Annotated in this window: 224 protein-coding genes, 1 tRNA gene, 4 pseudogenes, 6 riboswitches and 3 other annotated features; of the genes and pseudogenes, 61 read left to right on the top strand and 168 right to left on the bottom strand. The window is 35.4% G+C overall.

The genetic code is table 11. The annotated features are described in order from the left end of the window. Positions 1–305: 305 nt before the first annotated feature. From fni to AZF08_RS30620, 4 genes are all read right to left on the bottom strand, one after another. A complete protein-coding gene (fni, locus tag AZF08_RS27200) occupies positions 306–1,355 on the bottom strand; it encodes a type 2 isopentenyl-diphosphate Delta-isomerase (RefSeq protein ID WP_033675322.1) in 1,050 nt (349 codons plus the stop codon). A 12-nt stretch (positions 1,356–1,367) separates the two neighbouring features. Next, complete coding sequence (gene rpsA / locus AZF08_RS27195; protein ID WP_033675321.1) at positions 1,368–2,516, bottom strand: 30S ribosomal protein S1; 1,149 nt, start codon at positions 2,514–2,516, stop codon at positions 1,368–1,370. A 367-nt stretch (positions 2,517–2,883) separates the two neighbouring features. Next, a complete protein-coding gene (gene cmk / locus AZF08_RS27190; RefSeq protein ID WP_033675320.1) occupies positions 2,884–3,561 on the bottom strand; it encodes a (d)CMP kinase in 678 nt (225 codons plus the stop codon). 129 nt (positions 3,562–3,690) lie between these two features. Then, positions 3,691–3,864: a DUF5359 family protein gene (locus tag AZF08_RS30620; protein WP_161486813.1), complete on the bottom strand. Its 174-nt coding sequence runs from the start codon at positions 3,862–3,864 to the stop codon at positions 3,691–3,693. Between the two features lie 209 nt (positions 3,865–4,073). Between AZF08_RS30620 and AZF08_RS27185 the strand changes: the two genes are divergently transcribed. After that, a complete protein-coding gene (locus tag AZF08_RS27185; protein ID WP_082246082.1) occupies positions 4,074–5,048 on the top strand; it encodes an asparaginase in 975 nt (324 codons plus the stop codon). A 26-nt stretch (positions 5,049–5,074) separates the two neighbouring features. Here the strand turns inward: AZF08_RS27185 and AZF08_RS27180 are convergent, their stop codons facing one another. The 12 genes from AZF08_RS27180 to AZF08_RS27125 form a co-directional block, all read right to left on the bottom strand. Then, the gene (locus AZF08_RS27180) at positions 5,075–6,058 is read right to left on the bottom strand and encodes a YpdA family putative bacillithiol disulfide reductase (protein WP_033675319.1); all 984 of its coding nucleotides are present in this window, start codon (positions 6,056–6,058) and stop codon (positions 5,075–5,077) included. A gap of 112 nt (positions 6,059–6,170) precedes the next feature. Continuing rightward, positions 6,171–6,701: a peptidoglycan recognition protein family protein gene (locus tag AZF08_RS27175; RefSeq protein ID WP_033675318.1), complete on the bottom strand. Its 531-nt coding sequence runs from the start codon at positions 6,699–6,701 to the stop codon at positions 6,171–6,173. A 78-nt stretch (positions 6,702–6,779) separates the two neighbouring features. After that, complete coding sequence (locus AZF08_RS27170) at positions 6,780–7,013, bottom strand: DUF3961 domain-containing protein (RefSeq protein ID WP_033675317.1); 234 nt, start codon at positions 7,011–7,013, stop codon at positions 6,780–6,782. A 110-nt stretch (positions 7,014–7,123) separates the two neighbouring features. Continuing rightward, positions 7,124–7,345 (bottom strand): hypothetical protein, encoded by a 222-nt coding sequence (locus tag AZF08_RS27165; RefSeq protein WP_033675316.1) that lies wholly within the window; start codon positions 7,343–7,345, stop codon positions 7,124–7,126. A 102-nt stretch (positions 7,346–7,447) separates the two neighbouring features. After that, positions 7,448–8,731: an NAD-specific glutamate dehydrogenase gene (gene gudB, locus AZF08_RS27160; RefSeq protein WP_033675314.1), complete on the bottom strand. Its 1,284-nt coding sequence runs from the start codon at positions 8,729–8,731 to the stop codon at positions 7,448–7,450. Between the two features lie 260 nt (positions 8,732–8,991). Next, positions 8,992–9,594, bottom strand: coding sequence for a genetic competence negative regulator (locus AZF08_RS27155; RefSeq protein ID WP_033675312.1), 603 nt, complete (start codon positions 9,592–9,594; stop codon positions 8,992–8,994). 77 nt (positions 9,595–9,671) lie between these two features. Next, the gene (locus AZF08_RS27150; RefSeq protein ID WP_033675311.1) at positions 9,672–10,571 is read right to left on the bottom strand and encodes a MerR family transcriptional regulator; all 900 of its coding nucleotides are present in this window, start codon (positions 10,569–10,571) and stop codon (positions 9,672–9,674) included. Between the two features lie 32 nt (positions 10,572–10,603). Further along, entirely contained in the window at positions 10,604–11,377 is a 774-nt protein-coding gene (locus tag AZF08_RS27145) for a metallophosphoesterase (RefSeq protein ID WP_033675310.1), read from the bottom strand. A 115-nt stretch (positions 11,378–11,492) separates the two neighbouring features. Further along, positions 11,493–11,957: a LysM peptidoglycan-binding domain-containing protein gene (locus AZF08_RS27140; protein ID WP_033675309.1), complete on the bottom strand. Its 465-nt coding sequence runs from the start codon at positions 11,955–11,957 to the stop codon at positions 11,493–11,495. Between the two features lie 22 nt (positions 11,958–11,979). Beyond that, complete coding sequence (locus AZF08_RS27135) at positions 11,980–12,543, bottom strand: CPBP family intramembrane glutamic endopeptidase (protein WP_033675308.1); 564 nt, start codon at positions 12,541–12,543, stop codon at positions 11,980–11,982. Next, a complete protein-coding gene (locus AZF08_RS27130; protein ID WP_033675307.1) occupies positions 12,524–14,071 on the bottom strand; it encodes a RecQ family ATP-dependent DNA helicase in 1,548 nt (515 codons plus the stop codon). The genes AZF08_RS27135 and AZF08_RS27130 overlap by 20 nt, the downstream gene beginning before the upstream one ends. Then, positions 14,061–15,122 (bottom strand): helix-turn-helix domain-containing protein, encoded by a 1,062-nt coding sequence (locus tag AZF08_RS27125; RefSeq protein ID WP_033675306.1) that lies wholly within the window; start codon positions 15,120–15,122, stop codon positions 14,061–14,063. Before AZF08_RS27125 ends, AZF08_RS27130 begins: the two co-directional genes overlap by 11 nt. A 349-nt stretch (positions 15,123–15,471) precedes the next feature. On the opposite strand from AZF08_RS27125, the gene AZF08_RS27120 reads away from it, so the two are divergent. Continuing rightward, positions 15,472–15,720 (top strand): ferredoxin, encoded by a 249-nt coding sequence (locus AZF08_RS27120; protein WP_001151993.1) that lies wholly within the window; start codon positions 15,472–15,474, stop codon positions 15,718–15,720. A 118-nt stretch (positions 15,721–15,838) separates the two neighbouring features. On the opposite strand, the gene AZF08_RS27115 is transcribed toward AZF08_RS27120, so the two are convergent. Next, the gene (locus AZF08_RS27115; RefSeq protein ID WP_033675305.1) at positions 15,839–16,417 is read right to left on the bottom strand and encodes an ECF transporter S component; all 579 of its coding nucleotides are present in this window, start codon (positions 16,415–16,417) and stop codon (positions 15,839–15,841) included. A gap of 163 nt (positions 16,418–16,580) precedes the next feature. Then, a riboswitch (FMN riboswitch) is annotated at positions 16,581–16,718 on the bottom strand. 254 nt (positions 16,719–16,972) lie between these two features. Between AZF08_RS27115 and AZF08_RS27110 the strand changes: the two genes are divergently transcribed. Next, complete coding sequence (locus AZF08_RS27110) at positions 16,973–17,659, top strand: hypothetical protein (protein WP_033675303.1); 687 nt, start codon at positions 16,973–16,975, stop codon at positions 17,657–17,659. A gap of 28 nt (positions 17,660–17,687) precedes the next feature. Here AZF08_RS27110 and AZF08_RS27105 read toward each other — a convergent pair whose 3' ends face one another. The 14 genes from AZF08_RS27105 to AZF08_RS27040 all read right to left on the bottom strand — a co-directional run bounded on the left by AZF08_RS27105 (position 17,688) and on the right by AZF08_RS27040 (position 31,021). Continuing rightward, the gene (locus AZF08_RS27105) at positions 17,688–18,302 is read right to left on the bottom strand and encodes a peptidoglycan DD-metalloendopeptidase family protein (protein ID WP_033675302.1); all 615 of its coding nucleotides are present in this window, start codon (positions 18,300–18,302) and stop codon (positions 17,688–17,690) included. Between the two features lie 84 nt (positions 18,303–18,386). Beyond that, positions 18,387–18,968 carry a cob(I)yrinic acid a,c-diamide adenosyltransferase gene (locus AZF08_RS27100; protein WP_033675301.1) on the bottom strand — a complete coding sequence of 194 codons (582 nt, stop codon included), beginning with the start codon at positions 18,966–18,968 and terminating at the stop codon, positions 18,387–18,389. A gap of 241 nt (positions 18,969–19,209) precedes the next feature. Continuing rightward, positions 19,210–20,985 (bottom strand): ATP-binding protein, encoded by a 1,776-nt coding sequence (locus AZF08_RS27095; RefSeq protein ID WP_153019606.1) that lies wholly within the window; start codon positions 20,983–20,985, stop codon positions 19,210–19,212. Then, complete coding sequence (gene resD / locus AZF08_RS27090) at positions 20,985–21,701, bottom strand: DNA-binding response regulator ResD (RefSeq protein ID WP_033675300.1); 717 nt, start codon at positions 21,699–21,701, stop codon at positions 20,985–20,987. The genes AZF08_RS27095 and resD overlap by 1 nt, the downstream gene beginning before the upstream one ends. Positions 21,702–22,029: 328 nt before the next feature. Then, on the bottom strand, positions 22,030–23,187 hold the full coding sequence (ccsB, locus tag AZF08_RS27085) for a c-type cytochrome biogenesis protein CcsB (RefSeq protein ID WP_033675299.1): 1,158 nt from the start codon (positions 23,185–23,187) through the stop codon (positions 22,030–22,032). Between the two features lie 14 nt (positions 23,188–23,201). Continuing rightward, positions 23,202–24,830: a cytochrome c biogenesis protein ResB gene (resB, locus tag AZF08_RS27080; RefSeq protein ID WP_033675325.1), complete on the bottom strand. Its 1,629-nt coding sequence runs from the start codon at positions 24,828–24,830 to the stop codon at positions 23,202–23,204. Positions 24,831–24,981: 151 nt separating this feature from the next. Next, positions 24,982–25,503, bottom strand: coding sequence for a thiol-disulfide oxidoreductase ResA (gene resA / locus AZF08_RS27075; protein ID WP_033675297.1), 522 nt, complete (start codon positions 25,501–25,503; stop codon positions 24,982–24,984). A gap of 167 nt (positions 25,504–25,670) precedes the next feature. Continuing rightward, positions 25,671–26,399 (bottom strand): 23S rRNA pseudouridine(2605) synthase RluB, encoded by a 729-nt coding sequence (gene rluB / locus AZF08_RS27070; RefSeq protein ID WP_033675296.1) that lies wholly within the window; start codon positions 26,397–26,399, stop codon positions 25,671–25,673. A 288-nt stretch (positions 26,400–26,687) separates the two neighbouring features. Next, the gene (gene spmB, locus AZF08_RS27065) at positions 26,688–27,218 is read right to left on the bottom strand and encodes a spore maturation protein SpmB (RefSeq protein ID WP_033675295.1); all 531 of its coding nucleotides are present in this window, start codon (positions 27,216–27,218) and stop codon (positions 26,688–26,690) included. Then, a complete protein-coding gene (gene spmA, locus AZF08_RS27060; RefSeq protein WP_033675294.1) occupies positions 27,215–27,811 on the bottom strand; it encodes a spore maturation protein SpmA in 597 nt (198 codons plus the stop codon). The genes spmB and spmA overlap by 4 nt, the downstream gene beginning before the upstream one ends. Next, positions 27,804–28,925: a D-alanyl-D-alanine carboxypeptidase family protein gene (locus AZF08_RS27055; RefSeq protein ID WP_033675293.1), complete on the bottom strand. Its 1,122-nt coding sequence runs from the start codon at positions 28,923–28,925 to the stop codon at positions 27,804–27,806. Before AZF08_RS27055 ends, spmA begins: the two co-directional genes overlap by 8 nt. A 110-nt stretch (positions 28,926–29,035) precedes the next feature. After that, on the bottom strand, positions 29,036–29,959 hold the full coding sequence (locus tag AZF08_RS27050; RefSeq protein WP_033675292.1) for a superoxide dismutase: 924 nt from the start codon (positions 29,957–29,959) through the stop codon (positions 29,036–29,038). Between the two features lie 157 nt (positions 29,960–30,116). Next, positions 30,117–30,608: a YpuI family protein gene (locus AZF08_RS27045; protein WP_033675291.1), complete on the bottom strand. Its 492-nt coding sequence runs from the start codon at positions 30,606–30,608 to the stop codon at positions 30,117–30,119. 23 nt (positions 30,609–30,631) lie between these two features. Continuing rightward, a complete protein-coding gene (locus AZF08_RS27040) occupies positions 30,632–31,021 on the bottom strand; it encodes a hypothetical protein (RefSeq protein WP_033675290.1) in 390 nt (129 codons plus the stop codon). A gap of 212 nt (positions 31,022–31,233) precedes the next feature. Here AZF08_RS27040 and mprF point away from each other — a divergent pair, with 212 nt between their 5' ends. Further along, positions 31,234–33,810, top strand: a complete 2,577-nt coding sequence (gene mprF, locus AZF08_RS27035) for a bifunctional lysylphosphatidylglycerol flippase/synthetase MprF (protein ID WP_033675288.1) — start codon at positions 31,234–31,236, stop codon at positions 33,808–33,810. Positions 33,811–33,815: 5 nt separating this feature from the next. On the opposite strand, the gene AZF08_RS27030 is transcribed toward mprF, so the two are convergent. Further along, positions 33,816–34,580 carry a hypothetical protein gene (locus tag AZF08_RS27030; protein ID WP_033675287.1) on the bottom strand — a complete coding sequence of 255 codons (765 nt, stop codon included), beginning with the start codon at positions 34,578–34,580 and terminating at the stop codon, positions 33,816–33,818. Between the two features lie 216 nt (positions 34,581–34,796). On the opposite strand from AZF08_RS27030, the gene deoD reads away from it, so the two are divergent. From deoD to AZF08_RS27010, 4 genes are all read left to right on the top strand, one after another. Continuing rightward, entirely contained in the window at positions 34,797–35,504 is a 708-nt protein-coding gene (deoD, locus tag AZF08_RS27025; RefSeq protein ID WP_033675286.1) for a purine-nucleoside phosphorylase, read from the top strand. A gap of 294 nt (positions 35,505–35,798) precedes the next feature. Then, entirely contained in the window at positions 35,799–37,616 is a 1,818-nt protein-coding gene (locus AZF08_RS27020) for a sensor histidine kinase (RefSeq protein ID WP_033675285.1), read from the top strand. A gap of 107 nt (positions 37,617–37,723) precedes the next feature. Next, positions 37,724–38,254, top strand: coding sequence for a tyrosine-type recombinase/integrase (locus AZF08_RS27015; RefSeq protein ID WP_033675284.1), 531 nt, complete (start codon positions 37,724–37,726; stop codon positions 38,252–38,254). Positions 38,255–38,386: 132 nt separating this feature from the next. Next, positions 38,387–38,581: a DUF3924 family protein gene (locus AZF08_RS27010; protein ID WP_033675283.1), complete on the top strand. Its 195-nt coding sequence runs from the start codon at positions 38,387–38,389 to the stop codon at positions 38,579–38,581. Between the two features lie 452 nt (positions 38,582–39,033). Here AZF08_RS27010 and AZF08_RS27005 read toward each other — a convergent pair whose 3' ends face one another. After that, positions 39,034–39,879, bottom strand: coding sequence for a DUF72 domain-containing protein (locus tag AZF08_RS27005; protein ID WP_033675282.1), 846 nt, complete (start codon positions 39,877–39,879; stop codon positions 39,034–39,036). 364 nt (positions 39,880–40,243) lie between these two features. Here AZF08_RS27005 and AZF08_RS27000 point away from each other — a divergent pair, with 364 nt between their 5' ends. After that, a complete protein-coding gene (locus tag AZF08_RS27000) occupies positions 40,244–41,488 on the top strand; it encodes an ATP-binding protein (RefSeq protein WP_033675281.1) in 1,245 nt (414 codons plus the stop codon). Positions 41,489–41,659: 171 nt separating this feature from the next. Beyond that, positions 41,660–42,094 carry a hypothetical protein gene (locus tag AZF08_RS26995; protein WP_033675280.1) on the top strand — a complete coding sequence of 145 codons (435 nt, stop codon included), beginning with the start codon at positions 41,660–41,662 and terminating at the stop codon, positions 42,092–42,094. A 66-nt stretch (positions 42,095–42,160) separates the two neighbouring features. Here AZF08_RS26995 and AZF08_RS26990 read toward each other — a convergent pair whose 3' ends face one another. Further along, positions 42,161–44,200: a transglycosylase domain-containing protein gene (locus AZF08_RS26990; protein WP_033675279.1), complete on the bottom strand. Its 2,040-nt coding sequence runs from the start codon at positions 44,198–44,200 to the stop codon at positions 42,161–42,163. Between the two features lie 312 nt (positions 44,201–44,512). On the opposite strand from AZF08_RS26990, the gene AZF08_RS26985 reads away from it, so the two are divergent. The 3 genes from AZF08_RS26985 (at position 44,513) to AZF08_RS26975 (ending at position 47,061) form a co-directional block, all read left to right on the top strand. After that, a complete protein-coding gene (locus tag AZF08_RS26985) occupies positions 44,513–45,133 on the top strand; it encodes a DUF47 domain-containing protein (RefSeq protein ID WP_033675278.1) in 621 nt (206 codons plus the stop codon). Positions 45,134–45,144: 11 nt separating this feature from the next. Further along, entirely contained in the window at positions 45,145–46,143 is a 999-nt protein-coding gene (locus tag AZF08_RS26980; protein WP_033675277.1) for an inorganic phosphate transporter, read from the top strand. 117 nt (positions 46,144–46,260) lie between these two features. Continuing rightward, a complete protein-coding gene (locus AZF08_RS26975; RefSeq protein WP_033675276.1) occupies positions 46,261–47,061 on the top strand; it encodes a sulfite exporter TauE/SafE family protein in 801 nt (266 codons plus the stop codon). A 294-nt stretch (positions 47,062–47,355) separates the two neighbouring features. On the opposite strand, the gene AZF08_RS26970 is transcribed toward AZF08_RS26975, so the two are convergent. Further along, positions 47,356–47,580: a hypothetical protein gene (locus tag AZF08_RS26970; protein ID WP_003196257.1), complete on the bottom strand. Its 225-nt coding sequence runs from the start codon at positions 47,578–47,580 to the stop codon at positions 47,356–47,358. A gap of 183 nt (positions 47,581–47,763) precedes the next feature. Between AZF08_RS26970 and AZF08_RS26965 the strand changes: the two genes are divergently transcribed. Further along, positions 47,764–48,276 carry a Crp/Fnr family transcriptional regulator gene (locus AZF08_RS26965; RefSeq protein WP_033675275.1) on the top strand — a complete coding sequence of 171 codons (513 nt, stop codon included), beginning with the start codon at positions 47,764–47,766 and terminating at the stop codon, positions 48,274–48,276. Between the two features lie 59 nt (positions 48,277–48,335). Here AZF08_RS26965 and hmpA read toward each other — a convergent pair whose 3' ends face one another. The 3 genes from hmpA to AZF08_RS26950 all read right to left on the bottom strand — a co-directional run bounded on the left by hmpA (position 48,336) and on the right by AZF08_RS26950 (position 51,734). Next, entirely contained in the window at positions 48,336–49,544 is a 1,209-nt protein-coding gene (gene hmpA / locus AZF08_RS26960) for an NO-inducible flavohemoprotein (RefSeq protein WP_033675274.1), read from the bottom strand. A gap of 450 nt (positions 49,545–49,994) precedes the next feature. After that, on the bottom strand, positions 49,995–50,513 hold the full coding sequence (locus AZF08_RS26955) for a hypothetical protein (protein ID WP_033675273.1): 519 nt from the start codon (positions 50,511–50,513) through the stop codon (positions 49,995–49,997). 123 nt (positions 50,514–50,636) lie between these two features. After that, positions 50,637–51,734 (bottom strand): site-2 protease family protein, encoded by a 1,098-nt coding sequence (locus tag AZF08_RS26950; RefSeq protein ID WP_033675272.1) that lies wholly within the window; start codon positions 51,732–51,734, stop codon positions 50,637–50,639. Positions 51,735–52,006: 272 nt separating this feature from the next. Here AZF08_RS26950 and AZF08_RS26945 point away from each other — a divergent pair, with 272 nt between their 5' ends. Then, positions 52,007–52,204, top strand: coding sequence for a hypothetical protein (locus AZF08_RS26945; protein ID WP_033675271.1), 198 nt, complete (start codon positions 52,007–52,009; stop codon positions 52,202–52,204). Positions 52,205–52,258: 54 nt separating this feature from the next. Here the strand turns inward: AZF08_RS26945 and AZF08_RS26940 are convergent, their stop codons facing one another. Next, positions 52,259–53,110, bottom strand: coding sequence for a hypothetical protein (locus AZF08_RS26940; protein WP_033675270.1), 852 nt, complete (start codon positions 53,108–53,110; stop codon positions 52,259–52,261). A 118-nt stretch (positions 53,111–53,228) separates the two neighbouring features. Between AZF08_RS26940 and AZF08_RS26935 the strand changes: the two genes are divergently transcribed. Then, positions 53,229–54,005: a class I SAM-dependent methyltransferase gene (locus tag AZF08_RS26935; protein WP_033675269.1), complete on the top strand. Its 777-nt coding sequence runs from the start codon at positions 53,229–53,231 to the stop codon at positions 54,003–54,005. Positions 54,006–54,040: 35 nt separating this feature from the next. On the opposite strand, the gene AZF08_RS26930 is transcribed toward AZF08_RS26935, so the two are convergent. Beyond that, complete coding sequence (locus tag AZF08_RS26930) at positions 54,041–54,250, bottom strand: hypothetical protein (RefSeq protein WP_033675268.1); 210 nt, start codon at positions 54,248–54,250, stop codon at positions 54,041–54,043. Positions 54,251–54,535: 285 nt separating this feature from the next. Between AZF08_RS26930 and AZF08_RS26925 the strand changes: the two genes are divergently transcribed. Together AZF08_RS26925 and brnQ3 are read left to right on the top strand one after the other, a co-directional pair. Continuing rightward, positions 54,536–56,074 carry a bifunctional metallophosphatase/5'-nucleotidase gene (locus AZF08_RS26925; RefSeq protein ID WP_033675267.1) on the top strand — a complete coding sequence of 513 codons (1,539 nt, stop codon included), beginning with the start codon at positions 54,536–54,538 and terminating at the stop codon, positions 56,072–56,074. Positions 56,075–56,117: 43 nt separating this feature from the next. Next, positions 56,118–56,374, top strand: a binding site (T-box leader). 58 nt (positions 56,375–56,432) lie between these two features. Then, the gene (gene brnQ3, locus AZF08_RS26920; protein WP_033675266.1) at positions 56,433–57,788 is read left to right on the top strand and encodes a branched-chain amino acid transport system II carrier protein BrnQ3; all 1,356 of its coding nucleotides are present in this window, start codon (positions 56,433–56,435) and stop codon (positions 57,786–57,788) included. Between the two features lie 28 nt (positions 57,789–57,816). Here brnQ3 and AZF08_RS26915 read toward each other — a convergent pair whose 3' ends face one another. The 6 genes from AZF08_RS26915 to AZF08_RS26890 all read right to left on the bottom strand — a co-directional run bounded on the left by AZF08_RS26915 (position 57,817) and on the right by AZF08_RS26890 (position 61,790). Continuing rightward, a complete protein-coding gene (locus AZF08_RS26915) occupies positions 57,817–58,080 on the bottom strand; it encodes a DUF3992 domain-containing protein (RefSeq protein ID WP_033675265.1) in 264 nt (87 codons plus the stop codon). 102 nt (positions 58,081–58,182) lie between these two features. Next, positions 58,183–58,815, bottom strand: a complete 633-nt coding sequence (locus AZF08_RS26910) for a response regulator (protein WP_033675264.1) — start codon at positions 58,813–58,815, stop codon at positions 58,183–58,185. Between the two features lies 1 nt (position 58,816). Beyond that, positions 58,817–59,869, bottom strand: coding sequence for a sensor histidine kinase (locus tag AZF08_RS26905; protein WP_033675263.1), 1,053 nt, complete (start codon positions 59,867–59,869; stop codon positions 58,817–58,819). Then, a complete protein-coding gene (gene liaF, locus AZF08_RS26900; RefSeq protein ID WP_033675262.1) occupies positions 59,869–60,609 on the bottom strand; it encodes a cell wall-active antibiotics response protein LiaF in 741 nt (246 codons plus the stop codon). Before liaF ends, AZF08_RS26905 begins: the two co-directional genes overlap by 1 nt. Before the next feature lie 107 nt (positions 60,610–60,716). Beyond that, positions 60,717–61,379: a PspA/IM30 family protein gene (locus tag AZF08_RS26895; RefSeq protein ID WP_033675261.1), complete on the bottom strand. Its 663-nt coding sequence runs from the start codon at positions 61,377–61,379 to the stop codon at positions 60,717–60,719. A 54-nt stretch (positions 61,380–61,433) separates the two neighbouring features. Beyond that, on the bottom strand, positions 61,434–61,790 hold the full coding sequence (locus AZF08_RS26890; protein ID WP_033675259.1) for a lmo0954 family membrane protein: 357 nt from the start codon (positions 61,788–61,790) through the stop codon (positions 61,434–61,436). A gap of 374 nt (positions 61,791–62,164) precedes the next feature. On the opposite strand from AZF08_RS26890, the gene AZF08_RS29465 reads away from it, so the two are divergent. Together AZF08_RS29465 and AZF08_RS26880 are read left to right on the top strand one after the other, a co-directional pair. Beyond that, on the top strand, positions 62,165–62,758 hold the full coding sequence (locus AZF08_RS29465) for a hypothetical protein (RefSeq protein ID WP_051725795.1): 594 nt from the start codon (positions 62,165–62,167) through the stop codon (positions 62,756–62,758). Between the two features lie 24 nt (positions 62,759–62,782). Next, positions 62,783–63,079 carry a DUF4240 domain-containing protein gene (locus AZF08_RS26880; RefSeq protein ID WP_051725793.1) on the top strand — a complete coding sequence of 99 codons (297 nt, stop codon included), beginning with the start codon at positions 62,783–62,785 and terminating at the stop codon, positions 63,077–63,079. A gap of 90 nt (positions 63,080–63,169) precedes the next feature. Here AZF08_RS26880 and AZF08_RS26875 read toward each other — a convergent pair whose 3' ends face one another. The 3 genes from AZF08_RS26875 to gltP all read right to left on the bottom strand — a co-directional run bounded on the left by AZF08_RS26875 (position 63,170) and on the right by gltP (position 66,847). Continuing rightward, positions 63,170–64,486, bottom strand: coding sequence for a Na+/H+ antiporter NhaC family protein (locus AZF08_RS26875; RefSeq protein WP_033675324.1), 1,317 nt, complete (start codon positions 64,484–64,486; stop codon positions 63,170–63,172). A 94-nt stretch (positions 64,487–64,580) separates the two neighbouring features. Further along, positions 64,581–64,685, bottom strand: a riboswitch (SAM riboswitch). Positions 64,686–64,989: 304 nt separating this feature from the next. Next, positions 64,990–65,508: a DUF402 domain-containing protein gene (locus AZF08_RS26870; protein ID WP_033675257.1), complete on the bottom strand. Its 519-nt coding sequence runs from the start codon at positions 65,506–65,508 to the stop codon at positions 64,990–64,992. A 64-nt stretch (positions 65,509–65,572) separates the two neighbouring features. Then, a complete protein-coding gene (gltP, locus tag AZF08_RS26865) occupies positions 65,573–66,847 on the bottom strand; it encodes a glutamate/aspartate:proton symporter GltP (protein ID WP_033675256.1) in 1,275 nt (424 codons plus the stop codon). A gap of 415 nt (positions 66,848–67,262) precedes the next feature. On the opposite strand from gltP, the gene AZF08_RS26860 reads away from it, so the two are divergent. Then, positions 67,263–68,555, top strand: coding sequence for a murein hydrolase activator EnvC family protein (locus AZF08_RS26860; RefSeq protein ID WP_033675254.1), 1,293 nt, complete (start codon positions 67,263–67,265; stop codon positions 68,553–68,555). Positions 68,556–68,741: 186 nt separating this feature from the next. On the opposite strand, the gene AZF08_RS26855 is transcribed toward AZF08_RS26860, so the two are convergent. From AZF08_RS26855 to AZF08_RS26800, 12 genes are all read right to left on the bottom strand, one after another. Continuing rightward, positions 68,742–70,100, bottom strand: coding sequence for a sodium-dependent transporter (locus AZF08_RS26855; protein WP_033675253.1), 1,359 nt, complete (start codon positions 70,098–70,100; stop codon positions 68,742–68,744). Between the two features lie 111 nt (positions 70,101–70,211). Next, positions 70,212–70,459 (bottom strand) — a binding site (T-box leader). Between the two features lie 95 nt (positions 70,460–70,554). Next, on the bottom strand, positions 70,555–71,172 hold the full coding sequence (locus AZF08_RS26850; protein WP_033675252.1) for an NAD(P)-binding protein: 618 nt from the start codon (positions 71,170–71,172) through the stop codon (positions 70,555–70,557). Continuing rightward, positions 71,147–71,899 carry a sirohydrochlorin chelatase gene (locus tag AZF08_RS26845; protein ID WP_033675251.1) on the bottom strand — a complete coding sequence of 251 codons (753 nt, stop codon included), beginning with the start codon at positions 71,897–71,899 and terminating at the stop codon, positions 71,147–71,149. Before AZF08_RS26845 ends, AZF08_RS26850 begins: the two co-directional genes overlap by 26 nt. 1 nt (position 71,900) lies before the next feature. Further along, complete coding sequence (gene cobA, locus AZF08_RS26840; protein ID WP_033675250.1) at positions 71,901–72,677, bottom strand: uroporphyrinogen-III C-methyltransferase; 777 nt, start codon at positions 72,675–72,677, stop codon at positions 71,901–71,903. Between the two features lie 84 nt (positions 72,678–72,761). Beyond that, entirely contained in the window at positions 72,762–72,974 is a 213-nt protein-coding gene (locus AZF08_RS26835; protein ID WP_033675249.1) for a DUF3906 family protein, read from the bottom strand. An 11-nt stretch (positions 72,975–72,985) separates the two neighbouring features. After that, entirely contained in the window at positions 72,986–74,608 is a 1,623-nt protein-coding gene (locus tag AZF08_RS26830) for a nitrite/sulfite reductase (RefSeq protein ID WP_033675323.1), read from the bottom strand. Between the two features lie 13 nt (positions 74,609–74,621). Next, entirely contained in the window at positions 74,622–75,215 is a 594-nt protein-coding gene (gene cysC / locus AZF08_RS26825; RefSeq protein ID WP_033675248.1) for an adenylyl-sulfate kinase, read from the bottom strand. 12 nt (positions 75,216–75,227) lie between these two features. Continuing rightward, positions 75,228–76,364: a sulfate adenylyltransferase gene (gene sat / locus AZF08_RS26820; RefSeq protein WP_033675247.1), complete on the bottom strand. Its 1,137-nt coding sequence runs from the start codon at positions 76,362–76,364 to the stop codon at positions 75,228–75,230. 45 nt (positions 76,365–76,409) lie between these two features. After that, positions 76,410–77,114 (bottom strand): phosphoadenylyl-sulfate reductase, encoded by a 705-nt coding sequence (locus tag AZF08_RS26815; RefSeq protein ID WP_033675246.1) that lies wholly within the window; start codon positions 77,112–77,114, stop codon positions 76,410–76,412. An 85-nt stretch (positions 77,115–77,199) separates the two neighbouring features. After that, a complete protein-coding gene (locus AZF08_RS26810) occupies positions 77,200–77,343 on the bottom strand; it encodes a YezD family protein (RefSeq protein WP_003196202.1) in 144 nt (47 codons plus the stop codon). Positions 77,344–77,414: 71 nt separating this feature from the next. Beyond that, positions 77,415–77,522, bottom strand: a riboswitch (SAM riboswitch). Between the two features lie 143 nt (positions 77,523–77,665). Beyond that, complete coding sequence (gene lysA / locus AZF08_RS26805) at positions 77,666–78,982, bottom strand: diaminopimelate decarboxylase (RefSeq protein WP_033675245.1); 1,317 nt, start codon at positions 78,980–78,982, stop codon at positions 77,666–77,668. Between the two features lie 182 nt (positions 78,983–79,164). Beyond that, positions 79,165–79,346: riboswitch (Lysine riboswitch) on the bottom strand. An 88-nt stretch (positions 79,347–79,434) separates the two neighbouring features. Further along, a complete protein-coding gene (locus tag AZF08_RS26800; RefSeq protein WP_033675244.1) occupies positions 79,435–79,830 on the bottom strand; it encodes a DUF3888 domain-containing protein in 396 nt (131 codons plus the stop codon). 219 nt (positions 79,831–80,049) lie between these two features. On the opposite strand from AZF08_RS26800, the gene AZF08_RS26795 reads away from it, so the two are divergent. Together AZF08_RS26795 and pssA are read left to right on the top strand one after the other, a co-directional pair. Beyond that, on the top strand, positions 80,050–81,936 hold the full coding sequence (locus tag AZF08_RS26795; RefSeq protein ID WP_033675243.1) for an LTA synthase family protein: 1,887 nt from the start codon (positions 80,050–80,052) through the stop codon (positions 81,934–81,936). 295 nt (positions 81,937–82,231) lie between these two features. Further along, positions 82,232–82,939 carry a CDP-diacylglycerol--serine O-phosphatidyltransferase gene (gene pssA, locus AZF08_RS26790; protein ID WP_033675242.1) on the top strand — a complete coding sequence of 236 codons (708 nt, stop codon included), beginning with the start codon at positions 82,232–82,234 and terminating at the stop codon, positions 82,937–82,939. 32 nt (positions 82,940–82,971) lie between these two features. Here pssA and AZF08_RS26785 read toward each other — a convergent pair whose 3' ends face one another. The 20 genes from AZF08_RS26785 to ilvE form a co-directional block, all read right to left on the bottom strand. Beyond that, entirely contained in the window at positions 82,972–83,925 is a 954-nt protein-coding gene (locus AZF08_RS26785; protein ID WP_033675241.1) for a 2-hydroxyacid dehydrogenase family protein, read from the bottom strand. A gap of 151 nt (positions 83,926–84,076) precedes the next feature. Continuing rightward, positions 84,077–84,241, bottom strand: coding sequence for a DUF4025 domain-containing protein (locus AZF08_RS26780; protein ID WP_063177412.1), 165 nt, complete (start codon positions 84,239–84,241; stop codon positions 84,077–84,079). A 69-nt stretch (positions 84,242–84,310) separates the two neighbouring features. Beyond that, positions 84,311–85,333 (bottom strand): histidinol phosphate phosphatase domain-containing protein, encoded by a 1,023-nt coding sequence (locus AZF08_RS26775; RefSeq protein ID WP_033675240.1) that lies wholly within the window; start codon positions 85,331–85,333, stop codon positions 84,311–84,313. Between the two features lie 12 nt (positions 85,334–85,345). Next, positions 85,346–85,669 (bottom strand): phosphoribosyl-ATP diphosphatase, encoded by a 324-nt coding sequence (hisE, locus tag AZF08_RS26770; RefSeq protein ID WP_033675238.1) that lies wholly within the window; start codon positions 85,667–85,669, stop codon positions 85,346–85,348. Positions 85,670–85,680: 11 nt separating this feature from the next. Continuing rightward, entirely contained in the window at positions 85,681–85,986 is a 306-nt protein-coding gene (gene hisI / locus AZF08_RS26765; protein WP_033675237.1) for a phosphoribosyl-AMP cyclohydrolase, read from the bottom strand. Beyond that, positions 85,983–86,741, bottom strand: a complete 759-nt coding sequence (hisF, locus tag AZF08_RS26760; RefSeq protein WP_033675236.1) for an imidazole glycerol phosphate synthase subunit HisF — start codon at positions 86,739–86,741, stop codon at positions 85,983–85,985. Before hisF ends, hisI begins: the two co-directional genes overlap by 4 nt. After that, entirely contained in the window at positions 86,735–87,454 is a 720-nt protein-coding gene (hisA, locus tag AZF08_RS26755) for a 1-(5-phosphoribosyl)-5-[(5-phosphoribosylamino)methylideneamino]imidazole-4-carboxamide isomerase (RefSeq protein ID WP_033675235.1), read from the bottom strand. Before hisA ends, hisF begins: the two co-directional genes overlap by 7 nt. Then, positions 87,427–88,056 carry an imidazole glycerol phosphate synthase subunit HisH gene (gene hisH / locus AZF08_RS26750; protein WP_033675234.1) on the bottom strand — a complete coding sequence of 210 codons (630 nt, stop codon included), beginning with the start codon at positions 88,054–88,056 and terminating at the stop codon, positions 87,427–87,429. The genes hisA and hisH overlap by 28 nt, the downstream gene beginning before the upstream one ends. Then, on the bottom strand, positions 88,057–88,641 hold the full coding sequence (hisB, locus tag AZF08_RS26745) for an imidazoleglycerol-phosphate dehydratase HisB (protein ID WP_033675233.1): 585 nt from the start codon (positions 88,639–88,641) through the stop codon (positions 88,057–88,059). Beyond that, complete coding sequence (gene hisD / locus AZF08_RS26740; RefSeq protein WP_033675232.1) at positions 88,641–89,930, bottom strand: histidinol dehydrogenase; 1,290 nt, start codon at positions 89,928–89,930, stop codon at positions 88,641–88,643. Before hisD ends, hisB begins: the two co-directional genes overlap by 1 nt. Before the next feature lie 12 nt (positions 89,931–89,942). Continuing rightward, positions 89,943–90,578: an ATP phosphoribosyltransferase gene (hisG, locus tag AZF08_RS26735; RefSeq protein ID WP_033675231.1), complete on the bottom strand. Its 636-nt coding sequence runs from the start codon at positions 90,576–90,578 to the stop codon at positions 89,943–89,945. After that, the gene (locus AZF08_RS26730) at positions 90,554–91,816 is read right to left on the bottom strand and encodes an ATP phosphoribosyltransferase regulatory subunit (RefSeq protein WP_033675230.1); all 1,263 of its coding nucleotides are present in this window, start codon (positions 91,814–91,816) and stop codon (positions 90,554–90,556) included. The genes hisG and AZF08_RS26730 overlap by 25 nt, the downstream gene beginning before the upstream one ends. Positions 91,817–92,146: 330 nt before the next feature. Beyond that, on the bottom strand, positions 92,147–92,725 hold the full coding sequence (leuD, locus tag AZF08_RS26725) for a 3-isopropylmalate dehydratase small subunit (RefSeq protein WP_033675229.1): 579 nt from the start codon (positions 92,723–92,725) through the stop codon (positions 92,147–92,149). Then, positions 92,703–94,097 carry a 3-isopropylmalate dehydratase large subunit gene (leuC, locus tag AZF08_RS26720; protein ID WP_033675228.1) on the bottom strand — a complete coding sequence of 465 codons (1,395 nt, stop codon included), beginning with the start codon at positions 94,095–94,097 and terminating at the stop codon, positions 92,703–92,705. Before leuC ends, leuD begins: the two co-directional genes overlap by 23 nt. Next, on the bottom strand, positions 94,097–95,161 hold the full coding sequence (leuB, locus tag AZF08_RS26715; RefSeq protein ID WP_033675227.1) for a 3-isopropylmalate dehydrogenase: 1,065 nt from the start codon (positions 95,159–95,161) through the stop codon (positions 94,097–94,099). Before leuB ends, leuC begins: the two co-directional genes overlap by 1 nt. Before the next feature lie 86 nt (positions 95,162–95,247). Next, the gene (locus tag AZF08_RS26710) at positions 95,248–96,768 is read right to left on the bottom strand and encodes a 2-isopropylmalate synthase (RefSeq protein WP_033675226.1); all 1,521 of its coding nucleotides are present in this window, start codon (positions 96,766–96,768) and stop codon (positions 95,248–95,250) included. A 1-nt stretch (position 96,769) separates the two neighbouring features. After that, positions 96,770–97,780 (bottom strand): ketol-acid reductoisomerase, encoded by a 1,011-nt coding sequence (gene ilvC, locus AZF08_RS26705; protein WP_033675225.1) that lies wholly within the window; start codon positions 97,778–97,780, stop codon positions 96,770–96,772. Positions 97,781–97,806: 26 nt separating this feature from the next. After that, positions 97,807–98,319 (bottom strand): acetolactate synthase small subunit, encoded by a 513-nt coding sequence (ilvN, locus tag AZF08_RS26700; protein WP_033675223.1) that lies wholly within the window; start codon positions 98,317–98,319, stop codon positions 97,807–97,809. Next, positions 98,316–100,016 carry an acetolactate synthase large subunit gene (gene ilvB / locus AZF08_RS26695; RefSeq protein ID WP_033675217.1) on the bottom strand — a complete coding sequence of 567 codons (1,701 nt, stop codon included), beginning with the start codon at positions 100,014–100,016 and terminating at the stop codon, positions 98,316–98,318. The genes ilvN and ilvB overlap by 4 nt, the downstream gene beginning before the upstream one ends. 72 nt (positions 100,017–100,088) lie before the next feature. Continuing rightward, positions 100,089–100,317 (bottom strand) — a binding site (T-box leader). 32 nt (positions 100,318–100,349) lie between these two features. Continuing rightward, complete coding sequence (ilvE, locus tag AZF08_RS26690; RefSeq protein WP_033675215.1) at positions 100,350–101,246, bottom strand: branched-chain-amino-acid transaminase; 897 nt, start codon at positions 101,244–101,246, stop codon at positions 100,350–100,352. 415 nt (positions 101,247–101,661) lie between these two features. Here ilvE and AZF08_RS26685 point away from each other — a divergent pair, with 415 nt between their 5' ends. After that, on the top strand, positions 101,662–101,901 hold the full coding sequence (locus AZF08_RS26685; RefSeq protein ID WP_033675214.1) for a DUF3911 family protein: 240 nt from the start codon (positions 101,662–101,664) through the stop codon (positions 101,899–101,901). Positions 101,902–102,104: 203 nt separating this feature from the next. Beyond that, positions 102,105–102,344 carry a YkuS family protein gene (locus AZF08_RS26680; protein ID WP_033675212.1) on the top strand — a complete coding sequence of 80 codons (240 nt, stop codon included), beginning with the start codon at positions 102,105–102,107 and terminating at the stop codon, positions 102,342–102,344. A gap of 382 nt (positions 102,345–102,726) precedes the next feature. Here the strand turns inward: AZF08_RS26680 and AZF08_RS26675 are convergent, their stop codons facing one another. Together AZF08_RS26675 and ytfJ are read right to left on the bottom strand one after the other, a co-directional pair. Continuing rightward, positions 102,727–102,816 carry a hypothetical protein gene (locus tag AZF08_RS26675; protein ID WP_033675211.1) on the bottom strand — a complete coding sequence of 30 codons (90 nt, stop codon included), beginning with the start codon at positions 102,814–102,816 and terminating at the stop codon, positions 102,727–102,729. A gap of 114 nt (positions 102,817–102,930) precedes the next feature. After that, entirely contained in the window at positions 102,931–103,335 is a 405-nt protein-coding gene (gene ytfJ / locus AZF08_RS26670) for a GerW family sporulation protein (RefSeq protein ID WP_033675210.1), read from the bottom strand. Positions 103,336–103,651: 316 nt separating this feature from the next. On the opposite strand from ytfJ, the gene AZF08_RS26665 reads away from it, so the two are divergent. After that, positions 103,652–104,011, top strand: a complete 360-nt coding sequence (locus AZF08_RS26665) for an imidazole glycerol phosphate synthase (RefSeq protein WP_082246083.1) — start codon at positions 103,652–103,654, stop codon at positions 104,009–104,011. A 33-nt stretch (positions 104,012–104,044) separates the two neighbouring features. On the opposite strand, the gene AZF08_RS26660 is transcribed toward AZF08_RS26665, so the two are convergent. The 3 genes from AZF08_RS26660 to AZF08_RS26650 all read right to left on the bottom strand — a co-directional run bounded on the left by AZF08_RS26660 (position 104,045) and on the right by AZF08_RS26650 (position 107,183). Beyond that, positions 104,045–105,388, bottom strand: coding sequence for a TrkH family potassium uptake protein (locus tag AZF08_RS26660; protein ID WP_033675208.1), 1,344 nt, complete (start codon positions 105,386–105,388; stop codon positions 104,045–104,047). 938 nt (positions 105,389–106,326) lie between these two features. Further along, positions 106,327–106,482 (bottom strand): hypothetical protein, encoded by a 156-nt coding sequence (locus tag AZF08_RS26655; protein WP_033675439.1) that lies wholly within the window; start codon positions 106,480–106,482, stop codon positions 106,327–106,329. Between the two features lie 281 nt (positions 106,483–106,763). Beyond that, on the bottom strand, positions 106,764–107,183 hold the full coding sequence (locus AZF08_RS26650; RefSeq protein WP_033675438.1) for a MarR family winged helix-turn-helix transcriptional regulator: 420 nt from the start codon (positions 107,181–107,183) through the stop codon (positions 106,764–106,766). Positions 107,184–107,403: 220 nt separating this feature from the next. On the opposite strand from AZF08_RS26650, the pseudogene AZF08_RS26645 reads away from it, so the two are divergent. Both AZF08_RS26645 and AZF08_RS26640 read left to right on the top strand, forming a co-directional pair. Then, a pseudogene (locus AZF08_RS26645) lies at positions 107,404–107,819 on the top strand (YrvL family regulatory protein). A gap of 60 nt (positions 107,820–107,879) precedes the next feature. Then, entirely contained in the window at positions 107,880–108,467 is a 588-nt protein-coding gene (locus AZF08_RS26640; protein ID WP_082246090.1) for a thioredoxin family protein, read from the top strand. A 28-nt stretch (positions 108,468–108,495) separates the two neighbouring features. On the opposite strand, the gene uppP is transcribed toward AZF08_RS26640, so the two are convergent. After that, the gene (gene uppP, locus AZF08_RS26635; protein WP_033675436.1) at positions 108,496–109,287 is read right to left on the bottom strand and encodes a bacitracin resistance undecaprenyl-diphosphatase; all 792 of its coding nucleotides are present in this window, start codon (positions 109,285–109,287) and stop codon (positions 108,496–108,498) included. 180 nt (positions 109,288–109,467) lie between these two features. Between uppP and AZF08_RS26630 the strand changes: the two genes are divergently transcribed. From AZF08_RS26630 to AZF08_RS30990, 3 genes are all read left to right on the top strand, one after another. After that, the gene (locus tag AZF08_RS26630) at positions 109,468–110,826 is read left to right on the top strand and encodes an MATE family efflux transporter (protein WP_033675444.1); all 1,359 of its coding nucleotides are present in this window, start codon (positions 109,468–109,470) and stop codon (positions 110,824–110,826) included. A gap of 76 nt (positions 110,827–110,902) precedes the next feature. Beyond that, entirely contained in the window at positions 110,903–111,076 is a 174-nt protein-coding gene (locus AZF08_RS26625; protein WP_033675434.1) for a hypothetical protein, read from the top strand. Positions 111,077–111,093: 17 nt separating this feature from the next. After that, a complete protein-coding gene (locus AZF08_RS30990; protein WP_033675433.1) occupies positions 111,094–111,243 on the top strand; it encodes a hypothetical protein in 150 nt (49 codons plus the stop codon). A gap of 34 nt (positions 111,244–111,277) precedes the next feature. Here AZF08_RS30990 and AZF08_RS26615 read toward each other — a convergent pair whose 3' ends face one another. Beyond that, positions 111,278–111,490, bottom strand: coding sequence for a hypothetical protein (locus AZF08_RS26615; protein WP_033675432.1), 213 nt, complete (start codon positions 111,488–111,490; stop codon positions 111,278–111,280). Here AZF08_RS26615 and AZF08_RS26610 point away from each other — a divergent pair. Further along, entirely contained in the window at positions 111,454–112,140 is a 687-nt protein-coding gene (locus AZF08_RS26610; RefSeq protein WP_082246089.1) for an aminoglycoside phosphotransferase family protein, read from the top strand. The two genes, AZF08_RS26615 and AZF08_RS26610, sit on opposite strands and share 37 nt — an antisense overlap. On the opposite strand, the gene AZF08_RS30985 is transcribed toward AZF08_RS26610, so the two are convergent. The 5 genes from AZF08_RS30985 to AZF08_RS26590 form a co-directional block, all read right to left on the bottom strand. After that, positions 112,137–112,298: a hypothetical protein gene (locus AZF08_RS30985; protein ID WP_033675431.1), complete on the bottom strand. Its 162-nt coding sequence runs from the start codon at positions 112,296–112,298 to the stop codon at positions 112,137–112,139. The two genes, AZF08_RS26610 and AZF08_RS30985, sit on opposite strands and share 4 nt — an antisense overlap. Before the next feature lie 96 nt (positions 112,299–112,394). Beyond that, positions 112,395–113,168 carry a hypothetical protein gene (locus tag AZF08_RS26600; RefSeq protein ID WP_153019605.1) on the bottom strand — a complete coding sequence of 258 codons (774 nt, stop codon included), beginning with the start codon at positions 113,166–113,168 and terminating at the stop codon, positions 112,395–112,397. Between the two features lie 24 nt (positions 113,169–113,192). Next, positions 113,193–113,639, bottom strand: coding sequence for a flavodoxin (locus AZF08_RS26595; protein ID WP_033675430.1), 447 nt, complete (start codon positions 113,637–113,639; stop codon positions 113,193–113,195). Between the two features lie 17 nt (positions 113,640–113,656). Next, entirely contained in the window at positions 113,657–113,794 is a 138-nt protein-coding gene (locus AZF08_RS30980) for a hypothetical protein (RefSeq protein WP_167332922.1), read from the bottom strand. Positions 113,795–114,090: 296 nt separating this feature from the next. Next, on the bottom strand, positions 114,091–115,269 hold the full coding sequence (locus AZF08_RS26590) for a M20 metallopeptidase family protein (protein ID WP_033675429.1): 1,179 nt from the start codon (positions 115,267–115,269) through the stop codon (positions 114,091–114,093). A gap of 308 nt (positions 115,270–115,577) precedes the next feature. Between AZF08_RS26590 and AZF08_RS26585 the strand changes: the two genes are divergently transcribed. The 5 genes from AZF08_RS26585 to dltD all read left to right on the top strand — a co-directional run bounded on the left by AZF08_RS26585 (position 115,578) and on the right by dltD (position 119,896). After that, the gene (locus AZF08_RS26585) at positions 115,578–115,724 is read left to right on the top strand and encodes a teichoic acid D-Ala incorporation-associated protein DltX (protein WP_003206349.1); all 147 of its coding nucleotides are present in this window, start codon (positions 115,578–115,580) and stop codon (positions 115,722–115,724) included. Between the two features lie 12 nt (positions 115,725–115,736). After that, positions 115,737–117,251, top strand: coding sequence for a D-alanine--poly(phosphoribitol) ligase subunit DltA (gene dltA / locus AZF08_RS26580; RefSeq protein WP_033675428.1), 1,515 nt, complete (start codon positions 115,737–115,739; stop codon positions 117,249–117,251). Next, positions 117,248–118,414: a D-alanyl-lipoteichoic acid biosynthesis protein DltB gene (gene dltB / locus AZF08_RS26575; RefSeq protein WP_033675427.1), complete on the top strand. Its 1,167-nt coding sequence runs from the start codon at positions 117,248–117,250 to the stop codon at positions 118,412–118,414. The genes dltA and dltB overlap by 4 nt, the downstream gene beginning before the upstream one ends. A gap of 70 nt (positions 118,415–118,484) precedes the next feature. Next, a complete protein-coding gene (gene dltC / locus AZF08_RS26570) occupies positions 118,485–118,724 on the top strand; it encodes a D-alanine--poly(phosphoribitol) ligase subunit DltC (RefSeq protein ID WP_016113973.1) in 240 nt (79 codons plus the stop codon). Next, positions 118,721–119,896 carry a D-alanyl-lipoteichoic acid biosynthesis protein DltD gene (gene dltD, locus AZF08_RS26565; RefSeq protein WP_033675426.1) on the top strand — a complete coding sequence of 392 codons (1,176 nt, stop codon included), beginning with the start codon at positions 118,721–118,723 and terminating at the stop codon, positions 119,894–119,896. The genes dltC and dltD overlap by 4 nt, the downstream gene beginning before the upstream one ends. Positions 119,897–119,913: 17 nt before the next feature. On the opposite strand, the gene AZF08_RS26560 is transcribed toward dltD, so the two are convergent. Then, positions 119,914–121,014, bottom strand: coding sequence for an NAD(P)H-dependent flavin oxidoreductase (locus tag AZF08_RS26560; RefSeq protein ID WP_033675425.1), 1,101 nt, complete (start codon positions 121,012–121,014; stop codon positions 119,914–119,916). Positions 121,015–121,128: 114 nt separating this feature from the next. On the opposite strand from AZF08_RS26560, the gene AZF08_RS26555 reads away from it, so the two are divergent. Further along, positions 121,129–122,046 carry a S66 peptidase family protein gene (locus AZF08_RS26555; RefSeq protein WP_033675424.1) on the top strand — a complete coding sequence of 306 codons (918 nt, stop codon included), beginning with the start codon at positions 121,129–121,131 and terminating at the stop codon, positions 122,044–122,046. A gap of 146 nt (positions 122,047–122,192) precedes the next feature. Here the strand turns inward: AZF08_RS26555 and AZF08_RS26550 are convergent, their stop codons facing one another. From AZF08_RS26550 to AZF08_RS26540, 3 genes and pseudogenes are all read right to left on the bottom strand, one after another. Beyond that, complete coding sequence (locus AZF08_RS26550; RefSeq protein ID WP_033675423.1) at positions 122,193–122,591, bottom strand: SseB family protein; 399 nt, start codon at positions 122,589–122,591, stop codon at positions 122,193–122,195. Between the two features lie 112 nt (positions 122,592–122,703). Then, complete coding sequence (locus tag AZF08_RS26545; RefSeq protein ID WP_033675422.1) at positions 122,704–123,273, bottom strand: cysteine hydrolase family protein; 570 nt, start codon at positions 123,271–123,273, stop codon at positions 122,704–122,706. Positions 123,274–123,282: 9 nt separating this feature from the next. Beyond that, positions 123,283–123,726, bottom strand: a pseudogene (locus AZF08_RS26540) (carboxymuconolactone decarboxylase family protein). Positions 123,727–123,822: 96 nt separating this feature from the next. Between AZF08_RS26540 and AZF08_RS26535 the strand changes: the two are divergent. Further along, on the top strand, positions 123,823–124,281 hold the full coding sequence (locus AZF08_RS26535) for an Lrp/AsnC family transcriptional regulator (RefSeq protein ID WP_033675420.1): 459 nt from the start codon (positions 123,823–123,825) through the stop codon (positions 124,279–124,281). A 96-nt stretch (positions 124,282–124,377) separates the two neighbouring features. Further along, a complete protein-coding gene (locus AZF08_RS26530) occupies positions 124,378–124,560 on the top strand; it encodes a DUF3913 family protein (protein WP_033675419.1) in 183 nt (60 codons plus the stop codon). Between the two features lie 53 nt (positions 124,561–124,613). Here the strand turns inward: AZF08_RS26530 and AZF08_RS26525 are convergent, their stop codons facing one another. Beyond that, on the bottom strand, positions 124,614–125,630 hold the full coding sequence (locus AZF08_RS26525) for a CPBP family intramembrane glutamic endopeptidase (RefSeq protein ID WP_033675442.1): 1,017 nt from the start codon (positions 125,628–125,630) through the stop codon (positions 124,614–124,616). Between the two features lie 230 nt (positions 125,631–125,860). Here AZF08_RS26525 and AZF08_RS26520 point away from each other — a divergent pair, with 230 nt between their 5' ends. Continuing rightward, positions 125,861–127,318, top strand: a complete 1,458-nt coding sequence (locus AZF08_RS26520) for an alanine/glycine:cation symporter family protein (RefSeq protein ID WP_033675418.1) — start codon at positions 125,861–125,863, stop codon at positions 127,316–127,318. A gap of 35 nt (positions 127,319–127,353) precedes the next feature. Here the strand turns inward: AZF08_RS26520 and AZF08_RS26515 are convergent, their stop codons facing one another. From AZF08_RS26515 to AZF08_RS26470, 10 genes are all read right to left on the bottom strand, one after another. After that, a complete protein-coding gene (locus AZF08_RS26515) occupies positions 127,354–128,130 on the bottom strand; it encodes an ABC transporter permease (protein WP_033675417.1) in 777 nt (258 codons plus the stop codon). Further along, positions 128,130–129,032, bottom strand: a complete 903-nt coding sequence (locus AZF08_RS26510; protein WP_033675416.1) for an ABC transporter ATP-binding protein — start codon at positions 129,030–129,032, stop codon at positions 128,130–128,132. Before AZF08_RS26510 ends, AZF08_RS26515 begins: the two co-directional genes overlap by 1 nt. Before the next feature lie 14 nt (positions 129,033–129,046). Next, positions 129,047–129,838 carry a hypothetical protein gene (locus tag AZF08_RS26505; RefSeq protein WP_033675415.1) on the bottom strand — a complete coding sequence of 264 codons (792 nt, stop codon included), beginning with the start codon at positions 129,836–129,838 and terminating at the stop codon, positions 129,047–129,049. Beyond that, a complete protein-coding gene (locus tag AZF08_RS26500) occupies positions 129,835–130,533 on the bottom strand; it encodes an ABC transporter ATP-binding protein (protein ID WP_033675414.1) in 699 nt (232 codons plus the stop codon). Before AZF08_RS26500 ends, AZF08_RS26505 begins: the two co-directional genes overlap by 4 nt. Beyond that, positions 130,533–130,910: a GntR family transcriptional regulator gene (locus AZF08_RS26495; RefSeq protein ID WP_033675413.1), complete on the bottom strand. Its 378-nt coding sequence runs from the start codon at positions 130,908–130,910 to the stop codon at positions 130,533–130,535. The genes AZF08_RS26500 and AZF08_RS26495 overlap by 1 nt, the downstream gene beginning before the upstream one ends. Positions 130,911–131,352: 442 nt before the next feature. Beyond that, on the bottom strand, positions 131,353–132,321 hold the full coding sequence (nrdF, locus tag AZF08_RS26490) for a class 1b ribonucleoside-diphosphate reductase subunit beta (RefSeq protein ID WP_033675412.1): 969 nt from the start codon (positions 132,319–132,321) through the stop codon (positions 131,353–131,355). Between the two features lie 179 nt (positions 132,322–132,500). Further along, complete coding sequence (gene nrdE, locus AZF08_RS26485) at positions 132,501–134,585, bottom strand: class 1b ribonucleoside-diphosphate reductase subunit alpha (RefSeq protein ID WP_033675411.1); 2,085 nt, start codon at positions 134,583–134,585, stop codon at positions 132,501–132,503. Beyond that, positions 134,572–134,931: a class Ib ribonucleoside-diphosphate reductase assembly flavoprotein NrdI gene (nrdI, locus tag AZF08_RS26480; RefSeq protein ID WP_033675410.1), complete on the bottom strand. Its 360-nt coding sequence runs from the start codon at positions 134,929–134,931 to the stop codon at positions 134,572–134,574. The genes nrdE and nrdI overlap by 14 nt, the downstream gene beginning before the upstream one ends. 571 nt (positions 134,932–135,502) lie before the next feature. After that, on the bottom strand, positions 135,503–135,820 hold the full coding sequence (locus AZF08_RS26475; protein ID WP_033675409.1) for a hypothetical protein: 318 nt from the start codon (positions 135,818–135,820) through the stop codon (positions 135,503–135,505). A 24-nt stretch (positions 135,821–135,844) separates the two neighbouring features. Further along, on the bottom strand, positions 135,845–136,039 hold the full coding sequence (locus AZF08_RS26470; protein WP_033675408.1) for a hypothetical protein: 195 nt from the start codon (positions 136,037–136,039) through the stop codon (positions 135,845–135,847). 197 nt (positions 136,040–136,236) lie between these two features. On the opposite strand from AZF08_RS26470, the gene AZF08_RS26465 reads away from it, so the two are divergent. Continuing rightward, complete coding sequence (locus AZF08_RS26465) at positions 136,237–136,815, top strand: GNAT family N-acetyltransferase (protein ID WP_033675407.1); 579 nt, start codon at positions 136,237–136,239, stop codon at positions 136,813–136,815. 34 nt (positions 136,816–136,849) lie between these two features. Here AZF08_RS26465 and AZF08_RS26460 read toward each other — a convergent pair whose 3' ends face one another. Continuing rightward, positions 136,850–137,452, bottom strand: a complete 603-nt coding sequence (locus tag AZF08_RS26460) for a hypothetical protein (RefSeq protein WP_033675406.1) — start codon at positions 137,450–137,452, stop codon at positions 136,850–136,852. Between the two features lie 94 nt (positions 137,453–137,546). Next, positions 137,547–137,705, bottom strand: a complete 159-nt coding sequence (locus AZF08_RS30975; protein WP_033675405.1) for a hypothetical protein — start codon at positions 137,703–137,705, stop codon at positions 137,547–137,549. Between the two features lie 524 nt (positions 137,706–138,229). Between AZF08_RS30975 and AZF08_RS26450 the strand changes: the two genes are divergently transcribed. After that, the gene (locus AZF08_RS26450) at positions 138,230–138,415 is read left to right on the top strand and encodes a YkvS family protein (protein ID WP_033675404.1); all 186 of its coding nucleotides are present in this window, start codon (positions 138,230–138,232) and stop codon (positions 138,413–138,415) included. 44 nt (positions 138,416–138,459) lie between these two features. Here the strand turns inward: AZF08_RS26450 and queF are convergent, their stop codons facing one another. The 4 genes from queF to queC all read right to left on the bottom strand — a co-directional run bounded on the left by queF (position 138,460) and on the right by queC (position 140,905). Next, on the bottom strand, positions 138,460–138,957 hold the full coding sequence (gene queF, locus AZF08_RS26445; RefSeq protein WP_000147751.1) for a preQ(1) synthase: 498 nt from the start codon (positions 138,955–138,957) through the stop codon (positions 138,460–138,462). An 82-nt stretch (positions 138,958–139,039) separates the two neighbouring features. Then, entirely contained in the window at positions 139,040–139,756 is a 717-nt protein-coding gene (queE, locus tag AZF08_RS26440; protein ID WP_033675403.1) for a 7-carboxy-7-deazaguanine synthase QueE, read from the bottom strand. Then, a complete protein-coding gene (queD, locus tag AZF08_RS26435; RefSeq protein WP_033675402.1) occupies positions 139,749–140,243 on the bottom strand; it encodes a 6-carboxytetrahydropterin synthase QueD in 495 nt (164 codons plus the stop codon). Before queD ends, queE begins: the two co-directional genes overlap by 8 nt. Further along, the gene (gene queC / locus AZF08_RS26430) at positions 140,243–140,905 is read right to left on the bottom strand and encodes a 7-cyano-7-deazaguanine synthase QueC (protein ID WP_033675401.1); all 663 of its coding nucleotides are present in this window, start codon (positions 140,903–140,905) and stop codon (positions 140,243–140,245) included. Before queC ends, queD begins: the two co-directional genes overlap by 1 nt. A gap of 93 nt (positions 140,906–140,998) precedes the next feature. After that, a riboswitch (PreQ1 riboswitch) is annotated at positions 140,999–141,042 on the bottom strand. 200 nt (positions 141,043–141,242) lie between these two features. Here queC and AZF08_RS29450 point away from each other — a divergent pair. Beyond that, positions 141,243–141,566, top strand: a pseudogene (locus AZF08_RS29450) (ATP-binding protein); the annotation flags it as partial. Between the two features lie 8 nt (positions 141,567–141,574). On the opposite strand, the gene AZF08_RS31675 reads toward AZF08_RS29450, so the two are convergent. The 4 genes from AZF08_RS31675 to AZF08_RS26405 form a co-directional block, all read right to left on the bottom strand. Next, positions 141,575–141,691 carry a DUF6254 family protein gene (locus AZF08_RS31675; RefSeq protein WP_033675441.1) on the bottom strand — a complete coding sequence of 39 codons (117 nt, stop codon included), beginning with the start codon at positions 141,689–141,691 and terminating at the stop codon, positions 141,575–141,577. 234 nt (positions 141,692–141,925) lie between these two features. Beyond that, complete coding sequence (locus AZF08_RS26415) at positions 141,926–142,459, bottom strand: DinB family protein (RefSeq protein WP_033675397.1); 534 nt, start codon at positions 142,457–142,459, stop codon at positions 141,926–141,928. A 136-nt stretch (positions 142,460–142,595) separates the two neighbouring features. Beyond that, on the bottom strand, positions 142,596–144,290 hold the full coding sequence (locus AZF08_RS26410) for a M3 family oligoendopeptidase (protein ID WP_033675396.1): 1,695 nt from the start codon (positions 144,288–144,290) through the stop codon (positions 142,596–142,598). A gap of 329 nt (positions 144,291–144,619) precedes the next feature. Then, a complete protein-coding gene (locus tag AZF08_RS26405; protein WP_033675395.1) occupies positions 144,620–145,066 on the bottom strand; it encodes a MarR family winged helix-turn-helix transcriptional regulator in 447 nt (148 codons plus the stop codon). 261 nt (positions 145,067–145,327) lie between these two features. Here AZF08_RS26405 and AZF08_RS26400 point away from each other — a divergent pair, with 261 nt between their 5' ends. Next, positions 145,328–146,824: a DUF3149 domain-containing protein gene (locus AZF08_RS26400; protein ID WP_033675394.1), complete on the top strand. Its 1,497-nt coding sequence runs from the start codon at positions 145,328–145,330 to the stop codon at positions 146,822–146,824. A gap of 29 nt (positions 146,825–146,853) precedes the next feature. Here AZF08_RS26400 and AZF08_RS26395 read toward each other — a convergent pair whose 3' ends face one another. Continuing rightward, a complete protein-coding gene (locus tag AZF08_RS26395) occupies positions 146,854–147,135 on the bottom strand; it encodes an aspartyl-phosphate phosphatase Spo0E family protein (RefSeq protein WP_033675393.1) in 282 nt (93 codons plus the stop codon). A gap of 464 nt (positions 147,136–147,599) precedes the next feature. Between AZF08_RS26395 and AZF08_RS26390 the strand changes: the two genes are divergently transcribed. Continuing rightward, a complete protein-coding gene (locus AZF08_RS26390) occupies positions 147,600–148,373 on the top strand; it encodes a divergent polysaccharide deacetylase family protein (RefSeq protein WP_033675392.1) in 774 nt (257 codons plus the stop codon). Positions 148,374–148,401: 28 nt separating this feature from the next. Here the strand turns inward: AZF08_RS26390 and cbpA are convergent, their stop codons facing one another. The 10 genes from cbpA to AZF08_RS30970 form a co-directional block, all read right to left on the bottom strand. Continuing rightward, positions 148,402–149,025 (bottom strand): cyclic di-AMP binding protein CbpA, encoded by a 624-nt coding sequence (gene cbpA / locus AZF08_RS26385; RefSeq protein ID WP_033675391.1) that lies wholly within the window; start codon positions 149,023–149,025, stop codon positions 148,402–148,404. A gap of 121 nt (positions 149,026–149,146) precedes the next feature. Continuing rightward, on the bottom strand, positions 149,147–149,776 hold the full coding sequence (locus tag AZF08_RS26380) for a class II aldolase/adducin family protein (RefSeq protein ID WP_033675389.1): 630 nt from the start codon (positions 149,774–149,776) through the stop codon (positions 149,147–149,149). Positions 149,777–150,377: 601 nt separating this feature from the next. Then, complete coding sequence (locus AZF08_RS26370; RefSeq protein WP_033675388.1) at positions 150,378–151,160, bottom strand: DeoR/GlpR family DNA-binding transcription regulator; 783 nt, start codon at positions 151,158–151,160, stop codon at positions 150,378–150,380. A gap of 254 nt (positions 151,161–151,414) precedes the next feature. After that, positions 151,415–152,599 carry a saccharopine dehydrogenase family protein gene (locus AZF08_RS26365; protein WP_033675387.1) on the bottom strand — a complete coding sequence of 395 codons (1,185 nt, stop codon included), beginning with the start codon at positions 152,597–152,599 and terminating at the stop codon, positions 151,415–151,417. Next, the gene (phnW, locus tag AZF08_RS26360; protein WP_033675386.1) at positions 152,596–153,693 is read right to left on the bottom strand and encodes a 2-aminoethylphosphonate--pyruvate transaminase; all 1,098 of its coding nucleotides are present in this window, start codon (positions 153,691–153,693) and stop codon (positions 152,596–152,598) included. The genes AZF08_RS26365 and phnW overlap by 4 nt, the downstream gene beginning before the upstream one ends. 14 nt (positions 153,694–153,707) lie before the next feature. Continuing rightward, positions 153,708–154,502 carry a phosphonoacetaldehyde hydrolase gene (gene phnX, locus AZF08_RS26355; protein WP_033675385.1) on the bottom strand — a complete coding sequence of 265 codons (795 nt, stop codon included), beginning with the start codon at positions 154,500–154,502 and terminating at the stop codon, positions 153,708–153,710. A gap of 17 nt (positions 154,503–154,519) precedes the next feature. Continuing rightward, the gene (locus tag AZF08_RS26350; RefSeq protein WP_033675384.1) at positions 154,520–156,277 is read right to left on the bottom strand and encodes a putative 2-aminoethylphosphonate ABC transporter permease subunit; all 1,758 of its coding nucleotides are present in this window, start codon (positions 156,275–156,277) and stop codon (positions 154,520–154,522) included. Next, positions 156,278–157,279 (bottom strand): putative 2-aminoethylphosphonate ABC transporter ATP-binding protein, encoded by a 1,002-nt coding sequence (locus AZF08_RS26345; protein WP_033675383.1) that lies wholly within the window; start codon positions 157,277–157,279, stop codon positions 156,278–156,280. A 15-nt stretch (positions 157,280–157,294) separates the two neighbouring features. Next, positions 157,295–158,365: a putative 2-aminoethylphosphonate ABC transporter substrate-binding protein gene (locus AZF08_RS26340; RefSeq protein WP_033675382.1), complete on the bottom strand. Its 1,071-nt coding sequence runs from the start codon at positions 158,363–158,365 to the stop codon at positions 157,295–157,297. A 227-nt stretch (positions 158,366–158,592) separates the two neighbouring features. Then, positions 158,593–158,745, bottom strand: coding sequence for a hypothetical protein (locus tag AZF08_RS30970; RefSeq protein WP_033675381.1), 153 nt, complete (start codon positions 158,743–158,745; stop codon positions 158,593–158,595). Between the two features lie 174 nt (positions 158,746–158,919). On the opposite strand from AZF08_RS30970, the gene AZF08_RS26330 reads away from it, so the two are divergent. Continuing rightward, positions 158,920–159,255: a DUF3905 domain-containing protein gene (locus tag AZF08_RS26330; RefSeq protein WP_033675440.1), complete on the top strand. Its 336-nt coding sequence runs from the start codon at positions 158,920–158,922 to the stop codon at positions 159,253–159,255. A gap of 36 nt (positions 159,256–159,291) precedes the next feature. Here AZF08_RS26330 and AZF08_RS26325 read toward each other — a convergent pair whose 3' ends face one another. The 5 genes from AZF08_RS26325 to phaR all read right to left on the bottom strand — a co-directional run bounded on the left by AZF08_RS26325 (position 159,292) and on the right by phaR (position 164,540). Further along, positions 159,292–160,641: a TrkH family potassium uptake protein gene (locus tag AZF08_RS26325; protein ID WP_033675380.1), complete on the bottom strand. Its 1,350-nt coding sequence runs from the start codon at positions 160,639–160,641 to the stop codon at positions 159,292–159,294. Between the two features lie 22 nt (positions 160,642–160,663). Beyond that, positions 160,664–161,857: an NAD(P)/FAD-dependent oxidoreductase gene (locus AZF08_RS26320; protein ID WP_033675379.1), complete on the bottom strand. Its 1,194-nt coding sequence runs from the start codon at positions 161,855–161,857 to the stop codon at positions 160,664–160,666. A gap of 130 nt (positions 161,858–161,987) precedes the next feature. Next, positions 161,988–163,073: a class III poly(R)-hydroxyalkanoic acid synthase subunit PhaC gene (gene phaC, locus AZF08_RS26315; protein WP_033675378.1), complete on the bottom strand. Its 1,086-nt coding sequence runs from the start codon at positions 163,071–163,073 to the stop codon at positions 161,988–161,990. A gap of 83 nt (positions 163,074–163,156) precedes the next feature. Further along, positions 163,157–163,900, bottom strand: coding sequence for an acetoacetyl-CoA reductase (locus AZF08_RS26310; RefSeq protein WP_033675376.1), 744 nt, complete (start codon positions 163,898–163,900; stop codon positions 163,157–163,159). A gap of 157 nt (positions 163,901–164,057) precedes the next feature. After that, on the bottom strand, positions 164,058–164,540 hold the full coding sequence (phaR, locus tag AZF08_RS26305) for a polyhydroxyalkanoic acid synthase subunit PhaR (protein WP_033675375.1): 483 nt from the start codon (positions 164,538–164,540) through the stop codon (positions 164,058–164,060). 198 nt (positions 164,541–164,738) lie between these two features. On the opposite strand from phaR, the gene phaQ reads away from it, so the two are divergent. From phaQ to AZF08_RS26270, 7 genes are all read left to right on the top strand, one after another. Then, entirely contained in the window at positions 164,739–165,191 is a 453-nt protein-coding gene (phaQ, locus tag AZF08_RS26300; protein WP_033675374.1) for a poly-beta-hydroxybutyrate-responsive repressor, read from the top strand. 42 nt (positions 165,192–165,233) lie between these two features. Next, positions 165,234–165,758 (top strand): polyhydroxyalkanoic acid inclusion protein PhaP, encoded by a 525-nt coding sequence (gene phaP, locus AZF08_RS26295; RefSeq protein ID WP_033675373.1) that lies wholly within the window; start codon positions 165,234–165,236, stop codon positions 165,756–165,758. A gap of 101 nt (positions 165,759–165,859) precedes the next feature. Continuing rightward, the gene (locus AZF08_RS26290) at positions 165,860–166,303 is read left to right on the top strand and encodes a MaoC family dehydratase (RefSeq protein WP_033675372.1); all 444 of its coding nucleotides are present in this window, start codon (positions 165,860–165,862) and stop codon (positions 166,301–166,303) included. A 175-nt stretch (positions 166,304–166,478) separates the two neighbouring features. After that, positions 166,479–166,664 carry an alpha/beta-type small acid-soluble spore protein gene (locus tag AZF08_RS26285; protein WP_033675371.1) on the top strand — a complete coding sequence of 62 codons (186 nt, stop codon included), beginning with the start codon at positions 166,479–166,481 and terminating at the stop codon, positions 166,662–166,664. A 113-nt stretch (positions 166,665–166,777) separates the two neighbouring features. After that, positions 166,778–168,097: a TrkH family potassium uptake protein gene (locus AZF08_RS26280; protein WP_033675369.1), complete on the top strand. Its 1,320-nt coding sequence runs from the start codon at positions 166,778–166,780 to the stop codon at positions 168,095–168,097. Between the two features lie 38 nt (positions 168,098–168,135). Continuing rightward, positions 168,136–168,313: riboswitch (yybP-ykoY riboswitch) on the top strand. An 80-nt stretch (positions 168,314–168,393) separates the two neighbouring features. Next, positions 168,394–169,191, top strand: a complete 798-nt coding sequence (locus tag AZF08_RS26275; RefSeq protein ID WP_033675368.1) for a TerC family protein — start codon at positions 168,394–168,396, stop codon at positions 169,189–169,191. Positions 169,192–169,427: 236 nt separating this feature from the next. Continuing rightward, positions 169,428–170,279, top strand: coding sequence for a formate/nitrite transporter family protein (locus AZF08_RS26270; RefSeq protein WP_033675367.1), 852 nt, complete (start codon positions 169,428–169,430; stop codon positions 170,277–170,279). A gap of 33 nt (positions 170,280–170,312) precedes the next feature. Here the strand turns inward: AZF08_RS26270 and AZF08_RS26265 are convergent, their stop codons facing one another. From AZF08_RS26265 to AZF08_RS26225, 9 genes are all read right to left on the bottom strand, one after another. After that, positions 170,313–170,624 (bottom strand): cyclic-phosphate processing receiver domain-containing protein, encoded by a 312-nt coding sequence (locus AZF08_RS26265; RefSeq protein ID WP_033675366.1) that lies wholly within the window; start codon positions 170,622–170,624, stop codon positions 170,313–170,315. A gap of 14 nt (positions 170,625–170,638) precedes the next feature. Beyond that, positions 170,639–171,361 carry a prepilin peptidase gene (locus AZF08_RS26260; RefSeq protein ID WP_033675365.1) on the bottom strand — a complete coding sequence of 241 codons (723 nt, stop codon included), beginning with the start codon at positions 171,359–171,361 and terminating at the stop codon, positions 170,639–170,641. Positions 171,362–171,475: 114 nt separating this feature from the next. Beyond that, on the bottom strand, positions 171,476–172,186 hold the full coding sequence (locus AZF08_RS26255; RefSeq protein ID WP_033675364.1) for a LutC/YkgG family protein: 711 nt from the start codon (positions 172,184–172,186) through the stop codon (positions 171,476–171,478). Further along, the gene (locus AZF08_RS26250) at positions 172,186–173,607 is read right to left on the bottom strand and encodes a LutB/LldF family L-lactate oxidation iron-sulfur protein (RefSeq protein WP_033675363.1); all 1,422 of its coding nucleotides are present in this window, start codon (positions 173,605–173,607) and stop codon (positions 172,186–172,188) included. The genes AZF08_RS26255 and AZF08_RS26250 overlap by 1 nt, the downstream gene beginning before the upstream one ends. A gap of 16 nt (positions 173,608–173,623) precedes the next feature. Continuing rightward, the gene (locus tag AZF08_RS26245; RefSeq protein ID WP_033675362.1) at positions 173,624–174,343 is read right to left on the bottom strand and encodes a (Fe-S)-binding protein; all 720 of its coding nucleotides are present in this window, start codon (positions 174,341–174,343) and stop codon (positions 173,624–173,626) included. A gap of 173 nt (positions 174,344–174,516) precedes the next feature. Next, positions 174,517–175,206 carry a FadR/GntR family transcriptional regulator gene (locus AZF08_RS26240; RefSeq protein ID WP_265182909.1) on the bottom strand — a complete coding sequence of 230 codons (690 nt, stop codon included), beginning with the start codon at positions 175,204–175,206 and terminating at the stop codon, positions 174,517–174,519. Between the two features lie 283 nt (positions 175,207–175,489). Beyond that, the gene (locus tag AZF08_RS26235) at positions 175,490–176,890 is read right to left on the bottom strand and encodes a sensor histidine kinase (RefSeq protein WP_033675360.1); all 1,401 of its coding nucleotides are present in this window, start codon (positions 176,888–176,890) and stop codon (positions 175,490–175,492) included. Between the two features lies 1 nt (position 176,891). Further along, entirely contained in the window at positions 176,892–177,563 is a 672-nt protein-coding gene (locus AZF08_RS26230; RefSeq protein ID WP_033675359.1) for a response regulator transcription factor, read from the bottom strand. Further along, positions 177,560–178,531, bottom strand: a complete 972-nt coding sequence (locus AZF08_RS26225; RefSeq protein ID WP_033675358.1) for a YncE family protein — start codon at positions 178,529–178,531, stop codon at positions 177,560–177,562. Before AZF08_RS26225 ends, AZF08_RS26230 begins: the two co-directional genes overlap by 4 nt. Before the next feature lie 135 nt (positions 178,532–178,666). Here AZF08_RS26225 and AZF08_RS26220 point away from each other — a divergent pair, with 135 nt between their 5' ends. From AZF08_RS26220 to AZF08_RS26205, 4 genes are all read left to right on the top strand, one after another. Continuing rightward, complete coding sequence (locus AZF08_RS26220) at positions 178,667–179,782, top strand: CdaR family transcriptional regulator (RefSeq protein ID WP_033675357.1); 1,116 nt, start codon at positions 178,667–178,669, stop codon at positions 179,780–179,782. 142 nt (positions 179,783–179,924) lie between these two features. Then, entirely contained in the window at positions 179,925–181,337 is a 1,413-nt protein-coding gene (gene glcD, locus AZF08_RS26215; protein WP_033675356.1) for a glycolate oxidase subunit GlcD, read from the top strand. After that, on the top strand, positions 181,334–182,662 hold the full coding sequence (locus tag AZF08_RS26210; protein ID WP_033675355.1) for a (Fe-S)-binding protein: 1,329 nt from the start codon (positions 181,334–181,336) through the stop codon (positions 182,660–182,662). Before glcD ends, AZF08_RS26210 begins: the two co-directional genes overlap by 4 nt. 458 nt (positions 182,663–183,120) lie before the next feature. Then, positions 183,121–183,945 (top strand): CAP domain-containing protein, encoded by an 825-nt coding sequence (locus tag AZF08_RS26205; RefSeq protein WP_033675354.1) that lies wholly within the window; start codon positions 183,121–183,123, stop codon positions 183,943–183,945. Between the two features lie 61 nt (positions 183,946–184,006). Here the strand turns inward: AZF08_RS26205 and AZF08_RS26200 are convergent, their stop codons facing one another. From AZF08_RS26200 to AZF08_RS26150, 11 genes are all read right to left on the bottom strand, one after another. Further along, the gene (locus AZF08_RS26200; RefSeq protein ID WP_033675353.1) at positions 184,007–184,609 is read right to left on the bottom strand and encodes a DUF1648 domain-containing protein; all 603 of its coding nucleotides are present in this window, start codon (positions 184,607–184,609) and stop codon (positions 184,007–184,009) included. A gap of 90 nt (positions 184,610–184,699) precedes the next feature. Then, entirely contained in the window at positions 184,700–185,623 is a 924-nt protein-coding gene (locus AZF08_RS26195) for an RluA family pseudouridine synthase (protein WP_033675351.1), read from the bottom strand. A gap of 99 nt (positions 185,624–185,722) precedes the next feature. Next, positions 185,723–186,139, bottom strand: a complete 417-nt coding sequence (locus AZF08_RS26190) for a hypothetical protein (protein WP_033675349.1) — start codon at positions 186,137–186,139, stop codon at positions 185,723–185,725. A 352-nt stretch (positions 186,140–186,491) separates the two neighbouring features. Then, positions 186,492–188,687 (bottom strand): MMPL family transporter, encoded by a 2,196-nt coding sequence (locus tag AZF08_RS26185; protein ID WP_033675348.1) that lies wholly within the window; start codon positions 188,685–188,687, stop codon positions 186,492–186,494. A 121-nt stretch (positions 188,688–188,808) separates the two neighbouring features. Then, on the bottom strand, positions 188,809–189,456 hold the full coding sequence (locus AZF08_RS26180) for a phosphatase PAP2 family protein (protein WP_033675347.1): 648 nt from the start codon (positions 189,454–189,456) through the stop codon (positions 188,809–188,811). A 258-nt stretch (positions 189,457–189,714) separates the two neighbouring features. After that, positions 189,715–190,764 carry a polyamine ABC transporter substrate-binding protein gene (locus AZF08_RS26175; RefSeq protein ID WP_033675346.1) on the bottom strand — a complete coding sequence of 350 codons (1,050 nt, stop codon included), beginning with the start codon at positions 190,762–190,764 and terminating at the stop codon, positions 189,715–189,717. 39 nt (positions 190,765–190,803) lie between these two features. After that, complete coding sequence (gene potC / locus AZF08_RS26170; protein WP_033675345.1) at positions 190,804–191,604, bottom strand: spermidine/putrescine ABC transporter permease PotC; 801 nt, start codon at positions 191,602–191,604, stop codon at positions 190,804–190,806. A 6-nt stretch (positions 191,605–191,610) separates the two neighbouring features. Next, a complete protein-coding gene (locus tag AZF08_RS26165; protein ID WP_033675344.1) occupies positions 191,611–192,456 on the bottom strand; it encodes an ABC transporter permease in 846 nt (281 codons plus the stop codon). Beyond that, on the bottom strand, positions 192,453–193,436 hold the full coding sequence (gene potA, locus AZF08_RS26160) for a spermidine/putrescine ABC transporter ATP-binding protein PotA (protein ID WP_033675343.1): 984 nt from the start codon (positions 193,434–193,436) through the stop codon (positions 192,453–192,455). The genes AZF08_RS26165 and potA overlap by 4 nt, the downstream gene beginning before the upstream one ends. Before the next feature lie 231 nt (positions 193,437–193,667). Further along, positions 193,668–195,035, bottom strand: coding sequence for an aldehyde dehydrogenase (locus AZF08_RS26155; RefSeq protein ID WP_033675341.1), 1,368 nt, complete (start codon positions 195,033–195,035; stop codon positions 193,668–193,670). Between the two features lie 483 nt (positions 195,036–195,518). Continuing rightward, a complete protein-coding gene (locus tag AZF08_RS26150) occupies positions 195,519–197,906 on the bottom strand; it encodes an immune inhibitor A domain-containing protein (RefSeq protein ID WP_033675340.1) in 2,388 nt (795 codons plus the stop codon). Between the two features lie 315 nt (positions 197,907–198,221). Here AZF08_RS26150 and AZF08_RS29445 point away from each other — a divergent pair, with 315 nt between their 5' ends. Then, positions 198,222–198,341, top strand: a complete 120-nt coding sequence (locus AZF08_RS29445) for an anti-repressor SinI family protein (protein ID WP_082246086.1) — start codon at positions 198,222–198,224, stop codon at positions 198,339–198,341. A 106-nt stretch (positions 198,342–198,447) separates the two neighbouring features. Continuing rightward, positions 198,448–198,771, top strand: coding sequence for a helix-turn-helix domain-containing protein (locus AZF08_RS26145; RefSeq protein ID WP_033675339.1), 324 nt, complete (start codon positions 198,448–198,450; stop codon positions 198,769–198,771). Positions 198,772–198,827: 56 nt separating this feature from the next. On the opposite strand, the gene calY is transcribed toward AZF08_RS26145, so the two are convergent. From calY to AZF08_RS31665, 9 genes are all read right to left on the bottom strand, one after another. Then, a complete protein-coding gene (gene calY, locus AZF08_RS26140) occupies positions 198,828–199,421 on the bottom strand; it encodes a biofilm matrix protein CalY (RefSeq protein ID WP_033675338.1) in 594 nt (197 codons plus the stop codon). Between the two features lie 358 nt (positions 199,422–199,779). Next, on the bottom strand, positions 199,780–200,463 hold the full coding sequence (locus AZF08_RS26135) for an LPXTG cell wall anchor domain-containing protein (RefSeq protein WP_033675337.1): 684 nt from the start codon (positions 200,461–200,463) through the stop codon (positions 199,780–199,782). 84 nt (positions 200,464–200,547) lie between these two features. Next, positions 200,548–201,138: a CalY family protein gene (locus tag AZF08_RS26130; RefSeq protein WP_033675336.1), complete on the bottom strand. Its 591-nt coding sequence runs from the start codon at positions 201,136–201,138 to the stop codon at positions 200,548–200,550. 123 nt (positions 201,139–201,261) lie between these two features. Further along, on the bottom strand, positions 201,262–202,134 hold the full coding sequence (locus AZF08_RS26125) for a DUF4047 domain-containing protein (RefSeq protein WP_063177410.1): 873 nt from the start codon (positions 202,132–202,134) through the stop codon (positions 201,262–201,264). A gap of 240 nt (positions 202,135–202,374) precedes the next feature. After that, positions 202,375–202,962, bottom strand: a complete 588-nt coding sequence (locus tag AZF08_RS26120; protein WP_033675335.1) for a CalY family protein — start codon at positions 202,960–202,962, stop codon at positions 202,375–202,377. A gap of 390 nt (positions 202,963–203,352) precedes the next feature. After that, the gene (gene sipW / locus AZF08_RS26115; RefSeq protein ID WP_033675334.1) at positions 203,353–203,928 is read right to left on the bottom strand and encodes a signal peptidase I SipW; all 576 of its coding nucleotides are present in this window, start codon (positions 203,926–203,928) and stop codon (positions 203,353–203,355) included. Positions 203,929–204,063: 135 nt separating this feature from the next. Continuing rightward, the gene (locus tag AZF08_RS26110) at positions 204,064–205,329 is read right to left on the bottom strand and encodes a D-alanyl-D-alanine carboxypeptidase family protein (protein WP_033675333.1); all 1,266 of its coding nucleotides are present in this window, start codon (positions 205,327–205,329) and stop codon (positions 204,064–204,066) included. A gap of 299 nt (positions 205,330–205,628) precedes the next feature. Continuing rightward, positions 205,629–205,835, bottom strand: coding sequence for a hypothetical protein (locus AZF08_RS31670; RefSeq protein WP_235190062.1), 207 nt, complete (start codon positions 205,833–205,835; stop codon positions 205,629–205,631). 69 nt (positions 205,836–205,904) lie between these two features. Beyond that, positions 205,905–206,105, bottom strand: a complete 201-nt coding sequence (locus AZF08_RS31665) for a hypothetical protein (RefSeq protein ID WP_235190061.1) — start codon at positions 206,103–206,105, stop codon at positions 205,905–205,907. Positions 206,106–206,505: 400 nt separating this feature from the next. Between AZF08_RS31665 and AZF08_RS26100 the strand changes: the two genes are divergently transcribed. Next, positions 206,506–206,578: transfer RNA gene (locus AZF08_RS26100), tRNA-Val, on the top strand. Positions 206,579–206,677: 99 nt separating this feature from the next. Here AZF08_RS26100 and AZF08_RS26095 read toward each other — a convergent pair. From AZF08_RS26095 to AZF08_RS31660, 5 genes and pseudogenes are all read right to left on the bottom strand, one after another. Continuing rightward, a pseudogene (locus AZF08_RS26095) lies at positions 206,678–206,973 on the bottom strand (site-specific integrase); the annotation flags it as partial. A 252-nt stretch (positions 206,974–207,225) separates the two neighbouring features. After that, a complete protein-coding gene (locus AZF08_RS26090; protein WP_033675331.1) occupies positions 207,226–207,495 on the bottom strand; it encodes a DUF1292 domain-containing protein in 270 nt (89 codons plus the stop codon). Between the two features lie 723 nt (positions 207,496–208,218). After that, positions 208,219–208,353, bottom strand: a complete 135-nt coding sequence (locus AZF08_RS31920) for a hypothetical protein (protein ID WP_265182908.1) — start codon at positions 208,351–208,353, stop codon at positions 208,219–208,221. Then, the gene (locus AZF08_RS26080; protein WP_033675329.1) at positions 208,350–209,444 is read right to left on the bottom strand and encodes a response regulator aspartate phosphatase; all 1,095 of its coding nucleotides are present in this window, start codon (positions 209,442–209,444) and stop codon (positions 208,350–208,352) included. The genes AZF08_RS31920 and AZF08_RS26080 overlap by 4 nt, the downstream gene beginning before the upstream one ends. A gap of 1,018 nt (positions 209,445–210,462) precedes the next feature. After that, on the bottom strand, positions 210,463–211,024 hold a 562-nt coding region (locus AZF08_RS31660; protein ID WP_235604090.1), incomplete at its 5' end, for a Cna B-type domain-containing protein.

The raw sequence follows: 211,024 nt of genomic DNA, 5'->3' as shown, positions 1-211,024 counted from the left end.
CAAAATTAATTGTGGCTTCAATTGTACGAAGAAAATGGTCTTGTGGAACTAATTCTTCTACAGAAACCGTTACGCGCTCGTCTCGGTGATTTTTTAATGCACCCATTATAATAAATCTCTCCTTTTCCTCTTTTTTATCAGTGTTGACAGATAAAAAGAGGTTCAGACACAAAAACAGGCTGTGGAGAAGACTTTCTCCACAGCCTGAAGAAATCAACCGAACGGTTGATTTCTTTTTTATCTTCTATTATTCTTGCTTCATCATTCAAAAATAGCCATATGAAATATCCCTATATGAGAATGCATTACCTCCGACTATAACATGTAGTATCAATCCCGCGTTGCATTAACCAATGATACGTATCACCATTTACAATCAGCGGCACTTGCTGAAGTTCAACTATTGTTTTCGCTCCAAGCGCTGTCATTATAAACCGTAAATCTGTATGCAAAAGCTCGATTTCATCGATTAATTTCTCTATACCTTCATTCATCAATATACGTAAGAAATATCCAGCAAAGGCGGTCGCCTGCGCTCCAAGTGCAATTGCTTTCGCTACATCAAGAGCCGTTTGTATACCACCAGATGCAATAAGAGAGAGGTTGTTATTTATAGAGGATGCTTCTATTATTGAAGCAGACGTTTGGATGCCCCAATCATTAAAATATGAAAGCATTCGCTGTCTTCTTTCATTTTCCACAGCAGCAAAATTTGTACCACCGTAACCACCAACGTCTACAGCTGTAACCCCGACATTAACTAATTGCTGTACTGTTTCTTTACTCATGCCAAAACCTACTTCTTTCACTATTACAGGAACTGAAGAACTTATCACAATTTTTTCAATTCGCTCTAATACACCAGTAAAATCCCGATCTCCTTCTGGCATTGTTAATTCTTGAATGACATTCAAATGAATTTGCAATGCATTTGCTTCTAGCATGTCAACAGCACGATTCACCTGATCAACCGTCGCTTCACTACCTAGATTTGCAAAAACAATTCCATTCGGATTCACCTTTCTAACAATCCGATAAGAAGATGCTTCTTTTTCATCTTTCAATGCTGCCATTTGAGAACCAACAGCCATTGCAAGATTGTGGTGTTTTGCTACATATGCTAACTGTTCATTAATATGTAGCGTGTGCTCTCCACCACCGCCAGTCATCGCATTGATAAAAATCGGCGAACTTAGTGAAAGTTCGCCGATTTTTGTTTCACATGTAATACTCTCATAACTTGAATTTGGCAAGCTTTGATGGACAAAAGCAATGTCATGAAAGCCATGTATACGAGACTGTCCGGTGGAAAGAGCATATTCAATATGTTCTAATTTACGTTTTGCCCTTACCACTTGTACCCCTCTTTATTTCTTTAATTTTTTCAGTTGTTCACCGATAATATCGCTAAATTGGAAAGTTGCAGATTCAGAAGTTGGCTCATATTGGCTATAATCTTCTGTTACATTATTTTCTTCAAGAACTTCTTTTATACTTAAAGAAATACGTTTTTCTGCTGCATGTACTTCAAGTACTTTTACTTTTACTTCTTGCCCCAGCTCTAATACTTCACCTGGATTTTTTACATGACGATTTGCAATTTGCGACACGTGTACAAGCCCTTCTACACCTGGTAAAATTTCAACGAAAGCACCGAATGTAACAATTCGTTTTACTGTTCCTTCTCGAACGTCTCCCGCTTTAATTTCAGCACCAACATTTGCCCAAGGTCCTGGCTGAGCTGCTTTAATTGATAAAGAGATACGGTGTGTATCTGCATCAACGGATAGCACTTTTACTTTTACATTTTGTCCTTGTGTTAACACATCAGAAGGTTGTTCAACGCGGTCATGAGAAATTTGTGAAATGTGCACTAAACCATCTACACCACCAACGTTAACAAAGGCACCAAAGTCCGTTAGTCGTTGCACTGTCCCTTCCACAACGTCTCCTTCTTTTAATGAAGAAATAGCTTCTTTTTTCTTAGAATCTAATTCTTGCTCTACAACCGCTTTATGTGAAAGAATGACACGATTCTTTTCACGATCTAATTCAACGATTTTCACTGCTAATGTTTTCCCTTTATAGTCAGTAAAATCTTCTACATAATGCACTTCTACAAGTGAAGCCGGAATGAATCCACGGACACCAAGATCCACGACTAAACCACCATTCACAATATCTTTTACCGTAACATCAAATACTTCACCTGAAGTGAATTTCTCCTGCAACTCTACCCATGCTTTTTCTGCATCAACAGCTCGTTTGGATAATACAAGATCTTCTTCTTCTAATTTAATAACTTTTAACTCAAGGGTTTGATCCAACTCTACAACATCGCTTGCCTTTTCAATATGAACGTTAGCTAATTCACTAATAGGAATAACACCATCTGTTTTGTATCCAACATTTACAAGAACTTGCTTTTCTTCAACCTTTGTTACAGAACCCGTAACAACGTCACCCACTTGTAATTCTTTTGAATCCACAACTTCTTCATTCATTTTCTCTACCATGGAAATACCTCCCTACAGAATTGACAAAGCTTTTTTATGTATATACGAAATGAAAACAAATGCTTTCATTTGCATGTTATAAGAGATTTTTAGCATATACTCGCTTACAATACATATATCATTTTTTTCAATACACTTCATAGAAAGATATATACGCCTATATAAATAGTATACAGCAAAATCTCCTTGAATAAAGTATGTTTTGAAATATAATAGCGAATATATTCTGACAGTTCCTCTCCTCTTTTACTAACTTCTTACAAATTAACTTATTTGTCAAGAAAAGCGTCTTATCATTCACCACTATACTGATGTTTTTAGAAGTAATACCAAAATAAAAAAAGAAAGAGGATATCCCCTTTCTTTTTTATTTCGCAAATGCTCCAGCAACAATGCCCATAATTTTTTGGACAACTTCTTCAATTGATAAAGATGTTGTATCTAATTCTAATGCATCATCCGCTTTTTTTAGTGGAGAAACTTCGCGCTCTGAATCCAACTTATCGCGCTGAGCAATCTCTTTTTTCAATTGCTCTAAACTAGAAGAAAAGCCTTTATTCATATTTTCTAAATGTCTTCGTTCTGCCCTCTCATCAACAGAAGCAAGCATAAAAATTTTCACTTGTGCATTCGGTAACACATGTGTACCGATATCGCGGCCATCCATTACTACTCCGCCCTTTTCAGCTAAACCTTGTTGACGACGTACCATTTCCTCACGAACAAGACGATGTTTCGCAACAATGGAGACGCGATTTGTTACGTTCGGTGTACGAATCGCATCAGATACATCTTGACCATTTAGAAAAACAAGTTGTGTATCTTCTCCTTGTTGAAACTCAATATGTACATTCTTCAAAACTTCCATTAGTTCTTCTTCATTTTCAATATCGACGTTTTGTTCAAGAGCAGCGTATGTAAGAGTACGATACATTGCACCTGTGTCAATATAAACATAAGAAAGCTCTTTTGCAACAATTTTTGCTACTGTACTTTTTCCAGCAGCCGCCGGACCATCTATCGCAATTGAAATTCTTTTATCCATTGTAACACCTCATTTTTTCACTTATAAAACAAAATGAAAAGCAGGTACATCTCCCTGCTTCTCCTTTTTGGTTCACGCCATTAAATCCTCAATTATTGTAGCACAATCCCCTCTAGAAGAAAATGAAAACTACTTATTCACTTGTAAAGTATCAGTTGGTTTTTCCCTGATAACCCCTTCATAATAAACGATTTTCGACACATACCTCACCATAGATTCTTGCATAAATAGTATTTGAACAATACAAAGCAGAATAAATTGGATCAATAAGATGCGAATTAGCACTCTCTCAATTATTTTCAAAAAACTAACCCCTCTTCATTTTTCTCCCTTTCATGCAAATGCTTGCGATAGAAAAAATCCCCATTTCTCGCTCATCCCTATAAAGAACATTTTAGCCATCTTCCTTTATTGTCATTTTTCATATAAACTTTTATACATTTTCATTGTCGAATCTGCTAAAAACATGATATGTTCTAAATGTATTTTTCAACTTGAAAGGGGTACAGGCATTGAAAAGAATCCTAGTTTTACACACTGGTGGAACAATTTCAATGGAGGAAGATAAAGAAACTGGGGTTGTACAACCAGGGGAACAGAATCCTCTTTTAAAATTCATTCCTGATTTAGAAGACGATATTGATTTAATTGTGGAAGATGTCTTCCACCTTCCATCTCCTCATATGACACCAAGTGAGATGTTACAATTACAAGTCATCATTGATGAAAGAGTAAAACACGAAGACATCCATGGCGTTGTTATCACGCATGGTACTGATACATTAGAAGAGACTGCATATTTCCTAGACTTAACGGTCCAAGCGAACATTCCAATCGTTGTAACAGGTGCAATGCGTTCTAGCAATGAATTAGGTGCAGATGGCTTATATAACTTCTTGTCTGCTGTAAAAGTTGCAAGTAGCAATGAAGCGATAGGAAAGGGTGTTCTCGTCGTTTTAAACGACGAAATCCACTGTGCAACAAATGTAACCAAAACACATACAAGTAATGTCGCAACATTCCAAAGTCCGCAGTACGGACCAATTGGTATGGTGACAAAACGTGGTGTCGTATTTCATCACGCATTAGTCCATCACGAAACATACGTAATTGGACAAATTTCTAAAAACGTTGTCGTATTAAAAGCATATGCTGGTATGGACGATACATTATTATCTGCCATTGAAGCACTTCCAGTGGATGGTCTTGTAATCGAGGCACTTGGACAAGGTAATTTACCACCACGAACACTGCCTAGTCTACAACGCTTAATAAACAAGGGCATTCCAATTGTTCTCGTTTCTCGCTGCTTTAACGGCATTGTTCAGGATGTATATTCCTATGAGGGCGGCGGAAAACAATTAAAAGATATGGGCGTTGTTTTCACTTATGGTCTAAATGCCCAAAAGGCTCGTATTAAATTACTTGTCGCTTTAGAAGGTGACCATTCTCCGAAAAAACTCCAACAAATGTTTATGCACGATTAAAAAATAAGCTGTCGAAATTCGACAGCTTATTTTTGTTCTCGTACTGCAATTGTTTGTGTAATTACTCCACCATGAAACCTTCCGTTTTCAATAAATATTTCATTCGCATTATTTCCAGCTGCAATAACACCAGCAATAAAAATATTCTCAACATTTGTTTCCATCGTTTCTTCTGTATACACGGGACGTCCTGTTTCTTTATCAATCTCTACTCCCATTTTCGTTAAGAAACTATGATCAGGATGGTATCCTGTCATCGCAAACACAAAATCATTTTGAATCGTAAATACGTTCTCTCCAGCTGTATACGTAAGTGTATGCTCAGTAATTTCTCTTACATGAGCGTGAAAATGCATTTGAATCGTACCGTTTCGTACTAACGCTTCAAATTCAGGTAAAATCCACGGTTTAATACTCTGTGAATATTCACCTCCGCGATATAATACTGTTACGCGCGCACCAGCTTTTACAAGTTCTAGTGCAGCATCTACACTTGAGTTTTTCCCACCTATTACAACTACATCTTGATCAAAATACGGATGGGCTTCTTTGAAATAGTGTGATACTTTCTCTAAGTCCTCTCCAGGAACGTTCATATAGTTTGGATTATCATAATATCCCGTTGCCACCACAATATACTTTGAAATGTACGTTTCTTCACTCCCGTCACATTTCTTTGTATTGACTCTAAAGAAATCTCCATCTTTTTGAACTTGTTCTACACGTTCAAATGCATTTACGCGCACATCTTTACGTTTTACCACCTCACGATAATACGCCAACGCTTGATTACGAACCGGTTTACGATTTTCTGTAATAAAAGCAACGTCACCAATTTCTAACTTTTCACTAGAAGAAAAGAATGTTTGATGGGTTGGATAATGATAAATCGCATTCACAATATTCCCTTTTTCAATTACTAGCGGATTTATTCCTGATTGTTGTAGTGAAATCGCTGCCGCTAATCCACATGGGCCTCCCCCGATTATAATAGCTATTTCTTTTTGCATACTCGGTTCACTCCTAGTCTTCTGCCTCAATCGCTATTTATTATAAAACAAGAAAAAACCTACTTTCAGCAGTAGGCACCTATCTTCATTGTATTCATTTTTCATATATTTGTCATCTAAACGATACGTACATTCGATAGACATCTGCTAAAAATTGCCTGAATCTAATTCCTTGTTGGCCTAATACATTTTCTGGATCAATCTTTCGAGAAGGATCCAGCGTTTTGTGCGAAACAATATCCGTTTTAGGATTTAAGCCGAAATTTTGGCATAAATAAGCGTGATACCATGTAAAACGGGTATATGCATCCCAAAAATTAACCTCTCCACCATAGCAAAGTTCAACACCGATAGCTGCTTTATTTGCATCATAACCATATAAATCATTATCCGTCGGTACATTATATCTTACATGATAGGCTACTTCATTTATCGGAATAATTTCCAATATTGTCTTATCATCTATGAAAGTATGTGCCGATGCTTTCGGCTGTATTTCCTCAAAGTAATCTCGATTTCCTATCGCATTGCTACCAGGGTTCCCCGTATCATGGCTTACAATGAATCTCACCTTTGAAAGAGGGATTCCTGGTCGTGAGCTTCCGTACCCAATATAATTTCGCTCTATAGGGAACATCACCATTTCTATCAACTCCGCTCAAGAAAATGACCTTTCTTCCATATATATGTATTCAACCTCAATGTTCATATTGCATATTTCTTACGCAAAGAGGAAATCAAAAATGTTCGAAGTAAGCATCATAAATAATAAAATACTTGCAGCCGTACCATAAAACCCATAAAACCAAACACAATCTTCTTTTGTATCTAAACCGAAAAATTTGTTCACTGATTGCAATAGGGATAGACGCTTACCCTTTTTATTTCGTAAAACTTCTACTCGTTCCATAACATCTGCTGTCATCATAAACCTTTGGTCTGCTGTCATTTTCATTACTAATCTCCCCTTATCTTGTTTCCGTTTTGTTTATCTAAAGAGAGTATAGCACAAACGTTCGCATAGAACAAGTGTTCTTTTGTTTTTTATATCCTTTTTTTCTACAGTTATTCAACCAAACTAAAAAACAATACCACCAACGCATAAACAATCGCAATTACAGGTCCTACAATCAAAATTCCAAATACAAGAGACATAATCCCTTCTCCAAACATTCGGATCAATCCTATATTTTCAGACGATTTTGTTTGAAGTGTTTGTTTTTCTAAATTTGCAATCCTCTTTTCTAATTCATCTACTCGCCTTCTCTCATCCTTACTTACTTTCAACTCTCCTCACCTCCTTCTCTATAACGTATCATTATGTACTTCAATAAAAAAAACGTGGCTTCCTTTCAAGGAAACCACGTTTTCTCTGAACTTTTCGTTCTATTATACCCAGCCTCTGAATCGGCTAGCTTCTGCCATTTTACGTACGCCAACCATATATGCAGCTAGACGCATATTAACTTTACGAACTTGTGATGTTTCATAAATAGAATCAAATGATCTTACCATTACTTTTTCTAAACGTTGTTCTACTTCTTCTTCTGACCAATAGTAACCTTGGTTATTTTGTACCCACTCAAAATAAGATACTGTAACCCCACCTGCACTTGCTAATACATCTGGAACAAGTAGAATACCACGATCTGTTAAGATTTTTGTTGCCTCTAATGTAGTCGGTCCATTTGCTGCTTCTACAACAATTTTTGCTTTAATATTAGCAGCATTTTCTTCTGTAATTTGGTTCTCAATTGCAGCTGGAACTAAAATATCACAATCAAGTTCTAACAATTCTTTGTTTGAAATTGTATTGTTAAATAATTTTGTTACTGTACCAAAACTATCACGACGATCGAGTAAGTAATCAATATCTAATCCATTTGGATCATGCAATGCACCATAAGCATCAGAAATTGCAATTACTTTTGCACCAGCATCGTGCATAAATTTAGCTAAGAAACTTCCAGCATTACCAAATCCTTGGACAACAACACGTGCCCCTTTAATGTCAATTCCACGTTTTTTTGCAGCTTCGCGAATACAGATTGTTACACCTTTCGCAGTCGCTGTTTCACGCCCATGGGATCCACCTAATACAAGTGGTTTTCCTGTAATGAATCCAGGTGAATTAAATTCATCGATGCGGCTATATTCATCCATCATCCATGCCATAATTTGTGAGTTTGTAAATACGTCTGGAGCAGGAATATCTTTTGTTGGACCAACAATTTGGCTAATTGCTCGTACATATCCACGGCTTAATCTTTCTAATTCACGGAAAGACATTTCACGCGGATCACAAATGATACCACCTTTACCTCCACCATAAGGTAAATCAACAATACCACATTTCAAACTCATCCAAATAGAAAGTGCTTTCACTTCGTTTTCTGTTACATTCGGATGGAAGCGAATTCCACCTTTCGTTGGACCAACAGCATCATTGTGTTGTGCGCGATATCCTGTAAATATTTTAACAGTCCCGTCATCCATACGAACTGGAATTTTCACTGTCATCATACGAATTGGTTCTTTAAGTAATTCATATACTTCGTTTGGATAACCCAATTTTTCTAGGGCTTCGTTAATAACAATTTGCGTTGAATTCAACAGTTCAAAGTGTTGTTCCCTTTGTTGTGTTTGTGTTTGAGCTCCCTTTTCGGCTACCATAGTAAGTAAACCCCCTGTAATTTCACTTGTTTAGTAAACCTTCATTGCCTAGTATACACCGTTAAATTTGGAATGCAATAGAAAACGCTAACAAATATATACAAATTATTCTTATTTGCAAGCGTTTTCACTATTATTATAGTCCTTTTATTACTTTTAGAAAAGTAAAATACTTAAATATTTAAATGTTTTTTATTTCACACTGTCCTTTTACCGTTTCAATAGGACTAAATACAAACAAAACCTCAAGCTATTTTATATTAGCTGAGGCTTTGCTTTAAAACGAAATAATGATATATTTGTTGAATTGCTTGAAAATCCATTAATTCCTTTCCATATTCCATAACGCGATAGATTGTTGCTGTAGAAGAATTACCGTATTCCGCTAAGATAGCAATAATATCCGACTTCAATAAAGGTGTTTCGTCTTCCATCCAAAGATAAAAACGCCCATCCCATGTATAAAGTTTCCCTCCGGTTACACCTAGGTTATACAAACGATTCGCCAAATTAATTACATCTTCCAATGTAGCAAATTCATATAATATATGTTCACTCTCATCTAGAGTTACTTGCATCTCAATAAATTCATCACGAAATTCATCTTCTGTATCCATTTCCTGGTTCTCTTTTGTTACAATTACAACCATCCCTTGTGCTTGCAAAGAGAATACTTCAACTGCAATTGGACCATCTGCTTCAAATCCAAGTTCTTTATTCGCTTCTTGCATCATATCACGAAATAACTGTTGTACTTTTGGCGCATTTTTCCATAAATCTTCCTTTGTCAACCCTCGTTCAGACAAATCATCAAATGTTAGGAAAATCTTTATTTTATTATAATTTAAACGTTCCAGCCTCATCTTATAACCTCCCTACATAACCGTTGAATCTAATTTTTATTATATGAAATAGAAAATAGATGGTTCTTTTCGAACAACTATTCTGACATTTTTATCCATTCATCCCACTCTTCTTTTGTACCACCTATAAATACATTCTGAAGTCCAGTTCGCTCTGCATCTGAAACAAACTGATTTATAAATCCAACAAGGCCTATATAGAGATCAGGATTCTCATTTTGTAGCTTACGAACCAATTTTATTGTACTTTTAAAATATCGCTCTTGCGAACAAGAAACAAATACATATTTAGGTGTCAAATGTGTTAGGACTGAATTGAGCTCCTCTTCTCCTATGCCTGTCCCAAGATACATTGCTCGGTAACCCTTTAGGCGTAAATATGTTGTTAAAACAAAGAGATGCAATGTACTCATTTCCCCTGGTGCACATAAAGACAAAGCTTTAGGTGACGACGGCTGAGCATTTGTACTATGATAAATCATTCCAATGCGTGAGCATAAAAATGATTCTATATATCGCTCCTGTACCGTTGTAATCTCATTATTTCTCCTCATAACCTCTAATTGATTCATGATTTGAACAAATGTATGAGTGATAACTTTTTCAGTTGAATAAATAGCAAAAGCTTCATTTAATAATGCATAGGCTTGTATTTCATCAAATTTTAACAAAGAGCGGAGGATATCGTCTACTAAAAGTATTTCTTTATTGTATGCGACTTCTAGTAAATTGTGATTTTGCAATCGATTTTCCTCTAATAATTGCACTGCCTGACCAATTGTAAAGCCTTCATTCACTTTAGTTGTTAACCATTTTAAGATTTTAATATGCTCTTCTGTATATAAACGATGCCCAACATCATTGCGTTTTGGGGCAATAATATGATATCGTCTCTCCCAAGCTCTAAGTGTACCTGGCTGAATTCCAAGCATGTTCGAGACTGCTTTTATATTATATTTTCCTTTTAAAGTTGGCATATTTTCCCCACCTTTAAGCTAAATATCTCTTATTATTTCCCTCGTAAAGTAATCAAGTGCGTTTGAGCTGGCGCTCGAAAGCGTAGTGGTATAAATGTCGTTCCATATCCGTTACTCACAAACAAAGTCATATCTAGATACTTATATACGCCACCTTTTAAATACTTTTTAGAATGAAATAAACGAATTTGACCTCCATGTGTATGGCCACTTAATACGAGAGAAATTTGTTCTTGTCCAGACATTTTGTTTACAATAGCAGGGTTGTGACTAATTAAAATACGAAAGCCTTGTTCCTGGCAATCTGCTAGTGCCAAATCTAAACGATCTCGCCCTAATCCAACATCATCCACCCCTAACAAACAAAGCTTCTCCCCTATCTCCGACTCGAATAATGCCCTTGTATTATCTAAAACTTTCACACCATGTTCTAATAATAATGCGTCTAACTCATGGTATTCGATTTCATAATCATTATTTCCCCACACAAAATAAACAGGAGCAATTTCATTTAATATTTGAATATTACTAGCGATTTGTGATAACGATACACCTTTTTCTGCTAGATCACCACCAATAATAACGAGGTCAGCCTTTCCTTTTACCTTTTCAATTAAAGAACGCGAAACGCTTCTCCTATGAATATCGGAAATAAAAAAGATCCTAACCTTTTTGAAGCTTGCTGGAAAATCTCCAAACGACAAAGAGTGTTCCATTAGTGTATCACGCATCGCTTCTCTATACATCATGAAAAGACAAATAAAGACAATACTTATGAACATACTACCTAATCCAATCCATAACATATCTTCTTCTCAACTTCCCTCTCAAAAAATATAATTAAAGCTAATCATATCTCTATAAAAATCCTATATACTGCAGGAAATTTCTCTCATTGTCACAACAATTACTTTACTATATTTATTTCGCTTTAATAGGAATCTTCAATTCCTGCCCTACTTCTAACTGAACATCTTGTAAATTATTATATTTTTTGATGATTGTAGCTCCATCTTCATTAGGAAAGTAGTCCTTCCCTATACTTTCGACAGTCTCACCTTCTTTTACAATATGAGTGTCAAATGTTTCAGGTTGTTTCTGTTCTCCCTGTTTATTCGAATCAAAAAAGATTACATCAAACGCACTTTTTCCGGCTTCATTACTATCTTTCGCACTTTTCACCTCGATATACTTATCTGTATACCATAGGATACAAAGTGGTAACAAAACAAATAGCACCGTTAATACTCGAACAAAAAAGTGGTTAATCTTAAATTTTGATTCTTTTTTTTCTTTATTCCTATGAACCTCACTACGCGGCGGTAAACCTTCGTCTGTTTGCTCTTCTTCCAACTCTTCTTCAAAATCAGGAATCTGTTTCCTCATGCTGTTCACCACCACCTTCCATTTATTTTCTCAATTGAAGTCCCATTATAAAATCAACAAGAAAATGTGCAAAGATTGTTATAAATAAATTCCCTGTCCATTGAAATACATATCCAAACACAAAGCTAATCATACATACAAAACAAAATAAAAATGGCTTCATTATATATCGAATATGTAAAACAGCAAAAATAACGCTCGCAATTACAAGTCCAAAGTGAGTCTGTAGTACCCCCCGAAATAAAAGTTCTTCAGCAAAACCAATAGCAAATGTAATAACTAGTAGATGCATGACAGAAATCCCCCGGAACATTCGATCATTAATACCCCCATCATCGAACCAAGATTCTGGCAACACCTGCATGGCAAGATAATCTAGTAAGACAATACTACAAGCTATCCCACTTCCTATTACAAGAATGGAAATCGGCTCCCATTTCCACAAATTATAAAATTCATCCTTATTTGGAAATAATATATATGCTAGTAAACAACCAACACCTATAATTATTAATTGTGTTATATAGAGGTTAAGTCGTATTTCTTTCGGACTCATGCCTTCAATACTACGCCTTTGAATATCCATCATTCCTCCGTTCTTCCATACCAAAGAGCGATTGTAACTCTGTTTCCCAATTATAGTCGAAAACAGATTGTCTTGCTCGTCTTTTTTTATAATCTTCTTTTGTAATACCACAGTAGTCACAACAGTTTTTTATCTCAACTTCTTTCCTGTAGCCAAATTGATGTAATAACCGTTCTCTTTTGCACCCTTGAAATTGTAACCACGCTCTCATATTTTCTAATTGACTATACTTACTACGGAGACGTCCTTCCACTTCCAATATTAACTTTTGCATAATCTCATCTGACAAAGATCCCATCATGAGTTTCCTCTGTTGTATGATTTTCATCTTTTCTAAATGGTAACGTACAAAGCGCCAATGTTGCTCACTAAATCTTGCTGCATTATAACAAATTCCTTCCACATCTTCTATTGATAACACTTGCGTTTGAAGCATTCTTTCTTGTAATAAAGAAAATAAAAATTGAATTTGTTGTTTATTTGGTAATTCATCCTCAATGATAGAAATTGGCAAGTCATGATCTAATGGACTACATAACAAAAGCGCGATACTCGCTTCTCCATCCCTTCCAGCTCGACCAATCTCCTGTAAATAGGAGGCAATATTTGTTGGATAATGAAAATGGATAATATACCTTGTATTCGGTTTATTTACGCCCATCCCAAAAGCACTTGTACAAATAACGAGCTGCAACTGATCATTCATAAATTGTTGCTGAATCAACATCCTTTCTTCATGCTCCATTCCTCCATGATAAAAGGCAACGTCCGTTACACCTTTACTCCTTAAGTATTCCGTTAAGCGCTCCGTCCACGCTCTACTAGAGCAATAAATAATCCCTGGACCTTGTAAATAAGTAATATAAGAAAGAAGCGATTCCTTTTTTTCTTCAATCGTTTGAACAAATTGTACTTCCATTGCAATATTCGGACGGTCAATTGAATACAAATGCTGCACTACATTCGTAAGCTTTAGGCTTTCTATAATATCTTGCAATACTTCTTTAGTTGCAGTAGCGGTTAGTGCCAATACAGGCGGATGTCCGATACTCGCAATAACTTGATCTAGTTTTTTATAGTCAGTTCGAAAATCATAACCCCATTGTGAAATACAGTGGGCTTCATCTACAACAAATAGCGAAATATGAATTTTTTTTAATTCTCTTACCAATAAATCCGATTGCAACATTTCAGGGGAAACGAAGACAAACTTATAAGATGATAATCTTTTCATTGCCTCCTTTTTTTCACCTAATGTCCTGAAACTATTAAACGCAATCACACGATTTTTCACCACATATTTGAGCTGTGTAACTTGATCTTCCATTAACGATAACAACGGGGAAACAATTAATACAGTTCCATCTTGCATGAGGCCAGGTAGCTGATAACACATTGATTTCCCTCTCCCAGTCGGAAGCATTGCTACAACATTTTTCCCTTGCAATAAATCTTCAATCACCTCTTTTTGTCCTTGACGAAATTCATGATAACCGAACCTTTTATATAAATAATCCTCAATTCTCATTTACAACCTCCATCCGCGCTAATACAAGACGAATTTCAAAATAAGAAACTGCTTTTCCTACTTCTTGCTTTAATACACGTAACTTGCGCGTTTGCAATGTTTCAATAACATACTGCACGTGCTCTATCTTCTGCTTTTCCATAAACATTTCAATAGAAAACTCTCTTTCTCGTAATGCGATTTCAACAAAATGATCTTCTATCGTTGCACTCTTTAAATTTCGAATTGTTGCAATTTCTTCTAAAGAAAGCCCACGTTTCCAAAGTTGATATGTTTTCTTCGTTGATAAGCTAAATAAATCTTCTCTTTCGTTCGGATAAGAAATAATCTTTGTTATTAGCGGAAATTCCTTCTCCTTCTCTCGAACGGCTTGAATAAAGAAATGGATCGTACCCCAAAATAAAAGATGTACGCGGAACACATCTTGCTTTGTAATTTCCGCAAGTTGCTGCAATGTATATCCAATCCGTTCATATCCAGTTAAACGATAAGTAAGAATCGTTGCTTCTACGGGGTTCACACCTTTTAATAGCTTATGCATCTCATCCCATAATTTTTCCGCAAGTTGACTCCTTACGTATGGTAATCCGATGAGAAACTGTTTGACCCACATCGTTACTTCCATATCTTGTTGAATCGGAATAAATTTCGCATTTTGTTGTTGCAAATTTGACACTGTTTGAATAATTAATGATAGCCGCTTCCAAAAACTTTGACCAAGGTCACCATAATGCAAACCATGTAAATGTAGCGGAAAGGCTAATGTTTCTTTCCAATCATTTAATTGCTTCTCCCCAGTATCAGTTAAAACATACGTATTATCATGTACAAGCTGAATCCATTCTGCACGTAAAACATGCTCAATTTCTTTATTATAATCCGACCTTGTTAATGATTTATATATTCCAAACAGAAAAGAAATTTGAAACATATTTCCATCTTGTAACGTTTGCGAAGAGCGTTTTCCTTTTAGAAGATAGTAAATGGAAGAAACGGTTCTTTCACCATTCAATTGTTTTAAACAATATAATAAAGTATATTGTAACTGCATCACCGCTCCTACCTTTCAATGGTATGCATCTTCCTATTTGTTCACCTCATTTTTATGAAGAACCCAAACAAATAGTAGATAATAACTGTCGATTTGTAGACATGATTCTCATTAGGAACCCAAAACTAACTCAGAATCATTTTGTTCTCTATTTACTATTGTATCAAACTGCTCAGCATTTAGGCATTTTGAAAATCTTGTGAAATAAATCAGAAAAACGTTGACACTCTAATTGATAAGCATTATCATTATAATTTTATGTTGAAAAGTTTGAAAAACCGTTTTACAATAAGATTATAATTTTTGTAATGAATGTTTTCACATACATATTATTAGGAGGGAAAATAAAATGGCAAAATATACAATCGTTGATAAAGACACTTGTATCGCATGTGGAGCTTGCGGAGCTGCTGCACCAGACATTTACGACTATGATGATGAAGGTATTGCATTTGTAACACTAGATGATAACCAAGGTATCGTTGAAATTCCAGATGTATTAATCGAGGACATGATGGATGCATTTGAAGGCTGTCCAACTGACTCAATTAAAGTTGCTGACGAATCATTCGATGGCGACGCTTTAAAATTCGAATAGTCTTTTTATTAACTTCAAAAAATCCCCCTCATTTTCATGAGGGGGATTTTTTGTTATGCATCTAACTTACAATTTAAAAAGCCATCAGCAGTATATTTACCTCCGATGGCCAAAATTTCTATGCATTTTTCATTTTTGCAAATACCCATACTTTTAAACGTGAAAACAGCGCTACAAACACAACTGTTACAACAATTCCTTTAATTAAATTAAACGGCAAAATCGCGGTTACAATCATTTGGCGCATACCATCACTAGACATAGCGGGTGAATTTAAAAACCAAGTGTAAGCTGGTAAAATGATGAAATAATTTAACACACTCATAATTAATGCCATCGTAATCGTCCCTAGCATTAATCCTGTCGTTAAACTTTTTACTGTACGATACTTCCGAAATAAGAAGGCTGCTGGACCAATAAATAGGCACCCGGCAATAAAGTTTGCTACTTCTCCCACTGGGACTCCCGTTAAACTACCTTGAATCCCATAGTGAAGAATATTCTTTATCCCTTCTACAATCACACCTGCAACTGGACTAAAAATAATCGCTGCGATTAAAGCTGGCACATCACTAAAATCAATTTTCAAAAATGGTGGAAGCCCTGGGAATGGGAAATCCAACATCATAAGCAAATACGCAATACTACTCAGCATTGCTACGCTCACCATTTGTACTACACTTTTCTTTTGTTTCATCGTTCTCTCTCCTTTTCCATCGATCATCTCATGGAAAGTGGAAAGGTTCTGCTATGCCTATTTGTTTATGACACGAAAAAAACCCTTTGCGTATTACACAAAGGGAGAATTTTAGGCACATCAAACAGACGTTCAAATACTTATCTTTTTTGAACGCTTGAACCTCCATCTTCTCCCATCCAGACTGTACTGTCGGCTTTGGAATCACACCAAATCCTGCCTTAACGGCTCGCGGGCTTAGAACAAAAAAGCATTGTTCATCACCGCCGGTCGGGATTTTCACCCTGCCCCGAAGATAGACCGATATTCTATTTTCTCCATCATTATACAACAACATTATACAGTTGTGAATAAAAAAGATTGTAACTTATTAAAAATAAGTTGTTTACTTATTTCACTTTCAATAAAAAATAAAGCGCAATTATTTTATAATTAAACCCATATTTTTTACAATCTTACTTTTTTCCTGCGCAATTCCCTAGTCATCCCTAGAAAAAAGTGATAAGATATTGAATTGTTAAGATAAGAGCATTTTCTTAATATGGAGGAAATGTCATGAAGAAAGAAAAAAGACACTCTATTCAAGAGACAATGAAAAAAAACTTACGAAAAGAATACTTTTATTTAAAAAAAGAGTTACTTTTCTGCTGTCCAATCGATTTAGGCACATTTTCAAGTGAAACATACTATGCTACTTTTGATAAAGAGGGAATTAGCATTTATCAGTATGATAAAACAACAGAAAGCAAACTAAAGCTATGCGAGCGTCATACATGGAAGAGTTGGGATAAAGTGAAAATCGATCACTATTTAACAACTTCACAATTCGTTTTCCAAGGAAAGCGCAACTGGATTCTCTCCCTTTTTCACAAAGGAAAAGAAGCTCAACAAATAATCGAAGAACATACATCTCTACAAATAGAGATTGTTTCCCGATCCTTTTTGAAAAAGCTTCCTGGTTTTCGTTCTAATACAATATTAAACAAATACATTGGTAGCATTTGTTATACCGCACTTATTGCCTTTTTATTAAAATGGTTACTTCCATTTCAGCAAGCACAAGTTGCCTTGTATTCTTTTTCTATCGGTTGTATGCTCCTTGGACTACTATGCTTTACAATCGGTTTAATCGAACCAACTATTGTATTATTTCGAACGACAGAAAAAACGAGAGCAAAAGTTTTTTATTATTATAGCTATTTAGCCATTTCTGGATTTATATGTGTCTTTATTTTTTGGTAAAAAAGAGCTAGTGCTACTGGCTCTTTTTTTAATTTATATACAATTTTTGATTTGGATAAATTTTCTCTTTTTGCAAAGCATTTTTTACTTTTATTTCATCAACTGTTGTACCAAACTTACGTGCAATACTAATAAGCGTGTCCCCTTTTTGTACAACATATATTGACGCTGAAGCTACTTCGTTTTTTTCCTCATGTAAGACAAGCAATGGATTCATTGCATATCTTTTCTCAATTGTCCAACGACCTTGATGGACTTCTAAATGCAGATGCGCCCCCCGCGATTCGCCTGTGTTTCCTACTTCACCAATTACTTCTCCTCTCCCAACTCGAGTTCCTTGAACTACATATCTCTTATTCAAATGAGCATAAACAGCCTCATATTCTCCATGTTTAATAAATACAACATGGCCGTAACTATTTGAAAAATAAGATTTTGTTACCGTACCACCTCGAATTGCCGCAACCGGTGTTCCGATCGAGGCAGCTATATCGATTCCATAATGTTTCCCATGTCTTGTTCCAAAATAATCACTAATCCTCCCCTCAACAGGCCATGTCCATCTCTCCTCTTCAGCATAAACAGATACTTGAGATAGAAACAACAACCCAAAGACGAGTATTCCGATATTTAAACCTTTCATATACATCCTCCGTTTTTAAATTACCCTGGCACTTTCTCTATTGTGGTATATTACGGAAAAAAGTATACAAAAAAAGAAGCGGAACTACTCCACTTCCTTCTCTTGTTTATCACGAAAAACAAGTGCACTACGTTTATATTCAACATCTTTCACTTTAAGACGAGCATTTATAACCCTAGCAATTGCAAATAAATAATCGGATAGTCGATTCACATATCGTAATACAATTGCATTCGTTTCCTCTTGTTTCCCTAAAGTTACAATACATCGCTCAGCTCTTCTTGTTACTGTACGAGCAACATGAATGATAGCAGACGCCCTGCTCCCTCCAGGCAAAATAAAGCGTTCTAAAGGAGGTGCTTCTTCTACATAATTATCAATTCGTTCTTCTAAATATATGACCATTTCTTCATTTACTTTATATGGATTTTTTTGCTGTACCATTGCTAAATCTCCACCGCAATCAAACAATTCATGTTGAATGTTTTCAAGTTCATTATAAATGTCATGGAAACATTCATCTTGTAGCATAGTCATTGCATACCCGATATGAGAATTCAGCTCATCAATTGTTCCATATGCTTCAACACGGATATGATTTTTATCAACTCGGCCGCCAATAACACTCGTTTGTCCTTTATCTCCTGTTTTCGTATATAACTTCAACTATCTTACACCCCTTTTTTTCATTTTCATTTATTACCCTATGATTCCGATTCCATGTAGGATGTTATATTCTATTCAATCAGAATGAGCTGTCCCCCTCTAAATGAAGAAAATAAAACAAAAGCTCTACTATTCTTTATTCACTTGAGAAACTGCTATTCACTCAAAAAGAATAAAAAACATTAGAACTTTTGTATGTATTGATTACAAACAGCAATGTATTTATGATCAACAAGCATATTTAAAGTGAGCGATCTGGTAAATACACAGAGAATATTGTCCCTTCTCCAACAACGCTCGATATAGAGACTTTCCCCTCATGACCTTGAACAATATTTTTAGCAATCGCAAGACCTAAACCAGTCCCACCTGTTTTACCGCGTGTTCTTGCTTTATCCGCTTTGTAGAAACGATCAAACAGGAATGGGATATCTTCTTCAGGAATACCAGCCCCTGAATCTTTCACTTCAAAAACAAGACCATTATTTTTCGTATCAATCGCAAGTTGAACATGCCCACCTGCATTTGTATGACGGATCGCATTATCAATTAAGTTCGTTAACACTTGTTCCATACGGTCTGGATCAAACGGATGTTGTTCCACCTGATTACGGAAGTCAACTGTTAACTGTACATCTTTATCTTTTGCAATTCCTTGGAATTTACGACCGATTTTCTCAACAAACGGATGAATATCAACTTCGGATATATGTAATTCCACATGTCCACTTTCCATACGAGCTAAATCAAGCAATTCATTTACAAGACGTCCTAAACGAACAGACTCATCATAAATAATTTGCACAAATTCATTTATTTCTTCTTTCGTTTGAACAATATCATCTAAAATTGCCTCACTATACCCTTGTAGCATTACCATCGGTGTGCGCAGTTCATGTGAAACATTTGCAATAAAGTCTTTACGCATTTTTTCAAGACGACGTTCTTCTGTCATATCTCGAAGGACTGCCACAGCACCACGTATTTTCGTTTGATTATATAACGGTGTCATAAGTACAACATAATTACCCTTTTGTAAATTAATTTCAATAACTTGCTGTTGTTCACTTTCTACTACAAGGTGGAACAACTCAACAAGTTCAGGAGGTAAATTCCTACTTAACTCCAACTCTTTTTCTTCTTGCCAAACTTGTAAGAAATGTTCTGCTGGCGGATTAATTACAACAACTTCACACTCTTGATTTAGCGTAACAACACCATCTGCCATACTACTTAAAATACTAGAAAGCTGTTCTTTTTCTTGCTGCAAAGCATTCATATTAAACTTTAATTGCTTTCCCATTTGATTTAAAGCCGTTGCTAGCTCTCCTATTTCATCTTGAGAAACCATCGGTGCTTTCGTATCAAATTTACCTCTTGCTACCTCAAAGGCTACCTCACGCATTTTACGAAGCGGCGCTGTAATTCGTGTCGATAAGAAAAAGGCGAAGAATGTTGTTAAAATAATCGCAATTCCTGCTGATAGAAAAATAAAATCTGTCGCTTGTTCCATTCCCTGTCTCGGAACTTGTAATGACTGATATACAAATACCGCGCCCTGATTTGATGATTGAAGTGGTTTACCCACTATCATAATATCATTTTCGGAATTTTGTTTCGTTTTCCCATCAGACACTTTTCTAATCTTATCTTTATTTTCTTTTTTATCAATAAAAACAGCTGCTAACTCTTTATCTTTTTTCAAATCATCTATCGTAAGAGTTACCAACCCTTCTTGTTTCGAAGAAGAAGAAACTTCATTTCCATTTTCTACAATCACAATTCGCGAGAGTGGGTCAGTAAACTTATATGCGACATTCTGAATCGTTTTTTTATCTGCCCCTGCCTCAATTAACTCTGTAACGCTCGTCGCTACTTTTGTGAGCCTCGTTTCACTCATTTCTACATAATAGTTTTCAAAAAACTGTGAGAGTAGGATAGCAACAAAGCCAAGAACAAATGAAACAAGAAGTAATATGGTCATCCATAACTTTCCTACTACACTTCTCCAAAGCATCAGTCGTTCACAACCTCAAATTTGTAACCAACACCCCATACAGTTACAATCATCTTCGCCGCATCAGGTGATTTTTTACTTAGTTTTTCACGTAAACGTTTTACGTGCGTATCTACTGTACGCAAATCTCCAAAGAATTCATATTGCCATACTTCTTTTAATAGTTGCTCACGATCAAACACTTTATCAGGAGCTTTTGCTAAAAATAGTAGCAATTCATATTCCTTTGGTGTTAAGTTAACTTCATTACCACCAGCTGTCACACGATGTGCATCGTTATCAATTGTTAGATACGGAAATACAGTAACATCTTTTGTTGTTGTATCTTGTGTAAAGAAGGTTGTTGGCACAGAACGACGTAGCACCGCTTTTACACGAAGAACTACTTCACGCGGACTAAATGGCTTCACAATATAATCATCCGAACCAACTTCAAACCCTTGTACTCTGTTTACCTCTTCACCTTTTGCTGTCAACATAATAATTGGCGTTGCTTTTTTCTCACGAATACCTTTACAAACTTCAATCCCATCTTTTCCAGGCATCATGATATCTAGTAAAATTAAGTCATAGTCATTTTGCAATGCTTTTTCTAAAGCTGTATCACCATTATCAGCCTCATCAATTGTATATTGTTCTCTTTCTAAATACATTTTTAATAAACGACGAATACGATCCTCATCATCTACAATTAAAATTCTCGGTTCATTTTCCATATTTACCCGTTGCGTACAAAATTACCCCAACGGTTTACACCTACCCTTCTGCAATGTAATACTGTGCTTACTCTTATCTCATAATAGGCAATTCCAAAGTGATTCCATCTTAGAGATTATGCTTCACAAGAATAATAAAGTTTGTTCATTTTTTTTCCAAAACTATGTATTTTTCTTGAACAGGACATTTAGGCCTCGACATCATTTTACAAAATCAACCTATACTTTGTCATGTTTTTCTCAAAAAAGAAGAAAAATTGACAAAAATAAAATAGGAAAGTGACATTCACTTTCCCATTTTCTCCTGCTTACAAAAACAATAAACAACTTACGCATAAGAGTGTAAACCAGCAATAATTAAGTTTACCACGATAAAATTAAACATGATGATAGCAAATCCAATTACTGCAAGCCATGCTGACTTTTCACCGTGCCACCCTTTGGATAGACGTAAATGTAGAACCGCGGCATAAAAAAGCCATGTAATAAGTGCCCAAACTTCTTTTGGATCCCATCCCCAAAAACGTGTCCATGCAATTTGTGCCCAAATCATCGCAAATATTAATGCTCCTAATGTAAACACCGGGAATCCAATCGCAATAGAGCGATATCCAATTTCATCAAGTAAATCACTATTTGCGTTTCTCACTACTGGCTGAATAGCTGCCGATACTCTTTTACGTAAGATTAACCTTAATAAAATATAAAGTCCTGTGCCGACAAACAACGACCAAATAACTGTATTTAGTTTTTTCGCATTTATAATTGCAGGTACTTCTGTAATAGGCTCAAATTTCCCATTTGTCACTAGCTTACCTTCATGTGGCCCAACTAAAGCTGGAAGATTATATTTCATCTCTGCTTTCTGTTCATTTTTATCAATCCATTGGAACTTAGCTTCATATTTTGTGCTAGAGAAGACCGTTGTTACCGCTATAAATCCAACAGTACAGACAAGTGTAAACATAATTACTTCAAGCCAAAATGTCCGTTTACTTCGTTTTGATTGATCTACATTTTTAAGCAAGTATATAACACCCGTAATAAAACTAATTGCTAAAATAGCTTGTCCGGCTGCAGCTGTTGTTACATGAATATGTAGCCAGTTACTTTTTAATGATGGAATAAGCGGTGAAATCTCTCTCGGAAACATACTCGCATATGCAATCAATAAAAGAGCCACTGGTAAAGCAAATAGCCCCACTATACTTACTCGATACATAAAGTACATAATAATAAAAGCACCAACAAGCATCATGCCAAAGAATGTACCAAACTCAAAGAAATTACTTACTGGCGCATGCCCTGAGGCTATCCACCTTGTTACGAAATATACGGTTTGGGCGACAAATCCTAAAATTGTTATGGTTATCCCTATATTCGCCCACTTTCTACCTTTTTCTTTAATTGCTCCTCCAAAGAAGAGTGTTGCAATTAAATACAAAATAAAAGCGACAAACAAGAAATTACTGCTTATTTGTACCATATATTCTCCCCACCTTAGCTAATTTTTTTATCAGTTACTTTATCGTATGGTTGTGGAATCGATGTTCCTTCAAGTATTTTTTCAATATCTTTCTTTAAGCTGAACCAATTTTTATTTGTATGCCCAGCGATCCACCATTCATCTTTAACTCGTTGTATCCAGATGCGACGATGATTCCAGTACATCCCTTGAATGACACCCACCATGAAAATAAATCCCCCGATTCCAAGAATCCATAGCGTCAAGTCCTTACGCACAGTAAGTGCTGTGGCATTTTGCATTTCCACTCCAGCAAATGACATTTTATATTTATTGTTCCCTGCTGGCTCTATATTTTGCTGAATCCCTACAAAACTCACTTCTCCTTCTGGCGTTTCTGGTGTAAACATTTTAAACACGAAAGCCGGGTTGTTTGGCAGCTTTGTCTTTGTATTTGGCTTCCCATTCTCATCGAAATAAAAATCTGGAAAATAGCTTAATAGTGTAAGAGAATACCCATTCCCTAAATCATACGTCTCCTTTGGATTCGCTAAATCAACAGTAATTGGTCCCCATTTTTGACTACTTTCTTTATTTTGCAAATGGAACGACATACTACGGAACTCACTCTCTTTATAAGAGACTTGATATATTGCGAGTTGATCAAACTTCAGCGGTTCATTTACTCGAATCTCGGCTTTTTGTACCTTCTCTAGTTTCGGCTTTTGACCTGCTATATTTTCTCCTACTGCCTTATATAACACAGCATTTGTTTGAAAATTTTTCGCTATCATTTTATCCCCTATACGATCAATGGCAGCATTAAACACTTTATCCTCTTTATTTTCTTTATCGTACACTTCTTTTATAAATTTCTCATTCTTTAAATAGTATTTGCCATCTGTCCCTGGGATTTCTTTCACTTCACCATCACGTAACCACATTGATTCATCCACATACATGCTTGGAAGAAAACGTAGCATTGCTCCAAATAGAAAAATAATAAGACCAATATGATTTACATATGGGCCCCAGCGAGAGAAACGGCCTTTTTCCGCTAAAATATTCTCATCTTCGACCCTTACATTATAATTCTTCTTCTTTAAATTAACTTGAATCTGTTCTAAATCTCCCTCTTTTGGAGAACCGGTCCCGTACAATCGTTGTCTCTTTAAAAAACTTGGATGTCTTTTTACTCCCTGCTTTTTTAAAGCTTTATAGAGTGGTATTACACGATCTAAACTACATATCACAAGTGAAGTACCAATTGAGGCAATCAGAATCATATACCACCATGAGCTATATAAATTATTAAAGCCTAATTGGTAATACAGTTGTCCGAGAACACCATACTCCTGTTCATAATATTCACTTGGAGCGACACCGGGAGGGATATACATTTCTTGCGGAAAGATCGTTCCTACCGCTGATGCTAAAAGAGTAATAACAATAAGCCATACGCCTACTTTAACAGAAGAGAAAAAACTCCAGATTTTATCAACTATCGTTTTTGTATGAGTGAGAGACCTCCTTGCGCTTCCCTCATAGCGCATATCCAATAGATTTTTACCTTCATTGTTTTCAAATAGTTTCCCGCAAGCTTCACAAAAAATTGTACCTATTGGATTTATATGTCCACATTCACACTTTATTTGTTCCACTATTCTCACCGCCCCTTGTTTCTCTCTATATATCATTGTATCTTCTAAAATCAATTTACCGCAATACTCAGAATTTTCTAGAGAGGTACTATTGCAATGCAAAGCACCGTCCTCTATTGAACTTTTTCTATCTATTATGTAAAGGTTTTCTTTATTACGGAGTAATTTTCTTTAAATACGCTTCCATTTGTTCTTTCGTTTGCGTACCAGTAATCTTCTCGATTACCTTACCTTCTTTATCAATTAAAAATGTTGTTGGTAAAGGTCCAACTCCATATGTACCGATTACTTCTGAACCTTTATCAATTGCAACTGGGAACTTTAAACCATATTGATTGACAAAATTTTTCACCGCAATGTTCGTTTCATCTGCATCTAATGCAATGATTTCAACGCCTTTTTCTTTATATTTTGGATATAACTCATTCATATAAGGCATCTCTTTTTCACAAGGTTTGCACCACGTTCCCCAAAAGTTTAAGAATACTCCTTTTCCTTTCAAACCTTTTAGTTCAATCTTCTTTTCTTCTAAATCTGAAACAACAAAGTTAGGTGCTTTTTCCCCAATTTGCATTTTTTCTTTATCAACAAAAAAACCTTGATACAGTGTAAAACCTACTGCTCCGCTTAAAACAAGCAAAATGAGCACGCGAAATAGTAAGCGATTCTTCTTCATATTCTCTCTCCTCTCTTTGATGAATGTATATAGAATTTCTACAACTATTAACTTATCCCTCACATTATTCGCACTAGCATATATTTTTTCGTAACCGCTCACAAAAATGTTTCATTTAACTAATCACCAGTGGGATATTCCCACTGGTGATCGTTTTACTTTATCACTTATCTCGGTTTCGTAGACGCAGCTGCACGTAATTGTTTCACTTCATGAGGTGATAACTCTCGCGCATCACCAGGACGCAGACTACCTGCTTCTAAGAAAGCATAGCGTTCGCGTTTTAGTTTCATTACTTTACAGCCAAGCGCTTCAAACATGCGACGAACTTGACGATTACGTCCTTCATGAATTGTTAACTGTACAATTGCGATTTCTTTACGTTTATCCCAAGAAATAATTTTCACATGTGCCGGTGCTGTTTTTCCATCTTCTAATACAACACCTTTTTCTAGCATACGAATTTTCTCACCTGTTAAAGGTCCTTTTACTTTCGCAACATATGTTTTTTCAACCTTATACTTTGGATGCATTAATATGTTTGCAAAATCACCGTCATTTGTCATAAGTAATACACCAGACGTATCATAGTCTAAGCGTCCAATTGGGAAAAGACGCTGCTTGATTTCAGGGAAGAAGTCTGTAACAACCTTTCTACCTTTGTCATCTGATACACTCGAAATTACACCAGTTGGTTTATATAGTAAGAAATAAACAGGTTCTTCTTTTTCAAGGGGAATATTATTTACTTCTACTTTATCTTGAGGAGTTACCTTCGTTCCTAACTCAGTCACTACTTTACCGTTAACTTTCACTTTTCCTTGCTGAATAAGTTCTTCAGCTTTTCTTCTTGATGCAATACCTGCTTGCGCAATCACTTTTTGTAGTCGTTCCATTTCCTTTTTTCACCTCAAATTTATCTTACCTTCATTAGAAAGACTTGGCAACCGCCTAGAACATACGGCAATTTGCTTAGCCTACCATAAACAACATAGCCATGATTGTAAACTTATAAAGGTCAAACGCGACTTTAATCCTTTATTATTGTTTACCTCTCTATTATTGTTCACAACAAAAGTTCATTATTTTGTCAAAAATACTCCATAAAAAAACCACTATTAAGCTAAACCTTAATAGTGGTCGTATACGTATTATAAGCGAAGTGACTCAAAAAATGAATAGAATTAATGAAACAATAAAGAAACAAACACAATAGAACAAATAATACCAATTAAATCCGCGAACAATCCTACCTTTAATGCATCTCCCATTTTACGAATTCCAACAGCACCGAAATACACTGTTAAAATATAAAAAGTTGTATCTGTACTGCCTTGCATTGTCGAAGCTAACCTTCCAATAAACGAATCTGGCCCGTATGTAGCAATTAAATCTGTTGTAATACTTAAACCTGCAGATCCTGAAATCGGGCGTATGAGAGCGAGTGGTACAATTTCTGCAGGCACATGAACCATATCTAACATCGGCTTCATGAACAATATCATCGCATCTAGTGCACCTGATGCCCTAAAAATAGAAATAGATACAAGCATCCCAACCATAAACGGCAAAATAGAAATAGCAATTTGAATCCCTTCTTTTCCGCCCTCTACAAATGATTCATAGGTCGGAACTTTTTTTATCGTCCCATACAATAATATAAAGCCTATAACACATGGAATTACCCATAATGAAATTGTATTAATAAGACTCATTTTTTCCGCCCCTTTCTACTCCTTCTTCGGTAAAAATAGCGGTCAATCCAAATCGCTCCAATCATCGATAGTACTTGTGCGATAAACGTAACACCAACAATTTCAGTAGGATTCGCTGACTCATATGTCATCCGAATTGAAATTACAGTAGTTGGAATCAATGTGATCGCAGATGTATTTAAAGCTAAAAACGTGACCATTGAGCGACTTGCTGAATCCTTTCCTCCATTTAGCTCTTTCAGCTGTTCCATCGCTTTAATACCAAGTGGGGTCGCTGCATTTCCGAGCCCAAAAAAGTTCGCCATCATATTGGATAAAATAAATCCCATCGAAGGGTGGTCCTTCGGTATTTCTGGGAATAACCGCTTTACAACCGGCATGAAAAATGAAACTAGTTTCTTTAACAAACCTGCTTCTTCAGCAATCTTCATTAAACCTAACCAAAAAACTAGCACACTAATGAGTCCAATACAGATTGTCACCGCGTCTTTCGATCCTTCAAAAACCGCTTTGTTGACTTCCTCCATTGTTCCATTCACCATTGCATATACAATTCCAATGATCGCCATCGCCACCCATACGAGGTTAACCATCTATTCCAACACCTAACATGTGAGAAAAGATTTCTCTGACATCATTCCAATATACCCCTGTTGTAGCAACCATTTTTCGCTTACTATAAAATAAATTACGTTCCCCGACTTTTTCTTTCCCGACATAAACAATTGTCTTACCGATTTTTTCTCCATCTACTAAATTTGCAGTTTTATCAAACTCCACTTTTAGCATAACCTGGCTCTTCTCATCTTCCGTTAGCGGTAGAGAGAAATCATTTTTTGTATAAACATGATTTGCATACTTTTTCTCTTGCAAATTAGACAAAGCTCCTTTTTGCAAAACTTTCGTTAACATGTATTGTTTAAACCCTTGATTAAATAAATACATATGATCTTCCCAATCATTAGAAGCATTGAGTGTGACGACAATTAGATTTAAGCCATCTTTTGAAGCTGTTGTAACAAGTGTTCTTCCTGCTTTTTTCGTAAATCCCGTCTTCCCACCAGTTGCAAACTCATAATAAGATGTCACAAGCTTATGTTTATTTTTCCACGGATAGTCCCACACTTTCGATTGGTATGTTTTTGTCCCAAAAATTTTCCGGAACGTTTCATTCCCCATTGCATATCTCGTTAAAATTGCCATATCATACGCAGACGAATAGTGCGTGCCATCCCCATCTAAACCATGTGGATTTGAAAAATGCGTATCTTTCATTCCAATTTCTTTCGCCTTTTCGTTCATCAAATAAACAAATCCCTCTATACTCCCCCCAACATTTTCAGCAATTGCTTGTGCTGCATCATTACCCGAACGAAGCATTAAGCCGTAAACTAAGTCCTCTAGTGGTACTTTCCATCCGGGTTTTAAATAAATCGCGGATCCTTCAACGCGAACAGCTTTATCACTAATAGGAACAGCTTCTTTCATTCTTCCTGATTCAGCAGCAAGTAAAGCTGTCATGATTTTCGTAATGCTAGCAATCTTTTGCGATTCATGTTCTAACTTCCCGTATAAAACACGTCCAGAATTCTCTTCCATCAATATGGCATTATGGGCACTCACATCATTCATCTGTGCATATGTATGAATTGGCAGAACACTTGCACACATTATGAGAAGTATAATCATTATCCAAGTTCGTCTCATATTCCCCCACGTCCTTTTGGCACTTTTTTGTACAAGTGTATGCTTGGCCCTTTAAATTATGAATGAAATATTCTGTTCCATCCCAGCAAAAAAGACGCACAAATATGCGTCTAATATGGTATCCACTCAAGTTGTTTGGCACTTTCAAATCTTTTTTCTACATCCTTCCAATTTACAACATTCCACCAATTTTTAATGTACTCATCCTTGCGATTTTGATACTGTAAGTAATATGCGTGTTCCCATACATCAAGCACAAGTAATGGTATCGTATCCCACTGTGTAAATAATTGATGAAGAGTACTTTGTAAAATTTCTAATCTCCCGGAACGAGGTACCCACACAAGAATGGCCCAGCCAGATCCCTCTACCTTCGATGCCGCTTCAGTAAAATGCTTTTGAAAACGTAAAAAGCTGCCAAAGTCCTTCTCAATTTCTTGTGATAATGCCCCTCGTGGGCTTCCGCCTCCATTTTTTTTCATGTTATTCCAAAATATCGTGTGCAAATAGTGCCCTGAACCATGAAAAGCAGCTTCTCTTTCCCAATGCTTTATTAAATCAAACTGATTTGTTTTTCTTGCTTCTTCCATCATTTTTTCAGCTTTATTCAATCCTTCAACATAACTACGATGGTGTTTATCATGGTGTAATATCATAATTTCTCGAGAAATATACGGTTCTAACGCATTATATGGATAAGGTAAGGGAGGAAGCGTGTGCCCACCAATTGGAACGGCTCGTTCTGTATACGTTCTCTCATACACTTCATATTGTTCATTCTGTTCATTTTCTTGCATAAATACTTCCTGCAAATGGTGCTGAATATGTTCTACATCCTCGCTTATCTCATACATAAATTCAGTATCTGTCTCATATTCATTTTCTTTCATACGCTCTAATAACATTTGAATTTTATAAGCAAGCATATGGACATCATACACTTCCATTGCACGACTATCTAATACATGAAGAACACTTTCGCACCAACTCTCTACTTCATGAAAGTAATCCGTAAATACACCTTGCTGATTCATAGGACACCTCCTTGATGCTATCCACTTTAACTATATTCAATTGAAGTGTTTTATATTCCGTACAAAAAGGAAAAGAAGCTATGTCTCCCATAGCTTCTTCGCTTTATTTAAACATATACTTTATATTTAAATATCGTATATAACTTTACATTCCCTATTAATATTTGTGTAACATCTTTGTTTGATAATCAGTTTCATAATACTCAAGTTCTTCACGCATTGTCTGAAACTTCCCCTCTAATTTTTCCATCACTTTTCCAATTGAATGTGGTGGCGTTTGTTGAAAAGCAATGGAATTTTTCCCCGTATATGCAGACCGGCTATTCTCATACCACTGATCACTTTTTGGTGAGAAAAATTCAGCAATCACTTGATGATAAATTTTATATAATGTTTTTTCGGCAGCTGTTTTTCGAAACGGTTGACTACTAAGCAAAACAAGACATGCATCTAATCCTTCTTCACAAAATACAAGCAGTCGTCTTAATGACGCTAACAATCCCTCATAATAATTTTTATTACCTGCTGGTGTCTCCTCCAATAAAGAGGGTAATGTATGATAATTTACATAATCCGTCATCAAGGTAATGACTTCTTCTAAAAACACTGAAACCTGCTGTGTTTGATTTTCAACCATTGAATTAGACATATCCTTTTCTCTCCTTTGCCATTTCACACTATTTCTACTTTTTTATTCTTATGTAACTGAATCATTATCTCTTGTACTTTTACCATTGTTTTATCATCAAAATATTTTTGAAAATCTTCTATTATATTTATATAAACCCGTTTCTGTCCACGTAGCTCTTTATTCTTAATAAAACAAGCGAGAGCCACGATATCACGTAAATATATGTCTTGTTCTTCTATTTTAAAAACTGGATTTCCTTCAAAAGAAGTAAATTCTTGCAAAATCTCTTCAAAATAACGGAGATATAATACAGAAAATGTTTTTTCCTGTCCGTCCAATATATATGTCATTTCAGAACGATTAAAAAAATCTTCCGATGTATTAGGTTGTGCTTTTTCTAATTCATAGCCTACATAACCTATTACCAGCATCTACATTCCCTCTCTTCCTTCTTTTGCTTCATTCTAACTCATTTTTCTGAATAAACAAACTTCAAAGGCGTGATATTTATGAAAAAATATATAAATTCCATATTTATATAAAAAATAGCTTTTATATCCTGTAATTTACCTTTTTATTTTCTATGAAGTTTGTCATAATAATAGTATTGTCTCAGTTTTTTTACACAAGGAGAGTTGTATTTATGTCGTTTTCATGGAAACGTTTCTTACAAATCGGAAAAATTATTTTTCCATTTGTTGTATTAACAATTGTATTCTTTCAGGCTCGAAAAGAGTTATCAGGTATTTCATTTCGAGAAGCGATTGAAACAATTAAAAACATTCCAACCGGAGGAGTCTTTTTAGCAATTACGCTTGGTGCATTTGCTGTTTCTACAATGTTCTTTTATGACTTTGTGATGCTACGTTATTTAAAAGCAGATATACCAGTGCAAAAGATTTTCCGCGTTTCATGGACCGCCAATACTTTAAATGGATTTCTTGGTTTTGGTGGCCTCGTTGGAGCTGGTATACGCACCATGCTATATCGGCCTCACGTAAAAGAGAATGGTAAACTCATTAAAAGTATCGCTTGGATGACAACCGCCTTTATTAATGGATTAGCCCTTCTCTCATTCCTTGGTCTTATAGGAATACTAGATACCAGTTTTATTTTGCACGAAAAACCTTGGCTCTGGCCCGTTCTCATCTTTTTCGCTCTTTTTGTACCCTTATATATTGGATTTTCTAAAATCAAAAATCGAAAACAACAAACCATCGAAGGACAAGAAGAAGAAAAAAACCCAACGGTTCTATATTCACTCGTTTCATTAGTCGAATGGCTCTCTGCCGGTATTGTTATGTATGTCATTCTAATATTATTTGGAATCGACATTGATTTCCGAAAATTTTTAGGTGTTTATGTTATCGCTGCTTTAGCAGGGGTTGTTAGTCTTGTCCCAGGAGGACTTGGTTCATTTGATCTTGTCTTTTTAACTGGATTAGGCCAATACGGGATTGATACAGGCGTATTATTACCAGCTATGTTATTATACCGCCTTGTATACTATATTTTACCATTTTGTCTCGGTTTAATTTTTGCCGCTTTCGAAATGACCGGAGCAGCATTAAAAAAGATTGAAGATAAACCATTTATTGCACCTGCATTGGAAACAACAGGTGTCATTTGGACCTTACAACGCGATTTCTTAGGAAAATTAGGCTCATGGGCATCTGCTGCTTTAACAGTCTTTGCCGGCTTAATGGTTATCTTATCAACCATTTTACCAACAAGTGTAAATCGCGCTCACGCGTTACATATTTTAGCTCCAAAACATCTTATTCAATTTTCTTTTAGTTTATCGCTCACATTTGGAATTCTTCTCCTTATTCTATCAAGGGGTATCTATTATGGGACGAAACGTTCCTACTACATGACAATTGTTTCTTTAATTGGAGCAGCCATTTTTAACACACTAAAAGGAATCGATATTGAAGAGACTTTTATTTTACTAATTGTGCTTGCTGTGTTATATATGCTTCGCAAAAGATTTGTGCGTGAAAAAATGGAGGTTTCACTTTCTGATATCGTAAAAGTATTCATATTCTTACTGCTAACACTGTACTTGTATAAAAATTTAGGTATTCTATTCGCAGGAGCAAAAGAAGCCTTCAAGCCTGATTTTGTCGTTCGTAATATTACACAAGTAAAGCGAAGTGCACTTGCTGCTGCCTTCTTTGTACCAACTTTTTTACTCATCGGATCTATTATTGCGAATCGCTATCGCAGTGTATTTCCTGGGCAACCAGCAAACGATAAACGCTTGCAAAACTTTTTAGATGAATACGGCGGAAATGTATTAAGTCACTTAGGTTTTTTAGGTGATAAACAATTCTTTTTCAGTAATGATGGAAAAGCACTTCTTCTATTTTCAACAGCTGGAAAACGGCTTGTAGTACTGGGCGATCCAATCGGTGATCCTTCTTCGTTTCGCAACGTACTACAAGAATTTTTAGCCGAGGCGGATCGATTTGGTTATATTTGTGTCTTCTATCAAATTGAAAGTAAATGGATGAGCCTATATCATGACTTTGGCTATAATTTCTTTAAACTTGGTGAAGAAGCTGTCGTGGATTTAAATACCTTTACCATATCAGGGAAAAAACGTGCTGGATTACGAGCGACTTTTAATCGTTTTGAGCGTGAAGGCTATACATTCTCTATTCATCAGCCACCATTTTCAAACGAATTATATGAGGAGTTAAAAACAGTTTCAGACGCTTGGCTTGGAGGAAAAAAAGAAAAAAGTTTTTCTCTTGGATACTTTGATCGTGAGTATATAAATCGCGCCCCTATTGCAACTCTATCTAACGCTGAAGGGAAAATCATTGCATTTACAACATTTATGCCTGTTTATCAAGACGGTGAAATTTCTGTTGATTTAATGCGCTATTATCCTGATGCACCTGGTGGAATTATGGATGCAATCTTTATCCATTTATTCCAATGGGCAAAAGATAACGATTACCATTCCTTTAATATTGGTATGGCTCCTCTCTCTAATGTTGGTTTATCAGCCCAATCATTTTGGTCTGAGCGTGTCGCTGCTGCAATTTTCAATAATGTTCGTTATACGTATAGTTTTAGTGGTTTACGACATTTTAAAGAAAAATATAAACCAGCATGGAGTGGAAAATATTTAGCATTCCGAAAAAATCACTCCTTACCAATTACAATGCTTGCCGTAACAAAATTAATAGGAAAACGAAAAAACAGCTAGCATCACTAGCTGTTTTTTCGTTTCTGTACTTGTATTACAAACTCTTTATCATACTTTTTCCCATTTAAATAAAAATCACCCCATATTTTATATACTCCTTCTTCCGGAAATGTAATGCGATATTGCAACTGCTCTTCATCATCGACAGGCACTGCGTATATAAAGTGTTCTCTTGCTTCATCAATAATATAAAGGGCTGCACGTTCACCTGTATTAGAACTAAGCTTCACCCTTTCTCCCTTTTTCGTCTGAAACTGAAATGTTAATGTAGCAGCTTCATTTGGATGTAAGGCCCCAAATAAAAGAGAAGTTTGATAATCACCAATTTTTTTTGTAAGTACACTGTCTCCAACTAGACTTTTCTGTTTCTTCTTCTCTTCTTCCCCAAATTTTTTCTTAGAAAATGATTGTTCTGTCTTATCACGATCTTCATACAAGAAAATGGTATAAGCTTTATCCTTCTCTATACCTGGAGACAACTTATATGAGCCATTACCAGCAAAAGCAGGCTTCATTTGTTGCATTTCTTTCAGCTGTTCATCTACAATAATTGCTCGAATTTGATCATTAACTCCACGAACTTCATTGTTATTTTTATTGAACAATTGAAAATTAATATCTACTTTTTCATTTCCTTTTCTATTTTTTATATCCCACTTTACTTCTTGAACATCCCCTGTTGTTTCTGTCTTTCCTTGATGTTTTTTCATATAAAATCCACCGGCTACAATAAGTAATAATGCAATTAATCCAATGACAAGATTTTTCACGAAATCACCTGCCGTATTTTTTATAAATCTAATCCTAATTCAGTTTTTTCATTCTATAAAAAAGATTCCTGTTACTATTTATTCTATATTGTAGTTTATTAAATCCTTCTATGTTGCACATATTACAAATAAGAAAAAGATTTTAAATGGCTGGATTCCTAGTGTATAATGCAGATGATGTTGATTTATATCGATACATAACAAGGAGGTTGTTTTATGAGTATTCATATTGAAGCAAAACAAGGCGAAATCGCTGAATCTATTTTACTACCTGGTGATCCATTACGTGCAAAATATATCGCAGAAACATTTTTAGAGGATGTAACTTGCTATAACAACGTGCGTGGTATGTTAGGGTTCACTGGAACTTATAAAGGAAAGCGTGTCTCCGTTCAAGGTACAGGCATGGGTGTTCCTTCTATCTCTATCTATGTTAACGAATTGATCCAAAGCTATGGAGTGAAAAACTTAATTCGCGTTGGAACATGTGGCGCAATTCAAAAAGATGTTAAAGTGCGCGACGTTATTATTGCGATGACAGCTTGCACTGACTCTAACATGAACCGTTTAACATTCCCTGGATTTGATTTTGCACCAGCTGCAAACTTCGACCTTTTAAAGAAAGCATATGATGCGGGAACAGAAAAAGGATTACACATTCGTGTTGGTAACGTTTTAACAGCAGATGTATTCTACCGTGAAAGCATGGACATGGTTAAAAAACTTGGTGATTACGGTGTATTAGCTGTAGAAATGGAAACAACTGCCCTTTATACATTAGCAGCAAAATACGGCGTCAATGCATTATCTGTGTTAACTGTAAGTGATCATATCTTCACTGGCGAAGAAACAACATCTGAAGAGCGTCAAACAACATTTAACGAAATGATTGAAATCGCTTTAGACGCAGCTATTCAACAATAATACATAAAAGAACTTGTCATACGTCTGGCAAGTTCTTTTTGTCATCCATAAATATCCAAAGCAAACTGAAATGCACCCTCTTAAAGAACCACTTTTCGTTTCAATTTATATGACTTTTTATAAAAAACTACTCCAAAAGGAGACAGATTTTCAATACCTACTTTCTTTTGACGTTTGTTATAATAAAGTTAAAATTTAATCCCTGAACACTTTATCGCCAACCTAGTTAGTTAAGCAGGGACAGTATTACCAGCAGAAAATATTTATGCAAGTATTCTTTTATGAGGTGAAAAAGTGAAAAAAAGAAGTATTGTCTTTAAACTATTTTTATTAACATCAACACTATTTACTATTACCTTTCTACTTTTTTTCCTTGGACAATCATTATTTTTAGAAAAATTTTATGTCAATAAAAAAGTGAAAACAGTCCAAACTGCTTTTGAAAATTTTTTATCCCGTTACGAAAAAAGTGATAAGTCCTTTGAAGAAACACGAAAACTCAAACAAGAATTTCACGAAAGAACAAATGCTGACGTTGTGTTATTAGATCGCAATGGAATTATAAGAGATGAAAATAATTACTATATTGAAATTGTTGATAGTAAGTCTAATAAAACATTTTCAATTCCGCTCAACAACATTTTAACGACCGATGAATACACAAAATTTATGAATTTACAGTTGAAAAATAATGATTTAATTCTCATTAATGGCATTTTAAAAGAAAACGTAATTATCCCTGTTACAATTACAACTAATTATAATTCTTGGAAAAATGATAACATCATTTCTGACTTTAAATTATTTGATATTGACTGGACAAACTCCAAGAAAAACAAGTACACAAAAGATACAAGACTAGGTATCCATGATTTTGAAGGGATTGTATCAAAAATACACCTGCCTTCAAAAAATGATATTCGCCTTGCAAATAATTTAGAGACACTACAAGGTGTTCAACACTGGGAATTATCTGTCCTCCTTGGTAAAGCTGATTCAAACGAATTGACTACTTATATAATAGGTGGAGACGATGAGGTCAAAAGCCAAATTTTTGTACAACCTGTTATTGAAAAAGGGAAAATTAACGAATTTGCTTTTGCAATGACATCCTTACAACCTGTCGATGAAGCAATGCTCGTTTTAAAAGACTATTATGTCTATGCATTAATTATCGTATTTTTTGTTATTATTTTACTATCCTTTTATTATTCAAAAATCATTGCTAAACCACTGATTAAAATGAATCGTGTTACAAAAAAAATGGCTAATTTTGATTTCACTGAAAAATTACCTGTTTCAGCAGATGATGAAATTGGCGGTTTATCTAACAGCATTAATACATTATCAGTTAACTTAAAAGACCGAATTGATCGATTAAATATCGCAAACACAAAATTACAACAAGATATCGAGCGAGAGCGCCAATTAGAAAAAACTCGAAAAGAATTTATTTCTGGTGTATCTCATGAATTAAAAACACCACTAAGTGTTATTAGAAGCTTTGCAGAAGGCATTAAAGATGGTGTCAGTAAAGATAACACATACTATACAGATGTTATTTTAGAGGAAACAGAAAATATGAATCGACTTATCGTCGAAATGCTAGAACTGGCCAAACTAGAATCTGGAACGTATAAATTAGAAATGAGCCCTTTTTCAATGGGGGAACTTGTTCAACAAGTATATACAAAGCTATTATTTAGTATGGAAAAAAAACATTTACAAGTAGAAATCGATGCAAATCCTTCTATCTATGTTGAAGCGAACCGCAATCGTATTGAACAAGTTGTTGTGAATCTACTTAGTAATGCAATTCGCTATACACCTGATGGTAAAGAGGTGAGCATTCGTATTATAGAAAATGAAGAAAAAGTGAAAATAGAAATCGAGAATACCGGTAATCCAATCCCAGATGAAAGTCTCCAGAAAATATGGGACCGCTTCTATCGTCTAGATGCTTCCCGTAGCCGTCATACTGGGGGAACCGGTCTTGGTCTATCCATTGTGAAAAACATTTTAGAACTTCATCATGCTGAGTACGGTGTGTATAATACCGATGATAGTGTCGTCTTCTATTTCGATTTACAAAAAATAAAAGAAGTCAAATAATTTGTCTTAATTTCACGAGGAGTTCACATGAAATTCACACTCTCCCTTTATAGTAGTAAACAAGTTAATCCTTTCCTTTACACATATAAAAAAGGAGAGTGCGTGAAATGAAACAAGCAGGACAACCTATTCAAAACGAAAAACAATTAGAAAAAATCAAAAATATACTTTTACAATCTTCGAAACGTGATGGCTTATTATTCGTATTAGCTGTAAATTCTGGTCTAAAAGTAAGCGAGATTTTACAATTAAAAGTCGGTGATGTCATTGATGAAAACGAAAATGTTCGTCATTCCATTTTATTTTACAATGAAAAAGTAAAGAAACATAAATGGTTTGCTGTAAATGAAGACTTACAGCACGCGATCGAACATTACATGAAAGAACGTAAAAATTGGAAACGAAATGAACCATTGTTAAAGTCTCAAAAAGGAACAAAATCCATTACAAGACAGCATGCATGGTACATTTTAAACAAAGCTGCAAAAGAAGTTGGTTTAGAAGGGATTAGCTCACATACACTTCGAAAAACTTGGGGATATTGTGCATATAAATCTGGTGTTGATATTGCATTTTTACAACACTTCTTTGATCATAGTACCCCATCAAAAACTTTAAAGTATATCGGTATTGCATAAAAGAATAAATATAGTTCTTATACATAAAAAAGGTTACCAAGTTTAAAGTTGGTAACCTTTTTTATGTTTCATATTCTCTTTCCTTGTTTCTCCTATTTTGTAGTGGTACTCTAGTAATAAGGGGGAGAAATGATGAACACATTAACAATCGAATTACCAAAAGAAACGGCAGAAAAACTCGGCTTATTGAAACAGGCATATCAAAAGAAAACAGGTGCTACAATTTCAGAAAGCACACTCGTTCAATCACTTATCTCAAAGGAGTTCATTCAAGAAATAACTCCATTTGATTTACAACAATATGTAACTGAAAAAGAAGAGCTCTAAGCGTTGTTCTTCAGGCTGTGGAGAAAGTTTTCTCCACAGCCTGTTTTTGTATCTGAATCTCACATCTTATCTGTTAACACTGATTCACAAGAGGAAACGAAGAGATTTTACTATGAGGGGTGCATGAAACAATCTCCTCGATGAGTGTTTGAAAATTTTCACAAAAGAATTCGTTCCACAAGATCATTTCCTTCATGCGATTAAAACTACCAATCATTTTGATTTCATAGAAAAGAAATTACGTCCGTATTATTGCCTGCAAATAGCGGGACAAATTATTTTTTATTTTATTTATGAAAAACTATTGACAATGATAATGATAACCATTATCATTTAATATGAAGCCAACAATTGATGAATCAACCAAACGCTCAGTAACATTGTTACCCCTCTTTTTCATATAGAAAAACACTGTACATTCCCCCTGTTTGTACAGTGTTTTTCTTTTTATATTATTCAAATAGGTTTAATTGTTCTGGTTTCGGGTCTCCATATGTAATGTGCATCATTTCCATCAGTTGCTTCGCATTATCAGCAGCATCTCCACCGGAATTATTATTAAATAATACATATATATTCTTCGTTTTTTTCTGCATTGTTTCCAATCGTTCCACCCATTCTCCTAGTTCCTTTTTATTATAGCGATATAAACACCGGACCGCTCGCCAATTTTCTCCTTTATCAAGCCATCCATGAACATTACGACCATGAAAACGTATCAATGCCATTTCAGAATGAGTTGCCTCTAATACAAGTGGAACAGACCCGATTCCAGCTTGTGGTTCATCACAGATTGTATGAATCCACTTTTCTTGTTCTAAAAATTGCAATGTCTTATCGTGCATATTTGGATAAAACCATGTTTGATTTCGAAACTCAATTGCACATGGAAAGTCTCCCATTTTCTCTTTTGTATAACGAAGTAAATCTACATTTTTCTTTTGACAATCAAACCACGGTGGATATTGAAATAAAATTACCTTTAATTTATGTGCTTCTTGAAGCGGAAGAATCGATTGTTTATATGATTCAAACATCTCATCAATATTTGAAAATGGAATGTCTCCCTGTAGATGTCCAGTCATCCCTTGATATGCTTTGACGACAAATGAAAAATCTTTTGGTGTTTCAGCAGCCCATTTCGTATAATTACGAGCTGGTTGCATGGCATAAAATGAACTATCAACTTCAACAATGGGAAAATACTCACTATATGTTCGCAATTTATTTCTATTTTCATAGGAATCTGTATATAAAGAGTCGTGATCTCCCCAGCCTGTTAATCCAATAGAAATCATTCCTATTCCTCCCTTCTCACGATTATATATCCTATTCTTTCCACTCAGTGAATCCTTAACTGACAAGGGCTACGCTAATCCCCCTTAACAAATTTTCACGCTATATCATAAAGTGGAAATTTAATCAGTCGGGGGGCTCCATCCCCCACTGATTATTAGCCTTCACCAATCGGGCTTTTACAGGCAGTTTATCTCCCACCTAACTTCTTTGCTTTCACCAAATTTTGAGGTGGGAGTATTACTGCCCGCAAATAGCGGAATAAACTACTTATATTGGAAAAACATTCAACTTCATTTAAAATTCCTCTTATAAAAATATGATATACTAGATGGAAGAATTTTTAAATTGAGGGGTTATTTATTTATGCTTCAAGAGGATACTATTTTATCTCGTGAAAATCAAATCAAAGAATTAGAAAATAAAGTTCGATTTTATGAACAATTAGTGGATGAATTACCACACCATTTTACATATGAAAACTCACAGCTTGGTTTACGATTACAAAAAAAAGAACATTCTCATTCTATTGAACACATACCAAAAGAAGATAAACAACCAAATTTTCTTCTTACTTGTGATTCCTTGTTTCTATTTGAACAACTGGAAAAACATTTTGTTCATATTTTTGATGCCTTCTCACACCATGTAACTTTCATTGATAATAAAGGAATAATTACGTTATGTAATCAAGCTGCAGCAGATGACTTCGGTGTACTGCGGAGTGCTATAATCGGAAAACCAATTCAAGATTTATTAAACTTACCCGAAGAAAAAATTAAAGCTCTAGAAACATTACGAAGTGGGAAAGAAATATATAATGAAGAAGTGCTAGACAAAAACTATGGCATTTCTAACAATCGAATTATTCGTGACCATAATGGAGAAGTTTTCCGCGTAATTAGTGTCTTTCATTATTTAAATACAGAACGCGATGCTGAAAAATTCGCTTTAGCTGGTCGAATTGCAGCTGGAATTGCACATGAAGTTCGCAACCCACTTACAACAGTACGTGGATATTTACAATTTTTACAAGAGAGTGTTTCATATTCCAATAAAGAACTATTTAAAAACTTACTCATACCTGAATTAGATCGCGCAAATAATATCATCACTAAGTTTTTATCAATTTCAAAAGCACACGAATTTAAAAGGGAACCATTTCCCATCAATGCCTTTTTACGTGAATACATTCAGCAACTACTCGCTAGTGAAGTATTTTTGCATAACATTTCCATTGATTATCATTTATCTTCCGAATTAGAAGGCATTTTCGTGAATATCGACCGGCATGAGCTGGTTCAAGTCTTCTTGAACTTATTTCAAAATGCTGTAGATGCGAAAAGCAATAAGCCTTTAGCCATTCAAATCGCAAGCCATCGTTTGGATAACTTTGTCCGCATCACATTCCAAGATAATGGAACTGGCATTCCGGCGGCTATTCAAGACTATATATTCGATCCATTCTTCTCTACAAAAGATACAGGAACCGGACTCGGGCTATCAGTTACAAAAAAAATCATTCAAAATCATAATGGAACTTTAAAAGTTTCGAGTAATGAAAATGGTACAACATTTATCATCTCAATTCCATTAACAAAAAAAATGTAGTTTTAAAGTGAAACTCCCGTCAGTGGAAGTTTTTTCATCTTCCACCGATAGCTAGTTGAACCACTTCCGCATTATCACCTTCTTTACTTTTCTTTACCTCAAATTTACTCTAGCTTAACGCTTATTTTGTATGATAGATAACGAAGACATTGATATGAAAGAGGGATGAAAATGAAAATCTCATCATCAATACGTTTTTGGATTATCCTTATGTCATGTATGCTTTTAGGCTCTGGATTCTTTTTAGCTCTGGAATATAATAATACATCAAAAGCAGAAGGAAACCGTAATACCGCCCCATATGAGCTGTTATATGCAAAACAAAACACAATACCTCTCTCGTCTTCCTCTTCTAAAGAAAAAAGAGTTATCAAGGGAATGATTATTACAGAAGCTTCTGCCCATCATGATTTAAATCAAATCGCAGAGGAAATTAAAGAACAATATAAGGACAAGGACATTGATGAAATTACATTGTCTATTCACAATAAAAATAATGGAAAGTACGAAGAAGATCTATCTTATGAACCGATTAGTAAAGGAACACTCTCAATTACTTACAGTCCACAATCTCATTCCAATACAAAAGTTCTTTTCAATGAATAATAATTCATCCAATTAAAGAATTTCACTTCATACAAAAAAGAGACGAATCGTATTCGCCTCTTTTTTTTAAAAGAAGGGGATCCACCCTTTTACTTTATCGATCCATTCTTTCTGCTTTTCTTGTCTTTGTTTCTCTTCTTCTTTTCGTTTCTTCTCTTCTTCTTTTCTTCTTTTTTCTTCTTCAACTGTCTTCAGCTGTTTTGTATAATCTACTTCCGATATAAGTGATAAATCAAATGCTTTTTGAGCAGGATTTCCAGTAGCCTTTTTCATAATATCTCGAAACATTGTCGTTGTAATTTGGCTACCACCTGGCACATAATGCTCACTATCTGTCTTATCATACCCTACCCAAATTGCCCCAACTAAATCTGGAGTATAACCAACAAACCATGAATCTTTCGCTCCACTGCTCGGGCCATCCACAAGCTGAGTTGTCCCTGTTTTACCGGCAGTATCAATAGCTTTCACCTTTGCTTTTTCACCTGTTCCCTTTTCAACAACGCCTTTTAATAAGTACGTTATTTTTTGAGCAATTTTCTCATTCGTTACTCGGGTTTCTTTTTTGTACCATTTCCCAACTATTTCTCCTTCAGCATTCTGTATTTCTTGGATTGCATGGCCTTCAATTTGTACACCATTATTAGCAAAAGTAGCATAAGCTTGAGCCATTACAAATGGAGACGTACCAGTATGCATCCCGCCTAAAGCAATAGGGTAAGTACGGTCTTCCTCTTGTAATGGAATACCAAATCGTTCTAAAGATTTCAAACCTTTCTCTAGTCCAATTTGTTCTAACAACCACACCGCTGGTACATTATAAGATTTTGCGACCGCTTCATACATTGTCACATCACCATGAAAATTGTGATCACTATTTTGAGGTTGATATTCCTTTATATTAAATGGCTCATCCTTTAATATATCGTACACCTCATAGCCTTGTTCTAAAGCTGGAACATATACCGCAAGAGGCTTTAACGTTGATCCTGGTTGTCTTTTTAATTGTGTCGCATGATTAAATTGTAAAAATTGATACGTTCCCCTACCACCAACTAATGCTGGGATACCGCCTGTTTTCGGATCCATAAGTACAATACCCGTTTGCATAAGCTGATCAGAGCTACTCCCCTTAAAATAACTATCATTATTGGCAACATCTTCTACTGCCTGTTGTTTTTTTGGATCCAGCTCTGTATAAATACGATAGCCACCAGCTAAGATTTCATTTTGTGTTAATTCATATTTCTCCATTGCCTCCCTCACAATATAATCCACATATTGTGAGTATTTTCCTTTATACTTATCATCAACACCTCGACGTAATACGAGACCAGTTTCTTTCTCTTTGTTATATTGCTCCTCTGTAATATAGCCTTGCTCTTTCATAAGCGATAAAACAACGTTACGTCTCTCAATCGACTTATTAAAATTTTTATATGGTGAATAAGTTGATGGTGCCTTTATTAAACCTGCTATTGTCGCAGCTTCTGCTGCTGTTAAATCTTTTACTTCTTTATCGAAATATGATTTTGCTGCTTTTTTTATTCCCCAAGCTCCTTCACCGAAATAGATCTGATTTACATACATTTCAATAATCTCATCTTTTGTATACGTACGTTCTATTTTTTTTGTTAAAAAATACTCTTTAAACTTCCGTGAAAATGTGCGTTCTTGCGTTAAAAAAACATTTTTTGCGAGCTGTTGTGTAATCGTACTACCTCCAGCGACCACTTCCCCGGCAGTAACATTTTTTAATACAGCACTCATAATCCCGCTATAGTAAATACCATGATGACTAAAAAATTTCTTGTCTTCTACTGCTACAATTGCTTGAATCATAATATCAGGGATATCTTTTCTTGTAATTCCTTCTGTCTTGGAAGAAGATAGCTTTGCCGCCACTTCTTTATTTGCATCATAAATAAGTGTTGGCTGCGGAACAGCCTGCTTTAATGCTGATATATCTTGAATGAAGATCATTATATTTATTGCAATAAATATAATAAGGAAAAAACCACCGAAAACGAATAATGTATTACGTAGTTTCTTCCTCTTGTTGAACCACTCAAGCATTTTCTTGAAATGAATGTTGTTCAATTTCATTTATTCACTTCCTTCATTTGTTTACACTTTCAATAGAAAAAGGAAGAAACTCCCTCCTTTTAAATTTATTATAATAACGCAATAGTTTGTCAAGTGTAAAGGATTTCTTTCATATTCATACTTTTTACAAGAAAAGGACATTCTACAAGTAAGATATTTATTAGTCATTATTAGTATTATTAATGCAACAATATGTATTATGTTAAGTTTTTGTAAACTTTTCGATAAAATGTTTTAAAAAACGACAGTTTTTTGTTAGAATTAACTAGCCAATATATTTTACATATATTACTTTTCGTGGGGGTAACAATAATGGTCTTTAAATCTAAAAAAGATAAATTTTCTGAAATGTTAATGAATGTTTCCGAAAATTTAAAAGAAGGCGCGCAATTTTTCGTGGAGTATAAAATTAAAAATGCTAGCGATTTAAAAGAATTTTCTATGCGCATGAAAGAATATGAGTCAAAAGGTGACTCATTTATTCACGAAATCATTATGGAGCTAAACAAAGCGTTTATCACTCCTATTGAACGTGAAGACATCCTACAGCTTGCAATGAGTATGGATGATGTATTAGACGGATTAGATCACAGTGCTGCTCTATTTGAAATGTATTCTATTACAGAAGCAGATGAATACATGATTAAATTCGTAGAAGCGATTAATCAATGTGCAATTGAAATCGCAAATTCTGTCGAGCTTATGTCAAACAAAAAGTTAGTAGACATTCGTACAAATGCAATTAAAATTAAGGATTATGAATCACAATGTGATGATATTCGTCGTCACGCAATTAAGCATTTGTTCTCTCGTGAAAAAGATCCAATTAAGATTATTCAGTACAAAGAAATTTATGAAGAGCTAGAAGAAGTAGCTGATAGCTGTCAAAGCGTCGCAAACGTGTTAGAAACAATTATTATGAAGAATGCATAAGGAGTTTGATCATGGATACACTCTTGTTTTTAACTATTTTAATTGTCATTTGCGCTCTAGCGTTCGATTTTATTAATGGGTTTCATGATACAGCGAACGCCATTGCAACAGCAGTTTCAACGAAAGCTTTGAAACCAAGACATGCAATTATTATGGCAGCTATTATGAACTTTTTAGGTGCAATGACATTTACAGGGGTAGCAAAAACAATTACAAAAGACATCGTTAATCCTTTTGAATTGCCGAATGGCTCTCTTGTAATTTTAGCAGCTCTACTCGCTGCTATTGTTTGGAATTTAGTTACTTGGTACTATGGTATTCCAAGTAGTTCTTCGCATGCAATTATTGGTGCAATTGCAGGTGGAGCTATTGCTGCTGCTGGTTTAAGTTCATTAAATTATAAAGGATTTATTAAAATTCTTGAATCTTTAATCATTTCACCAATTGTAGCCTTTGTTATTGGTTATATCGTGTACAGTATTTTTAAAGTAGCCTTTAAAAACTTTAATTTAACAAAAACAAACAAGAATTTCCGTATATTCCAAATTTTCACAGCTGCATTACAAGCTTACACACATGGAACAAATGATGCTCAAAAAGCAATGGGTATCATTACAATGGCCCTTATTGCCAATAATTATCATACTTCCACAGATATTCCGTTTTGGGTTCAATTTGCCTGTGCAGTTGCAATGGGTCTTGGCACTTCTGTCGGTGGATGGAAAATTATTAAAACGGTCGGCGGACAAATTATGAAAATTCGTCCTGTGAATGGTGTAGCTGCTGATTTATCATCATCTCTTGTAATTTTTGGAGCAACATTTATTCATTTACCAGTTAGTACAACGCACGTTATCTCTTCTTCTATTTTAGGGGTAGGTGCTTCACATCGTGTAAAAGGTGTAAAATGGGGAACTGCAAAACGTATGTTAATTACATGGGTAATTACACTTCCGATTTCAGCTTCTTTAGCTGCTTTATTCTATTACCTATTACAGTTAGTTTTCTAATTAAAAGTCGTCTTCCTTATTTTTCTAGGAAGACGACTTTTTTGTGAACAACCCTATTTCTTTTCAAAAAGTGTGTATAATGAATGTTGGATTAGTTATACAGAGGAGTTGGCAATTTTGGAATACATCATGTTACTTTTCATTGGATTAATTGCAGGATCAATCGGAAGCCTAGTCGGGCTTGGAGGAGGAATTATTATCGTTCCTTTACTGATTGGACTGCATAGTTTATCTCCGCAACTAGCAGTTGGAACTTCAATTGTGACCGTTGTTTTTACCGGTCTATCTTCTACCCTTACTTACATGAAGCATAAGCGAGTAGATTATAAAAGTGGACTTATTTTATTTATTGGTAGTGGTCCTGGGGGTATCATTGGCTCGTGGGCAAACAAGTTTTTAAATCAGGATACGTTCTCTTTATATTTTGGGATTTTCCTTATTTTCGTCTCCATCCTTCTCATGTTACGTGATAAATTGAAACCTCTTTCCCTATCAAATGTAACAGTTATTAAACGTTCTTTTACAGATTCTGAAGGGAAAACAGTTCATTATCAATTCCCACCGTTTCTTTCTATTATTATTGCATTTGTAGTGGGTTTTATATCTGGATTATTCGGAATTGGTGGCGGTGCATTACTCGTGCCAGCAATGATGCTTCTTTTTGCTTTCCCAGCACAAATTGCTGTCGCAACTTCAATGTTTATTGTCTTTTTATCAGCAATTGTAAGTTCTTTAACTCACATCTCTCTTGGAAATGTTAGTTGGGTATATGCATTAATCCTTATACCTGGTGCCTGGATTGGTGGAAAAATCGGAGCTTATGTTAATACAAAGTTAAGCGGTAATGCCATCATTAATTTATTACGCATTACATTAATTATTCTTGGGACTAGATTAATTATTAGTTCCTTCCTGTAACGCGTTCTTTTGAGAATGCGTTTTTTTATTATACACAGGTATATAAAAACGTTCCTAAAATGAAACATAACACTACGCATACACTCAACAACATCAAATTTGAAATACGTAATTTATTCAAGGTGATCACTCCTACGGCTGTGACTGTTACCCTTATCATAACGAAAAAACAGGCACTTTACGGTTACAAAGTGCTAACAATGCTAAATCAATTATTACAAATTTTAGCCGTTTATTGCACCTATTTGTATAATCTATCGATTCAATAAAAAAAGATGTCATATTGACATCTTTTTAGTGAAGGAGTGACCACCCCATAAAATCTTCATGTACTTGACGTGCTCGTTTATCATTTCGGTCATACAATTCAGCATAACTATCCGTTTCTTCATCGTAAGCCATCGTATAAATAATTTGTCCATCTATTTCAACTGATAGAACGACTCCGCCCTTCATCTCTTCTACATGTATGACGGCATTAGCTGGAATTTTCATATCAGTCATCTTCGCATCTAACAATATACTAAACCCCCTACAGCGTATTCATTGCTAGTACTATTACACACTAAATAGTATACTACTGTAATAGCATACATTTCGTCAATAAAATTGCTGTTTTGTAAGCTTTTTTATATTTATATTATAGAAATACTATAGAACATTTAAAATGAACCTATAGAAATACATAGTGAGGTGCTAACATTGATTTTACATAAAGGAGAAGTATTATTTCGTCAAGGTGAGGACGGGCCTTTATACTTTATTAAAACTGGTTTATTGAAAGTAATTCGATTACAAGAAGACGGGACACCTTTTTTATTTAACATTATTGTGCCTGGCGAAACGATTCCTCACCATTCTTTAATTTCACCGAAAGAATATCACGGTACAGCAATTGCTTTAATTAAAACAGAAGTAGAACCTATTGTTTCTAATACATGGTACGAAAAACTACAGGCCAATCCTGAATCCTACGCTGATGTTGCTATGCAACTACAAATGAAATTACGAATGATGCAACAACGCATTGACCAATTAACAACGGTTTCTCCAAAAGAACGTCTTCACCGTTTACAAGAATGGTTTTCATTATATTTAGGAGGCGTTCCCATCTATGAAATTTTAACTCAAACAGAAATTGGTCAACTCATAGGAATTCGCCGCGAAACAGTAAATCGCTTACTCCGAGAGCAAACAAAAAACGAGGTAAACTAACACCTCGTTTTTCGCTTTATCCCTCGATTCACGTACAAAAACAATTCATAGATTTCACTTTATTGCAAACTTGCTGCTGGTCCGAAAAATTCATAATGAATACGCTCTGAAGCGACGCCCCACTCTATTAAAGATTTGTGAACATGCTTCATAAATGGTACTGGACCACAGAAGTAAACTTCTACATCATTTGTAGGAACGACAGATTGTAACCAAGCTAAATCAATCAATCCTTCTTTATCAAAGTTCTTCGCTTGTAAATCTTGTTCTGTCGGTGAAGAGTAACAAGTATATGCCCTTACTCGTTCATACTCATTCGCAGTCTTCTGTACATATTCTTTCATAGCATGGACATTGCTATTTAATGCTGCGTGAATAAAGTATACGTCGCGGTCCGATTCTTGTTCAATTAATGTATTTAACATACTCATCATCGGTGTAATTCCAACACCGCCACTGATTAACACAACCGGTAGGTTTGAATCCATATTTAATACAAAATCTCCCGCTGGTGCACTTAGTGGCAGAATATCTCCCTCTTGAACATGATCGTGTAAATAATTAGATACCTTTCCGTCCGGTGTCTCTGCAGCTGTTTCTCGTTTTACACTAATACGATAGTATCCTTTTCCAGAAGCGTCTGATAAACTATACTGACGATTATGCGTATACGTTTCACCTTTTATACTTAATTGAACCGTTACATATTGACCAGGTAAAAATGAAGACAACTCTCCACCATCTTCTGGTCTTAGATAAAATGATGTAATTACATTACTCTCTTTTTCTTTTCTCACAACGATAAAGTTACGAAAATCTCTCCAACCGCCTTCTTTTTTCGCTGCATCTTCATACATTCCTGCTTCAACACCAATAAATGCATCAGCGATTACACCATACGCTTCTCCCCAAGCATTTAAAACTTCCTCTGGTGCCTCTGCAACCTCTTTAATTGCTTGTAATAAGCATGTACCTACAATTGGATAATGTTCTGCTTTAATCCCTAAACTACGATGCTTATGAGCAATTTGCTTTACGACAGGAATAATCGCTTCTAAATTATCAATATATGTTGCTGCCGCATAAACAGCATTTGCTAATGCCTGTTGCTGTCTACCCTTTTTCTGATTGGTATGATTAAAAATATTCAATAACTTAGGATGTTCTGAGAATAAAATTTGATAAAATCGCGTTGTAATCTCCACACCTTTTTCTTGTAATAATGGTACCGTTGATTTTACAATTTCAATTGTTTTTGCATTTAACATTATATCCCACTCCTTTATTTCCTTAACTATTGCTAGTTTAAACGATATTTAAACGGGGTGTTGTGATTTTAATCACTATAAACATGGTGTTTTTGTGAAAAATGTATGAACGATTTATTTATATCCTGCTATTCACAGTTCGTAATATCAACATCTCAGAATACATCGGAAACAAAGCAGATAAAGTGAAACTTTAATCAGTGGGGTTTTCTCCATCCCCCACTGATTATTAGCCTTCACCAATCGGAATTTTACGAGCAGTTTATCTTCCACCTAACTTCTTTTCTCTTGCTGAACTTTAAGGCGGGAGCATTACTACTCTCGAATCGCGTGATAAATAGGTAAGTAAACTACCTTAATAGACAATGAAAAAACGAATTAAACTTTACTTTATACACTGTGATATCTTTCCCAAAAGAAAATAAGTTAACCAATATCCTAGTTAACTTATTACGAAGTTTGTAGTGCCTGTTCAATCACTTGCACATCTCTTCCATTTCCAAACTCTGTATATCCCCATATATTTGTTTCACCTGTATATTTGTTTGCAATAATATCTAAGTCATGATAAATACGATGCGCGTAAACTATATATTCAATCTTCCGAATTTCAACACCCTTTTTTAATAGTTCATAACTTCTTCTCACATCTCGTTTCATCTTCTCGTTTTTGATTTCTTTATGTATCTCTTTTAAAGACGGTTCTTGTTCTTGAAACCACTGCACTAGATAGTTCCAATCTCCTTCCGTATACTTTTCAGCTTTACCATAATTTAAGAAATTGTTATAACTTTCGTGTGTCGTGCGAATAAATTGCAATACACTTTTCTTTTCTTCCACACCCTCTACTTGTGGTATTGCAGATACTCCAGCTGGTTTACTTGCGTAATATAATAAGACTTTCATTAACCCGTAGCTCGCAATACCCATCACTATAATAATTCCAAGTATCCCCCACAGCCTCTTCATATACCAAACTCCTCTTCTACCATGAATGTTACAACTATTCTTATGTACCGTTATGTTTGTAACATTCTCTTATAGAAACAGAAATCCTGTATAAATCCTTCTTATCATTTCGACACTGCTTTTCTACACATTTCGCTGCGGCAAGTGCTCCTGTAAAACTGAATACCCTTCATAAGCAGTGTAACCAAGTATTGCAAGTAACCCAATATAACAAGCAAACACTGTCCATTTTGTTTTTGTATCAATTTTATAGTAGTCTTCTTGCTGTTTCTTTTCTTTTTCCCATTCATTCAATTTTCTTTCTGATACTTCTAACGCTTCTTTTACACGAATGAAATGTTCTTCTTTTTCATCTTCATATGGTACATAGTCAAGCGGCTCAAATTTCGGTAATATATATTCCAGCACTTCTATCTTTTGGCGCTCTCCAGTTTCTAATGTCTTCTCTTTTTCTTTCTGTCTAAGCAAACCCATTTCATAATGAATCATATAGATTTCTCGATGAATAGCTTCTGTTTCATAGAATTCTTCTTGGAATTTTCTAATATAACTCTTCATCATTTCTACCTTATATCCTAATTCTTCAATCGGTTTATTCCGCTTCATCACTCTATACAATTCCATACAACCTATTATAAAAATAAATCCACCCATAATACTTTTATAAACAATAGAATAACCAAGTAATATGGCAAGACCTACTCCCCAAATTTTCGTACTAACTACTGAAATAATACGTCCACCATCTAATGGAGAAACAGGAATTAAATTAAAGAAATTCAACATGCTTCCCAATAAAATAACAAGGGCCCAAAATGGTTCATTTGTCATCATATACAGCGGAATAGCGGGTAAAAATGATAACAGACCAAAAAGAGGTCCCATATAAGCAATATAAGCTTCATCCTTTGCATTTTTTGGCATCTCTTTCATACCAATAAGAGCACCCATAAAAGGAATAAAAATCGCTGGAGACGTAGGTATGCCTTTTCTTCTTGCTGCCCACAAATGCCCCATTTCATGAACAAAGAGCAGATAAATCAGTGCTACCCCAAATTTCCAACCATATATAGCTGCATATGCCCCAAGGGATAACAGCATACTAAACGCCGTTGAAAATTTCGCGAATTTAAAAATTGCAAATACCCATTTTAACTTAGAAAGCAAAAATATCCCTACTGCAGCTACAATTCCCCATAATCCTTTTGTATTATTTTTCATATTCCTCTCCTTCTTTTTCTTTTTCTTTTTCTTTTTCTTTTTCTCTATTATGCCATATTTTTTTCTTTTATTGGAAATGACGTTTATAATACCCAAAATTAGCCGAAAATATAATAGAACTACTTTCATCACGATACACTTCATTTTTAACGATGAAAAACACTTACAATCTAGATTTTTGGGGCAACTATCCTTCTTCTCTTCAACACAATGGCTATGATTAAGGTTTGTTGCTCGAGAATCATCAAATAATGAAAGGAGGTAAATATAAAATGTCATTACAATCTTTCATGATCGGAGCCCTTTCTTTCTTAGCCTCGACACTGATTTTTTATACAGTTGGCTATTTACTACTATTAGATTGGTTACCGAACCATTTATTTATTGCCCTTATTATTCTTTCTGCTCTTATGATTTCGTATCTTATCACCCGAAAAACAACGAATGAGCCTTCTGCAAAAACAAAATAATAGAGTGAACCGAGAGGTTCACTCTATTATCATTTCCTAGGAAAGATTTTTTAACTATCTTTGCAAATTCATTTTTTCACCATAATCTTTTACAATTTGAATAATGTTTTGAAATGTGCCTACTTTTTCTTTTTTATGATTTAATACTTGTAAATCATAATGATCATAATAACTTTCTAATGCTTTTAATTGAGAAGCTGAAGCCTGTTCTATAGGAACAGATAAATTGAATTCATATTGTTTATACCCTTCTCTAATTTTTTCCGCTGGAATCATTTCACTCATCCGCTTTCCCACTACCTGCTGTACCTTTTCAGGAAAGATAAATTGAAAATAATACGTTCCCTCTTTTTCTAAAGTTTTATATAACGAATCCGAAATTGTATAAAATACGGTGTAATTTATTTTCTTCTCATTTGTTTTAATATGAAATGCAGTAATTTGCAAATCCTTTTTTGTCACTTCTGTTAATGCACTCACTTTTGTATCGTCATTGTTTTCTTCAGTAACAGCTGGAAGTATAGATAACAGTTGTTCTGTGCTAGACTTTGTAAGCATATACGTTTCCTTTTCATCCTGTAGCCATCCTTGGCGAGACTCTCCTCTTAACCATGCACGATATGTTTTTTTCTTTCCATTCTCCTCAATTTGTATTTCGTACTCTGGCTCTCCAAAGCTTCCTGTTATTTTTTGTTTTTCCGCCTTATTAATAATGTCAACTACTGCTTTTGCTTCCTCTCGCTTTAAGACCTTTTCTAACTTTCCTTTTTGTATGATTGTTATATTTATACTCTCCTGCATATCACTCACCGTCTCTTCTACTTGTTTTTTCTCCTTCTTTTGTTCAACTTGACTACACGCTACTAATAAAAAAACAAATATAAACAGTAAATATTTTTTGTTCACTCCAATTCCTCCTATCCAACAATTCCAACAATAAGAAACACTTCTCACTTCTCAAAATAAAACAAAAACGTTATGTATAAAAAAATAAGATATACTACATATGAAGGGAGGCTTTCACATGTCCATTAATTTTCACGATGCTAACAATAAATACACCTACGCAATGCGTAAAGCAAATACCTCTTGGCGGGAAATGCTACAAAACATCATAGATATAAAGGGAAAAAACGTCATCGATATTGGCTGCGGTGGTGGCATTTACACGAAAGAACTCGCACTTATGGGTGCTAATAATGTCGTCGGTTTCGACTTTTCAAAAGAAATGTTACAAGCTGCAAAAGAGAATTGTAATACATTCAAAAACATCTCATTCATTCACGGTGACGCTCACCATACTACATTTGCTAATGAAACATTTGATATTGTTATTTCTCGCGCTGTTATTCATCATTTGCAAGACACCCCGAAATTTTTAAAAGAGGCCTCTCGCATTTTAAAGAAGAATGGGCTGCTTATTCTTCAAGACCGTACCATTGAAGATTGTACAATTCCAGGGAGTCCAGAACATATTCGCGGCTATTTTTTCTCCGTTTATCCAAAGCTCATTCAAACCGAAGCAAAAAGAAGACCAAAAGCTTCTTATATCCAGCAATTATTAACACAGAGCAGCTTACATCCGCTACCTATTCAATCAAAATGGGAAATCCGAAAAACTCATGATTCTATCGAAGCTTTAATACAAGATCTATCCCCACGAACAGGTCGATCCATTTTATATGATTTAACAGACAATGAACTTTCTCAATTGCTACATCATATCCACACTGAATTACACAATGTAGCTCCAATTATCGAACAAGATCGCTGGACCATTTGGAGCGCTACAAAAGCGTAAGAAAGCCTCACATAATTCCGTGAGGCTTTCTCTTTTCATAATCTAACTTTACAGCACTCTTGATATCCTCCACTTCTGGCCTGAGCACTTCCACACTTCGAACATACTAAATATCTAGACTGACTTGTCAACAAACTACCTTTTTGAAAGAGCAACACTTCTGCTTGTTTAAACGAACGCGAATAATATAACCATATGAAACCACACATAATGATAATTCCCAATAGTACACCCATCGCAAGCATTTTCGTCACCTCTTTTTTGGTTTGTTCTTTCCAGATAAGTGGATTGTAGTATTATTCTCTATTCATAAAAAAGATTCCTGCTTTCCTTCTCTAATTGTCATATTTCATAAAAAAGGTTACAATTCCTCCTATAGTTTTACGAATTTTTTACAAAAGATTCACTCCTACTTCTCATACAATAAAGTGAAACTTCCATCAATATTTTTTATCCTTACCGATAGTAATCCCTCACAAATCAGGATGAAAATTCACACCCTAAAATATATTTACTAGAGGAGTGTCAACATGCCCTATTTGTTATTATCCACTTTTCTTATCAAGTTCATTTTTTCTTTTCTATTTCTCTCTTCTCCATCTACCAATATATCCGTACAACTCATCGGTCTCAATGATTTTCATGGTCAGTTAAATACGACTTCAACATTGCATGGGAAAGCAGTAGGGCGTGCTGATTATATAGCGGCTTATATTCAATCCTATCGTGATAAAAAACCTAACACTTTACTCGTGCATACAGGAGATATGATTGGCGGAAGTCCACCTATTTCAGCACTTTTTCATGATGAACCAACGATGGAGTTTTTAAATACTCTTCAATTTGATGTTGGTACAATAGGAAATCATGAGTTTGATAGAGGCCCTATAGCTTTGCAACAACTAATTAGTGGTGAATCCGTTCCACAAACAAATTCGTTTTCGGGTAGTTCATTTCCTTACACATGTGCAAATGTTGTAGACAGTGAAACAAATCAACCACTCTTCCCCCCCTATACAATTAAATGGATTGATGGTATTCCAATTGCCTTCATTGGTGTCATCACAAAGGATACTCCTTTCCTAACGATGTACACTAATATGTCATCTATTCGCTTTTTAGATGAAGCCACTTCAATTAATCACTATGTACATCAACTACAAAAGAAAGGTATTCATGCATTTGTTATTCTTGCTCACCTTGGTGGTAATACGACAGGAAGTAATACAAATGGCGCTCTAGCTGATTTAGCCACTCAAATAAATTCAGATGTTGATATTATCTTTGGTGGACATACCCACTCTTATATAAATGGTAAGGTAAACGGGAAACTACTTGTTCAAGCATATTCATACGGAAAAGCATTTTCAAACGTAACTATTACATTAAATCGTCAAACGAAAGATATTACGAAGAAAGATGCAACAATTGTCCCCGTCTACCAAAATAAACTTTCTCCCGATTTATATATACGGAATTGGATAGATTCTTACGCAGCAAAAATCCGTCCTAGAGTAACAGAACGCCTAGGCGTAACGAATCATGAGTTAACCCGAGATCAGAATGAACACGGCGAATCAAAATTAGGAACAGTTCTTGCCATGGCCCAGCGACAAGCTATGCAGACCGATATCGCTTTTGTAAATCCTGGAAGCATTCGTCACGATTTAAAAAAAGGAGATATTACCTGGGAAGATACTTTCCTCATACAGCCATTCGGCAATCCATTAATTAAAATGGATTTATCAGGAGCAGAAATCCGCAATGCCTTGCAAGAACAATGGAAAGAAGAAACTCGCATGTTACAAATTTTAGGGATTCACTATACTTGGAAGAATCACACAATCCAAACAATTTCATTAGATGACGGGACACCATTACACGATGATCAAATATACTCAGTTGTAGTTAACTCTTTCTTAGCAAACGGAGGAGATAAATTTATGACATTTAAATTAGGAAAAAATCGCACCGAGGGCCCAACAGATCAAGAATCATTTGCAAATTTTATCCGCTCTGTTACTCATATAAATACACTTCCTCAAAACTTTATTCAAAAAATCTATTGACTTTATGAAAAAAACATGTGAAAATACTGTCAGAATACTTGAACAAAATTCATTGAAGAGAACGAGTACGTTATAAAGCTGTTCCCCAGAGAGTTGGCATTTTGCTGAAAGCCAATGTTCAGTGCGTAACCGAAAATCATCTCCGAGAAGTAGAACCGAACGATGTAGTAAGTTCTTACCGGTCGTCCCCCGTTACAAGGAACACGTATCATGTTGTACGTTGCAAAGCCGCATACATATAGATATTTCTACATGTATGAACTAGGGTGGTATCGCGGGTAAATATAACTCGTCCCTTTTTTAAGGGGCGAGTTTTTTGTGTTCTTACGGATGAATTTTTCTAAAAGGAGGAACAACAATGAAAACTGTATCAAAAAAACATGTTTTTTTCACAGGTCTTATGCTATTTTCTTTATTTTTTGGAGCAGGTAATTTAATTTTCCCTCCAATGCTTGGTCAAAATGCTGGTGAACACTTTTGGCCAGCAATGATTGGATTTTTACTAACTGGTGTCGGTTTACCACTATTAACAGTTATTGCAATTTCTCTTTCAGGTAATGGAATGCAGCAACTTGCTAGTCGTGTTCACCCCATGTTCGGGATTTTCTTTACAGTTGTCGTATATATTTCAATTGGTCCATCTATGGGAATTCCACGTGTTGCCAACGTCGCTTACGAAATGGGTGTTAGTTCGTTTTTACCAGAAACAGTTCGTACTAGCAGCTTAGCACTATTTCTATATACAATCATTTTCTTTTCCATCGTATATTGGCTTAGCTTAAATCCTTCTAAGCTAGTTGATCGTATCGGAAATCTATTAACGCCTATTTTATTACTTTCTATTTTTTTATTATTTGTCAAAAGTGTATTCACCCCACTTGGACAATCAGGACCAGCGATGCAAGAGTATCAAACGTCTCCTATCTTCAAAGGGTTTATGGAAGGATATTTAACAATGGATACCATTTCAGCACTTGCATTTGGAATTATTGTTGTAAATGCAATCCGCTCTAAAGGTATCGAAGATCGTAAATCAATCGCAATTGCAACGACAAAAGCAGGACTTATTGCGGCTACTGGTCTCGTACTTGTATATGGAGCACTTGGTTGGCTTGGTGCAACTAGTATTTCTCTTGGATATGCAAAGAATGGCGGTCAATTGCTTACTATTATTGTTCAACAATTATTTGGTCCTTATGGCCTTACTTTATTAGCAGTTATTGTTACACTTGCTTGTTTAACAACATGCGTTGGCCTTATTGCAGCATGTAGTCAATATTTCTCAACGTTATTTACAAAATTTTCATACAAGAATTTAGCCGCTACAATTTGTGGATTAGGACTACTAGTAGCAAACCTAGGGCTAACAAACATTATTGCTATCTCTGTCCCAATTTTACTTGTTGTATATCCAATCGCTATCGTACTGGTACTATTATCACTACTTCATAAGTACTTCGGCGGTTACCGATCAGTTTATGTCGGTGCTTTAATTGGCGCAGCAGTAATAAGTGTATTCGATGGATTAAAGCAAGGAAATATATCAGTCACATTTATTACGTCTTATTTTGAATCTATCCCATTATACAGCGAAGGAATTGGTTGGTTCTTACCGGCACTAGCAGGAGCAATTATTGGTCTTGTAGTCGCAAAGTTAAAGGGTACAACACCAGTACCACTAATAGAAATTCATTCTGAAGCTGAGGCCTCCTAATAACAAAACTCCCATTTAAGGGAGTTTTTTATATTTGGTAAGAAGTATGGTTAAAGCTACTTACTTTATACGCCTTCATATAATATTCAAGATTCGTATCAACTGTTTCTACTTTTACAACATCATAGCCATCTTTTTGTTTTACTAGAAATAAATAATAATCTTCTTTCGACTCGATAATCGCAATACAATCCGTATCAACATCATACTGCTCCTGCAGTGCCTGCAATGCGTTCACGAAATTCCCTAACTTTTCTTTTTTACCTGTTTCAAATATCGTTTGAACTAACATACACTCTCCCCCTTTGTATGTACTGTTTCTAATTAAATGATAACGCTTTCAAGAAGGTGCGTCAATAAAGGAAGCTTCCACAATGCGTATGGAAGCTCTTTTTTATTTCGTTAATTGATGCCTAAATGCATAAATAACCGCCTGCGTACGATCACTTACATTTAATTTATTCAATATATTACTTACATGCGTTTTCACTGTCTTGAGCGCAATAAATAATTCGTCTGCAATTTCCTGATTACTTTTCCCTTCTGCAATTAACAATAAAATTTCAAATTCTCTTTCTGTTAAATCTTCATGAAGGGGCTGTTCTTTCTTCTGGCGCATACGAGACATCATTTTTCCAGTCACTTTCGGCTCTAACACTGTTTCCCCATCATAAGTCGCTCTCACTGCATCTGCAATATCACTGGCTTTTGACGTTTTGAGTAAATAACTCGTTGCTCCCGCCTCAATGACAGGATATAATTTTTCATCATCTAAAAAGCTTGTTACGACTACGATTTTCGCTTCTGGCCATTCTTGAATAATTGCACGCGTTGCCTCAACACCATCCATTTCATCCATTACAAGGTCCATTAAAATAATATCTGGCTTTAAGGTTAACGCTAATTCCGAACCTTTTCTTCCATTTTCAGCTTCTCCAACTACTTCAATATCTGATTGTGTCGATAAATACGCCGATACGCCCATCCGAACCATTTCATGATCATCAACAAGTAATACTTTAATCATGTTATTCCCCCTCTCTCTCTATCATAATTGGCACTTTCACTTCAATTTGTGTACCTTTATTTGGGAAGCTTAGTACCTTTAACGTTCCACCAATTTCATGGACACGCTCTTGAATAGACCTTAAACCATATGATCCAGCCTTATTGACACCTACTTTGAATCCAACACCATCATCAATGATTTTTAGAATTGCATATTGATCAATTTGCCGAAGACGTACCTCCGTTTTCTTTGCTTTCGCATGCCGCAGTGTATTAGACAATGCTTCTTGCACAATACGGAACAAATGATCTTCCACACCTTTTTTCAATTGAATTGGTTCAATCAGCCATTCAATTTTCATATGTTGTTTTCTAGAAAGTTCTGTTAATAACTCTTCTATACCTTCAGTCAATTTTTTACCTTCAAGTTGTACAGGACGCAAATGAAGAAGTAATGCCCTCATTTCTGATTGTGCATTCACAACCATATTTTCAACAAGATGTAATTGTTTTTTTGTTGTTTCTGGAATTTTGTCAACCTGCTCATTAATGGCTGACATCATCATAGACATTGCAAATAACTGCTGACTCACTGAATCATGCAGTTCCCTAGCTAATCGATGCCTTTCTTGAGAAATAGCTTCTTGTCTCATCTCTTCATTCCAATGAGCTCGTTCATTCGTTACTTTTTGAAACAATCCAGCTTGTTCCTCTAATCGCTTAGCAAGCGCAATTACCTTTCGCTCTACTTCATGAAATTCATCCTCTGCAGTAAACGAAACGTCCTTTGGAAAATTCCCTCGCTCTACTTCAAATAAAAAAGTATTTAAGCCTTGAATACGTTGTTGCATATAGTAACCAATCGCATATCCGACAATCCCCCCAATAAGAAGACTTGTGCTCATAATGAACAAGCTAATTGGAACAGAAGCGATGGATTCTTTCCATAATAAATCGTATACATCTTGCCCACTTTTCCATACATACACAATCGTACAAATAAGCGCGATACTAACAGAAGATAACATAGAGTAACGAATATACATCCATGAAATATTCTTTTGCTTTTTCATTATACTTTCCTCACTTCCGTATCGCCTACGACAAGCGAAGAAATAATTTTAATACGACGAGGTGCTTCTTTATACTGCTCTGTCTTGAACGTAACATTTCGATTAAACCCTGTTTCTTCATGCCCTGGAAGCAGCATTCTACCAACAATAACAGAATGATTTAAAGATAATTCAATATCGTAAGGAACATACAAACGAATATTCCCAATAACACCGCGAATCACAATAACCGTTTCGCCCTCTGGGATCATCGCAGTCGTCAAATCAATTTCAACATCACCGACTCCATACTGAACATTAATATCTTCTAGCTCATAAATATGATCCATCATTCGTACATTACCTACCATCATATTTTTCAAATATGGTTCTGTACGATATATTTGTTTGTCTTCATCTATATATCCTTTTTCTTTAATTTCTACCTGGACAACTTTTTGCTTCTGCTTTCCTTGAATAAGTTGATAGCCGATAAAAGCTAAGCAAGCAAATACAACGAGCACGAAGGCTGCCGAAGAAAATAGGAAGAATAAAAAAACAAGACCTCCGACAAATAAAAACACATTCCCTCTCACATAACGATTCTTTTTTCGATAATGCCTACCAAACATAATCATAATAAATGCAAAAATAAGGCCGCCTGGTTCAAAATGTCCAAGAACCATATCAATAAAAAGACCAAATCCAAATATGATGAGGAGCATCCCCACTAATTGTGTTTTTGAAAATTGTTGCTTCATTTCAGCTCCCCCCTTCTTATTACATATAAATAGAAGAAAAAGGTATTGCTTTCCAACACCTTTTCTTCTCTCACTATATCATAAGCACGTTTTATAATATACTACAATTATTTTATTACTTCTTTATCTAAAGATACTTCATTTTTTTCTTTCATTTCACGCTCAAGCTTTGCAATTTTCATATCAAATGTATCACGCTCATGATCTTCATTCATGCGCAGCTCTAAATCACGAACGTGATCTTCAATTTCTTCAAATCGTAAAAATGGGTTATTTTCATCCATTTTATGAAGAGCCGTATTCATCCGACGATTCGCATGCGCCATATTTTCACGTGCCATTAATTCCATACGCTTCGCATTCATTTCTTTTAGCTTGTTTTTCATTTCAGATAAGCGACGTTCTAATTCGTCAATTTGCTCCTCAACACCTGCATACATTTCTTCTAAGCGAGCTACTTGCCCTTCGTAGTACGCCACTTCTTCTAATGCACGTTCATGTAATTGTAATTCTCCTGCTTCTTGTGCAATTACAGCTTGCTTTGATCTCTTATTTACGAAGTAACGAGCCTGCTCAAGTTCCCGAGCAAAGTTAGATTTTAATGTTTTATGACGCTGAATTAACTTTTCAATTTTTGTTACTTCACGCTCACTATCGCGTAAATATTGATTTAACATAGCAATTGGATTTTTTCTTTCCTTCTCATCTAAAACATTATGGAAATCTGCTAAAATCGCCTCACGTACACGTCCGAATAAAGATTGTTTCATTATAATCTTCCTCTCTTCTACTTTATAATTTAAGTTGTTTTATATTAGTTTTCATTAGTTTTTTATTAATTTGTTCCACTCAGCTTCAAAGTTACTGTATGGTTTAGAACCTTCTGAAGTAGAATCAACTACTACATCTTTTTCTTTTTTCCACTCACGGTACCCGTAGTATAGAACTACTAATGCCCCGATCCCAATTAATGCTGGAGAGTAGGAAAGGGCGATTGACAAGCCGATTAAACCGACAATACCCCAAGCTAACTTTCCAAAAAATGATTGTGCTCGCACAAATGATTTATAGCTCCAATATACAATCCCAGCTCCAATTGCCAATCCTACAATACCAGCAAAACTACTAAGAGCAATTAAAGCCAGAATACCAGCTGCGATAAACGCTAAAAATTGTTTCATCTTGTGCTCGCCTCCCTTCGATTTGATACTCTTATCTTAACTATTTTTTCATTTTTCCATAACGAGCTTAAGAACCGTTTTCGAATCAGACTTAAGACCTATTTCAGGTCAGCCCTATATTAACTCTCACCAATCGGACTTTTACGGGCAGTTATCCCCCACCTATCTTCCTCATTTCTCTCCGAACCTTGAGGTGGGGGTCTTACTACCCTAAAATAGCGGGATAAACCAAACAGGAGAGCTAAAAAGAACATTTTCTTTAGTAAATATGGCTTTAAAGTTTTTATTAAGGCTTATGAAATTCTTGTTGCATCCTATAATTAGGCATAGATAATAAAAGAGTATCTATGCCTAATTATAGGGGGCCGGATATATTGAAAGAGAAGCGCATTCAACCTGTAGAAATTGGTGATATCTATGCGGTGACTTTACCTAATAATTGGTACGGAGCTGTTCGAGTGATAAATAGAATAAGTAATTCCACTTTACTTGCAACAACTCCCTATTTAGATGTAGGCATCCCAAACCTAGAAGATAAACGTTTACACCATATTTTGAAAGAAAATCGCTTTTTCTATGAAAATGAACTTGCATTATATTGGGTAGATGGACATGTTCCACCAGACGCTATTTATCTTGGGAACATTCCTCTCTCCAATATAGAGAAGAAATTAACATGTTCTTCATATAGCGGTGGATGGGACGAACATATTGGCATAGAAGTTTGGCATGAATGGCGCTGGAAACACGATAGAGTAAACTTTGAAAAAGAAATACGTGAAGAAGAAGAAAACATGCTGCGTGAATGGAAAGAGCTACCACAGTCTCCCAAAGAAATGATGGAGGATTGTACATTTTGGAAAATTATTTCCCTCTTAGATTTGGAATTACAAGTCGAAGATAATTATGATGTATTAGAACCTGCCATCGAGGCACTGTCCCTTATGAAAGTAAAAGATATAAAGTAATTTCATGAATCTCTATCTTATAAATTGTATCTCTTAGATACAATAGAGCATGCCAAACATATTAGCACAGCTTCCTTTTGCAAAACAAAAGATTATGTTTCAGCCGATGGGTTCTTATATACACGCTGTCTTGCAATCGCGAGAGGAAAAGATTTATACGAACAGGCTCTAGTAGAACCTGTTCATATGCCAAAAGACGAAGAGTTTGAACCGCTACTATATCTGGCAGAAAAAGCATATATGCGAAGGATGAATAAAGACTTTAAATATGAAACAGGATGTGATTATGAATCCTTTTCAAATAAAGCAGGTTGGAAGTAAGTGTATACACTACATTAAAAAAACTTTTTCATATTGTAAACCAAAGAGCGATTCGAAAAAAGGATGCCTTATACAAGACATCCTTTTTCTTTACGCTGTTTTATGATATTTCTTTTTTTCCGCCGCCTTTGAAAACCGCGGAAAGCCAATCAGAATTGAAACTATACCACAAATCCCAACTAATATTGGATAAAATGCATATGGCAACAATTCAATCGGAGATAATGCTGCAAATCCTGCTGCCGTTAACATTTGAGCACCATATGGAACTAATCCTTGAACACAACATGAGAAAAGATCTAATACACTCGCTGATTTTCGTGGATCAATTTCATATTGATCCGCAATATTTTTTGCAAGTGGACCCGTGAATATAATAGAAATGGTGTTATTCGCTGTGCACATATTCGTCAGACTAACTAATCCAGCAATCCCAAATTCTGCACCTTTTTGCGAACGAATATTACGTGTTAATGTATCCATTAAATATTGAATACCACCATTATATTGAATGATTTCAACCATTCCACCGATTAAAATGGCCAATAGCACTAGCTCCATCATCCCGTTGATTCCCGTTGTTACACTTTTAAAGAAGCTTGCCAATGTATAACTTCCATCTACAAGGCCTATAACTCCAGATAAAACCGTTCCACCCGTTAATACAATGAGCACATTCCATCCAAGTAACGCTGTAACAAGCACACCTGCATATGGCAAAATTTTCACCCAGTCAAATGTATGAGCTTTTATTTCTGTATGATTCCCTAATGTAATGAAAACCAATAATAAAATTGTAATTATTGCAGCTGGTAATACAATTAAGAAATTTGTTTTAAACTTATCCTTCATTTCTGTTCCTTGCGAACGAACAGCCGCAATTGTCGTATCAGAAATAAACGATAGATTGTCACCAAACATTGCCCCACCGACAACTGTCGCCATTGTTAACGCAATAGAAATACCTGTTTGACCACTAATCCCTACTGCAATTGGTGCTAGTGCCGCAATAGTTCCCATTGAAGTCCCCATTGCTAATGAAATAAATGATCCTATAATAAAAATTCCGGCAACGATAAACCCTTGCGGTAAAATAGAAAGCGCTAAGTTTACGGTAGAGTCCACTCCACCCATTCCTTTTGCCGTTTCAGAAAACGCACCAGCAAGTACAAAAATTAGCACCATTATCATTATATCCGGATTACCAGCCCCTTTGGCAAACCGTTCAACTTTCACTGTAAAGCTTTCTTTACGATTCATCGCTAATGCAATCCCTACAGCAATTAAAATCGCTACAAGTATCGGCAATTTATAAAAATCACCCGTAATAATTCCAGAGCCAATAAATAGAGCCAAAAATATTCCAAGTGGTAATAAAGCCCACCCATTTCCTCTCGTTTGTTTCACAGTAACATCTCTCCCTATTTCTAAACCTTTTCTATCTAATAACAAAAGACCTCTTCCGAAAAGAAGAGGTCTTATACATTTATAAGAAACACTCTCCTCATCTTTCAAGCACATGCTTGCTGGATTTGGCACAGCACTCTATCGTGAGTCCGCTGCCGAGGCATCGTAGGGCCAGTCCCTCCGCCTCTCTTTATAAGAAGGTTTCATATTTTATTTTTAATAGTAATTTCTTATCTAACTTTACCCGCTTACAAATCAAAAGTCAATTATTATTTGTATGAAAATAATTGGTATTTTTTGATATTTATACAAAATCGCGAATAAAGTGAAACTTCCATCAGTGGGGGGTTTCTTCATCCCCCACTGATTATTAGCCCTCACGAATCGGGCTTTTACGGGCAGTTATCCCCCACCTATCTTCCTTGCTTCTCTCTGAATCTGGAGGTGAGGGTATTACTGCCCGCAAATAGCGGGATAAACCAAGCATTCCAAAAGAAACAATATCATTTTAATTTTTGAATTTCTGTTTCTAAAACTGTAATCCAAGAAAACTTTTCTTTTTCAATTGCTGCAATCATCCACTTGGCTGTATTCCAAGCTATATTATATTCTTCTTTAGAAATATCTCCAACTGTATAAGCTTCTTCTAATTCATCTTCATCCAACAAATATACATCTCCATTAGGTAGTAACACTACGTCCAAATATAAATCATCGAAATACGGCATACCTCGTTCATCTATTTTATATTCCTTCGCTACATCAATATAATACTGTACTAATTTTTTCTTTTCATCCAGCATAGCTGTAATTGCAAAGTTTTTATCGTTTATAAAATACTGGATCCATGTGTATCCATCATTTACAATACAGAGTTTTTGATTATTATATTGCTTGTAACTAGGTCCTTTCACTTTTTTCATATGCAGTATCCCTAACATTCCTTGCTCTATGTTCTTCACTACATATGTTTTCTCTATTAACCGTTCCCACGAAGAACCATCTCCGTATTTCCTTTTCATTACTCTCTCCCCTTTTTATACAGAAAAACCCCCACATTTTATGTGAGGGCCCTATCAATAGCTATTAAGCTGCTTGCTGTTTCTTGGAAATTTCTTTTAAATAAGCTTGTCCTTTTGCATCATCATATTGACCTTCCCACTTAGACATAACAACAGCTGCTAAAGAGTTACCTACTACGTTAACTGCCGTACGTGCCATATCTAGAATTCGGTCAATACCAGCAATAAATGCTAAACCTTCTGCCGGGATACCTACTGTACCAAGTGTTGCTAATAATACAACGAATGATACTCCTGGTACACCCGCAATCCCTTTAGATGTAACCATTAATACAAGCAATAATGTAATTTGTTGCGAGATTGATAAATCAATACCGTACATTTGCGCTAAGAAAATCGCCGCAATTGCTTGGTATAGCGTCGATCCATCTAAGTTAAATGAATAACCAGTTGGAATAACGAAAGATGTAATTGCTTTCGGACAACCGAATTTTTCCATCTTCTCCATAATTTTCGGTAAAACTGTCTCTGAGCTCGCAGTAGAATACGCTAAAATAAGCTCGTCCTTTAAAATCTTAAAGAATTGGAAAATATTAATTCCGAATATTTTTGCCGTAAGCCCTAATACAACTACAACGAAGAAAATCATTGCTCCATATACGACAATTAGTAATTTCCCTAACGGAATTAATGAAGATAGACCAAATGTAGAAACTGTAACACCAATTAGTGCAAATACACCAAATGGAGCGAATTTCATAACTTGGTTTGTTACATAAAACATTGCATCTGCTACACCTTGGAAAAATTGAAGAACCGGTCTTCCTCTTTCACCAATCGCTGCAACTCCTAAACCAAATAATACAGAGAAGAAAATAATAGCAAGCATATCGCCATCAGCCAATGACTTCATAATGTTCGTCGGAACAATATTTACAAATGTATCCGCAAACGAATGACTTTGTACTTGCTCTGTTGTAGCTGTATATTTTGAAATATCTGACTTTGTTAATTTATCCATATCGACGCCGTTTCCTGGTTGGAAAATATTCGCTACCAGTAGGCCTACAACGATTGCAATTGTTGTAATGATTTCAAAATAAATAATTGTCTTTCCACCTAATCGTCCTAGCTTTTTCACATCACCAACGCCAGCAACACCAACAACGATGCTCGCTACAACAATCGGTACAACAATCATTTTAATTAATCGAATGAAAATATCACCAATTGGTTGTAAATATCCTGCAACTGCTGTATTACCATAAAAGATCGCCCCAACTGCAATACCAAGCGCAAGCCCTATTAAAATTTGCCATGCAAGTCCTATCCTTTTCATACTTGCTGCAACCCCCTTCTTAGATGCTTTATACTCTATTATTCTCATTTATTATAAAACAATGAAATCAAGAGTATTACATATTATTCGACAATTCACTACATTTGTCTCTGTTTAAAATGATAAGTCATAAAATTAAATCTGACAACAAAATAAGTTTGCGTGAACACAAATAATTCTCTTGACAAAAATAAATCCCATGTCATAAAACCTAACATGAGAACGATTCCTGACGTTATTTATCAACATTTTCTCTATATCATTTCTATAACATCAAACGACATAATATACAAAATTTACCTCATTCCCGACAATTCATAGTACATTTATAAAACTTTCTTTACATTATGGTTACAACAATAGGTATTCTTCCAACTATGATATATACTTCATAAGGGAAAGGAGCTAGACAACTATGAAAAAGAAACTCACTTTCAGCGTCTTAGCAGCAGGCACTATTTTTGTTTCTCCATTGCTATCACCAGCATACGCAGAAACAAGTCAAGATAAATTATCTAATATCCAATCTGAACTAGAAGGTAATCAACAAGAATTACATAATAAATCAGCAGAAAAAGAACAGATGGAAAAAGAGATACAAGATTTACAGAAAAAGATTGATGAATTAACAACTTCTATTAATAAAAATGAAGCTGATTTAAATACTACAAAAAAAGAAATTAGCAAAACGCAACAAATAATTGCTGAGAAAAAAAAGCATATCGAACAATTACAAACAAATATCGACACACGTCAAGATGTTATTAAACAACGATTACAATCTATGCAAGAAAAACCGCGAACAAACATTATTACAGAAGTATTAGCAAGCTCAAATAATATTGCGGATCTTGTTGAAAATATGTATTCTGTTAATTTAATTTTAAATAACGATACCGATATCGTAAAAAAACAAACAAATGATCAAGAAACTGTAAAAAAAGAAAAAGAAGCTATTGAAAAGAAAGAACAACAACTGAAAGAATCCGAACAAAAGTTAGAACAAAAACAACAAGAACTACAGACAAATCATGAGCAGCAACAAACTCTAATTAACGATTTGCACGGTAAAGTATTGAAAGTAGATTCAGAGATTGACGGACTAGAAGAATCCAAAAACATTCTAGAAAACCAACGCCAAGCGGTTCAAAAAGCAATCGAAGAAGAAAAGAGAGCTGAAGAAGCACGCAAAGCCGAAGAAGCGCGCAAAGCCGAAGAAGCACGTAAAGCTGCAGAAGCACAAAAACAAACTTCACAAACAACTACAACTTCTATAAAAGAAGTTTCACCAACTACGCAAGATACAAACAAAGGTGGTTTCATCAAGCCTGCAGCTGGCTCAAAAACTTCTGGATTTGGCACCCGTTCCTTAGATAATCATAAAGGCATCGATATTGCAGCTTCGGGAACCGTTCCAATTATAGCAGCTGCCGATGGCGTTGTTATTCGTTCTGAGCTATCGTCTAGTTATGGGAATGTTGTATATCTGTCACATCGCATAAATGGCAAAACTTATACAACAGTATATGCTCATATGAGTAGCCTCTCTGTATCTAATGGACAAACTGTACAGCAAGGTCAGCAATTAGGATTTATGGGGAATACCGGACAATCTTTCGGACAACATTTACATTTTGAGCTTCATATCGGGGAATGGAATGTAGGTAAGACAAATGCAGTTGATCCTTCTTCTTATATAGGATTATAAAAACTCGGTTCATACCGAGTTTTTTATTTATATCCAGTTTTTTAACACTTTGTAGGCATTTTACATAACCTGAAACAAAATACCTATTCATCCGGTGGAAGACACATAAACAAATTCATTTCGATAGCCATAAAAGCTCTCATTGACAAGATAAAATAAAAAAGACAAGGAATCCCCCTCGCCTTTTTATTTTACAAACATCTTAAACACACCAATTGCATTTAAAAATACGATTACTACTGTTACGGGAATAATATAGCGCAGTAAGAAAAACCACACATTAAATAATGTTTTCCCTTTTGTTTCTGTTACTTCTAATTCTTTCATTAATAAATCCTTACTCATTTTATTCGGTACGAATAACGAAATTGCTAATACTCCTAATGGAAGCAATACATTACTTACTGCAAAATCCACTAAGTCAAAAAATGTCTTTCCGAATATTTTCACATCACTCATAACCCCAAACGATAATGCTGCTGGAATTCCAACCGCGAAAATTAGTAATCCAATGATAAATGATGCGGAAGGACGTTTTTTCTCATTACCTTTTGCCACAGAAGCAACAACAATTTCAAGCATTGAAATTGCAGAAGTTAACGTTGCAAAGAAGAAGAGAATTAAAAACATAATAAAGAAAAATTGTCCAAGTGGTATTTTGGCAAATACAGCTGGCAGAATAATGAACAATAACCCAGGTCCATCTGTCGGTTTAACCCCTAGCGCAAAGACTGCCGGGAAAATCGCTAATCCCGCAAGCACTGTAATAAAAATTGTTAAGCTCACAATTGATGTAGCTGATTTCGCTAAATGTTCTTCTTTCTTTAAATATGAGCTGTATGTTACCATTACCGAAGCTCCTACCGTTAGCGAGAAGAAAGATTGTCCCATCGCATACAAAATATTATCTGCTGTTAACTTTGAAAAATCTGGTTTTAAGAAAAACTCTACACCAGCCCATGCACCATCAAGTGTAAGAGCACGAATAATAATAGTAATAAACAAAATAAATAATAACGGCATCATATATTTACTTGCCTTTTCAATCCCTTTTTCTACACCTTTACTTACAACAAAAATGGTACAAAGCATAAAGATTAACTGCGCCCCAACTGCGCTTGCTGGATTTGAAATTGTTTGTTCAAACACTTTTCCGTATTCCATTCCCTCGCTCCAGAAGTTACCTGTCACACTATAATATAAATATAATATAATCCATCCACCTACTACACTGTAAAAGGATAGTACACTAAAACAAGTGACAACCCCCATACGACCAATCCATGGATATACTTTACTATTTGGTACTAACAATTTATATGCAGTAACCGCTTCTTTTTGTGTACTACGCCCAATAACAAACTCCGCTAAAAGAAGAGGCATACCAATAAATAAAGTTAACAATAAGAAGACTAGAAAAAACGCTCCTCCCCCTCCACTACCTGCAACATACGGAAACTTCCATATTGCTCCAAGTCCTACTGCGGCTCCAGCTGCTGCGAGTACAAAACCAATTTTCGACGTCCATTGCTGTGTTTCTTTCATTATAAATTCTCCTTTTCTGAATATTTTCACTTCTCTCGATTATACACTTTCATTTCATACTCGCACACCTCCTTTAGAAAATAAAAAAGTCCCCTACACGCTACTATGCATGTAGAGGACGATATATGTAATAGAATACCGTGGTACCACCTCAATTGGATTAAAAAATCCCACTTGTTCAGGTACAGGAAACATTCCGATACCCTATCCTTTTAACGGCGGAACCCGGGTTGCCTACTAATCTGTTCAGCATACCTCTCGCAAGCCCATTCTGTATATTTTATCGTACCGGGCTCACACCTTTCCCCAGCTCTCTGAACGCATCAAATACACGTACTCTTCTTGCTCATCGATTTCATATATTGAAGTTACTTGTGATTATAGAGTAGATTGCTATATTTGTAAAGAGGAATTTATTTTACATTTCACGCTACCGTTATTACATATATGCCCTCTACCCCATATGTACTCTTTCATCTAATTCTTGTAAAAACATATCCCTTTTTTCCGGATTTTGAACATACATAGTCTTTAACACTTCTTGCAATAAAATATTTTGTTGTTTTTTTTCTATTTTTAATTGCCTCACTTTCATTCGCACTTCATATAAAAAATCAAGATACCCTTCATATGTCTCATCATATTTTACTGCAATATCATCACGAATTTTTTTCGCAAGCTTTGGGCTTGCTCCGCCAGTAGAAACTGCCACATTGAGCTTCCCACGATGAATAGCCGCTGGAAAATGAACATTACCAATCTCCGGATTCGTAATTACATTAACCAGCTGGTTTAAAGATGCATCTTTTGCAATCTTTTCATTCAATACCGGATCACTTGTAGCTGCTACTACTAAAAAAGCATCTTCTAAATCACCTTGTTCATACTCTTTTTGATACCAACGAATCCGCTTAGATTCAACAAGTCTCACTAAACTCGCATCTAATTCACGGCTCACTACAACTATATTTGCCCCCTCTTTTAATAACGGAATAATTTTAAATCCTGCCACTTTCCCTCCACCAATAACCACAACACGTTTCTTTTCAATTCTCACTGTAAGTGGATACATACTCATCTCCCCTTAATATTTCTTCTGTTCGCTGAATTAACACCTCTTGAAATGCACCATTCTGTCCTAAATAAGGTGCGATGGTTATATCTGTTGACCGGTATCCACGTACTTCCTTCTCGATATGTTTCATTAATAATCCTGTAAATAATAAATAAGGTAGAATGACCACATTCTCCTCTTTGCGTTCTACAACTTCTTGTAACTTTTCTTCAAATTTCGGCTCTACCGCCGCTAAGTAACACACTTCCACTTTTCTAATTTTCTCTTTCTTTTCAAATAAAGCAGCTATATATTTAATATCTCGCAACGTTTCAGGATCACTACTGCCCCTTGCAACCAGCAAAATAGTTACTTCTTTTTCATACTCTTGAACACTACTTCCTTTATAAGCAGCCGATACAAGAGTATCGGAAACCCCAAACGGATTTCCATAATCAACCCCAACATTAGGATATTTCTTTTTCAGTTTTTCTAGTTCATACGGGATATCTTCTTTCACATGTCCAGCTGCTAACAAAAAGACCGGAATAACAATAATCTCAGTTGCTCCTCGTTTCACACACGTAGCAAACCCCTCTTCTATAGAAGGGCTCGTCAACTCTAAAAAACAAAATTCTTGAATAAGAGCTGATACACGGTCCATACAAGAAGCAATAAAACTTATCGCTTCCTCTTTCGCTGCTCGCAGCCTACTTCCATGACATACATATAACACGGCCTTCATTTTATAACACTCCGCTTACTGGATACTCATTTTCTGTTTGCTGTTCAAACCAATGAATTTTTTCCCGGAAACGAACAACTTCTCCAATTACAATCATACTCGGATTTTGGATCTGTTCATTTTTAGCAATTGCTACAATTGTCCCTAGTGTACCTGTAACCGTGCGCTGTAATGAAGTGGTCCCCCACTCAATAATAGCAGCTGGTGTATCCTCTTTCTTCCCATATTTTAAAAGCTGTTCACATATATAAGGCAGATTACTGACTCCCATATACACCGCAAGTGTATCGACACCCTTCGCCAAGTTCTCCCATTTCACTTCTTCCTCAGTACCTTCTTTCCGGTGCCCTGTCACAACAGCAAAGCTTGCACTTGCGTCTCGATGTGTTACAGGAATACCAGCATAAGCAGAAGCAGCTATTCCAGCTGTAATACCAGGTACAATTTCAAAAGGAATGCCATGTTTTGCTAACGCTTCAGCTTCCTCACCACCTCTTCCAAATACAAATGGATCTCCGCCTTTCAATCTCGTTACAACTTTTCCTTTCTTTGCATATTTAACGAGAAAGGCATGAATGGTTTCTTGCTTCATCGTATGGTAATTTGGTAGCTTCCCACAATAAATTAAATCTGCATCTGGCTTCGCATAGGCGAGCAATTCTTTATTTACAAGTCGATCATATAAAATCACATCCGCCTTCTCAATGCACTTTACTCCTTTAACAGAAATCAGATCCGGATCCCCCGGTCCTGCCCCAACGATATATACTTTTCCCATCATCTCTCCTCATTTCTACTATAAAGTGAAACTTCCATTCCTATTACGAATAGAAGTCCCTATTCAAATTGGCGTCATTTCGTATTACAATGTTTCCTGTTCATGAATTACAAATGCCGCTCCTTTTCGAATCTTCTTTTTTTCATAGAGAGATATTTCTTTAACTTCTGGTAACGGTAAAAAATACTTCTCTAGTTCTACTTCAACCAACCTGAATGCTTGTTCTTCACTTTGCGCAACGACAACTACAGGAACAATGCCATTTGCTAATACAGCTTCAAAACGATATAAGTCCATATTGTTCCCTCCTAAGATGCAATCACTTCTTCTAAAATATGATTTAACGCTACTTGTAAATCTTCTATCCCAATGCGTCCTACAAATTCATAAAATGTTTCAGCTGGCAGTTTATGTTCTTTAAAGTGCGTTAAAAACGCTGCAAGAACATTCGGCAAGTCCGCCCCATCAATTTTCCCTTTTAACTTTTGGTTATAAGTACCGCCGTCTAGCAATGTGCCACCTACATATATTTCAAAAGCCTCTACAATTCCCTTTTCCTTTGTTTTCAGTTTCACACCTTGCAAACCAATATCTGCGATTTGCCGTTGCCCACATGAATTTGGACACCCTACCATATGAATACGAACTGGAACATCTAGAACAAGCTGTGTATCTAAATAATCCGCAATATTACGCAATCTTTCTTTCGTTTCTACTAATGCCAGGTTACAATACTCAATCCCTGTGCATGATACCGCATATCCTATGAAAGATTTTGGGCTTGCAGAAATAGATTCAAATAATGGTTCTTTTAACAACCCTTCTATATTATCTTCCGGAATATTCGGAATAATGAAATTCTGCGAGTTACACGTACGAATTTCCCCATTTCCATATTGTTTTGCAATTCTAGCAATTTCAAAAAACTCCTGGGAATGCAAGCGACCAACAGGTACATTAAATCCTACGTATGATAAATCACCTTGTTTTTGTTTATGAACGCCGTAGAAATAACCTGCATTCCATCCTTTTAAAGCATCTTTTCCTTTCGCATGTAAAGGCTCTGTATATGCTAATAATTTTTCTTTGAATTTTTCTGGTCCCCAATCGGCCACCAAAAATTTCAAGCGTGCTAAATGTCGTTTTTCGCGATATCCAAAATCACGGAAGACTGTAGCAATTGCAATTGCTACTGATTTCACTTGCTCAGGAAGTATGAATAAATCTAACTCTTGTGCCAAATAAGGCCTTGCAGACAATCCGCCTCCTACGCGTAAATGAAAGCCTTCTACTCTCTTCCCATCAATTTCTTTGATAGCAGGAATAAAGGCAGCACAGTTAATTTCAGCATTTGCTGCATTGTATACATTTGTGCTAATTGACATTTTAAATTTCCGAGGTAAATTTGAGAATTCTTCATTATGTTGAAAGAACTCATATATATCTTTGACAATAGGCGCTGTATCAAAGAGTTCATCACCATCAATACCAGCAAGAGGATTCCCAATAATATTCCTCGTGATATCTCCACACGCACCAGCTGAAGATAACCCTACCTTCTCTAATCTTTTAAAAATATCTGGAATTTGCCCAATTTCTAACCAATGAAATTGAATCGCTTGTCGCGTTGTAATATCTAATACGTCACGCCCATAATCTTCAGCAATTGATGCGAGCACTTCAGCTTGTTCATTTGTAATAATTCCAGACGGAATATTCACACGCATCATAAAATACCCTGCTTCTTTTGGTCTCTGTAAATATAACCCCGCCCATTTAAATGAATCCCACTCTTCTTTTGGGATAGAATCAAATCCATGCTCAGCGTAATAAGGAATATCTTTAAAAATCTCTAGGCCATCTTTTTCTAATTTTTTCTTCTCTGTTGGATTTAACTTTTCATTACTTGCCCACACTTTTTCATAACTCATCATTCATTTCCCCCTATATCAAGCTGCGTTCTTGTAAGTAACCAATAATTTGTTCCGCACATTCTTCAATGGAATACAGATGCGTTTCTACAACCACTTCTGCTTTTTCCGGTTCTTCGTATGGTGAATCAATTCCTGTAAATTGCTTAATATCACCTTGTCTAGCTTTTTTATAAAGCCCTTTCGGGTCACGCTTCTCGCACTCTTCAATCGGACACTTTACAAACACTTCTATAAATTCATCGTTTTCAAGGATATCCCGTACTTGCTGACGATCCACGCGAAACGGTGAAATAAATGCTGTAAGTACAATTGTCCCTTGTTCGATAAACAACTTTGAAACCTCACCAATACGGCGAATATTTTCTGTACGATCACTTTCAGAAAAACCTAAATCCTTATTTAAACCATGACGGATATTATCACCATCTAATACATAATTCCCTATATTTTTTTCAAACAACTTTCTGGCAACCGCATTTGCTACCGTTGATTTTCCAGAAGCTGACAACCCGGTGAACCAAAGAACAAAACTGTGGTGACCACTCTTTTTTCGTCTTTCCTCTTTCGAAACCGACGCTGTATGCCAAGTGATATTTGTATCCATCTTCTTCGCCCCTTATTCTATTACTGCTTCTTGTTGCAAACCATGAATTAATACTTCTACAACTTCTTTACGGCTAAATGTACTTGGCGGAATCTCACCATTTCGCAGCATTTCTCGTACCTTTGTACCTGATAAAATGACATGATCTTCTTTTCCATGTGGACATGTTTTCGTTGAAGCCATTGCTTCACATTTCGTACAGTAAAAACTATGTTCAAAAAAGAGTGGTGTAATCCCTAACTCTTCTACTGTAAAGTTCTTAAAGATTTCCTGCGCTTCGTACGTACCATAATAATTTCCTACCCCAGCATGATCACGGCCTACAATGAAGTGCGTACAACCAAAGTTTTTTCTGACCAGTGCGTGAAATATCGCCTCACGAGGTCCTGCATAACGCATCGCAGCGGGAAATACTCCCAAAAAGACACGATTACTCGGATAATAATTTTTCAAAAGCACTTCATAGCTTTCCATCCGTACATCAGCAGGAATATCATCTGATTTCGTTTCACCGACAAGTGGATTTAAAAATAAACCATCCACAATTTCAAGTGCAGATTTTTGAATGTACTCATGAGCACGATGAACAGGATTTCTCGTTTGAAAACCTACTACTGTCTTCCAACCACGATTTGCAAACGCTGCACGTGTTTCGCTTGGATCTAAATGGTAAGAAGCAAACTTATCATTTTCAAACCGCTTCACCAGCATGATTATTCCTCCAATATACACATTAGGTCGCTCATATAGCTTCTTAACTCCTGGATGAGCTGCATCTATAGTTTTATAAACAAGTAACGCTTCCTTTTCCTTATCCGGTATAAAAATATCTTCTATTTGAATAACACCATATGTGATTCCTTCTTTTACAAGACGAGCCTCTTCTCCAATTTCTAATTGCTCCGCCTTTTCTTCTGTTATTGGTAGTGTAATAGGTATACTCCATACACTACCGTTTGCTAAACGCATTGTTTCTACAACAGATTGGTAATCTTTCTTCTTTAAAAAACCTGTAAGGGGGCTATAACCGCCTGTTGCAAGAAGTTCTAAATCACTTAAAGCAATTTTGTCTAATTCAATTTCCTTTGCGATACCTTTTGTTTCATATGTTTCATCAACACGATTTATCAAAGCATTTATTTCACTCATCTTCCTGTACGCCTCTTTCACATGTATTTAAAATCAATCAAAGCCTTATTGGTAATGAAGGCCACATTCTGTTTTCGTCTTTCCAGCCCATCGTCCGTCCCTTGAATTTCCATCTTCTCCTACAGGTAACGTACACTTTTCACAACCAATACTTGGATAGCCAACGTCGTGCAATGGATTATATGGCAAATTATGTTTATATACGTAACGCCATACCTCTTTCCATGTCCAATGAATGAGCGGACATATTTTAATAGATTGGAAGCGATGATCTTGATTTATAAACTTTGTATGCTTACGCGTTTCAGATTGTTCCCTTCTTAAACCTGATATCCACGCTTTTCCATCCAATAAGGATTTTTCAAGGGGCAAAATTTTTCTTAACTTACAGCAAAGGTTCGGATTATGTTCCCATAAACGATCTCCATACTCTTTTGCTTGTTCTTCAAGTGTCAGCCCAGGCTGTTTTTCCATAATGTCTAACTTCGTAAACCTTTCACGCACTCGCCTAATTAAGTCATACGTTTCCTGAAAATGAACATTTGTATCTAAAAATACAACTTTAGCAGATGGATTTACTTGGTTTATAAGATGTAACAAAACCATCCCTTCAACCCCAAAACTACATGCATATACAATTTCATCTCCATACTCCTTGTAAGCCCACTCTAATACCAGTAACGCACCTTTTGTTTCATCTTCCTCTGAAAAAGAAACAAAATCCTCTTTCCACGTTTCATACGTTAACATTCTCTTTCCCCCTGTAACGTAAAAAGACGGTTTTAATCTAATAAAATAGATTAAAACCGCCTCTAGTTTTTCTAGTCAGCGCTTTTTACTTTAAGCGTACCTTTTCACTTTTCTCAAGCTGAATTACTTTTCCATCTTGTACCACAATTGTAATTGAACCATATTTCATATCAGCAAGCATTGTTTGAATCTTCTCAGCTACTTCGTCAAAATGTCCACGCACTCCCACGAACAGCCCCCCTTTTTCATTCATAAAAAAAATCTTTTCCATTTCGAAAAGACTGTCCGGTAATATATTTTACCTTATCTTCCAAAATGGATGCCATTTTGCTGGATTTAGCACCTTGCTTCTATAAGCAGGTTGCCGAGCTTCATCGGGCCAGTTCCCTTCGCTTCTCTTGATAAGCTTTGTATTTGTATTTTACCACAATTCTGATTTTTTTCAATCCTAGTTTTCCGATATATTTTATATTTTTTTATTTTTTTTAAAGGAGTTGCCCAGATTTGAACAACTCCTTTTGATCCCGCGGATTAACATTTCACTTTATCATTTATACAAGCTCTTTTATACGTATGCGATCGTTCCCAATTATATTTTCATATGTTTCTCGTTCAACAACCACTTGCGATGTTCCCTCTTTCGCAAATACGACAGCAGGTCTACGAATACGGTTATAATTATTCGCCATAGAATATCCATATGCCCCCGTACAAGATACTGCCAACAGATCAGCTGCATGAATTTGAGGAAGTTCGATATCCCAAATCAACATATCCCCGCTCTCACAACACTTTCCAGCAATCGAAACAACCTCTTTTGCTTCTTCATTACCTCGATTTGCTAACATCGCTTCATAACGCGCTCCGTATAAAGCAGGTCTTAGATTATCCGTCATTCCACCATCGACTGAAACATACTTACGAATTCCCGGAATATCTTTTACTGCTCCTACTGTATAAATTGTTGTTCCTGTGTCACCGACAATACTACGACCAGGTTCAATCCATATTTCAGGAAGCGGATAATTATTTCGTGTAAATTGGTCTCTCACCGCATTCGTTACAGCATGCACATATGTTTCAAGTGTAAGTGGTGTATCAGATTCCGTATAGCGAATACCAAAACCTCCACCAACATTTAACACCGTTACTACATAACTAGTCTGTTCTCTTATCTCTTCTAAAAAATGATGCAAGACTTCAATCGCACGTACAAACCCTGCCGTTTCAAAAATTTGCGAGCCAATATGTGAATGAATCCCTAACACATTATAATTCGATTTCTCTAACGCAATTTGAATGGCCTGTATTGCCTGGCCATTCGAAACTCCAAAACCAAATTTCGAATCATCTTGCCCTGTTGTAATATATTCATGTGTATGTGCCTCTACTCCAGGCGTTACACGAACTAATATGTTGACAATTTTTCCGTACTGCATAGCTAAATCGTGCAAGACTTCTAACTCAAAAAAGTTATCAACTACAAAACAACCAATATTCGCTTGCAAAGCCATTACCATCTCTTCTTCTGTTTTGTTGTTTCCATGAAAGTGAATACGCGATGCTGGAAAACCTGCTTGCAAAGCTGTATATAGCTCTCCTCCAGAAACAACATCTAAAGACATGTTTTCTTCACGAGCTATGCGGCACATCTCCATGCACAAGAACGCCTTGCTTGCATATGCTACTTGGTAAGAGAACCCACTTTCGCTGAAAGCACGATGAAATGCGCGGCACTTTCCACGAATGGCAGCTTCATCGTATACATAAAGTGGTGTCCCATATGTTTTTGCTAGCTGCGTTGTATCGCATCCTCCAATTTCTAAGTGTCCTTGCTCATTAATTCGGCTTGTGCCATGTAAATACATTTGAATTCCTCCCTTATTTCCTCTAAAACTCATAACCCCAATCTTTGTCTATTCATTGCAGCACGCTTTTAGGTAAACAAAAAACGCGCGGAACAATGTTCACACGCGTTTCTTATTAGGAATAATGTATATTGAAAAAATAAACGAGTTGTTATCTTCTCAAATAAGAAACCGCATCAACATCTCCAAATAGCTCTCCATAAAATAAATCTTATGACAGTACTACATTTATTCAATGTAGTCCCAATATATGAATAACGTGGTCATTCTTATATTTCGGCAATAGTCCCTTTCAATCTATGATCACAGATTCCACTGAATCTCCCACAGCTTACTCTTTCCTATCGCGGCCTCTACCTTTGAGAGTAGATGAGGTAAGTCTATTTAATTTTCAAACATCTTATGTTGCTATTAACAATACCAAACGAATAATTTATTTGTCAAACAATTTTTTATATTGGTTTTTTGCAATTTAATTTTGTATTATCTGGTAAGCGCTTTACAACTACCTTTGTTACAGTCCATTCCCCCTCATCATTATTAAACGTAATGCTTATTTTTTCAAATGGCGGAAGGATTTTTCCACCTATTCCTGATTCATACTTTGTGACTTCAATTACCGCTTGAAATAAATATGTACCGCTATACAATTTTTTCATGCTAACAATCTTTGGACAATCATATGGTTTTTGTTTTCCATAATGCTTTTCAATCGCGGTATTTATTTGCGGAAATAATACGGAATACAGAGCATCCTCCAATAAGGGAGGATCATATTGCGCCGCAAAAACTGAAGGAGAAGAAAACAATACAAAAACGCTACATATAAAGTAAAATAACTTTTTCATCATAACCCCCGTATCCTAGCATGATATTTTTTTATTATCTCCTACTTAGCTTTTTCTAACCAATTGTACAAAAATCATCCACAATTCTGCTTTGTTTTCGTATAATGGTACACATAGTATAATAATAATGTAGGGCTGTTCGTATATATAAATTGAACTTTCTATCACTAGAAATACAATCACTAGAACCGTCACATCTAGCTAGGAGAGGAGTCTATTATGCTACAACATTTGTTTCCAAAATTACGATTTGCACTTGTTGCAGTCGTTTTATTATGGATCAAAACATATATTGTGTACAAGCTAGCCTTTGATATTAAAATTGATAGTTTCTTCGAAGAAATGATGCTTTTATTTAATCCAATCGCTTCCTTACTCTTATTTTTTGGTCTAGCTCTATTCGCATCCAAATATCGAAATCGAATTATTATCGCAATCAGTTTTGCGCTGTCATTTATTTTATTTGGTAACGCGATGTTTTATGGATTCTATAATGACTTTGTCACATTCCCTGTTTTATTCCAAACGAATAATATGGCTGATTTAGGAACAAGCATTAAAGAACTATTTACGTACAAAACATTACTTCTATTTGCAGATGCAATTATTCTAATGTTTATTTCACGGAAATTCCCAAGTTTTTGTGAGAACACGCCGCTATCTCGCTCTGAAAAACGAAGATTTTTTAGCGGTATAACAGCTCTATTAGCACTACAAATTATCGTTTCTGTCGTTCATAAACCACAATTGTTCTCACGCTCTTTTGATCGTCAAACTGTTGTAAAAAACTTAGGTTTATACACCTATCATCTATTTGATATTACACTTCAGTCTAAATCATCTGCTCAGCGTGTATTTGCAAGTGGTGATAGTTTTTCTGAAATTAAAAACTACGTAAATTCAAAAGATACGCAAGGTAATAAGAGCTTATTTGGAGCCGCAAAAGGAAAAAATGTTATTTTAATTTCGATGGAGTCAACACAAAATTTTGTCATTAACCAAAAAATTGATGGGAAAGAAATTACTCCATTTTTAAATGAGTTTATAAAAGATAGTTATTACTTTAATAACTTCTACCATCAAACAGGACAAGGCAAAACATCCGACGCTGAATTTATTGTCGAAAATTCACTCTATCCATTAGACCGTGGCTCTGTGTTCTTTACTCATGCAAATAATGAATACACTGCAACTCCAGAGCAATTAAAAAAGTATGGATATTATTCTGCTGTCTTCCATTCAAATGATAAGACATTTTGGAATCGTGATATCATGTATCCTGCACTTGGATATGACCGTTACTTTAACTTAAATGATTATATAGGCACGGAACAAATGTCTGTTGGGTGGGGATTAAAAGATAAAGAATTCTTTGAACAATCTATTTCAAAATTGAAATCTTTACCACAACCGTTTTATACGAAATTCATAACATTAACAAATCATTTCCCGTTTCTTCTCAACCCAGAAGATCAATATATCAATGAATACAATTCTGAGAGTGGTGTTTTAAATCGTTATTTCCCAACGGTTCGCTATACAGATGAAGCTCTTAAACTATTTATTAACCGATTAAAAGAAGAAGGTTTATACGATAATTCCATTATTGTTATTTATGGAGATCATTATGGAATTTCTGAAAATCACAATGCGGCTATGGCCCAATTTCTTGAACAAGAAACCATAACCCCATTTGATTCTATGCAATTACAACGTGTGCCGCTCATTATTCATGTTCCTGGTCAAGAAGGAAAAGTCATTTCTAAAGTGTCTGGACAAATTGATATCAAACCGACATTACTTCATTTACTTGGTGTTAAAACAAATAAATCTATTGAATTTGGAACTGATTTATTCACCAAAAATGACCATCCACTTATGGTGATGCGCGACGGAAGTTTCGTAACAAACGATTATATTTACACAAAAAATATATGCTATAAAAAAAGTACAGGCGAACCTATTGATTCAGCGATATGTCAGCCATATATCGAAAAAGCAAAAACAGAATTAAATTACTCTGATAAGCTTATTTATGGTGATTTATTACGATTTGATCCAAGTAATTCATACAAAACAGGAGCAATGATAACTAAATTTGAATAATTTAAGAAGCACCCTCAAATGATAACAGTCGAGGGTGCTTCTTTTTCAACTATATTCACCTATAATTTTTTGAAAGAAATTACACAAAAAAGGAATCACTATAAAATTCCGATTCGTTCATTCTAATACTCAATAAGGATTGAAAAAATTTTTTCAATCCCCACCTGTTTTCTTTATGAAATCTTTCACAAAATGGGAATTTTTTCGTACGAAGAAAGAAATTTATGGTATGATAAAATACATAAACTTTCATAAACTAATTAAGAATTCATAACAGAAAGCAAGGGATCAGATTTTGTATAGAGCAGCAATTCCAAACCTATTTACGCTCGGAAATTTATATAGTGGTTTTTTATCAATCGGCTATGCATCTTTAGGATACTATAAGTCGGCTGCTATTTTAGTACTAATCGGGATGATGTTAGATAGTCTTGATGGTCGCGTTGCTCGTTTATTACGTGTTGATTCACAAATGGGAAAAGAGCTTGATTCACTCGCAGATGTTGTAACATTTGGAGCTGCACCTGCTGTTTTAATGTACTATACATCATTTTCTAACTATGGGATTATCGGACTATACATAGCGGGGCTATTCCCTCTTTTTGGGGCATATCGCTTAGCAAGATTCAATGTTACGCCTTCATCGACTTCGATGAAATATTTCACCGGCGTTCCCATTACTGCGGCTGGAGGACTTGTTGCGTTCTTAACATTGTTTTCACATACCATTCCAAAAATTGTTCTCATTACAGTATTTGTAACGTTTGCATTTTTAATGGTAAGTCGCATTCGTATCCCAAGTTTAAAAGATGTACCAATCCCACGCTATAGTATTATTATTACACTATTTTTGATTGGAATTATTTATACAATGTATAGAACAAGCTTTGGCAACATTTCTGTATTTCTGTTTATTGCCATCCCACTTTATATTTTGTATATGTCATCTCAATTTATTAGACAAAGACCCTCTCATAAAAAACGAGCAAATAAAGAAAAATAAGAAAAAACCTTCCTCGGTAGGAAGGTTTTTTCTTATTTTGTTACCAATATTTTTTGATTCACAGGCGTTAATGCCTCTTCCCCATCTAATACAGATAAAATATTTCGCACTGCCATTTCAGCCATTGCATCACGTGTTTCAAACGTCGCATTTCCAACATGCGGAGTAAGAACCACGTTTTTCAATCCTTTTAATCGCTCTGTAATTTTCGGTTCAAACTCGAATACATCTAGAGCTGCACCTTCAATTTCATTTGTTTCTAACGCATGTGCAAGTGCTAGTTCATTCATAATTGGACCACGTGCAGCATTTACAATATAAGCTGTTTTCTTCATCATTTTAAATTGTTCTTCATCAATCATATGATGTAAACTCGGGCTATACGCACAGTTAATCGTAATAAAGTCTGCTGTTTGTAATAGTTCTTCTAACGTTACATACATTGCTTCTAACTCGCATTCAGCTTCTTGTTTACGATTTGGACCTGTATAAATAACATTCATCCCAAATGCCTTTGCACGTTTTGCAACTGCTTTTCCAATTTCCCCAAGGCCAATTACTCCGATTGTTTTCCCGTATACTTCTCGTCCAAGGAAAAATAACGGTGCCCACCCATTAAATCCAGTCGTACGACATAACGTATCCCCTTCAGGAACTCTTCTCGCCACTGCTAAAAGAAGAGCAAATGTTAATTCTGCTGTTGCTTCTGTGGACACTTTTGGTGTATTTGTAACTGCAATTCCTTTCTCTGCTGCGTGTGTGTAATCAATATTATCGTAACCTGCGCCATAGTTAGCAATGATTTTTAAATTTGGCGCTGCATCAATGACCTCTTTTGTTACCTTAGTAGAAAGTAAACTTAGTAATGCATCTTTTTCCTTTACACGTTCTGTTAATTCTTCTTTATCGTACACTTCTACATCATGCCCCTGTAATAATTGTAATCCGATTTCTGGAATTTTTCCTGCTACTAATATTTTCGCCACTAATAAGCACCTCTTTTATTTGAAAATGAAAACTTCTATATGTTTTATTGTAAAAAATCCATGTCAAAAAAGCCAAGGAATTTGATTATAGTTTTGAAAATCGACACTTCTTCCCACAAATAAAGAGGAGATGCATACATCCCCTCTTTACTTATTGTTCTTCACTTGATTGTTTTCCAAGCTTTGCATCAATCGTACCTTCTGCTACTGTATCACTAATTTGCTCTTGTACAACTGAATCGACTTCCTCATTCGTTTTGGAAGTATAACTCTGATTCGTCACTTTCATATTCTGTTTGTTTTGTTGTTTTTCCATTTAAAACCCTCCTTTGTCATGCTTACTTATTTTGAGCTAAAAGAAAGGTTTTCATCACAAAATCATTTTTTACTTTGAAATAGTTGTTGATCCCTCTTCCAGCAACTGCATCGTTCTTATCCGTTTGGAAAATGTAGCAATATGAGAAATACCATGATTACGCAATGTTTTCACATTCTCCTCGATATACCTTCCTAAATCATTTGGATAATGAGCATCTGACGAGAGGGTAATCGGCACTTGATGCTGCGCTAAAATTTGTAAATAAAGAGGACTTGGACACACCTCACGCACAGGATAACGATAATATAATCCTGCATTCACTTCCGTAGCTGTATCTGTTTCAAGTAATGCATTTGCAATTTTCTCATAATATGGAAGCTGATTATTTTCATCTAATCGATAATTAAATACTTTTATATTATCGAGATGCGCTACAATATCAAATAATCTAGAGCGAACAGCTTTTTCAACTGTTGCAAAAAACGTATCATACAGTGTATGTAGACTATGACTCTCAAAATATTCTTTCGTATCTGGGTTATCAAATCCCCATCCATCTATAAAATGGACAGAACCAATGACATAATCCCAATCCCCCAATGCTAATAACCCTTCCAATTCTCGTTCTCCATCAATAAAATAATCCGCTTCAATTCCAAGTCGCAGTGTTACTCCGCGTTTTCTCCAGCGCTCCTTTGCCTCTTGAATCGCCTTTGTAAAATCATAAAGCGATGCTACCCGCACTTGATTTAACCATTCTTTCTGCAAGCAACCGAGTTTTGACTCACTAATATCTACATATTTTTCGTAATATTCCTTTGCCTCATAAAAGCGATAGAGATGATCAACAATACCAACTTCTTTCATTCCTTTTCGAAGCGCTTCTTCTAAGAATAAATCAATCCATTCCACTGTAAATGGCCCTTCCTGCACACGCTTTTGCAAACGTTCTTGTGTTTTCATAAGCCATTCAATGGAATGCTTTTCTTCTTTGAGTGGTTTATAATGCGCTAGTGCTTCATTTATTCTCGTCAACCACCGCATTGAATATGGTCCCTCTTCTAAATGAAGATGATAATCCACTTTCATCCTCTCTCCCCCTTATAATGTATCAATTTCTTTACGCTCTCCGGCTTTCGATAACTTCCCTTCTCTTGATTTCACTTCCTTTAACACATCTTCTAACGAAATATTTTTTTCAGCTAACAAAACAAAGCAGTGATAAAAAACATCGACCATTTCTTTTACAAGTTCTTCTTTATTATCATTTTTCGCAGCAATTACAACCTCTGTACACTCCTCCCCTATTTTTTTCAAAATTTTATCCTCACCTTTTGCAAATAAATAATTTGTATATGACTCAGGCACTGGACTTACTTTCCGCTCCCTGATTGTTTCAAACAAAGATTTCAATACATCTTCCATCATCAGGCCTCCTATATAATTTTATGATGAAAACATGTTTTCTTACCTGTATGGCACGCTGGTCCAACTTGCTTTACAATCATTACAATTGCATCTTGATCACAATCTAAATAAAGAGACCTGACATATTGAACATGACCTGATGTTTCCCCTTTGTTCCATAATGTTTGCCTTGAGCGTGAATAGAACCATGTATTTTTTGTTTCTACTGTTTTTTCGTATGCTTCTTCATTCATATAAGCTAACATTAATACTTCACTTGTCTCCTCATCTATCACAACAGCTGGCAAGAGCCCTTTTGAAAAATCAGGTCTCATAATCTCACCTCAACTTTCACCTCTCGTAATTTTCGCTTCACTTCTTGTACCGTAGACTCACCATAATGAAAAATAGATGCCGCTAAAGCTGCATTTGCCGATGTTTTTTGAAACACTTCTACAATATGTGCAGCATTTCCACATCCTCCCGAAGCAACGACTGGTACAGAAACATTTTTAGAAATTTCTTCTGTCAAACGAAGATCATAACCATCCTTCGTTCCATCAGCATCCATACTTGTGAGCAAAATTTCACCTGCGCCTAGTTCAGCAGCTTGCTTTGCCCACTCAATCGCATCAATCCCCGTATCAACCCGGCCACCATTTACATATACGTTCCATTTGTTCTCTTTTACTCTCCTTGCATCAATTGCTACCACAATACATTGCGAACCAAAATGTTCAGCACCTTCCCCGATTAACGTTGGGTTTCGCACCGCAGCTGAGTTAACCGAAACTTTATCAGCACCTGCTCTTAGCAAAGTATACATATCTTGAACAGTTGAAATACCTCCCCCAACTGTAAGAGGAATAAATACTTTTGACGCCGTTTTTTCTACAACATCCACAATCGTTTTTCTACCTTCATGCGTTGCTGTAATATCCAAAAAAACAATTTCATCTGCACCTGCCTGATTGTACAAGCCAGCTATTTCAACAGGATCCCCTACATCTTGTAACCCTACAAAATTCACACCCTTTACAACGCGGCCAGCCTTTACATCTAAACAAGGAATAATTCGCTTTGCTAACATAACTTTGTTACCTGCAAAGCGAATTCTAAGTCGATTGTTTTTTCATAGAGCGCCTTACCGATAATTACACCGTACATATTCATCGCATTCAACTTTTCCACATCTTGGAGTGAAGATACCCCGCCCGAAGCAACAATACGAATTGACACTGCTTCTTGTAGCAACCGTAATTGTTCAAAATTCGGTCCGAGAAGCGTGCCATCTTTCGAAATGTCTGTAAAAATAATCGTTTTCACACCTACACTCTCCATTTGTTTCGCAAGTTCAATGTAAGAAATTTCAGATATATCAAGCCACCCTCTCGTTGCAACATAACCATTTTTCGCATCAATACCAACAACAATATTCTCTCTGTATAAACGAGCTGCTTCTTCTAAAAATGAACGGTCATACAAAGCAGCCGTTCCTAAAATAACTTTTTTTACACCTACTGATAACAACATTTCAACTGCTGCAAGAGACCGTACTCCCCCTCCAACTTGCACTGGAATACGAACTGTTTTACATATATCTTCAATGACAGACAAGTTTACCGCTTGCCCAGCAACCGCCCCATCTAAATCAACAATGTGTAACATTTTCGCCCCTAGTTGTTCGAATAACACTGCTTGCGCCACCGGATTTTCATTCATCACTGTTTCTTTGTTGAACTCTCCTTGATAAAGCCGAACACATCGCCCTTCTTTTAAATCGATCGCTGGGAAGATTTCCATACCTCTACCACTCCTTTAAAATTTCTTAGCATTTGTATTCCAATTTCACCACTTTTTTCAGGATGAAATTGCAATCCGAGTATATTCCCTTTTGCTACAAAACCTGGAATCTCAATTCCATATTCACTACTCCCGCAAACAAGATCACTTGGACAATCTGCATAATAAGAATGAACATAGTATACAAATGAATTGTCTTCCACTTCATTCCAAAGCGGTATTTCTCTTGTTTTCTTTAATTGATTCCATCCCATATGTGGTATTTTATAAGGGACTTTTAATTTTCGAATCACCCCTGGCAACAAACCAAGTCCCATAGAGTTCTTTATTTCATCACTTTCGGCAAATAAAAGTTGCATACCTAGACATATCCCAAGTAACGGTTTCCCCGATTTCCCACTTTCTTGTAGTACCGAAACAAGATTTTTTTCCTTTAAAGCATCCATTGCTTTCGGGAAGGCACCCACTCCTGGTAAGATAACACCATGACTTTCCATTATTTTCTTTTCGTTATCCGTAACAGTATATTTTGCTCCAATACATGTTAGCGCTTGTTCCACACTTCGAATATTCCCCATCCCATAATCTATAATTGCAATCAATTACAACATTCCTTTCGTAGAGTTTACACCGACAATCTTTTCATTCTTATCTACAGCTTCCCTAAGCGCGCGTCCAAACGCTTTAAACAAAGCTTCAATTTTGTGATGTGTATTACTTCCATATAGAATACGTGCATGCAATGTAATATTTGCAGCATGAGCAACCGCCCGAAAAAACTCTTCTGTTAACTCCGTATCAAAATCTCCTAATTTCGGGTTTGTTAGCTCACCTTGAAATACAAGATAAGACCTCCCGCTTATATCAATTGCCACAAACCCTAATGACTCATCCATTGGTACATATGCTGCACCGTAGCGGTTAATGCCCTCTTTATTTTGCAATGCTTCTTTTAAGCAATTTCCGAGCACAATTCCAACATCTTCAACAGTATGATGAGCGTCAACAAATACATCTCCCGAAGCTGCAATTTGCAATCCAAATCGACCATGTTTTGCAAACAAAGTTAGCATATGATCAAAAAATCCAACGCCCGTTTGAATAGAAACATCTGCACTTTCATCTAGTTGTAAACTTAGTTTAATTTTTGTTTCTGTCGTTCCCCGCTCTTGACTTGCCTGTCGCATTATTTTTCCTCCTCAAATCGAATTTGAATTGCTCTGGCATGCGCATGTAAACCTTCTTTATCTGCAAGATTTATGATGTGATGCTGTACGCTTTTTAAAGCTTCTTTCGTATAGGAGACAAAACTTGATTTTTTCACAAAGTCATCCACTGATAACGGCGAAAAGAAACGTGCTGTTCCACTTGTCGGCAATACATGATTCGGTCCTGCAAAATAATCTCCAAGTGGTTCTGGTGCATATGGACCAATGAAGATAGAACCTGCGTGCTTTACATAAGCTAAAGCATTCAGCGGCTCATTTATATGTAACTCTAAATGCTCCGGTGCTATTTCATTCGATAATTGAAACGCATCTTCTAGCGATGGTACAATAAGGATTGCTCCATTTCGTTCAATGGATTCACGAGCTATCTCACTCCTCGGTAATGCCCGAAGCTGTACTTCTATTTCTCTTTCTATTTCTTTCGCTAGCGTTGCATTTGTTGTAATACAAATCGCTGTCGCTCTAATATCATGTTCCGCTTGTGATAATAAATCAGCAGCAATAAATGATGCGTTCCCTGTTTCATCTGCGATTACCACAATTTCTGATGGACCAGCAATCATATCAATATTCACTACCCCATATACTTCTCTCTTTGCAAGAGCAACATATACATTTCCTGGCCCAACAATCTTATCCACTTTAGGAATCGATTCCGTTCCATATGCCAAAGCTGCAATTGCTTGAGCGCCACCTACTGTATAAATTTCGTCTACACCAGAAAGTTTTGCAGCTACTAAAATATGAGGATCTACCCCGCCCCTTCCTGGTGGTGTCACCATTACAACTTTCTGAACACCAGCAATTTTAGCTGGCAATACATTCATAAGTACGGATGAAGGATATGCTGCTGTTCCTCCTGGTACATATACACCAACCGTTTCTAGCGGCCGAATGATTTGTCCGCGAATGATTCCTTCTTTTTCACAATCAAAAATAGACTGCCTCTTTTGTTTTTCATGGTATGATATGATATTTTTCTTTGCCTCTTGCAACGCCTCTAGAAATGAACTCGATACATCTTTACTTACATTCTCTATTTTTTCTTTTGCCACACGCCATTCTGCTATCTCAATACCATCAAACTCTTTTGTATATGAAAATAACGCTTCATCTCTTCTTTCTCCCACTTTTTGAACAATTTCTCTTACACGCAATTGAACAGTTTCTTCTATTATATTGGCGCGTTCTCTTAACAACTTTATTCTAGATAATGCTTCTGTAAATTCTTCATAAATAATCTCCATTACGCCCCTCCTTTATTTTCCTTCAGCAATGATACACTCCATCTTTTTTATAACACTGAATATTTCGTCTTTTTTAGTTTTTAAAGCAGCTTTATTTACAATCATTCGAGCAGATATGGAATGCATTTCTTCAAATACAATTAAGCCATTTGCTTTCAATGTTTTACCAGTTTCTACAATATCAACAATGGCATCTGCTAATCCAAGAAGCGGGGCGATTTCTACAGAACCTTCTATTTTAATAATTTCTACATCCACGCCCTTATCACGAAAATAATTAGAAGTAATATGTGGATATTTTGTAGCAATTCTCTTTTTCCGATAACCTGCCGGATTATATGTCGGAATCGATGCAACACAAAACTTACAGCACCCCACCTTCAAATCCACCATTTCATATATATCTTTCTCATATTCCATTAAAATATCTTTTCCAACAACCCCTATATCTGCAACACCATGTTCTACATAAGTTGCAACATCAACCGCTTTAACTAGAATAAATGAAATATTGGTATTCGCACTTTGGAACACAAGTTTTCTTCCTTTATCCATAATTTCTGAACAATCAATCCCAATTTTCTCGAAAAGCGGAATGACATGCTTCTCAAGTCTTCCCTTTGTTAACGCAATTTGAATGTTACGCACGAAGCTTCCCCTTCTTTCTGCATCATCCATTTTTCTTTCCAAACATATTCCACTAACGATTCTCCTGCTACTTCAATTACAGTTGTGATCCTATTCTTTCTTGCAAATTGAAAGGTGTCTTGCAAACTATCAAATAAAGATAGCTCCACTTTCCACCCATCTTTTTGAAGTAAATTGCATAACCTTTCAGCCTCCGCTAACCAGTCCAAGGTATAATAAATCATCACGTCTAGTTGCTTTCGCTTTACTGATTCTTGTTGTTCCTGCAGTGCCCTAACAATTTGATTTACTTGTACAGCTAACCCAACAGCTGGCGCCATCTCGCCAAAATTCCCAATCAATTCATCATATCTTCCCCCGCTCACAATTTCTTCTCCAATCTCATATATATACCCCTTAAAAATAACTCCTGTATAATAATGGAGATGTTGAATCATCCCTAAATCAATTGATATATATGAGCCATATCCTAACTTCCCAATCGTTTTATAAATTTCTTTTATCCGCGCGATTGCTTGCCTCATTTCGTCATTAGAAGCAAGTTTTTCTGCCTCCTCAATTACCTCCAGCTTTCCAAATAATCTTGGTAATTTCTCAAGTAATCGTACTGTCTCATCACTTCGATCTAAATTTTTCTCTTGTAAAAAATTCGATAAAGCCGCATAATTTTTACTTTCTATATACGTGCGCAATAACATCTCTTCTTCTTCCTTAAACGAAAGTTTTTTGATAATGCACTTATATAACTGAACTTGACCTAATTCAATTGTAAAAGAATGCATCCCTACTCCTTGAAGTGCTTGAATTACACTTACAACACATTCTATTTCAGCTCGCACGTTATCAATCCCAATGATTTCAATCCCCGTTTGAATGATCTCATTATATTTTCCAGAAAGTGATTCATTTGCTCGAAACACATTCCCGCTATATGTTACTTTCACAGGAGAATCTCCACCATGCGTGCCAATTACCCTCGCTAAGGGAATCGTCATATCTGGACGTAAAACGATAATACGTCCCTGCTGATCAAAAAATTTATACATTTTCTCCTCATCTATCGGGCGGTTTTGAAACGAAAACACATCATAAAATTCAATCGTAGGCGTTCTAACCTCCTCATATCCTCTTTCTAAAAAAGTACGTCTTAGCTTTTGTTCAGTTTCTTCAATTAATGTACATTCTTCAAATACATAGTCCCTTGTTCCATTTGGATTTGCTCGCTTCCACTTTGTCATATAACATCACACTCCCTTTCCCTTCTAATGTATGCCCACCGTAGCCATCACGAACAAAATAAAAAGAGCCTTGTAGAAAAAATACCTACAAGGCTCTTTCATAGAGTGTAGGTACAATGGGAATAACCCTTGTACCTACACGTTGTTCACGCTAGGATCAAGGGTTTATGTATGATGATGTAGTTGTGTAAGCATATTGATAGATTGTACTGTAAACATAATCCTTACTCCCCTTCTCCTCTTATTTTCACATAGTATATAACACTAAATTCAGAAAGTAAATACAATTCGAACCTTATATTCATTTTTTATTACAGCTCGCTCAAAAATCTAGTGAGCTATTTTTTGTTCGTATTCTTGAATTTTTTGTTCATATTGCATCGTGATTCCGATCTCATCTAAACCATTTAATAACTTATCCTTCCACATCTTTTCAATCGTAAAAGGAAACCGATGCTGCGGTGTTGTAATGATTTCATTCTCTAAATCCACTTCTATTACAGCCCTCGGCTCAAAATCCGCAAGCTTTTCACGCATTTCTTTTTCCATCACAATCGGAAGCATGCCATTCTTCATACAGTTCATATAAAAAATATCTGCAAATCCTCCTGCAATAATAACCCGGAATCCATAATCAGCAAGTGCCCATGGCGCATGTTCTCTTGAAGAACCACAACCAAAATTATCTCCCGAAATAAGTATGCTTGCCCCTTTTCTCTCCGGCGCATTTAGTGGAAAATCAGGATTTTCTTGGCGATCATTGTTGTATCGCCACTCATCAAATAAAAACTGTCCAAATCCTGTTCTTTCTATCCTCTTTAAATATTGTTTTGGAATAATTTGATCTGTATCAATGTTGTCATTCATAAGCACTGCAACAGTTCCTTTATGAATACGAAATGGCTCCATCATAGCTCTCCTTTCTCACATCCACGAAATGACCATATAACGCTGCAGCTGCAGCCATCGCTGGACTTACAAGATGTGTCCTTGCCCCTTTTCCTTGTCTTCCTTCAAAGTTACGATTAGAAGTGGATGCGCAATGTTCCCCTTCAGGTACTTGATCTGGATTCATTCCGAGACACATAGAACATCCAGGCTCTCTCCACTCAAATCCAGCTTCTTCAAATATATGGTGTAATCCTTTTTTCATCGCCGCTTCTCTCACACTTTTTGATCCCGGTACAACAAGTGCACGTACACCATCTTTTACTTTTTTTCCTTTTACAACAGCTGCGGCGATTTCTAAGTCTGATAAACGAGAATTCGTACAAGAACCGATGAAAACGTGTCTTACTGGGATTTCAAATACACTTTGCCCCGGTTCAAGCCCCATATACGCAAAAGCTCTTTCGTCATTTTCATCATTTTTTCCTGGTAACTGCTCATCAATACGAATGCCCATACTTGGATTTGTTCCCCACGTTACATAAGGTGCTAATTTTGTAACATCTATCGAAAAACACATATCATAGATTGCATCTAAATCTGTATAAAGTTCACTCCACTTTGCTACTGCAAGTTCAAACTCTTTCGGCGCATACTCACGCCCTTTTACATAAGCAAATGTTTTCTCATCTGGCGCTATAATCCCTGCTTTTGCTCCACCCTCAATTGCCATATTACAAAGTGTCATCCGTTCTTCCATTTCCATATCTGCAATTGCTTCTCCATAAAACTCCATAACGTATCCAGTTCCAATTGCTACTCCATATGTGGCGAGAAGGTGTAAGATAATGTCTTTTGCGTATACTCCTTTTGGCAATTTTCCTTTTAATTCAATTCCCATTGCTTTTGGTTTTCGTTGCCACAATGTTTGAGTGGCTAGTACATGTTCCACTTCACTCGTCCCTATCCCAAATGCTAGTGCTCCAAACGCACCATGGGTTGCCGTATGACTGTCCCCACATACAATTGTCTTGCCTGGCTGCGTCAGTCCAAGTTCCGGACCAATAACATGAACAATCCCTTGTGATTCATCACCAATATCCGCTAATGGAACATGAAATTGTTTACAATTTTCCCGAAGCGTATCTAATTGCTGTTTTGCAATGTGATCTGTAATATTCCAAACATCCTTTGTTGGAATATTATGATCCATCGTTGCAAACGTTAAATCCGGTCTCCGAACAGCCCGATTTACAAGCCGCAAGCCTTCAAAGGCTTGCGGTGACGTCACTTCATGCACGAGATGGAGATCAATATATAATAAATCTAATCCATTTTCATTTGTAGCAACAACATGTCTTTCCCACAGCTTATCTAACAGCCTCTTTCCCATTATCTTCCTCTCCCAACTAGCGCTTGTTCTTCCATCTCTTGAAGCACAGCTTTTGTAAACGAAGATGTCGTTTCATTCCCACCTATATCCGCTGTACATTTTCCCGAACGAAGAACTGCAGAAATCGCTGATTCAATTGCGTATCCTTCTCTTCTTAATTCAAATGATTGCTCAAGCATCATTGCAACAGAGCGCATCATTGCGATTGGATTTGCTCTATTTTTCCCTGCGATATCTGGTGCTGATCCATGAATTGGTTCATACAATGACGGACCGTTCTCCGCATGACTTGCTGATGGAAGCATTCCGAGTGATCCTGCTAATACAGAAGCCTCATCACTCAAAATATCACCAAATAAATTCTCCGTTACAATAACATCAAACCGACCTGGATTACGAATCAACTCCATCGCTGCGGCATCTACTAAAATATGCTCAATCTCTACCTCTGGATAACGAAGCGCTACTTCTTCTGTAACTAATCTCCATAGTTTACTTGACTCTAAAACATTTGCTTTATCGATAGAAGTGACTTTTTTACGCCGTTTACTTGCTAGTTGAAAAGCATAAGAAACAATACGTTCAATCTCATGACGATGATAAGTAAGTGTATCTGTTGCTACTGCTTCTGTTCTTTCTTTTGGAAAAGAGAAGTAAATCCCACCTGTTAATTCCCGAACAACAACAAAATCAACTTCATCAGCTACCTTTAATGGAGATAAGTGAGATGTTTCAGCATCTACGGTAACAGGACGAACATTCGCAAATACACCAAGCCCTTTTCGAAGAGCGAGTAACCCTTTTTCTGGTCGTTCTTTCGCCTCATCCCACCTAGGTCCACCAACCGCTCCTAGTAACACTGCATCACTTGCTAAACATGCTGCAAGTGTTCTTGATGGCAATGGTTGCCCAAGTGAATCAATGGCAGCCCCGCCAAACTGTTCATCTTGTAAATAAAAGCGATGACCATATAATCTTTCAATCATGTGTAATACTTCTTTAGCACTCTCCATAATTTCTGGTCCAACACCATCACCCGCTAAACAAACGATACGTTTTTCCAAATTATAAGCACCCCTTTATTTATGTTTTTAATTTTCAGAATATAAATTTGATAAGTAAGGGAATCTTCCCCTCACTTATCAAATTATTACTTTACAAGAGTTAACAACGCCTTTAATTTTCCTGCTGCATGTACATAAGCTCTAGCTGATGCTTCTAGTACATCTTGTGCAACACCAAATCCCGAAACTTGATGGAGTCCTTCTTTTAATTCGACATGAACATGAGCAAGTGCATCTTGGCCCTGTGTAATAGATTGTATGCGATAATCAGCTAACTCACACTCAAGCCCTAGAATTCTTTGAATCGCATTATAAATTGCTTCAATACTACCTGCCCCAGTTGCCGCATCTTCATATACATTCCCTTCCTCATCTTCTAGTGCAACTGTTGCACATTGTGTGCTATTTGATACGAAATGTACCTGCAACTGTTTAATGTTATATCGCTGTGTTAAAAATGCTGCTTCCCCAAGCACAAGTGCACGTAAATCTTCTTCTGTAATCTCTTTTTTACGGTCTGCCAGTCTTTTAAATGCCCCAAATGCTATATCTCGCTCTTCTTCTGTAAATTCATAACCTAATTCTTTCATTTTTTCAGTAAATGCATGACGTCCAGAATGTTTTCCAAGTACAAATAGATTTTGTGATTCACCAATAAGTTCCGGTTCAATAATTTCATACGTTGTTACTTCTTTTAAAACACCATCTTGATGGATACCCGATTCATGAGCAAATGCATTTGCTCCAACGATCGCTTTATTTTTCGGTACAACCATTCCCGTTAAACGACTAACTAATGTACTTGTTTCTTTAATCTCTTTTAGTGTGATTGAAGACTGTGCCTCATAATAGTCTCTTCGAATATGCAAAGCAACTGCTACTTCTTCTAAAGCCGCATTACCAGCCCGCTCTCCAATACCATTGATGGTTCCCTCTACTTGCAGTGCCCCGCCTTCAATAGCAGCTAAGGAGTTTGCCACTGCCATACCGAGATCGTCGTGACAATGACAAGAGAAAATCGCTTGTTCATAAGAAGGAACGGATTCTTGTAAATACTTAAAAAGAGAATAATATTCTTCTGGATTTGTATAACCTACTGTATCAGGGATATTAATAACATCTGCCCCGGCACGAATGGCAGCTTCCACAGCTTCCGCTAAAAAGGTGCGTCCTGTTCTTGTCGCATCTTCTGCAGAAAATTGTACTGTCGGAAATAAAGATTTTCCTAATGCGACAGAACGATGAATACTATCTAATACATCTTCTTTTGACATACAAAGCTTATATTTCATATGAATATCACTCGTTGCCAAAAAGACGTGTAGACGAGGTGAAACCGCAGCTTTTACTGCTTCATATGCCTTGCGAATATCAATTTCCTTTGCCCTCGCTAAACTCATAATAGAAGCATTTTGAATGGTTTCTGCAATACGCTTTACAGAGCGAAAATCCCCCTCAGAAGCTGCTGCAAATCCCGCTTCCATTACATTTATCCCCAGTTTTTCTAACTGCCTAGCAATTTGCAACTTTTCTTGTTCATTTAAATTAACTCCGGGTGATTGTTCGCCATCACGAAGCGTCGTATCCATGAACAAAATCTGTTTCATATTATTTAACCTCCGCCCTTACTTTCGGTTGTACAAATGGCATCATCTCACGTAATTTACGTCCAACAACTTCAATTTGATGTTCATTTTCCTTTGCGTTTGTCGCATGAAAATGTGGTTTTCCTGCTTTATGCTCTGCAATCCATCCTCTTGCAAATGTTCCATCTTGGATTTCTTTTAATACTTCATCCATCGCTTTCTTCGTATGCTCTGTTACAACACGTGGTCCTGATACAAAGTCTCCCCACTGCGCTGTATCAGAAACGGAATATCTCATATTTTCAAGTCCACCTTCATACATAAGATCAACAATTAGTTTTAATTCATGTAAACATTCAAAATATGCAAGTTCTGGCTGATATCCCGCATCAACTAGTGTTTCAAATCCGGCTTTTACAAGTGCCGTAACGCCCCCGCAAAGAACAGCTTGTTCTCCAAATAAATCTGTTTCCGTTTCCTCTTTAAACGTTGTTTCTAACACTCCCGCTCTCGTTGCTCCAATACCATCTGCATAAGATAGTGCTTTTTCAGTTGCCATTCCGGTTGCATCTTGATATACAGCAAATAACGCTGGAACAGCTCCGCCTTCGGCAAACGTACGACGTACTAAATGCCCTGGTCCTTTTGGCGCTACTAGAAATACATCTACATCCTCTGGTGGCGTTACTTGATTAAAATGAACGTTAAATCCATGAGCAAATACGAGAGAATTTCCCGATTGTAAATTCGGTGCAATTTCTGCTTCATACACTTCTGACTGTAATTCATCAGGTAGAAGAACCATTACTACCTCTGCTGAATGCGTTGCCTCCGCTACTGAATATACAGAAAATCCATCTTCTTTCGCCTTCTCCCATGACTTCCCTGGCCTTAGTCCAATTACTACTTCAAAACCATTATCACGTAAGTTTTGTGCATGAGCATGACCTTGTGATCCATATCCAACAACCGCTACTTTCTTTCCCTTTAATACATTTACCATTACATCTTTTTCATAATAAACTTTTGCCATTTTCTTTTCCCCCTATATTTAAATGATTAATGAATTAACATAATTTGTTTATCTTGTTTTTTCATGCTACGTGTAAAAGCAGTCACACCTGTTCTTGCAATTTCTTTTAAACCATATGGGCGCAGTAGTTCAATTAAAGCCTCTACTTTCTCTTGCGTACCTGTTACTTGCACAACTATGGAATCCTTCCCAACATCTATTACAGCGGCTCGAAATGGCTCAATTAAACTGTATAATTCCGCTCTTGATACACTTGATGTTGCTACTTTAATAAGAGCGAGTTCTCTTGCAATCATAGCTTCTTCTGTAATATCAGATACTTTGAGTACATCAATTTGTTTATGAAGCTGTTTAATTAACTGTTCAACTTGCTGTTCATTTTCAACATGTACGACAAATGTCATCCTCGAAATATCTGATGATTCTGTGTGACCAACCGAGATACTTTCAATATTAAAATGCCTTCGCGTCATAACACCTGTAATTCGATTTAATACTCCGCTCTGATTTCGAACAGTTGCTGTAACAATCCTTTTCATCTTTTTTCCACCCCCTCCATTTGGTGAACACCTTTTCCAGGAGCAACCATCGGCATAACCTTTTCAGACTGAAGTACCCGGCAATCGATCACTACAGGCTCTTGCAATGCAATTGCTTCTTGTAATTGCTCCTTTGCAAGTAATGGATCTTCAATTCTTACCCCTTTTATACCGTAGGCGTGAGCGAGTGCTACGAAATCTGGTTGACAAGAAAGCAATGAATGAGAATACCTTTGGTTATAAAACTCATCTTGCCACTGCCTTACCATCCCTAAAGCTTCATTATTTAAAATCAAAATTTTAACTGGCAAAGAATGTTCCTTTAATACACTTAGTTCTTGTAATGTCATTTGAAAACCCGCATCACCAACTATTGCTACGACTAATTCTTCTGGCTTAGCGATTTGCGCACCAATTGCTGCTGGAAACCCAAACCCCATCGTGCCAAGCCCTCCTGATGTTACCCATTTATCTGGATATTTCAGCGGATAATATTGTGCAGCCCACATTTGATGCTGACCAACATCGGTTGTAACAATGGCTTTCCCTTTTGTAATTTCATATAACATATCAATTGCTGCTTGAGGTTTAATTTTTTCTGAATCTTGTTTATAAAAAAACGGATATTGTTCTTTTCTACTTTTTAAAAGTGAAAGCCATTCTTGGTGATTTTCTTTTCTTTCCTTAGAATCTAACATTGCTTCTAACGCCTGCTTAGCACTAGCGACAATTGGAATTGCTGTAGGAACATTTTTCCCGATCTCCGCTGGATCGATATCAATATGTGCGACAGTTGCTTCCTTCGCAAAACACTCTAAATTTCCTGTAAGACGATCATCGAATCTTGCACCGATATTTATGAGTAAATCACACTCATACAAAGCCATGTTTGCCGTATAGGAACCATGCATTCCACCCATCCCTAGAAATAATTCATCATCTGGTGGAAATCCTCCTAATCCAAGGAGTGTATGAACAACAGGTATACGATGCATTCGAGCAAAATCAGCTAGTTCTCGTGTAGCTTTCGCATGTAAGACACCGGCTCCAGCTAGAATTAATGGTTTCTTTGCAGAAGCAATCGCTTGTAATAACTTGTTAATTTGCAGTGGATTAGGTTCATAATTTGGTTGGTATCCTGGTAAATCCATTTGTACGTTGCTACATCGCTCTCCTTGTTCTGCTACCATATTTTTCGGAAGATCGATAACGACTGGACCCGGTCGTCCTGTTCTCGCAATATGAAAAGCTTCTTTAATAATCCGCGCTAAATCAGATGCTCTGCGTACTTGATAATTATGTTTTGTTACCGGCATCGTAAGTCCCATAATATCCGCTTCTTGAAAAGCATCACTCCCAATTAAAGTTGTAGCTACTTGCCCTGTAAAAACAACAAGTGGTAATGAATCAATCATCGCATCTGCAAGGCCAGTAATTACATTTGTCGCACCAGGACCACTTGTTGCAATGACAACACCAGGTTTTCCTGTAATTCGCGCGTATCCTTCCGCTGCATGAATCGCTCCTTGCTCATGCCTTGTTAAAATATGAGGAATTTCACAATCATAAATTGCATCATAAAGCGGCAGAACAGCACCTCCTGGATAACCAAAAATAACTTCTACGCCTTCCTTTCCCAATGCTTCTAACAACAGCTGTGCACCAGTTGCCATTTTCTCTTCCGTTTTCGAAGACATCGCTCTTACGAACCCCCTTTAAAATTGTTTTATACAATAAAAAAATCCTACGTCCACACTCCAGCTATGTGCTGAAGGGACGAAAGATTTCGCGGTACCACCCTTCTTCGCAAGAACAGTTCTTGCCTCAGTGACTCTTGAGAGAGCCTAGCTAATAACGGAGCTACCGTCTAAGCCTAGGCAAATGCTTCAGCTTAGCACTCAAGGGCGATGTTCGTCGACGTGAACCATCGGTTTCCAGCAACCACCGACTCTCTGTGAGGCTTCACAATCAACTACTCCTCCCTATCAACGCTTTACAATTTCATCATGAATGAATCATTCATTCTTTCATCATCCAACCTTATTTTCTTCGTAAATTTTTTCCCCATCTTCCACAACTAATTTACGAAACTCTTCTAGTAAACGATTTGTATGTAGACCCGTTTTTCCAGAACCAATTGTGCGTCCATCAACTGTCGTAACTGCAATAACTTCAGCCGCAGTTCCTGTTAGAAACACTTCATCAGCTACGTATACATCATGTCTTGTAAATAATTCTTCTCTTACGTCATATCCAAGCTTTTCTCCAATTTCCAAAATAGCATTTCTTGTAATTCCTTCTAACGCTCCTGCCGAACTTGGCGGTGTTATTAATTTGTTTCCTTTTACAATAAATACATTATCGCCAGATCCTTCAGCAACATAACCTTGTTCATTTAGCATGAGCGCTTCTTGTACTCCAGCTAGTTTTGCCTCAATTCGAACTAAAATATTATTTAAATAGTTTAAAGATTTTACTTGTGGTGTTAATACGTCTGGCCGATTACGACGAGTTGCAACCGTTACAACCGGAATTCCTTTTTCGTAATATTCTGACGGGAATAAAGATAATTGTTCTGCAATTACAACTACATTCGGTTTCGAACAAGAATCAGGATCTAATCCAAGATTTCCAGCACCTCTTGAAACAACTAATCGAATGTACCCGTTAGATAACTTATTTTGGCGGATAGTGTCAACAACAATCCCGGTCACTTCTTCTAACGTATATGGAATTTCTAACATAATGGATTTTGCTGATTCATATAAACGGACAAGATGTTCTTTAAGACGGAAAACATTACCACTATAGACACGAATTCCTTCAAACACCCCATCTCCATATAAATAACCATGATCATATACTGAAACTTTAGCTTCGTCTTTTGGTACAAATTCTCCATTTAAGAAAATCCATTGCTCGTTCACTTAAAAGCGCCCCCCTATGTTCTATGAATTTTTTATTGTTTCCTAGTTTACTCTCCTTTTTAAATAAATCAAGATAATTTTTAGAAAATTTACAATTTTTAATTTTATGTACATCCCTATTGATATTGATTTACCAACATTGTTAACGTTTACAAAATGTCAAAAAAATTTTTTTATCAATTTTTACTCTAAAAAATATTTGTTTAGAAGAAGGATTTTTGTCAAATGATGCGAATCTATTGTATTCAATACACGGATGTCCGATTTTATATATTCGAGAATAAAAATGAATTTTGATTGAAAAGAAGGAAAATAAGCAAAATAAAATTGTTCACAAATAACAATCATATTTTTCATGTAGCACTCATAATCCTATTTTTAAAAAACAATTTGTCAAATCAAGGAGGAAAATAATATGGCATGTGTACAAATTAAGGGAACGAGACAAGAAGTAGTGGCAATGCTGCAACTATTTGACTTAATGGATACGAAAGGTTTTTGTAAATTCAACAACTATGTAGAAGTATCTCCAAATGAAGAACACAATGATAACTTTACCGCTTCCATTGACATTCAATCCAATGACCATTCTACTCAAGATAAATTAAACGATCAATTTGTAAGTCAAATGCTTACTGGTGTGTATAACGACTAATAAAGTGAAACTTCCATCAGTGGTGTTTCCTTCACTCTCCGCTGATGGATAGTTGAACCAATCAGATGATTCGGCCTACTTTTTATAATGCGATTATAACTTTCTACCTGTAACACAATAAGCTCCTATCTTCTCTCCCTAAAAAAAATGTAAATATCTCCTGAAAATTTGAGCATATTACTAGATGGTAGGAGGTGAAAAATATGGCGAAAATTGGTGTTGAAGATTCTTTAACAGATGTTCAGCAAGCACTACAGCAAAAAGGATATGAAATTATCTCACTGCGCTCAGAAAACGATGCACAAGGGTGCGATTGTTGCGTTGTAACTGGACTAGATTCTAACGTGATGGGAATTAGTAATGTAGCTACCAAAGGTTCTGTGATTGAAGCAAGTGGCTTAACAACGGATGAAATTTGTCAACAAGTTGAAAGTAGACTATAAAATATCGTGTCTATTGTATGTACCTTATACAAAAAGAGAAGCCCCCTTATGAAAAGGAGACTTCTCTTTTTTATATTCACCTAACGGGAAAGTAACATTTACTGGATGAAAGCCCTACCTCTCTCTCATCAATACGGTTCCTCTGACCGCTCCTGATACACTAGTATGTGTATAGCTTACAAATTTAACTTTTTAGGGTCTGTTCACAAAAGTTGTTGATAAAATTACCCGATCTTTCGCAAACTTTTCATGTTACATTTATAAAAATATCCAATATATACTAGCTGTAACCGAGACACGAAATGTAATTTTAACATTTAAAAAATAATTCGTCAATATTTATTTTAACAAAATAAAAACAGACGTTACGATCTGTCTGTTTTTAAAATGGCGCTTTTTCTTTTACTACATAAACAACAAACCCGCTTACTAACATACATAAGCCGACAACAAAATTCTTGATATTAATCATAAGTCCTCTCCCTTATTTCATCAATCATATATATTTACATTGCAATTATATTTATCGTCCCTAAACACACTTTTTCTAATATATCATAATTCCTAAAAAATGCAAGTTTGTTTCTTAACGACCTTTTACAATTTTATCCATAGCACTTGGCACTGTGTTTAACGCTTTCTCAATCAAATGTGTACCGCTATGTAAATGTAACACTTGCACACCACCAGACCCTACAACTAAAAACGCAACTGGGTTGATTGAAACCCCCGCACCGCTTCCTCCTCCAAATGGGTGACCTTTTCTCGTTTCTTTGTGCTGCCCTTGTCCTGTAGTATTTTTCACACCACTAGACGTTTCTCCTTTAAAATCACTTCCTCCTGCACCAAACCCAAAAGCTACTTTTGAGACAGTCAACACAACATTTCCATCAGCTGTCGAAACAGGACTTCCAACAATTGTATTTACATCAACCATCTCTTTTAAATTTGTCATTGCTGTTTTCATTAAGTTTTCAATTGGATGTTCCATCATCTAAACCACCTTTTCCTCATCATTCTTTTTTATACTTTCCAAAATAGAGGAACTCATACCAAGTTTTACAATTCATAAAAAATACTGTTTTATTAACTATTTGCCTCCGCTTAAAAACTAAAAACAGTTCACATCTCCTTCAATTTAATAAAGAGGAGCTCCCATCAGTTTGAGATTCATCCTCACTGATGGTTATCCTTCAACAACTGACCGTCTACGGAAATTTATTTCCCACCTACCTTCTTTTCTGTTACTACCTACAAATAGCCGGATAAAAAAGAAAAAGATATACATACTACTAATGAACCTTGCTATGAAAGGAGACATTACCTTGACTGATAAATTTAATGAACACCATAGAACCGAAGGGGATTATAAAGAAGAGTATGCGGCAGAGGTTGCGCCTCAGCGTATTAACTATGATGATAAAGACGATGGAAAATCAAAAACATCAGGAGCCACAGCAGGATTTATCGCTCTTGCTCTTGCTGTACTGTCACTCTTTACATTCCCAACACTCTTTGGACTTGTTTCGGTTTTGCTCGGCATTTATGCTTATAATCGCGGAGCTACTGTAACCGGTGGAATTGCAGCAGTTGTTGGAGGAATTGCGGCAGTTGTTGCCATCTTATTCCGCGCTGCAATAATCGGTTTATTATTCTCACTTTTTTAAAGAAAAAAGGTATCTCGCTTTTCGCGAGATACCTTATCCTGTAAAAACATCTTCTGATGGGTATCGAATCTTTTGTTTTGCTGGTCGCGCTAAAGAAAATACCAGTGTTAACGGTCCAATTAACCCACAAAACATAACAAACATAATGATACATTTTCCAATGGCTGATAACTTGGCTGTAATCCCCATCGTCAATCCAACTGTACCAAACGCTGAAATCGTTTCAAATAACAGTTGAACAAAACTAAAGTTTTCTGTAAGCATCAATAAAAATACTGCTACAAAAATAAGAATTTGGCTAGCAACCGCAATCGCTAACGCTCTCGTTACTGTCGACATTTTGATTGTACGATGGAATAAAACAAAATCTTCTTTCTTTCTAAAAAAAGAAACAACTGATGTAATTAAAATAACAAATGTCGTTAATTTAATTCCGCCACCTGTCGATACACTTCCTGCACCTATAAACATTAAAATCATCGTAAATAATATTGATGTCTCTTCCATGCCTCCATAATCCACCGTATTAAATCCAGCAGTACGTGGCGTAATACCTTGGAAGAATGAAGCCCATAGCTTTTCGCTTAAAGATAGTGGTCCTAATGTTTTCACATTATTATACTCCAATACAAAAATTACAATCATGGCAATAATATTAAGTACTATTGTTCCAATAATCATAACTTTCGAATGAAGTGATAGTTTCTGAAAACTACGACTATACCATATATCAATTAACACAGTAAACCCTAAACCACCTATAACAATTAAAGAACAAATCCCAATATTAATAATAGGATCTCCTACATAACGTGTCAGGTTATCTGGCCAAAAGGCAAATCCTGCATTATTGTATGCTGCAATAACGTGAAAAAAACTATAATATAAACCTTTCCCAAAACCGAATTCTGGAATAAATCGAATGGATAAAAAAACAACTCCTACTAGTTCAATACAAATAGAAAAAATAAAGACTCGTTTCACTAATTTTACAAGTCCGCCAATATTCGTTTGGTTAAAGGCTTCTCCAATTAACAAACGATGACGCAAGCCAATTTTTTTTCCTAATACCCAAACAATTAAAATTGCAATGGTCATTAATCCAAGACCACCTGTTTGAATTAAAAACATAATGACAATTTGACCAAACATTGTAAACGTACTTGCGGTATCTACAACTCCTAAACCTGTTACAGTTGCTGCCGATGTTGCTGTGAAAAAAGCATCTACCCAACTAATTGATTCTTTTGTCGCGAATGGTAGTTTTAATAACATTCCCCCGACAACAATTAAACAAAAAAAGCCCATTGCTAAAATTTGCGGCGGACTTAACCGTATAAAACGATTATAAAATCCTTGTTTGTTTGTTGCTTTCATATCACTAACTCCCTTAATAAAATAAAACTTTCATTTAACATAATTTCCCATCACACTGAGATAGCATCCATCTAGTAGAGAAATAAACTTCTATACTCTTATAATATAGTTGAGCATAATCCTTTTTTTCATAGATTTCAACTTTTATTTTCATATAAGATAAAACTGTTATTGACCTAATTTCCTAGCCCATTCACTTATAAAATACCGTTACTAAAAATTTCTAATCAACCTCCCTTATTCTTACTATCTTCTCTATTTCTCCTGAAAATTTTCATATTAGCTATTCCCTCTAAAATCAAGAACCTTCTACTGATAATTTTTCACAAATACCTAAACATAATTTGAAAATACCTATCCCTTTCACTTCRAATTCACAYTGAATTCACACSTATCTTTTATATTATAACTATCGAAGCTGTTCCTCCCTAATAATGAGACATTCCCCAGTGTCTCGAACAGCTTTCCATCCCTAATTAAAATTGACATAAATTGTTCCCCTTCCATGACCACCTTGTTCTAACAAAGGTGGTCTATTTTTTTATCTCTTATTAACCTGAATCCTAAATTTCAAATTGAACAACAGTTACATAGTAGCTATTCCCCTCTATCATAAGAAAACCTATCAATCAATCTACCTACTTCCTATTATTCACAACCAACTAATTATTGAAAATTCCCTATCCCTTTCACTTCAAATTCACATTGAATTCACACSTATCTTTTATATTATAACTATCGAAGCTGTTCCTCCGAAGCTGTTCCTCCCTAATAATGAGACATTCCCCAGTGTCTCGAACAGCTTTCCATCCCTAATTAAAATTGACATAAATTGTTCCCCTTCCATGACCATCTTGTGCTAACGAGATGGTTTATTTTTTATTTCAAAATACAATACAGACAGGTCCGTAGCTTCCCAAAAAAAGGAGTGAATGTATTCACTCCTTTTTTGATTTACTTCCTTTTTTCGAACGATATTCTTTTCCTTTATTATCATTACCAGTTACAAACTCTGAACTGAATTCTTGTTGAAATTGTCCTGATTTCGGCGAGCCTTGATTTCCACTTCCTTGACTACCATTGCGATTTGTCATCTTTCTTTCTCCTTTCATCTTTTAGTATGAATAGTATTGTCTTTATCGCTACAATCATGCACATCTCGTTTTTTATTTCATATAAAGTGAAACTTCCATCAGTGAAAGTTTTCTTCTCAACACTGAGGATTATCCTTACCAATGTAGCTTTTATGAGCAGTAAACCTCCATCTCGCCTCTAATCCTTAAGGCGTAAGCCTATTCCCCATTAATGCGAAACAAATAAAAAAACCTCCCCAAAAATCAGGAAAGGATTTCTAACTACATATTTCATACTCTTTCTATATAAGCTTCTTTGAAATAGATATCATGGTGTGCATCTCTTCTCCGGATAAAGCCGAAAATCTTTCTTTTAAATACTGTTTTTTCGCAGCCTCCATTTTTGCAACCAACTCTTTCCCTTGTTCCGTAATCTCTAAATATACAACACGGCGATCAGATGTAGAACGTGAACGCATCACAAAACCCTTATTAATGAGTTTTTCCGTCACAGCTGTAATATGACTATTTGATACATTTAATTCGTTCGCTACGCGTGAAACCATCTCTTTATCATTACGGTTTAGTATACGTAGGACAAGAAACTCATTCCATGGTATGTAACCGCCAAATATTTTTCCAATATCATTACGCAACGAGCGAAACATAGCAAAGACGTTGGTAGATAGGTCCTCCATTAATTGCTCACGATTATGAGACATCATTTACATCTCCTTTTATTTTATTTCATTTAGTTAAATAAAAACTTTATTAATTATTTTATCCTATAATATGCTTTTTGTCACCTTATTTTTCCATACACTCTAGGTTCTATGAGCTCAATTGGGCTACAAAAAGAGTACGATTCCTCATCACATATTTATGCTATAATCAAAAAATGAAATATTTACCATTTAAATTCAAATATTTTAAGGGGGTATCATGGAGAAGGACGAGGATAAATTTTCTGATTTAAACAAAAAAGAGAAAAGTTTAATCATTGGTAGTATTACTTTTCTCATTATTATCTCTTTTATATTCATTTTCTTTGCGTATGTCGGAGTTTTTCGATTAATTGGTGTAGAATATACTTCACGAACCGCCCTACTATTATTTTTTTATTACTTCTTATTTTAGATGGATTTACTCATTTCATCATATTATTTTTTAAAGTTCTTTTAAAAACTTTATTAACGTACATGCAAAAGTAGCTCCCTTTCTCACTTCTTTCTCTTATAGAAACCTCACTTGATTGGCTCGTTATGCATACTGCCGATGATTGGATACAAAATGTTACAATATCAAATAGAGCTGAACTACTGATTGTCCTTGTCTTTTTTACTTTAGATAAATTATGACCTACTGATAATAAAAAGAAAGAGTAAGATTACAAGCTTTTCTCTATAAAAATTGGTACAATGAAAGCAAAATATACTAAAGAGGTGTTACATATGACATTACAACAATGGGCTGATAAAGGCATGTCCTTTGATACATACGTAAATGAAATGACTGTTAACCAATATGAGCTTTTACATATTTATAATAATTTTTTAATTCCAAACGAGTTGCTTCCTGTTTTAGAAGAACGACAAAATGATGGATGGCGCGTTATCGTATTAACAGCCGACTGGTGTGGGGATGCTCTACTATGCGTACCTGTAATGAAACGAATTTGTGAAGTTTCTAATATTGATATGAAATTACTCATTCGCGATGAAAACCTAGAATTAATGGATCAATACTTAACGAACGGAACAGCTCGTGCCATTCCAATCTTTATTTTTATCGATAGAGAAGGAAATGAACAAGCCGTTTGGGGACCACGCGCTCCAAAAGTACAAGAGTTAGTGACTTCTATGCGCGCTACATTACCAGAAAAAGAGGATCCGCTATTTGAAGAAAAACAAAAAGAAATGTATGCCAATTTCCGTGCAACACTAGCCGATGATACTTCCCTATGGGAGCATGTGCTGGAAAATATGATTGAAAAAATCGTAAAATAAAAAAAACTGCCGAATGGCAGTTTTTTTATTACATAATGAAGAAATAAAACACCGCTGCTAAGATAAAACGATAATATGCAAATGGTGTTAACTTTACACGAGACAATAATTTTAAGAATGAAACAATTGCAAGCATCGCTACAACAAACGCTGTAATAAACCCGCTTGCAAATAATGGTAGATCAGCTGCACTTAGTACATCCCAGCTTTTAATTAAATCTAATCCACTTGCAGCCACCATCATCGGTACCGCTAAAATAAATGTATATTCAGCTGCCGCTGTATGCGACACGCGTGCTAATAAACCACCGCTTATTGTAGATCCAGAACGTGAAAACCCTGGCCATAACGCTAAACATTGGAACATTCCAATTGTAAATGCTTGTTTATATGTGATTTCATCTAATGTTCTTGCTGTACTTGGTTTTGAAAACTTCTCAGCAACAATCATTAAAATACCACCTGCAACTAAACTAATAACAACCGGTCCTGGACCAAATAGCACTTCTTTAATTGTACTATGGAATAACACACCAAGTATTCCTGCTGGAATCATCCCGATAATGATATGTAGTAAGTTTAACGATGGCCCTTCCGTTACTTTCCCTATTCCAACTAATGACCATAAACGTTTCCAAAATATAACGACAACCGCTAAAATCGATCCCAATTGGATAACAACTTCAAAGACTTTCGCTCTCTCGTCGTCAAATCCAAGTAAATGCCCTGTTAAAATCATATGTCCTGTTGATGAAACCGGTAAAAACTCTGTCAATCCTTCAACAGCACCCATGATTAATCCAATTAACCAATCAGCCACGAATAGTGCCTCCTTAATAACTAATATGTAATTTTTCACACCTTACCATAATACCTTATCCCTCTTTAAAGTGCATCTTTTTTTTCATCTATTTCATGTGCACATGCGCGTATTTCTTTTCTATTTTTTGATTAAATTGTATGATGATAAGAGTTTGTTCTTATGCGGAAAGGAGCTTTTATGAAAGAAACCAACTCACTCTCACAGAAAACGAAACAATTTGTATTACTATTCTTCCCGATTTTTGTAACGCAAATGTCTTTATTTGCAATGAGTTTTTTTGATACGACAATGTCGGGACATGCAAGTCCTACCGATTTGGCAGGGGTTGCAATCGGAACTAGCGTATGGATTCCAGTTAGTACGGGGTTAACTGGAATCTTAATGGCCACTACTCCTATTATCGCGCATCTTGTTGGCTCTAAGCAAAAAGGTGCCGTTCCTCACGTTGTGATACAAGCTGTATATTTAGCTATCAGTGTTAGTTTCATTGTTATACTCATAGGCTTCCTTGCTGTTTCACCAATTCTAAAAGGCATGCATTTAGAAGAACAAGTGGAACACATTGCCTCTCAGTTTTTAAGTATTATTGCAATTGGTATTATCCCTTTATTTATCTATACCGTATTGCGTGGGTTTATTGATGCCCTAGGGAAAACACGTACCACAATGATTATTACACTACTCTCTTTACCAATTAACGTCATTTTAAATTACGTATTTATCTTTGGTCATTTCGGATTCCCAAAACTAGGCGGCGTTGGCGCTGCAATTGCTTCCACAGCAACGTATTGGTGTATTTTAATCATCACTATCATTATTATCTGCACGAAAGAGCCGTTTGCATCCTTTGGTATTTTCCAGAAGTTATATCGCATATCTCTTTCGAGTTGGAGAGAACTATTAAAACTTGGTGTACCTATCGGCTTTGCGATCTTTTTTGAAACGAGTATTTTTGCTGCTGTTACACTTATGATGAGTAATTTTAGTACAACGACAATTGCAGCGCACCAAGCAGCTATGAACTTTGCATCACTGTTATACATGACTCCTTTAAGTTTAGCAATGGCTATGACAATTGCAGTGGGATTTGAAGTTGGGGCAAGTCGATATGAAAATGCAAAACAATACGGGTTTATCGGTATTGGTCTGGCACTTGTATTTGCCTTATTATATTCCATTCTGCTCTATTTCTTTGACGATCAAATCGCATCTATTTACACTACAGATGCCGCTGTCCATGATTTAGCAAAAGAATTTCTCATCTTTGCCATTCTATTTCAAATTTCCGATGCGATTGCTACTCCAGTGCAAGGTGCACTCCGTGGTTATAAAGACGTAAATGTCGCTTTAATCATGACGCTTATCGCCTACTGGGTCATCGGACTTCCGCTCGGATATATATTAGCAACCTACACTTCCTGGGCAGCGAAGGGATATTGGATAGGTCTTATTTTAGGACTAGCATTCGGGGCTACCTTTCTGCTCGTTCGCCTCTTTCAAGTACAACGTAAATATCAATCGAAAAGAAGTCGCTAATGATAGCGGCTTTTTTTCATTATGCATAGTTCCCTTTTATAACGTATAACATAAGGAAAAAGAAAGGTATAAACTTATGGATGAAAAGAAAAAACAGCACTCCTATGATGAAGAGTTTGCTCCTGAAATCTCACCTGGATACCGGCAAGATATTCATAAACCACCTCAATATAAAAACACTTCCTTCTTAATTGGAATTGGTATTTTTGGGGCAATATTACTTGTACTCATTATTTTCGTCTACTTTTAATCGAAAGGAAATTTCATATGGACAAACAAACCTCAGTTTTTTCGAAAAGAGTTGTAAAAACACAAAAAGGTTATGCAGGAGATTCTGTAAATACGCATAAGCAAATCGAACAAGGAAATCTAGAAATTGCAAAAAAAGAAATTGGACAACAAAACGAAAATCTTTAAATATAAAAAATGTCCCCACCTACTGGGGACATTTTCATTTTACATGCTGCCACTGCTTAGCAATTTTAAACGTATTATCTTCTTTTACAACTTTCACCTTATAGCTTAATTGCATTTCACTTTTCTCCCCATTCTCGATACCCGAAATGTAAGTAATAGCATTATAAGTAAAACTTTCTTCCATTTCTTTCAACACTTCTTCATTAGCAAATTTATATTCTAAAGTATGGAAACGATTTAACTCCATCTTGTAGTTATTATAAACTCATTCATGGAGAGCTACTAACGGAACAAACTATAGCGGGATTACATACAATAGAACGAGAAACAATTATTACACAGCTTGCTACCTTTCTTGCTTCTTTACATACGATCCCAATAGAACATGCTATAGGATGGGGATTTTATGATGAGAGGCCACTCACATACTGGCAACAGATTCAAACTAAATTGCACGATTATCTTTCTCCTACCCTTACATCGCTAGAAAGAAAAGCTTTTGATTGCTTATTTGAGAATTTTTTTGAATCTATGTGCTCGTCTTCCTTTCAAAAAGCGGTGATTCATGCTGATCTTACACATCACCACATTTTATTTAATGGGGAGCAAAGAAATATTGCGGGAATTATCGATTTTGGTGATGCACAAATTGGAGATCCTGCCTTTGATTTCGCTGGATTATATAACGATTTTGGTAGTAAATTTACAAACTCCATATATAAACAGTACTGTATTCTTGCTCCCCACCATGATTCATCATTCTTTGAACGCAACGTTCAATTTTATCAATACAGTCCGTTGCTCCATAACCTTGTGTATAGCTTTGAAACAACTAATGAGCAGGAGATTAAGAAGAATCAAAACAAGTTACAAATCATACTTCAGGGAACGAATTAACTTCTTTCCCTGTTCTCCTTCTCCTCGTACATCATTAATTTTCTATCCATCTCTACAATTAATTTATACATTTGAAACACCTGTAAAATTTGTAATCGAACCCAAAAAGGAGCCTGTTGTTCTTTTAACCATTGAAATACTTTCATTTCATTTTCCACTAGTTATCCCCCTTTTCCAAATTTACCCTGCATATATAACCTAAATGATGAAAAGCTTTTCATGTCAATAAAAAAAGGATGCGAATTCGCACCCTTTTAATGTAATATAGATTTTTTTTGAATGAGTGTCTCTCGCTCTTCGTCTACTTTACATTCCTTCCGAAAAGCGCAGCTATTACACTCAGAACGTAGTATTCGCTCTGTATAGTGCTCTGGTTGCTGTAACATCTCTTTCATCCTATGTAGATCACTCATACCAGCTATAATATCTTGCTCTTTTGGAACATAATCATACCTAGTTCCTTCTATTAAACTAACAATTTCAATTCTTTCAGGAAGAACTCCAAAAGCTTTATGGCTAAAAACAGCCGTTAACTTTTGGCAAAGAGCAAGCATCTCTTCATTTGCATCAATAACATATTTTTTAATTACAAACGATTGTGTAGACCACTCACCAACTTCAAACGTTAATGAAATTTGCACCCCTAGTTCCTCCATATATGTTTGGAACTTCTCATATAAAAATAAAGGCGGCATTTCACTTGCTTCATTTTTCACAAATTTTAATAGATGATCCGTTAATTTTGCCAAAACAATATAGTATTCTGCTTTAGAAGCAAACATACTAATCTGTACTTTATGCCAATGTTTTTCCAATAACTCTAACAAAAAGACTGTACTTTGTTTTTCTGGTGGTGACGTGTAATAGTCACTAATAATTTGATTTACAATCGCTTGCACCATTTGTTGCCATTCAAATGAAGAAGGTTCTCTTCTTTTTATATGACGAAAATAAAATTTATGCGGACAACGCATAAAATCATATAAATGATAATCTGTCATCGTTTTGATTGAGATTTTCCTCTGCACTTGCTCTTCATCTCCCTCTCGCCATTAAGAAAGGTGTTTTACAAATTCAGTACCAAATTGAAGACACTTCTCTACATCTTCATCTTCTGGCGTTAATTCTACTTTTAGCCCTTCCATCACAACTTCTGCACCACGTTCTTGTAGCTTTTCTACTAAAATATCAACAGCTGCACCGTATTTCGGATAAGCAGAATCACAAGAACCAAACACAGCTGCTTTTTTACCCGCTAATTGAATTTCTTCCATTTCATCATAGAAATCTAAGAAATCATCAGGAAGTTCACCATCTCCCCATGTATATGCTCCTAAAATAATACCATCATATGTTTCTAATATAGATGCTTCTGGCGTAGTCATGATATCAATTACTTCAATCTCATTTCCTGTTTCACGAATTGCGCCCGCAATATGATCAGCCATCTCTTCCGTATTTCCACTCATACTTGCAAAAATCATTACAAATTTACTCAACTAAATCTCTCCCTTAATTATGTATCGCTTCTTTTGTTTGTTTTGTTTGCTTTCTTCTCATCCACATATTCAGCACGAATTACATTCCGTTGCCATTCTATATGCTTATCTTTATTTTTAATTTCCCTTTGTTCAAAGCGAAATGTTTTCTTCATTTCTTTCCCTTATCCATTCTCTTACCTATTATTTAATTGATAATAATTATCAATTTCAACTATATAATTAGATTAATTGAAAACGATTATCAAAGTCAACACCTATTTTTAAAAAAATAATGAAAAGATACAAGCTTGTCCGGTGACAATTCATATATTATAAATGAGCATAGTTCTTTCTCAGCCCTCTCTAACGGAAAGAAATAGAAGCAACTGCGATTGTCGCAGTTGCCTTTTTTGTGTATTCCGAAGCCAATTTTTGATTTTATAAATTGTTTATCCTGTGTTCACACTTTTTAAGCTTTTAGTAATTTCATTGTCGCTTGTAAAAATAATTCTGCCCCATAAATTAACGCAGACTCATCTACATCAAATTTTGGATGATGGTGCGGATAACACGTCTCCATTTTCTCATTCCCAGTTCCTAATTTAATAAAGCATCCCGGAGCTTTTCTCAAATATGCAGAGAAATCCTCGCCCCCCATTGAAGGAGCAAGTTTTACAATTCGCTCTTTTCCAAATAACTCTACTGCGCTGTCCTCCACTACCTTTGTAATGAATACATCATTAATTACAGGATCATATCCATAGCGATATGTATACGTATATGTTGCACCATGTGCATCTGTAACTCCCTTAGCAATTTGTTCAATCCTCTCTTCCGCTTCTTCCCTTAATTTTTGATTAAAGGACCGGACTGTTCCCATTAAATATGCTGTATCAGGAATAATATTATCTGCTGATCCTCCATGAAATTGTGTGACTGAAACTACTCTTTGCATAAAGGCATCTGTATTTCTTGATACAATATGTTGTACATTGGTAATAATTTGCGCCCCAACTGCTATTGGATCTATTGTTTCTTCTGGCCTAGCAGCATGACCTCCTCTTCCTTTTACTTTAATTGTAAATACATCAGGCGCTGCCATCATAGGTCCATACACAATCCCAATTTTTCCACTTTCTAATCCAGACATGACATGTAAGCCAATAATATAATCCACATCGTCCATTACACCGGCTTCCACCATCTCCTGTCCACCACCAGGATATACTTCTTCTGCGTGTTGAAATAAAAGACGAATTTCTCCTTCCCAATCTTCATTCATGCTGGCTATTGCTTCCGCTGTCCCTAATAAAATAGCCGTATGTGCATCATGCCCACATGCATGCATAACTCCTGGAGTAACTGATGCATACGATTTAGCCGTCTCTTCTTGAATCGGCAACGCATCCATATCTGCACGAATTGCTACAACTTTTCCTGTTTTCTTTCCTTTTTTCTTTGCCATCACACTATATGTCGTCGGCCTTGTTACCTCAAAAAATGAAAAAGACTTTAAAGTATTATATATAAATTGTGAAGTTTGTTCTTCATGGAATGATAGTTCAGGAAATTTATGAAGATGTCTTCGCCACTTTATAATATTTTCCTCTGACACACCCTTCCGTCCTTCCCGTTTCTTGTACTCCATTCCTAACAACCTCCTTTCTATTCCTTACATTCTTATTCCATTCACATTACATAATTGTCCTTGTCATCATTTTATTACTAACTCCCTTATTACATGGCTTCTCATCTCACATGACAAATTGATTACAAATTCATAAAGAATGTAATATAATTACTAAGTTAGGGATTTTCTTTTTTAGTATTTAGTGCTACTATCAAAAAAGAGCCTTTTGTCTTGGTTTTACCTAAAATGTGGAATTTTGTTTTTTTCACAATGATGTAGGATATGATACCTACATATAGTTATTATTTCATAAGAGAGGGAAAGAGATGGAAAGATTAAAAGAGATATGGTCTCGACCACTCACACAATGGTTTGCAAAAACTTTTTATTACCTTGCAATTTTGTTTGCGTTACTTTGGTTGTATGGATTCCATGATACAAACACAAGTACATTTATTTACAATGAATTTTAGGGTGGGAACGTTATGAAGTTATTAGAACAGATCGAAAAGTGGGCGGTTGAAACGCCTGACCAAACCGCTTTCGTTTGGCGAGATGCGAAAATTACGTACAGACAATTAAAGGAAGACTCTGATGCATTAGCTCATTGGATTTCCTCTGAGTATGCAAATGATCGCTCACCAATTATGGTATACGGCCATATGCAGCCAGAGATGATCATTAGCTTTTTAGGATGCGTCAAAGCTGGACATGCTTACATTCCAGTAGATTTATCTATTCCAGCTGATCGTGTACTACGTATTGCAGAAAGTTCCGGTGCAAAATTACTTCTATCAGGGGCAGAAGTGAAAGAAACTGAATTACCAGTTCGCATCGTTTCTGAAAACAACTTAAAAGACATTCTCTTTACTCATAAAGGGAAAACACCAAACCCTGAACATGCAGTAAAAGATGATGAAAACTTCTACATTATCTATACGTCAGGGAGTACAGGTAATCCTAAAGGTGTACAAATTACGTACAATTGTCTTGTAAGTTTTACGAAATGGGCAGTTGAAGATTTCAACTTACAAACTGGACAAGTGTTTCTAAACCAAGCACCTTTCTCGTTTGATTTATCTGTAATGGATGTTTACCCGTCTTTAATAACAGGTGGTACACTTTGGGCAATCGACAAAGATATGATTGCACGTCCAAAAGACCTATTTGCTTCTCTAGAACAATCAGATGTGCAAGTATGGACTTCCACACCATCTTTCGCAGAAATGTGTTTAATGGAGCCATCTTTCTCTGAAAGTATGCTACCAAATATGAAAACATTCTTATTCTGCGGTGAAGTGTTATCGAATGACGTAGCAAGAAAATTAATTGAGCGCTTCCCGAAAGCGACAATTATGAATACGTACGGTCCAACTGAAGCAACTGTAGCTGTAACAGGCATTCATGTTACGCAAGAAGTAGTTGATACATATCAATCACTTCCAGTTGGCTATTGTAAATCCGATTGCCGCCTTCTTATTATGAAAGAAGATGGTACGATTGCACCAGATGGTGAAAAAGGTGAAATCGTAATTGTTGGTCCAAGCGTAAGCGTTGGATATTTAGGAAGCCCTGAACTAACGGAAAAAGCATTCACAGTTATTGATGGCGAACGTGCCTACAAAACAGGTGATGCTGGCTATGTAGAAAATGGTCTCCTTTTCTATAACGGTCGTCTTGATTTCCAAATTAAGTTACATGGTTATCGAATGGAATTAGAAGAAATCGAACATCACCTGCGCGGTTGCTCTTACGTAGAAGGAGCTGTCGTAATTCCAATTAAAAAAGGTGAGAAATACGATTACTTATTAGCAGTTGTTGTTCCTGGAGAACATTCATTTGAAAAAGAATTCAAATTAACATCTGCAATCAAAAAAGAACTCAATGAGCGATTACCAAATTACATGATTCCAAGAAAATTCATGTATCAATCTTCTATTCCAATGACACCAAATGGAAAGGTAGATCGCAAAAAATTATTGAGTGAGGTTACAGCATGACCGCATATGGATCATTTTATTTTTTCGCCATAGTGGGCATTTTATTAATACCTACTATCATAGCTGGATTAAAAGGTAAAATGTTGCGTAAATATAATGCTGCCCTAACGCTAATCATGCTTGCTATTATCTTCTCGGATAAACCAAAACAAGCGATGATGTTAGCAGCATTTATTATTTGGCAATATGTCCTTATTAAAGGCTATTTACTACTAAGAAAACAAAATAATAATACGTTCATGTTTTGCATGGCTGTTATTTTATCGATTTTGCCATTAGTTCTGGCAAAAATCGCACCATTTGCACCTGAATTAAAATTCATTGTTTTTGCTGGTATGTCTTATGTAACATTTAGGGCAGTACAAATGGTATTTGAAGTTCGTGACGGTTTAATTAAAGAATTCTCATTCTTTAATTTCTGGGAATTTGTTCTGTTCTTCCCAGCTATCTCGACTGGACCTATTGATCGTTATCGTAGATTCCAAAAAGATATTCAAAAACCACCAAGTGCTGAAGAATATCAAAAGTTACTCTATACAGGTATTAACCGTATTTTCCAAGGTTTTCTGTATAAATTTATAATTGCTTATTTACTAAAGAAACATATTGTTGATGCAGTATTTGCTAATCAAGATACAATTTTCTCTAATGCAATTTATATGTATGGCTATAGCTTGTATTTATTCTTTGACTTTGCGGGTTATAGTGCATTCGTAATCGGTGTAAGTTATATGATGGGTATTAAAACACCAGAAAACTTTAATAAACCATTTATTAGTCGTAACATTAAAGACTTCTGGAACCGTTGGCACATGAGCTTATCATTCTGGTTCCGTGACTTTATTTATATGCGCTTCGTCTTTTTCGCAACAAAGAAAAAATTAATCAAAAATCGCTATACGATTTCATACATTGGTGCATTTTTGAACTTTTTCATCATGGGCGTTTGGCATATTTTAGGTGAACATGTTTATCAGTACATTATTTACGGCCTGTATCATGCTGCTCTGTTTATTTTGTTTGATATTTTCGAACGAAAAAACAAGAAGCACAAGTTCTGGCCAAATAATACATTCATGCATGTTCTTGCAATTGTGATTACGTTCCATGTAGTTTGTTTCGGTTTCCTAATCTTCTCTGGTCGCCTAAACAGATATTTTTAATGACTAGCTTCTTTTCTTACAGCTAAGAAGTTACACATAATACATTTCGGATATAAAGGAGATTTTAAAAATGGCAGAATTCAAAGATCAAGTATTAGATATTTTAGAAGAAGTATGTGAAAACGATATTGTAAAGGAAAATCCTGACGTACAATTATTTGAAGAAGGTATCCTTGATTCTTTCGGTACAGTATCTTTATTAGTAGAATTCCAAGAGCGCTTAGATATTGAAGTATCTATTTCTGATTTCGATCGCGATGAGTGGGCAACACCAAATATGATCATTAAGAAGTTGGAAGATATCCGATGAAAAAAGCAACCTTTGGTCCGATGCTCTTAGCATTGGCCCTTTTTGCTGTATTCTTACTTATTCCAACACGCTTTCTACTTCCACTTGTAAGTGACAAGAAAGTAGAACAAGCTGCAACTTCTCTAAAAGAAGAAAAGATTCAAAGTATGATTTTACAGCAAAAAATGTTAGAAGACCCGAAATACCTTCCGATGTATGGTTCATCGGAATTTGCACGAATGGATGCTTTTCATCCATCTAATTACTTTAAAGTAAAGCCTGAAGGGTTCACACCATTTCTTCTTGGTCGCGGCGGAACACAAGATCTTATCCACGTCTTAAACTTTGCATCCACAATGGATCAATTAAAAGATAAAAAAATGGTCTTTGTTCTTTCACCACAATGGTTTGTACCACAGGGAATTGATGAGACACACTTTGCACCTAATTTTTCAAAACAACAAGGCTACCATTTCCTTTTCAATAATGATGTAAAGCCTGAAATGAAAAAACAAATTGCAAAACGCTTATTAAATTTTGAAATTGTAAAAAAAGAAATATTGCTAAAAACATCTTTAGAAGGCATTGTCTACGATGATACAAAACATAAAATTAAAGCAATTGCAGCGAAACCATTCGCTTACCTTTATCGTAATATTTTAGATCGTAAAGATTTATTTACAGCGATGTTCAATATTAAACCGCATAAAGAACAACTTGATCCATCATTGAAACAAATGAACTGGGATGAAGCACGTAAACACGCTGATCAAACTGGTACGTTAGAATCAAAATCAAATCAATACGGTATCGAGGATGGTTACTTTAATAGCAAGATTAAAGGGAAATTAAAGCAGCGAAAAGGTTACTTAAAAAATGATGCTTACCATAACTCTCCAGAATATGAAGATTTACAAATTGTACTTGATTTATTAAAACAAACAGGTGCAAAACCACTCTTCATTTCTGTTCCTGTAAAAGGTCCTTGGTATGATTACGCTGGCTTCCCAAAAGAGCGCCGCGAATTATACTATAAGAAAGTTCATGAGCAAATTAAGAAAGCTGGATATCCGATTGCTGACTTCTCGGATCATGAATATGATAAATACTTCTTAAAAGATCATATGCATTTAGGTTGGAAAGGCTGGGTATACATCGACGAGGCAATCCAACAATTTTATAAGGCTAACTAGTAAAAAGACCACTTGAATTATTCAAGTGGTCTTTTTTTGCATGCATCGTACAATCGCTCTACCGTTACGCTTACCTCTTCCATCACTCTCTCAACAATTTGTTGCGCGAACTCTTTTCTTGCCAAAGAAGATGCTTGCCCAGCCCAAAGTGACATATATTCCCCTTTATTTTGTTTCGTTGCTTCTCGACGTATTTTTGAAGTTAACACATTTTGCACCGGATACATTGGCAAACTATCTTCTTTTCCCTCATGTTGTTCTATAAATACATTACGAATCCCCCTTGCGTATTTTCCAGAAAACGCCTTCGTTATAGTTGTACTTGTATCTGTGCTGTTTAACACTGCCTCTTTATGTACATCATGCGTAATACTTTCTTCACTTGTTAAAAATGCTGTTCCCATTTGAACACCTTCTGCACCTAATGCTTGAGCAGCAACAACACCTTGGCCATTCATAATACCACCTGCTGCTACAATTGGAATTTGAGGAACTGCGGCTACTAGTTGAGGGATTAAAGCGAAAGTGCCAATCATAGAGTCTTGTTCTTTTCCAATAAATGTACCCCGATGCCCTCCAGCTTCACTACCTTGTCCTACAATTATATCTACTTCTAATTCAGCAAGTACTTTTGCTTCTGCTATGTTAGTAGCTGTTCCAATTACTTTTATACCCTCTCGCTTTAAAACTGTAATTTCTTCTTGCTCTAACATTTGAAATGCAAAGCTAACAACTGGAACTTTTTCTTCCACTAACACTTGTAATTGTTCTTTATAACCTTTTGGAAGTTGTAATGCCTGCTCTTTATCTTCTTCTACACCTAATTCTTTTTTGATTGATAATAATACTTCCTGCGCAGCTTGTACCTTTTCATCCTCAATTTCTATTTCTTTTGTAATGAGTAAATTTACACCAAATGGTCGATCCGTTAATTCTCGCACTCTATAAATAGCTTCTCGAATTTGTTCTGGGCTCATATAACCAGCCCCAAGCGTTCCTAATCCACCACTATTACTTACGGCGGCAACAAGTTCTGGTGTTGTAATTGCACCTGCCATGCCAGCTTGGATAATTGGATACTTTATTTGTAATACATCAGTTACTCGACTTATAAACATTTTTCACCCTCCCAATCTTCTTATATCTTCTTGATGCTACAAACTTTTCCCTTCTTTTACAAAAGGATTGCACTGCTTATGAAACGAATATATTGAAAGAGAAGGAGGGATTACATGCTTCACCCAAATGTTCTAAAGCAAGGTGACACAGTAATGATCATTGCTCCAGCAGGGCCACCAATAATTGAATATGTTCTTACAGGGGCCAAAATATTAGAGGAGATGGGACTGTCCGTAATCATTGGAAAAAGTGTTTATGAGAAATATGGCTATTTAGCTGGAAATGATGCCATTCGCCTTCATGATATACATGAATCATTTACAAATCCTGAAGTAAAAGCTGTTTTTTGTGCAAGAGGTGGATATGGAAGCGCCCGTCTTCTTCCTCATATTCACTATGAGCTTATCCGAGCAAATCCGAAAATCTTTTGGGGTTATAGCGACATTACCGCTTTACATACTGCCTTTACACAATATGCAGGACTTGTTACTTTTCATGGACCCATGATTGAAGAAGTAGGAAAAGGGATTCACTCTCTTTCTTTATCCTCCTTCAATCAACTATTTCATCCTTATTCAACCATTTTATCTGCAGCAGAATGTATTGTTTCTTCAACTAATTGCATAGTTTCCGCCCCATTAGTTGGCGGAAATTTAACTGTTTTAACAAGTACACTTGGATCACCATATGAAATCCATACAAAAGATAAAATTATATTGCTTGAAGATATTGGAGAGGAACCATATCGCATTGATCGTATGTTCAATCAATTACGTTTATCTGGAAAGTTTAGTGAATCCGCAGGAGTTATTTTCACAAGCTGTCACGACTGTAGCCCTTCTAAACCATCTCTATCCTTACAAAGCATATTGCACGACTATCTCGCGCCATACAATATCCCAGTATTATTTGGTTTTCCAATTGGACATATACAGCCGAATATCGCCATTCCCCTTGGTGCTCCTGTTACAATTGACACAAAAAAAAAGACTCTTTCCATTCCTTCTGGTATAAGTTTCACACCTAACTAACAAAGTAGATCTTATATCGGTGATTGTTATTCCTTATTCACAGAATATAAACAATGTCTTATTCAAATTTTCATTTCCATTAAAAAGGAAAAGCATACACCGCTTTTCCTTTTTACTATGCTTGAATGGCTATACAAATGACATTTTTACTGATAATAATTAAAGATTCGCCCAGAAGCTATATCAGCAATTTCTTCAGGAATAAAGGTTTTGCTAAGCTCAGTCCCAACATTCAATACAGCAGTTACCTCTTGATCAAGGCTTTCAAACAATTCTTTTCCACGTATCGTAATAAGGGGTGTTCCTTCTGGCAACACTTCTTTTACAAATTCCAATTGTGTAAAGAACGGAACAATCCATCTGCCTTCTCCTTGAAAATAACGTAAACGAAGAGTTCCCTCGGTCGCCGAATCATCCGCTTCCATAGATCCCGCAACATAAAAATGAGTTGTTAGCAACAATTCATAAAATTCCTTTTGTTTTTGTTTGTCATCCTCTGCTAAAACAAGTACTGTTTCGATTTTCTTTACTGGAATTTGCTCCATATGCTGCCACCCCTATTTTCAAAATAATTATACTGTAATTATACGAAATATTCTTATTTTTTTCTACATAATTATTCATTTATTTTATTGAAATAGTATCAATCATTCAAAATTATAATTGGTTCAACCTTGCCTTCTCTAATATTTCCGATGCCATAGCAACAGTAGCAAACTCTTCATGTAGATTCACAAGGGTCATATTATGAATTTCTTCCGCACAATATTGCACACTATCCGGTCCTTTTCGATTAAATGTAGCGGTCGCATCACTCACTAAATACGTTGAAAATCCTAAATTCCCAGCCATTCGAGTTGTTGTCTCTACACAGTGATTCGTCGTTAGTCCTACAATAATAACAGAATTACAATTCCTCTCTTTCAGCTGTACCTCTAAATCCGTTCCAATAAACGCACTGTTAACAGACTTTTGAATAACAGTCTCACCTTGTAACGGCTTCACTTCTTCTTTAAATTTTACCGTTTCTGCATTTGGATGAAACATGGATTCTATATTCTCTTTGTTTACATGTTGTATATGAAAAATTGGCAAGCCTCTTCTTCTCCACTCTTCTAATAAACTCTTCATGTTTTCTTCTGCAAAAGGATTATTTCGCATCCCCCAGTACGGTAGATCAAATGCTTTTTGTACATCAATAATAATAAGTGCGGATTGATTCAACATCATCTCCTCCTACTCTGCTGGTTGTAATTGAAATAAAAATCCAAGTTGTTGTGAAGCGGTAATAAAGCATATATAGGCACACAGTTCTACAATCTCAGCCTCACTCCAATACCCTTTTAATACATCAAACATTTTTTCATCTATCGCTGAGCGATTATGTACAAATACATGTGCAAAAGTTACAGCTGTACTAATCTCTTCTACCTTTTGCACATCCTCTGGCTCTCCCTTTGCCATACAGTACGGACATTCATTTCCAAATGCAAGTGTCCTGCGTACTTGCTCTTTTAATTCTTCAGAAAGCGTGCCTTTTTTATATAATGTTTTCTCTAACAAATTCCAAGAATCCAATATTTCTGGACAATGCCCTAACAATTTTTGAAACTTTGTTTCCCCAACATTTGATAATGAAATTCTCTCCATTAATTTCCCTCCTCTTCCTTACTCTTTTATTGTAAAATAAGTAAGGTACTATTTACATTTCATATGAATCTTAATTTATATGTTTTCTTTTCAAAAATCATCATTTTACTGGAGGTATATTTATAAATGCAATTAGATCGTGTAGATCGTAAAATTTTAAATGAATTATATAATGATAGTCGCCTCTCTATGCGTGAGTTATCAAAACGCGTAAACTTATCTGCTCCTTCTACTACAGAACGTGTTCGGAAATTAGAAAGTGAAGGTGTTATTCAGAAATATACAATAGATATTGATTATAAAAAGGCAGGTCTCGTTTTAGACTGTATTTTGGAAATCACTTTAAAAAATGGCGATACAACACGCATGCAGCAATTTATTCAATCTTATCCATCTGCAAGTTTTTGTTATCGTGTAACAGGAAGTCTATGTTATATCGTTAAAATTTCTGTCCCTTCATTAGTTGAACTTGAAGAATTTATTAATGATGTTTCTTCATATGCTACCACTGTTTCTCATATTGTCTTATCAGAAGTATCTCTTACTCCTGACATTGAACATATTTTCCCAGAAGAACAAAATTAATTTTTATTCACAATAACCTTAAATACCCCTTACAAAAAGAATAAAAATGTTTTATTATGTATTAAAATACATAAAGTTCGAGAAAGGGGCATTACATTGAAAATATGGTTTTATGAAAAAACGGCTCAAGAAGATGATTTACTCGGTATTTGGGATAATGTTCCCACCATTCCTCGAATTGGGGAAAAGGTGGAAATTTTAAAAAGCGTTCGTACAGTTACGGATATTAAATACGTAAAAAACGGAAACAACTTTCATGTGGAAATTGTGATCCATTAAAAAAGCAGCTCTCCTAGGTTATATTGGAGAGCTGCTTTTTATTCCTCCTATACTTACTGATGTTCTGCCTTTGCTATTATAATTTTATCACCCTCTACTGCAACCGTTACATAATCATTCTCTTCTAATTTCAACTGATTCACAGCCTCATCTGGCAATTCTACAGCCATAAGTCGATCAGTTACAATAACTTGACTATATACTCCAGTTTGTGGTAATGGTATAATCGCCTTCTCCTCATCAATAAAACGAAGAGGTGGTACCCCTATTTCTTTTACAGTTCGCCAATTTTTCCGAATAAAAGGTATCAACCACAGTAAACTAATCAAAATGATAACGAGTCCAATCCATAAATTACTTTGTCCTTGTAACTCAGCGATTGAAATAGCTTCGTCTGTTCCTTCTCCACTCATTAATTGAACACTTGTTGCGATGCAGTTGTTCAGAGCATGTACAGCTATATTCGTCCATATATTCTTCGTCTTTATGTAAAGAAGACACATCACAACACCAAATACAAATGCACCAACGACATCAAAGTGCCCTAAACCAAAAATAAGCGAAGACACAATTACAGCTCGTTTTATACCCCATTTAAAAGCCATACGGTTTAAGAAAAAACCTCTAAAAATGACCTCTTCCATAATAGGTGCAAAAATACACGCTGAAATAAAACTAAATATCGTTGTATATATACTACTCATATCGATGACGCTATCATCATTTAACATATCAATTAAAAAATTAGGAAGAAGATGTGCCAATATGTAAATTTGAATATGAGATACACCTACTGCAAAAATAAGTCCCATTACAGTTGCAATTACGATTAACTTCCAATTCAACTTTGTTGTTCTATCCAAGAAACTAGTAAATATAACATTGTTCTTTCCTGTTTTTACATATAACCATAGTAGCGGAAATACAAAAAACACCAAGGTTTGCAATACAGTATCCATGACAATGTCTGAAGCCCCTGCAAAAGCTAACGGTATCATTGTTACTATCATTCCTAAAATCATCCATGCAAAAAAACTGCGAAGTCGTATATGTGAAAATGCGTACTGAATAAAAAACACCCCCATGATGATATATTTACATTGTAATATGAATACCCTCAAATTTCTTCCTATTTTTCTCAGTTCACTTTTAAATAAGATATCTATTAAAATATGGAATAACGAATCTATTTTAAGACATTTCCTCTTTGCAAGATTTTCTGTTTTAATGATAAATGTCGCTTTTTATACCTAATTTTAAAAAACATATTATCTTGATAAGAATAAGGAGGATTGCGCACATGGATTTCTTTGAAAATGTCATTAATCTGATTCATAAATTTATTACAACTACAAACGAATATTTATGGGGTTATATTTTAATTGCATTATTAATTATTATAGGTTGCTATTTCACATTCAGAGCTGAATTCGTTCAGTTCCGTCATATTCGTGAAATGATCCGTTTACTTGGCGATGGAGCAAGTCCTTCTACACGTAAAGCACAAAAGGAAAAACACGGTGTTTCTTCCTTCCAAGCATTCTGTATGAGCACAGCATCGCGTGTTGGAACAGGTAACTTAGCCGGTGTAGCAATTGCGATTTCTATGGGTGGCGCAGGTGCTGTCTTTTGGATGTGGCTCATCGCTATGATTGGCGGAGCATCTGCTTTTGTGGAAAGTACACTTGCGCAAATTTATAAAATTAAAGACGGTAAAGCATTCCGCGGTGGCCCAGCATACTATATGGAAAAAGGTTTAAACAAACGCTGGATGGGTATGATTTTCTCCGTATTAATCACAGTTAGTTTCGGATTAGTTTTTAACGCTGTACAAGCTAATACTGTAACTTCTGCATTCGACGGAGCTTTTCATATTGATTCAAAAATCGTTGGGATTTCATTAGCTGTACTATTATCTGTCGTGATCTTCGGCGGTGTAAAACGAATTGCACGTGTTGTAGAAATGATTGTACCCATTATGGCGATCATTTATGTTGCAGTTGCACTATTCGTTGTTGTGACAAATATTACATTAATTCCAGAAATGGTTAAAGAAATTTTAGCGCATGCATTTGGCATAAAAGAAGTTGCTGGCGGTAGCTTCGGTGCAGCAGTTTTACTTGGTGTTAAACGTGGTTTATTCTCAAATGAAGCTGGTATGGGTAGTGCACCAAACGCAGCAGCAACAGCTAATGTAACGCACCCTGTTAAACAAGGTTTCATTCAAACACTTGGTGTGTTTACAGATACATTATTAATATGTAGTTGTACTGCTTTTATTATCCTTTTATCAGATGTTCATACTGGAACTGATTTAAACGGTATTCAGTTAACACAAGAAGCGCTAAAAATGCATATTGGCCCTTGGGCACCTATCTTCGTTGCTGTAGCGATTTTCCTATTCGCATTCAGCTCGTTAATCGGAAATTACTACTATGGTGAAACAAATATCGAGTTCTTAAACGGAAGTAAAACTACACTTATGATTTATCGTATTGCTGTAATCGGTATGGTATTCCTAGGTTCTGTTGCAACAATTCAAGTTGTTTGGGATTTAGCCGACCTATTTATGGGCGTTATGGCAATCTTCAACTTAGTTACAATCATATTCTTAAGCAAGTACGCATTTGCAGCATTGAAAGACTATATGAAGCAAAAAGAAGCTGGACAAGACCCAGTATTCTATGCAGACAGCATTCCTGGTTTAGAAAACACAGAGTGTTGGGATCGTGAAAAAACAGAAGAAAAAGTTGGTTAAAAAAAATCCCCGTGGTAAACGGGGATTTTTTTCTATTATAATACATCACGCTTTTGGAATAACGTGCTTGATGCAACAAGTAATACTACAAAATAAGCAAGTACTAGCAGTAAAGATGTTGTGAAATTGAATTCTGCAAATGGTGGTGTAGCACCGCCACTAATTAGTTTATTACTATCATATATACTTAAATCCAAATGTGAGAATACAAAAAACTTAGCTACTCCTTTAACAAACATCATAAGCATCATGCTAATTGCTCCTTGCAAGAAGAATAGGAACAGTGCAATGATTAATGGTAATACTGATTTTCGAAAAACATTTGCCAAGAAGAAAGCAAGTGTTGCAAAGAAGAACGGAGACACAAGTTTATATAAGAACACTTTAAACAATACCCCTAGCGTTAATTCTGTTTTCCCACCATCCATAATGATTGCACCAATAACCATCGCAATTAAGGTACCTGCCACGATAACAAAAAGCATTGTTAATAAAACTGAAACATATTTAGAAAATAGAATCATAATTCTTTTTCTTGGACGGATTAACAACTGCTTAATTGTTCCTTTTTGGAACTCATCAGTAATCGTACGAGAAGCAATGGTAATACCAAAGATTGTTGCAAATAAAATAACTATACCTGTATCTGTCATCGCATAATCTAGATAGGTTCCTTTCAGATCTTTCACTTCTCCCCATTTCACCATTACAAAAGCACCAAGAATTTCTAACGCAGCAATCACACCTATCAATATATACATACCTTTTTTCGCATGTAACTTTAACAATTCATTTTGAATTAATTTAAACATTACGCTTTCACTCCCCCAGTAATCGCTAAGAACTCATCTTCTAACGTTTTATTTTGAACGGTTACACCGTATATAAGTACATCAGCATGAACAAGTTGCTTCACAAGTTGCGGAATTTCTTCTTTCATTATAGATGTAACAATTACATTCCCTTGCACTTTCCCTTTAATGACTCCATTTGCCTTCTGAGCTTGATCTACTTCAAATGCTACCGCAACTGTTTCATCATTCTTCGCCTGCTCATGTAAATTATACTCTTGTACAAATTGACCGTTTTTAATAATAACAACACGATCACACATCAGTTCAATCTCACTTAATAAATGACTCGATACAATTACAGCAATGTTTTCTTCTTTCGCTAAACGTTGTAAATAATCTCGAATTTGACGAATACCCGCTGGATCCAATCCATTTGTCGGTTCATCTAAAATTAAAATTTTAGGATTATGCAGAAGTGCTTGTGCAATTCCGAGACGTTGCTTCATCCCAAGTGAATATGTTTTTACCTTTTTGTGAATGGCATGCTCCAGTTCAACAAGTTTTACAATTTCAGCGATACGTTCTTTACTAATCGGTGTAACTGCCATATTCGCAAAATGCTTTAAATTTTGCATCCCCGTCATATAGTCATATAGTTCAGGGTTCTCAACAATCGCTCCAATTTGCTCTAATGCTTTCTCACGTTCTGTACGAATGCTATGACCACAAATCGTAATATCGCCTTCTGTCATCGAAATAAGGCCCGTCATCATTCGAATTGTCGTCGTTTTACCACTACCATTGGGTCCAAGAAACCCGTATACTTCACCTTCCTGAACTTCAAATGATAGCCCTCGAATAATTTCTGTACTACCTATTTTTTTATGGACGTTTTCTAACTTCACTACTACGTTTCCCAATGATTGTTCCTCCTTTAGACTTCTAGTTTTTTGTCGATGATATAAGCTGTCATTGATACTAGTAAAAATATTAATAAGCCTTCAAAACATAGACTAAATATATTCAATCCATCACCTGGATAAAAAGATGTATCAAAATAACCTTCCTTATTCATTAATCCTACATATTTAATAGAAAGTATAGAGCTACCTATTTTTGCAACAAAATCCATTAACATTCCATAAATCACGGCGAAAATAACAAAAAACACTAGAAATAATATTTTCCTCATACCATGTTTCACATTAAATATTTTAATAATTACACTTATAAAAATTATCGAAGTTAACAAACTAGTCAGCTCTACAATCCACAAGAAGATAGAAAAAAAATGATGCGCTAAGCCATAACTATGCAAATTTCCAATCGGTTTCTCAATGTCCTCAACTTTAAGAAACTCAGACAAATACCAAGAAAAAAGTTCTAAAAATATCAAACTTATTACAGCCAATAAAATTAACATTAACGTACAAAAAACTATATTTGCATATAAATACTTTTTGGCTGGTATCGCTGTATACCGAATCATAGAATTGTTTATCATTTTTTTAAACGAAGATATTGTCAATAAAAAAATAGAAAATACAGCCATTACAATTAGTACTGTAAATAAAATTAATGTCGTTTCCTGTTTAACGGGGAGGATTCGTTTAGAAGACCCCACCATATAGGAAAAGAGAATAAATGAAACTGTAATAAATCCTAAATAGAGTATCCATACCTTTTTCTTATTACAATTATATAAGTAATGAAGTAGCTGATTCACTGTTTAAATACCTCCTTAAACAGTTCCGTCACTGCTTTTCCTCGCTGAAAACGAATTTCCTCCACATTCTCATGTAATACAACTTCTCCATCCTTCAAAAAGATAACTTCATCAAAAATATTTTCAATTTCTCCAATTAAATGAGTAGAAATTAAAATGGTACAGTCTTCACGATAAAACTGTAAAATTAATTCTAGTACATGCTCCCGTGAAACAGGATCAATCCCACCAAGCGGTTCATCTAGTACATAGAGTTTTGCTTTTCTTGAAAACGTTAAAATAATCTGTAGTTTTTCGACCATTCCTTTTGACAAAGCTGTAATTTTTTCTTCTAGCGGTATTTTAAATTCAGCTATCGTATCAACTGCTTGTTGGATATCAAAGTCTTGATAAAAATCTCGATAGAAAAATAAAGCGTCTTTCACAGTCATCCATTCATCAAAGACTGGTCTATCAGACATAAATGAAACAATTTTTTTCGTTTCTAAACCTACCTTCTTACCTTCAATTGTGATATTTCCTTCAGAAGGGTACTGCAAACCAGCAATCATTTTTAACAATGTCGTTTTGCCGCTACCATTATCCCCGACAAGGCCAATAATTTTCCCTTCTGTAATTGTTACACTTAAATCTCGAATCACTGTTTTTAAATCATATCGTTTCCAAAGATTTTCTATTTTTAATAACTCTGTCATCAGCTCTCCCCCTTTTTCTCTTCCAATGAAGACCGAAGTATTGAGAGAATTTCCTCTTTTGAAAATCCTAAGTTGTCCATTCCATTTATAAATGCATGAAGCAACTCTTTTGCCATATCTTTGCGTAGCTCCATAATTTTCTCTCCTTCGCTCGTTACATATCTCCCCATCCCTCTACGCGTCACAACAATACCATCTCGCTCTAACTCTTGAAATGTACGCTGAATCGTATTGGGATTTACTTGTAACTCACTCGCTAATTCACGTACAGAGGAGATTTTATCACCAGGCGATAAATGGCCCGTTACAATTTCTTTTTTTATGTATTCCATCACCTGAATATAAATTGGGGTGTTAGGAGAAAACTCAATGTTCATCTCTTCCCTCCTTTTGTCTTAGTGTACTAGTTAAATAGTACATTAAGACAAAAGGGATGTAAATACTTGTAAGTTAAAAATATAATAAAAAGGTAGTATAACTTTCGCTACACTACCTTCCTTCTTACTTTATTCTGCTATTTGCGATTCAACTTTTGACGCGCTGTTATCCCCCCCGTCCCCTTTTCACTTCTATCTAAATCCTGATGCCCGGTTCTTACTGTCCATTAATGCCTGATTGGTTTAACTAATAATCAGGTTTTTACGGGCAGTTTATCCCCCACCTAACTTCTTTTCTTTCGCCGAACTTTGAGGTGGGAGTATTACTGCCCACAAATAGCGGGATAAAAAACTTATTATGAAATAATAACATTATGTAAACGTTTCATAATCAAAGAAAAAAACTGCCTTTATATGAAAGACAGCTTTTCACTCTTATCTATTAAAAATCAAATACAAAATCATCGTCTGCTAATTTTTCAACATTTGTTGCTTTTACATAACCATTTCCTTTTACAGAGAAGAAATCATGGTTCTTCGTATCTGTACGTAAACCGTTTAATACGATTGGATTAATTTCTTCTTCTTCAAAGTGTGGTTCTAATCCTAAGTTCATAAGCCCTTTATTCGCATTGTAACGAACAAAACGGTTTACATCTTCTACAAGACCAATGGATGTATAAATTTCTTCCGTGTACGCCATTTCAATTTCATACAGCTCCATTAATAGCTCCTGCGTTTCCTTTTGCACTTCTTGTTGTTCTTCAGCAGAAAGTTCTGCGAAGATTTGCTGTGCTAAAATCCCGACAAATACGCCGTGAATTGACTCATCCCTGATTATTAAGTTAATAATTTCACCACTGGCAGTTAATTTCCCTTGTCCTGCTAAGTAAAGAGGATAGAAAAATCCACTATAGAACAAGTAGCTTTCTAAGAACACACTAGCTACCATAGCCATGTATAATTCTTTTTTCGTTACTTGTGGCTTTAATAAACGACGATAATACCCTGTAATAATACCTGCTTTTTTCTCAAGTAATGGATGACTATCTACCCATTCAAAAATCTCATCAATTTCTTCTTCTGTTGCAAGTGTCGTAAAGATATGACTATAACTCTTTGCATGTACTTCTTCCATCGCTCCCATGAAAGCTAGTACACTTTTCGCCTGCAAATTCTCAAGATGAACAAGTACAAGTGGCATACCTTCGCCACCTTGTTTTGTATCTAAAAGTGTTAAACCACCTAATACACGCTTATAGGCAATTTGTTCTTCTTTTGATAATTGCACCCAAGTATTTTTGTCAGAAGATACCGCGATCTCTTCTTCTGTCCAAAATTGAGCGATGTTTTGCTTCCAAAACATTAAACTAAAATCGTCTTCTTTTTTATTCCAGTTTACCGCGCGCATTGAATCGCCCCTTCTCAATAAATAAGCCCTTCTAATATGCGGTAAAGCTTTCAGTTTGTGATGAAAACTTAACCGCATGTAGAGTCTTAAATTTTATAACTAAGCATGAGCAGGGTCAGAAAAACCCTGCTCATGATGTCTTACTCTTTATGTTGTATATCAGTCAATTTTAATTTGCATCAAACCGTACAAGCAACGCACTCTTCCACGCTTAATTTTCGTGTTCTTGTATAATACAAACTCTTTAAGCCTTTTTTATGTGCATAAATATAATAACGTGCTAATTCACGAGTAGAAATATCACTATTCACATAAAGAATTGTACTAATTCCTTGGTCAATATGCTCTTGAATTTCTGCGATTAAATCAATTAGTTTAAACTGATTCATATCATAAGAAGATTTATAATACCAGAACGTATCTTTTGATAAATACGGCATTGGATAATATGTTGTCGCATTTGCATATGTTCTTGACTCAATTTGACTTACGATCGGCATTACACTTGAAGTTGCATTTTGAACGTAACTAATTGATTGTGTTGGAGCAATCGCTAAACGATATGAATTGTATAAACCATGCTTCTGCACTTGTTCTTTTAGACTTGTCCAATCTTCTTTTGTTGGAATATAGATCCCTTCAAATAACTGCTGTACTTTCTCAGTTATAGGATTATAGTCTGTTGTTTCATACTTTTCAAAGTATGTGCCATTTGCATAATCCGACTTATCAAAGTCTTTAAAGGTTTCGCCCTTTTCTTTAGCAATTCCCATGCTTTTTTCAATGGAGTAGTAATTTAACATCATAAAGAATGTACGAACAAATTCTTTTGCTTCTGCACTTTCATAAGCAATTTTATTTTTCGCTAAATATCCGTGCAAGTTCATCGCACCAAGTCCAACTGAATGAAGTTCATCATTTGCTTTTTTCACAGTCGGTGCGTTCGGAATTACCGTCATGTCAGAAACGGCTGTTAAAGCTTCCATTCCTGCATGAACCGCTTCACGAATTTCTTTATTCTCCATTAAGTTCACAATATTTAATGACCCTAAGTTACAGTTAATATCACGGCGGATAATGTCATCTGTACCGTAGTCATTAATTTCGGATGTCTCTTGTAATTGGAAGATTTCCGTACAAAGGTTCGACATCTTTACAGTTCCAATATCTTTTAATGGATGTTGTTTATTTGCATTTGATTTAAACATCAAGTATGGATAACCAGACTCAAGTTGAATCATCGCAATTTTAATAAGCATATCACGAGCACTGATATCAAGTGGCTTCTTCTTCACTTTCGGATTGCTCATTAGTTCATCGTACATTTCATCAATATCTATATCATCTAAATGTTTTCCGTACTCTTTATATACTGTATAAGGTGCGAAAACATGGAATGGTTCATTTTTCTCAGCAAGCTCAAAGAACTTACTTGGAACGATAATACCGATTGATAGAGACTGAATACGGCTTTTCTCGTCGGCATTTATTTTTTTTGTATCGAGGAATTCAATAATATCCCAATGGAAGATATTTAAATATACTGCACCGGCACCTTTTCGTTGCCCCAACTGGTTCGCATATGAAAATGAATCTTCGAGCAATTTCATAACTGGTACTACACCGCTTGCTGCGTTATCGATGCCTTTAATTTGCTCACCGCGTGCGCGTAGCTTAGAAAGGTTTAAAGCTACCCCGCCACCAATTTTTGACAACTGCATCGCCGTATTAATATTAAATCCAATCGAATTTAAGCTATCATCCATCTCTAACAAGAAACAAGACACCATTTCTCCTCTTCTGCTTCTTCCTGCATTTAAAAAGGTTGGTGTCGCTGGTTGGTAGTTTTGTTTTACGATCATGCTTGCAAATTGTTTTGCTTTGTTAACATCGCCACGTCCTAAGTATAGTGACACAATTGATACACGGTCTTCATAGCTTTCTAAGTATTGTTTTTGATCATTCGTCTTTAGCGCATAATCCTTATAAAACTTAGATGCCGCCATATAAGATTGAAACTCGAAGTTTTCACCATATGCAACGTTATATACTTCTTCTACTTCCTCCAACTTATACTCGTCCAGAACGTTGTAATAGTAATCATGCTGCTTCATATACTCCATTCGCTCTGCCACGCTATTAAAATGAACGGTATTCTCTCTTGCCTCTTCCATAAAGACTTCTAATGCTTCTTTATCTTTATGAAGCTGATAGAAACCATCTTGCATTTGCGTGATTTCATTATTCAGTTCAATGTGTCGCAATCTCCCGCACCCTTTCTTTAAAAAACTCTACGTCTTTATTTGTTCCAGATAACTCAAATTTTGATACAATCGGCACTTCATATCTGGATGAGATTTTATCTGCACTTGCCCCGAACATATCTCCCCAGTTTCGGTTTCCGCTTGCAGATACGCCCTTTAATTTTCCATTATTGCGCTCTAAAAATTCTAAAACACGTTCCGGTACATTTCCAAAACCTGTTGTATACGTAATAAGAACAAAATCTTCATCTAATACGAGGTCATCGTTAATTTGAACGGCCGGCATATTTAATTTGTGGATGAAACGCTTCACGTTTCCTGTCATAGAATCATATGCAACCAACATTTCCGACCCTCCCCTTCTATCTTTAATATCTTCATCTTTTCTCTACATATTGTATTACGTTTCAAAAAAGGACACAAGATATATGTATAAATTCTTTTTTTTTTTAACTTTTACTTTTCGACATAACAAACCGTTTTTTTCAATACAAAGACTATGAAACAACATTCTAAAACTCATGTCAATAAAGTGGTTTTCGAAAAAGTTGTCAACGGATTTAACCATATTTACAAAAATGCTAACAATATGTTTTGTCAGAAAACGATAAATGCTGGAGAATTTTATTTCTCCAGCATCACACAAAAAAGAACAGACTTTAAGTTGTAATCTGTTCGAAACCGGTTACACATCATTTATATCACACGAATAAGGAATACTATTCCTTTTGGACTAAATTTCAATTCATTTATTAAATCAAATACATATACTTTCTTTTTTCGCTCCACAATAAAATATAATTATAATAAAAAAGGACAATTATTATGGCACACCAATTTATTTGTTAATGTGATGAGACTTTTAAAAAGGCTTTACGTGATACAAAAGCAACATGCTGTACAAAAATCTGTGTTAGCTATTCACAATATTCAACACTTAAAATATCCTTTATAAATAAATGATGAAAGTTCTCTTCTTTATCTTGCATGGTAAAAACTGGCGCCTCTTCATCAAAATAGACAACAATCCCTTCAACATGTTGATATGTATGTTGAAATTTTACAGCTGCTCGAACTTTTGATTCTTGCTCATATGCCATTTTTAATTTTGTTATCACTTCTTCTACATATTTCCGCTTCGCAGGAAACATCACCATTCCAACAAATCGTTTTCCTTTCGCGTCTTTCCACATGTAATCCCAGTGCGGTAAAATACCTTGTTTAAATTCTCCCATAAATCCCTCTCCTTTTATCTTCTATTAAGAACGTGGTGTTTCTATATATGTATAAATAATCTGTCCGCCGCGCTGTGCATTTCCACTAAAGTGTTTAAAATCTTCCCGATTCACGATAACATCACGAAACGTATAAAATACATCCTTTGTTACAACATACTCCTCTATCTCACCATTTTTCAGTTGATCTAAAATTGTATTTGCTAATTGTTCGTCCATGTATTTCACCTCTCTGCAATATTCTATCGTATCTTCCACAGGTCGACAACGTTAAATTTATTACATTTATAGTAAATATCATATATTAACATAGTGGTTTAACCATACCAAATTGCTCTGATAACCAAGTACATCTTATACACCTTCCTACACTTCATTTTATGTTACAATAAGAATAGATAATTAGGAGGGATAATATGATTCGGAAAGCAAAAAGGACAGATGCAAAAGCAATATCTCCTTTATTGTATAACGCTTTGCATGAAATTGCTGAAAAAATCACAGGTAAGAAGGCAGAAACAGAAGTATTGTTAGGGATTGAATATTGGTTTTCAAAAAAAGAAAATCGACTTAGCTATGAGAATTGTTTCGTTGAAGAACAAGACGGCAAGGCAGTTGGAATCATCGTAGCCTATCATGGAAGTAATGCAGAACAACTGGATAATCCAATTGTACAGCACTTACGTGAAAATCAACAAGATCCAAGTATTACGCTAGAAAAAGAAGCCGAGCTTGATGAATATTACATTGACACCTTATCTGTTTCAAGCGAATATGGCGGACGAGGTATTGGCTCAAAATTGATTACAGCAGCAGAAAATGAAGCATTTGAAAAAGGCTATGAAAAAATTGCATTACTTGTAAATTTAGAAAACAAACGTGCTTTCTCTTTATATAAAAAACTTGGTTATCAAGAAGATAAAACGGTAATGCTTGTCGGTGAACAATACGCGCATTTAGTAAAACCTTTATGTGAAAAGGCTCTCGTCTTTTAAAAAAACACACGATTCTTTATTGAATCGTGTGTTTTTATGTTAAATTGGTGTTTAATATATTTCCATTCATCGCTTCATGAAATGTGTATTCTGTACACCCCCATGGCTTCCGATGAAAAACAGGCGGTCCAGACCACCCTCTTGCACGTAGCTCCGCCCCAATCATCGTATTAAAATAGGTATGACCTACGAGTGCAATATGACCGTGTACAAGTGTATATCCAACTAATGTATCAGCTGCTTGTTTTGCTCTCATTTGTGCGGCTCGATAAGATTCAACCTGTTTAGAATATCCGATTATCCATAATGTACGCCCAATAACTGTCCATACTTTTGGTTTACATCTCACCCACTTTGGAGCAAAAAATCCAGGTGGTATTTCCGCCTCTCGAAAAAGAGGACTTTGTATAAAGGACAGAGAGCCTGTTAGTTCCGCCGCTGACTGTACCGTATGTTTTTGATCACTCGTTACAATAAGCTTTGCAGATTCAGTTGCCTCAACTGTCTCAATTGGTATTTCTGTGCCCTTTACTATATCAATTACATCATATCGCTCCATCCATTCGCGAAACGATGCAATTGTCATTGCTTCTGTGACACTATTTAAGCGACCGTGACGAATAAAAGAAATCCGCATTTTCTTCACTCTCCATTCACCGCTCATCAACTATATCATTATGTACTTTTTCTTATTTTCATCATAACACGACAAAACAGAAAGTCATACTTCTTTACATATCCGCACCATTCTCATAAGTTATTGAAACTGGCACATCGTCTAACCCATCAAAATATTCACTTGTTTCATGAATACGAATTATTTTTAACTGCTTATATGAGAATAGGAATAAAAGAATCGCTATAAAACTTCCAACAACTTCAAATATCATTTAATCGCTCCTAATTTCTCCCGCATCAACAGACCGTAATATCCTCTCCTCAAACTTTAGCAGAAAGCAAAAAAGAGATTAAAAATAAACCGCCCGTAAATACCCGATTCGTTCAACTAATGATTACAGATGTTTCATCCCTACTAATCATAGTTTCACTTTATTATACTCTTATATATGAATATATTCACTTCTTATCCACCTTCTTCTCTCAAAATATGAAAATACTTCTATCCCCCATACGAAGCAGTAATTCCCATATCTATATTCCATGAACAAAAGGATGTTAAGCAGAACAATAAGCTACCTTTAAAAGACCAATTAATAAAAGATAACAGTCAGTAAGAATATCCCCCTTCGCTAATTAAAGTTTCACTTTATATATTACTTATGAAAAATGACTATTTTTTGAATTTTTTTAATGGAAACATTTACAAATCGAAGAATATAGTTCAAAATAAAAGAAAATAAAAAAGAACAAACTTGTTCTTTTTTTGGTAAAACTGTAACAAGGAGAGTTGCTTATGGAAATCGCAGAAACTGGAGATATTATCGAATTTAAAGGTGGAATGCAAGGCCGTGTTCAGAAAGTAAATAAAAACTCCGTTATTGTCGATATAACAATCATGGAGAATTTTAGAGAACTAGATATGGAACCTCTTACAGTTGTAAATCACAAGAATTATACAGTTATCAATCAACATGCATAATATAATAGAAAAAGGAACTGTATATACATACAGTTCCTTTTTTATTAACGATTATCAATTGTTTCTGGATATAAGTCATGATTCATCATACGGTATTCTGCCATTTGCTCATATTTAGTACCAGGGCGACCATAGTTACAATATGGATCAATTGAAATACCACCACGCGGTGTGAATTTCCCCCATACTTCAATATAACGTGGGTCCATTAGTTTGATTAAATCATTCATAATAACATTCATACAGTCTTCATGAAAATCACCATGATTACGGAAACTAAATAAATATAATTTTAAAGACTTACTTTCCACCATTTTTTGTTCCGGAATATAGCTAATATAAATTGTCGCAAAATCTGGTTGTCCTGTTTTTGGACATAAGCTTGTAAATTCAGGACAGTTAAACTTCACAAAATAATCACGGTTTGGATGATTATTATCAAATGTCTCTAAAATTTCTGGACTATATTCAAATAAATATTTTGTATTTTGATTTCCAAGTAACGTTACATCTTTTAAATCTTCATCTAGTCTTCCTGTCATTTTTCATACATCCCTTCAATTCGGTTGATTCAACTAATAATCAGAGGAGGATATAGAACTCCCCACTGACTAAAATTTCACTTTATACACCTCTTTTATTTCCCCACACTAAAGCGTGCAGCTGAGGTAATACCTTTGCATCATTCATTTCTTTACAATGAACTGCTTTTTCAATGAGCCATTCATATTTCTCTAACAATTTTTTAATAAGCATTGCATCATCTATGGTTTTTGTATCATCATTTCCAACTTGCAAGAAAAATGGTACATGCGGATAACGTTCGTGTACTTTTACCGCATATTCAAAATCATGATCATCAAACACAACTACTTTTAAGCTAAAATCTTTCCCTACTAATCTTTCAATTACAGAATCTAGCATGAGAAAATCAGTTTTCATTTGTGAACTCGGTGGTTTTGGTGAGATTGTCACTTCATCAATATGAAGCAACCATTCTTGCCATTTACTACCTTGGGTCTCAATAGCTGTACGAATCTGCTTTTCTTTTAATAAATCTAAAAAGCCCTCTATATTTTTCAGCAACACCGGGTTTCCACCTGAAATTGTTACATGAGAAAAATTTTCTCCACCAATTTCAAAAAGTTCATCCCAAATCTCTTCTGGGGTCATTTGTCTGATTTGCTCTTTTGCTGATCCATCCCATGTAAAGGAAGAATCACACCACGCACAACTATAATCACATCCTGCTGTGCGAATAAACATTGTCTTTTGACCAACAACCATTCCTTCACCTTGAATCGTTGGACCAAAAATCTCTAAGACGGGGAGTTTACTCACCGAGCATCCACTCCCGTCTTACTTCCGCATAACTTGTTGGTGTCTCAAATAAACGAACAAATTCAACACGTGCCCCCTTATATGCGTCGGAGCGATTCTCTTTTGTAAGTGCTTCTGCCATCTTCTCATAAATCCAAACGACCATATTTTCTGCAGTTGTATTCATTGCTGGTAATGTTTCATTCAAATAACGATGATCCAAATAAATTTCAATTTCATTTTTCCAAATTTCTTTTATATCTCCAAAGTCAATCGCAAGTCCAATTTCATTTACATATCCGCTAATACCAAAAACAACTTTGTATGTGTGACCGTGTAAATTTTTACACTTTCCTTCATAGCAGTGTAAATGGTGCGCCGCATCAAATGTAAATTCCTTGCTGACCATCACTCGTTTATTATGATATTTCAATTGTTCACGCTGAATATCCTTGTCCACTTTTTGTAAATTCTCTACGATGCGAAACCCAAAAAAATTCTGTTCCATTATACATTCGCTCCTTCGCGTTCTTGTAGATACGTATCTAAGCCTGCTTTGCGAAGTTTACAAGCTGGACATTCACCGCAACCATCACCAATGATTCCGTTATAACACGTTAATGTTTTTTCTCTAACAAACTGGAATGCACCAAGTTCATCTGACAATTTCCAAGTTTCTGCTTTATCAATCCACATAAGAGGTGTATGAATAACAAATGGATAATCCATCGATAAATTTAACGTTACATTTAACGATTTCACAAACACATCACGGCAATCAGGATAACCGCTAAAGTCCGTTTCACATACGCCAGTTACAATATGACGTGCTCCAACTTGTTTTGCTAACACAGCTGCAAATGATAAGAATAGTAAATTTCGTCCATCTACAAATGTCGATGGTAATTCACCTTCCTCGTGCGTAATCTCCATATCCGTTCTAGTTAACGCGTTTGGAGCAAGCTGATTTAATAAGCTCATATCTAGTACCGTATGTTTGATTCCTAGCTCTTTCGCAATATCCGCTGCACAATCAATTTCTAATTTATGACGTTGATTATAATTAAACGTTACTGCTTCCACTTCTTCAAACTGTTGCATGGCCCAAAATAAACATGTTGTACTATCTTGACCGCCACTAAAAACAACAACTGCTTTTTCTTTTTTCATCTCACTCATTCTCCTTCTCTAATACGAATAAGAAGAAAGAACGTTCTTGAACTGTCACAATAAAAAAACAAAACAATACCTAAGGATATTGTTGTTCCCTTAGTTTTTTATAGAGGGAGTTCGCGAACCTCTCCCATGGAGTACATGGAATTTCTTCTTTCATTGCCAACACATATTGTAACATAATGTATATATCTCAGAAAAACATCTGATTTTTCTGTCTTTTTATGAAATTAAGATTCATTTTCTTGTATTTTAATAATGTGATTATACTTAATTAAACCCCATACATATGAGCATAGGGTGGAGATAAATCTGATGCTTTTTATTATTTAACTCTTTTTTTATCTCTGGCGAAAAACAAAAATTTAACCAATGCTTGTTAGATTTTAAAAAAACTGTATTGAATCCATACCTAATGCCGGTGACCTTATCCTTACATTAGTACCTAATCATAAAAGACAATGGAATCGGCATGAGCGAAGAACAACTTAAACGTCTCGGTTCCCCTTTCTATTCCACGAAAGAAAAGGGAACCGGACTTGGAATGATGGTCGTATTCAGTGTTATTAAAGCAATGGATGAAAAAATTGATATTACAATTGAAAAGGATATTGGTACCACCTTTTTATTAACTTTTCCGCTCGTACAAAAAACGTGATGTAATCATCACTTTTTTTGTGTTTCATCAGCAAGCTCAGCAAAAGCCTTTACTTTCCCATGTGGCTTTTGATTCTCTTTTCGTGCTTTCCAAGCGCGTTCTTCTTCTTTTTTCTTGTTTGCCATGCTTTCTTCAGCTCCTTTTTGTGCTTTCCTCATGTATTATTCCAAGGTAATAAGCAAAAATATGCATCAATCCAGCATATGAAGTAAAGCTTTTTTAAACAGAGTATGCTTTACTCGCACTAACCTTACATCATCGGGATTTTCAATCTTATCGTCCGCGGATATCGGGAGAAAATAAAACAAAAGAAGTAAGCTACTTACTAGCTCACTTCTTTTTATCAGAACATATTTACTTTATCTTTGTAAAATTGCGTATTTCGCTTCTTTTAGCTGAGTCAGATGACGTTGTTCATGTAAATCAAGAAATTGAATCCACTGATATAGATTAAGTTCATGAAATATAGGGTGCTTTAATGAATTATCTAGTAATTCTCTTTCATCTATAATACTATGAAGTGTGTGCAATAATTCTTGTCTGGAGTGTTCAAGTAATTGAATTCCTTGTTGTTTTTTCATTAGCGTTTCTGTTGGTTGCATTTGTTGAGGTGCTTCTCGTTTGTGCGTTCGATCAAGAGTAAGTTGGAGGTCTTTGAGCTGTACAGCTTTCCTTTCCTTTTTTTGCAAGGCATATACAAGGGCTGATGTAACCGATTGCTCAACTAGGTGTAAATGATGCATAATTTGAATAATACTCCATTTATCACGCCGGGGCTTTACATTCACTTCCGTATCATTTAACATCTCAATTTCTGATAACAACGCACTTCTTGTAGATTGTAATGATTGCAATAAAGTTTCCAAACTAATATTCATATTAGATTGAAGCATGATTCTCCCCCCTCTTTTTGGTAAAAAGAGGCGCTTCTTATGTAGAAACACCTCTTGGTAAATCTGAATTTTCTTATATTATCTCATTATTTAATACATGTGTCGATGTCAAACCGAAAAAAAACAGCGTGTTTTTTTACAATTTTGTGTCATCTACTGCCTGTAACCATGCTTGAATCTCAGTAATTATCCCTTGTACACAACCATCTGTAAATGGAGATGTCAAATTCGCACCTTCTACTAATTGTAGGAATGATTGACTTCCTCCCTGTCCACAAAGTTTCACATAGTCTGCCCATGCCTCTTGTCTATTTTCTCTTGCACGTTTCCAAAATTGCAGCGCACAAATTTGAGCTAATGTATAATCGATGTAATAGAAAGGCGAGCTATAAATATGCCCCTGGCGTTGCCAAAAACCTCCGCGTTCTAAGTAAGCATTATCTTCATAATCTCGATGCGGTAAATATTTTCTCTCAATATTACGCCAAGCAGCTTTACGATCTGCTGATGATGCTTCGGGATTTTCGTATACATAATGCTGGAATTCATCCACAGATACACCATATGGTAAAAATAGAAGTGCTGAACTTAAATGAGAGAAATAATATTTATCTGTATCTTCTTCAAAGAATAATTTCATCCATGGCCATGTGAAAAATTCCATACTCATTGAATGAATTTCACACGCTTCATACGTTGGCCAATTGTACTCTGGGATTTCATACTTACGGCTCTCGTAGACTTGAAATGCATGTCCTGCTTCATGTGTTAACACATCAATATCACCTGATGTTCCGTTAAAGTTTGAAAAAATGAAAGGCGCCTTATAATTTTCAATATATGTACAATACCCGCCGCCAGCTTTTCCTTTTTTCGCAACTAAATCTAATAAATTATTGTCTAACATAAAGTTGAAGAATTCATCGGTTTCATTTGATAATTCTTTGTACATTGTCTTTCCATGATTGATAATCCAATCCGCGTCTCCCTTTGGAGTCGGATTACCTGTCGCAAATTCAAAGTTCTCATCATAGTAAGCTAGTTTTTCTACGCCAATACGCGCTTTTTGTCTATTTCGTAATTCTGTTGCAACTGGAACGATATAATCTAATACTTGTTTGCGATAATTTGCAACCATTTCCGCGTTATAATCCGTTCGATACATTCTCGCATATCCAAGTTCAACAAAGTTTTTAAAGCCAAGTGTTTTAGCAATTTTCGTTCTCACTTTTACAAGCTCATCATAAATACGATCTAGCTCTTCTTCATTCTCTGCTAAGAAACCATAATATGCTTCACTAGCTTGTTTACGTGTACTTCTTTCTGTTCCCTGCATAAAAGGAATAAGTTGTGATAATGTTCTTTCTTCTCCTTCAAATGCAATCTTTGCAGCTGCTAATAGCTGTGTATATTGTGAAGATAATTTATTTTCCATTTGTAAATCTTTCACAATTTCCTCAGAATATGTTTTCAAATCACACTCTGCTAAAGCAAACAACTGTTTCCCATAATAATTTTCTAACTCCTCACGAAATGAAGAGCTTAGCAATGCTTTATAATATTTTGTTACATACCCTTGTGCAACTGGATCATATTCATCAAAAAAATCTTGTTCTTCTTTATAAAAGGCATCCGTCGTATCGACTGAGTGTCGAATAGAACAAAGTGTTCCCATCGTTCCAAAATCATTGCGAATTTCATTAATGAAACTAATCGCTTGCTTTTGTTCTTCGGCAGTTTTGGCATTTTCAAATTGTTCTAAAGCTGTAGTGAATTTCCCTTGTAATTCTTCTGTATTTGGGCGCTTATATTCATAGTTCTTAAATGACATAAATATGCCTCCTCTCAATGATATGTATCCTTAACTATAATTCCATTTTTGCTTCTAAATCTCCTTTTATTCTTCAACAAAATTCGTCAGAAATTGTAGTCCCTCTTCAATTTTTATTTTAAAACTTTATTCAGTAGTGGGGTTTCCATATCCCCCACTGATTATTAACCTTTATTAATCGGACTTTTACAAGCTGTAATGCGGGATAAAGTAAAACATCTACCATTGTTACCTCTCAATATATAACATATCTCTCTATTCTTTTTAAATCGCAAGGTAAATAAAAAAGCCTTAGATTATGTCACATCGAAAGCTTTTTAAATGCTCTATCACTTTTCATATTTTCCAATTTTTTTAAGTAAATGTAACAATTCATTTTTCTCACCTTTTGTTAGCATGTCAAATGAATTATGTATAACCTTTTCATGATTTGGAAAAATAGAAGCAATAACAGTCTCTCCTTCCTCGGTTAACTGCGCATATATAACACGACGATCATTCGGACATGGAATTCGTTTCACAAGTCCCTTTTTTTCTAACTTATCTACAACATATGTAATACTTCCACTTGCAATTAAAATACGCTCGCCAATTTGTTGAAGTGGCTGACTACCTTTATGAAATAACAATTCTAAGACAGCAAACTCAGTTGGATTCAGTCCGTTACTTTGTATTGATTTATTTGTAGTATCCATCACGGAACGATGTACACGGGATAGTGCAATAAATACTTTTAAAGATTGAGAAATATCTTCTCGCTCATTATTCGATATCATACAATTTCAACCCTTCACTTAAATTCATAAAACAGGAAACATCCTTCATATAACAACTACTAGCTAAAAAGAAAAGTTCAATTCACTTTACACTTTAATTTCCGAGTGACTGTTCACTCATCTTTATACTACCTCTACTTTTCTTTCTCACATTTTTAGCATATAACAATCATTTTTACTACTGATTACATTTTGAATAAAAACATGACAATTTTAACATAGTTTATATATAATGATAATAAAAAAGAAGGAGCAGCAATCTTGAATGTGAAATTACGAAGCTTAATTTTTTACATACTGCTTGTTATATTACCAACACTAGGTATCGGTGTGATTTTCTATTCTTATCACACCTATCAGATGCAGAAGGAAAACAAACAAGCTGCTCATACTGTTTTATTTCTATATAGGGACTACTTAGATCATCATATCGGGGAAGCAATTTCCGCCTTGGAAATGCTCGCTATGGTCGTAAATACAGAAACAGAAAATACGAATGGAATCCAGCAAATATTTCATGATACAGATGAGAGAGACGAGCGTTTTTCTGGACTATATTATACAAATAAAGATGGGGTAATTACAGTAGCATCTGAAGGCTTAACAACACCAATCCCTGTCGCAGATCGAGGCTACATACTAGAAGCATTTAAATCTAAAAGAACAACTGTATCTTCTGTTATTACAGATCGTGTTCTTGGACATCAAGCTATTGTGATCGCCACACCAATTTTCACTAAAAACAAACAAATTTCTGGTTTATTATTAGCCAGCTTACGCTTTGATTATATATCTTCTGCTTTAAATGCAATAAAACCACAATATCATTTCGAAGTAACTGATCAGCATGGTGTAACATTTTTAACAGATGATCACAAAGAACCTATCGGGCAACACACTAATATACTTTCTACACCCTTACAAAAATTAAAATGGAAAGTTTCTGTTTCCCCATTACCTATTGATCAAAAGACTTTATATCAAATCGTTACAGTAGAATGTCTTGTTACTTTGTTTTTAATGACGATTTTATTTTTGCTCGTTCAATATATTTTATTGAAACGTCAAACAAGGTTAGAGAGAAAACAAAATGAAATACAAAAAATTGAATTGGTTGGTACTTTTGCAGCTAGTACTGCTCACGAAATCCGTAATCCCCTTACTGGAATTAAAGGACTCGTAGCCCTTTTAAAAGAAAAATATAAACATGAACAAGACCAGTTCTATTTTTCGGTTATTGAACAGGAAATAGAACGTATCAATGAAATTGTTAGCGAGTTTCTTATCCTTGGTAAACCAACTGCAATTATTGAAAAAAAATATGATGTAAGAGATATTATCAAAGAAATCGCATTAATTATTCAATCTGAAGCGAATTTATATGGCATTACATTTGCTTTTCATTTACCAGACCACCCTGTTCATATCCGTTGTTCAAAAGATCATATGAAACAAGTGGTTTTAAATATTACAAAAAATGCAATTGAAGCTATGTCATCTGGTGATACATTAACACTTACAGTGACCAGTAATAAAGAGCACGCACAATTACAAATTATCGACACAGGAAAAGGTATTCCAAAACATATTCAAAAACACCTCTTTCATCCGTTCTTTACTAGTAAAGATACCGGAACAGGTCTTGGTCTTATCATATGCAAACGAATTATAGAAATGTATGATGGAAATATTTTAATTGATAGTAAAGAAAATAAAGGAACCACCGTCCATATAACACTTCCATTAGATTCAGCATAGTTATCCTTCTCTAAGGAGGGTAATTATGCTTATTTCATAAAAGAAGTCACAACCACTTTCCAAAAAGCCCTTTGTTTACCTTTATATCCCATATGAAGAAAAGGTATCTTCACAAACGCTAACCATTTTGGCGTTTGTTGTTCCTTATAGCGTTGATACTGTAGAATAAGCTTGTCCAATTCTTGACTCACTTGAATTGTTTCAATATTGTCTAATCCATTCGTTAAACCTAAATGAATCATTTCTTCACGCTTCATATGAATATCATGCGAAAGTTTTTCCATTGTGTACTTCCGTTTTGCTGTAAACATCCATATCCCCCTCATTATTCTTCCATACTCTCAACTTCATCCTCACTCTATACATTGGGCCTCCTAATGTATATTGCATTTGAATTCGAATACTCAGAAATTTTAACATTTTCTCCCTGTAATTTACAAATCTTTATCCTCACTTTGAGAATTATTACAAATTATTCTATCTTTGTAAATACATTCGCAATAATAGACATTTTTTTTATTTTATTTTTTTACAAACTACAGATAAACTCTACTTTTATATTTTTTATTTACATTTCTTCGACATTTTTCTTGTTTAATTTAGATGAAAATGTAAATCATAATTATGATTTACATTTTCATCTAAATAAGTACCTAATCAATTTGGAGAAAATTACTCTCCCATAAAGTGAAACTGTAATCAGTAGGGGATTACTGCCCACGAATAGCGGGATGAAAATCACATACATCTTACCACTCAGAAAGGAATTTCTTATATGCATAAACATATCATTACATTTCTACTATTTATTTTAGTATCTGTTCTTATTTTTCCTTTTCAAGCAAGCGCTCATACAAATAAGGTCGCCATTGTGATTGATGACTTCGGAAATAATATGAGAGGAACTGACAAAATGTTATCGCTTCCTATCCCTCTTACAATTGCAGTTATGCCTTTTCTACCTTCTACAAAACAAGATGCACTAGCTGCACACCAAAAAGGACATGAAGTCATTATTCATATGCCAATGGAGCCTATTAAAGGAAAAAAAGAATGGCTTGGTCCTAAAGCAATCACAACTGATTTAAGTGATTCAGAAATCAAAGACCGAATTGAACAAGCTATTCAAGAAGTACCACATGCAATTGGAATGAACAATCATATGGGTTCTAAAGTAACGGCTGATGAAAGAATCATGCGAATCATACTTTCTATATGCAAACAACACGGTCTATTTTATTTAGATAGTAAGACAAATCCAAATAGTGTAGTCCCAAAAATCGGAAAAGAATTGGGTGTTCCTATTGTAGAAAATCAATTATTCTTCGATGACGTTTATACATCATCTCATATTACAAAGCAAGCGCAGATACTCTTACAAAAAATTAAAGAGAAACCTGTTGTGGTGGCTATCGGTCACGTTGGTCCTCCTGGAGAGATTACTTCTCGCGTTATCGAATCCTCCATTCCAAAAATACGTGAACACGCAGATTTTATTTTTTTATCCGACCTCGTACTCTCACCACCACCCGTTTCCAAACAAAAATAGAGAGTGGCTATATGCCACTCTCTATTTTCTAAATATAGTCTACATGACTAACCCTGAACCCTTTTTTCTCTATTTTTGCAATCAATCGCTCCAATCCTTTTTCAGTTAATTCATCTGTTATGTTAACAATAACGCGACGAATATATTGATCACCATTGTCTAATGTAAATAATCCACCAATATGATAGGATCTTAATAACGTTCCAAGTTCTTTAATTGTCCCCTTACAATCTTGTGTTGCAATCGTTATTATATACCCCCCTGTTCGCATCCCAAACGAGTCTTCAATAACATCAAATATATTAGAATGTGTTAAAATGCCCACAAATTCATTGTATTCATTCAAAACAGCTAAAAATGGTAAGCGCCTAATTATATGAAAAGCTCGAAAGAAAGAATCTTTCTCAAAAATAAATGCAGATTGATCTTCCATCATATCTTTCACACACATATCTTCTAGTCCTTCATTACACTTATGCTCTAAAATATCTACTTTATAAATAATCCCTTTAAATTGCTGCTCATCTTCTGCTAAGACAGGAATGGCTCTATATCCCTTTTCGTTCATAACCTGTAACGCTTTTTCTCCCAAATCATCACTCTTACAAAATACTACCTTTTGTTTCGGAAGAAAATGATATTTAACTCGCAAAATACGTTCCTCCTCACATGCCGCCATGTAGTCTATATATAATAAGGAGACCCATATTTTATGAGTGAAATTATTTTTGAAACGCTTTCATTTTTCATTTCACACGCAACAGATATTTTATTTACATAACCGAACTCTCCGTTCCTTTAATCATCAATAATTTCACGTGATAGTTCATTAAATATTCTAAGCCCTCTAACCATTTCTTCGTCTCTTCTGGAGCACTTCCCCATACAATCATTCCGTAATTATGAACGAGTACGGCACCGCCACTTTCTACAAAATTCGGAACTTGATTCTCCAATAAATCAGCAAATTTCTTTTCATTTTCTACAATCGGGATAGTGATATCTGTAATTCCTTCTTTTCCAAAAACACGCTCTACACTACGCTTTTCAAATGTAACTTTCCCTTCTTTTCCATACAACTCCGACATTAAATGACTATCTACAGTTTGAACTTGCAAAATACATTCCGCATTACTTTTTTTATAAATATCTGCATGCATAAATGATTCAACAGCTGGTTTTTCATCGATTTCGAATACGGGTTCACACATATTATTAACGACAATAAAGTCCTCTTCTGCAAACAACCCTTTATCTCTACCTTCAATATTAACTAGAAATGTTAATGGTTCTTTGGATGTACACATGGATAAACTAATTTTTGTACCATAAAACCAATCCCGAAGAGCTAATTCCATTTTTATATCTTTCAACTCTTTCCATTTTTTTAGAAAAAATAACATTCCGTCACCTCCATGATAATAGCGCTATAATAATTCATTCATTTTTATGTAAAAGAAGTATTTTTTGATTATTCGAAAAATTTAATTGAATTATCACATGAGAATGTTTTTTTGTCAATATGATTTCTCCATTCACTTAAAAAATAGGCACATGCAACAAAACAAAAAGACCTTTTCACAAGGCCTTTTTGTTCATCATTTGCAGAATCTCACTTTTTTCTTGTTCATTAATTACACGTAACTTTTGCAATATATTTGCGTACAATATAAGTTTACTATATATACGTTCCGACACGTCTCTCCCTCTTTCCTTCATGCAACTTTTTTTCTATTAGTAAATTATATGAAAGAAACCGAAAAAAGTGTCCACTTTTTGCACAAATGCAAATCTTTTTATTTATACTATCTTCTCTACACATAGAAGAACAAAATACCAATACTTGAAAATGGAAATTAAGTGAAATTTGAATCAGTGAGAAGCTTCATCCCCCTCTGATTATTAATGAAACGAATCTGGCTTTTACAGGCAGCTTTATTGCCTCAATTGAAATGTAAGATGGGAATATTACTGCCCGCGAATAGCGGGATAACATGTTTCTATTTAGCTAATTGTCCAGCGAATATTATTTTTTGTAACTGCTTCTTCAAAGCTATACGGCATTTTTTTATCACAAATCACATGTTGAATTTTAGAAAAACCTGCAATTCGGTAATTTCCTTTTACCCCAAGCTTCGTATGATCACATAGAATAAATGTTTTTTCTGCTAATTGAACCATCGCTTCTGATAATTTCGCCTTTTCCAATTCAAAACTTGAGACTCCAAAGCTAGGTAACAATCCATCAATCGAGACAAATGCCTTATGAAAATGAAATTGCCGAATAACTTGCTGTGAAATAGATCCTGATACACGAGAATGTTTTGGGGACACTTTCCCCCCAATAAATAGCACTTCACCATCAAACATTTTTTTATTAATAGAAGAAATTAATTGTGTTGCAACAGGAAATGAACTCGTCACGATCGTTAGATTTTTTCTATGAATCAAATATGGAACCATTTGTAATGGCGTACTGCCATCATCAATCGCAATTACATCTCCATCTTCTACAAATGTTGCTGCTTTATATCCAATCCTTTTCTTTTCTTCTATGTATAGCATTTCTCTTTCTAACATAGGAGGTTCTATTCCAGAACCAGGGATTTGAACTGCTCCCCCATATACTTTCTTTAATTTCTTTTCCCGGTCAAGTTCTTCTAGATATCTGCGAATTGTTTCTGTTGATACCGAAAACTCACTTGCTAGTTCTGAGACCTTTACTTTCCCTTTAAATTCCACTTTTTCAATAATGCTACGCTTTCTCTCTTCTCCTACTACAGACATTAACTTCACCTCATTTATCCCGCTATTCGCGGGCAGTAGTACCCCTACCTCAAACTTTAGCAACAGCTAAAGAAGTTAGGTGGGAGATAAACCGCCCGTAAAAGTCCGATTGGTGAGGGCTAATAATCAGTGGGGGATGAGGCCCTCACTGATTAAAGTTTCACTCTATCTCGCTCATACGGCAAACAAATCCCACCTCAAAAATCCGAAGATACAGAGGGCTCATGCTTGGGATGGACTAATGAAAGTTTCACTTATACAAAATCATAGTTTTCTTCTACTACAAAAACTTCTTCATGGATACGGATACCACGTTTTTCTAACTCATCAAAAACAATTTTTGGATTTTGGAATGCCTCTTCAGGTGTTACAACACCTTGTCCGTTCACTTCCCCTTTCGCTATCAACTCTGTTGCAATTCCAAATGGAATACCTACATTTCTTGTATAAGCTCTCAGGTTCTCCCATCCTTCTACAGATCCGTCTGAGATAGGATGCGTATGATATAAGACATGTCGCTTTTTCTGATCGTTTTTCATACCAACTACTTCTACATGAAGAGCATAGCCATAAACTTTGGTTTCTTGCCCTTCTTTTGATTGTAATAAATATTTTGAAATACAATCCATAATGCCAACCTTTGCACCATTTACTTCAATCTTGTCGTTACGCAATATACCATAATTATATAAAGATCGAACAAGCTCCATATTTTGCTGCGGCCAAGTTCCACGTGTTTCAATCAGCTGTACACCTTTATCTTTTAACGCTTTAGCTAAAGTGATTGTTTCAGAGTGCGGAATAATATACTGCACAGCTTTACCGTAAGGTGCTGGTAATTCGATTTCTCTCGGACGCGCAAATGGAGGAACTTGTTTAAATTCACCATCTTCAAATACTGTACGCGTTGGCAACTTCGGATCATATTCATATGTCGTTGTTTCTGTTATTGAAGCTGAAAATGCAATTGGACGATAAGACCCATGACTTACACGTACAGATTCCACTGTATCTAATTGATTTGCTGCATGCATTGCCATCATCTGTGTCACACCCGGCGTCATACCAAATCCAGGTAAACAAGTTTTTCCATTTTGAACAAATATATCATGTGAATCATTCTCTTCACCAAAACCATTTAAATTCACACCGTGACATCCAGCCTCAGCAATACAACGAGTAGATAGGCCATTTAATTTAATCGTTGTACCATCCATAACAATATCATAACCTCTCATCTTCGCTACCGTGTCCGCATGATTTGTAACATCTACCTTCACAAAATCAACACGTGGATCGTTCAGCCATGCTACTACTTTTCGCCCTTCTTCTTCATTAAAATCAGCAACAGTAATCGTTTCGAAAGATGAAAACCGAACTAAGTCTAAAATTGCTTCACGACAAATTTTACCTGCTCCGCCTAAACAAAAAACTTTCATCCTATAACAACTCCTTTGGCAATACTATCTACTAATCGATTAATATCATCCTCATGAACATCCCCAATATTTCCAATTCGGAACGTATCTACTTTCGAAATTTTCCCTGGATAGATGACAAATCCATGCTCTTTTAATACACTATATAGTGTATTAAATTCAAAACCTTCTTCCGGATAAATAAAGGATGTAATAATAGGTGATTGATATCTTTCATCTACTAATGACTGAAAGCCAACTTCTCGCATTCTATTTACTAGGGTTCTCTGGTTATTACGATAGCGAGTATTACGTACCTTAATACCACCTTCTTCTTCTAATTCAAGCAGAGCTTGATAGAAAGCACGGACAATATGTGTTGGTGATGTAAAACGCCATTTTCCATTTTGCTCTTCCATCGTTTCCCATTGATCATAGAGATCTAATGATAAAGAACGAGCTTGTCCCTTACACTTCACTAATTCATCACGCTTTGCAATCACAAATCCAAACCCAGGAACACCTTGAATACATTTATTCGCACTACTAATCATAAAATCAATTTGTAAATCTGCAACATCCATTTCAATGCCACCAAAACTGCTCATGGCATCAACAATCGTAACTTTTCCATATTGCTTCCCTAAGCGACATACATCTACAATTGGATTTATGATACCCGTCGTTGTTTCACAATGAACAATAGCAACGTGAGTAATCGCCCCATCTTGTTGTAACAATTTTTCTACTTCCACAAGATTTGTAGGTTCCCACTCTTCTGTTTGACTAACAATAACGTCAATCTGTAACATCTCTGCCATCTGTACAATTCGCTTGCCATAGGCACCATTTGTACAAATGAGAAGTTTCCCATTTTTAGGAATTACCGATCCAATAACTGATTCAACAGAGAAAGTACCACTTCCTTGCATTAAAATCGTTGTATAAGGTTCCGTTTTCCTTGTCGCTAATGATACAAGACGATTTCTTACTTCTTGTACCATTGTGTTATATTCAGCGTCCCATGTACACCAATCATATAGCATAACTTCTTTTACAGTTTTTGTTGTAGTTAACGGTCCTGGTGTTAGTAATAAATAGTGTTTTTCGCTCATGATCCATACCCCTTTTATGAAATAATCAGTTCTTGTTCTTCGATATGTTCAATTACCTTTGGTAACTCTTGCATTGTTTTTATCGTATAGTGAGCCCCATTTTCTATAAAACGTTTACGAACTACTTCCATTTTTTCTCGAAGTTCTACTGGATCCATGCTTTCAACTTCATCTTCCGTTAAACCTAGTTCACTACTACCAAGAATGACACCAACTGTCCACATACCTGCATTTTTTCCTTCCTGCATATCCGACACTGTGTCTCCAACTTTCACCATATGATTCATTGGATATACCCCAAGCTTCATTGCATTCTTATAGCACATCCATGGATACGGACGACCTGCCGGAACATCATCTGGTGTAATAAGAAAATCCGGTTCATACCCAAGCTCTTTTGCTTCTTTTGCAACAATTTTCATCATCTCTCTTGTATAACCTGTTGTGGAACCAATTTTAATACCTTGGTCACGTAAATATGCAATCACATCTTTTACTCCCGGAATCGGAGTTGCATAGCGTGGTAAAATAGTAAAGAGAATTTCTTCAAACTCTTCATACATCTCTTGAATATTTTCCCCAGTGGGTGATTGTCCAAAAATCCGATTCCATTCTTCTCTAATACGAGGCACTTCTGTTAATGCGCGAACGTGATCAATCTTTAATAACCCCATTGGCTTCCGTGCTTCTTCAGCCGTAATTATGACACCCCGTTTATGCAAAATCTCCATAAATACTTCTAATGGCGCAAAACATCCATAATCAACTGTTGTACCAGCCCAATCAAAAATAACCGCTTCAATTTTCATCCTACCCATCACCCTTCTTATCTTTTTTGCCATAATGATGTTCGATTCCGAACGGCTTTTGTTCCCCATTCATATACAATTCTAACTACAATATTCGTTACAACAATAAGCACACTCATTGCAGCTGCTGGCGCAACGTTTCCTGCATCATCCATATTTACAATTGAAACTGCCGCCAATTTAAAATCAGCTGCATATAAGAAAACAACTGCCGATACTGTTACCATTGAATTTACAAAATAGTACATCACCATTTCTAAAATCGCTGGTAAGCACATCGGTACTGTAACCCGGAAAAACGTTTTATAAAAAGGAATTCCCATTGATTGTGAAACAAGCTCAAATTCTCGATCTAGTTTCTTTAGTGCAGTCGTTGCTGTAACAAAGGTTACAGCATAAAAGTGAATAATATTCACAAGTACAAGAACCGCGATCGTACCATACAAAGGGTGAAATGGATTTGTTACTTCCCACCAAAAAAATTGAATGGTAGGTTGACTAAAGAAAAAAACGTATCCAAGTCCCAGTACTAACCCTGGAATAGCAAGTGGTACAATGGAGAAAAAGTAACCTACTTTTCTAAAAAATTCTAGCTGCTGAATCTTTTCAATTGCATACGCAAATGCAAATGTTAGAATGGCTCCAATAACCGCTGTGACTGCTGAAACAATTACACTATTTTTAAACGCCTCAATGCCATCTCCTGTTAAACTTGAGAAGTTAAAGTGTTCCAGTGTAAATGTCATGTTATATGGCCATACTTTTACACTTGCAGCGACACCAACTGCAACAAATAAAAGAATGATCATAAGAGTAATAACACTACAATATACGAATGAAATCGCATCTCTTTTTTTATTTGTCGTAATTCGATATGGTACCGCTTTTGAAGATAAAAAGTTTGCTTGTTTCCTTTGGGTAATCCGATCCACTGCAAATGCGAATATAGCTGGAATTAACAGGATCATTCCGACAGTCGCACCCATCGGCATATTTTGTTGTCCAATCACTTGCTTATATACGTCCGTTGCAAGTACATTGTATTGTCCTCCTACAATTTTAGGAGCCCCAAAATCAGTAAAACTTAGTGTAAACACGACAAACATCGCACTAATTAATCCATATTTCACACCAGGTAAAGTAACAGTAAAAAATTGCTTTACTTTGCCTGCACCTAGCATATTTGATGCTTCGTATAGACGATAATCTGAACCTTGAAAAGCAATTAACAAAATAAGAAACGCTTGTGGAAATGTATAAATAACCTCAGCAATTGTAATGCCAACAGGTCCATATAGTGGAATGTGGAATCCTTCAAATAAACCAAATAGCCCTTTTGTTACTAGTCCTTGGTTACCAAACAAGTACGTGAGCGCAATACCATGCATCATCGTTGGTGCAAATAACGGCAATAGCGCTATGTACTGAAACAGGCGTTTACCAAAAACATTCGTACGCGCTATCGCATATGCATAAGCAAACGCTAATGTAACTGAGATAATCGTCGTAATTCCCGAAACCCATGCGGTATTCTGCAAAGACTGAACGAGGGTTGGCGTCGTGAAATATTTACTAAAATTCGCAAAACCAACAAAAGCACCATCTTTATCATAGAAAGCTTGTGTAAACAATTGTAGTAGTGGCAATACAAGCATTACGAGAAATGCAAGAAGCATACTGACAATTAACAACCTTTGTAGCCACTCTTCTTTCCCGATACTTCTCTTAACTGTTTTTTTAGAAGCCTCTGCTTTATAGTTTTCTAGCATTTCCATCTATACAATGACCTTCTTTCCATATGACAGCATATGATTTTCTGAAAAAGAAATTTGAAGTGGCTTTCCTTTTCGAATACAAGCCTGTTCTGCCACTGATGCTAATATGTCCACAACAATTCGCTCATTATAAAGATGTGTTTTTTCCTCTATTACACGTACTTCTGTCCGGTATACAGATCCTCGAAATTCCATATTTTCTACAATTGTTTTCATTCCATTATTTTGTACAATTACTACATGTTCTGGGCGAATTGCTTGTTTCTTGTCATTCTCAGAAAAGAAATTAATAGAACCAATAAAATCTGCAACGAACGGATTCGCCGGTTTTTGATAAATCTCTTGAGGTGTTCCAATCTGCATAATCTCCGCATGATTCATTACAACAATTTTATCCGCCATCGTTAATGCCTCTTCTTGATCATGTGTCACCATAATTGTTGTAACTCCTACCTTTTCTTGCAACTCACGCATTTCCCTGCGCAATTTCTCACGCACTTTTGCATCTAGTGCTGAAAGTGGCTCATCAAGCAATAGAATATCCGGAGACAGCGCGAGCGCACGTGCAAGTGCTACTCGCTGCTGTTGACCACCAGACATTTGAGCAGGATATTTATCTTTCACATTCAACAAATCAACAAGCTCTAATGCTTCTATTGCTTTCTCTTTTACTTCCGTTTTGGAATACTTCTTCGTTTTCAAACCATATTCAATATTTTCAAGTGCTGTTAAGTTTGGAAATAACGCATACGATTGAAAAACCATACCTAAATTTCTTTTTCCAGGTGGCAATGCTGTGATATCTTTTCCATTAACAGCTATACTCCCTGCTGTTGGCTCTTCTAAACCAGCCAAAATACGAAGTAATGTTGTTTTCCCGCAACCACTTGGACCAAGTAAACAAACAAACTCATTCTTTTGTACTGTGAAAGAAATATCTTTTAACGCCGTAAATGTATCAAACTGTTTTTGAATGTGTTGAATTGATAAATATTCGCTCATTTTTCTCTCTCCCACTTACTTTTTCGATTCTGCTTTTTGACCAAACTCTTTTTCCCAACGCTCTAAAATTTTATTGCGGTTTTCAGCTGCCCATTTAAAATCATTATTCTTATATAACTTATCTGTTACATCTTTTAGGAATCCATCTGGCAGTTTATAATCATTTTTAATCGTTGCAAATCCATTTTTCTCAAAATATAGCTTCATAACATCATCTGTAATTGCCCAATCTAAAAATGCTTTAGCAAGCTTATCGTTTTTCGCATTATCTTTCTTAATTAATGCATTCGCTTCTACTTCCCAGCCCAATCCTTCTTTTGGCAAGACAACTTCAATTGGTGCACCTTTTTGTTTTTCTTTTAAACCGCTATAAATCATAGATACACCCAATGGATATTCCCCAGCACCTGCTAATTTTGCCGGTTTTGAACCAGAGTGCGTATAAGTTGCGATATTATCATGCAGTTTCCTCATGTAATCCCAGCCCTTATCTTCTCCCATAATTTGTAGCCATGCAGATACTGTTAAAAACCCTGTTCCAGATGAAGCTGGATGCGGCATTACAAGTGTTCCTTTATATTCTGGTTTTGTTAAATCTTCATAAGATGTTGGCATCGGTAAATTTTTCTTTTTTAATTCCTCTTTATTAACAGCAATCCCTGTCATAAATGCTGTATTTCCAACCCATTTTTCTGGTTTTTTATCATCTTTAAATTGCGAAAGTACACGATCTACCCCTTTTGGAGAATAGTCTTTTAACATTTCTTTCTTTTCTAAAGCCAGAAGACTAGAAGCTGCCGTTCCCCATACAACATCTGCTTGTGTGTTTTTTCCTTCTGCTAACAATTTCGCTGTAATAACTCCCGTTGAATCACGAACAATATTTAACTTCACATCTGGGTATTTCTTTTTAAAAGAATCAAGATAAATTGGTACAAGTTCTTCTTCAATTGCTGTGTAAACTGTTAATGATCCAGACAATTTGGCATCTTTCGCTTCCGCCGTTTCTTCTTTCTTAGCACCACATCCCATTAGTAAGGAAAATACTACCGCGGTTGTTACAGCTTTAAAGAATGTTTTTTTCACTGTTTCTCTCTCCTTTTAATTTTCTTATGTACAATTCCAATATAAACAACAAGTGTAAAAGCAGTATTAAACCAACATTAATCTTTTGTTTGTTGTTTGTTTTTGTGTGATACATTGCTACTTCAATGTTTTTTCACATTTTTCAGCCAATAAAAAGCATGAAATTTACAAATAATTAAAAAAGCCTTAAAAATTCCACAAAAAAATGAAGCGTTTGTAAAAACGCCTCACTTTTGCTTACCTTTTTTCGAATTACGATTTGCATATTTCGCTGGATTTTCATTTTCATACTCTACCGCAAATTCTGCATCTGGTAGACTTTCTTTTGGTGTTTTATTATGATTGATTGCCGCATGCTGTTTTACTTTTCGTTTTACCATCCATTTTACCTTCTCTCACTGTAATAAACTTATGACTTTCCATATTAGTTTGAGAAAACATTCAAAAATTATTGCTGGGAAGTGTTAACAAGTACAAAGCAAGGTATATATGGAAACAATACATGTGAACAAATCATTTACATTTCTCACTATAATAAAGAAGGAACGAGCGCTTTGACAAAAAAACAAAAGATTCATTCACCTATTTTAGATGAAACACTTCCACATCAAATGAATTTTCCATCCTTTAAAGGAACAGGAAAACAAATGCAGCAGCCTTTTATCAATCAATATAATGTTGTAATTGGAGATAGTAAATACAATTCTACAAATAGCCCACTTAATAATTGGAGTGATGAGATTGACCCAGCCATCATGGCCGGGAAAGAGTGGATTCATCCAACAAATGATATTGGATGGATTTCAGAAGAAAATCAAGAATTACTAAAAAACAAAACAGACAACACCGACGATTCATTTATGCATCCCCAATTTGGCATTAACGATTAAAAGCCGTTCTACCTTTACAGGTAGAACGGCTTTTAATTATCCAATAATAATTCTTTCTTTTGGGTATTTATAACGAGGAGGCTGTTCTCTTCCACCACTCGCTAAAATAAATGTTAAAATCCCAACACGCCCAATAAACATAAGTACAATTAATACAAGTTTTCCAACAGTTGTTAATTCAGAAGTAATACCTGTTGACAAGCCAGTCGTTCCAAATGCAGAACACACTTCAACAATTAAACTCATAAATGTTGCATTCTCAGTCATTGATAAAACAAATAACGCTGTAACACATAATAAAATCCCCATAGTCATAACTACAGATGCTTTTAAGATGTCTTCCTCATGCAATTGACGTTTAAAAACACGTACCGTTCTACTACCTTTTGCAAATGCATATAAGGAAAGAATATTTACGGCAAACGTCGTCGTACGTATGCCTCCCCCAACTGAACTTGGAGAAGCACCGATAAACATTAAAACACTCATAAATAACAATGTTGGCTGTGATAAATCACGTATATCCATTGTCGCTAATCCACCACTTCTCGTTGTTACAGATTGAAACAGTGTATAAAATATCGTTTCATGCCATGATTTCCCTACTAAAAATTGATTTCGTTCCAATAAAAAAATCACAATCGTTCCAACAATAACAAGGGCAAAGAATGTTGTTGTCGTCAATTTTGTAAATAAAGAAAAACGAAATAGTTGATGTTTTTTCTTGCTTAAGTACTGTTTTACTTCCATTAGTACAGGGAATCCAATTGCCCCTAAAATAATGAGCAGCATATGAATAATTTGTACAATATAGTCTTTTTGATATGGAATAAGTGATTGACCTGTTAAATCAAATCCACCATTCGTTGTTGCACTAACAGCAGCAAAAAAACCGTGAAAATATGCTTCTTCCCAAGTCGGAAAATACAGCAAAAACCTCGTTCCTAAGAGAAGCGCCCCAACTATTTCTATCGAAATAATCAAAATCAAAATAGATCGCATCAGTTCAACAAGCCCTGATAAATTCCCTTGATTATGGTCTGCCATAATTAATCGCCTGCGCTGCAAACCGATTTTCCGACCCGTTATCATCCAAACAAATGTACCAAGCGCCATAATCCCTAAACCGCCTAATTGTAATACAAGCGCTAAAATAATAATGCCGCTTGTAGTAAACGTATCAGGAATAGAAACTACTGAAAGCCCAGTAACACTTACAGCACTAACTGATGTGAATAGTGCATCTATAAACGTCCACTTCACACTAGGTTTAATAACAAATGGTAAACTTAATAAGATTACCGAAACAATTACTGCTATGAAATAAAACAAAACAATAAGCTGCACTGGACGTAATCTTTGTAAAAATTTCTTTATATCTCTCATTCCATCACTTCGCTACCTTTTTCTATCGATTAAATAAAGAAAAATCACTGATTTCTTTATTTGTAAATAACTGCTGAAATAACTTTGCAAATACCATTCCATAAACTGTCCCATTTCCCCCGTAAGGTAATGCATAATATAAATTAGGGATTTTTTCATCTTCTTTTACAATAGGAAGTCCATCATGACTTCCACAAAATGTAGCAGCCCAATAATATTCGGCTTGTACATCTTTAAAATTCGGGAACATCTCCCGTATCATTTTAGTAAGCAGATCTCGTTTATGCAATAACTTCGTATCTCCAACCTTCTGAAGTTTCATTGCTTCATCCAATCCACCTAAAAGAATTCGATTCTTGTAAGTACGAAAATACAGATATGGACGAGCAGTTTCCCAAATTAATGATTGTTCGTGCCATCCATCAAAATGCGCTTGTTCATTTGTAACAATGGCATAGGATGTATCTACTGCTATATTTGCTTCCTTTTTGCCAAAGGGTATTTCATATCCTGTAGCCATAATAACTGTTTTTGCTACAATTTTCTTACCTGTTTTTGTATAACAAACTAAATCTTTTTGAAAAGGTTTAATATGCATAACCTCTGTATTTTCAAATATAGCAGCTCCGAATTGCTTTGCTTTATGTATAAGACCATGTGCTAACAGATATGGATTTACTTCTGCATCCCCTCGTGTATATAATGCCGCTGGCTTTGTAAAAGAGTATCGCTTCTTAATATCAGATTCTGTAAAATATTCAACAGGAAACCCATGACGTTTTAATGTGCGATATTCTTGTTGAAGAAATACAACATCTTCATTTTGACTCGCATAATATAGGCTTCGTTTTGGAATAAAGTAAGGATTAATATCTAACATGGGAACCACTTGTTCTAATGTTTGCAATGCTTCATAGCAAAGCTTATAAGTACGCACCCCTTTTTTTTCACCAAATGTATGAATCATAGAAGTTAATGATTTATCATGAGCAAATTGGAGTATTCCTGTATTCGCAAGTGTGCTCCCATTTGCAATTTTTCGTTTATCAATTAATATAACTTTCATTCCTAACGATGTTAAAAAATATGCAATATGAGCACCCGTTTCACCGCTCCCCACAATCAACACATCACATATCATATCATTTTCTAATAGCGGATAACAAGGCATACAAGCTTCTTCATTCCAAAACAACTTCCCTAATGTTAGTTTCATAACTATACTCCTAAAATTAAATTTCCTCCTTCTATTTTTCGTCATTTCAAAAAAAAAATTCCAACTAGCTTATACTAGTTGGAATTCCTGTTGAATTCGTATATAACTGATCACTAATCACTGGTGTATTTTAATTAGAGCGTTCTTCAAGCCAATTGCCAACTGTTGGATATGTTTGTTTCACAGCCGTTCCGCCATATACAATTGACATATGCCCTGTCGGCAAGCACACATATTGTTTGTCCGTACTAGAAATATGATCAAGTAATGCTTCTACTTGACATGGCAATGCAATGTGATCACGCTTCGCGGAGATATTTAAAACATTAGCCTTGATATTTTCAAGGTTTACCTTTTGTCCTCGAATTACGAGCTCACCTTTAACTAATTTATTGTTTTGATAAAAGTCGCGAATCCATTGCCGGTATGATTCACCTGGAAATGGAATTCCATCACCGACCCATTTTTGGACGAGCTTCCAGCTCTCTACAAAGCGCTCATTTTCTGAACGATCCATTAAAGCGACATATGGACCGACAAAGTTTGTAATTGGCTTTAACATTTTATTTCCAAAATCAATCATTTCCGGTGGAATATTTCCGAATGTATCTACAGCTTTATCTAAATTAAAATATTTTTCATCTAATAATGGACCATATAATCCTGTTTCAGAGAAATCGAACGGACTTGTCATGAAAATTAAATTACGAATTGGCATATGAGGGTGAAGTGCTGCATAAATGGACGTTAGCGTACCACCCATACAATACCCAAGTAAAGAAATCTCGTCCGATTTTGCCGTTCGCATTACCTTCTTCACTGCTTTTGCTATATAATCAAACACGAAATCATCAAATTTCAAATGACTATCTTCTAAACCAAATGTGCCCCAATCCAGCATATACACATCAAAACCACGATCTACTAAATATTCCACCAAGCTATTTCCTGGTGTCAAATCCATAATATATGGTTTATTAATTAACGCATAGATTAATAAAATTGGAACCGAATGAGTTTTTTCCTGCTTTGGAATGTAACGATAAAGCTTCGTTTTATTTTTAGTCCAAATAACTTCTTTTGGTGTTAGACCAACTTGTGGCTCTGGTTCACGCAGCAGAACTTCACTCGCTCTTTTAAAACGACGATATGCTTTTCGATATTCTTCTGGGTATAGTTCCAATTGTTTTTCCCATTCTGTTACGAATGTAGTCATTTTCCTATCTCCTTTTTGATGGATTTCCTTTTTCAAGAAAGAAGTGCACTCCTGCTATGGATATGCACCTTCTTCTTGCTTCATTACATATATAATCCGCCGTTAATATTTAATTGTTGACCCGTGATATACGCTCCATCGCGGCACAGATATACAACACCCTTCGCAATCTCATCCGCTTGTCCGAAACGTTTCTTTGGAATCTTAGAAACAATTTTTTGACGTACATCTTCTGGTACTTCTGCTACCATTTCTGTATCGATAAATCCTGGGCAAATCGCATTCACTGTTACATTTGTCTTTGCAAGTTCTAACGCTAATGATTTTGTAAAACCTAACATACCAGCTTTTGCTGCTGAATAGTTTGTTTGTCCAAATCCACCAGCTTGTCCAATAATAGAAGAAATACTAATGATTCTACCTTCTTCTGATTCATTTATGTAAGGAAGTGCAGCACTCGTTGTATTAAATACACTGCTTAAATTCACATCAATTACACGATCCCAATCTTCACGGTTTAACTTTTTAAATGTACGATCTCTTGTAATACCAGCGTTATTAACAAGAATATCTACTTTCCCAAAATGATTTACCGCTTCATCCACAAGACGCTTCGCATCTTCTAACTTAGAAACATCTGCTTGAACTGCATATACATCATGGCCTTCTGTTCCTAATTCATTCACTAAATTTTCTGCTGCCTCTTTACTGCTATTGTAGTTAATAACAACTTTTGCCCCTTCTTTTGCTAACGCTACTGTAATCGCTTTACCAATCCCTTTTGCTCCACCTGTTACGATTGCTACTTTACCGTTTAATTGAACCATTTCTATTCCCCCTTGATTGAATTTGTGAATGCTGTAAATAAATCACGTTGATATTTATATAACGATTTTCTACATACAAACTATTTCCTGTCGTTTTTACAGTTCCAAAAGCGGTTCTCCCTTCCCTTTTGAAACAGCTAAACAACGCGTTTTTTCATCACTTTTTATTTTCCGGTTTCGCCGGTGCTTTCACTGCTTCTTTCACAGGTTCTTGTAATTTTGCTAGTACTTCATTTTGTTTTTCAAGTAATTCTAAAATTTTGTCAACTTTATTTTCTAATGTACGAATGTCTTGTTTCACTTTTGTTACATCGCGTTTTAGCGTAGGAGATTGTCCTAGAGAATCTGCTTTTTCTTCCAAAAATTCTTCGATGTTATCAACTTTATTTTCCAAGTTAATAACGAGTGTAGCTACTCTCGCAATATCTTCTTGAGTTGGCATGTTCACTTTTTCTAAATATCCCTTTGTTGTATCATTTACTATCTTCTGATAAAACAAGTTCAAATCTAGAACGCTTCCCATCCAAGCAGAATACTCTTCTGTTTTAATTGTTTCATTGAGCGCTTTTCCCCAAAATGTTTCAGTCTGTTCATAAACTTCTTTCCATGCTTGTAGTGGATCAAATTTTTGATCAATCACTTCTCCTACACTCCCTTATTTGTATTTGAAACAATTCAACCTATTCACTATTTTCTAATATTCTGAATAAAACTTCAAGTCTGTATTTTATTTTTTTCTATATTCTAACAAATGTATTGACATTAAAAACAGATAGGTGTAAATTGCACTTATAAGAAAAAAATTCCATCTAACTGATTCATGAGGTGATGTACAATCATGCTACATAATGAACCAGAACAACAAGAAAGTTTGGAAAAAAACCAAGCGAAACAACCAAACTCCATGCCAAAAAACTTCTTAGTTCCCTTCTTACTTCTCTGTCTAAAAGACTGGAGTCTTCATGGTTACAAACTGATTCAAATGCTAATGGACATCGGCTTTTCTTCTGTTGATCAAGGTAATGTTTATAGAACCTTACGCAAATTAGAAAAAGAAAATCTTATTTCTTCTACTTGGGATACAAGTGAAGGAGGGCCCGCAAAACGAATTTATTCTTTAACAGAATATGGAGAGCAATATTTAACAACATGCGCTACCTCTTTTGAACATTATCAGAATATGCTGCGGACATTTTTCACGTTATATACCAATGCATTCTTTCCATTTTCTACTTCTCCAGAAAAGGATGAAAAAAAATCTTCATCTTCACCTGGTGGTACAGCAGAATAATCTGCGTTCACAATATGCAAAAAAATATTTGGAGGTCAAACCATGGAAACTAAGCCATACGAAATTGTCGATGCATTTTGGAAGAACTGGTCACATTCTCTTTCCCTCTTCTCTTCAGCAGGGAAACAATTGGAACAACTTACTTTAGAAACATTAAAACAACAGCAAGATGCTTTGCATAAATTAACAGCAGGAGCAGATGAACTTGAAAAAGAACTTCAACAATTCACTGCTCAATTGAACAGCCAATATACGGAATACGTAAAGCAATTCACAGGCAACGCCCTAAATGAACAAATTAACGAATGGCAAGGAAAGTGGAACGAACTTTCTAACCATATTCATCAGCTTACTGTATCTCCAACAAAAACATCTTTGTCTATTCTTACTCAAACAAGCGGTCAGTTTGAAGAAACAACAAAACAATTTATCGAGCAACAACAACTTCAGCGGGACGAGGTTCAAAAACAATTGGAAAGTTTTTTGGAAGAGTTCAAATCCACACAACTGGAACTCGCAAAAAAGTTCGAGGAAAACTCAAAAAATCTATTTACTTCCATCAAGTAAGGAAAATGTGGCAGCTTACTGCTAGGCAAACCATGCTCTTTCTTCCTCCCATTACATCAAGATGGCTTACATTTTTCGGTATGGAAAAGAAGGAGGAAAACATGAATCCATTTCAAGAAGCACAGTCTGTTCAGGAGCTTCATTACAATGAGATTCAAGTTGGCGATCAAGCATCGTTAACGAAAACAATTACTGATGAAGATATTATTACTTTTGCAAAATTAACTGGAGATGTAAATCCTATTCATATTTTAGATTCTTTTGCAAAAACAACGATATTTAAAGAACGTATTGCCCACGGTATGCTTGTCTCAAGTTTTATCTCTACCATCCTTGGAACAAAATTACCTGGAAAAAATACAATTTATTTATCACAAAATGTTTCATTTCGTGCACCTGTAAAAATTGGTGACACATTGCGTGTAGTCGCAGAAGTTATAAAAAAACGTGATGATAAAAAAATCATTACATTGCAAACGAATGTATATAATCAAGTAAACGACATAGTCGTTGAAGGTACAGCAACTATACTGAAAAAAGAGTAGCTAATTTGCTACTCTTTTTTTATATCCAAGAACTTCTAATCCCTCCGATTACTTCCGTGTATGAGCAGGCATATAACACATACAATAACGATACCAGCTTATAGAGAGAGTTGCTATTTCTTCCTCCCTCGCAAAAATAAGATAAACTGGATTCTAAATAAGGATGTGTTTACCAATGGCAAAAACAAATAAACTACTCGTTCCAGGTGCTGAACAAGCGCTAGAACAATTTAAATACGAAATTGCACAAGAATTTGGTGTAAGCTTAGGCTCTAATACAGCATCTCGCTCTAATGGATCTGTTGGTGGCGAAGTAACAAAACGCCTTGTTTCCTTAGCACAACAACAATTACGTGGATAACCATATAACAATGGATTTGAGGCAGATATATTCTGCCTCTTTTTCTTTTCAACATACATCGTATTCCTTTTTCACATACTACAAATAGAAAATAAAAAGGAAAGGTGTATGATATGAAACGGATTAATATTGGGATGAGTCCCCCACGTGTACTTACTTTATCTTTTATTGCACTATCCATTATCGGGACACTCCTATTAAAACTCCCTATCGCTACTACAACTTCAATTTCTTGGTTAGATGCCTTATTTACAACAGTTTCTGCATTTACTGTTACAGGATTAGGTGTTGTAGATACGGGAAAAGTGTTCACCCTATTTGGTCAACTTGTCATTTTAACACTCATACAAGTTGGAGGACTTGGCATTATGAGCTTCGCTATATTCATTGCGATTATGCTGGGTCGAAAAATTGGACTCCAAAATCGAATTTTACTACAACAAGCTTTAAACCAAACAAATATCGGTGGTATCATCCACCTTGCAAAATCATTATTCTTATTTTCTTTTACCATTGAATGCATCGCCGCCTTTCTACTTGCATTTGAATGGATTCCAAAATACGGTTTTTCCAAAGGAATCTATTACAGTTTTTTTCATTCTATTTCTGCATTTAACAACGCCGGTTTTTCTATTTGGAACGATAATTTAATGTCTCAATCTCACAGTATTCTTGTGAATGTAGTCATCTCTTCTCTTATTATTTTAGGCGGAATAGGTTTCACCGTCATAATCGATATAAAGAGAAAAAGAAGCTTTAAAAGTCTCACCTTACATTCTAAAATTATGCTATCTTCTACTCTTATCATAAATATAGTGGCTACAATTTTAATCTTCATATTTGAATTTCATAATCCTTTTTCTATGAAAGGGTTTACACCTTTCGAAGAGGGAGTAGCCGCTTATTTCCAAGCCATTTCTACACGTACAGCAGGATTTAACACAGTGGACATAGCTCAATTAACAAAACCCTCTCTTATATTAATGATGCTACTCATGTTTATTGGAGCCGGCAGTGCTTCAACAGGAGGAGGCATTAAATTAACAACTTTTTTGATCATGTTATTAGGCGTACTTAAATTTTTACAAGAGCAAGATGATATGGTTATTTTCAAAAAATCAATTAAAGATACTCTTATTGTGAAATCATTGGCAATTACAGTTATTTCAATCTTATTTATCTTTCTTGCCATTTTAATTTTAAGCATCACCGAACAAGTCCCCCTTTTAAATAGTGCCTTTGAAGTATTTTCTGCATTTGGGACTGTCGGCCTAAGTATGGGACTCACTCCAAACTTAACAGTGATTGGAAAGTTAACTATTATATTTATGATGTTTTTTGGAAAAATGGGTCCCTTAACATTGGCTTTTTCTTTCGCTCGTAAAAAACAAAAAAAGGTAAAGTATCCAAACGAAGACATTTTAACAGGTTGACAAACCTTTAGATTACCCATATAATGAAAATACAATAGCATATCTCCAAAGGGGAGTAGCGTCCAAGACTTTATTCTTGGAAACAAAGTCGTCATTACGTAGAACTATGTTCTTCCGGCTTTGTTGGCATTTTCATTACATATGTCTAGCAAGACCTTTGCCTATCAACGGCAGAGGTCTTTTTTGTATTCTTTTCCAGATTATCCCACCATTGATAGGCTGGAGTATGGGGAAACTAAACAGTGTGGAAATTTCTTCACTTGTTTAGAAGTTATATAAATGAGAGGAGAATGTACATGGATGTATCATTATTATTGGAGTATGGTTGGGTATTACTTATTTTAATTGCACTAGAGGGGATTTTAGCAGCCGATAACGCGCTTGTTCTTGCAATTATGGTAAAACATTTACCAGAAGAAAAACGTAAAAAAGCATTATTTTATGGATTAGCAGGAGCCTTTGTTTTCCGTTTTGGATCTCTTTTCCTTATTGCAAAACTGGTTGATGTATGGCAAGTTCAGGCTATTGGTGCGATTTACTTAATATTTATCGCTGCGAACCATTTATTCAAGACATACGTAAAAAAGAATACACATGAAGATTCTGAAGAAAAAGAAGAAAAGAAAAAACAAGAAAATTTTTGGTGGACTGTATTTAAAGTTGAAGTTGCTGATATTGCATTTGCTGTTGATTCTATTTTAGCTGCTGTTGCATTAGCAATGACTTTACCAAAAACAAACTTAGGTACAATTGGTGGACTTGACACTGGGCAGTTCCTTGTTATTTTAGCAGGCGGTATTATAGGCTTAATCATCATGCGATTTGCAGCATCCGCTTTCGTACAAATATTAAAACGCAAACCTGGTCTAGAAACTGCTGCATTCTTAATTGTTGGTTGGGTTGGTGTAAAACTAGCAATTTATACGCTAGCGCATCCTGCTTTAAATGTTATTCCACATAGTTTCCCAGAATCAGCTCCATGGAAGATTGGATTCTGGATTGTACTAGTTGGAATCGCTATTGGTGGTTGGTTCTTATCTAAAGATACGGAAACAGATTCTGTACAAAAAAATCTAGATGAAAAAGCGCTGTAATCACAGCGCTTTTTCATTTATCCCGATATTTGTAAGTATCCCCTCACTTATACCAGTTTCACTTCTCCCTATTTGCAGAAACATACAATATTATACTATAAAATGTTAACGCTTTCACAAAGAAGGTTTGTCCTTTTTGTGAAATATTGCACAAACTTATTGAAAGCAAGAGGAAATACGTGTAACTTATTCATATAAGGAGTATTACAGACAATGTACTAAAGGAGCGTATACTTATGCTAGAACAAGGATTAACTTACGTTGTTCAACTTGCGCAGAAGAAAAAACAAATGTTGGATGCAAATCCAATGCAATATTTCATTCGTGCTGCACTTGCTGGCATCTATATCGGTTTTATTATTGTACTATGTTTTAAATTGGGTAACTTTTTCCATATAGCAAACTCACCTGGAACATATTTAGCAGCTTCTATGTTTTTTGGAATTGCACTTGTTTTAATTATATATGGAGGCGCTGAATTATTCACAGGAAATACGATGTATTTTACAGTTTCAACTTTAAGAAAAGAAACAACAATCGGTGATACACTTCGTAACTGGGGTGCATGTTATTTCGGTAACTTAGTGGGGGCAATATTTTTCGCGCTATTATTTTATGCAACTGGGATTTTTGAAGCAATTGACCATGAACATTTATTAAGTAAAGTCGTTGAAATAAAGATGGGTACACCAACTATGCAACTATTTTTCAAAGCTATTTTATGTAACTGGCTCGTTTGTCTTGCATGCTTCCTTCCATCTCAAGTAAAAGGAGATACAGCAAAAATAATGGTTATGATGTTCCTTGTTTTCACTTTCTTCTTATCTGGTTATGAACATAGCATCGCAAACTTATCATTATTTGCATTATCTTTAGTATCACCACATCCTGATACAATTTCCTTTGCAGGTGCTATCCATAACTTAATTCCGGTTACAATTGGTAACATTATTGGCGGATCTGTATTTGTTGGTATTGTATATCACTATTTAACAAAAAAAAATCCTGATCCTAAAATGGCAGAAGATAAATTGGAAGCTGTTCAACAAGAGGAAATTATTCCTTTACAAGCACACATGAAACACTAACAAAAAATTCCAAGGTCTACCTTGGGATTTTTTTCAGCTACCGATACATTTCACAAGAATATTAGCTGAAATTTCTCCTTGCTCTTTCCCCTGCTTTATTCTATTTAGCATATTATTCATACCGATTGTATCGTTAGTATGTAAATGAATCTCTCTTACATACAAGCCTTGTGTGCAAAAAATCTCTAAAAACTTTAAACCATTTTCCTTACCCCATCCCATATTATAATCCAGCGATATAATATCTATATTATAATCACGAACATAATTCAAAGCTATTTCTACTGTTGTCGCTAAAACATAACCAAATGGACAAGCACTTTGATCATCCATATACACATTCATCCTCTATCCCTCCTTTATTCTAAATATACCATAACTAAATAACCTATTGTTCCAAGTGCGATAAACGGTCCAAACGGTAATGCTTGCCTCGCTGTAACACGCTTTAGGGAAATACCGATTCCAAAAAAACATAGACTCAAACACGAGGCGAAACAAAGTGTAATAAAAATTGCTTTCGTTCCTATTATAAATCCAAGTAGCGCAAGCAACTTCACATCTCCTCCTCCAAGCCCATTCGGATAAATAATTTGTACGAGGTATAACAAAACAAATATAATCCCACTCCCAACTAAACCATCCCACCAAGGGAATAATGGAATAAAAATGCGCTCTATAACAAACACACACGTAAAAAATAGTAAAATCCGATTTGGAATTATCATATAAAGAAGATCTGTAATTGTAATAATAATAAGGAGTGAAAGTAACGTCCATACGACAAGCAACTCTTTGTCCATTCCAATCATGCATGCCGAAATAAGAAATACACTACCTGTGACTAACTCACATAACATATACGTACAAGGTATTTTTCTTTTACAATACGGACAACACCCCTTTTGTAGGAGAAATGAAATGATAGGCATAAGTTCCTTCGGTTTTAGCTTATGTCGACAATGATGACAATAAGAACGCGGGAAAATAATAGATTCACCTATCGGAATACGCATAGCTACAACCATATAAAAAGAACCAAACACCATTCCTATCAAAAATGCATATAAATAAAATAGCATACGCCCCTCTCCTTTCTCCCTAAAATATAGCAGAAAAAAGCGAGTCCCTTCTAATCTGTATTATCTGCATCTCACTAAAAAAGCAGGCCATTTTCTGGCCTGCTTTTCCTCATTTTACACTATAAAATAAAATGCTTTTAATGGTCCATGTACACCGACAACAAGATTCATTTCAATATCTGCTGAGTTACTTGGGCCTGTAATAAAGTTAATACAAGATGCAACTGCTTCCCCATTCTCTACACGTGAATTCATATCCTGAACCGCTTGTGTGATACGGGGGACAATGGTTTCACGCGGGATAATTGCGAAATATACAGTAGGTAAAAAGTGTAAAGAACGCCCTTGTCCTTTATGACTTTGTACGACAATCGTACCAGATTCGGCTAGCGTATAATCACTAAACGCAATACCGATATTTGACTTTTCTGCCAAGCGAATATTCTCGTCTCTTTTTTCTGGATTCCAAGTGTTCACTTCAATATTTTCACTTGGAAGCTCTTCTCTAAATAAAGCTGTTAAACCGTACGTATGAAAACGTTCGTCTGCTGATAACAGAATAGGTCCACCACCATTTTCAGTGATTACTTTTTGAATCGCTGTACTTAAATCCACCTTTGTCGTTTCAATAACAGTCGTATGAATGTTCGTACATTGTTTTTTAAACACTTCTAGCAATTCTTCTTCTGTGTAATCTTTTAATGTTTCTACGTTCACATTATTTTTCCATACGGGGCGCTTTACCCCTTCTGTTTTCTGCTCACGTCCAAGCTCTTTTGCGATATTTGCTAGAAAGGAATCACGGTTTTGAATTGTTCCTGTCATCAGTTATTCCCGCCTTTCTTATGATCTTTATACCAATCACGGAATCTTTCTTTACTTGGGGCTGGGAACTCACGAATATCAGTCCAATTTTTCAGCGGTCCTACACCTTTCGTCACACGATTACCAGATGTAAATGGGCTCATTGCAGCTGGAGCCACTTTAGATCCCATTTTATATAAAGCTGCTGAAGAAGCACCCATACTAAACATCTTCATTGCTAGTTTTTCTGCAAGTGGTGCACGTCCCTCTTTTTCAACAATAACCTGACGATGCTTCAATAGCAGATCATGCAATGGAATCTTCACCGGACAAGCTTCCGTACAGGCCCCGCATAAGCTAGATGCATATGGAAGTTCTTTATAATCATCATATCCACCTAAAAGTGGCGTTAATACAGCTCCAATTGGTCCGGAATAGATTGATCCATAAGAATGACCACCGACATGACGATATACAGGACAAACATTTACACACGCCGCGCACCGAATACATTGCAAGACTGGACGGAATTCAGATCCTAAAATTTGAGAACGTCCATTATCCACAACTACTAGGTGAAATTCTTCAGGCCCATCTACTTCGTCTTCTTGAATCGGTCCTGCTACCGTTACATAACTTGTTAATTTTTGACCTACCGCACTGCGACATAGTAAGCCAACAAGAACATCTAGTTCTTCCATAGTTGGAACCATACGCTCCATACCCATTACTGCAATTTGCGTTTTCGGAATAGACATAACAAGGTCGGCATTTCCTTCATTTGTTACTAAACAAAGAGAGCCTGTATTTGCAACAGCAAAATTACATCCTGTTACCCCAATTTCAGCATCCATAAATTTTTCACGAAGTTGTTTACGAACAAACTTTGTCATTTCATATGGGTCATCAGAATTTTCATATCCAAGCTTTTCTTTAAATACATCACGAATTTGCGTTCTATTTTTGTGAAGTGCAGGCGCAATAATATGAGATGGCGGATCATTATCTACTTGTAAAATGTATTCTCCTAGGTCACTCTCTAATACTTCACAACCAATTTCTTCAAGCGCATGGTTCATGCTAATTTCTTCGGTTACCATCGATTTCGATTTCACAACTTTTTTCGCTTGTTTCTTTTTTGCTACCTCTTGAATATATTGCGCCGCTTCTTCTTTTGTTTTTGCAAAGAAAACATGCCCGCCTCTTTTGGATACATTTTCACTGAGTTGCATTAAATAATAATCTAGATTTTCTAACGTATGCTGACGAATTTGTTCACCAAGTTCACGCCATTCTTCCCAGTTTCCTAATTCATCGGCTGCTTTTAATCGATTTGTATATAAACGCGTTTGTGCAGAAGATACTGCGCCCCGCATAAATGAATCTTGAATTCCATCGCCAACGCGATCATTAAATTTTTTCTCACTGATTTTCATAGACATAGCTTATGTTCCCCCTTCATGAGCGGCTATTCAATACCTCAGCAATATGCATTACTTTTACTTCTTTACCTAAACGTTCAATACGTCCGCCAATGTTTAACAAACACCCACAGTCAGCACCAATTAAATAATCAGCACCTGTTTCCATCACGCTATCCACTTTCTCATCTACCATTTGCTCAGAGATTGGTGTCATCTTAACTGAGAACGTTCCCCCAAAACCACAACAATTCTGCACATTTGGTAGTTCCTTTACAGTTAACCCTTTTACATTTGATAGTAAAATCCCTGGTGCTTCTTTTACTCCTAGTAAACGTGTCATATGACAAGATTTATGAATAGTCGCTGTTCCCTCTAAGTGAGCACCGACATCTGTGACCTTTAACACATCTACAATAAATTGTGTTAACTCATATGTCTTGTCCGCGACTTTTTGTGCCCGTTCTGCCCATTTGGGATCATCTTTAAAAACGTGTGGATACTCGTGAAACATTGTCGCACAAGAACCAGATGGTGTAACGATGTATTCTGCATTTTCAAAAGTCTCAATCATATGCTTCATTGCTTCCTTTGCAGCTTCTACATGGCCGCTATTATAAGCAGGCTGACCGCAACACACTTGAGCTTCTGGAAATTCAATTTCACAACCTAAACGCTCCAACAATTCAACAGTTGCCTTACCGACGTTTGTTTCAAACATATCGACTAAGCAAGTAACAAACAAAGTAACTTTCATAATTATAATTCCCCCTCATTACAACTTCGCCAACAATCATATGGTCATCAGATGACTAAGAAGAAAGAAGAAGCTAGGCATAACCAAATCTACCTGACTCTCTCCTCTCTAAAGAAAACGCTTACTTAACCCTTCTTCATTTTATCAGAAAAATGACATTTTTAAAGGTTGAATCACGAATTTATATCTCTTCTACCTGTGACAGTATGCTCTACATTTGTTAAATGATTTAGCATTGCTTTCTGTGCCAATTCCACATCTTGCGCCAATACCGCATCATAAATAACTTGATGCTCTTCTAAAAGTCGTTCTGCTGTTGTTTGTTCACCATATAAAATAATGCGTCTTGATTCACCAATTGTTTCAGCAATCATTTCTGAAACATGATTCATGAGTTCAAGCAAGATATTGTTATGTGAAGATTCTGCTATTCCCATATGAAAATGAAAATCTGCCTTTTCACCAGCTTTTTCATCTCCAATGCTTTTTGCCATTTCATCTAACCAACGCTTCATATTTTGCAAATTATCTTCTGTACGCTTTATTGCAGCCGCTCGAACTGCCCCCACTTCAAGCACTTTTCGTACTTCCAATAAATCTAAAATATCTTCCTTCTTCATCAACAACATATTATTTAACGGTTTTGTCAATGCAGAAGAATCGAAGTTCTTCACATATGTACCTTCCCCTTGTTTCATTTCAATCAAGCCCATTGCTCGCAAGGCACTTAATGCTTCACGAACAGCAGATCGGCCAACTTGAAACTGCTCAGCTAATTGATGAACAGGAAGAAGTTTGTCACCAGGTTTTAATGTACCATTTTTTATCATTGTTAAAATGGCTTCAGATACCTCTTCGTAAATTTTTTTCGGTTTAATAGATTTGTACTCCAGTTAAATCACCTCAGTATCATCCAAACAACAATTACAACGATTTATAAGAACATAATAGCATCCATAACTATTTTAGAACGAATTAGTAAGAAGTACAAATATTTTGTTCATAAAATCTTCAATTTTTTGTTATATGGAGGGAATTAATGGTTATTTTCTCCATTAATGATCCTGTAACTAGGTTTTTTAACCATATAATTCCTTTTCTCTATTCATAATGGCTAGTTACATAATCAAAAAAGTATGCTTTAAACTAAAACATACTTTCTTCATCATTTACCTTTAATTTTATTATAACTGTTGTTCCCTTTCCTTTTACACTTTCAACTCGCAACTCTCCATCATGGATATGTACAATTTGCTTTACAATCGCAAGACCTAAACCAGTCCCGCCATGCTGACGGCTCCTTGCTTTATCCACTCGGTAAAACCTTTCACCAAGCTGTTCTAAATGCTCAGCATCAATCCCGATTCCTGTATCTATTATTTTCAATTCACAATGTTTTTCTTTTTTCTGCAGTTGTATAACAATGCTACCCTTTTGATTCGTATACCGAATGGCATTGTCTAACAAATTATGAATCACTTGTTGCATCCGATCCTCATCGATCATTGCAATAATATCAGGATCCAGATTCTTTAAAATATACAGCTGTTTTTCTGTAAATTTCAATTCATATGTTTCTAATACATCCTCAATAAGCTGAGAAAATACAATCGGTTGTTTTTTCAAGGGAAAATGATCCCCTTCCAACTGCGCTAAATCTAATAAATCGTGCACGAGCCTTTGCATACGACCGGCTTCTTTATGGATAAGCTGTGTGAATTTTGATTGTTGTTGTCCCTTTGCCACACCGTCTAGAATCGCTTCACTATACCCTTTAATATAGCTAAGCGGAGTCCGTAGTTCATGTGAAACATTCGCTAAAAACTCCTTACGTTTTGCATCTTCCATTTCCAATGAACTAGCCATTTTATTAAAAGCTTTTCCTAAACGACCGATTTCATCTTCCGATGAAATCGTAATACGCTCAGAAAAATCTCCTGTTGCCATATGATTCGCAACTCTTTCCATCTGTGAAAGAGGCTTTGTGATCGTAATAATAATTTTTCTACCAATCCATATTGTAAGTAAAATTATAATGAAAGCTAATGGTGCTAAAATAAGTCCCATATCGTATATTAAATCTTTAATACTCTTTAATGGAATATATGAGTACACAATCCCAACTAATTTCTTCTCTTCTAAAACAGGAATGACAACTCCCATAATATTACGCCCGAAATGTTCTTCATATCCAATCTTGGTAACCGTCTTTCCCTCTAACAATGTTTGCCTATCATTCTCACTGATAAGTGAATGATAGTGCACATCAAAAGGTAGACACGCACTTAAATCACGAGGGTTGCTCACAAAAAGTATATCTGCACTCGAAATACGATCAAACGCCTGTACTTTTTCCTCAAACGCTAATCCACCTTCATGCTTATTATATTGTGAGACAAGCCGCTTTCCTTCCATTATTAATGAATCTTCAATATTTTGCACATATAACTTTTCATATGAATATAAGGAAACAAAATAAAGAAACGAAACTGTCACACACACCGCACATACTACTGTAAGCCAAAGCTTTTGTACCATTGTTAACATATTACACCTCAAATTTATAGCCTACACCCCAAACAGTTTGAATGTAGTTCCCACTTTCCCCAAGTTTTATACGCATCGTTTTCACATGTGTATCTACCGTTCTTGTACTTCCTGCATAATCGTATCCCCATACTTTCTCAAGTAATTGCTCCCGACTAAACACTTGTCCATTATGCCCGCAAAGAAAATGAAGTAAATCGAACTCTTTTACAGTAAGTGAAATAGGCTCACCGTCCGTCTCAACCCGCCTACTTTTTTCATTAATTACGATTGGACCAAATTGAATTTCTTCTTGCTGTTCACGTTTCGTGTATCGCCTTAATACTGCTTCCATACGAGCGATGAGCTCTCCAGGACTAAATGGCTTCACAATATAATCATCCGCTCCAATTCGCAAGCCATTCACACGATTCCATTCTTCTCCTTTTGCTGTTAAAAAAATAATCGGAACATCTGATGTTTTTCGGATTTCTTTACAAACCGACATTCCATCCATCTCCGGCATCATAATATCTAAAATAACAAAATCATAATGAGTTGTTTCTAGCATATAAAGAGCGTCTTTTCCATTTTCCGCTTCTCCCCACTCATATCCAAAGTTATCTAAATACATGCCGACAAGCTGTCTCATATCACTTTCATCATCTACAAGTAACACTTTATGTTTGCTCATTTTCCTCTCCCTTCTCGCTGCACAAGTTGAAATGGCCCCTTTCCAACTGTAATCGTTTGTTTTACTTTCATTTCCTGTATATCAATTACATATACTTCATCACTATCATAACTAGCAATATACCCTTCTTTTCCATTTTTCAAAAAAGCAAATGGATTAGATCCTACTTCAATCTCTCCTACTTCTTGATAAGTACGTACATCAAATTTTCTGAGCATATTTGATCCATGGCTTAAGGCATACATAAACTCTTCATCTCCTGCAATACTAACTGGCATAAATGGGGCGTGTAAAGAACGAATCATCTCCCCATTCTCTAACGAATAGACTAATACTTTCTCATTCACTTGCGTTCCATCCCCATGTCCACCAATCCATATTTCCTTCCCATCAGCACTTACCATTGCTCCTGTTGAAGCTGGTGGCACCATAAATGAATGTACGATTTTCTTTTTCTCTAAATCAATCGTAGATAACTGTGTATCGTAAAAATTCAATACATGTAATTGCTGATTATGTTGTACCATTGTGAGCGGGCCTTTTCCTACTGATACACTGCCTACCTCTTCACCGTTTGTTGTAAGGAAGCGAATCTTTTGCTCATTCTGATCTGCAACAAACAATTGTTTTTTATCATTTGATACGACAATATTTGCAATTCCTTTCCCTGTTTTCCATTTTTTTATTTGTTTTCCTTCTGAGAGAGAGTAAATATATACATATTCAAGCTGCTTACCATATACGAGCATATCCTCTCCACCTGGAAGCATCGTAATCCCTGTGATTGGTTCTTTTAAATTCCATGTTGCCAATGTCTTTTTCAACTCTCTATCAATAAAGCTAATACTCCCTTCCTTGATATTTGTTGTTATAATTACACTTTTATTTTTGGCAATCGATGTATATGACTCTCTCTGACACCCTGCTAACAGAAAGACACAACAAAGCAGAAACAAACATTTTCTCAAAAGTTTCCCTCCATCTTCGAATGATTTCGTTATAATTGTAAAATAGCAAATATTTGTGAGGAAAGTGTGAAATCTTCTCTCTTATCAAAACTACATATATAATGTACAACAAATAGAAATAGAGGTGTGCAAATTATGCTTTTCCCTGATTTAGCAAATAAAATTGTCCGTGAAGTTCGAAGACTAATTACCGAGAACATTATTATTATAGATATACAAGGTACCATTATTGCAAGTACAGATGCAGTCCGAATCGGCCAATTTCATGAAGGAGCCCTTCGCTGTGCAAAGCAAAAGAAAACTGTCATTATATCGAAAGAAAATGAACAGCATTTACAAGGAGTAAAAGCCGGCATGAATCTTCCACTCCTTTTTCATGATGAAGTAATCGGGGTCATCGGTATAACAGGAGAGCCCGAAAACATTTCACAGTACGGGGAAATATTACGAAAAATGACCGAATTATTAATCCATGAAAATTATTTTTTAGAACAACTGGAACTTGAACAGCGTTCATATGAAGCATTTGTTTTTGATTGGCTACAAAGTAACGATTGGTCTCCTGGTTTTCTGGACCGTGCAAAAACACTCGGCATCGATTTATATAAGAAAAAACAGCTCATTTTATTTTCATTCGATCAGGACGATACGATGCTACAGCGTAAAATTTGGCAACATATTCGTAATTTGTTGGCTAAAGATGAACTATTTGTCCGCTGGGGAAATGACCGTTTCATTTTATTTACAACAACAGAAACAAAGCAACGAACTTTCCAATTTTTAAAACGAGTAAAGCAAGATTGTGAGGCTCTATTTCCTATTACACTATACATTGGTATTGGAAAAACCGTCATGCCAAACGAGATGCATGTATCATATGAACAAGCGTTACGCGCTCTTTCTGTAGCCTTTGAAACGAAAGGTATTATATTTAATGAAGATTTACGTTTAGAAATGTGTTTACAAGATATTACCGCTGGAACTCGCGAAGAATTTCTCCAGCGTACCATTTATAGCTTATTATCCGTAACAGAGCTCATGCAAACACTGCGCTTGTTTATAGATCATAATCAATCCTATAAACAAACCGCTGAAATGTTACATATTCATATTAATACATTGCATTATAGACTTAAAAAAATTGAAGAATACACAGGGCTTGATCCAAAGCACTTTAAAGATTTGATTATTTTATACTTCGCTCTTCTTTTATTAGATAATCATACAAAAAAAGATGTTAAAACAAATTAATCTTCAGCTAATCACACATAGAAAGACCTCCCTTACTTTTTTATGATTATAATGAAAACACTGTTACAACGTTTCTATTGCTATTTTCTATCATCCATACACGTATAAAAGAAACAAGTTAACAGTTTGAGGGGGATTTCTAATGTTAGAACAGCGTATTATTAATTCATTCGTATCGATTGTTGGTCAAGATAATGTAGATACGTCCAACATGGGACGTTTAACGTATAGTTACGATGCAACTCCAAACTTCCAAGCGATGCCCGATGCAGTTGTCGCACCACGTAATACAAACGAAGTAGCTGAAGTATTAAAAGTATGTAATGCTCACAAAGTTCCTGTGTACGTTCGTGGTTCTGGAACAAACCTTTGCGCGGGAACATGTCCACTTGAAGGCGGAGTTGTTCTTATCTTCCGCCATATGAATCGTATTTTAGAAATAGATGAAGAAAATTTAACAATTACTGTGCAAGCTGGTGTAATTACACTTGATATTATTAAAGCAGTAGAAGAAAAAGGGCTATTTTATCCACCAGACCCAAGCTCAATGAAAATTTCTACAATCGGTGGTAATATCAATGAAAATTCCGGTGGCTTACGTGGTTTAAAATACGGTGTAACTCGTGACTATGTTATGGGGCTTGAGATTGTCTTACCAAATGGCGATATCATTCGCACTGGTGGTAAATTAGCCAAAGATGTAGCTGGTTATGATTTAACTCGTTTATTTATTGGATCTGAAGGGACACTTGGGGTCGTTACAGAAGCGATTTTAAAACTGGTTCCAATGCCTGAGACAAAGAAAACAATGCTCGCATTATATCAAGACATCAATGAAGCCGCTCGCGCTGTATCAGCAATTATTGCAAATAAAATTATTCCAGCGACTCTTGAGTTTTTAGATCAACCAACAATTGAAGTGGTAGAAGCATTTGCACAAATCGGTTTACCTACTGACGTTAAGGCGATTCTCCTCATCGAACAAGATGGTCCTCCGGAAGTTGTGAATCGTGATATTGAAAAAATGGCTACTGTTTGTCGTTCTATGCATGCCGTTGATGTTCGCGTCGCAAAAGATGAAGCTGAAGCAGATGCACTTCGTACAGCCCGTCGTAGCGCCCTCTCTGCATTAGCACGACTTAAACCTACAACAATTCTAGAGGATGCAACCGTCCCTCGTTCTCAAATTGCTCCGATGGTTGAGGCAATTAATGCGATTGCAAAGAAATATGATATTCCTATTTGTACATTCGGGCATGCTGGTGACGGAAACTTACACCCAACATGTATGACAGATGCTCGTAATGCAGATGAAATGCATCGTGCTGAGCAAGCCTTTGCAGATATCTTTAAAAAGGCCATTGAACTCGGCGGTACAATTACAGGCGAACATGGTGTGGGTGCCATGAAGGCCCCTTATTTAGAACTAAAATTAGGTAAGGAAGGCATCGCTGCTATGCAAGGCATTAAGCATGCTTTCGATCCACATAACATTATGAATCCTGGAAAAATGTTTGCTAAAGACTCTCGTAAAAGAGTGGTGGTAAAGCGATGACAACATTAAATAAAGAACGGATTCAAAAGGAATTTAAAGAACGTCTTGATGAAGATGAATTACTAAACTGCATGCGATGTGGCTTTTGCTTACCAACTTGTCCTACTTATATTCAATCTGGGTATAAAGAATCTCACTCCCCACGTGGTCGTATCGCACTAATGAAAGGAGTCGTCGATGGCCTAATTGAACCGGATGAAGATGTTGAAAATACATTAAATGTTTGCCTTGGTTGCCGCGCTTGTGAACCCGTTTGTCCATCTGGAGTAAACTATGGACATTTATTAGAAGAAGCACGAGATATTATAAATCAAAACAAAAAATTCTCTATGCCAGTTAAAGTTGTTCGTAAAATTGTATTTGAAGGCTTATTTCCTCATCAAAATCGTATGCGAACATTAACAGGACTTATCGGCTTCTATCAACGCTCTGGTTTACAAATGTTAACACACAAAACAGGCATTATGAAGTTGTTTCCAGAAACCATTGCAACAATGGATCTTGTCTTACCAAAAGTACCTAAGATGAAAGAAATGAAAAAGCGCCCAGAATTTTTATCAGCTGAAACAACAAAGAAAAAACAAGTTGCTTTCTTTACCGGTTGTTTGATGGATACAATGTTTTTAGAGACAAACAACGCTACCATGAAGCTCCTTCAACTTGCCGGCTGTGACATTGTCATTCCGAAAGAGCAAAGTTGCTGCGGGGCACTGCATGGTCACGCTGGTGAAAAGAGCGGTGCAAAAGAACTGGCAAAACGAAATATCCAAGCCTTTGAGAATTTAAAAATTGATTATATTATTACAAACGCCGGGGGATGCGGGGCCTATCTTGTAGATTATAGCTATTTATTAAAAGATGATCCAAAATGGGTCGAACGTGCAAAGCAATTTGTCGCAAAAATAAAAGATATTACCGCTATTTTAGTGGAATTAAATTTCCATAAACGAACTGATTTACGCCTTCCTCCACAAATTATTACGTATCAAGACTCTTGCCATTTACGTAATGTGATGCGGACCTCCTCTCAACCACGTATGTTACTACAAGCAATTCAAGGTGTAACATATCGTGAGATGAAAGAAGCAGATCGTTGCTGCGGTTCTGCAGGTATTTATAATATCGTTCACTCAGAATTATCTATGGGGTTTTTAGATTACAAAATGGAACGTATTCATGAAACAGATGCAACAACCATTGTTACTGCAAATCCAGGTTGCTTACTCCAAATGAAACTTGGTATTGAGCGCGAACATCTCTCTCATAAAATGAGAGGAATCCATATTGTAGATTTATTATTAGAAGCAATTGAATTCAAATCGTAATATATGTAACAATGTGAAAACGGCTATCTCTTTCTTCTATGTAAAGAGATAGCCGCTTTTTTATCCGCTACAAGATTAAAAATATGTTACTTTCTAATAAAAAAGAACAACAAAAAGATTACAGTTCTGTTAAAAAACATCCATTATATTCCTGAGTAAAATATAGAAACCCTTGATTTAATAGGTTTCTCAGTCTCCTTAAAAGGTAATATAATCCAAAAACACCCCTCTATGCGCAAGGCAGAAAATGCTGAAAATTCCTTTTGTAATCTAGTTTTCTCCCATTTTACCTCTTATTTTAATCTAGGATAAAATAGGAAATTTTAAAGTCTATGAATTTTTTTCCATCTTTTTTTCAGTAGTTTGTATGCTACGATGAATTTGTCAGTCAGACAGGCTGTCAAAAAATTAATCTGTGTAACAACAGTTCAAAACTTTTATATAGGGGGAAACACATCATGAAAAAACGTGTTTTATTATCTGTCGCAGCAGCAACTGCACTTACACTAGGAGTATCATCTCTAGATGCGCAAGCAGCAACAGTACAACCATCTGCAATTAAGGTTCAAAATATTCAACAAGCAAAAGTTGTTATGAAACATATGAACCAACAAGAATTGCAAGCATACTTACAATCTATGGGAATTGATTCTCTATCACAATGGAATCAAGGACAATTCCAACAAGATTGCTTCGTTCCTGGTCAGCAACCAAACGTACCAGCTGAAAATGTAGTTACACCAGAGACTGCAAAACCAGAAACTACTAAACCTGTAGAACAAAAACCAGCTGAAAACAAAGAAACTGTGAAGCCAGAAGCACAAAAACCGGCTGAAAACAATAATAATAACAATGAAACACAAAAACCAGCTGAAAATAAGCCTGCTGAAGAAACAAAAGGTTCTTTAAGTGAATTTGAACAACGCGTTGTTGAATTAACAAACGCTGAGCGTACAAAACAAGGTTTATCAGCATTACAAGTTGATAACGAATTAAGTAAGGTTGCACGCACTAAATCTGAAGATATGCAAAAAAATAACTACTTCGATCATAATAGCCCAACATACGGATCTCCATTCGATATGATGAAAAAGTTTGGTATTTCTTATAAATCTGCAGGTGAAAACATTGCACAAGGTCAACGTACACCAGAAGAGGTTGTACAAGCTTGGATGAACAGCGAAGGTCACCGTGCAAACATTTTAAATAGCGGTTTCACTCACATCGGTGTTGGTTATGTAGAAAGCGGAAACTACTGGACACAACAATTTATTACAAAATAAAGTGAAACTTTAATCAATATTGGGATAAATAAAAAGGAGTCTTCTTAACGGAAGACTCCTTTTATGTTTCATAGTTTTCTAATATATATGAATACAAAATATAAGACATAAAAGCGATAGATCCACAGCTAATTACACTAATTAATAGATAGAAGCCCCACTCTAACTTCAAAAACAATGAAATCAATACAATGCACGCCATACTTTGAAAAATTCGTTGACTACATAAGCGTATTTTCTGTAATGTAACTGGCTCCTCTGCCTTTTTTCCTTTTTTAAATCCTTTACTAATCATAAAAAGAAATGCACTAATCCCTATCGTAAGGCCCATTTGAAATGGTATACCTATTCCCATATTAATAGAAAGAATAAGCGCATGAATATACAGTAAAAATAGAAATACATTTTTTTCAAATCCCATTACAATGGAGTGGGCATCCTTACTAAATTTATATACATATTGTGAGACCATATAAATCAATCCATGTAGAAAAATAATAAGACAAGGAATAAATAATACAACTACTTGTTTCCCTGCAAATTCATTCGCTTCATTACTTTGATTCCAGTGCACTGCTAAATAATAAGGTAAGTATGGGTATAAAAATAGCGTAAATAGAAGGCAAGCAAAAAATATTCCCATAATATATTTATATCTTACCAAGTGATTTTCACCTCTCTTTTCTATTTACGGCTTCGATTTTTATAAAAAATTTCCTTCAAAAAATATTTTTCTCAACTTAAAAGCTTAATTCTACTTATTCGATTTAAGAAAGGACTTCATGATGTCGTTTAAATAAGTAGGAGTTGGAATCTCTACTATTATCTCTTCTTTGGTAATTGGATGTACAAAAGCTATTTGCATAGCATGTAAGGCTTGACAAGACATGTATACCGTTTGGCCACCATATAGCATATCACCAACTAAAGGATGTCCAGTATGACTCATATGAACGCGGATTTGATGTGTTCTTCCTGTCTCTAACTGTAGTGTTATAAGCGTTACATCTTGCTTTTTAAAATACTTTTCCACCTTATAATGTGTCACAGCATGATCCCCTTTTAAAGAAACCCTGCGTCTTGTTGCATGATGCCTGTCCCTTCCAATTGATGCATCAATCGTTCCTTGCTTCTTCTTTATGTTTCCTTCAGCTAATGCCATATATGTTCTTTTAATTTTCCGCTCCATTAACAATCGATCCATAATAGCACCAGCTAACTTATGTTTCGCAAATACGACACCGCCCGTTGTATCTTTATCTAATCGATGAATATGGCGTACTTTTGTCTCTAAACCTTGCATTTGGAAGTGAAAAGCCACAAGATTTGCAAGTGTTCCTATGCCATTTTTATCAGAAGGATGTGTATCCATTTGTGCAGGCTTATTTACGATTAATACGTGATCATCTTCAAATATCACTTCTAAATCACCAAATTCAGGCTGAACACCATACTCTTCTTGAATAAACATATGAACTTGCAGCTTATCCCCCTCTTGTAAAGGCTCACTCCATCTCTTTTGTTCTCCATTCACGACAATACCTTTATCCATACGAAGCTGATGTAATAATTTTTTTGGAATGCCCCATTCTTCTTTTAGCAAAGAATCAATGCTAGTGCCACTCCATTTAAGAGGGATCGTAATTTCACACCATTCTCCCTTTTTATTCGTTTCCATACCTTATCACCTTATTTCTATTGATTCTCCTATTGTAACGGAAAACCCCCTATGATGCACCGTCCAAAACAAAAGACAGCCTATATACTAGACTTTCAGCTAAGCACGTAACCTCTTCATCTCTTGCAACATCTCTTCTGCTTTTTGCTCATAAGACAAATCTTTAAAAAAATCTGCTAGTCGCTTATAGTCGTTATACGCATCTAATAGCTCATCCATCGTTTCTATCTTAGAAGCTTTTGACTTTGGTTTCATTTTAACTGGGTACCGGTAACCAGACATCTCATGAATTTTATAATATTCTTCATCTACTTGGATCACTTTCACAAGTTCTTCTTCTTCTGCATCCATTGTATACCCATCAAATTCCCTAAGTAATTCATAAATGATATGAGTCCATTCATCTTTTGGATAAAACCCTTTTTCTAGCCTATAGCCGACAATGCGATACATGTGCCCATCATTTTCTGCAAACTGTACAGTATCATTTAACTTAAATTTGAAATAACGAAACATTGCCTTCACCTGCTTTTAATATGTATTGTTCTTATCACATACTATTTGCAAAAAGAGGGCAATGCTATTCATAACAAAACACTCCTCTACAAGAGGAACTGCTAAAAAACTTTTCCTTTTGGGTGGGAGAGAGGATCCGATCATACGTAGCAGCGGTTAGTGCCTTTTTTCGCCCCATGCCGCGTAAAAACAAAGGGAGGAAATGAGATGAGATCCGCTTTTATGTTCAAAGCCGAGATTGATATGCCAGTAAATCAAAATGAATGTATATGGAAAGAATGGTGAATCAAAAAAAAGGCCACTGAAAAACTTCCGTTTGTCAGTAGCCTCTCTACAAGGTGAGCGCTTTTTTTCAATCTGATGATTTTACTTCTTTCTTTCGAAATGGTAGCCACCAATTCCATTCCCCAAACATCTTCATTAAACTTGGTACAAGTACAAGCCTAATAACCGTTGCATCAAGAAAAATAGCGAGTGCAACTCCAATCCCCATCTGCTTTACTGGTAAAATATCAGTAAATGCAAATGCACCCGTTACAACAATCATAATTAGAGCTGCTGATGTAATAATACGACTCGTCGATACAAGCCCCTCTAATGTTGCCTTATCATTGTCTCTCGTCTCTTCATACAGCTCATGAATACGAGAGATAAGGAACACTTCATAGTCCATACTTAAGCCAAATACAAGGCCAAAAATAAAGATTGGTAGCACGAATAAGACCGAACTTTCTTCTAAACCAAAATATCCACCTTCAAATAGCCAAATAACAATACCAATCGTTGCACTTAAGCTAAGTATATTCATCACGATAGCCTTAATTGGGATGAGTATAGAGCGAAAAGCAAATAATAAAATAAGGAAAGTAGAGCCAAATATGACGGACATGCCAATCACAACTTTATCTTTTATTTCATCTTCTAGCTCTTGTTGAAAGGTTGTCATGCCACCTAAATAATATGTAATACCATCTTCTTTATATTTTTCTTTAAAATCACGTACCCATTGTTTCGCAGTTTCCGCCTTCGGCTTCGTATCCAAGAAAATTTGAAGGGTTGTTTTATTTCCTTTTGTATATGCTTCAAATACAGGAGTTATTTGCGCTCGCTGAGGTGATTGTAGTAATGTAGCAACCTGTTCAGCGTTCATTTCATTTAGCTCATCGTACAAACTCTTTACTTTGTATACAAGCTTATCTTTTTTCAGCTTTCCAATAACACCTTCTACCTTTTGTAAACTTTCTTTCTCAGTTACCCCCTGCTTTGTCTCTAATACGATTGTCACATCGGCATGTGTTTTCACAGTTTTATTAAATTTCTCTTCATATCTCTCATATGCTATTCTTGTATCACTTTTCTCTGGCAACGCCTCTACACCAGGAAATTGAAGATTAGCAGTTCGAAGAGGTAATAAACAAATAATAATAAACATGGTAACAACGATAATCATCATAATAGGGTGCTTCATTACAAACTGAGCAAATTTCCGCCATATATTTGACGTTCGGGGAGTCGCTTGATTTTTTTTCAACAATCGTTTTCCAATTAATGATAACAATGCTGGAAGAAGTGTAAGTGAAAATAAAATACTCATCACAACCACAATCATCCCACTAATTGCAACAGACTGAATATAGTCTATTTCAAAGAAAAACAAACCCGATAAACCAACAAATACACATAAACCTGAAAATACAATGGCACGGCCCGCTGTTTGATACGTAACAACTATTGCGTCCTTGACTGTTCGGTATGCCACTTCCTCGCGAAAACGATTCACAAATAGCAATGCAAAATCAATCGATAATGCAAGCCCAATCATAGGAGCAACATTTAATACAAAAATAGATAGCTCTTTATCTATACCAATAAAATATAAAATGCCCATTGTACTAATAACACTCAGACATCCGTTTATAATTGGTAAGATGGATGCCAGCAGACTACCAAATGAAAAGAACAATACAAGAAATGCAATTGGTAACCCAATCATTTCTGCTACTTTCAAATCATTTTGAGTTCGCTCATTAATTTCCTGATTAATCATCGGAAATCCTGTTGGTGTTATTGTCAAAATATCATTACTTTCTCTCTGGATTCCTTCAGCGAACTGTAATGTCTTTTCACTTCGTTCTTTAATTGTTTTCCCGGAAAATAAAATGGTCGCATAACCAATATCATCTTGTAACATTTCTTTATTTTCTAGTGGATGATGGAAAGCTTCATACGATTCTTTCGTTTGAATTTTATTTATAATTCCTTCTATCCGATTCTCAAACTCCTCTTTTGTCGTTCCTTTACTCTTTTGAAAAACAAGAAGAAGTGTATCTTGAGACTGTTTAAAATCTTTATCCAAAATTTCTTTTGTCGTTTGATAATCCCCTTTTGTTTGAAAGCCATCTCCACCCAATACTCCTGGGAGTTTTGGCGCAAAAATGCCAAGTACTATGGCCAATACAACTAATACCGCTATCATGGTATAACGCCATCGATAAAGAAAAGCTCCTACTTTCCCCCAATTGTCTACTTTATGTACATTTTTCTTCACACATTTTCACCTACTTTATGCAATTCGTGAATCCACTTATATTTTATCACATCTCTATCTAAGCAATTATATACAAAAAATGTCTGAAAAAACCAATAATCTTGGTCTTTTCAGACATTTTCTATCTTTCTTGATTCGCTCCAAATCTCTCTGAGAATAAACGATGAAAATAAATTGCGATAATTAATAAAATACCACCTAAGCAATAGCCCGCTAAAATATCAGTTGGATAATGAACAGATAAAATAATTCTACTTAATCCAATCCATATAATAAATAGTGCCATAACAAGCGTAATCATGTACTTTCCAGCTTTATTTTTTAAGTTTGCCGCAATGATATAAGCAAGAAATCCATATGTAATAATGGACAGCATCGCATGTCCACTTGGAAAACTATAACCAAGTGCATCAAGTGCTTCATTCAAATTCGGACGATCTCTTTTCACAATTTCTTTTATTCCCTTATTCACAAGATGTGTTGTTAATATGGCAAGCGGATAAATAAACATCGCTACATAATAACGCTTCTTCCAGAAAACAAGTAAGCTCAGAATCAGTATGCTAGTGATACCAATTGCAGAGCCCATTTTTGTAAAATATGAAAAAAACGAGAGTGAACTTTCTGTTTGTAATCCTCTTACAAGTTCTTGTACATATTTATCCATTGTTGTTACACCGCCTGCTTGTACCCTCCAAGCAATGATGCCAAATACAACAAATAATAAACCAACACAAAACAACTCATATTGATGTAATTTTCGCTTCAATCTTTTTCCTCCTACTATGAAAAAATGCGATTTCTCTTCAGAAACCGCATTTTTATTATATATCTAGCTGGATTTTCCAACATATAGGTCACGGCTATGAAAATAGAAAGGAATCTCCACTCATTTTCTCTTTTTGTTTTCATGTGGCGCATGGGGCTAAAAAAGGCACTGACCGCTTCCGCTTCTACGCTCGGCCAGATGCTCTTTCCCACCTAAAGATTAGGTTTTATGTCGGTTTTTCAATCTGTATTTATATACTTATTTTCCTTTTGTTTTTAACTCTGTCCAGTAACGGTCATACTCTTTTAATTTATCGTCTACATCAACAAGCCATTCTGTACGGTTTAATTCTTCTGGCGATAAGAAGATCATGTGGTTATCACGATATTCTTTACTATGAAGAGCGCGAGCTTTTTCATTTGGATTACTATATCCAATCGATTCATAATTTTTCACACTTACTTTTTCATCTAATAAATAGTTCATAAACTTCTCTGCAAGCTCTTTATGCTTCGCACCTTTTGGAATTGCCAATGTATCAGCCCAAATTGTACCGCCTTCTTTTGGAACAACATATCCTACATCTTTATTATCTTTTGCGATGAATGCTGCATCTCCAGACCAAACCGTTCCGATCCAAGCATCCTCTGTAATAAACTTTTGTTTAATATTATCTGTGTCAAATGCAAGTAAGTTCGGAAGTAACTTTTGTAAGTCAGTAGCTGCCGTCTTTAACTGTGCATCATCTTTTGTGCTATTTGAGAATCCATTCTTCTTCAAACCTACGCCTAACACTTCACGAGAATCATTCAATAAAGTAACATGTCCTTTATATTTCTCATTCCATAAGTCATTCCAGCTTGTAGGTGCTTCTTTCACATACTTTTTGTTGTAAGCAATTCCCGTTACACCCCAAGTGTATACAAGAGAATATTTATTTTCCGGGTCAAATGGAGGTGTTTTAAAGTTAGAAACAAGGTTCTCTACGTTCGGAATATTTTTCTTGTCTAACGGCTCCAGCAAGTCCATTTTTGTCATCGTTTTAACCATGTAATCAGACGGTTGGATTAAATCATACTTTGCACCGCCAGCCTGTAATTTCGCAAGCATTTCTTCGTTACTTGCATATTTATCATAGTTAATTTTCACGTTATATTTCTTTTCAAAATCCTTTAATACGTCCTCATCAAAATTATCAGCCCAGCTGTATATGTTTAGTTCTTCTTTCTTGTCACCACAACCAGCCAATACACCTGCAACAAGACTGAAGGTAATTGCTACGCCAGCTATTCTCTTCATCAATTTCATCAATCCATGACCTCCTCATTCTTTGTAATTCATTCTCTCTTATAAAGGAAGATGTCCTCCAGAGTTTTCTTCACCATCTGCACCTTTATTACGGAATATCTCCGATGCAATCATTAATCCAACAATAACAACGATTAATATTGTAGAAAGAGCATTAATTTCAGGTGTTACTCCGCGCTTAACCATACTATAAATGTATAATGGCAACGTTGTTGATCCTGGACCAGATACGAAGAAACTAATCACAAAGTCATCAATTGATAATGTGAATGTTAGTAATGCTGCTGAAATAACTCCAGGTGCAATAGCAGGAAGTGTTACATAACGAAATGTCTGCCATGGCGTTGCCCCTAAATCATTCGCCGCTTCTTCTAAATCATGTCCCATACCAGAAAGGCGTGCTGCTAAAATTACAACAACAAATGAAATACTAAATGTAATATGCGCAATAATAATGGTAACTTGTCCAAGTTCCATTCCAAGTTGACTAAATAAAATAAGTAATGATAATCCCATTAAAATATCAGGAATTAAAATCGGTAAATATACAAGGCCATTAATTGCCCCTTCAAAACGATATTTATAGCGATGTAATGCAACAGCGAAAATCACACCAAGAACCGTTGTCACAACCGTCGTCACAATCGCTATTGTAATACTATTTATAAACGCATCAATTACGTCTTGCTTTTGAAATAGATCTGTATACCAATGGAACGTGAATCCTTCCCATTCTGCGTTAATACGAGAATCATTAAAAGAATATACCATTAGAACCATCATTGGAAAATACAAGAACAATAAAATTAACCAAGAATAAGAAACTAAAAACTTCTTCATCTTTGTCTATTCCCCTCCGTTTCCGTATTTATATACTTTCGTCGCACGATAATATAAGTAAATTAACAGAACAGAGAACAGAACAACAATAATTGATAACGCTGATCCAAATGGCCAATCACGCGCACCTAAGAATTGGTTTTGAATAACGTTTCCGATTAATGCTACTTTTGATCCACCCATGACATCTGATACAACGAACATTCCAATAGATGAAACAAATACTAGAATCGAACCAGTGGCAACCCCTGACATTGTCATTGGCAGTGTTACATTCCAAAATGCTTTCATCGGTGTTGCACCTAAGTCATATGCTGCTTCTAATTTACGTTTATCAAGCTGCTCAATTGCTGCATACACTGGTAAAATCATAAATGGTAATAAAGAATATACCATCCCTAATACAACAGATGGTGTATTATATAGTAAATTTAACGGTTCATTAATAATACCTAATTTTAGTAATGCTGTATTTACGAGCCCTTGTGAACGCAAAATAACAATCCATGCATAAGAACGCACGAGAAAGTTAATCCAAAACGGAATCGTTGCCAATAACAACAGAATAGAACGATATTTACGATCTACAATTGTAATTGTATATGCAAATGGATACCCAATGAGTAAGCAAATTACTGTTGTGATACATGCAATTTTCACTGTTTCCCATAATGTATTCATATACAATGAATCGAACACACGAGATATATTATCTAGCGTAAATTGCATCTCCACTGTCCCGTATGCTCCGCGTTGTAAGAACGCAAATGCTAACACGAATAGAAGCGGAAATAAAAAGAAGATTAAGAGCCACGTAACTGTAGGTAATGCAAGTAGTTTCCCTTTTTTCAATTTAAGGTCACCTCATCCTCTTGCTCCCAGCCTACATATACATTATCTCCGATACTCCACTGCGCTGCTTCTTCAGCAGTTTGGTATGCCATTAATAATTCAGATGTTTTTTCATCACGTACATACAGCTTTTCCATATTTCCAACAAACTCAATATCTTCAATATGCCCAAGGTGGTATTCTTTTAGAATTGGTTGCTCAACCGAACTTATTTTTACATTTTCAGGGCGAACTGCTACGTAGTTTTCCCCATTTTTTATAATATTATTTTCACCAATAAACGTCGCAACGAACAATGTTTTCGGTTCTTTATAAATTTCCTTTGGCGTCCCAATTTGTTCAATATGTCCCTTGTTCATAACAACAATGCGATCACTCATACTCATTGCTTCTTCTTGATCGTGAGTTACATAAATAAACGTAATTCCTAAATTGCGCTGCAGGTTTTTCAGCTCACGTTGCAAATCTTTTCTTAACTTAAAGTCAAGTGCCCCTAGTGGTTCATCTAGTAAAAGCACACGCGGATTATTAACAATTGCTCTTGCAATTGCAACACGTTGCTGCTGTCCACCAGAAAGCTTTGAAGGCTTGCGATTGCGGAATTCAAGTAACTGCGTTAAACGCATCGCTTCTTCTGCACGCTCTTTTTGTTCTGCTGCTGATACTTTTTGCATCTTCATACCAAAACAAATATTCTTCTCAACCGTCATATGTGGAAATAGTGCGTAATGTTGGAACACTAGGTTCATATGACGCTTATACGGTGGCAAGTCATTCATTCTTTCTTCATCAAGTAAAAGGTTACCTTTTGTTGGAGTTTCAAACCCCGCAATCATACGAAGTAATGTTGTTTTCCCACAACCACTTGGCCCAAGAATCGTTAAAAATTCTCCTTCTTTAATATCTAAAGAAAGAGGTGGAATAATCACTTGATCTCCAAAATGTTTTTCTACCGCTTCAACTTTAATAATCTTTTTCATTTTCCCGTCCTATCTACCTCAAATTTTTAATCTTTATATTCATGAATAAATATTAGTTTTCTATATTTTTTATTTCGATCCAAATAAAAATGATTGTTTAACAGCGCTCTTCCTATTCTTTATGTAGTATGTTTGATTCATTTTCGCATGATACACATGTCGAACAGAAAAACCCCTTCAAGCGAGAAGGGGTTTTTATCATACGGCTACGCCTACTGATAAACACCATCATCATTTTAACAACTTTCGTATAAATTTTAAAGCACTTTTTGTAGAAGAATAACGAATTTTCATATCAAACACTGTAGTTTGGGACAAAATGCTTTTATAGTGTGAAAATGTACGGAAACTTTGTTCCCCATGATAACTCCCTAATCCACTACTTCCAACGCCGCCAAAAGGTAAATACGGCGTAGCAAGATGATACACAACATCATTCATACAACCTCCGCCATATGAAATGTTTTGTGTAACTTTTTTTTGGAGCTCTTTATTCTCCGAAAATACATATAAAGCTAGTGGTTTCGGTTGCTTCTGAATCGTTTCAATGACTTCTTCTATCCCTTCATACTCCATAACTGGTAAAATTGGTCCAAAAATCTCGTCCTCCATAATAGGATCCTGCCATGTAATATTCGTTAAAACGGTTGGCTCAATATGTAAGGTTTCTTCCTTATAATTCCCGCCAATTTCAGTCCTACCATCTTGTAAAAAAGAAAGTAACCTTTCAAAGTGACGCTTGCTAACAACCCGCACATAATTTTCATTTTGTAATGGCTTTTCCCCGTATTGATGCTCAATTTCAGTTCGTAACGCCTTAATAAATTCTCCTTTTACAGAAGAGTGAACATATATATAATCAGGCGCAACACATGTTTGTCCTGCGTTTAAAAATTTCCCCCAAACAATGCGCCTTGCTGCTACATCTAACTTTGTATCTTTATGTACAATGCATGGACTTTTTCCACCAAGCTCTAACGTAAGAGGAATTAATTTTTTAGCTGCTGCTTCCATAACAATTTTCCCCACTCCAACACTACCCGTGAAGAAAATATAATCAAATGGCTCTCGCAATAGCGCTGTACTTTCAGTAACACCACCTTCAACCACTGCAACCAATTCTGCTGGAAATAACTCTCGCAATATGCTTGCAAGAAGGCTCGAAACATTAGGTGTTAATTCAGAAGGTTTTAAAACGACCGTATTTCCAGCTGCCAAAGCTCCTACAAGCGGTGCGATTGCAAGTTGAAATGGATAATTCCACGGTGCCATGATAAGAGTAACACCGTAAGGCTCTGGAATAATTTTTCCTTTCGAGCCAAAGTGTGTAAGCGCAGTTCGAACACGCTTCGGTTTACTCCATGACGAAAGATGCTTTATTAAAAATGAAATTTCCTTTAATACATATCCAATTTCTGTCGTAAATGATTCATGATCTGATTTATTTAAATCTAATTTAAGTGCTTGAAAAATATCAGCCTCAAAACGCCCAATTCCTTCATATAATTTGCGTAAATGTTGCTTTCTTGTCTCTATATCTCTTGTGTGGCCTTTATAAAAATATGATTTTTGCTCGTTCACAATAGAAGTGATATTCATCTACACTATCCCCACCTTCTATGTTTATATTGATTTTTCAACATATAAGTCACTGCTACGAAAAACAAATGGTAACCTGCACTCATTTTCTCCTTTTGTTTTCACTCGGTATGGGGCTAAAAAAGGACCTGACCGCTTCTAGGCATGATCGGATCCTCTCTCCCACCTAAAAGAAAAGGTTTTCTATTCGTTCTTCAACTTATATATAAATCTATTTTAATTTTCAGTATACATGTCACTGCTATGAAAACAAAAGCAGATTTCCACTCATTTTCTCCTTTTATTTTCACTCGGCATGGAGCTAAAAAAGGATCTGACCGCTTCTAGGCATGATCGGATCCCCTCTCCCACCTAAAAGAAAAGGTTTTCTATCAGTTTTCTATTCTTAAAGTTTCATTATATATGAGTTTTCACTTCATTTGAAATTCATTTGCTCATAAAAAAAAGCTGTTGAAAGAAAATCTTTCAACAGCTTCTTTGCTATTAGCGATATAAACGAACTGCACCTGCAGTATTATCATCAGCTTGGCCTACTACTTCAAATTTCAGACCAAGTTTTGGTAAGATACGTCCTGCATCTGGAATTTGTTTGTTAATATATGCTTTTGAATCATCGAACTTCGCTACACCTGGTAATCCATCATATACAAATGTTCCACGAGTTGGTGATACAACTTTCCAAGCTGGTGTTTGATTGAAAGAGAATGCTGCATCAGCAATTTGGAAACGCGTGCTATCTTTAAATGTTGGTTTACCATTTAAAGTTCCTGCAATCGCTTCTGGATGAGAATCAACTACACCAAGGAAGCCAGTTCCTGGATGTACCCCAACCCAGTTATCTGTATAACTTGAATCTGCATACCATACAACCATACCTGTGTTATATACTGGACCACGAGCAAACTTTAATGCTTCATCAGCACCAGCATAGTTTCTCCACTCTAAATAGTAGTTGTGTTTCTTCGTTTCAATTCCATTAGAAGCTACGAAGCCATCTAATTTGAATTGCGGTGTACCTTCTGCATCATCAGAGAATACAACATTACCATCAACCGTTAATGTTGCATTATCAAGAGCAAAACCGTTTAACGCTAAACCACCATCTGTAACATATTCAAATACAAGCTTTACTTTCTTGCCTTGGAATTGGCTTAAATCATAAGATTTATCTACCCATTTTCCAAGAGTTGTATCCGCACCATCTTTTACATTTTTCTTACCAATTGTATCAATTAATGTTGCCTTACCATCTTCTGTTACCGCATGCACCTCTAAGAGATCATAGTCTGTTTCAATTTCATATAATGATTTGAAATCAAACTTTGCATTTGTTGCTTTTGTTAAATCAAATAAAGGTGTTTCTAATGTTGTATGAAGATCATCACCTTTTGTACTATAGTAATACTTCTTACCAAACTCAGGCTGAATTCCTTTTACCTCTTTATCTGGTAAGTTCACACGAACCATACCTGGTCGAGCAGTTTTCGTTACACTTTGATCTAAGTATGTTGCGTAACCAATTCCTCGGTTTAGCTTATTATAATCTACTTCCGCAATATTCGCCCAGTTACCACCAATTGTTTTTTGGAAGAACTCTTTATTTTGCGGAGAGAAACTTGTTGGTGTCGTTCCAGCAATTTTACCAGCCCAGCTACCACCACTCATAATAGACCATGCTTGAACTGGCTCACCTGAACCAGAATATTTCGTATCGTACTCATCCGGAAGACCTAAATCATGACCATATTCATGTGCGAATACACCAACCGCTCCATCTTCTGGTTCAATTGTGTAGTCAAATGCTGCCATTTTACCATTCCAGTATGGTACTTTTGATTTTGTACCTTCTATTTCATGTGGTTTTTGACCAACTGTCCAGCGATGTGACCAAACTGCATCGTCACCTAATTTTCCGCCGCCTGCTTCTTGTCCAACTCCAGCATGGATAACCATTAAGTGATCAATTAAGCCGTCTGGTTGGTTTTGATTCCCGTCTTTATTTACATCGTATTGATCAAATTGATCAAATTCTGATAAATCAAGACCGCTATCTACAGCTGCTTTTAGTGCGTCTTTAACTAAATCACGTGGCCCTAATGGTCCTTTATTATCATGTCCGTCTCCAGCATCCGCACCATAATCAGCAGCTTTCCCTGGTACTGTTAACCATTTTGTAACTGTTCCATCTACTGTATAGCTGCCACCAGATTGTTCCTCATAATATTTCTTAAATGTTTCAATGCTCGTTCCATCGTCTAATTTAAATGGTTCGTCACCAAATAACATTTTTTCATAATGTTCCTGATTAAAATCTTTGGAATACATATAACCAGGCTCTTTATCAATATTGTTGTGCTTGAAATCAGCGTATTCTACAAGTAAAACGAGCACTTTGTCCTTACGAACCTCTCCGTTATACTCTTTTGCCTTTGCAGAAGTAGTTGGCACCTTACCATTTAATGCCCCTTTAGCTGGAACTGCTCCAGCTCCACTACCATCTGCTGGCTGCTCTACTTTTTGCTTTGCATCTGCTTTTGCATCCTTTACCTTCTTCAGAAAGTCAGATGCTTCTTTTGTAACGTTATCTCCAGTTACTTCTTCTTTTCCTGCTTTGTCACCCTTCTTCTTCTCTACATACTTTTCGACGGCTTTCTTTGTTTCTTCATTTGAAGCTGATGAATCAATTACCCCACGTTTTTTAAGAGCCTCCGCTAAACGCTCTTCTGGAATTAAATGATCGTCGATTGGACTTGTAGATGCTGTTTTTGCAGGTATTTCTGCATAAACCGGCTGACTACTCGCACCAAACGAGCAGCCTAGAACAGCAGCTACTGCAAGTGTTGATAACACTTTGAATGGTTTCTTTTTCATCCCCAATTTCCTCCCCTAATAAAAAATATGTAACAATATTTAGATAATACTAAAATTTTAGTCTTTTTTCAATATTTTGATTTTATTTTGTAGAAATAAAATGCAAAATTACATATATTTTTGTCAAAAACACTATTGTTATATTTGAACATTAGGATTAAAATACATTAGTGTGAAAACGTTTTAATGAAATGCAAACGAAAAATTTACACTATTTTAACAATTTTTCATTATTTGCTATTATAATTAATTTATACTTTATTAAGTAAGATTCTCTATGCCTTTTATCTTTTAAAAATTGAGGAGGAGTTTTTAGTGCATACTGAACAAAAAGAGATATTAGATCCAGAATGGATTGAATTAATGACAGAGGCTTTAGATGCTGGACTTAGCATAATAGAGATTCAAAAATTTTTGCACAAACACAACTACTAATATACTAAAAATCATTTAGTCCCTTTCTAATTTATTTTTTCTCGATGAATTATGTTATAATAAATAACGATTTATCCAATTACATACAATAGGAAGGTGTGCTAGCATGATTGGAGACCGTATAAAACGCTTTCGCCTACAAAAAAGCATATCATTGACAGAACTAGCCGATAAAGCAGGTGTAGCAAAATCATATATTAGCTCTATCGAACGTAATTTACAAAAAAACCCTTCCATTCAATTTTTAGAAAAAATTGCATCCGTTTTAAATATACCGGTTGATTCTCTTCTTCACGATGAACCTTTAAAAGAAGATGCGTTAGATTCTGAATGGATTAAACTAGTTAAAGATGCTATGAATTCTGGAATTACTAAGGATAAATTCCGAGAATTTTTAGAATTCAACAAATGGAAACAACAAAATAAATAATATTTAATTAAAAAGGTGCCGAAACACTAAAGTTTCGACACCTTTTTATTGTTTAATTATTTCTCTTCGCCTTCAGTTTGGTTTGCATTAAATGTCCATTCTAGGTTTACTTTATCACCTTGGAATTTATTTTGGTCTTGACCATTATCTACAAACTCAAATTGTACCCATAGATAATCTTCTGATCCAGCTTTTAAGCCACCCTCTTCAGACCATTCTGGTGCAAAAACGTCCTTCGCTAAAAGATCTGGATCTAATTTTTGTAACTCTGATAATGTTGTTTCATATACAGGCTCACTTTGTTTATCCCAGTTCCAGATAAATTTCACTTTAATATGATCTCCAAAATCTTCTCCAACATTATCTCCTTTTGCATCAACTACTGAATACTTAGTTGCAAGTTTTACATCTTTAATTGCTAATGTCCCTTTGTTCTGTAATAAGAATTCTTTCTTAACAGAATCACCAGGTTTCAAGTTATCGATGTCAATAATTGTTTTTGGATTAACCGCTAAGTCTAAAGTACCTGCTGCAAACGTATTATTAGAAACTTCCTTATCGCTGAAGTATGCGAACGTTCCCCCACCAATTAAAGATAATCCTAATGCCGCTGAAGCTACTCCCATACCTAATTTTTTCTTTAATGACATTTTAAATTCCCCCATTGCTTATTTTTATGGTTATCTCTTATGTAGATAAGAGGTATAACTAATTCCACAACTTTTTCTATCCTATTTTTGTTGCAAATATGCTACCCCTTCTATGTTCTCTGTCTCATCCCTATATGTTCATTATAAAGAACGTATGTACAGAAGCAAAATGACAAATATCCTGATATTCTCACTTTTTACGACGTTTAACCCCTTATCGTTTTGTTTCTTTTGATTTTTCTGATTATTACTCCTTTTTTTGTATACTATGTACAATACATATACTCCCCATAAATAAAAATAACCTAAGGGAATCTTTCTTAATTTATAAGAATATCACCCTTAGGTTACTGTCCATTTAATTTTCAATTCTTTTCCACCATAATAATATTGCAAAAGTAATCAATCCACTTCCTAATAAAATAAACATTATATTTCTATTGGCACTTCCCGTATTAGGTAAACTGTTATGTTTTCCATTTGTACTTTGTGAAGATGAATCTTTATTATGATCCGCATGCACATTAGAAGTATCCTTTTCCTTATTGTACGTTGAATCCAACATATTATTATCAGACCCTGCGTAGAAAACAAATTTCATCTTTACATTTAAGCCTTGGTAATCATTCCCTAACTCTTCAGGGAAACGGACTACATACTGTACTTGTTCAGTTCCTCCCCCTGCTAGTATACGTTTTTCTTCTCCTGTAAATTCACTTAAACTCCCATTATAGAGCACCTTTTCTGAAACTTTCACTGTCAATTGCAACGCACGATAAAGTTTTTCAGAACCTTCATTAAATTCTGAATTTATGTAGTAAAAAAAAGAGGAATCATTATTATTATTTACACGAATGCTACGCGTTGCCCAATCTCCTGGTTTCATATTAGGAACATCAAACAGCACCTCATTAGGTGATATACTTAAATCAACTTCTTTCTGTTCTTTAGCTTGCATTGTTTCCATACCCATTATTATTCCAACTATAAGTACAATGACACAATAAGTAATCATAATATACCAAAACTTTTTTCGATTCATACGCATCCCTCATATAAACGAAATTATGTTAGAATATTGTAAGATGGAAAAGGTGGGAAGATCCCACCTTTTTCTTTTATAAAATTACTTTTCTTCGCCTGCAGTTTGCTCTGCTTCAAACGTCCATTTCAATTCAAGTTTATCCCCTTGGAATTGATTTTGATCTTGATTATTATCTACGAATTCATATTGTACCCATAGATAGTCTGAATCACCATGCTTTAAGCCGCCTTTTTCTGCAAACCAGTCACCAAAAATACTTTGTTCAACTGCATCTGGCGACATTCCTTTTAAATCTGCTAATGTCGTTGAGAAAATTGGCTCGCTAAGCTTGTCCCAATTCCAGAAGAAATTCACACGAATATGTTTTCCAAAGTCTTCTGTGTTATCACCTTTTGCATCTATTACTTTGTAGTCAGTTAATAATTTAACAGTTTTGATATCTAAAGTGCCATTATTAATAAGTTTAAAATCACGTGTCATCTTATCTCCAGGTTTAATATTACTAACGTCGATAATTTTTGTTGGATCTAAAGAAAGGTCTAATGTCCCTGCTGCAAACGTATTATTAGAAACTTCTTTATCACTAAAATATGCAAACGTTCCTCCACCAATTAAAGATAATCCTAATGCTGCTGACGCTACTCCCATACCTAACTTTTTCTTAATTCCCATTCCATATTCCCCCTAAAACACATTATTTTATGTCAACCTCTACAGTAGTAGAAGGTATAACCTCATATAATAACTCTTCTTCACAGTGTTTTTTCTGGTTGATTTGAAATGTGTCGTCTTCACTTAGTTTTTTGTTATGATTTCGCTTGTTCTTCTTGTTGCTTTTGCTTCGCTAGCTCTTCTTGCTGTTTTTGCTTCGCTTGTTCTTCTTGTTGCTTTTGCTTCGCTTGCTCTTCTTGTTGCTTTTGCTTCGCTTGTTCTTCTTGTTGCTTTTGCTTCGCTTTTTTGCTTCGCTTGCTCTTCTTGTTGCTTTTGCTTCGCTTGTTCTTCTTGTTGCTTTTGCTTCGCTTGTTCTTCTTGTTGCTTTTGCTTCGCTTGTTCTTCTTGTTGTTTTTGCTTCGCTTGTTCTTCTTGTTGTTTTTGCTTCGCTTGTTCTTCTTGTTGTTTTTGCTTCGCTTCATTAATTTTTGTTTGTAACAAACCATTCATTTCATCTATCTTTTGTATACTTGCCTGTTGTTCTGTATTACTTTTTATATTCTTAATGTTTGTAAAACCGTTTTGCACATATGCAAGTACCTCTTGACTTGCTTTTGTATTACCTACTTTCACAGTCTCCGATATTTGTTTATAATATCCTTCGACCTCTGTATATATATTTTGTAACACTTGTTGATTCAGTAAGAGCTTTTCACGTTGTTGTTGCCAATTAACTAAAACTTTTTCCATGTCCTCTACAGATGTACTAGTCTGTGCATCTTGCATCATGCTTTGATATGTTTTTAAAATCTCTAACTCTTTTAACTGTGCTTCTTTTGTTATATTTTCAATTGTCTTTGGGAACACAATCGCAGCTGAAACAACAGAATCTACCTTTTTTTCATTTAAAAACTTAGCTTCTGTATTCCCTATAACAGTTGCTCCCATATAAAAAGACATAGAACACATACACGTTAATACGAGCGCGCTTTTAAATTTCCTGGATACTTTACTCATGATATCCTCTCCTGTCACGTGCATTAAAGTTCTTTATTAAGAACCTTACATTTACATTATAGTAAACTGAAAATAAAAATAAAAGATAAATATAAAAAAATAAAACGACAAATTTATGACATAGATTCTACTATATAGATAGTAATTATTCACTTACTCTACTAAAAATCTTCATTTTATAGAAAGATGAAAAAACATGGTACTCGTTGAACACAAGTACCATGTTTTACAAAAAAGTTATTATTTTTGTTCGCCTTCTGTTTGCTCTGCGTTGAATGTCCATTTAAGCTCAAGTTTGTCACCTTGGAATTGGTTTTGATCTTGGCCATTCTCAACGAATTCGTATTTAACAGCTAGTACATCATCTGTACCTGCTTTTAAACCACCTTTAGCAAAATGAGGAGCGAATACATGCTTCTCTACTACATCAGGAGTCATTGTTTTTAAATCAGCTAATGTTGTTTCATAAACTGGTACAGTGTTTTTATCTGCATTCCACATAAATTTCACTTTGATATTTTTAGCGAAATCTTCAGTGTTATCACCTTTCGCATCAATTACTTGGTACTCAGTTGCTAATTTAACTGTTTTAATGTCTAATGAACCTTTGTTAGCTAATTTGAAAGTTCTTAGCATTGTATCACCAGGTTTAATGTTATCAACATTAATAATTGTTGATGGATTAACAGAAAGATCTAACGTACCTGCTGCGAATGTATTGTTTGTAGTTTCTTTATCGCTGAAGTAAGCGAAAGTTCCTCCACCTACTAAAGATAATCCTAATGCTGCTGACATTACACCCATACCTAATTTTTTCTTAAGTGTCATTTTGAGTTCCCCCTAAAAATATATGTATTATGTTAACTTCTACTAATGTAGAAAGCGCAACCAAAAGAGAATAAAACCATTTCATAATTCATAAATCAAATTCTTTATAAATCAAAAACTTAATATAAAAAATTAAAGATTTATGAGCTAGTACTACTTTCAACATTCTACAAAATTATTATAAGAAAGCATTATTCAGTTTCGTTCTTTATTAAGAACTTATATTTGCATTATAACGAACAGTTTCGAAAAAGAAAACCCCTATTTCGATATATTTTTATATTTTTTAATTAAAATTCAACGATTTTCAATAAATATTCACAATTTGTATATATACAAACAAAAAAACGACTATCGTAATAGTCGTTTTCTGCTTTTCTTCAAAAGAATTTACATTGATTGTCCTGCATCTGTACTTTTGCTCTTTTTCTCATTATCAATTTGTCTAATTGCTCCAAAGATAGAAAATGCAGAATAACCAAGTAATAATATCCCAGGTACAATTAATAACAATGCAGCTCCAGCCTTAGAGTTTGCATAATCTAGTCCATATCCAACATAAGGAACTGTAATATCCTCATATTTTCCTAACACATTTTCTGCGAGAACCGCTTCTAAATCTGCCCCGTTGTTATTATCCCCTTTTGTTTCATATGTTACTTTTCCATTTACATTATTCACTTTGATAATACGGTGAGTTATAATTTTCTCTTCTTTATCTTTAAAAGTAATAACGTCACCTTTTTGATATTTAGAACCATCTTTAGTTGGACTAATTGCGATAATTGACCCTGTATAGAAAGTTGGTTCCATCGATCCAGAAAGTACGGTCTTAAACTGGTATCCCATTATAGTTGGTTCTCCACCACTTGCCTTAGACGAAATTACAAAAAACGCCAAGGTCACCATAGTAATAAACAGGACAAATGAGACAATATTGCTAACAATTTTCAGAAATAATTTCATTGTTCTCATTCCTTTCAAATGAATTAATATATTGATGTAATTACACATCTTATCGCTTTGTTCTTTTTTAAGAACATCTTGTTCTATTATAATGTACATCTCATAAAAATCAACAAAAATAGAAAAATACTTTTGTTACATAATTTTTTCATTATGTTTTCTTTTTAAAATGACCAAGCCTATACACACTACAAATAAAAATCCTAGTATGCCCCATATCAGCAAAGAATAGGAAAACACTGGTTGTTTTTTCTCTATTTCTGGTTTCGACATTTTAAATGAAACATCCTCTTTCGCAAGTACATTAATACTTTGTAATACTTGATTATTCTTCTTTACATCCACTGTTCCAACTACATCACCGCGATGGATACCTCTTTTATATAACATTTCTTTATCAACTGTAGCTTTCCTAAAGATTGCCTGAACATTCTTTCCTTCATCCTTCTTCAATATTAGCTCTGCATTTCTTTCAAGTTCACAATCTATGTCTTTCTCTAAATATGTTGCTTGCTGCCGCCAATTCGTTTTATCAAGTACAGTCTGCTTCGCAAATTGAGGAAACGAATGTTCAGCAATTTGACGCATATCCTCGTAAATCTCTGGTTTTTGTGAAGCCATTACTACATTTATAATTCGATTCCCATCTTTTTCATTTAATAAAACAAGTGTATTACGTGCTTCATTTGTAAAACCGGTTTTTCCACCAATATTATATGGATTTTCAAAATAGTTAGCCTTGTTTAAAATAGAAACTGTTTGTCTTGATGTTGTAACAGTTGTTCGTTTTGTGTTCATCGCTTGTAAAATTTCAGGATATTTTTGAATCCCTCTCGTAATCATTGCCATATCATATGCTGTCGTATAATGATTCGGATCATGCAAACCATTTGGCGTTACAAAATGACTATCCTTTGCTCCAAGCTGCTTCGCCTTCTCATTCATCATATTTGCAAAGTTTTCTATATTTCCCCCAATACGCTCACCAATCGCATAGGCAATATCATTCGCACTTAGTACCATTAAAATCATCAGTGCTGTATTACGATTCACAGTCTCTCCTACTTGAAATTCAAGCTGATAATTACTCTTCTCCTGATCTAATGCCAATTGTGAAAACGTAAATTGCTCCTCAGGCTTCACATGCTCCATTAATAGAAGCGCAGTCAACACTTTCGTTATACTTGCTGGAAATGCCTGTTGATGTGCATTTTTGTCGTATAATACATCCCCTGTTTTCGCATCAATTGAAACCGCAAACTGCCCAAACACATTTGGCCCTTGTCCATCTGCAGGTACTGTCACTGATTCGGCCCCAGTTTCAGCATACATTGTCATAGGTGCTAAAAAGAATAAATTAATAGACAAAATAAAAACCATAATCTTCTTACAATTTACCATACGACTCTCCCTCTTCAATTTTCTTTTATGCCGTATATATATTCTCTACCAACCAAACCCCTGAATTGGTATTTAAATGGAAAATGAATCATCATTTTTCACTATATCATAATTTTACAAGAAAGAACATGATCATATACGTGAAAAGAAGAAGGACTCATTCTTTCTTATCCTTCTCATCAATCAGTAAATCTATTAAGCGATTATCCGCTGCTTCTTCAGAGCTTTCCCCTTACATACACATAAATCAATCAAGAATTCTAGCTCAATATTCCCAAAAATAACTATACATCTCATTTTTATTTGCCGTGTTGCTTGATATATTCATCATAAACAGGTATTTCACTAGCATTTCCAGCACCAGCTTTTGCACTGTTAAACATATAGCCCACTTTCAATCCGTTTTGTCCAATATCAAGATCATGTAAAATACGGTGAACATATACTAAAGCTGTTGTATCATAATTTTGAATTGAAATACCAAGCAATTTTCTAGCTCGTTCCAAATCTTCTTTTAGATCACCTTTACATAATGAAACAGCTTCTTTTAAAGTTGTTTCAATTAATTTGAAACCCTATTTATTCTCTTCCCAAGCTGGAGCATCCGTCTTCTCAAAATTCTCATGCTTTTCCCAACCTGTAATATTATTCAAATCACTATGCGTTTCTCTTATCTTCATTCCAATATCTTTTGATTTATCCACCTCTTTAGTTGGCTCAGTCTTTTCAGCTTTCGTTTCTTTTTTATCTGTTGCATTTAAATAACATGATGCCACCCAATATCAATCCTAATAAAACAAGACCTCCACTAACAAAAGCAATTACTTTTTTTATCATTGTAATACTCTTCCCCGTTCATTCATCTATTATTCAAATTATATTGATTTGAAATTATGTAATAGTAAACTTAATATTTTATTTTCATTTAATTAAACATATAAAAAGCGACAACGAAAAATTATAGCTGTTAGCAAAACGAGAAAAATTTTATAACATTCAGTACCTAAAGCAAGTCGGATATTAAGCATCAAACGTCATATACTCATAAATTACTACAAAAAATAGAAAACAACATCCAATATTTTTGAAATATTAAGAATAAAAAGTCTTGTAGAGTTTACATCATTTCATTTATAATAGAAACAATAAAGATGTTGATACATCAACGTTTATCATGATCCCGTAGCTCAGCAGGGAGAGCGCCATCTTGACAGGGTGGAGGTCGTGAGTTCGAACCTCTCCGGGGTCATAAAATACAGAAACCGTGTCAAATCAACGTTTGATGCGGTTTTTATTTGTTTGAACTCGCATTCTACAACCCTAGTGGTCACAGAATTGGTCACATTCCCTACAAAATCTCTTCTATTTTGTTAACTGCATCTTCTTGCATCGTTGGTAAGACATGTGAGTATGTGTCTAATGTGATTTTGATATTGCTATGTCTAATCGCTTAGAAATCACCTTCACATTCACACCTTTAGCTAGTAGTAAAGTCGCATGTGTATGACGTAAATCATGGAATCGAATCTTCGGAACAGCCGCTTTCTCAATCAAATCGTTTAAACTTCTTCTAACGTTAGCTGGATTAATTGGTGTTCCAGAAGGAGTACACATCACCAAGTCATTGTCTTGGTATTCCTCACCTTATAGTATAAAACCAAGTATTTCTATGCCTATAAATAAGAAAGAGCACATGTCATAAAACATATGCTCTTTCCTATTTATAAAGTCTCTATTTCCAAATCAACTTCCATTTCTAAAGCATCATTACACGCTTTAAATAACATTTCAAACATATCTTTTCCACCACTTGTATAAAAATAATTAGAAATGTTTTCCTAACTATATATACGCAAAAGAGGGCCTGTATGTATCCCTCTCTTGTGTTTACCAATATCAATCTTGCTCATCCATAATTTCCTCAAACGCAGCAGACACTTTTTCAAACTCTTTGTCACTCTCAATGTATGAAAATTCATCATCATGTTCTACTCTTAAAAAGAAGATATCAATGTCTTCATCTGTTTCCTTTTGAATGTCTTCTACAAAGCCGACAGCAATGTATTGTACTCCTTCAACATTCATCGTTCCCAGCACTTCAACTTCCTGCTCCTGACCACTCTCATCGCTAAGGGTAAAAATTTCGCCTATTTCAATCTTTTCCATATAACCCTCTCCTTTCATCCTCTAAAAAATAGAGCATTCAATTCGTATATCTGCTAACATATCTTTCCATAAAAAATCAAATTAATGCGTAAAAAACAACAAACTCTTACTCCTTTAGAGGAAATCAAGGAATTAAACCGCATTAACCAATTTTATGAAAAATGACTAAAAGAACCGCTTCATAAGTCTTCTGTACACAGATATGCTGAAAAAAGATGCCCAAATAAGTAAAAACCCGACCAAGTAATATGGTCGGGTTATCATTACAACTTGCTCCTAACATTAATAAAACTTCTCTTCTATTTAAAGTAGGGTTCATCAATTTTTTAGGAGCTATTGATTATCTAATTGGAGGTTAAAATATTTTTTTCTTCATCTTTCATCTTCTCCCCACTTATTTAGATAACCATATTTTTGAGCTTTACTTTTTTCAGTTTCTATATCATTTGATACATATAATGACAGCGTGCCATTACATCCAGAGATTGACAGGATGGCATTCGCTGGGTCGGGGTCATGTACTTTAGTAGCATCAAAACTTAAAGACACCAAGTTAAAAGTAACATACCACATTAAATACAATAACTTAAAAGGGCTATTTCATCATTCGAAATAGCCCTTTTTTATTCGCTATACAACTATGAGAAAACTATTACAATTCAAATCAAACTATTAAAAAAGCAAGGATTTCTCCTTGCTCCTGTTAGTTCTTTAATTAAGAGATCAACCACCAGTGTCTCCATCTGCCATTGTTTTCACTGGACTCATAATTTGTTGATTCTCTACCGAAGTATACACTCCAAACGTTAGAGTGAAAATTGTTAAAGCTCCCATTAAGTTAACTATTGTCTTCTTCATTTTAGTGCCTCCTTTTTATGAATTTCTTTTTTGGCTTCATAACTTAAATAAAAGTACTTACTTCCTTGTTCGAAGTTACCTTCATTGTGGTACTGAACAGCCACTACTTCAGTATATTCTTGAATATACTCCCATAGTTGTTCTTTTTTGAAATAGTCCATTCCTACTAAAATTAATTTTTCTAGTTCTTGAGCAGGAACTTTTTTATTCATCTCTCTAAGAATTCCGAAACGATATTGGTATTGCTTGTTTCCTAAACTAGTACAGACGTCCAATCCTTTTTCAATTAACTCTGAAGCAATATTTGTTTCTCCTAGTTTAAAATGTTCTCTCGCTTTAATAAAAATAGCTTTATAATGATTTGGTGAGTTTTCAATCACCTCAGAAAGATATCGAATAGCTACAGCTGAATGATCTTGACTTCCATACATCAAGCCAAGATTATGTTTCACCATCGTAATAAACTTCTTTTCATCTATCTTCTGAAAAGTATCCATTGCAGAAGTCAAATGTTCTTCTGCTAGTTCCCATTCTCTTAAATGTATACACGCTAATCCATAAAGGTTATTACAAAAAGCTAAGTTTAGCTCATTACCATTATATTTAGAGAATATCTCTTTAGCTTTCGTTACATGAGTAATTGCTAACAATGCTTGATAAACATGATAACGGAATGTAGCTAATTTATAGTAAAACTCTGCATGTTCAAGTTCATCAGAAATATGTCTCAAAAGAGCTTCAGCCTTCTCATAGTGCTCTTTGGCTAAATTATATTCACCAATTGCATTCGAATGAATGGCTTTAAAGAAATGGTAGTAATAAGCTAGTGAACTATTTGTTGGTACACCTAAAGAATCAATTTTATTAAAACTATCTTTGAATACTCCTAAGTTATCAATTAAGAAGTTATATCGAAAATCAAGAAGTAAGTAATGCTGTAATAACTCTGAGCTTTCTTTAATCTCATTAACTTTTATGCCCACTTGTTGTTTTAAGTTAGTTGCTTTTTCTAAATGTCTAGAGCGAATTTCTACATACCATTCGTTTAATAATTGGGTTACTTGTTCATTCCCCTTTATTTGAATGTTCATAAATAACCTCCTCATCCTTTTTATACTAAAAATCTCCTATCATAAACAATAGCAAAATTTAAATACATAAAAAAGAATATATATTTATTTCTCAAGAATATTCTGTATATAGAAGTAAAAGATCTCTTAGCATTCTAAAATCAAACTCCTCGCTGTATTCAATCTTCATTCTGATATACAAATAAAAATTGGGAACATCCTTTTTTAAGGTTATTCCCAATTAAGTGATTATCTTTTTACACTGTCTACTTAAAAGGGATAATACCACAATCGGACTCCGTCTTTTCGGCGTATAACGAATTACAAAATTTATTAACGGTTTCATAAAATTTGACCACAAATTTCCCATGTCTCTATGTGTTAAAAAACTTTGCAACAGAACTTAAAAATTCATCATCTATGTGCTATGAAATATTGCATAACCAAATAAATTGCTATTGTTGTAAAATTAAGGTATTATAATGATATCTTTAAATGGAAATATAAAGATATTTAGAGTGGAGAACATGATGGAAATCGCAATGGCCTTGTTGAAATTTTTTAAGGGGCGTAATCCCATTAGTACAAGAACTCTTAAAAGTCTTTATGTAATTTCATTTTTTGCAATTATTCACACCATGATGCCTTGCCCATGGCATCGCCAGCTAAATCTTTAAATTCATATGGCAGGTCATTTTCTTCTGTTACTTCTTGCGTTGTAACTATTTGGCCAACATTTGAAAAAACAAGAAGGTCAACTCTTTATAAATAAGGAGTTGACCTTCTTGTTTTTTATATAACTAATCTGTATGTTTCGTATAATCCAAATTCCTCTCCCACTTATCGTTGAGCTACGCCCTTCACATGATTGAAGTGAGAGAATTCTTTTGGGAAACCTAGTTAAAGTATTATTGAATTATATCTAACTACTCAAATCCATATTCTATATTTAATAATATAACAGGTGCTTAAAAGCACCTGGCGAATGACTAAACCACTATTCGAATTACCGTACAATGAATAATCTAAAACTTTTTTATTATTGAACTCGTTGACGAATAAATAGGATTATCCCACAAACCAACAACAACATACCTCCACCGACTGAAATAAGCCCAATTGGTGTTCCTCCTGTTTTAGGAAGCCATGATGACTTCTCATGACTTTCTTTAGTAGGTGGTACTTTTATATCATCCTTAGGGTCTATAGGGTCCTTAGGGTCTATAGGGTCCTTAGGATTTTTAGGGTCCTTAGGGTCTATAGGGTCCTTAGGGTCTATAGGGTCCTTAGGGTCTACAATCTTGATTTTTGTATTCGTGATGTCGTAACCATGTATTTTGGTTTTATATCCATCTACTGGCTGTTCTTTCACTTCRTACTTRTATGCCTTGCCYTCGGCATCATAWYCAGCTAAATCTTTAAATTCATATGTCCAACCAGTTGCTTCTGTTACTTCTTGCGTTGAAACAACTTGTCCATTTTGTAGTAAGTCTACTTTGATYATTTTCGGACGATCTTTCGCGTTGTCATCCTTCCACGTCTTCGTTCCTTCTACCTTTGTTTGACCTACTTTTGTATTCGTGATGTCATACCCTTTTACT

Origin of the sequence: Bacillus gaemokensis, assembly GCF_001590835.1 — a bacterium.
Taxonomy (GTDB): Bacteria; Bacillota; Bacilli; order Bacillales; family Bacillaceae_G; genus Bacillus_A; species Bacillus_A gaemokensis.
The sequence above is the reverse complement of the archived record's forward strand: the minus strand, read 5'-3'. Positions and strand labels throughout refer to the sequence as shown.

Coding starts and splice junctions, on each gene's coding strand:
- rpsA (WP_033675321.1), bottom strand. CDS start 2,516: ATGGTAGAGAAAATGAATGAAGAAGTTGTGGATTCAAAAGAATTACAA.
- cmk (WP_033675320.1), bottom strand. CDS start 3,561: ATGGATAAAAGAATTTCAATTGCGATAGATGGTCCGGCGGCTGCTGGA.
- AZF08_RS27180 (WP_033675319.1), bottom strand. CDS start 6,058: ATGCAAAAAGAAATAGCTATTATAATCGGGGGAGGCCCATGTGGATTA.
- AZF08_RS27175 (WP_033675318.1), bottom strand. CDS start 6,701: ATGGTGATGTTCCCTATAGAGCGAAATTATATTGGGTACGGAAGCTCA.
- AZF08_RS27170 (WP_033675317.1), bottom strand. CDS start 7,013: ATGAAAATGACAGCAGACCAAAGGTTTATGATGACAGCAGATGTTATG.
- gudB (WP_033675314.1), bottom strand. CDS start 8,731: ATGGTAGCCGAAAAGGGAGCTCAAACACAAACACAACAAAGGGAACAA.
- AZF08_RS27155 (WP_033675312.1), bottom strand. CDS start 9,594: ATGAGGCTGGAACGTTTAAATTATAATAAAATAAAGATTTTCCTAACA.
- AZF08_RS27150 (WP_033675311.1), bottom strand. CDS start 10,571: ATGCCAACTTTAAAAGGAAAATATAATATAAAAGCAGTCTCGAACATG.
- AZF08_RS27145 (WP_033675310.1), bottom strand. CDS start 11,377: ATGTTATGGATTGGATTAGGTAGTATGTTCATAAGTATTGTCTTTATT.
- AZF08_RS27140 (WP_033675309.1), bottom strand. CDS start 11,957: ATGAGGAAACAGATTCCTGATTTTGAAGAAGAGTTGGAAGAAGAGCAA.
- AZF08_RS27135 (WP_033675308.1), bottom strand. CDS start 12,543: ATGGATATTCAAAGGCGTAGTATTGAAGGCATGAGTCCGAAAGAAATA.
- AZF08_RS27130 (WP_033675307.1), bottom strand. CDS start 14,071: ATGAGAATTGAGGATTATTTATATAAAAGGTTCGGTTATCATGAATTT.
- AZF08_RS27125 (WP_033675306.1), bottom strand. CDS start 15,122: ATGCAGTTACAATATACTTTATTATATTGTTTAAAACAATTGAATGGT.
- AZF08_RS27120 (WP_001151993.1), top strand. CDS start 15,472: ATGGCAAAATATACAATCGTTGATAAAGACACTTGTATCGCATGTGGA.
- AZF08_RS27115 (WP_033675305.1), bottom strand. CDS start 16,417: ATGAAACAAAAGAAAAGTGTAGTACAAATGGTGAGCGTAGCAATGCTG.
- AZF08_RS27110 (WP_033675303.1), top strand. CDS start 16,973: ATGAAGAAAGAAAAAAGACACTCTATTCAAGAGACAATGAAAAAAAAC.
- AZF08_RS27105 (WP_033675302.1), bottom strand. CDS start 18,302: ATGAAAGGTTTAAATATCGGAATACTCGTCTTTGGGTTGTTGTTTCTA.
- AZF08_RS27095 (WP_153019606.1), bottom strand. CDS start 20,985: ATGCTTTGGAGAAGTGTAGTAGGAAAGTTATGGATGACCATATTACTT.
- resD (WP_033675300.1), bottom strand. CDS start 21,701: ATGGAAAATGAACCGAGAATTTTAATTGTAGATGATGAGGATCGTATT.
- ccsB (WP_033675299.1), bottom strand. CDS start 23,187: ATGGTACAAATAAGCAGTAATTTCTTGTTTGTCGCTTTTATTTTGTAT.
- resA (WP_033675297.1), bottom strand. CDS start 25,503: ATGAAGAAGAATCGCTTACTATTTCGCGTGCTCATTTTGCTTGTTTTA.
- rluB (WP_033675296.1), bottom strand. CDS start 26,399: ATGGAACGACTACAAAAAGTGATTGCGCAAGCAGGTATTGCATCAAGA.
- spmB (WP_033675295.1), bottom strand. CDS start 27,218: ATGAGTCTTATTAATACAATTTCATTATGGGTAATTCCATGTGTTATA.
- spmA (WP_033675294.1), bottom strand. CDS start 27,811: ATGGTTAACCTCGTATGGGTGGCGATGGCGATCATTGGAATTGTATAT.
- AZF08_RS27055 (WP_033675293.1), bottom strand. CDS start 28,925: ATGAGACGAACTTGGATAATGATTATACTTCTCATAATGTGTGCAAGT.
- AZF08_RS27050 (WP_033675292.1), bottom strand. CDS start 29,959: ATGAATCAGCAAGGTGTATTTACGGATTACTTTCATGAAGTAGAGAGT.
- AZF08_RS27045 (WP_033675291.1), bottom strand. CDS start 30,608: ATGTCTAATTCAATGGTTGAAAATCAAACACAGCAGGTTTCAGTGTTT.
- AZF08_RS27040 (WP_033675290.1), bottom strand. CDS start 31,021: ATGCTGGTAATAGGTTATGTAGGCTATGAATTAGAAAAAGCACAACCT.
- mprF (WP_033675288.1), top strand. CDS start 31,234: ATGTCGTTTTCATGGAAACGTTTCTTACAAATCGGAAAAATTATTTTT.
- deoD (WP_033675286.1), top strand. CDS start 34,797: ATGAGTATTCATATTGAAGCAAAACAAGGCGAAATCGCTGAATCTATT.
- AZF08_RS27015 (WP_033675284.1), top strand. CDS start 37,724: ATGAAACAAGCAGGACAACCTATTCAAAACGAAAAACAATTAGAAAAA.
- AZF08_RS27010 (WP_033675283.1), top strand. CDS start 38,387: ATGAACACATTAACAATCGAATTACCAAAAGAAACGGCAGAAAAACTC.
- AZF08_RS27005 (WP_033675282.1), bottom strand. CDS start 39,879: ATGATTTCTATTGGATTAACAGGCTGGGGAGATCACGACTCTTTATAT.
- AZF08_RS27000 (WP_033675281.1), top strand. CDS start 40,244: ATGCTTCAAGAGGATACTATTTTATCTCGTGAAAATCAAATCAAAGAA.
- AZF08_RS26995 (WP_033675280.1), top strand. CDS start 41,660: ATGAAAATCTCATCATCAATACGTTTTTGGATTATCCTTATGTCATGT.
- AZF08_RS26990 (WP_033675279.1), bottom strand. CDS start 44,200: ATGAAATTGAACAACATTCATTTCAAGAAAATGCTTGAGTGGTTCAAC.
- AZF08_RS26985 (WP_033675278.1), top strand. CDS start 44,513: ATGGTCTTTAAATCTAAAAAAGATAAATTTTCTGAAATGTTAATGAAT.
- AZF08_RS26980 (WP_033675277.1), top strand. CDS start 45,145: ATGGATACACTCTTGTTTTTAACTATTTTAATTGTCATTTGCGCTCTA.
- hmpA (WP_033675274.1), bottom strand. CDS start 49,544: ATGTTAAATGCAAAAACAATTGAAATTGTAAAATCAACGGTACCATTA.
- AZF08_RS26955 (WP_033675273.1), bottom strand. CDS start 50,513: ATGAAGAGGCTGTGGGGGATACTTGGAATTATTATAGTGATGGGTATT.
- AZF08_RS26950 (WP_033675272.1), bottom strand. CDS start 51,734: ATGAAAAATAATACAAAAGGATTATGGGGAATTGTAGCTGCAGTAGGG.
- AZF08_RS26945 (WP_033675271.1), top strand. CDS start 52,007: ATGTCATTACAATCTTTCATGATCGGAGCCCTTTCTTTCTTAGCCTCG.
- AZF08_RS26935 (WP_033675269.1), top strand. CDS start 53,229: ATGTCCATTAATTTTCACGATGCTAACAATAAATACACCTACGCAATG.
- AZF08_RS26930 (WP_033675268.1), bottom strand. CDS start 54,250: ATGCTTGCGATGGGTGTACTATTGGGAATTATCATTATGTGTGGTTTC.
- AZF08_RS26925 (WP_033675267.1), top strand. CDS start 54,536: ATGCCCTATTTGTTATTATCCACTTTTCTTATCAAGTTCATTTTTTCT.
- brnQ3 (WP_033675266.1), top strand. CDS start 56,433: ATGAAAACTGTATCAAAAAAACATGTTTTTTTCACAGGTCTTATGCTA.
- AZF08_RS26915 (WP_033675265.1), bottom strand. CDS start 58,080: ATGTTAGTTCAAACGATATTTGAAACAGGTAAAAAAGAAAAGTTAGGG.
- AZF08_RS26910 (WP_033675264.1), bottom strand. CDS start 58,815: ATGATTAAAGTATTACTTGTTGATGATCATGAAATGGTTCGGATGGGC.
- AZF08_RS26905 (WP_033675263.1), bottom strand. CDS start 59,869: ATGAAAAAGCAAAAGAATATTTCATGGATGTATATTCGTTACTCTATG.
- liaF (WP_033675262.1), bottom strand. CDS start 60,609: ATGAAGCAACAATTTTCAAAAACACAATTAGTGGGGATGCTCCTCATC.
- AZF08_RS26895 (WP_033675261.1), bottom strand. CDS start 61,379: ATGAAACAATCTTTATTCGGACGTGTACGTGAGGCGATTTTAGCAGAT.
- AZF08_RS26890 (WP_033675259.1), bottom strand. CDS start 61,790: ATGAAACAATTTTTAGCGTTTATCGCAGCTGGTATTCTGGCTTTAATT.
- AZF08_RS26870 (WP_033675257.1), bottom strand. CDS start 65,508: ATGAAAAGGAAATACGGAGATGGTTCTTCGTGGGAACGGTTAATAGAG.
- gltP (WP_033675256.1), bottom strand. CDS start 66,847: ATGAAAAGGATAGGACTTGCATGGCAAATTTTAATAGGGCTTGCGCTT.
- AZF08_RS26860 (WP_033675254.1), top strand. CDS start 67,263: ATGAAAAAGAAACTCACTTTCAGCGTCTTAGCAGCAGGCACTATTTTT.
- AZF08_RS26855 (WP_033675253.1), bottom strand. CDS start 70,100: ATGAAAGAAACACAGCAATGGACGTCGAAAATTGGTTTTGTACTCGCA.
- AZF08_RS26850 (WP_033675252.1), bottom strand. CDS start 71,172: ATGTATCCACTTACAGTGAGAATTGAAAAGAAACGTGTTGTGGTTATT.
- AZF08_RS26845 (WP_033675251.1), bottom strand. CDS start 71,899: ATGAAGGCCGTGTTATATGTATGTCATGGAAGTAGGCTGCGAGCAGCG.
- cobA (WP_033675250.1), bottom strand. CDS start 72,677: ATGGGAAAAGTATATATCGTTGGGGCAGGACCGGGGGATCCGGATCTG.
- AZF08_RS26835 (WP_033675249.1), bottom strand. CDS start 72,974: ATGGACTTATATCGTTTTGAAGCTGTATTAGCAAATGGCATTGTTCCT.
- AZF08_RS26830 (WP_033675323.1), bottom strand. CDS start 74,608: ATGAGTTATGAAAAAGTGTGGGCAAGTAATGAAAAGTTAAATCCAACA.
- cysC (WP_033675248.1), bottom strand. CDS start 75,215: ATGGATACAAATATCACTTGGCATACAGCGTCGGTTTCGAAAGAGGAA.
- sat (WP_033675247.1), bottom strand. CDS start 76,364: ATGAGTGAAATAAATGCTTTGATAAATCGTGTTGATGAAACATATGAA.
- AZF08_RS26815 (WP_033675246.1), bottom strand. CDS start 77,114: ATGTTAACGTATGAAACGTGGAAAGAGGATTTTGTTTCTTTTTCAGAG.
- lysA (WP_033675245.1), bottom strand. CDS start 78,982: ATGTATTTACATGGCACAAGCCGAATTAATGAGCAAGGACACTTAGAA.
- AZF08_RS26800 (WP_033675244.1), bottom strand. CDS start 79,830: ATGAAAAAGTTATTTTACTTTATATGTAGCGTTTTTGTATTGTTTTCT.
- AZF08_RS26795 (WP_033675243.1), top strand. CDS start 80,050: ATGCTACAACATTTGTTTCCAAAATTACGATTTGCACTTGTTGCAGTC.
- AZF08_RS26780 (WP_063177412.1), bottom strand. CDS start 84,241: ATGGAAAAACAACAAAACAAACAGAATATGAAAGTGACGAATCAGAGT.
- AZF08_RS26775 (WP_033675240.1), bottom strand. CDS start 85,333: ATGAAAGTGGATTATCATCTTCATTTAGAAGAGGGACCATATTCAATG.
- hisE (WP_033675238.1), bottom strand. CDS start 85,669: ATGGAAGATGTATTGAAATCTTTGTTTGAAACAATCAGGGAGCGGAAA.
- hisI (WP_033675237.1), bottom strand. CDS start 85,986: ATGAGACCTGATTTTTCAAAAGGGCTCTTGCCAGCTGTTGTGATAGAT.
- hisF (WP_033675236.1), bottom strand. CDS start 86,741: ATGTTAGCAAAGCGAATTATTCCTTGTTTAGATGTAAAGGCTGGCCGC.
- hisA (WP_033675235.1), bottom strand. CDS start 87,454: ATGGAAATCTTCCCAGCGATCGATTTAAAAGAAGGGCGATGTGTTCGG.
- hisB (WP_033675233.1), bottom strand. CDS start 88,641: ATGCGACAGGCAAGTCAAGAGCGGGGAACGACAGAAACAAAAATTAAA.
- hisD (WP_033675232.1), bottom strand. CDS start 89,930: ATGGAGATTATTTATGAAGAATTTACAGAAGCATTATCTAGAATAAAG.
- AZF08_RS26730 (WP_033675230.1), bottom strand. CDS start 91,816: ATGACAAAGTGGAAGCGAGCAAATCCAAATGGAACAAGGGACTATGTA.
- leuD (WP_033675229.1), bottom strand. CDS start 92,725: ATGGAGCCATTTCGTATTCATAAAGGAACTGTTGCAGTGCTTATGAAT.
- leuC (WP_033675228.1), bottom strand. CDS start 94,097: ATGGGAAAGAGGCTGTTAGATAAGCTGTGGGAAAGACATGTTGTTGCT.
- AZF08_RS26710 (WP_033675226.1), bottom strand. CDS start 96,768: ATGAAACAGATTTTGTTCATGGATACGACGCTTCGTGATGGCGAACAA.
- ilvC (WP_033675225.1), bottom strand. CDS start 97,780: ATGGCAAAAGTTTATTATGAAAAAGATGTAATGGTAAATGTATTAAAG.
- ilvN (WP_033675223.1), bottom strand. CDS start 98,319: ATGAAAAGGATTGTTACAGCAACTGTTCGAAATCAGAGCGGAGTATTA.
- ilvB (WP_033675217.1), bottom strand. CDS start 100,016: ATGTCTTCGAAAACGGAAGAGAAAATGGCAACTGGTGCACAGCTGTTG.
- AZF08_RS26685 (WP_033675214.1), top strand. CDS start 101,662: ATGGCATGTGTACAAATTAAGGGAACGAGACAAGAAGTAGTGGCAATG.
- AZF08_RS26680 (WP_033675212.1), top strand. CDS start 102,105: ATGGCGAAAATTGGTGTTGAAGATTCTTTAACAGATGTTCAGCAAGCA.
- AZF08_RS26675 (WP_033675211.1), bottom strand. CDS start 102,816: ATGATTAATATCAAGAATTTTGTTGTCGGCTTATGTATGTTAGTAAGC.
- ytfJ (WP_033675210.1), bottom strand. CDS start 103,335: ATGGAACATCCAATTGAAAACTTAATGAAAACAGCAATGACAAATTTA.
- AZF08_RS26665 (WP_082246083.1), top strand. CDS start 103,652: ATGAAAGGAGACATTACCTTGACTGATAAATTTAATGAACACCATAGA.
- AZF08_RS26660 (WP_033675208.1), bottom strand. CDS start 105,388: ATGAAAGCAACAAACAAACAAGGATTTTATAATCGTTTTATACGGTTA.
- AZF08_RS26655 (WP_033675439.1), bottom strand. CDS start 106,482: ATGACAAATCGCAATGGTAGTCAAGGAAGTGGAAATCAAGGCTCGCCG.
- AZF08_RS26650 (WP_033675438.1), bottom strand. CDS start 107,183: ATGTCTCATAATCGTGAGCAATTAATGGAGGACCTATCTACCAACGTC.
- AZF08_RS26640 (WP_082246090.1), top strand. CDS start 107,880: ATGAAAGCAAAATATACTAAAGAGGTGTTACATATGACATTACAACAA.
- AZF08_RS26630 (WP_033675444.1), top strand. CDS start 109,468: ATGAAAGAAACCAACTCACTCTCACAGAAAACGAAACAATTTGTATTA.
- AZF08_RS26625 (WP_033675434.1), top strand. CDS start 110,903: ATGGATGAAAAGAAAAAACAGCACTCCTATGATGAAGAGTTTGCTCCT.
- AZF08_RS30990 (WP_033675433.1), top strand. CDS start 111,094: ATGGACAAACAAACCTCAGTTTTTTCGAAAAGAGTTGTAAAAACACAA.
- AZF08_RS26615 (WP_033675432.1), bottom strand. CDS start 111,490: ATGGAGTTAAATCGTTTCCATACTTTAGAATATAAATTTGCTAATGAA.
- AZF08_RS30980 (WP_167332922.1), bottom strand. CDS start 113,794: ATGAAGAAAACATTTCGCTTTGAACAAAGGGAAATTAAAAATAAAGAT.
- AZF08_RS26590 (WP_033675429.1), bottom strand. CDS start 115,269: ATGGAGTACAAGAAACGGGAAGGACGGAAGGGTGTGTCAGAGGAAAAT.
- AZF08_RS26585 (WP_003206349.1), top strand. CDS start 115,578: ATGGAAAGATTAAAAGAGATATGGTCTCGACCACTCACACAATGGTTT.
- dltA (WP_033675428.1), top strand. CDS start 115,737: ATGAAGTTATTAGAACAGATCGAAAAGTGGGCGGTTGAAACGCCTGAC.
- dltB (WP_033675427.1), top strand. CDS start 117,248: ATGACCGCATATGGATCATTTTATTTTTTCGCCATAGTGGGCATTTTA.
- dltC (WP_016113973.1), top strand. CDS start 118,485: ATGGCAGAATTCAAAGATCAAGTATTAGATATTTTAGAAGAAGTATGT.
- dltD (WP_033675426.1), top strand. CDS start 118,721: ATGAAAAAAGCAACCTTTGGTCCGATGCTCTTAGCATTGGCCCTTTTT.
- AZF08_RS26560 (WP_033675425.1), bottom strand. CDS start 121,014: ATGTTTATAAGTCGAGTAACTGATGTATTACAAATAAAGTATCCAATT.
- AZF08_RS26555 (WP_033675424.1), top strand. CDS start 121,129: ATGCTTCACCCAAATGTTCTAAAGCAAGGTGACACAGTAATGATCATT.
- AZF08_RS26550 (WP_033675423.1), bottom strand. CDS start 122,591: ATGGAGCAAATTCCAGTAAAGAAAATCGAAACAGTACTTGTTTTAGCA.
- AZF08_RS26545 (WP_033675422.1), bottom strand. CDS start 123,273: ATGTTGAATCAATCCGCACTTATTATTATTGATGTACAAAAAGCATTT.
- AZF08_RS26535 (WP_033675420.1), top strand. CDS start 123,823: ATGCAATTAGATCGTGTAGATCGTAAAATTTTAAATGAATTATATAAT.
- AZF08_RS26520 (WP_033675418.1), top strand. CDS start 125,861: ATGGATTTCTTTGAAAATGTCATTAATCTGATTCATAAATTTATTACA.
- AZF08_RS26515 (WP_033675417.1), bottom strand. CDS start 128,130: ATGTTTAAATTAATTCAAAATGAATTGTTAAAGTTACATGCGAAAAAA.
- AZF08_RS26500 (WP_033675414.1), bottom strand. CDS start 130,533: ATGACAGAGTTATTAAAAATAGAAAATCTTTGGAAACGATATGATTTA.
- AZF08_RS26495 (WP_033675413.1), bottom strand. CDS start 130,910: ATGAACATTGAGTTTTCTCCTAACACCCCAATTTATATTCAGGTGATG.
- nrdF (WP_033675412.1), bottom strand. CDS start 132,321: ATGCGCGCGGTAAACTGGAATAAAAAAGAAGACGATTTTAGTTTAATG.
- nrdI (WP_033675410.1), bottom strand. CDS start 134,931: ATGTTGGTTGCATATGATTCTATGACAGGAAACGTGAAGCGTTTCATC.
- AZF08_RS26475 (WP_033675409.1), bottom strand. CDS start 135,820: ATGGGAGAATTTAAACAAGGTATTTTACCGCACTGGGATTACATGTGG.
- AZF08_RS26470 (WP_033675408.1), bottom strand. CDS start 136,039: ATGGACGAACAATTAGCAAATACAATTTTAGATCAACTGAAAAATGGT.
- AZF08_RS26465 (WP_033675407.1), top strand. CDS start 136,237: ATGATTCGGAAAGCAAAAAGGACAGATGCAAAAGCAATATCTCCTTTA.
- AZF08_RS26460 (WP_033675406.1), bottom strand. CDS start 137,452: ATGCGGATTTCTTTTATTCGTCACGGTCGCTTAAATAGTGTCACAGAA.
- AZF08_RS30975 (WP_033675405.1), bottom strand. CDS start 137,705: ATGATATTTGAAGTTGTTGGAAGTTTTATAGCGATTCTTTTATTCCTA.
- AZF08_RS26450 (WP_033675404.1), top strand. CDS start 138,230: ATGGAAATCGCAGAAACTGGAGATATTATCGAATTTAAAGGTGGAATG.
- queF (WP_000147751.1), bottom strand. CDS start 138,957: ATGACAGGAAGACTAGATGAAGATTTAAAAGATGTAACGTTACTTGGA.
- queD (WP_033675402.1), bottom strand. CDS start 140,243: ATGGAACAGAATTTTTTTGGGTTTCGCATCGTAGAGAATTTACAAAAA.
- queC (WP_033675401.1), bottom strand. CDS start 140,905: ATGAAAAAAGAAAAAGCAGTTGTTGTTTTTAGTGGCGGTCAAGATAGT.
- AZF08_RS31675 (WP_033675441.1), bottom strand. CDS start 141,691: ATGGCAAACAAGAAAAAAGAAGAAGAACGCGCTTGGAAAGCACGAAAA.
- AZF08_RS26415 (WP_033675397.1), bottom strand. CDS start 142,459: ATGCTTCAATCTAATATGAATATTAGTTTGGAAACTTTATTGCAATCA.
- AZF08_RS26410 (WP_033675396.1), bottom strand. CDS start 144,290: ATGTCATTTAAGAACTATGAATATAAGCGCCCAAATACAGAAGAATTA.
- AZF08_RS26405 (WP_033675395.1), bottom strand. CDS start 145,066: ATGATATCGAATAATGAGCGAGAAGATATTTCTCAATCTTTAAAAGTA.
- AZF08_RS26395 (WP_033675393.1), bottom strand. CDS start 147,135: ATGTTTACAGCAAAACGGAAGTACACAATGGAAAAACTTTCGCATGAT.
- AZF08_RS26390 (WP_033675392.1), top strand. CDS start 147,600: ATGCATAAACATATCATTACATTTCTACTATTTATTTTAGTATCTGTT.
- AZF08_RS26380 (WP_033675389.1), bottom strand. CDS start 149,776: ATGTTATTTTTTCTAAAAAAATGGAAAGAGTTGAAAGATATAAAAATG.
- AZF08_RS26370 (WP_033675388.1), bottom strand. CDS start 151,160: ATGTCTGTAGTAGGAGAAGAGAGAAAGCGTAGCATTATTGAAAAAGTG.
- AZF08_RS26365 (WP_033675387.1), bottom strand. CDS start 152,599: ATGAAAGTTTTTTGTTTAGGCGGAGCAGGTAAAATTTGTCGTGAAGCA.
- phnW (WP_033675386.1), bottom strand. CDS start 153,693: ATGAGCGAAAAACACTATTTATTACTAACACCAGGACCGTTAACTACA.
- phnX (WP_033675385.1), bottom strand. CDS start 154,502: ATGAAAATTGAAGCGGTTATTTTTGATTGGGCTGGTACAACAGTTGAT.
- AZF08_RS26350 (WP_033675384.1), bottom strand. CDS start 156,277: ATGGAAATGCTAGAAAACTATAAAGCAGAGGCTTCTAAAAAAACAGTT.
- AZF08_RS26345 (WP_033675383.1), bottom strand. CDS start 157,279: ATGAGCGAATATTTATCAATTCAACACATTCAAAAACAGTTTGATACA.
- AZF08_RS30970 (WP_033675381.1), bottom strand. CDS start 158,745: ATGGTAAAACGAAAAGTAAAACAGCATGCGGCAATCAATCATAATAAA.
- AZF08_RS26325 (WP_033675380.1), bottom strand. CDS start 160,641: ATGAGAGATATAAAGAAATTTTTACAAAGATTACGTCCAGTGCAGCTT.
- AZF08_RS26320 (WP_033675379.1), bottom strand. CDS start 161,857: ATGAAACTAACATTAGGGAAGTTGTTTTGGAATGAAGAAGCTTGTATG.
- phaC (WP_033675378.1), bottom strand. CDS start 163,073: ATGACTACATTCGTAACAGAATGGGAAAAACAATTGGAACTATACCCA.
- AZF08_RS26310 (WP_033675376.1), bottom strand. CDS start 163,900: ATGGTTCAATTAAACGGTAAAGTAGCAATCGTAACAGGTGGAGCAAAA.
- phaQ (WP_033675374.1), top strand. CDS start 164,739: ATGCTACATAATGAACCAGAACAACAAGAAAGTTTGGAAAAAAACCAA.
- phaP (WP_033675373.1), top strand. CDS start 165,234: ATGGAAACTAAGCCATACGAAATTGTCGATGCATTTTGGAAGAACTGG.
- AZF08_RS26290 (WP_033675372.1), top strand. CDS start 165,860: ATGAATCCATTTCAAGAAGCACAGTCTGTTCAGGAGCTTCATTACAAT.
- AZF08_RS26285 (WP_033675371.1), top strand. CDS start 166,479: ATGGCAAAAACAAATAAACTACTCGTTCCAGGTGCTGAACAAGCGCTA.
- AZF08_RS26280 (WP_033675369.1), top strand. CDS start 166,778: ATGAAACGGATTAATATTGGGATGAGTCCCCCACGTGTACTTACTTTA.
- AZF08_RS26275 (WP_033675368.1), top strand. CDS start 168,394: ATGGATGTATCATTATTATTGGAGTATGGTTGGGTATTACTTATTTTA.
- AZF08_RS26270 (WP_033675367.1), top strand. CDS start 169,428: ATGCTAGAACAAGGATTAACTTACGTTGTTCAACTTGCGCAGAAGAAA.
- AZF08_RS26265 (WP_033675366.1), bottom strand. CDS start 170,624: ATGAATGTGTATATGGATGATCAAAGTGCTTGTCCATTTGGTTATGTT.
- AZF08_RS26260 (WP_033675365.1), bottom strand. CDS start 171,361: ATGCTATTTTATTTATATGCATTTTTGATAGGAATGGTGTTTGGTTCT.
- AZF08_RS26255 (WP_033675364.1), bottom strand. CDS start 172,186: ATGACAGGAACAATTCAAAACCGTGATTCCTTTCTAGCAAATATCGCA.
- AZF08_RS26250 (WP_033675363.1), bottom strand. CDS start 173,607: ATGTCTATGAAAATCAGTGAGAAAAAATTTAATGATCGCGTTGGCGAT.
- AZF08_RS26245 (WP_033675362.1), bottom strand. CDS start 174,343: ATGAAAGTTACTTTGTTTGTTACTTGCTTAGTCGATATGTTTGAAACA.
- AZF08_RS26235 (WP_033675360.1), bottom strand. CDS start 176,890: ATGTTAACAATGGTACAAAAGCTTTGGCTTACAGTAGTATGTGCGGTG.
- AZF08_RS26230 (WP_033675359.1), bottom strand. CDS start 177,563: ATGAGCAAACATAAAGTGTTACTTGTAGATGATGAAAGTGATATGAGA.
- AZF08_RS26220 (WP_033675357.1), top strand. CDS start 178,667: ATGCTTTTCCCTGATTTAGCAAATAAAATTGTCCGTGAAGTTCGAAGA.
- glcD (WP_033675356.1), top strand. CDS start 179,925: ATGTTAGAACAGCGTATTATTAATTCATTCGTATCGATTGTTGGTCAA.
- AZF08_RS26210 (WP_033675355.1), top strand. CDS start 181,334: ATGACAACATTAAATAAAGAACGGATTCAAAAGGAATTTAAAGAACGT.
- AZF08_RS26205 (WP_033675354.1), top strand. CDS start 183,121: ATGAAAAAACGTGTTTTATTATCTGTCGCAGCAGCAACTGCACTTACA.
- AZF08_RS26195 (WP_033675351.1), bottom strand. CDS start 185,623: ATGGAAACGAATAAAAAGGGAGAATGGTGTGAAATTACGATCCCTCTT.
- AZF08_RS26190 (WP_033675349.1), bottom strand. CDS start 186,139: ATGTTTCGTTATTTCAAATTTAAGTTAAATGATACTGTACAGTTTGCA.
- AZF08_RS26175 (WP_033675346.1), bottom strand. CDS start 190,764: ATGAAATTGATGAAGAGAATAGCTGGCGTAGCAATTACCTTCAGTCTT.
- potC (WP_033675345.1), bottom strand. CDS start 191,604: ATGAAGAAGTTTTTAGTTTCTTATTCTTGGTTAATTTTATTGTTCTTG.
- potA (WP_033675343.1), bottom strand. CDS start 193,436: ATGAAAAAGATTATTAAAGTTGAAGCGGTAGAAAAACATTTTGGAGAT.
- AZF08_RS26155 (WP_033675341.1), bottom strand. CDS start 195,035: ATGAATATCACTTCTATTGTGAACGAGCAAAAATCATATTTTTATAAA.
- AZF08_RS26150 (WP_033675340.1), bottom strand. CDS start 197,906: ATGAAAAAGAAACCATTCAAAGTGTTATCAACACTTGCAGTAGCTGCT.
- AZF08_RS26145 (WP_033675339.1), top strand. CDS start 198,448: ATGATTGGAGACCGTATAAAACGCTTTCGCCTACAAAAAAGCATATCA.
- calY (WP_033675338.1), bottom strand. CDS start 199,421: ATGTCATTAAAGAAAAAATTAGGTATGGGAGTAGCTTCAGCGGCATTA.
- AZF08_RS26135 (WP_033675337.1), bottom strand. CDS start 200,463: ATGAATCGAAAAAAGTTTTGGTATATTATGATTACTTATTGTGTCATT.
- AZF08_RS26130 (WP_033675336.1), bottom strand. CDS start 201,138: ATGGGAATTAAGAAAAAGTTAGGTATGGGAGTAGCGTCAGCAGCATTA.
- AZF08_RS26125 (WP_063177410.1), bottom strand. CDS start 202,134: ATGAGTAAAGTATCCAGGAAATTTAAAAGCGCGCTCGTATTAACGTGT.
- AZF08_RS26120 (WP_033675335.1), bottom strand. CDS start 202,962: ATGACACTTAAGAAAAAATTAGGTATGGGTGTAATGTCAGCAGCATTA.
- sipW (WP_033675334.1), bottom strand. CDS start 203,928: ATGAAATTATTTCTGAAAATTGTTAGCAATATTGTCTCATTTGTCCTG.
- AZF08_RS26110 (WP_033675333.1), bottom strand. CDS start 205,329: ATGGTAAATTGTAAGAAGATTATGGTTTTTATTTTGTCTATTAATTTA.
- AZF08_RS26090 (WP_033675331.1), bottom strand. CDS start 207,495: ATGGAAAAGATTGAAATAGGCGAAATTTTTACCCTTAGCGATGAGAGT.
- AZF08_RS31920 (WP_265182908.1), bottom strand. CDS start 208,353: ATGAAGAAGACAATAGTTAACTTAATGGGAGCTTTAACAATTTTCACT.
- AZF08_RS26080 (WP_033675329.1), bottom strand. CDS start 209,444: ATGAACATTCAAATAAAGGGGAATGAACAAGTAACCCAATTATTAAAC.